Origin of the sequence: Variovorax brevis (assembly GCF_030317105.1) — a bacterium.
Taxonomy (GTDB): domain Bacteria; phylum Pseudomonadota; class Gammaproteobacteria; order Burkholderiales; family Burkholderiaceae_C; genus Variovorax; species Variovorax brevis.
Window position 1 is genome coordinate 1 of record NZ_JASZYG010000007.1, and the last position, 226127, is coordinate 226127.

At 64.9% G+C, this 226127-nt stretch carries 209 protein-coding genes, 4 tRNA genes, 3 rRNA genes, 1 pseudogene and 1 riboswitch (1 of these 218 running past the window's edge); of the genes and pseudogenes, 137 read left to right on the top strand and 80 right to left on the bottom strand.

Annotated features, from left to right (window positions below):
* Window positions 1-626 precede the first annotated feature (626 nt).
* The 5 genes from QTI66_RS21805 to rrf all read left to right on the top strand — a co-directional run bounded on the left by QTI66_RS21805 (window position 627) and on the right by rrf (window position 5909).
* A 16S ribosomal RNA gene (locus QTI66_RS21805) occupies window positions 627-2161 on the top strand.
* 103 nt (window positions 2162-2264) lie between these two features.
* Window positions 2265-2341: transfer RNA gene (locus QTI66_RS21810), tRNA-Ile, on the top strand.
* Window positions 2342-2354: 13 nt separating this feature from the next.
* Window positions 2355-2430 (top strand) — tRNA-Ala (locus QTI66_RS21815).
* Between the two features lie 343 nt (window positions 2431-2773).
* A 23S ribosomal RNA gene (locus QTI66_RS21820) occupies window positions 2774-5646 on the top strand.
* Between the two features lie 150 nt (window positions 5647-5796).
* A 5S ribosomal RNA gene (gene rrf, locus QTI66_RS21825) occupies window positions 5797-5909 on the top strand.
* The 16S, 23S and 5S rRNA genes sit together here with 2 tRNA genes alongside, the layout of an rRNA operon.
* A 147-nt stretch (window positions 5910-6056) precedes the next feature.
* Here the strand turns inward: rrf and QTI66_RS21830 are convergent.
* Together QTI66_RS21830 and QTI66_RS21835 are read right to left on the bottom strand one after the other, a co-directional pair.
* Window positions 6057-6980, bottom strand: a complete 924-nt coding sequence (locus QTI66_RS21830) for an MBL fold metallo-hydrolase (RefSeq protein WP_286561996.1) — start codon at window positions 6978-6980, stop codon at window positions 6057-6059.
* The gene (locus QTI66_RS21835) at window positions 6977-8665 is read right to left on the bottom strand and encodes an AMP-binding protein (protein ID WP_286561997.1); all 1689 of its coding nucleotides are present in this window, start codon (window positions 8663-8665) and stop codon (window positions 6977-6979) included. The genes QTI66_RS21830 and QTI66_RS21835 overlap by 4 nt, the downstream gene beginning before the upstream one ends.
* A gap of 506 nt (window positions 8666-9171) precedes the next feature.
* Here QTI66_RS21835 and QTI66_RS21840 point away from each other — a divergent pair.
* The 3 genes from QTI66_RS21840 (at window position 9172) to lnt (ending at window position 12455) form a co-directional block, all read left to right on the top strand.
* Complete coding sequence (locus QTI66_RS21840) at window positions 9172-9903, top strand: GNAT family N-acetyltransferase (protein ID WP_286561998.1); 732 nt, start codon at window positions 9172-9174, stop codon at window positions 9901-9903.
* A 96-nt stretch (window positions 9904-9999) separates the two neighbouring features.
* Window positions 10000-10878, top strand: coding sequence for a CorC family transporter (locus QTI66_RS21845; RefSeq protein WP_286561999.1), 879 nt, complete (start codon window positions 10000-10002; stop codon window positions 10876-10878).
* Window positions 10875-12455: an apolipoprotein N-acyltransferase gene (gene lnt / locus QTI66_RS21850; protein WP_286562000.1), complete on the top strand. Its 1581-nt coding sequence runs from the start codon at window positions 10875-10877 to the stop codon at window positions 12453-12455. The genes QTI66_RS21845 and lnt overlap by 4 nt, the downstream gene beginning before the upstream one ends.
* Here lnt and QTI66_RS21855 read toward each other — a convergent pair.
* The 7 genes from QTI66_RS21855 to QTI66_RS21885 form a co-directional block, all read right to left on the bottom strand.
* On the bottom strand, window positions 12445-13812 hold the full coding sequence (locus tag QTI66_RS21855; RefSeq protein WP_286562001.1) for an FAD-binding oxidoreductase: 1368 nt from the start codon (window positions 13810-13812) through the stop codon (window positions 12445-12447). The two genes, lnt and QTI66_RS21855, sit on opposite strands and share 11 nt — an antisense overlap.
* 49 nt (window positions 13813-13861) lie before the next feature.
* On the bottom strand, window positions 13862-14719 hold the full coding sequence (locus QTI66_RS21860; protein ID WP_286562002.1) for an ABC transporter permease: 858 nt from the start codon (window positions 14717-14719) through the stop codon (window positions 13862-13864).
* Window positions 14716-15552: an ABC transporter ATP-binding protein gene (locus QTI66_RS21865; RefSeq protein ID WP_286562003.1), complete on the bottom strand. Its 837-nt coding sequence runs from the start codon at window positions 15550-15552 to the stop codon at window positions 14716-14718. The genes QTI66_RS21860 and QTI66_RS21865 overlap by 4 nt, the downstream gene beginning before the upstream one ends.
* Before the next feature lie 121 nt (window positions 15553-15673).
* Window positions 15674-16672, bottom strand: a complete 999-nt coding sequence (locus tag QTI66_RS21870) for an ABC transporter substrate-binding protein (protein WP_286562004.1) — start codon at window positions 16670-16672, stop codon at window positions 15674-15676.
* Window positions 16673-16748: 76 nt separating this feature from the next.
* Window positions 16749-17621: a creatininase family protein gene (locus QTI66_RS21875; RefSeq protein ID WP_286562005.1), complete on the bottom strand. Its 873-nt coding sequence runs from the start codon at window positions 17619-17621 to the stop codon at window positions 16749-16751.
* 39 nt (window positions 17622-17660) lie between these two features.
* Window positions 17661-18248 carry an NAD(P)H-dependent oxidoreductase gene (locus QTI66_RS21880; protein ID WP_286562006.1) on the bottom strand — a complete coding sequence of 196 codons (588 nt, stop codon included), beginning with the start codon at window positions 18246-18248 and terminating at the stop codon, window positions 17661-17663.
* Window positions 18249-18390: 142 nt separating this feature from the next.
* The gene (locus QTI66_RS21885; RefSeq protein WP_286562007.1) at window positions 18391-19071 is read right to left on the bottom strand and encodes a TetR family transcriptional regulator C-terminal domain-containing protein; all 681 of its coding nucleotides are present in this window, start codon (window positions 19069-19071) and stop codon (window positions 18391-18393) included.
* 225 nt (window positions 19072-19296) lie between these two features.
* On the opposite strand from QTI66_RS21885, the gene QTI66_RS21890 reads away from it, so the two are divergent.
* The 6 genes from QTI66_RS21890 (at window position 19297) to QTI66_RS21915 (ending at window position 26077) form a co-directional block, all read left to right on the top strand.
* On the top strand, window positions 19297-20364 hold the full coding sequence (locus tag QTI66_RS21890; RefSeq protein ID WP_286562008.1) for a type II asparaginase: 1068 nt from the start codon (window positions 19297-19299) through the stop codon (window positions 20362-20364).
* A gap of 256 nt (window positions 20365-20620) precedes the next feature.
* Complete coding sequence (gene glyQ / locus QTI66_RS21895; protein ID WP_286562009.1) at window positions 20621-21526, top strand: glycine--tRNA ligase subunit alpha; 906 nt, start codon at window positions 20621-20623, stop codon at window positions 21524-21526.
* A 4-nt stretch (window positions 21527-21530) separates the two neighbouring features.
* Window positions 21531-23660 carry a glycine--tRNA ligase subunit beta gene (gene glyS, locus QTI66_RS21900; protein ID WP_286562010.1) on the top strand — a complete coding sequence of 710 codons (2130 nt, stop codon included), beginning with the start codon at window positions 21531-21533 and terminating at the stop codon, window positions 23658-23660.
* Window positions 23661-23688: 28 nt separating this feature from the next.
* Complete coding sequence (gmhB, locus tag QTI66_RS21905) at window positions 23689-24267, top strand: D-glycero-beta-D-manno-heptose 1,7-bisphosphate 7-phosphatase (protein WP_286562473.1); 579 nt, start codon at window positions 23689-23691, stop codon at window positions 24265-24267.
* A 65-nt stretch (window positions 24268-24332) separates the two neighbouring features.
* Window positions 24333-25067, top strand: a complete 735-nt coding sequence (locus QTI66_RS21910) for a lysophospholipid acyltransferase family protein (protein WP_286562011.1) — start codon at window positions 24333-24335, stop codon at window positions 25065-25067.
* A 29-nt stretch (window positions 25068-25096) separates the two neighbouring features.
* Window positions 25097-26077, top strand: coding sequence for a M48 family metallopeptidase (locus QTI66_RS21915; RefSeq protein ID WP_286562012.1), 981 nt, complete (start codon window positions 25097-25099; stop codon window positions 26075-26077).
* Here the strand turns inward: QTI66_RS21915 and QTI66_RS21920 are convergent.
* Complete coding sequence (locus tag QTI66_RS21920; protein WP_286562013.1) at window positions 26046-27539, bottom strand: aminotransferase-like domain-containing protein; 1494 nt, start codon at window positions 27537-27539, stop codon at window positions 26046-26048. The two genes, QTI66_RS21915 and QTI66_RS21920, sit on opposite strands and share 32 nt — an antisense overlap.
* A 170-nt stretch (window positions 27540-27709) precedes the next feature.
* Here QTI66_RS21920 and QTI66_RS21925 point away from each other — a divergent pair, with 170 nt between their 5' ends.
* Together QTI66_RS21925 and QTI66_RS21930 are read left to right on the top strand one after the other, a co-directional pair.
* Window positions 27710-28057 (top strand): hypothetical protein, encoded by a 348-nt coding sequence (locus QTI66_RS21925; protein ID WP_286562014.1) that lies wholly within the window; start codon window positions 27710-27712, stop codon window positions 28055-28057.
* Window positions 28058-28109: 52 nt separating this feature from the next.
* Window positions 28110-28835, top strand: coding sequence for an alpha/beta fold hydrolase (locus tag QTI66_RS21930; RefSeq protein ID WP_286562015.1), 726 nt, complete (start codon window positions 28110-28112; stop codon window positions 28833-28835).
* A 16-nt stretch (window positions 28836-28851) separates the two neighbouring features.
* Here QTI66_RS21930 and QTI66_RS21935 read toward each other — a convergent pair whose 3' ends face one another.
* The 3 genes from QTI66_RS21935 to QTI66_RS21945 are packed head-to-tail and all read right to left on the bottom strand — an operon-like array spanning window position 28852 to window position 32098.
* Complete coding sequence (locus QTI66_RS21935) at window positions 28852-29625, bottom strand: SDR family oxidoreductase (RefSeq protein ID WP_286562016.1); 774 nt, start codon at window positions 29623-29625, stop codon at window positions 28852-28854.
* 27 nt (window positions 29626-29652) lie between these two features.
* Complete coding sequence (locus QTI66_RS21940) at window positions 29653-31485, bottom strand: ATP-binding response regulator (protein WP_286562017.1); 1833 nt, start codon at window positions 31483-31485, stop codon at window positions 29653-29655.
* The gene (locus QTI66_RS21945) at window positions 31472-32098 is read right to left on the bottom strand and encodes a response regulator (protein WP_286562018.1); all 627 of its coding nucleotides are present in this window, start codon (window positions 32096-32098) and stop codon (window positions 31472-31474) included. The genes QTI66_RS21940 and QTI66_RS21945 overlap by 14 nt, the downstream gene beginning before the upstream one ends.
* A gap of 164 nt (window positions 32099-32262) precedes the next feature.
* Between QTI66_RS21945 and QTI66_RS21950 the strand changes: the two genes are divergently transcribed.
* Window positions 32263-32928 carry a GNAT family N-acetyltransferase gene (locus QTI66_RS21950; protein ID WP_286562019.1) on the top strand — a complete coding sequence of 222 codons (666 nt, stop codon included), beginning with the start codon at window positions 32263-32265 and terminating at the stop codon, window positions 32926-32928.
* Window positions 32929-32951: 23 nt separating this feature from the next.
* On the opposite strand, the gene QTI66_RS21955 is transcribed toward QTI66_RS21950, so the two are convergent.
* Complete coding sequence (locus tag QTI66_RS21955) at window positions 32952-34016, bottom strand: MBL fold metallo-hydrolase (protein ID WP_286562020.1); 1065 nt, start codon at window positions 34014-34016, stop codon at window positions 32952-32954.
* A gap of 109 nt (window positions 34017-34125) precedes the next feature.
* Here QTI66_RS21955 and QTI66_RS21960 point away from each other — a divergent pair, with 109 nt between their 5' ends.
* From QTI66_RS21960 to QTI66_RS22020, 13 genes are all read left to right on the top strand, one after another.
* Window positions 34126-34524 (top strand): MerR family transcriptional regulator, encoded by a 399-nt coding sequence (locus QTI66_RS21960; RefSeq protein WP_286562475.1) that lies wholly within the window; start codon window positions 34126-34128, stop codon window positions 34522-34524.
* A 27-nt stretch (window positions 34525-34551) separates the two neighbouring features.
* Window positions 34552-35238 carry a carbonate dehydratase gene (can, locus tag QTI66_RS21965; protein ID WP_286562021.1) on the top strand — a complete coding sequence of 229 codons (687 nt, stop codon included), beginning with the start codon at window positions 34552-34554 and terminating at the stop codon, window positions 35236-35238.
* 37 nt (window positions 35239-35275) lie between these two features.
* Window positions 35276-37096 carry a bifunctional isocitrate dehydrogenase kinase/phosphatase gene (gene aceK / locus QTI66_RS21970; RefSeq protein WP_286562022.1) on the top strand — a complete coding sequence of 607 codons (1821 nt, stop codon included), beginning with the start codon at window positions 35276-35278 and terminating at the stop codon, window positions 37094-37096.
* Between the two features lie 18 nt (window positions 37097-37114).
* Window positions 37115-38299 carry an acetyl-CoA C-acyltransferase gene (locus QTI66_RS21975; RefSeq protein WP_286562023.1) on the top strand — a complete coding sequence of 395 codons (1185 nt, stop codon included), beginning with the start codon at window positions 37115-37117 and terminating at the stop codon, window positions 38297-38299.
* An 81-nt stretch (window positions 38300-38380) separates the two neighbouring features.
* On the top strand, window positions 38381-39628 hold the full coding sequence (locus QTI66_RS21980) for a glutamate carboxypeptidase (protein ID WP_286562024.1): 1248 nt from the start codon (window positions 38381-38383) through the stop codon (window positions 39626-39628).
* 4 nt (window positions 39629-39632) lie between these two features.
* Window positions 39633-40262 (top strand): pyridoxamine 5'-phosphate oxidase family protein, encoded by a 630-nt coding sequence (locus tag QTI66_RS21985; protein WP_286562025.1) that lies wholly within the window; start codon window positions 39633-39635, stop codon window positions 40260-40262.
* Between the two features lie 28 nt (window positions 40263-40290).
* The gene (locus QTI66_RS21990) at window positions 40291-41421 is read left to right on the top strand and encodes an acyl-CoA dehydrogenase family protein (protein WP_286562026.1); all 1131 of its coding nucleotides are present in this window, start codon (window positions 40291-40293) and stop codon (window positions 41419-41421) included.
* Window positions 41418-41849, top strand: coding sequence for a YchJ family protein (locus QTI66_RS21995; protein ID WP_286562027.1), 432 nt, complete (start codon window positions 41418-41420; stop codon window positions 41847-41849). The genes QTI66_RS21990 and QTI66_RS21995 overlap by 4 nt, the downstream gene beginning before the upstream one ends.
* Before the next feature lie 15 nt (window positions 41850-41864).
* A complete protein-coding gene (locus tag QTI66_RS22000) occupies window positions 41865-42572 on the top strand; it encodes an HAD family hydrolase (protein WP_286562028.1) in 708 nt (235 codons plus the stop codon).
* Between the two features lie 125 nt (window positions 42573-42697).
* Window positions 42698-43135, top strand: a complete 438-nt coding sequence (locus QTI66_RS22005; RefSeq protein WP_286562029.1) for a VOC family protein — start codon at window positions 42698-42700, stop codon at window positions 43133-43135.
* Between the two features lie 2 nt (window positions 43136-43137).
* Window positions 43138-43569: a hypothetical protein gene (locus tag QTI66_RS22010; protein WP_286562031.1), complete on the top strand. Its 432-nt coding sequence runs from the start codon at window positions 43138-43140 to the stop codon at window positions 43567-43569.
* 48 nt (window positions 43570-43617) lie between these two features.
* Window positions 43618-44172 (top strand): DUF4256 domain-containing protein, encoded by a 555-nt coding sequence (locus QTI66_RS22015; protein ID WP_286562032.1) that lies wholly within the window; start codon window positions 43618-43620, stop codon window positions 44170-44172.
* A 103-nt stretch (window positions 44173-44275) separates the two neighbouring features.
* Window positions 44276-44488, top strand: coding sequence for a DUF7661 family protein (locus QTI66_RS22020; protein ID WP_286562033.1), 213 nt, complete (start codon window positions 44276-44278; stop codon window positions 44486-44488).
* Here the strand turns inward: QTI66_RS22020 and QTI66_RS22025 are convergent.
* A complete protein-coding gene (locus tag QTI66_RS22025; protein WP_286562034.1) occupies window positions 44397-45911 on the bottom strand; it encodes a carbohydrate-binding protein in 1515 nt (504 codons plus the stop codon). The genes QTI66_RS22020 and QTI66_RS22025 overlap by 92 nt on opposite strands.
* Window positions 45912-46145: 234 nt before the next feature.
* Here QTI66_RS22025 and QTI66_RS22030 point away from each other — a divergent pair, with 234 nt between their 5' ends.
* The 4 genes from QTI66_RS22030 to QTI66_RS22045 all read left to right on the top strand — a co-directional run bounded on the left by QTI66_RS22030 (window position 46146) and on the right by QTI66_RS22045 (window position 48336).
* Window positions 46146-46706 carry a dihydrofolate reductase family protein gene (locus tag QTI66_RS22030; RefSeq protein WP_286562035.1) on the top strand — a complete coding sequence of 187 codons (561 nt, stop codon included), beginning with the start codon at window positions 46146-46148 and terminating at the stop codon, window positions 46704-46706.
* 70 nt (window positions 46707-46776) lie between these two features.
* Window positions 46777-47112 (top strand): hypothetical protein, encoded by a 336-nt coding sequence (locus tag QTI66_RS22035; RefSeq protein ID WP_286562036.1) that lies wholly within the window; start codon window positions 46777-46779, stop codon window positions 47110-47112.
* A gap of 140 nt (window positions 47113-47252) precedes the next feature.
* A complete protein-coding gene (locus QTI66_RS22040) occupies window positions 47253-47621 on the top strand; it encodes a nucleoside deaminase (protein ID WP_286562037.1) in 369 nt (122 codons plus the stop codon).
* A 55-nt stretch (window positions 47622-47676) separates the two neighbouring features.
* Window positions 47677-48336 (top strand): hypothetical protein, encoded by a 660-nt coding sequence (locus QTI66_RS22045; RefSeq protein ID WP_286562038.1) that lies wholly within the window; start codon window positions 47677-47679, stop codon window positions 48334-48336.
* 26 nt (window positions 48337-48362) lie between these two features.
* Here the strand turns inward: QTI66_RS22045 and QTI66_RS22050 are convergent, their stop codons facing one another.
* Window positions 48363-48779 carry a hypothetical protein gene (locus QTI66_RS22050; RefSeq protein WP_286562039.1) on the bottom strand — a complete coding sequence of 139 codons (417 nt, stop codon included), beginning with the start codon at window positions 48777-48779 and terminating at the stop codon, window positions 48363-48365.
* Between the two features lie 262 nt (window positions 48780-49041).
* Between QTI66_RS22050 and QTI66_RS22055 the strand changes: the two genes are divergently transcribed.
* The 4 genes from QTI66_RS22055 (at window position 49042) to QTI66_RS22070 (ending at window position 50978) form a co-directional block, all read left to right on the top strand.
* Entirely contained in the window at window positions 49042-49443 is a 402-nt protein-coding gene (locus QTI66_RS22055; RefSeq protein WP_286562041.1) for a hypothetical protein, read from the top strand.
* Window positions 49444-49484: 41 nt separating this feature from the next.
* On the top strand, window positions 49485-49892 hold the full coding sequence (locus QTI66_RS22060) for a DUF3224 domain-containing protein (protein WP_286562042.1): 408 nt from the start codon (window positions 49485-49487) through the stop codon (window positions 49890-49892).
* 2 nt (window positions 49893-49894) lie between these two features.
* Window positions 49895-50320: a GFA family protein gene (locus tag QTI66_RS22065; protein ID WP_353506212.1), complete on the top strand. Its 426-nt coding sequence runs from the start codon at window positions 49895-49897 to the stop codon at window positions 50318-50320.
* A gap of 88 nt (window positions 50321-50408) precedes the next feature.
* On the top strand, window positions 50409-50978 hold the full coding sequence (locus tag QTI66_RS22070) for a CinA family protein (protein ID WP_286562045.1): 570 nt from the start codon (window positions 50409-50411) through the stop codon (window positions 50976-50978).
* Here the strand turns inward: QTI66_RS22070 and QTI66_RS22075 are convergent.
* A complete protein-coding gene (locus tag QTI66_RS22075; protein WP_286562046.1) occupies window positions 50968-51228 on the bottom strand; it encodes a hypothetical protein in 261 nt (86 codons plus the stop codon). The two genes, QTI66_RS22070 and QTI66_RS22075, sit on opposite strands and share 11 nt — an antisense overlap.
* A gap of 53 nt (window positions 51229-51281) precedes the next feature.
* Window positions 51282-51668 carry a response regulator gene (locus tag QTI66_RS22080; protein WP_286562476.1) on the bottom strand — a complete coding sequence of 129 codons (387 nt, stop codon included), beginning with the start codon at window positions 51666-51668 and terminating at the stop codon, window positions 51282-51284.
* 119 nt (window positions 51669-51787) lie between these two features.
* Here QTI66_RS22080 and QTI66_RS22085 point away from each other — a divergent pair, with 119 nt between their 5' ends.
* The gene (locus QTI66_RS22085) at window positions 51788-52084 is read left to right on the top strand and encodes a hypothetical protein (protein WP_286562048.1); all 297 of its coding nucleotides are present in this window, start codon (window positions 51788-51790) and stop codon (window positions 52082-52084) included.
* Between the two features lie 56 nt (window positions 52085-52140).
* On the opposite strand, the gene QTI66_RS22090 is transcribed toward QTI66_RS22085, so the two are convergent.
* Complete coding sequence (locus QTI66_RS22090) at window positions 52141-53172, bottom strand: AraC family transcriptional regulator (RefSeq protein WP_286562049.1); 1032 nt, start codon at window positions 53170-53172, stop codon at window positions 52141-52143.
* Window positions 53173-53312: 140 nt separating this feature from the next.
* Between QTI66_RS22090 and QTI66_RS22095 the strand changes: the two genes are divergently transcribed.
* From QTI66_RS22095 to QTI66_RS22145, 11 genes are all read left to right on the top strand, one after another.
* Window positions 53313-54485, top strand: a complete 1173-nt coding sequence (locus tag QTI66_RS22095; RefSeq protein WP_286562050.1) for an isovaleryl-CoA dehydrogenase — start codon at window positions 53313-53315, stop codon at window positions 54483-54485.
* A gap of 153 nt (window positions 54486-54638) precedes the next feature.
* Window positions 54639-56354, top strand: coding sequence for an AMP-binding protein (locus QTI66_RS22100; RefSeq protein WP_286562051.1), 1716 nt, complete (start codon window positions 54639-54641; stop codon window positions 56352-56354).
* A gap of 201 nt (window positions 56355-56555) precedes the next feature.
* The gene (locus QTI66_RS22105; protein WP_286562052.1) at window positions 56556-58169 is read left to right on the top strand and encodes a carboxyl transferase domain-containing protein; all 1614 of its coding nucleotides are present in this window, start codon (window positions 56556-56558) and stop codon (window positions 58167-58169) included.
* A gap of 19 nt (window positions 58170-58188) precedes the next feature.
* Window positions 58189-58701: a DinB family protein gene (locus QTI66_RS22110; RefSeq protein ID WP_286562054.1), complete on the top strand. Its 513-nt coding sequence runs from the start codon at window positions 58189-58191 to the stop codon at window positions 58699-58701.
* Window positions 58698-59495, top strand: a complete 798-nt coding sequence (locus QTI66_RS22115; protein ID WP_286562056.1) for an enoyl-CoA hydratase/isomerase family protein — start codon at window positions 58698-58700, stop codon at window positions 59493-59495. The genes QTI66_RS22110 and QTI66_RS22115 overlap by 4 nt, the downstream gene beginning before the upstream one ends.
* 13 nt (window positions 59496-59508) lie before the next feature.
* Window positions 59509-60168 (top strand): DUF4126 domain-containing protein, encoded by a 660-nt coding sequence (locus QTI66_RS22120; protein WP_286562057.1) that lies wholly within the window; start codon window positions 59509-59511, stop codon window positions 60166-60168.
* 5 nt (window positions 60169-60173) lie between these two features.
* Window positions 60174-60302, top strand: a complete 129-nt coding sequence (locus QTI66_RS22125; protein WP_286562058.1) for a hypothetical protein — start codon at window positions 60174-60176, stop codon at window positions 60300-60302.
* Window positions 60292-62286 carry an acetyl/propionyl/methylcrotonyl-CoA carboxylase subunit alpha gene (locus QTI66_RS22130; RefSeq protein WP_286562059.1) on the top strand — a complete coding sequence of 665 codons (1995 nt, stop codon included), beginning with the start codon at window positions 60292-60294 and terminating at the stop codon, window positions 62284-62286. The genes QTI66_RS22125 and QTI66_RS22130 overlap by 11 nt, the downstream gene beginning before the upstream one ends.
* Before the next feature lie 109 nt (window positions 62287-62395).
* Window positions 62396-63610 carry an AAA family ATPase gene (locus QTI66_RS22135; protein WP_286562061.1) on the top strand — a complete coding sequence of 405 codons (1215 nt, stop codon included), beginning with the start codon at window positions 62396-62398 and terminating at the stop codon, window positions 63608-63610.
* Between the two features lie 5 nt (window positions 63611-63615).
* Window positions 63616-64218, top strand: coding sequence for a DUF4276 family protein (locus QTI66_RS22140; RefSeq protein WP_286562477.1), 603 nt, complete (start codon window positions 63616-63618; stop codon window positions 64216-64218).
* A 2-nt stretch (window positions 64219-64220) separates the two neighbouring features.
* On the top strand, window positions 64221-65141 hold the full coding sequence (locus QTI66_RS22145) for a 2-hydroxyacid dehydrogenase (RefSeq protein ID WP_286562062.1): 921 nt from the start codon (window positions 64221-64223) through the stop codon (window positions 65139-65141).
* A gap of 61 nt (window positions 65142-65202) precedes the next feature.
* Here QTI66_RS22145 and QTI66_RS22150 read toward each other — a convergent pair whose 3' ends face one another.
* Window positions 65203-66867, bottom strand: a complete 1665-nt coding sequence (locus QTI66_RS22150) for an arylsulfatase (RefSeq protein WP_286562063.1) — start codon at window positions 66865-66867, stop codon at window positions 65203-65205.
* Between the two features lie 343 nt (window positions 66868-67210).
* Here QTI66_RS22150 and QTI66_RS22155 point away from each other — a divergent pair, with 343 nt between their 5' ends.
* From QTI66_RS22155 to QTI66_RS22180, 6 genes are all read left to right on the top strand, one after another.
* Window positions 67211-68134, top strand: coding sequence for a hydroxymethylglutaryl-CoA lyase (locus QTI66_RS22155; protein ID WP_286562064.1), 924 nt, complete (start codon window positions 67211-67213; stop codon window positions 68132-68134).
* Window positions 68134-68631: a YbaK/EbsC family protein gene (locus QTI66_RS22160; RefSeq protein WP_286562065.1), complete on the top strand. Its 498-nt coding sequence runs from the start codon at window positions 68134-68136 to the stop codon at window positions 68629-68631. The genes QTI66_RS22155 and QTI66_RS22160 overlap by 1 nt, the downstream gene beginning before the upstream one ends.
* 5 nt (window positions 68632-68636) lie before the next feature.
* Window positions 68637-68882: a DUF1289 domain-containing protein gene (locus QTI66_RS22165; RefSeq protein ID WP_286562066.1), complete on the top strand. Its 246-nt coding sequence runs from the start codon at window positions 68637-68639 to the stop codon at window positions 68880-68882.
* 7 nt (window positions 68883-68889) lie between these two features.
* Window positions 68890-69534, top strand: coding sequence for a 2-hydroxychromene-2-carboxylate isomerase (locus QTI66_RS22170; protein WP_286562067.1), 645 nt, complete (start codon window positions 68890-68892; stop codon window positions 69532-69534).
* A 164-nt stretch (window positions 69535-69698) separates the two neighbouring features.
* Window positions 69699-71390, top strand: a complete 1692-nt coding sequence (locus QTI66_RS22175) for an MFS transporter (RefSeq protein ID WP_286562068.1) — start codon at window positions 69699-69701, stop codon at window positions 71388-71390.
* Between the two features lie 212 nt (window positions 71391-71602).
* Window positions 71603-71761 carry a hypothetical protein gene (locus QTI66_RS22180; RefSeq protein ID WP_286562069.1) on the top strand — a complete coding sequence of 53 codons (159 nt, stop codon included), beginning with the start codon at window positions 71603-71605 and terminating at the stop codon, window positions 71759-71761.
* A gap of 56 nt (window positions 71762-71817) precedes the next feature.
* Here QTI66_RS22180 and msrA read toward each other — a convergent pair whose 3' ends face one another.
* The gene (gene msrA / locus QTI66_RS22185; protein ID WP_286562070.1) at window positions 71818-72324 is read right to left on the bottom strand and encodes a peptide-methionine (S)-S-oxide reductase MsrA; all 507 of its coding nucleotides are present in this window, start codon (window positions 72322-72324) and stop codon (window positions 71818-71820) included.
* A 225-nt stretch (window positions 72325-72549) separates the two neighbouring features.
* Here msrA and uvrA point away from each other — a divergent pair, with 225 nt between their 5' ends.
* Window positions 72550-78465: an excinuclease ABC subunit UvrA gene (gene uvrA, locus QTI66_RS22190; RefSeq protein WP_286562071.1), complete on the top strand. Its 5916-nt coding sequence runs from the start codon at window positions 72550-72552 to the stop codon at window positions 78463-78465.
* A gap of 76 nt (window positions 78466-78541) precedes the next feature.
* On the opposite strand, the gene QTI66_RS22195 is transcribed toward uvrA, so the two are convergent.
* Window positions 78542-79219, bottom strand: a complete 678-nt coding sequence (locus QTI66_RS22195) for a hypothetical protein (RefSeq protein WP_286562072.1) — start codon at window positions 79217-79219, stop codon at window positions 78542-78544.
* Here QTI66_RS22195 and QTI66_RS22200 point away from each other — a divergent pair.
* The 3 genes from QTI66_RS22200 to QTI66_RS22210 all read left to right on the top strand — a co-directional run bounded on the left by QTI66_RS22200 (window position 79218) and on the right by QTI66_RS22210 (window position 82325).
* On the top strand, window positions 79218-80267 hold the full coding sequence (locus QTI66_RS22200) for a histone deacetylase family protein (RefSeq protein WP_286562073.1): 1050 nt from the start codon (window positions 79218-79220) through the stop codon (window positions 80265-80267). The two genes, QTI66_RS22195 and QTI66_RS22200, sit on opposite strands and share 2 nt — an antisense overlap.
* A 111-nt stretch (window positions 80268-80378) precedes the next feature.
* Window positions 80379-81359: a tripartite tricarboxylate transporter substrate binding protein gene (locus QTI66_RS22205; protein WP_286562074.1), complete on the top strand. Its 981-nt coding sequence runs from the start codon at window positions 80379-80381 to the stop codon at window positions 81357-81359.
* A gap of 156 nt (window positions 81360-81515) precedes the next feature.
* A complete protein-coding gene (locus QTI66_RS22210; RefSeq protein ID WP_286562075.1) occupies window positions 81516-82325 on the top strand; it encodes a DUF4399 domain-containing protein in 810 nt (269 codons plus the stop codon).
* Here the strand turns inward: QTI66_RS22210 and QTI66_RS22215 are convergent.
* From QTI66_RS22215 to QTI66_RS22230, 4 genes are all read right to left on the bottom strand, one after another.
* Window positions 82312-83118 carry an HAD-IIB family hydrolase gene (locus tag QTI66_RS22215; RefSeq protein ID WP_286562478.1) on the bottom strand — a complete coding sequence of 269 codons (807 nt, stop codon included), beginning with the start codon at window positions 83116-83118 and terminating at the stop codon, window positions 82312-82314. The two genes, QTI66_RS22210 and QTI66_RS22215, sit on opposite strands and share 14 nt — an antisense overlap.
* Window positions 83119-83128: 10 nt before the next feature.
* Window positions 83129-84760, bottom strand: a complete 1632-nt coding sequence (locus tag QTI66_RS22220; RefSeq protein WP_286562076.1) for a peptide chain release factor 3 — start codon at window positions 84758-84760, stop codon at window positions 83129-83131.
* Between the two features lie 81 nt (window positions 84761-84841).
* The gene (locus QTI66_RS22225) at window positions 84842-85480 is read right to left on the bottom strand and encodes a hypothetical protein (protein WP_286562077.1); all 639 of its coding nucleotides are present in this window, start codon (window positions 85478-85480) and stop codon (window positions 84842-84844) included.
* 188 nt (window positions 85481-85668) lie between these two features.
* A complete protein-coding gene (locus QTI66_RS22230) occupies window positions 85669-87288 on the bottom strand; it encodes a hypothetical protein (protein ID WP_286562078.1) in 1620 nt (539 codons plus the stop codon).
* 187 nt (window positions 87289-87475) lie between these two features.
* Window positions 87476-87543, top strand: a riboswitch (S-adenosyl-L-homocysteine riboswitch).
* A 63-nt stretch (window positions 87544-87606) separates the two neighbouring features.
* Here QTI66_RS22230 and ahcY point away from each other — a divergent pair.
* Genes ahcY through QTI66_RS22250 form a run of 4 tightly spaced genes read left to right on the top strand, consistent with a single transcriptional unit; the run spans window position 87607 to window position 91363 of the window.
* Window positions 87607-89046, top strand: a complete 1440-nt coding sequence (ahcY, locus tag QTI66_RS22235) for an adenosylhomocysteinase (RefSeq protein ID WP_286562079.1) — start codon at window positions 87607-87609, stop codon at window positions 89044-89046.
* A 19-nt stretch (window positions 89047-89065) separates the two neighbouring features.
* On the top strand, window positions 89066-89851 hold the full coding sequence (locus QTI66_RS22240; protein ID WP_286562080.1) for a TlyA family RNA methyltransferase: 786 nt from the start codon (window positions 89066-89068) through the stop codon (window positions 89849-89851).
* Entirely contained in the window at window positions 89826-90698 is an 873-nt protein-coding gene (locus QTI66_RS22245) for a methylenetetrahydrofolate reductase (protein WP_286562081.1), read from the top strand. The genes QTI66_RS22240 and QTI66_RS22245 overlap by 26 nt, the downstream gene beginning before the upstream one ends.
* Entirely contained in the window at window positions 90695-91363 is a 669-nt protein-coding gene (locus QTI66_RS22250) for a septal ring lytic transglycosylase RlpA family protein (RefSeq protein WP_444815035.1), read from the top strand. The genes QTI66_RS22245 and QTI66_RS22250 overlap by 4 nt, the downstream gene beginning before the upstream one ends.
* A gap of 1 nt (window position 91364) precedes the next feature.
* Here the strand turns inward: QTI66_RS22250 and QTI66_RS22255 are convergent, their stop codons facing one another.
* Window positions 91365-92267 (bottom strand): 23S rRNA (adenine(2030)-N(6))-methyltransferase RlmJ, encoded by a 903-nt coding sequence (locus QTI66_RS22255; RefSeq protein ID WP_286562082.1) that lies wholly within the window; start codon window positions 92265-92267, stop codon window positions 91365-91367.
* A gap of 11 nt (window positions 92268-92278) precedes the next feature.
* Between QTI66_RS22255 and QTI66_RS22260 the strand changes: the two genes are divergently transcribed.
* The 5 genes from QTI66_RS22260 to mdtD all read left to right on the top strand — a co-directional run bounded on the left by QTI66_RS22260 (window position 92279) and on the right by mdtD (window position 96446).
* On the top strand, window positions 92279-93448 hold the full coding sequence (locus tag QTI66_RS22260) for a hypothetical protein (protein WP_286562083.1): 1170 nt from the start codon (window positions 92279-92281) through the stop codon (window positions 93446-93448).
* Window positions 93449-93628: 180 nt separating this feature from the next.
* Window positions 93629-94060 carry a 50S ribosomal protein L13 gene (rplM, locus tag QTI66_RS22265; RefSeq protein ID WP_286562084.1) on the top strand — a complete coding sequence of 144 codons (432 nt, stop codon included), beginning with the start codon at window positions 93629-93631 and terminating at the stop codon, window positions 94058-94060.
* Window positions 94061-94072: 12 nt separating this feature from the next.
* Window positions 94073-94465 (top strand): 30S ribosomal protein S9, encoded by a 393-nt coding sequence (gene rpsI, locus QTI66_RS22270; RefSeq protein ID WP_286562085.1) that lies wholly within the window; start codon window positions 94073-94075, stop codon window positions 94463-94465.
* A gap of 115 nt (window positions 94466-94580) precedes the next feature.
* Window positions 94581-94946 carry an iron-sulfur cluster insertion protein ErpA gene (erpA, locus tag QTI66_RS22275; protein WP_286562086.1) on the top strand — a complete coding sequence of 122 codons (366 nt, stop codon included), beginning with the start codon at window positions 94581-94583 and terminating at the stop codon, window positions 94944-94946.
* A gap of 81 nt (window positions 94947-95027) precedes the next feature.
* The gene (gene mdtD / locus QTI66_RS22280; protein ID WP_286562087.1) at window positions 95028-96446 is read left to right on the top strand and encodes a multidrug transporter subunit MdtD; all 1419 of its coding nucleotides are present in this window, start codon (window positions 95028-95030) and stop codon (window positions 96444-96446) included.
* Window positions 96447-96469: 23 nt separating this feature from the next.
* Here mdtD and QTI66_RS22285 read toward each other — a convergent pair whose 3' ends face one another.
* Together QTI66_RS22285 and QTI66_RS22290 are read right to left on the bottom strand one after the other, a co-directional pair.
* Window positions 96470-97594 carry an anhydro-N-acetylmuramic acid kinase gene (locus QTI66_RS22285; protein WP_286562089.1) on the bottom strand — a complete coding sequence of 375 codons (1125 nt, stop codon included), beginning with the start codon at window positions 97592-97594 and terminating at the stop codon, window positions 96470-96472.
* 40 nt (window positions 97595-97634) lie between these two features.
* The gene (locus QTI66_RS22290; protein ID WP_286562480.1) at window positions 97635-98984 is read right to left on the bottom strand and encodes a M23 family metallopeptidase; all 1350 of its coding nucleotides are present in this window, start codon (window positions 98982-98984) and stop codon (window positions 97635-97637) included.
* Between the two features lie 171 nt (window positions 98985-99155).
* Between QTI66_RS22290 and tyrS the strand changes: the two genes are divergently transcribed.
* The gene (gene tyrS, locus QTI66_RS22295; protein WP_286562091.1) at window positions 99156-100391 is read left to right on the top strand and encodes a tyrosine--tRNA ligase; all 1236 of its coding nucleotides are present in this window, start codon (window positions 99156-99158) and stop codon (window positions 100389-100391) included.
* Window positions 100392-100429: 38 nt separating this feature from the next.
* Here the strand turns inward: tyrS and QTI66_RS22300 are convergent, their stop codons facing one another.
* Both QTI66_RS22300 and QTI66_RS22305 read right to left on the bottom strand, forming a co-directional pair.
* Complete coding sequence (locus tag QTI66_RS22300) at window positions 100430-101038, bottom strand: OmpA family protein (protein WP_286562092.1); 609 nt, start codon at window positions 101036-101038, stop codon at window positions 100430-100432.
* Window positions 101038-101547 (bottom strand): FecR family protein, encoded by a 510-nt coding sequence (locus QTI66_RS22305; RefSeq protein ID WP_286562093.1) that lies wholly within the window; start codon window positions 101545-101547, stop codon window positions 101038-101040. The genes QTI66_RS22300 and QTI66_RS22305 overlap by 1 nt, the downstream gene beginning before the upstream one ends.
* A 156-nt stretch (window positions 101548-101703) precedes the next feature.
* Between QTI66_RS22305 and QTI66_RS22310 the strand changes: the two genes are divergently transcribed.
* Both QTI66_RS22310 and dtd read left to right on the top strand, forming a co-directional pair.
* Window positions 101704-102597: a cation diffusion facilitator family transporter gene (locus tag QTI66_RS22310; RefSeq protein WP_506555397.1), complete on the top strand. Its 894-nt coding sequence runs from the start codon at window positions 101704-101706 to the stop codon at window positions 102595-102597.
* Complete coding sequence (gene dtd / locus QTI66_RS22315; protein ID WP_286562096.1) at window positions 102594-103034, top strand: D-aminoacyl-tRNA deacylase; 441 nt, start codon at window positions 102594-102596, stop codon at window positions 103032-103034. The genes QTI66_RS22310 and dtd overlap by 4 nt, the downstream gene beginning before the upstream one ends.
* A 14-nt stretch (window positions 103035-103048) precedes the next feature.
* Here dtd and ybeY read toward each other — a convergent pair whose 3' ends face one another.
* Both ybeY and QTI66_RS22325 read right to left on the bottom strand, forming a co-directional pair.
* Window positions 103049-103501 (bottom strand): rRNA maturation RNase YbeY, encoded by a 453-nt coding sequence (gene ybeY, locus QTI66_RS22320; RefSeq protein WP_286562097.1) that lies wholly within the window; start codon window positions 103499-103501, stop codon window positions 103049-103051.
* Between the two features lie 7 nt (window positions 103502-103508).
* The gene (locus QTI66_RS22325; protein ID WP_286562098.1) at window positions 103509-104468 is read right to left on the bottom strand and encodes a PhoH family protein; all 960 of its coding nucleotides are present in this window, start codon (window positions 104466-104468) and stop codon (window positions 103509-103511) included.
* A 31-nt stretch (window positions 104469-104499) separates the two neighbouring features.
* On the opposite strand from QTI66_RS22325, the gene ruvA reads away from it, so the two are divergent.
* Entirely contained in the window at window positions 104500-105072 is a 573-nt protein-coding gene (gene ruvA, locus QTI66_RS22330) for a Holliday junction branch migration protein RuvA (RefSeq protein ID WP_286562099.1), read from the top strand.
* A gap of 116 nt (window positions 105073-105188) precedes the next feature.
* The gene (gene ruvB, locus QTI66_RS22335; protein WP_286562100.1) at window positions 105189-106244 is read left to right on the top strand and encodes a Holliday junction branch migration DNA helicase RuvB; all 1056 of its coding nucleotides are present in this window, start codon (window positions 105189-105191) and stop codon (window positions 106242-106244) included.
* On the opposite strand, the gene QTI66_RS22340 is transcribed toward ruvB, so the two are convergent.
* Window positions 106214-107989 carry a lysoplasmalogenase family protein gene (locus tag QTI66_RS22340; RefSeq protein ID WP_286562101.1) on the bottom strand — a complete coding sequence of 592 codons (1776 nt, stop codon included), beginning with the start codon at window positions 107987-107989 and terminating at the stop codon, window positions 106214-106216. The two genes, ruvB and QTI66_RS22340, sit on opposite strands and share 31 nt — an antisense overlap.
* Window positions 107990-108209: 220 nt before the next feature.
* On the opposite strand from QTI66_RS22340, the gene QTI66_RS22345 reads away from it, so the two are divergent.
* From QTI66_RS22345 to QTI66_RS22375, 7 genes are all read left to right on the top strand, one after another.
* Window positions 108210-108767, top strand: a complete 558-nt coding sequence (locus QTI66_RS22345) for a hypothetical protein (protein ID WP_286562102.1) — start codon at window positions 108210-108212, stop codon at window positions 108765-108767.
* Between the two features lie 108 nt (window positions 108768-108875).
* Window positions 108876-109820, top strand: a complete 945-nt coding sequence (locus QTI66_RS22350; protein ID WP_286562104.1) for a LysR substrate-binding domain-containing protein — start codon at window positions 108876-108878, stop codon at window positions 109818-109820.
* Window positions 109821-109965: 145 nt separating this feature from the next.
* A complete protein-coding gene (locus QTI66_RS22355) occupies window positions 109966-110466 on the top strand; it encodes a formate dehydrogenase subunit gamma (protein ID WP_286562106.1) in 501 nt (166 codons plus the stop codon).
* Window positions 110463-112019: a formate dehydrogenase beta subunit gene (locus QTI66_RS22360; RefSeq protein ID WP_286562107.1), complete on the top strand. Its 1557-nt coding sequence runs from the start codon at window positions 110463-110465 to the stop codon at window positions 112017-112019. Before QTI66_RS22355 ends, QTI66_RS22360 begins: the two co-directional genes overlap by 4 nt.
* Window positions 112020-112040: 21 nt before the next feature.
* Window positions 112041-114899, top strand: a complete 2859-nt coding sequence (fdhF, locus tag QTI66_RS22365) for a formate dehydrogenase subunit alpha (protein WP_286562108.1) — start codon at window positions 112041-112043, stop codon at window positions 114897-114899.
* A gap of 13 nt (window positions 114900-114912) precedes the next feature.
* On the top strand, window positions 114913-115779 hold the full coding sequence (gene fdhD, locus QTI66_RS22370; RefSeq protein ID WP_286562109.1) for a formate dehydrogenase accessory sulfurtransferase FdhD: 867 nt from the start codon (window positions 114913-114915) through the stop codon (window positions 115777-115779).
* Window positions 115769-115987, top strand: coding sequence for a formate dehydrogenase subunit delta (locus QTI66_RS22375; RefSeq protein ID WP_286562114.1), 219 nt, complete (start codon window positions 115769-115771; stop codon window positions 115985-115987). The genes fdhD and QTI66_RS22375 overlap by 11 nt, the downstream gene beginning before the upstream one ends.
* A gap of 37 nt (window positions 115988-116024) precedes the next feature.
* Here the strand turns inward: QTI66_RS22375 and QTI66_RS22380 are convergent, their stop codons facing one another.
* On the bottom strand, window positions 116025-117179 hold the full coding sequence (locus QTI66_RS22380) for a M20 aminoacylase family protein (RefSeq protein WP_286562481.1): 1155 nt from the start codon (window positions 117177-117179) through the stop codon (window positions 116025-116027).
* A 233-nt stretch (window positions 117180-117412) separates the two neighbouring features.
* On the opposite strand from QTI66_RS22380, the gene QTI66_RS22385 reads away from it, so the two are divergent.
* The 4 genes from QTI66_RS22385 (at window position 117413) to QTI66_RS22400 (ending at window position 120774) form a co-directional block, all read left to right on the top strand.
* Window positions 117413-118087, top strand: a complete 675-nt coding sequence (locus QTI66_RS22385) for a response regulator transcription factor (RefSeq protein ID WP_286562115.1) — start codon at window positions 117413-117415, stop codon at window positions 118085-118087.
* Complete coding sequence (locus QTI66_RS22390; RefSeq protein ID WP_286562116.1) at window positions 118074-119462, top strand: sensor histidine kinase; 1389 nt, start codon at window positions 118074-118076, stop codon at window positions 119460-119462. The genes QTI66_RS22385 and QTI66_RS22390 overlap by 14 nt, the downstream gene beginning before the upstream one ends.
* 136 nt (window positions 119463-119598) lie before the next feature.
* Window positions 119599-120327: a TerC family protein gene (locus tag QTI66_RS22395; protein ID WP_286562117.1), complete on the top strand. Its 729-nt coding sequence runs from the start codon at window positions 119599-119601 to the stop codon at window positions 120325-120327.
* Window positions 120328-120342: 15 nt separating this feature from the next.
* Window positions 120343-120774, top strand: coding sequence for a universal stress protein (locus QTI66_RS22400; protein WP_286562118.1), 432 nt, complete (start codon window positions 120343-120345; stop codon window positions 120772-120774).
* A gap of 16 nt (window positions 120775-120790) precedes the next feature.
* Here QTI66_RS22400 and QTI66_RS39590 read toward each other — a convergent pair.
* Window positions 120791-120868, bottom strand: a pseudogene (locus QTI66_RS39590) (hypothetical protein); the annotation flags it as partial.
* Between the two features lie 435 nt (window positions 120869-121303).
* Between QTI66_RS39590 and QTI66_RS22405 the strand changes: the two are divergent.
* From QTI66_RS22405 to QTI66_RS22430, 6 genes are all read left to right on the top strand, one after another.
* Window positions 121304-122260, top strand: a complete 957-nt coding sequence (locus QTI66_RS22405) for a fasciclin domain-containing protein (protein ID WP_286562119.1) — start codon at window positions 121304-121306, stop codon at window positions 122258-122260.
* An 81-nt stretch (window positions 122261-122341) separates the two neighbouring features.
* Window positions 122342-123868 carry an indoleacetamide hydrolase gene (gene iaaH / locus QTI66_RS22410; RefSeq protein WP_286562120.1) on the top strand — a complete coding sequence of 509 codons (1527 nt, stop codon included), beginning with the start codon at window positions 122342-122344 and terminating at the stop codon, window positions 123866-123868.
* Between the two features lie 81 nt (window positions 123869-123949).
* Window positions 123950-125224, top strand: a complete 1275-nt coding sequence (gene dcm / locus QTI66_RS22415; protein ID WP_286562121.1) for a DNA (cytosine-5-)-methyltransferase — start codon at window positions 123950-123952, stop codon at window positions 125222-125224.
* Between the two features lie 10 nt (window positions 125225-125234).
* Entirely contained in the window at window positions 125235-125717 is a 483-nt protein-coding gene (locus QTI66_RS22420) for a very short patch repair endonuclease (protein ID WP_286562123.1), read from the top strand.
* Window positions 125680-127014, top strand: coding sequence for an MvaI/BcnI family restriction endonuclease (locus QTI66_RS22425; RefSeq protein WP_286562124.1), 1335 nt, complete (start codon window positions 125680-125682; stop codon window positions 127012-127014). Before QTI66_RS22420 ends, QTI66_RS22425 begins: the two co-directional genes overlap by 38 nt.
* A gap of 15 nt (window positions 127015-127029) precedes the next feature.
* On the top strand, window positions 127030-127296 hold the full coding sequence (locus QTI66_RS22430) for a hypothetical protein (protein WP_286562125.1): 267 nt from the start codon (window positions 127030-127032) through the stop codon (window positions 127294-127296).
* A gap of 20 nt (window positions 127297-127316) precedes the next feature.
* On the opposite strand, the gene QTI66_RS22435 is transcribed toward QTI66_RS22430, so the two are convergent.
* Both QTI66_RS22435 and QTI66_RS22440 read right to left on the bottom strand, forming a co-directional pair.
* Window positions 127317-127393 (bottom strand) — tRNA-Met (locus QTI66_RS22435).
* 37 nt (window positions 127394-127430) lie between these two features.
* Complete coding sequence (locus QTI66_RS22440; protein ID WP_286562126.1) at window positions 127431-128855, bottom strand: vWA domain-containing protein; 1425 nt, start codon at window positions 128853-128855, stop codon at window positions 127431-127433.
* Between the two features lie 257 nt (window positions 128856-129112).
* On the opposite strand from QTI66_RS22440, the gene QTI66_RS22445 reads away from it, so the two are divergent.
* Both QTI66_RS22445 and QTI66_RS22450 read left to right on the top strand, forming a co-directional pair.
* Window positions 129113-129769, top strand: coding sequence for a sigma-70 family RNA polymerase sigma factor (locus QTI66_RS22445; RefSeq protein WP_286562128.1), 657 nt, complete (start codon window positions 129113-129115; stop codon window positions 129767-129769).
* On the top strand, window positions 129766-131223 hold the full coding sequence (locus QTI66_RS22450) for a hypothetical protein (RefSeq protein WP_286562129.1): 1458 nt from the start codon (window positions 129766-129768) through the stop codon (window positions 131221-131223). The genes QTI66_RS22445 and QTI66_RS22450 overlap by 4 nt, the downstream gene beginning before the upstream one ends.
* A 161-nt stretch (window positions 131224-131384) precedes the next feature.
* Here QTI66_RS22450 and QTI66_RS22455 read toward each other — a convergent pair whose 3' ends face one another.
* The 4 genes from QTI66_RS22455 to QTI66_RS22470 are packed head-to-tail and all read right to left on the bottom strand — an operon-like array spanning window position 131385 to window position 135892.
* Window positions 131385-132164, bottom strand: a complete 780-nt coding sequence (locus QTI66_RS22455; protein ID WP_286562130.1) for an enoyl-CoA hydratase — start codon at window positions 132162-132164, stop codon at window positions 131385-131387.
* Window positions 132165-132180: 16 nt separating this feature from the next.
* Window positions 132181-133998, bottom strand: coding sequence for a M61 family metallopeptidase (locus tag QTI66_RS22460; RefSeq protein ID WP_286562131.1), 1818 nt, complete (start codon window positions 133996-133998; stop codon window positions 132181-132183).
* Entirely contained in the window at window positions 133998-134714 is a 717-nt protein-coding gene (locus QTI66_RS22465) for a DsbC family protein (RefSeq protein WP_286562132.1), read from the bottom strand. Before QTI66_RS22465 ends, QTI66_RS22460 begins: the two co-directional genes overlap by 1 nt.
* A gap of 50 nt (window positions 134715-134764) precedes the next feature.
* Complete coding sequence (locus QTI66_RS22470) at window positions 134765-135892, bottom strand: FAD-dependent monooxygenase (protein WP_286562133.1); 1128 nt, start codon at window positions 135890-135892, stop codon at window positions 134765-134767.
* A gap of 106 nt (window positions 135893-135998) precedes the next feature.
* On the opposite strand from QTI66_RS22470, the gene QTI66_RS22475 reads away from it, so the two are divergent.
* Both QTI66_RS22475 and ychF read left to right on the top strand, forming a co-directional pair.
* Window positions 135999-136919 carry an MOSC domain-containing protein gene (locus tag QTI66_RS22475; protein WP_444815036.1) on the top strand — a complete coding sequence of 307 codons (921 nt, stop codon included), beginning with the start codon at window positions 135999-136001 and terminating at the stop codon, window positions 136917-136919.
* A gap of 57 nt (window positions 136920-136976) precedes the next feature.
* The gene (gene ychF, locus QTI66_RS22480) at window positions 136977-138068 is read left to right on the top strand and encodes a redox-regulated ATPase YchF (protein WP_286562136.1); all 1092 of its coding nucleotides are present in this window, start codon (window positions 136977-136979) and stop codon (window positions 138066-138068) included.
* 31 nt (window positions 138069-138099) lie between these two features.
* Here the strand turns inward: ychF and QTI66_RS22485 are convergent, their stop codons facing one another.
* Complete coding sequence (locus QTI66_RS22485; RefSeq protein WP_286562138.1) at window positions 138100-139032, bottom strand: LysR family transcriptional regulator; 933 nt, start codon at window positions 139030-139032, stop codon at window positions 138100-138102.
* 93 nt (window positions 139033-139125) lie between these two features.
* Between QTI66_RS22485 and QTI66_RS22490 the strand changes: the two genes are divergently transcribed.
* From QTI66_RS22490 to QTI66_RS22505, 4 genes are all read left to right on the top strand, one after another.
* Window positions 139126-139770: a YitT family protein gene (locus QTI66_RS22490; RefSeq protein ID WP_286562139.1), complete on the top strand. Its 645-nt coding sequence runs from the start codon at window positions 139126-139128 to the stop codon at window positions 139768-139770.
* Window positions 139771-139814: 44 nt separating this feature from the next.
* Window positions 139815-141362 (top strand): M20/M25/M40 family metallo-hydrolase, encoded by a 1548-nt coding sequence (locus QTI66_RS22495; RefSeq protein ID WP_353506211.1) that lies wholly within the window; start codon window positions 139815-139817, stop codon window positions 141360-141362.
* Window positions 141363-141432: 70 nt separating this feature from the next.
* The gene (locus tag QTI66_RS22500) at window positions 141433-142104 is read left to right on the top strand and encodes a glutathione S-transferase family protein (RefSeq protein ID WP_286562140.1); all 672 of its coding nucleotides are present in this window, start codon (window positions 141433-141435) and stop codon (window positions 142102-142104) included.
* 96 nt (window positions 142105-142200) lie between these two features.
* Window positions 142201-142371, top strand: coding sequence for a hypothetical protein (locus QTI66_RS22505; protein ID WP_286562141.1), 171 nt, complete (start codon window positions 142201-142203; stop codon window positions 142369-142371).
* Between the two features lie 79 nt (window positions 142372-142450).
* Here the strand turns inward: QTI66_RS22505 and QTI66_RS22510 are convergent, their stop codons facing one another.
* Window positions 142451-142924 (bottom strand): YqaA family protein, encoded by a 474-nt coding sequence (locus QTI66_RS22510; RefSeq protein WP_286562142.1) that lies wholly within the window; start codon window positions 142922-142924, stop codon window positions 142451-142453.
* A gap of 202 nt (window positions 142925-143126) precedes the next feature.
* Between QTI66_RS22510 and dusB the strand changes: the two genes are divergently transcribed.
* The 3 genes from dusB to purH all read left to right on the top strand — a co-directional run bounded on the left by dusB (window position 143127) and on the right by purH (window position 146159).
* The gene (gene dusB / locus QTI66_RS22515; protein ID WP_286562144.1) at window positions 143127-144176 is read left to right on the top strand and encodes a tRNA dihydrouridine synthase DusB; all 1050 of its coding nucleotides are present in this window, start codon (window positions 143127-143129) and stop codon (window positions 144174-144176) included.
* Between the two features lie 36 nt (window positions 144177-144212).
* Complete coding sequence (locus QTI66_RS22520; RefSeq protein WP_286562146.1) at window positions 144213-144449, top strand: Fis family transcriptional regulator; 237 nt, start codon at window positions 144213-144215, stop codon at window positions 144447-144449.
* Between the two features lie 132 nt (window positions 144450-144581).
* Window positions 144582-146159, top strand: a complete 1578-nt coding sequence (gene purH / locus QTI66_RS22525; RefSeq protein ID WP_286562147.1) for a bifunctional phosphoribosylaminoimidazolecarboxamide formyltransferase/IMP cyclohydrolase — start codon at window positions 144582-144584, stop codon at window positions 146157-146159.
* Here the strand turns inward: purH and QTI66_RS22530 are convergent.
* From QTI66_RS22530 to thiD, 3 genes are all read right to left on the bottom strand, one after another.
* A complete protein-coding gene (locus QTI66_RS22530) occupies window positions 146131-146664 on the bottom strand; it encodes a hypothetical protein (protein WP_286562148.1) in 534 nt (177 codons plus the stop codon). The genes purH and QTI66_RS22530 overlap by 29 nt on opposite strands.
* Window positions 146661-147956: a glutamate-1-semialdehyde 2,1-aminomutase gene (hemL, locus tag QTI66_RS22535; protein WP_286562149.1), complete on the bottom strand. Its 1296-nt coding sequence runs from the start codon at window positions 147954-147956 to the stop codon at window positions 146661-146663. The genes QTI66_RS22530 and hemL overlap by 4 nt, the downstream gene beginning before the upstream one ends.
* A 140-nt stretch (window positions 147957-148096) precedes the next feature.
* Complete coding sequence (thiD, locus tag QTI66_RS22540) at window positions 148097-149062, bottom strand: bifunctional hydroxymethylpyrimidine kinase/phosphomethylpyrimidine kinase (RefSeq protein ID WP_286562150.1); 966 nt, start codon at window positions 149060-149062, stop codon at window positions 148097-148099.
* A 111-nt stretch (window positions 149063-149173) separates the two neighbouring features.
* Here thiD and QTI66_RS22545 point away from each other — a divergent pair, with 111 nt between their 5' ends.
* The 6 genes from QTI66_RS22545 to QTI66_RS22570 all read left to right on the top strand — a co-directional run bounded on the left by QTI66_RS22545 (window position 149174) and on the right by QTI66_RS22570 (window position 159664).
* Complete coding sequence (locus tag QTI66_RS22545; RefSeq protein ID WP_132734743.1) at window positions 149174-149344, top strand: rubredoxin; 171 nt, start codon at window positions 149174-149176, stop codon at window positions 149342-149344.
* Between the two features lie 80 nt (window positions 149345-149424).
* A complete protein-coding gene (locus QTI66_RS22550; protein ID WP_286562153.1) occupies window positions 149425-149823 on the top strand; it encodes a response regulator in 399 nt (132 codons plus the stop codon).
* Window positions 149824-150189: a response regulator transcription factor gene (locus tag QTI66_RS22555; RefSeq protein WP_286562154.1), complete on the top strand. Its 366-nt coding sequence runs from the start codon at window positions 149824-149826 to the stop codon at window positions 150187-150189.
* 20 nt (window positions 150190-150209) lie between these two features.
* Window positions 150210-150740: a chemotaxis protein CheW gene (locus tag QTI66_RS22560; protein WP_286562155.1), complete on the top strand. Its 531-nt coding sequence runs from the start codon at window positions 150210-150212 to the stop codon at window positions 150738-150740.
* Window positions 150741-150780: 40 nt separating this feature from the next.
* Complete coding sequence (locus QTI66_RS22565; RefSeq protein ID WP_286562157.1) at window positions 150781-153087, top strand: methyl-accepting chemotaxis protein; 2307 nt, start codon at window positions 150781-150783, stop codon at window positions 153085-153087.
* A gap of 16 nt (window positions 153088-153103) precedes the next feature.
* A complete protein-coding gene (locus QTI66_RS22570; RefSeq protein WP_286562158.1) occupies window positions 153104-159664 on the top strand; it encodes a FimL-related protein in 6561 nt (2186 codons plus the stop codon).
* Between the two features lie 51 nt (window positions 159665-159715).
* On the opposite strand, the gene QTI66_RS22575 is transcribed toward QTI66_RS22570, so the two are convergent.
* Window positions 159716-160717: a retropepsin-like aspartic protease gene (locus QTI66_RS22575; protein ID WP_286562159.1), complete on the bottom strand. Its 1002-nt coding sequence runs from the start codon at window positions 160715-160717 to the stop codon at window positions 159716-159718.
* Window positions 160718-160832: 115 nt separating this feature from the next.
* The gene (locus tag QTI66_RS22580) at window positions 160833-162326 is read right to left on the bottom strand and encodes a cryptochrome/photolyase family protein (RefSeq protein WP_286562160.1); all 1494 of its coding nucleotides are present in this window, start codon (window positions 162324-162326) and stop codon (window positions 160833-160835) included.
* Here QTI66_RS22580 and QTI66_RS22585 point away from each other — a divergent pair.
* The 7 genes from QTI66_RS22585 to QTI66_RS22615 all read left to right on the top strand — a co-directional run bounded on the left by QTI66_RS22585 (window position 162325) and on the right by QTI66_RS22615 (window position 168077).
* Window positions 162325-162924, top strand: a complete 600-nt coding sequence (locus QTI66_RS22585; RefSeq protein ID WP_286562161.1) for a YqgE/AlgH family protein — start codon at window positions 162325-162327, stop codon at window positions 162922-162924. The two genes, QTI66_RS22580 and QTI66_RS22585, sit on opposite strands and share 2 nt — an antisense overlap.
* On the top strand, window positions 162921-163352 hold the full coding sequence (gene ruvX, locus QTI66_RS22590) for a Holliday junction resolvase RuvX (RefSeq protein WP_286562162.1): 432 nt from the start codon (window positions 162921-162923) through the stop codon (window positions 163350-163352). Before QTI66_RS22585 ends, ruvX begins: the two co-directional genes overlap by 4 nt.
* A gap of 34 nt (window positions 163353-163386) precedes the next feature.
* Window positions 163387-163887, top strand: coding sequence for a bifunctional pyr operon transcriptional regulator/uracil phosphoribosyltransferase PyrR (gene pyrR / locus QTI66_RS22595; RefSeq protein ID WP_286562163.1), 501 nt, complete (start codon window positions 163387-163389; stop codon window positions 163885-163887).
* Window positions 163888-163973: 86 nt separating this feature from the next.
* On the top strand, window positions 163974-164936 hold the full coding sequence (locus QTI66_RS22600; RefSeq protein WP_286562164.1) for an aspartate carbamoyltransferase catalytic subunit: 963 nt from the start codon (window positions 163974-163976) through the stop codon (window positions 164934-164936).
* Between the two features lie 18 nt (window positions 164937-164954).
* Window positions 164955-166229 (top strand): dihydroorotase, encoded by a 1275-nt coding sequence (locus QTI66_RS22605; RefSeq protein ID WP_286562165.1) that lies wholly within the window; start codon window positions 164955-164957, stop codon window positions 166227-166229.
* 5 nt (window positions 166230-166234) lie between these two features.
* Window positions 166235-166981 (top strand): lysophospholipid acyltransferase family protein, encoded by a 747-nt coding sequence (locus tag QTI66_RS22610; RefSeq protein WP_286562166.1) that lies wholly within the window; start codon window positions 166235-166237, stop codon window positions 166979-166981.
* A 220-nt stretch (window positions 166982-167201) separates the two neighbouring features.
* Window positions 167202-168077: an NAD-dependent protein deacetylase gene (locus QTI66_RS22615; protein ID WP_286562167.1), complete on the top strand. Its 876-nt coding sequence runs from the start codon at window positions 167202-167204 to the stop codon at window positions 168075-168077.
* On the opposite strand, the gene QTI66_RS22620 is transcribed toward QTI66_RS22615, so the two are convergent.
* The 11 genes from QTI66_RS22620 to QTI66_RS22670 all read right to left on the bottom strand — a co-directional run bounded on the left by QTI66_RS22620 (window position 168039) and on the right by QTI66_RS22670 (window position 183644).
* The gene (locus QTI66_RS22620) at window positions 168039-170714 is read right to left on the bottom strand and encodes a cadherin-like domain-containing protein (protein ID WP_286562169.1); all 2676 of its coding nucleotides are present in this window, start codon (window positions 170712-170714) and stop codon (window positions 168039-168041) included. The two genes, QTI66_RS22615 and QTI66_RS22620, sit on opposite strands and share 39 nt — an antisense overlap.
* Window positions 170680-171927 carry an HlyD family secretion protein gene (locus QTI66_RS22625; protein ID WP_286562170.1) on the bottom strand — a complete coding sequence of 416 codons (1248 nt, stop codon included), beginning with the start codon at window positions 171925-171927 and terminating at the stop codon, window positions 170680-170682. The genes QTI66_RS22620 and QTI66_RS22625 overlap by 35 nt, the downstream gene beginning before the upstream one ends.
* Window positions 171928-171934: 7 nt before the next feature.
* Window positions 171935-172774 (bottom strand): efflux RND transporter periplasmic adaptor subunit, encoded by an 840-nt coding sequence (locus QTI66_RS22630; RefSeq protein WP_286562172.1) that lies wholly within the window; start codon window positions 172772-172774, stop codon window positions 171935-171937.
* Window positions 172771-174327 (bottom strand): TolC family protein, encoded by a 1557-nt coding sequence (locus QTI66_RS22635; RefSeq protein ID WP_286562173.1) that lies wholly within the window; start codon window positions 174325-174327, stop codon window positions 172771-172773. Before QTI66_RS22635 ends, QTI66_RS22630 begins: the two co-directional genes overlap by 4 nt.
* Before the next feature lie 217 nt (window positions 174328-174544).
* On the bottom strand, window positions 174545-174937 hold the full coding sequence (locus tag QTI66_RS22640) for a DUF1622 domain-containing protein (RefSeq protein ID WP_286562175.1): 393 nt from the start codon (window positions 174935-174937) through the stop codon (window positions 174545-174547).
* A gap of 13 nt (window positions 174938-174950) precedes the next feature.
* Window positions 174951-175400, bottom strand: a complete 450-nt coding sequence (locus QTI66_RS22645) for a YidH family protein (RefSeq protein WP_286562176.1) — start codon at window positions 175398-175400, stop codon at window positions 174951-174953.
* 11 nt (window positions 175401-175411) lie between these two features.
* A complete protein-coding gene (locus tag QTI66_RS22650; RefSeq protein ID WP_286562177.1) occupies window positions 175412-176392 on the bottom strand; it encodes a formylglycine-generating enzyme family protein in 981 nt (326 codons plus the stop codon).
* A 271-nt stretch (window positions 176393-176663) separates the two neighbouring features.
* Window positions 176664-178631 (bottom strand): alkyl/aryl-sulfatase, encoded by a 1968-nt coding sequence (locus QTI66_RS22655; RefSeq protein ID WP_286562178.1) that lies wholly within the window; start codon window positions 178629-178631, stop codon window positions 176664-176666.
* 63 nt (window positions 178632-178694) lie between these two features.
* Entirely contained in the window at window positions 178695-180308 is a 1614-nt protein-coding gene (locus QTI66_RS22660; protein WP_286562179.1) for a GMC family oxidoreductase, read from the bottom strand.
* A 196-nt stretch (window positions 180309-180504) separates the two neighbouring features.
* On the bottom strand, window positions 180505-182118 hold the full coding sequence (locus tag QTI66_RS22665) for a GMC family oxidoreductase (RefSeq protein ID WP_286562180.1): 1614 nt from the start codon (window positions 182116-182118) through the stop codon (window positions 180505-180507).
* An 8-nt stretch (window positions 182119-182126) separates the two neighbouring features.
* Complete coding sequence (locus QTI66_RS22670) at window positions 182127-183644, bottom strand: coniferyl aldehyde dehydrogenase (RefSeq protein ID WP_286562181.1); 1518 nt, start codon at window positions 183642-183644, stop codon at window positions 182127-182129.
* Between the two features lie 142 nt (window positions 183645-183786).
* Between QTI66_RS22670 and QTI66_RS22675 the strand changes: the two genes are divergently transcribed.
* Window positions 183787-184857: an AraC family transcriptional regulator gene (locus tag QTI66_RS22675; protein ID WP_286562182.1), complete on the top strand. Its 1071-nt coding sequence runs from the start codon at window positions 183787-183789 to the stop codon at window positions 184855-184857.
* 69 nt (window positions 184858-184926) lie between these two features.
* On the opposite strand, the gene QTI66_RS22680 is transcribed toward QTI66_RS22675, so the two are convergent.
* The 6 genes from QTI66_RS22680 to QTI66_RS22705 all read right to left on the bottom strand — a co-directional run bounded on the left by QTI66_RS22680 (window position 184927) and on the right by QTI66_RS22705 (window position 191266).
* Window positions 184927-186585: an arylsulfatase gene (locus tag QTI66_RS22680; protein ID WP_286562183.1), complete on the bottom strand. Its 1659-nt coding sequence runs from the start codon at window positions 186583-186585 to the stop codon at window positions 184927-184929.
* 88 nt (window positions 186586-186673) lie between these two features.
* On the bottom strand, window positions 186674-187060 hold the full coding sequence (locus QTI66_RS22685; protein WP_286562484.1) for a response regulator transcription factor: 387 nt from the start codon (window positions 187058-187060) through the stop codon (window positions 186674-186676).
* Window positions 187061-187108: 48 nt separating this feature from the next.
* Window positions 187109-187735: a response regulator transcription factor gene (locus QTI66_RS22690; protein WP_286562184.1), complete on the bottom strand. Its 627-nt coding sequence runs from the start codon at window positions 187733-187735 to the stop codon at window positions 187109-187111.
* Window positions 187732-189957, bottom strand: a complete 2226-nt coding sequence (locus tag QTI66_RS22695; RefSeq protein WP_286562185.1) for a sensor histidine kinase — start codon at window positions 189955-189957, stop codon at window positions 187732-187734. Before QTI66_RS22695 ends, QTI66_RS22690 begins: the two co-directional genes overlap by 4 nt.
* Window positions 189958-189975: 18 nt before the next feature.
* A tRNA-Arg gene (locus tag QTI66_RS22700) sits at window positions 189976-190050 on the bottom strand.
* Window positions 190051-190183: 133 nt separating this feature from the next.
* The gene (locus QTI66_RS22705; protein WP_286562186.1) at window positions 190184-191266 is read right to left on the bottom strand and encodes a DUF1989 domain-containing protein; all 1083 of its coding nucleotides are present in this window, start codon (window positions 191264-191266) and stop codon (window positions 190184-190186) included.
* Between the two features lie 251 nt (window positions 191267-191517).
* Between QTI66_RS22705 and QTI66_RS22710 the strand changes: the two genes are divergently transcribed.
* Entirely contained in the window at window positions 191518-192234 is a 717-nt protein-coding gene (locus QTI66_RS22710; RefSeq protein ID WP_286562187.1) for a GntR family transcriptional regulator, read from the top strand.
* 62 nt (window positions 192235-192296) lie between these two features.
* A complete protein-coding gene (locus QTI66_RS22715; protein ID WP_286562188.1) occupies window positions 192297-193436 on the top strand; it encodes a BMP family ABC transporter substrate-binding protein in 1140 nt (379 codons plus the stop codon).
* A 274-nt stretch (window positions 193437-193710) separates the two neighbouring features.
* Here QTI66_RS22715 and QTI66_RS22720 read toward each other — a convergent pair whose 3' ends face one another.
* Genes QTI66_RS22720 through QTI66_RS22750 form a run of 7 tightly spaced genes read right to left on the bottom strand, consistent with a single transcriptional unit; the run spans window position 193711 to window position 203656 of the window.
* Window positions 193711-194508 (bottom strand): class I SAM-dependent methyltransferase, encoded by a 798-nt coding sequence (locus tag QTI66_RS22720; protein WP_286562189.1) that lies wholly within the window; start codon window positions 194506-194508, stop codon window positions 193711-193713.
* A 56-nt stretch (window positions 194509-194564) separates the two neighbouring features.
* On the bottom strand, window positions 194565-198758 hold the full coding sequence (locus QTI66_RS22725; RefSeq protein ID WP_286562190.1) for a translocation/assembly module TamB domain-containing protein: 4194 nt from the start codon (window positions 198756-198758) through the stop codon (window positions 194565-194567).
* 12 nt (window positions 198759-198770) lie between these two features.
* Window positions 198771-200672, bottom strand: coding sequence for an autotransporter assembly complex protein TamA (locus QTI66_RS22730; protein WP_286562191.1), 1902 nt, complete (start codon window positions 200670-200672; stop codon window positions 198771-198773).
* A gap of 56 nt (window positions 200673-200728) precedes the next feature.
* The gene (locus QTI66_RS22735; protein ID WP_286562192.1) at window positions 200729-201916 is read right to left on the bottom strand and encodes a vWA domain-containing protein; all 1188 of its coding nucleotides are present in this window, start codon (window positions 201914-201916) and stop codon (window positions 200729-200731) included.
* Between the two features lie 7 nt (window positions 201917-201923).
* Window positions 201924-202538, bottom strand: a complete 615-nt coding sequence (locus tag QTI66_RS22740; RefSeq protein WP_286562193.1) for a GNAT family N-acetyltransferase — start codon at window positions 202536-202538, stop codon at window positions 201924-201926.
* Window positions 202539-202551: 13 nt separating this feature from the next.
* On the bottom strand, window positions 202552-202800 hold the full coding sequence (locus tag QTI66_RS22745) for a hypothetical protein (RefSeq protein ID WP_286562194.1): 249 nt from the start codon (window positions 202798-202800) through the stop codon (window positions 202552-202554).
* A 13-nt stretch (window positions 202801-202813) separates the two neighbouring features.
* A complete protein-coding gene (locus tag QTI66_RS22750; protein ID WP_286562195.1) occupies window positions 202814-203656 on the bottom strand; it encodes an AAA family ATPase in 843 nt (280 codons plus the stop codon).
* 156 nt (window positions 203657-203812) lie between these two features.
* Between QTI66_RS22750 and QTI66_RS22755 the strand changes: the two genes are divergently transcribed.
* Window positions 203813-204496, top strand: coding sequence for a c-type cytochrome (locus QTI66_RS22755; protein WP_286562196.1), 684 nt, complete (start codon window positions 203813-203815; stop codon window positions 204494-204496).
* A 52-nt stretch (window positions 204497-204548) separates the two neighbouring features.
* On the opposite strand, the gene QTI66_RS22760 is transcribed toward QTI66_RS22755, so the two are convergent.
* A complete protein-coding gene (locus QTI66_RS22760) occupies window positions 204549-205313 on the bottom strand; it encodes a helix-turn-helix domain-containing protein (RefSeq protein WP_286562197.1) in 765 nt (254 codons plus the stop codon).
* 124 nt (window positions 205314-205437) lie between these two features.
* Between QTI66_RS22760 and QTI66_RS22765 the strand changes: the two genes are divergently transcribed.
* The gene (locus QTI66_RS22765; protein WP_286562199.1) at window positions 205438-206130 is read left to right on the top strand and encodes a YebB family permuted papain-like enzyme; all 693 of its coding nucleotides are present in this window, start codon (window positions 205438-205440) and stop codon (window positions 206128-206130) included.
* A gap of 3 nt (window positions 206131-206133) precedes the next feature.
* On the opposite strand, the gene pcaG is transcribed toward QTI66_RS22765, so the two are convergent.
* Both pcaG and pcaH read right to left on the bottom strand, forming a co-directional pair.
* A complete protein-coding gene (pcaG, locus tag QTI66_RS22770; RefSeq protein WP_286562485.1) occupies window positions 206134-206736 on the bottom strand; it encodes a protocatechuate 3,4-dioxygenase subunit alpha in 603 nt (200 codons plus the stop codon).
* A 28-nt stretch (window positions 206737-206764) separates the two neighbouring features.
* Window positions 206765-207490, bottom strand: a complete 726-nt coding sequence (gene pcaH, locus QTI66_RS22775; RefSeq protein WP_286562200.1) for a protocatechuate 3,4-dioxygenase subunit beta — start codon at window positions 207488-207490, stop codon at window positions 206765-206767.
* A 103-nt stretch (window positions 207491-207593) separates the two neighbouring features.
* Here pcaH and QTI66_RS22780 point away from each other — a divergent pair, with 103 nt between their 5' ends.
* Window positions 207594-208613, top strand: a complete 1020-nt coding sequence (locus QTI66_RS22780) for a LysR substrate-binding domain-containing protein (protein WP_286562201.1) — start codon at window positions 207594-207596, stop codon at window positions 208611-208613.
* Window positions 208614-208698: 85 nt separating this feature from the next.
* Here the strand turns inward: QTI66_RS22780 and QTI66_RS22785 are convergent, their stop codons facing one another.
* Entirely contained in the window at window positions 208699-209133 is a 435-nt protein-coding gene (locus QTI66_RS22785) for a DUF1841 family protein (protein ID WP_286562202.1), read from the bottom strand.
* A 137-nt stretch (window positions 209134-209270) separates the two neighbouring features.
* On the opposite strand from QTI66_RS22785, the gene QTI66_RS22790 reads away from it, so the two are divergent.
* The 3 genes from QTI66_RS22790 (at window position 209271) to QTI66_RS22800 (ending at window position 212952) form a co-directional block, all read left to right on the top strand.
* On the top strand, window positions 209271-209978 hold the full coding sequence (locus tag QTI66_RS22790; RefSeq protein ID WP_286562205.1) for a phosphatase PAP2 family protein: 708 nt from the start codon (window positions 209271-209273) through the stop codon (window positions 209976-209978).
* A 183-nt stretch (window positions 209979-210161) separates the two neighbouring features.
* Window positions 210162-210620, top strand: coding sequence for a (2Fe-2S)-binding protein (locus tag QTI66_RS22795; RefSeq protein WP_286562206.1), 459 nt, complete (start codon window positions 210162-210164; stop codon window positions 210618-210620).
* 1 nt (window position 210621) lies between these two features.
* Window positions 210622-212952, top strand: coding sequence for a xanthine dehydrogenase family protein molybdopterin-binding subunit (locus QTI66_RS22800; RefSeq protein ID WP_286562207.1), 2331 nt, complete (start codon window positions 210622-210624; stop codon window positions 212950-212952).
* On the opposite strand, the gene QTI66_RS22805 is transcribed toward QTI66_RS22800, so the two are convergent.
* Together QTI66_RS22805 and QTI66_RS22810 are read right to left on the bottom strand one after the other, a co-directional pair.
* Entirely contained in the window at window positions 212937-213146 is a 210-nt protein-coding gene (locus QTI66_RS22805; RefSeq protein WP_286562208.1) for a hypothetical protein, read from the bottom strand. The genes QTI66_RS22800 and QTI66_RS22805 overlap by 16 nt on opposite strands.
* 173 nt (window positions 213147-213319) lie before the next feature.
* The gene (locus QTI66_RS22810; protein ID WP_286562209.1) at window positions 213320-213508 is read right to left on the bottom strand and encodes a hypothetical protein; all 189 of its coding nucleotides are present in this window, start codon (window positions 213506-213508) and stop codon (window positions 213320-213322) included.
* A gap of 213 nt (window positions 213509-213721) precedes the next feature.
* On the opposite strand from QTI66_RS22810, the gene QTI66_RS22815 reads away from it, so the two are divergent.
* From QTI66_RS22815 to QTI66_RS22825, 3 genes are all read left to right on the top strand, one after another.
* The gene (locus tag QTI66_RS22815) at window positions 213722-214051 is read left to right on the top strand and encodes a hypothetical protein (protein ID WP_286562211.1); all 330 of its coding nucleotides are present in this window, start codon (window positions 213722-213724) and stop codon (window positions 214049-214051) included.
* Window positions 214052-214071: 20 nt separating this feature from the next.
* Window positions 214072-214320, top strand: coding sequence for a hypothetical protein (locus QTI66_RS22820; RefSeq protein WP_286562213.1), 249 nt, complete (start codon window positions 214072-214074; stop codon window positions 214318-214320).
* A gap of 69 nt (window positions 214321-214389) precedes the next feature.
* On the top strand, window positions 214390-215337 hold the full coding sequence (locus tag QTI66_RS22825; RefSeq protein ID WP_286562214.1) for a LysR family transcriptional regulator: 948 nt from the start codon (window positions 214390-214392) through the stop codon (window positions 215335-215337).
* A gap of 37 nt (window positions 215338-215374) precedes the next feature.
* On the opposite strand, the gene QTI66_RS22830 is transcribed toward QTI66_RS22825, so the two are convergent.
* On the bottom strand, window positions 215375-216169 hold the full coding sequence (locus QTI66_RS22830; protein WP_286562216.1) for an enoyl-CoA hydratase: 795 nt from the start codon (window positions 216167-216169) through the stop codon (window positions 215375-215377).
* 231 nt (window positions 216170-216400) lie between these two features.
* Between QTI66_RS22830 and QTI66_RS22835 the strand changes: the two genes are divergently transcribed.
* From QTI66_RS22835 to QTI66_RS22880, 10 genes are all read left to right on the top strand, one after another.
* Window positions 216401-216907 carry a cupin domain-containing protein gene (locus tag QTI66_RS22835; protein ID WP_286562218.1) on the top strand — a complete coding sequence of 169 codons (507 nt, stop codon included), beginning with the start codon at window positions 216401-216403 and terminating at the stop codon, window positions 216905-216907.
* A gap of 17 nt (window positions 216908-216924) precedes the next feature.
* Window positions 216925-217932 (top strand): hydroxyquinol 1,2-dioxygenase, encoded by a 1008-nt coding sequence (locus QTI66_RS22840; protein WP_286562220.1) that lies wholly within the window; start codon window positions 216925-216927, stop codon window positions 217930-217932.
* A 59-nt stretch (window positions 217933-217991) separates the two neighbouring features.
* Window positions 217992-219734 (top strand): FAD-dependent oxidoreductase, encoded by a 1743-nt coding sequence (locus QTI66_RS22845; protein WP_286562222.1) that lies wholly within the window; start codon window positions 217992-217994, stop codon window positions 219732-219734.
* The gene (locus tag QTI66_RS22850) at window positions 219731-220096 is read left to right on the top strand and encodes a c-type cytochrome (protein ID WP_286562223.1); all 366 of its coding nucleotides are present in this window, start codon (window positions 219731-219733) and stop codon (window positions 220094-220096) included. The genes QTI66_RS22845 and QTI66_RS22850 overlap by 4 nt, the downstream gene beginning before the upstream one ends.
* A 13-nt stretch (window positions 220097-220109) precedes the next feature.
* A complete protein-coding gene (locus QTI66_RS22855; RefSeq protein WP_286562224.1) occupies window positions 220110-220586 on the top strand; it encodes a nuclear transport factor 2 family protein in 477 nt (158 codons plus the stop codon).
* Between the two features lie 72 nt (window positions 220587-220658).
* Window positions 220659-222122: an aldehyde dehydrogenase family protein gene (locus QTI66_RS22860; RefSeq protein WP_286562486.1), complete on the top strand. Its 1464-nt coding sequence runs from the start codon at window positions 220659-220661 to the stop codon at window positions 222120-222122.
* 16 nt (window positions 222123-222138) lie between these two features.
* Window positions 222139-223206 carry a maleylacetate reductase gene (locus QTI66_RS22865; protein WP_286562225.1) on the top strand — a complete coding sequence of 356 codons (1068 nt, stop codon included), beginning with the start codon at window positions 222139-222141 and terminating at the stop codon, window positions 223204-223206.
* A 40-nt stretch (window positions 223207-223246) separates the two neighbouring features.
* Window positions 223247-224509: an ABC transporter substrate-binding protein gene (locus QTI66_RS22870; protein WP_286562227.1), complete on the top strand. Its 1263-nt coding sequence runs from the start codon at window positions 223247-223249 to the stop codon at window positions 224507-224509.
* A gap of 2 nt (window positions 224510-224511) precedes the next feature.
* Window positions 224512-225231: an ABC transporter ATP-binding protein gene (locus tag QTI66_RS22875; protein ID WP_286562228.1), complete on the top strand. Its 720-nt coding sequence runs from the start codon at window positions 224512-224514 to the stop codon at window positions 225229-225231.
* A 568-nt stretch (window positions 225232-225799) separates the two neighbouring features.
* Window positions 225800-226127, top strand: partial view of an ABC transporter ATP-binding protein gene (locus tag QTI66_RS22880; protein WP_286562230.1) — the beginning only. Its footprint extends 365 nt past the window's final position; the window shows 328 of its 693 coding nt (coding positions 1-328); the start codon lies at window positions 225800-225802; its stop codon lies beyond the right edge, outside the window.

A 226127-nucleotide genomic window follows, 5' to 3' on the forward strand; every position in this document is an offset into this window, starting at 1 on the left:
AACGACTCAGCGCCGATGATAGTGCGGGTTCCCGTGTGAAAGTAGGTCATCGTCAGGCTCTTACAGCCCGAAAAGCCCAACCTCCCTGAGGTTGGGCTTTTCTTATTTATGTAAGCACCTCAAAAGTGCGAGCGCCAAGTGTGCGAAGCAGCGATCCTCTGGATGCTGTGGGCACGAGCTCCAGGGGCCAGGCGCCCCGCAAGGGACGGTCAGGCGGCAGGAAGCGAAAAAAGTCCTTCGGACTTGACGAAGATGAGAAATCTGAGTCATAATCGAAGGCTTCGCTGAAAACGCTTCAGCGCCAGGCAGGGATCGCAAGACGGTCGTTGCAAGACGCGGGGAGATGAAGAAAGCGAAAAAAGTTTGACCGGCTTGGAAAAATCGTGTTAGACTAGCAGGCTTCGCTGATCACAGCGGGCAGCGCGAAACGAAGCAGAGATGTGGAAGTTTTGCGAGGATCCTTAAAAACATACAGCCGATAAGCGTGGGCGTTTGAAGGTAATTGCCAAGTTCTTCGGAACTAAGTCGCAAGACTTTAAACGCTCATGAGAATGGAAGTGAAGTTCACTTCAATTTCTTTTTTTATGAGTTTTGCTCAACCGCGAGGTTGGGCGCAAATCAAGATCGAACTATAGAGTTTGATCCTGGCTCAGATTGAACGCTGGCGGCATGCCTTACACATGCAAGTCGAACGGCAGCGCGGGAGCAATCCTGGCGGCGAGTGGCGAACGGGTGAGTAATACATCGGAACGTGCCCAATCGTGGGGGATAACGCAGCGAAAGCTGTGCTAATACCGCATACGATCTACGGATGAAAGCAGGGGACCTTCGGGCCTTGCGCGAGTGGAGCGGCCGATGGCAGATTAGGTAGTTGGTGGGGTAAAGGCTCACCAAGCCAACGATCTGTAGCTGGTCTGAGAGGACGACCAGCCACACTGGGACTGAGACACGGCCCAGACTCCTACGGGAGGCAGCAGTGGGGAATTTTGGACAATGGGCGCAAGCCTGATCCAGCCATGCCGCGTGCAGGATGAAGGCCTTCGGGTTGTAAACTGCTTTTGTACGGAACGAAAAGCCCTTCTCTAATAAAGGGGGGTCATGACGGTACCGTAAGAATAAGCACCGGCTAACTACGTGCCAGCAGCCGCGGTAATACGTAGGGTGCAAGCGTTAATCGGAATTACTGGGCGTAAAGCGTGCGCAGGCGGTGATGTAAGACAGTTGTGAAATCCCCGGGCTCAACCTGGGAACTGCATCTGTGACTGCATCGCTGGAGTGCGGCAGAGGGGGATGGAATTCCGCGTGTAGCAGTGAAATGCGTAGATATGCGGAGGAACACCGATGGCGAAGGCAATCCCCTGGGCCTGCACTGACGCTCATGCACGAAAGCGTGGGGAGCAAACAGGATTAGATACCCTGGTAGTCCACGCCCTAAACGATGTCAACTGGTTGTTGGGTCTTCACTGACTCAGTAACGAAGCTAACGCGTGAAGTTGACCGCCTGGGGAGTACGGCCGCAAGGTTGAAACTCAAAGGAATTGACGGGGACCCGCACAAGCGGTGGATGATGTGGTTTAATTCGATGCAACGCGAAAAACCTTACCCACCTTTGACATGTACGGAACTTGCCAGAGATGGCTTGGTGCTCGAAAGAGAACCGTAACACAGGTGCTGCATGGCTGTCGTCAGCTCGTGTCGTGAGATGTTGGGTTAAGTCCCGCAACGAGCGCAACCCTTGTCATTAGTTGCTACATTTGGTTGGGCACTCTAATGAGACTGCCGGTGACAAACCGGAGGAAGGTGGGGATGACGTCAAGTCCTCATGGCCCTTATAGGTGGGGCTACACACGTCATACAATGGCTGGTACAAAGGGTTGCCAACCCGCGAGGGGGAGCTAATCCCATAAAACCAGTCGTAGTCCGGATCGCAGTCTGCAACTCGACTGCGTGAAGTCGGAATCGCTAGTAATCGTGGATCAGAATGTCACGGTGAATACGTTCCCGGGTCTTGTACACACCGCCCGTCACACCATGGGAGCGGGTTCTGCCAGAAGTAGTTAGCCTAACCGCAAGGAGGGCGATTACCACGGCAGGGTTCGTGACTGGGGTGAAGTCGTAACAAGGTAGCCGTATCGGAAGGTGCGGCTGGATCACCTCCTTTCTGGAAACCGCAATTTAATTTGAACGCCCACACTTATCGGTTGTTGGAAGGTTGTCGCCCGGCGACTTGAGCGCAAAGGCTTGAGTCCGGCGCGTTCCGGCTTGGGTCTGTAGCTCAGTTGGTTAGAGCACCGTCTTGATAAGGCGGGGGTCGTTGGTTCGAATCCAACCAGACCCACCATCCATCCAATCCTGGGGGATTAGCTCAGCTGGGAGAGCACCTGCTTTGCAAGCAGGGGGTCGTCGGTTCGATCCCGTCATCCTCCACCAATTACCAGATACACCAGTACCTGGTGCTTGTCAGTTCAACACCAAAGCGGCTTCGTGCGAAAGCGTGAGGCTTCTTTGTTGTTGATCAAGATCTCTTGATCAATCGGCTGTTCCTTAAAAATTCATAGAGTCGAATCAGCGTTGCTGATGGAAACCGCACATTCGTAAAGGTTTAGTGCGGACCGTGCCATCAGCAACATAGAATTTTTGATTGCGTCAAAAGAAACTTCAATTTCGAGTCAAATCGATAATTGGAAGTACGGCATAACGCGCCAGGTGAAAGACCTGGCAGACATTCCTTGAAAATGATTTTGGGATCTCGCAAGAGAGATCAAAGTTATAGGGTCAAGTGAATAAGAGCACGTGGTGGATGCCTTGGCGATGATAGGCGACGAAGGACGTGATAGCCTGCGATAAGCTTCGGGGAGCTGGCAAATTAGCTTTGATCCGGAGATTTCCGAATGGGGAAACCCACCGAAAGGTATCGCATGCTGAATACATAGGCATGCGAGGCGAACCGGGTGAACTGAAACATCTCAGTAGCTCGAGGAAAAGACATCAACCGAGATTCCGAAAGTAGTGGCGAGCGAAATCGGAAGAGCCTGCAAGTGATAGCACAAGACATAACGGAACGCTTTGGAAAGAGCGGCCATAGCGGGTGATAGCCCCGTACGTGAAATGACCTGTGTGGTACTGAGCTTGCGACAAGTAGGGCGGGACACGAGAAATCCTGTCTGAACATGGGGGGACCATCCTCCAAGGCTAAATACTCATCATCGACCGATAGTGAACTAGTACCGTGAGGGAAAGGCGAAAAGAACCCCGGGAGGGGAGTGAAATAGATCCTGAAACCGCGTGCTTACAAAAAGTAGGAGCCTCGAAAGGGGTGACTGCGTACCTTTTGTATAATGGGTCAGCGACTTACATTCAGTGGCAAGGTTAACCGAATAGGGAAGCCGTAGAGAAATCGAGTCCGAACAGGGCGATCAGTCGCTGGGTGTAGACCCGAAACCAAGTGATCTATCCATGGCCAGGATGAAGGTGCCGTAACAGGTACTGGAGGTCCGAACCGACTAGTGTTGCAAAACTAGCGGATGAGCTGTGGATAGGGGTGAAAGGCTAAACAAACTTGGAAATAGCTGGTTCTCTCCGAAAACTATTTAGGTAGTGCCTCAAGTATTACCGTCGGGGGTAGAGCACTGTTTTGGCTAGGGGGTCATGGCGACTTACCAAACCAAGGCAAACTCCGAATACCGACGAGTACAGCTTGGGAGACAGAGCACCGGGTGCTAACGTCCGGACTCAAGAGGGAAACAACCCAGACCGCCAGCTAAGGTCCCTAAAATTGGCTAAGTGGGAAACGAAGTGGGAAGGCTAAAACAGTCAGGATGTTGGCTTAGAAGCAGCCATCATTTAAAGAAAGCGTAATAGCTCACTGATCGAGTCGTCCTGCGCGGAAGATGTAACGGGGCTAAGCCAGTTACCGAAGCTGCGGATTTGCAATTCATTGCAAGTGGTAGGAGAGCGTTCTGTAAGCCTGTGAAGGTGCGTTGTAAAGCGTGCTGGAGGTATCAGAAGTGCGAATGCTGACATGAGTAGCGTTAAAGGGGGTGAAAAGCCCCCTCGCCGTAAGCGCAAGGTTTTCTACGCAACGTTCATCGGCGTAGAGTGAGTCGGCCCCTAAGGCGAGGCAGAGATGCGTAGCTGATGGGAAACAGGTCAATATTCCTGTACCGATTGTTAGTGCGATGTGGGGACGGATCTTAATAGGTCATCCGGGTGTTGGATATCCCGGTTTAGTGGGAAGTAGGCGTACGTTAGGCAAATCCGGCGTACATATACCGAGGCCCATGATCGAGCGGACTTGTCCGTGAAGTGACTGAACGAGGTTCCAGGAAAAGCCACTAAGCTTCAGCTAACAACGACCGTACCGCAAACCGACACTGGTGCGCGAGATGAGTATTCTAAGGCGCTTGAGAGAACTCAGGAGAAGGAACTCGGCAAATTGACACCGTAACTTCGGAAGAAGGTGTGCCCTATTAGTGTGAAGTGAACAACGGAGCATGAATGGGTTGCAAAAAATCGGTGGCTGCGACTGTTTATTAAAAACACAGCACTCTGCAAACACGAAAGTGGACGTATAGGGTGTGACGCCTGCCCGGTGCTGGAAGATTAAATGATGGGGTGCAAGCTCTTGATTGAAGTCCCAGTAAACGGCGGCCGTAACTATAACGGTCCTAAGGTAGCGAAATTCCTTGTCGGGTAAGTTCCGACCTGCACGAATGGCGTAACGATGGCCACACTGTCTCCTCCTGAGACTCAGCGAAGTTGAAATGTTTGTGATGATGCAATCTCCCCGCGGAAAGACGGAAAGACCCCATGAACCTTTACTGTAGCTTTGTATTGGACTTTGAACAGATCTGTGTAGGATAGGTGGGAGGCTTTGAAGCAGGGTCGCTAGATCTTGTGGAGCCAACGTTGAAATACCACCCTGGTGTGTTTGAGGTTCTAACCTGGGTCCATTATCTGGATCGGGGACAGTGCATGGTAGGCAGTTTGACTGGGGCGGTCTCCTCCCAAAGCGTAACGGAGGAGTTCGAAGGTACGCTAGTTACGGTCGGACATCGTGACGATAGTGCAATGGCATAAGCGTGCTTAACTGCGAGACTGACAAGTCGAGCAGATGCGAAAGCAGGACATAGTGATCCGGTGGTTCTGTATGGAAGGGCCATCGCTCAACGGATAAAAGGTACTCTGGGGATAACAGGCTGATACCGCCCAAGAGTTCATATCGACGGCGGTGTTTGGCACCTCGATGTCGGCTCATCTCATCCTGGGGCTGTAGCCGGTCCCAAGGGTATGGCTGTTCGCCATTTAAAGAGGTACGTGAGCTGGGTTTAAAACGTCGTGAGACAGTTTGGTCCCTATCTTCCGTGGGCGCTGCAGATTTGAGGAAGCCTGCTCCTAGTACGAGAGGACCGGAGTGGACACACCTCTGGTGTATCGGTTGTCACGCCAGTGGCATTGCCGAGTAGCTAAGTGTGGAAGAGATAACCGCTGAAAGCATCTAAGCGGGAAACTCGTTTCAAGATGAGATCTGCCGGGGCCTTGAGCCCCCTGAAGAGTCGTTCAAGACCAGGACGTTGATAGGTCAGGTGTGGAAGCGCAGTAATGCGTTAAGCTAACTGATACTAATTGCTCGTGCGGCTTGACCCTATAACTTTGATTCAAATATCGAATCAAGGCTGTTATGCCAAGTTGACGCATTCAAAATACATTCAAGCCAGCTCAAGACAATTGAGCGCTGATTCCAGACTCCATGAATTCGTTGTGTTGATCACGTGATCAGCACGACAACCAGTTATGCCTGATGACCATAGCGAGTTGGTCCCACTCCTTCCCATCCCGAACAGGACAGTGAAACGACTCAGCGCCGATGATAGTGCGGGTTCCCGTGTGAAAGTAGGTCATCGTCAGGCTCTTACAGCCCGAAAAGCCCAACCTCCCTGAGGTTGGGCTTTTCTTATTTATGGAACGGATTTCAGCGCGTTCCGCTTACGGTGCAGTTGCTGTTTGCGCTGTCCAATTGTTCAGTGCGCGAATCAGCGAATCAGCGAATCAGCGAATCAGCGGTCAATCACGTATCCGTCTTCGACCGTCGCAGCGCCCGTGCGGACGAGATCCGCCAATAATTCCTGACCCAGCTCGGCCACTCCCAAGCCGGGAAAGAAGCGGTCTTGAACCCAATGGATATAGGGCACCCCCGCCCACCATGACATCAGCTCCGCCTCGGTGAGTCTCTTGGCATCAAGCAACTTGAACTTGATCAACACCTTCAGCGCGTGTCGTGCGTGCTTGACGGGTGATTGAACAAAGGCGTGCAACCGCTCGCGGGCATTGCCAAGAACGTCGGGCCGAAAATCAAAGATGGGTCCGTGCCCCGGTATGACCACCAAAGGCGAAAGCCGCTCGATCAAGTCAAGCGTGGCCGCGACCTCCGCAAATGATGGCTCGCCAAGCAACTCGGGAAACACCACGCCGAAGCCATGCTCCCAAAGCGAGTCCGCCGAAATGAGGGTGCGCGAAGACGCCTCGAACAAGATCACGGAATGCGGATCGTGCCCCGGAGCCGCATGGATCTGCCACGCCGACTCGCCCAGGACCACGCTCTCCCCGGGAATCAGCAGGCCGTCAAACCTGAATCGCGGGCATTCCTGCCCAGTCGCGCGGTAGCTCAATACGTCTTCATCCCACCGACTGACGGCTTGAGCCTCACCTGGTGGAATCAAGGTGCGGACACCCTGATCCTGCGATTGCAGCGCAGCATTCCCTCCGCAATGATCACTGTGCAAATGCGTGTTCAACAGCAGTTCAAGCGGACGGCCGTTCAACGCGTTCGCAACCAGCGACAGCGTCTGCGGAGAATGCGTGCAATACCCGCTGTCCACCAGCGCCGTCCGTTCACCGCTTGAGAAGACAACGTTGTTGGACGACAGCCACCCGCGCTCCAGCACGTGGACGCCGCGGGGCAAAGGGCGGGAATGGCTCAATGGGCAGTTGGTCTCAATTCGCGCCGAAGGATCTTGCCGACGTTCGTCTTCGGCAGCGCCTCCCTGAACTCGATGTGCTTGGGCCGTTTGTAGCCGGTCAGACGGTCCTGGCAATACTGCAGAACGGCATCTTCACTGAGCGACGCATCCTTGCGCACGACAAACACCTTGATGGCTTCGCCCTGCCGCTCGTCCGGCACGCCGATGGCAGCGCACTCCACGACACCCGGACACAGCGAGATCACATTCTCGAGCTCATTCGGAAAGACGTTGAACCCGCTGACAATGATCATGTCTTTCTTGCGATCGACGATCCGGCTGCGACCGTCGTCCTGCATCACCGCGATATCGCCCGTGCGCATGAAGCCGTCAGCGGTAAACGCCGCCGCCGTCTCGGCCGGCTGGTTGTAATACCCCTCCATCACGTTCGGCCCCTTGATGCAAAGCTCCCCGGATTCGCCATTCGCGACGGTATGACCCGCATCGTCCTTGATGGCGATCTCGATGCCAGGCAATGGCAAGCCGATGTTGCCTGAATAGCTCTTGCTGTCCACCGGATTGTTGGTTCCGATGGCGCAGGTCTCGCTCATGCCCCACCCCTCGATCATCGGGCAGCCCGTCACTTCGAACCAGCGCTTGGCCGTTCCCTCCGAAGCTGCCATACCGCCTGCTTGAGAAACAAATAGCGTCGAAAAGTCGAGGTTCTTGAACTCGGGGTGCATCAGCAAGCCGTTGAACAAGGTGTTGACCGCCGGAAGCATATGGAACGGCCGTTTCTTGAGCACTTCGACGAACTTGGTCATGTCGCGCGGATTCGGTATCAGCGTCATGTGCGAGCCCTGCCGAATGACGAGCAGGCACAGCGTGAGCGCGAAGATGTGATACAGCGGCAAGGCCGCGATGCTGTTGACCTTGGACAGGTCTCCGGCGCGCGACAGGGCCGGCGTGAACCAGGCTTCTGCCTGCAGCGTGGCGGCGACGATGTTCCGATGCGTCAAGACCGCGCCCTTCGACAAGCCCGTGGTGCCACCGGTGTACTGCAGGAAGGCGATCGAATCGAGCGTGGTGCCCGACGGCGCCAGCTTCATGCCACGTCCGGCGGATACGGCCTTCGAGAACTGCGTCACCGTCCGACCCTTGTCGAGGGGGAGCTTGTAGGCCGGCACGACACGCGCCAGATTGCGCACCGCGAACGTGATCCACTGCCCGTACAAACCACCGAGCAACTCTCCCACCGACGTCACCACGACGTGCTCGATGGCCGTCTTGTCGATCACCTGTTCCAGCGTGGACGCGAAGTTCTCAAGGATAACGATGGCGGTCGCGCCAGAGTCCTTGAGTTGATGCGCCAACTCGCGTGCGGTATAGAGCGGGTTGACGTTGACGCAGGTGTAGCCCGCCCGCAGAACGCCCGCCATCGTGACGGCGAACTGCGGAAGGTTGGGCAGCATGATCGCCACGCGCGCCCCCGGCTCAAGGCCCCGCGATTGCAACCACGCGCCCATCGCGACGGAAAGCTCATCGAGCTCGCGAAAGGACATCCATCGCTCCATGCACACCGAGAACGGGTTGTTGGCATGACGCTGAAAAGCTTCCTGAAGCATGTGGTCGAGCGAGCGATACTGCTCAGGGTGGACCTCGTGCGGTACGCCCGCCGGATAGTTTTCAATCACTGATTTCTGCATTCGACTTCCTTTGCGGCGCATTGTCAGAGGGCAAGCGCGTGCGTTGCCCCCGTGCTTGTCCTACTCGGGCGCGCTGCGGTGTCGCACAGGCGATATGTCCTTGGTGTAGTGAAATGAATAGACGTAATGACGTGTGCGAGGCCCCCCGCATCGAACAATGGCCGCGCTTGACACTTCGCGACTCAACACACGCCGCATAGCGCAGCCAAGGCGCGAAATCGGTGCGCAAGCCAAAGATGGCGCCCGTTAGGGCCCGCGCACAACAGTTAACAGTTTGAACGGCTCGCCCCTGCGACTTTGATGAGCATTCCGATGCCGACGAGATATAACCCGGTGAAAATGTTGTGATCCACTGCTCATCGTTATGAAGTATTGAAAGCGGCGGCCATCCTTCGGCGCGCAGCCGGGAGTTCCACAGTTCGCACGTAACTAGAGTCCTCCTCCAAATCCCCTCCATTTGCGCCTTTTGTCCTTGATTCCTAGGTGAAAACCCTTACATTGGAGCCATGCTCCCCGCTCTGACCATTCTCAAAGCGTCACTCGGAGCTGGTTCTTTCTTGAAGGCGCCAGTGACTGAGTCGCGCCCCGCAGCAGCTGCCCCCCAGGTGCAGCCTGTCCTCATTCCCATTCGCTCCGTTGGCCCGGGCGAGCGCGATCGCATCGCGCGCCACCTGTTGGCCCTCGAAACGCACGACCGTTACTTGCGCTTCGGCTATCCCGCAACGGACGAACAGATCCAAACCTACGTCGATGCGCTCAACTTCGAGCGGGACGAGATCTTCGGTATCTACAACCGGAAACTCGAGATCATCGCGATGTCGCACCTTGCCTTTCCGCCAGCGGACCAGGCGCGCGATTGCGCTGAATTCGGCGTCTCGGTCTCCACCCATGCCCGCGGCCGCGGCTATGGTGCGCGCCTGTTCGAGCGCGCTGAAGTGTCGGCGCGCAATGAAGGCGTCGGCATGCTCTTCATCCACGCGCTGAGCGAAAACGCCGCCATGCTCCACATCGCGCGCAAGGCAGGTGCGTCCGTCGTTCGTACCGGGTCCGAATCCGAAGCCCATCTGCGGCTGCCCGAAGCCACGCTCGATAGCCGCATCAGCGAAATCGCGCTCGACCAGTTCGCGGAGTTCGACTTCCGGCTGAAGTCCCGCGCCAAGCAGTTCTGGGACTTTCTCGCCGGCGTACAGGAAGTGCGCCGTGGCGTGCAGGAGTCGCGCGCCAAGAGTTCGGCCTGACCGCAGGCAGCATCCTTGGTCGGCATCCGGTCGAAAGTGCCGGATCGCCGGGGCAATCCGTTATCCTCGGGGCTCCCCAACTCCCGCCCTCCCGCAGTGGCCGACCCTCACCCTGAGCGCCCATCCGTCGAACGAGAAGACAAGCGCAGTTTTCTCCAGAAGCTCGTCGAATTCATCAATCCCGGACCCGATTCCCGCGACGAGCTGATCGAAACCCTGGCTGACGCCGAGGACAACGACGTGATCGGCGCCGAATCGCGCGTCATGCTCGAAGGCGTGCTGCGCATGGCAGACATGACCGCGGGCGACGTGATGGTCGCTGCGCCGCGCATGGACCTGGTCAACATCGACGATCCGCTCGACACCTTGATGCACACGGTGATCGATACCGCGCACTCGCGCTTTCCGGTCTTCGAGGGCGACAAGGAAAACATCATCGGCATCCTGCTGGCCAAGGACCTGCTGAAGCTGCAGCGCTCGCCGTCGTTGAGCATTCGCGCCTTGCTGCGTCCGCCAACCTTCGTGCCTGAAAGCAAAGGCCTGAACGACCTGCTGCGCGAGTTCCGCGGCAATCGCAACCACCTGGCCATTGCCATCGATGAATTCGGCCGCGTGGCCGGCCTCGTGACCATCGAAGACGTGCTCGAGCAGATCGTTGGCGAAATCGAGGACGAATTCGACATCGCCGAAGACGAGGGCGACATCTTCGGCCTCGCCGACCACACCTATCGCGTCTCCGGCGACACGCCCATCGAGCGCGTCGCCGAGGCCTTCGCGATCGAATTCGACGAAGAACAGATGAGCGAGGATTTCGACACCATCGGCGGATTGATCGCGCACGAGATGGGCCACGTGCCCAAGCGCGGCGAGCACCACACGATCGGTGGCTTCGACTTCGTCGTGCTCCACACCAAAGGCGGCGCGGTTCGCTGGTTCAAGGTCTCGCCGACACGTGGCGGCGACGCGGCCGATTGAGCCTCTTCGCGCGCGTTTCCCGCTTCGTGCTGCCCGTGGTGGCCGGCCTTGCGCAGGCCGTGTCGGTCGCCGCGCCGTGGAATGGCCAAGCCGTCTGGTGGCTCCAATGCGTGGCGCTTGCTGCGCTCGTCTGGCAACTGGATACGTTGCGCGCTGGCGGCGGGCGGCAAGACTGGAAGCGCGCCGGACTCATCGGCTGGCTCTTTGCCACGACATGGCTGTGCGGCACCTTCTGGTGGCTCTTCATTTCAATGCACACCTATGGTGGCCTGGCGGCGCCGCTCGCAGCCATTGCCGTGCTGGCACTGTCGGCTGCGCTTGCCATCTACTACGCGCTGGGCTGCGCCTTCTACTTTGCATTTGCTCCCGGAAACCGCGCCGCGGCGGCGGTGCTGTTTGCGGCGATGTGGACTTTGGCGGAGTTGTTGCGCAACAGCTGGTTCACCGGCTTTCCGTGGGGCGCCATCGGCTATGCCCACGTGGACGGGCCGCTCTCGACCTTTGCGCGTGACGTCGGCGTGTACGGCGTCGGCGTGCTGGCGGCCATCGTGGCGGCCCTGCTGGCCCAGATTGCCGTCCAGGGTCTGCGGCGCCCGGTTGCATGGATCACGCCACTTACATTGATCGTGTTCCTCGGCTATGGGGCCGTGTCCTCGCAATGCCTCGTCAGCGGATGCGGCGGCAAGCCCGCAGGGCCGGATGCGGCCAGCACGGGCCGCATCACCGTGGCCTTGCTCCAGGGCAACATCCCGCAAGACGAGAAATTCGTTCCCAGCGGCGGCATTCCCACCGCGCTTCGCTGGTACGGCGAGCAGTTGCGCGATGCCACCGCCCCGCTGGTCATCACGCCGGAAACCGCTCTTCCACTGTTGCCCTCGCAGTTGCCGGCTGGCTACCTTCAGGCCATCGCCACGCGCTTTGAAAGCAGCACGCAGGCGGCGATCGTCGGACTGCCGATGGGCGACGGCGATGTCTACACCAACTCGGTCCTGGGCTTCGGACCGGGCGCCAAAAAGCCCTATCGCTACGACAAGCACCACCTCGTGCCCTTCGGCGAGTTTGTGCCGTCGATGTTCCGCTGGTTCACCGACATGATGCAGATCCCCTTGGGCGACTTCCGCCGAGGCGGCTTGGCGCAGGCACCCTTCGAATGGCAGGGCCAGCGCATCGCGCCGAACATCTGCTACGAGGACTTGTTCGGCGACGAGATCGGCGCGAACTTTCGGGACGAAGCGCGCGCGCCCACCATTCTTCTCAACGTCAGCAACATCGCGTGGTTCGGCGACACGGTGGCCATCGACCAGCATCTGAACATCTCGCGAATGCGCGCCATCGAGTTTGATCGGCCGATGGTGCGCTCCACCAACACCGGCGCCACGGTCGTCATCGACCACCGCGGCCGCGTGACGAACTCGCTGCCGCCCATGACGCGTGCCGTACTGACGGCCGACGTCGAAGGGCGCACGGGCATCACGCCCTATGCGCGCTGGGTCTCGCGCCTGGGCCTGTGGCCCCTGTGGATCGGCACGCTGCTCATCGGTGCAGCCGCCGCACTGGCCACGCGCCTCAGGCGCTGACCGGCCAGTCGCGCAGCTTGCCGGGGTTGAGCAGGCCCTGCGGATCGAAACGCCGCTTCATCTCGACGATTTCCGGCGGCAGCGGTCCGCCCGCCTTGCCGTCTTCCACCACGAACACATGCGGGTTGTTGATGCGCACGCCGCTTTCGCGATGCAGGCGGATGATCTCGTTGAGCCGCGCTTCCGTCGTGAAGCGCACGAGTTGCAAGGCGCTGCAGGTGACGAGCCCGTCCAGGCCGCGAAGGAACTCCGCGTGCATCATGATCTCTCCGGCAAAGCGCTGTTCCATCTCCGTGATCTGGCGCACATGCTGTCCGGGCACGAAGCTGCTTTGCAGATAGGTCAGTGACTTGTCGATCTTGAGCGCGTGCAGCGTGGTGTGGTTCCAGGTGAACTCCATCAGGGTGCGGTTGCTCTTTTGCACTTCTGCCGCCGTCTTGCGGTAGCTCACCGTGCCGTCATGCGTCGCGACAAGCTGCACCAAGGGATCTTCGCTCGACTCGGCCACCAGCGAGAGCACCGCGTGGCAGCCGCGCGGCAAGTGCTCGGCGAGTTGGCCCAGGTGGTCGGCCACCGGGCTGCCAAAGAAGGCCACCTCGCGCTTCACAATGCCCGGCGCATGCGCCAGCGCATCGCCAAAGGCCAGCGCGCGATCGAAGTCGTCGAACACCACCAGCGTCTCGAGCCACGGGTGTGCAGGCGCCAGCGCCACTTCGATCTCGAGCACGAGTCCATTGGTGCCCCACAAATGGTGCATGCGCAGGGCCTCCGCGCCGCGCAGCTCGATGACCTGCGGCTCGGGCTCAATCGTCATGGCGCGAATGCCCAGCACATTGCCGCTTGCGGCCAGCGGACCGTAGTTGATCGAACCCACGCCGCCGAAGCCACCGCCAAACAGACCGCCCAGCGTCGCGCTGCGATAGGTGGAAGGCACGCATCGCAACTCCTGCCCCGTCGGCCGCGTCTGCTTTTCGAGTTCGCCCAGCCGAATGCCGGCCTGCGCGCGCGCCACGCCAGGGCGCACCCAGCACGTCGCATTGAAGCCGGTCATGTCGAGCACGACGCCACCGGCCAGCGGCGTGGTCTGCCCGTAGTTGCCCGTGCCGCTGCCCCGGATGGTGATGGGCACCTTGCGACGCGCGCAGGCGGACACCAGTGCGCGGATTTCGTCTTCCGTGCGCGGGCGCACGACGGCGTCGGCGCGCTTGTCCTTGAGTTGCCGGTTCAGCACCGGGCTGAACCATGCAAAGTCCTGCGACAGCCGCGCCACGCGGCTCGGATCGGTGATCCAGTCAAGATCGGGCAGGTCGTTGAACAGGCTTTCAACGGGCGAATCAGAAATCGTCAGTGTGGTCATTGCTGTTGGTCACGTTGTGGGGTCAGCCGCAGCCTGGGGGCGAGCCAAGCTAATCCTGGGAAAGTTCGCTGGCGTGCCACGAGCCCAGGGCGAGCTTGGTGAGCCAGGCCATGAGCACGAAAAGCGCGACACCGGTGAGGGAAATCAGCAGCAGCGCCGCAAACATGCGCGGGATGTTGAGCTGGAAGCCCGCTTGCAATATTTGATAGGCCAGCCCCGCGCCCTGACCGCCCGTGCCCGCGACGAACTCCGCCACCACCGCGCCGATCAGCGCAAGCCCGCTCGAGATCCGCAACCCGCCGAAGAAGTAGGGCAGCGCACTCGGAATGCGCAGCCGAATGAGCTGCTGCCAGCGCGATGCATGGTTGAGCTTGAAGTAGCTCTGCAAGTCCGGGTCCACGCTGCGCAGGCCCAGCGTCGTGTTGCTGATGATGGGAAAGAGCGCGACCAGCGCCGCGCACACCACCATCGCGCCGGTCGGGTTCTTCACCCAGATGATGATCAGAGGCGCAACGGCGACGATGGGCGTTACCTGCAACAGCACGGCGTAGGGAAAGAGCGCCGTCTCGATCCGCTTGCTCTGCACGAACAGAAAGGAGATCAGCACGCCGACGACGGTCGCGACCACAAATGACAGCACCGTGATCTTCAGCGTGGTCAGCAGCGCCGCGCCCAGAGGCGCCCAGTCGGTGATGAGGGTCTGCATCATCAGGATGGGCGAAGGCACCAGGTACGGCGGCAACTCCATCACGGTGACCATGGCCTGCCACAGGCTGACGAGCACCACGCCGACAAGCACCGGGTAAAGCACGCGCTGCACACGCGGCTGGGCAAGGAGCGGCACCCGCGAGGCAGGCGTCTTGGAAGAGGGCGCGACGACGGCGCCCGATGCAGTCAGGGCGTTCATGCATCCACCTCTTCGCTGTAGCTGCTCGCGCGCAGCAGGCTGTCCTGCAGCTTCTTGGCGTAGCGGCTGAATTGCGGCGAGACCATGAAGTCCGCGCTGCGCGGATAGGGCTCGTCGATCTGGAACTCCTCGACCACGCGGCCGGGGCGGGCGGCCATCATGACCACACGGTTCGACAGGAACACGGCTTCGTGGATCGAGTGGGTCACGAAGATGACCGTGAGCTTCTTCTTGCGCCACAGGTCGAGCAGGTCGGCGTCGAGCTTGTGTCGCGTGATTTCATCGAGCGCACCAAAAGGCTCGTCCATCAGCAGCAGGTCGGGCTGCGTCACCAGGCCGCGGGCGATCGACACGCGCATCTGCATGCCGCCCGACAAGGCACGCGGCAGTGCATCGGCAAACCTGCTCAGGCCCACGAGTTCGAGCGATTCGGCCACGCGCGCGTCGGCTTCCTTGCGCGGCACGCCGGCGAGGTCGAGGGGCAGGCGCACGTTGGTCTGCACGCTGGCCCAAGGCATCAAGGTGGGTGCCTGGAACACGAAAGCCATCTTGCGACCGCTTTCGTCGATGTGCTGCACGGGCTTGCGCCACACCATCAGCCGCCCGTCGGTGGGGTCCAGCATGCCGGCCACCATCTTGAGCAGCGTGCTCTTGCCGCAGCCCGAGGGGCCGAGCAGCGTGACGAACTCGCCCTCGGCGATCGTCAGGTCCACCGGCAGCAGGGCCTGGGTGCCGTTGGGATAAGTCTTTTCTGCCGAGAGGATCTGCACCGCCGGGATGGCGGCCGCCGCATCCGGTACCGGCGCGAAGACTTCGGGGTCGATTCGGTTCATGTCGATTCCTTTGGCCCGGGGCTTCCTGTCGGGAGACACCACGCAGCCGGCTGTGCCGGACCGCTGGTGTCGCCGCCTAAGGGGATCCGGGCTACACGTAGCAAGCGGGATTCGGGTCGGACTACGGAAGAACCTTCGCGTCCTTCACGAACTCGGTCGTGTAGGTCTTGGCCAGTTCGACCTTGCCCGGGTCCAGCAGCTTCGCGGCCACGAGGAAGTCGTAGTTCTGCTTGCTGCGCGCATCCGTGATCACGCCGATGCCCAGCTTCGTGGCATCCCCGCTGGCGACGATGCCCATCTCTTTCAGCTTGGCGACGCTGTAGGCGAGCTGATCGTCGGTCATGTTGGGGTTGTCCTTCTTGATGAGCGCGTTGCCCGGCGCCGGGTCGGCCAGGTAGCTCTTCCAGCCTTCCGCCGATGCCTTCACGAAGGCGGCGACGGCCTTGCTGCGCTCCTTGAGCGTCTTGTCCATGCAGGACACGGTCGTGGCGTAGGCGGTGTAGCCGTGGTCGCTCATCAACAGCGTCGTCGCCTTCACGCCTGCCTTCTGGATGGCGTAGGGCTCGGAGGTCAGGTAGCCCTGCTGCACCGTGTTCTTGTCGGCCACGAAGGGCTGGATGTTGAAGGTGTAGGGGCGCGTTTGCGAGTCGGTCAGGCCGAACTTCATCTTGACCCACGGCCAGTAGCCGCGGTTGGCGCTGTTGGCAATCAGGATGGTCTTGCCCTTCAGGTCCTCGAAGCTCTTCACGTCGTCGTGCGCGATGAGCACTTGCGGGTCCTTCTGGAAGAAGGCTGCCACCGTGGTGATCGGCAGGCCGCCTTCGCGCATCTGCATGGCCTGGATGTCGCTGGAGCCCATGATGCAGTCGGTCTGGCCGGCGGCCATCATCTGCGCGATGTTGACTTGCGGTCCACCCATCTTGATCGTGACGTCCAGGCCGTACTTCTTGTAGATGCCCGTCGCCACCGCCTGATAGAAGCCGCCATGCTCGGCCTGCGCGTACCAGTTGGTCATGTAGGTGAAGGCTTCATCGGCCGCATGCGCGGGCGCGATGGCCGCCAGTGCCAGCGCGGCGGCGCCGGCCAGTTTGGCGAGACGGAGGGTGGGGGCTTGGCGCATGGCTTGGTTCTCCTGAGGCGCGGTGGTTGAAATCAATGAAGCGAAGCGGTGATGCAAGGAGCGAGCCTCGTGTCGCTCAGCCGGCGAGCGGTGTGCCGCGGGCGGACTGGATGAAGCCGGTCTGGTGGCCACGCTCCCAGGTGGCTTCCTCGCGCACGACCCAACGCAGGGCGTGCAGCTCGCTCAGCGCCTGCACCCAGCTGTCGGCCAGCGTGTCGAGAATCTCGAAGCCTTGCTCGCGGGTGGCCGTGGTCGGGTCGCCGATCACGCCGCTGGGGCCGAAGTCGCGTGCCGTCCAGGCGCAGGCGGGACGGCCGTCGCCCGAGAGCAGCTTGATGGGGAAGGGCGGCGGGTAGTTGGCAACGGCACGTTCCATGTGCACCGTGTCGGGCGCCAGTGCCAGCATCAGTGCGGTTTCGGAATGGCCGGCGTGCATCGCGAGCTTCTTTTCCTGCTCGCTGATCTGCTTGCCCGATGCATTGGGCAGGCGCGACACGCCGTGGGGCACCACCACGAAATCGCCGTGGCGCAGGCGCAGTTCTCGCGCCGCCATCTCCAGCACCTGCGGCTGGCCGCCGTGGCCGTTGGCAAACAGGAGCTTGCGAAAGCCCGAGCGGTACACCGACTCGCCGATCTCGATGACGGTCGAGAGCAGCGTCGTGCCCGTCAGCGTCATCGTGCCGGGGAAGTGCAGGTGCTCTTCCGACTTGCCGTAGGTGATGGTTGGCAGCGCAAAGGCGCGCACTTCGGCGGGCAGGCGCTCCAGCGCCTTGCCCATCACGCCCGATGAGATCACGCTGTCCACCGAACACGGCAGGTGCGGCCCGTGCTGCTCGATGGCGCCGCAGGGCAGCACGATGACGGTGTTCTCCTTGTCCGGCAGCGCGTCGATCTCGGTCCAGCTCAGGTAGGGCAGAAAGCGGTGAGGCGGGATGTAGCCGTGGAGCATGGTGTTCCTTTGCTTGGGATTTCTGTGGTTCGGCGGCGCTCAGGCAAAGCGCGCCATGGCCTGCCCCACGCGCTGCATGAAGCGCTGCAGTTGCGAGGGCGTCGCCACGTTCATGTGGTAGTGGGCGTGGTAGTCCACGCGGGCCTGCTGGCCGGTCAGGCGCTTCATGTAGCGCGTGATGATCTTGCGCGGCGGGTCGCCCATGTACCAGGCCACCCAGCGCGGCCGGCCGTAGGTGACGACGGCCGAGATGCGCTGGATGTTGGTGAGCATCGGCTTGACGTTGGCCGGGTCGCTGATGTCGAAGGCCACGCCCGGCATGAAGAGCCGGTCGAAGTAGCCCTTGAGCATCGCCGGCAGGCCGAAGCACCATGTTGGAAAGCAGAACACGAGCGCCTCGGCCCATTGAAGGCGCTCGACGTAGGGCTTCAGGGGAATCTGGTTGCCCGGCACCTCGTGGTAGCCGATGCGTTCCTCGCGGGAAAGCACCGGATTGAAGCCTTCGGCGTAGAGGTCGCAGTCGTCGACCTCATGGCCCGCGGCGCGCAGATTGCGCAGCACTTCCTGGTGCAATGCGGCGTGAAAGCTGGTTTCCACCGGGTGGCAATAGATGACAAGCACGCGCATGGATTTGTATTTGACCGCTTAATCAGAGCAAGTGGTCAGGTTATGCAAATGGCATGCCAGCACATTGGGACGCCAATGTGGCGAATTCGCACCGTCGTGGGGAATCCGGAGGCGCAACGCCCCAGAATGTGAGCGCGAGCTCCTAAGTCTTGATGCCGCAGCCGCCCAGCACGAACTCGATCAGGTCCTTGGCAATCGGCTCACGCTCCAGCGGCGCGTCGGGCGGCAAGCCCAGCATCACGCGCGTTTGCAGCGCGTAGTCGGCATAGCTCTGGGTCATGGCCCAGATGTGCATCAAGAGAAGGCGCGCGTCGAGCGGCCGCATCTGGCCGCGGGCGATCCAGCCATTGATGATGTCCACCTTCTTTTGCGTCCACATCCGGGCGTTGGGCCAGTAGCGCTCCAGGTTCCGCCCGCCATCCAGCACCTCGCGCGTGAAGATGCGCGAGATCTCCGGGTTGTCAAAGGCATGGTCGAGCTTCTTGCGGATGTAGTCGGACAGCACCCGCGCGGGCTCGTTGGGATGCTCCTCGAAGTCGAAGACGACCTTCCAGTCGTGCAGCACCTGCATCAGCAACTCTTCGTAGAGCTCTTCCTTGCCGGCGATGTAGTAGTGCAGCTGCGGCTTGGTCAGGCCCGCCCGCGCCGCAATCGCCTGGGTGGAAGTGCCCTTGAGCCCGTGCAGGCTGAATTCGCTGATCGCCGCCTCGCGGATCGCCGCCATGATGCGTTCGCGCCCCGGCCGGGCGCGCGAGAGCGGGCCGTCGGGCGCGGGCATTTGCTGCGCATGGGTCGCGGGGGTGGTGGCGGAATCGACGTTCATTGCAGGGATCGGAGCGGGCGTGGACGATGGTAATGCGTCTGGTGGCAAAGGCGTTTCAATCGGTGGCGGCCCCCGCGCAAGTGCAGTTTTGCGCGACCCGCCAACGCGGTGCCGCATCTGGCCGGCATGGCGGCATGCCACCTTGGCATCGCAAATGTCTCGAAAAGCGGCACGATTCCTGTATCTTTGCTCGCCCGAAAACCATTCATAGCCAGAGGACGCTTCATGTACTTGTCTGCCCGTTTCCGTGCATTCGCCGCCGGCGCTGCACTGCTTGCAGCCAGCGCCATCGCGCAGGCCCAGAACCTGCCCAACGTGGTGATCCTCGCCACCGGCGGCACGATCGCCGGCGCCGGGGCCTCGGCCCTCAACAGCGCGACCTACGCGGCAGCCAAGGTGGGCGTCGAGAAGCTCATCGCCGGTCTGCCCGAACTGGAAAAGGTCGCCAAGGTGCGCGGCGAGCAGGTGTTCCAGGTGGCTTCCGAAAGCCTGACCAACGAAAACCTCGTCACGCTGGCCCGCCGCGTGGCGGCGCTGGCCAAGCAGCCCGACGTGGACGGCATCGTCATCACCCACGGCACCGACACGGTGGAAGAGACCGCCTACTTCCTGACGCTCACCGTGCGCACCAACAAGCCGATCGTGATGGTCGCCTCGATGCGCCCCGGCACCGCCCTGTCGGCCGACGGCGCGCTGAACCTGTTCGACGCGGTGAGCGTCGCCGGCAGCAAGGACGCAATGGGCAAGGGCGTGTTGCTCACCATGAACGACAGCATCGAGAGCGGCCGCGACGTGAGCAAGAACGTCAACATCAAGCCCAGCGCCTTCACCAGCCAATGGGGTCCTCTCGGCATGGTGGTCGAGGGCAAGAACTACTGGTTCCGTGCGCCGGTCAAGCGCCACACGATGAACTCGGAGTTCGACATCAATGAAATCGGCACGCTGCCCAACGTGGAAATCGCCATGGGCTACGAAGGCGTGAGTTCCGTCGCCATCGACGCGCTGGGCAAGAGCGGCATCAAGGCACTCATCCACGGCGGCCCCGGGAACGGCTCGGTGGCCGACCGCATCGTGCCGAGCCTGCAGAAGCTGCGCTCGGACGGCATCATCGTGATCCGCTCCTCGCGCGTGCCCGACGGTTTCGTGATCCGCAACGCCGAACAGCCCGATGACAAATACGACTGGGTAGTGGCGCACGACCTGCGGCCACAGAAGGCGCGCATCCTGGCGATGGTCGCGCTGACCCGCACGAGCGACACGAAGGAACTGCAACGGATCTTCTGGGAGTATTAGGCCTCCCGGCTTTTCACTCCGCTTCGCTGCGTGTAATTCGCCACCTCCCGGGGAGGGGACCTCACCTGCGGACTGGCAAAGCCAGATCCGCGGTGTGGGGCTTGAAAAGTCATATTGGCAGCCGCCTTGGTCAGGAGCTTGGACGGGTCTGGCGGCGGCCGCGTCCGGAAGCGGCAGCCCCTGCGGCTTTTTTCATGGGCACGGCCCGTAAAATCAAGGGCTGCCCGCGCTGCGGGCCGCCTCTTGCGGGTTCTACATGCTGACCTTCCAACAAATCATTCTCAAACTGCAGTCGTACTGGGACGCCCAGGGCTGCGCCTTGCTGCAGCCCTACGACATGGAAGTGGGCGCGGGCACTTCGCACACGGCCACCTTCCTGCGCGCGCTCGGCCCGGAGCCCTGGAAAGCCGCCTACGTGCAGCCCAGCCGCCGCCCCAAGGACGGCCGCTATGGCGAGAACCCCAACCGCCTGCAGCACTATTACCAATACCAGGTCGTGCTCAAGCCGGCGCCGGCCAACATCTTGGAGCTGTACCTCGGATCGCTCGAAGCGCTGGGCTTCGACCTGAAGAAGAACGACATCCGCTTCGTCGAGGACGATTGGGAAAACCCCACGCTCGGCGCCTGGGGCTTGGGCTGGGAAGTCTGGCTCAACGGCATGGAGGTGACGCAGTTCACCTACTTCCAGCAGGTCGGCGGCATCGACTGCAAGCCGATCACCGGCGAGATCACCTACGGGCTGGAGCGCCTGGCGATGTACCTGCAAGGCGTGGACAACGTCTACAACCTCAAGTGGACCGAAGGCCTGTCATACGGCGACGTCTACAAGCAGAACGAGGTGGAACAGTCCACCTACAACTTCGAGCACAGCGACGCCGACTTCCTCTTCACCGCCTTTGCCGCGCACGAGAAGCAGGCGAAGAACCTGATGGAGCAGCAGTTGGCCCTTCCGGCGTACGAGCAAGTGCTCAAGTCCGCGCACAGCTTCAACCTGCTGGACGCGCGTGGCGCCATCAGCGTGACCGAACGCGCCGCCTACATCGGCCGCATCCGCAACCTGGCACGCGCCGTTGCGCAAAGCTACTACGACAGCCGTGAACGCCTCGGCTTCCCCATGGCGCCCCGCGAGTGGGTGGCCCAGATGACGAAGAAGGCGGCCTGACCCCATGACAACGAAAAACCTCCTCGTCGAACTCTTCGTCGAAGAACTCCCGCCCAAGGCGCTCAAGAAGCTGGGCGACGCCTTTGCCGGTGTGCTGCGCGATCAACTGGTGGCGCAGGGCCTGGCCGATGCCGGCTCGGTGCTGACGGCCTATGCGTCGCCGCGCCGCCTGGCGGCGCATCTCACGCACGTGTCGTCGCAAGCCGCCGACAAGGCCATCTCGCAAAAGCTGATGCCGGTGGCTGTGGGCCTGGACGGCTCGGGCCAGCCCACGCCCGCCTTGCTCAAGAAGCTGGCGGCACTCGGCGCGGATGGCTCGGCTGTCGCCGGCCTCAAGCGCGCACAGGATGGCAAGGCCGAAGCCCTCTTCTTCGAGAGCACCGCACGCGGCGCGACCCTGGCGGAAGGCCTGCAGAAGGCATTGGCTGAATCCATTGCCAAGCTGCCGATCCCCAAGGTCATGAGCTACCAACTGGAAACCGGTGACCTGCCGGGCTGGAGCAGCGTGAGCTTCGTGCGCCCCGCGCACGGCCTCGTGGCCTTGCATGGCGCCGAGGTGGTGCAGGTGGAAGCTCTCGGCTTGCGTTCGGGACGTGAAACGCACGGCCATCGTTTCGAAGCCGCGGTCGACCCCGTCGCGCTGCGCGATGCCGACAGCTATGCGCTGCAACTCATCGACGACGGCGCCGTCATCGCCGGCTTCGAGGCACGCCGCGCGGAGATCGCGCGCCAACTCGCAGCCGCTGCTGTGAAGGTCGGTGCCGGCTCGGTGCCGATCGACGACGACGCGCTGCTCGACGAAGTCACCGCGCTGGTCGAGCGCCCCAACGTGCTCGTCTGCGAATTCGAGCGCGAATTCCTCGACGTGCCGCAGGAATGCCTCATCCTCACGATGAAGGCCAACCAGAAGTACTTTCCGCTGCTCGACGCGCACGGTCGCCTGACCAACAAGTTTCTCGTCGTCAGCAACATCCGCCCGGACGATGCGAGCGCCGTCGTCGGCGGCAACGAGCGCGTGGTGCGCCCGCGCCTGGCCGACGCCAAGTTCTTCTTCGACCAGGACCGCAAGAAGTCGCTGGCCTCGCGCGTCGAATCGCTGGGCAAGGTGGTCTATCACAACAAGCTCGGCACGCAGGGCGAGCGCGTGACGCGGGTCATGCACATTGCGCGCGGCATCGCCGAAGCGATGGGCAACGCCGAACTGGCCGCACGCGCCACCCAAGCCGCGCAACTGGCCAAGGCCGATCTCGTCACCGACATGGTCGGCGAGTTCCCCGAACTGCAGGGCACCATGGGCCGCTACTACGCGCTGCACGACGGGCTGGACCCGTCGGTGGCCGACGCCATCGAAGACCACTACAAGCCGCGCTTTGCCGGCGACAGCCTGCCGCGCGGCAACGTCGGCGTGGTGGTGGCGCTGGCCGACAAGCTCGAAACGCTGGTCGGCATGTTCGGCATCGGGAACACGCCCACGGGCGACCGCGACCCCTTCGCGCTGCGCCGTCATGCGCTGGGCGTGATCCGCATGCTGGTTGAAAAGAAGCTGCCGCTGGAATTGAAGACCCTCATCGCCAACGCCGCAGAGCAGTTCGCAGGCATTGAAGGCTTCGATGCCCAACGCGCTGTCGATGGCCTGCAGACTTTCGTCTTCGACCGCCTCGCCGGCAGCCTGCGCGAGCAGGGCGCCAGCGCGCAGGAAGTCGATGCCGTGCTGGCGTCGATGCCGCAGCGCCTGTCGACCGTGCCCGAGCTGCTCGCGGCCGTGCGCGCCTTCGCTGCACTGAGCGAAGCACCCGCACTGGCGGCCGCCAACAAGCGCATCGGCAACATCCTGAAGAAGTCGCCGGAAGCCGACGCCCATGTCAACACCGCGCTGTTCCGCGAGCCGGCCGAGGGCGCGCTGTACGAAGCCATGCAGCAGGTGGTGCCGCGCGCCGACGCGCAGTTCAAGGAAGGCGACTACACCGGCTCGCTGCAAACGCTGGCCGCCTTGCGCGCGCCCGTCGATGCCTTCTTCGACGGCGTGATGGTCAATGCCGAAGAGGCCGACCTTCGCCTGAACCGCCTCGGCCTGCTGTCCTCGCTGCACACCGCCATGAACCGCGTGGCGCAACTCGAGCGGCTGGCCGTTTGATCGCCGCCGCATGACGCAGGGCAAGACCATGAAGATCGTCATCCTCGACCGCAACGGCACCATCAACGTGCATCGCGAAGACTTCGTGAAAAGCGATGTCGAGTGGACGCCGCTGCCCGGCGCGCTGGAGGCGATTGCGCGCCTCAATCACGCCGGCTGGCATGTGGCGATTGCTTCCAACCAGTCGGGCCTGGGCCGCGGGCTGTTCGACATGGCCTCGCTCAATGCGATGCACGCCAAGATGCACAAGATGCTGGCTGCCGTCGGCGGCCGGGTCGATGCGATCTTTTTCTGCCCGCACAGCCCCGACGAAGGCTGCGAATGCCGCAAGCCCAAGTCGGGCCTGTTCCATCAGATCGGCGAGCGCTACGGCGTCGAGCTCAAGGGCATGCCCACGGCGGGCGACAGCCTGCGCGACCTGCAGGCGGGCTATGCCGCAGGCTGCGAGCCGCACCTGCTGCTCACCGGCATGGGCTCCATTTGCCGAGGTGTCGATCCGCTGCCGCCCGAGTTTCCGCCGGGCACGCGCGTGCACGAAGACCTGGCCGCCTTTGTCGAGTTCCTGCTGGCGCGCGAAGCGCAAGCGAGCCTGACGCTGGCGGTCTGACAATAACCACCCATGAAGCCGCTTGAGGGGAGGGCCGGCGCCCACCAGAGCCGGCTGGAGATCCAATGTCACTGATTCGTTCCATCATCCACGCGCTGTGGATGCTCATCACCGTCATGCCCTGGGGCATCATCATGTGCGTCGCCTCGATCTGGCGCCGCAGCGAGCCGCTCTACTGGATGGCCGTGCGCTGGCTCAGCTGGGCCATCGGCGGTGCCCGCGTCATCCTTGGCATCCAGGCGCGCGTGACCGGCATGGAGAACCTGCCGCAAGACAAGCTCGCAGGCTGTGTCCTGCTGGTCAAGCACCAGTCGACCTACGAGACCTTCCTGATGCCGACGCTCATGCCGCATCCGCTGGCCTTCGTGTTCAAGCGCGAACTCATCTACGTGCCTTTCTTCGGCTGGGCGATGGCGCGGCTGGACATGATCCACATCGACCGCAAGCAGCGCGCGCAGGCTTTCAACAAAGTGGTCGACCAGGGCAAGCGCTTGTTGGCCGAGGGCATCTGGATCATCATGTTCCCTGAAGGCACGCGCATTCCGCGCGGTCAGAAGGGCCAGTACAAATCAGGCGGAACGCGCCTGGCGGTGGAAACGGGTGCGCCGGTCGTTCCGGTGGCGGTGACGTCCGCCAAGGTCTGGCCGCGCAAGGCCTTCATCAAGCGCCCGGGCGTGGTCGACGTGTCGATTGGCCCGGCCATTTCGAGCGTCGGTCGAAAGCCCGACGAGTTGATGCGCGAGGTCGAGGCGTGGATCGAAGCCGAGATGCGGCGACTCGATCCCGAGGCATACCGCTAGAACGCGAGACGGGGACGGAAAACAGCAACATGCGCAGCCTGCTTCAGTTCACCATGGATCTGTTCGACGAGCTGGCCGCGCCGGTGCCGACGGCCGGACAGGCGCCGCGCAAGAAGCGTGCGGTGCCAAAGAAGCCGCCTGTCGTGACACCCGTTCAGAGCGACACGGCCCAAGCGCCGGCAGCCATCGATGCGCCACCGCTTGCGCTGCCGGCCATGCCGGCCGCCCTGCTCGCCGACACCATCGCGCCCGCTGGCTTCGTGCATCCACGCGCCACGCGCGAAGTTCGGCTGGGCAATGCGCGCGTCGCCTACGAATTCACGCGCGCCAAGCGCCGCACCATCGGCTTCGTCGTCGGCGCCGAAGGGCTCAGCGTGCGGGCGCCCAAGTGGGTGGCGCTGCGCGACGTCGATGCCGCGCTGCTCGAGAAAGCGGACTGGATCGTGCGCAAGCTCGGCGAAACGCGCGAGCGCCAGGCGCGCATGGAGTCCTCGCGCATCGAGTGGAAAGACGGCGCGAGCTTCAACTTCCTCGGCGAGCCGGTGACGGTGCAACTCGATCCGCGCCACGCCTTCGTGGGCGCCGGCGCGATCCTGGACGCCGGCATCGACGGCCGCCCGCATGTGCTGCGGCTGGCGCTGGCCAACAACGCCAGCAGCGCGCAGGTTCGCGACGCCGCGCAGGCTTGGCTCATGCGCCAGGCGCGGCGTATTTTCACGGAGCGACTGGACCACTTTGCACCGCGCCTGGGCGTCAAGTGGACGAAGCTCTCGCTGTCGAACGCTTCCACGCGATGGGGCAGCGCGAGTGCCGACGGCGCGATCCGCCTGCATTGGCGTCTGGTGCACTTCCGCATGACGGTGATCGACTACGTGGTGGCGCATGAGCTGAGCCACCTGCGCGTCATGGACCACAGTCCGCGCTTCTGGGAAACGGTGGAAAGCGTCGTGCCCGACTACCACCTGCTGCGTCGCCAGCTCAAGGAAGAATCGGTTCCGCGCTGGTCCTGAGTTGTGTCGTCGCGGCTGGCGCCGCCGACAACGCCGACGCCATCTCGCCCAGCCGACGCAGCGCCGCGTCAACCTCCGGCGAATACGGCCAGCCGCAGTTGATGCGCATGAAGTGCTCGAAGCGCGCGGAGTTGGAAAACAACGAACCTGGCGCAAAGGCGATCTGCTCCGCCAAGGCGGCGTCAAAAAGCCGGCTGGCCGACAGCCGGTTCGGCAATTCGACCCACAGTTGCAGTCCGCCCTGGGGCACGTTCATCCGCGTGCCGGGCGGAAAGTAACGTGCGATGCCCTCGGTCGTCTTCTCGCGTTGCGTCGCCAGAAAGCTGCGCAGCCGGCGCAGGTGGCGGTCATACGCACCCGTCGCCATGAAGGTCGCGGCACCCACTTGCGACAAGGACTCGTTGTTGCGCGTCTGCGCGTACTTGAGCATCTCCACGCGCGCCTGCCATCGGCCTGCCGTGATCCAGCCCAAACGCAGCCCCGGCGCCAGGATCTTGTGCAGCGACGCGCAATGAATGACGTTGCCGCTGCCATCCCATGACTTCAGCGCGCGCAGCGGCGTGTCGGTGTCGACGAGTTCGCTGTAGGTGTCGTCCTCGATCAGCGCCATGCCGCGTTCTTCGCACAGGCGCACCAGCCGTTCCTTGTGGGTGTCAGGCATCACGCTGCCCAGCGGGTTCTGCAGGTGCGGCACCACCACGACGGCCTTGATGTCGCGGTAGGTGTCGGCCGCGAGTTCCAGCGCTTCGATGGAGATGCCCGTCTGCGGGCTGGTGGGAATTTCGAGCGCGCGCAGGCCCAGGCTTTCCAGCACTTGGAGCAGCCCGTAGAAAGTCGGCGATTCCACCGCGATCGTGTCGCCTGCCTGCGCCACGGCGCGCAAGGCGATGTTCAGGGCTTCGATGCAGCCGTTGGTCACCAGGATGTCCTCGGGCGACAGCGTCATGCCGCTGGCGAGCGCGCGGCGTGCAAGCACGGTGCGAAACGCCGGGTCGCCGCGCTGCTGGGGCGCGACGGTGAGCTGATCGGGCCTCAGCCGCAAGCCCTGCACGACGGCCGCGCGCAAGGCTTCGCCGGGATACAGCTGCGGTGCCGCGCGGGCAATCGAAAAGTTCGCCTTCAGCGCATGGCTGCGCCGATTGGCCACGAATTCGGAGACGCGCGCGTGAATGCCCACGTATTGCGCCGGATCGGCTGCGAGCCCGGGTGCCGGTTCTTCGACGCGCGCCATGCCGGTGCGCGCCGGCGTCCTGACGAAGTAGCCCGAGCGCTCCCGCGCCTCGACCCAACCACCGTTCTCCAGTTCGCGGCACAGCTGCAAGGCCGTCGACAGGCTGATCTCGTGCTGGCGCATCAGTGCGCGCAGCGAGGGCATGCGTGCACCGCGCTGGAGCGTGCCGGAGCGAATCGCGCCAATGTAGTGGGCGGCCAGCCGCTTGTAGAGGGGATGCGTGTTCGTCACCAGTCGATGCTCCCGGATCACGGACCCACGGAACAGATGCAGATCGAGCCAAAACGACCATAACAGACGATGGGCGCGACCGTCTGCTGCGCCTGAAATAGCGCTTGGCTGTGCCTGTTTTTCAGGGGGCCCGATTCCTACGATGAGGCTTCATTCCAGAAAGGCCCATCATGCGTTCATCGACAGGATCCATCTCCCTTCAAAGCGGCCAGATGCACCGTGCGACCGTTCCCGCGGGCACTGTGGTTCAGGTGATCTTCGGCACCGTCAGGCTTCAGGAGCCCTTGCGCTGGCTTGGCGAAACGGTGTTCTCGCCCGCAACGCTCTTGCGGCAAGGCGAGGCGTACACCTTCCTCGACGGCGGCTGGCTCGAGCTGACGGCCACCACCGACGCGCAGATATTGCAGACCCAGCCGGTCCCGGCGCTGCATGCGCTGGGCCAGCGGATCGTGGACCGCATCGCCCGCTCGGCGCCTGTGATGGCTTTCGTCAATAGCCTGCGCCGCGCGTGGAGTTGAATAATGTCCGGGCTCGATCAACACGCCATCGGATGGCCCGGAGACAAGTGCAATGAAAAGAACCTACGTGCTGGTGCACGGCGCGGTGCATGGCGGCTGGTGCTGGCGCGAGGTCGCAGCGCGACTTCGATCGGCCGGGCATGCGGTCTACACGCCGACGCAGACGGGCCTGGGCGAGCGCCGGCACCTGATGAGCCCGGACATCACCATCGACACCTTCGTCGACGACATCGCCAACGTCATCGAGGCCGAGGAACTGACGGACGTGTACCTGGTCGCCCACAGTTTTGGGGGCAATGCGGCCATCGGCGTGGCCGACCGCATGCCGCAGCGCCTGCGGCATCTGGTGCTGCTCGATGCGCTCATCCCGACGCCGGGCAAGAGCATCTTCGAAGGCCTGCCGCCCGACGTGGCGGCGTCACGAAGCCAGTCCGCAGCGCAATCCAGCGGCGGCCTGAGCATGCCGGCGCCGCCTGCCACCGCGTTCGGCCTGGTGCCGGGGCGCGACAGTGCGCAAGACATTGCATGGGTGGACCGCCGGCTCACGCCGCATCCGTGGAACACCTTCCTGACCGTGCTCACGCTGAAGAACCCGGTCGGCAACGGCGTGCCCGCGACCTACATCCGCTGCACCGACCCGCTCTACGCCGTGGTCGGCCCGAGCGCCGAGGTGGCCAAGGGCCGCGCCGACTGGCGATACGTCGAGATGAAGACGGGTCACGACGCGATGGTGTCGGCGCCTGATGAATTGACGCGGCTGCTTGCTGAACTGGACTGAGCGCGTCAGCCGGTGATCAGCCCCTTGCGTGGGTGACGCCACCGTCCACGATCAGCGTGGAGCCCATCACGTAGTCGCCGGCGCGCGAGGCCAGGAAGATGGCAGCGCCAGCCATGTCTTCCGGCGTGCCGATGCGACCGGCCGGAATGCGGCTCCTGACTTCGTCGGCGTGGTCGCGCGCATCCTTGTTCATGTTCGACGCAAAGGCGCCCGGTGCGATGGCGCTCACGACGATGCCGTCTTTGGCCAGTCGCAGCGCCATGCGGCGCGTGAGGTGGATCAGGCCGGCCTTGCTCGCGGCATACGAATAGGTTTCCTGCGGATTGACCGACACGCCGTCGATCGACGCGATGTTGATCACCTTGGACAAGTGCTCCGTCGCAGCCGCGCGCAGCATCGGCGTGAGAGCCTGCGTCAGGAAGAAGGGCGCCTTGAGGTTCAGGTCCACCACCTTGTCCCAGCCGCTTTCCGGAAACTCGTCATAGGGCGCGCCCCATGCCGCGCCGGCGTTGTTGACCAGGATGCCGAGCGAGCCTTCGTGCTTCGAATAGGCGGCGACCAGCGCCTGTGCGCCTTCCAGCGTCGACACGTCTGCCGGCAGCGAAGCGCAATGGCCAAGCGCCGACAGCTCCTTTGCCGTCTGGTCGCAGGCCTCGGCCTTGCGTGCCGAGATGTAGACGCGCGCGCCCTGCGCCAGAAAGCCCTCGGCGATCATGCGGCCGATGCCGCGCGAACCGCCGGTGATGAGGGCGGTGCGGCCCTTGAGCGAAAAGAGTTGTGTCGTGTCCATGCGATGTCTCCTGAAAGAGAGCGCAGCTTATTGCAGGACGCTGGCCGACGCCGTCACCTGCGCGCCAGCTCCCTCCCGCTCGTGCTCGGCCACCACTTCCTGCAGCACCTGGGCGAGCAAGCCTCCGACGACCGGCTTGTGCAGCACGCGCGCCGCCACGCCGGAAAGCTCCGCAAAGCGGTCGGGCGCCGTCTCCCCGGTGACGATGACCGCGACAAGTCCGGGCTGATGCAGGCGCAGGCGCGCGAGCACGTCCAGGCCAGTCTCCTCCCGAAGCCGATAGTCCACCAGAAGCACATCGGGAACAAAGCCGCACTGCAGCAGGCGCGCGGCCTGTTCGCCGTCCGCCGCGGTCTCCACCGGCCAGCCCAGCTGCTGCAGGTAGGTGCTGAGCGCTGCGCGTCCATCGACTTCGTCGTCGACCACGAGCACGGCGAGAGGCCGTCCGACCGGCGCAGGTCGGGGCACGCGGGTGGGCGGCGCCTCTTGCGGCGGGGCAACGGCTGCATCGACCTGCAGTTCGAAGAGGGTGCCAAAGCCGGGCACGCTGTCCAGGCGGATCTTGTGCTTGAGCAGGTTCGCGGTGCGCTGCACGATGGCCAGGCCCAAGCCCAGTCCCTGGCTGCGGTCGCGCGATGCGTTGTCGATCTGGTAGAACTCCTCGAACACCCGACCGCACTGGTCTGGCGCAATGCCGGGACCGGTGTCGATCACGCACACCAGCACGCAATGGCCCGGCCCCTTCGCCGCCGACAGCGTGACGCCGCCGATGCGGGTGAACTTGATGGCGTTGTTCACCAGGTTGCCCAGGATTCGCATGAACTGGTCGCGGTCCGTCCAGCCCCACAACGGCTCCGGCGGCACGCGCAGCTCCAGCGAAAGTCCGCGCTGGGCGGCCAGCGGCGCGTAGTCGTCACGCACCGCTCGCAGCAGGGCGCACATGTCGAAGGGCGCAAGGCGCGCATCGATCGCCTGCGCGTCGAGTCGTGAGATGTCGAGAATGCCGTCCAGCAGGCTCGCGCTGTGCCGCAGCGCGCTGCTGATGCCGTGGCTCACCTGCTTGAGGAGTTCGTCGTCGGTGCGCCGCACGAGGATGTCCAGCGTCGTGGCATTGATCGACAGCGCATGCAAGGGTTGCCGCAAGTCATGGCTGGCCGCCGCAAAGAAGCGGGTCTTGGCCTTGCTCGCTGCCCTGGCCCGGTCGCGCTCCAGTTCAACGGAAGTGGACAGCTGCGCGTTGTCTTCCACCGCCCCCATCAACACCCACATGGTGCGGTTCTGGTCGCGCACGCTGACGAGGAACATGGCCCACGCAAAGAGGATGCCGCCGCACGCAAAGTAGCCGATTTCGTCGCCGCGAATCAGCCAGCCACCCAGCAGGCACACGACCGTGGGAGTGCCAAAGCCCACGAAGGCCCTCATCGAGGCGGCGACCGAGGCGGCGCTCACGGCAAGCGCACCGATCAGCATGACGCTCATGGCAAAGGTCCCGATGAGCGTGGGCGTGAAGAACGACATGACCGCAAGCGGGCAAGTCGCCAGCCCATTGACGGCAAAGCCGCGGATGAGCCGGGGCAACGCATCCACCTGCTGCCTTGCCGACAGCTTCTCGATGGAGCGTGCAAGGCAGATGCGATAGACCGTGACCATGGCGATGCCAAGCAGCCAGAGGCAGGGCCATATGCCCAGGCCGTGCCAGGAGCCGATGCAGGCCATGATGCCGAAGCCCATGAAGATGCCTGGCAGGCGCCGCGAGTAGCGCAGCATCATGGCCGTGCGGCGCTCTGTGATGCGCCTTTGAATGCGTGCGTCCCGCGATGCGTTTGCGAAGTCGGGCGGCAGCGAATCAGCCAATGTCAAGGCCCTCGCGCGATGCCTGGTAGGCCGCTTCGGTGCGGTTGCGCACGCCCAGGGCGCTGTACACCGCGCTCAGGTGCGCCTTGACCGTCGATTCGGCAATGTCCAGTTGCCGCGCAATCAGCTTGTTGGACAGGCCCCGCGTGGCGGCGCGGTACACCTCCATCTGGCGGCTGGTCAGTTCGGCCAGTCGCGCGTCGGTGGAGGGCGCCTCCCGCATGCGCGGCGGTGCCGCTTCGGACGGAAGGAAAATGCGGCCGGCAAGCACCTGCTGCACGGCCTCCACCATTTTCTCGGAGCTGTATTCCTTGGGGATGAAGCCGGCCGCGCCAAGCTCGATGGCATCGTGAATGAGCGCCGAGTCAGTTTCGCCCGACAACACCACGATGCGCGCCATGCATCCGGATTCGCGAAGGCGCCGAATGGCCTCGGCTCCCTTGCAGTCGTTGAGATGCCAGTCGAGCAGCACGACATCGAACGCAGTCTCCTGCACAAGCTGCGATGCGCGCCCGATGTCGCGCGTGGTTTCGACGCGCAGTTGCGGCGTCAGCACGTTCAGCAGGCCTTTCATGCCTTGCAGGAACATGACGTGGTCGTCCACCATGAGTACATTCATTTTTTGTACCTCTCCTCCCTCAGGGCGCCATGTTTACCACATCGCTCGCGCGCAAAGGTGCAGCCAAGGGCATAGTTTGAGCGGCGTGTCAACGCTACGGTTGGCGGACGCAGAAGGCGGCGCAGACTCATAAGCTGTCAAGGATGAAACAAGCAGCAGAGGTCATGGAATGGCCTGGGGAGGCGCGCAGCAATCTGCGCGCGACGGGACACTATCCAACCCATCTGATCGATGTGCGTTCGCTGGGCAACAGCCGGCGCCTGATGCTGCGGCCCGTGCTGCCGCAGGACAGCGAAGCGCTCGCCGACATGGTCAACAGGCTGTCGGAGCCATCCAGGAGGCGCCGCTTTCCCAACGCAGCGCTACCGGCATCGGCCGACGCAATGCGTGCCCTGACCTGCGTGGACCATGCGCGCCATGTGGCGCTGGTGGTGGCGCTGCAAGAGGGGCAGTGCGAACACCTCGTGGCGGATGCGCGCTACAGAATCGACGAGAGCGACGGCAGGGCAGAGCTTGCGCTCGTGGTGGACGACGCGTGGCAGCGCCGGGGCGTTGCGACCTGGGCATTGCTTGCATTGGGTCGCGCGGCCTGCGCTGCCGGCATCGATCGACTGCACTGCGACGTGCCCGCCGAGAACGAACCGATGCTGGCGCTGATGCGGCACTGCCGGTTTCGTTGCATGGGCGACCCCGCCGATCCGGGCATCGTGCACGTCGAAGCGCCGCCCCACGAGCTGATGGCACGCCGCTCCCCGCGTGATACCAAGGCTTCCGGATGGATTCATCGCCTCCTGGGCGACGCGGGGCCGGCGTCACTTTCCCGCGGTTGAATGCGCCGGCGCCTCGCCCCGCCTCAGTGGGCCGGCGCGCCGAAGCGATAGATACCGTCCTCGCCCAGCGTGCGCTTCAACTGGCGGTTGAAGCGAAGGTAGTGCAGGTGGGCCACGGCCTCGCCCATGGCAAAGGTCATCTGGTGCAGATCGAGCTCGCGCTTGAAGAGGATCGGCAAGGCATCGGCCGCCGAATGCGGTCGCGAAAGGCAGGCATCGAGCAAGGCCGCGAGGTGGTCGCGGTGATGCATTTCCAGCTGCTCCACGCGCCGATGCACGCCCGTGAAGGGCTTGCCGTGCGACGGCAGGCCCAGCACATCCACCGGCAGGCTGCGAAAGCGCGCGATGCTTTCCAGGAACATGCGCAGCGGGTTGGCCTCGGGCTCGCCCGCGTACACGCTCACGTTGCTGGAAATGCGCGGCAGCATCATGTCGCCGCCCAGCAGGGTGTTGAGTTCGGCGCAATACAGCGAGATGTGCTCCGGCGCATGGCCGTAGCCGCTGATGCAACGCCACGCGCGGCCACCGATGACGATGTCGTCGCCATCCATGATGCGCACGAAACTCCTGGGCACGCCTGCGACCAGGTTGCTGTAGTAGCTGGTGCGCGCGCGGAGCTTGGCCAGGGCGTCCGGGTCCACCAGTCCATGGGACGCAAAGAAGTCTGCCGCCGCGTCGCCGCCGGCCGCGCTGTCGCCGTCGTCGCAGAGCATGCGCGCCACGTGATAGTCGGTGGAGCTCATCCACAGCGGCACATTCCAGCGCGTGCACAGCCAGTTGGCCAGGCCGATGTGGTCCGGGTGCATGTGCGTGACGATCACGCGCAGCACGGGCAGGCCTTCAAGCTGCGTGGCAAACACCTGCTCCCACTGCGCGCGCGATTCCTCGCGCGAAATGCAGCAGTCCACAATGCTCCAGCCCTGCACGCCGTCGATTTCGTCGCGCAGCAGCCAGAGGTTGATGTGGTTGAGCGCAAAGGGCAGGACCATGCGGATCCATCGAACGCCCGGCGCAACTTCCATGGAGGAACCCGGTTCGGGCAGCGCGTCGCCCAAGGGGTAATGCAGTTCGCGTTCGAGGAGGTTCATGTACAGTTGACGTTTACGTTAACGTCATATGAGAATCGTGCATTGTAGGCACTGCGGCCAAAATCCGCTGTCGCGCCCGCAATCCGGCCCTTGAAATCCCTTGACTTCCATGCCCACGCAGACCTTCACGATCGGAGAACTCGCCCAGGAGTTTGAACTGACCACCCGGGCGATCCGCTTCTATGAGGACATGGGCCTGCTCACGCCCGAACGCCGTGGCCCCGGGGGACGCCAGCGGGTGTACAGCGGCCGCGACCGTGCGCGCCTGACGCTCACCCTGCGCGCCAAGCGCCTGGGCCTGAGCCTGACGGAAGCCAGGGACATCCTGGACATGTACGACAGTCCGCGCGACACGGTGCCGCAACTGGAGAAGTTCCTGGCCATCCTGGGAGAGCACCGCAGCCAGCTCGAAGCGCAACTGGCCGAGTTGCAGGCCAATCTCGACGAAGTCCGCGAGCATGAGCGCAAGGCTCGCACCACATTGGCGCGCGCCCGCAAAGCCGCCTGAATTCCAACCCTCACCGACAATCCAACCATGCCAAACAGCCTCAACGACCTCTTCGCGCACAACCGGGCCTGGTCGGCCCAGGTCGAGCGCGACCGCCCCGGCTTCTTCACCAGCCTGGTCAAGCAACAGACGCCGAAGTACATGTGGATCGGCTGCTCCGACAGCCGCGTGCCGGCCAACCAGATCACTGGGCTGGAGCCCGGCGAGGTGTTCGTGCACCGCAACGTGGCCAACATCGTCGTGCACTCCGACCTGAACGCGCTCTCGTCGATCCAGTTCGCCGTCGAGCGCCTGAAGGTGGAGCACATCATGGTGGTGGGCCACTACGGCTGCTCGGGTGTGCAGGCCGCGCTGGAAGGCGCGCGCATCGGCCTGGCCGACAACTGGATCCGCCACATCCAGGACGTGCGCGACCGTCATCGCGTGTTGCTCGAATCGCTGCCTGAAGCGACGCGTGCCAATGCGCTGTGCGAGCTGAACGTGGTCGAGCAGGTGGTCAACGTCTGCGTGAGCACCGTGATGCTCGACGCCTGGGGCCGCGGCCAGAAGGTTCGCATCCACGGCTGGGCTTTTGGCGTGCACGACGGCCTGCTCAACGACCTGGAGATGACGGTGAGCAGCAGCGAAGCGCTCGAGGGACTTCACCAGCGCGCCGTCGAACGCATTCAGGCCAAGTGGCGGGACGCAGCGGCGCCCGGACAAGCCGCAGCCTGAACGCACGGGATTTCAATCAGGGGGAGAAAAAAGAAAGATGTTTCCGCAACGACTCGATTCGCCGCTGGCCTATGACATCGCGAAAGCGATGGCGGATGGCTTCAACCGGCATTACCGGCTTTTTCGCGCGGAGTCGGCCCGTGCCAAGCACCGCTTCGAAACGGCGGACTGGCACGGCCAGCAGCGCGCCCAGCGCGAGCGCATCGAGTTCTACGACCTTCGGGTGAGCGAGGCGGTGGCCCGGCTCGAAAAGGAATTCAAGGCGGGCGAACAGCCCATGGACGTGTGGCACCAGGTCAAGCTGCACTTCATCGGGCTGCTGGTGAACCATCACCAGCCCGAACTGGCCGAGACTTTCTTCAATTCGGTCACGACCAAGATCCTGCACCGCGCGTATTTCCAGAACGACTTCATCTTTGTGCGTCCTGCGATCAGCACGGAGTACATCGAGCCGCGCGACGCGCCGACCTACCGCTCTTACTACCCGCCGCACGACACGCTGGACGACACCATCGTGCGCATGCTCGAAGACTTCGGACTGCAGGGCAAGTACGCCAACCTGCACCGCGATGCGACGCGCGTGGCGCACGCCATCCTCGGTCGCTTTCACCAGGTGAAGCTGCGCGCCAACTTCCAGGTGCAGGTGCTCTCCAGCCTGTTCTATCGCAACAAGGGCGCGTACGTGGTCGGCAAGATCATCAACGGCTTTGTTGAGTTGCCCTTTGCGCTGCCGATCCTGCACGACAGCAAGGGCCATTTCTACGTTGACGCGATCCTGTTCGGCGAAGACGACCTGCAATTGCTCTTCAGCTTTGCGCGTGCTTACTTCATGGTCGAGATGGAAGTGCCCTCGGCCTATGTTCAGTTCCTGCGCTCGCTCATGCCGCGCAAGCCGCGCGCCGAGATCTACAACGCGCTGGGGCTGGCCAAGCAGGGCAAGACGCTGTTCTATCGCGACTTTCTCTCGCACCTGAATTACTCGAGCGACAAGTTCCGCATTGCGCCCGGCATCAAGGGCATGGTCATGCTGGTGTTCGACCTGCCGTCGTTCCCCTTCGTGTTCAAGCTGATCAAGGATTTTTATCCGCCGCAAAAGGACACGACCCGCGAGCAGATCAAGGGCAAGTACATGCTGGTCAAGCAGCACGACCGTGTGGGGCGCATGGCCGACACGCTCGAATACAGCGACGTGGGTTTTCCACTGGACCGCTTCGAGCCCGACCTGATCGAGGAGATCGAGAAGTTCGCGCCCAGCCAACTGGCCATCGGAGACCGCGACGGCAACGGTGAGATGGAGGTCGTGCTCAAGCACGTCTACATCGAGCGACGCATGATTCCGCTGAACCTCTTCCTGCAGGAATCCTTTGACCAGATCGCGAACCCCGACAACGAAGCGCATGCCAAGCGCGCGCAGGACCAACTGGAGCACGCCGTCGTCGAATACGGAAACGCCATCAAGGACATGGTGGCGGCCAACATCTTCCCGGGCGACATGCTGTGGAAGAACTTCGGCGTCACGCGCGGCGGCAAGGTGGTGTTCTATGACTACGACGAAATCGAATACCTCACCGACTGCAACTTCCGCAAGGTGCCCGCGCCACGCAACGAGGAAGACGAGATGAGCGGCGAGGTCTGGTATTCGGTCGGCCCGAAGGATGTGTTCCCCGAAACCTTCGAGCCCTTCCTGCTGGGCAACGACCGGGTGCGAAAGGCCTTCATGGCGCACCACGCGGACCTGCTCGACGCCGCCTTCTGGCAAAGCCACAAGGAGCGCATCAAGGCCGGGCAAATGCTCGATGTCTTCCCTTACGACGAAGCGCAGCGCTTCGTCCACGACGGCCACGCGGCTTATTTTTGAAACCTGAAGGAGAACTCCATGCCTGAATCCATCGTCATCGTCGGTGCTGCCCGCACGCCCATGGGCGGCTTCCAGGGCGACTTTTCTTCCCTCTCCGCGCACGACCTCGGCGGCGCGGCGATCAAGGCCGCCGTCGAGCGCGCCGGCATTGCGCCTGATTCGGTCGGCGAAGTGCTGTTCGGCAACTGCTTGATGGCAGGGCAGGGCCAGGCGCCCGCGCGCCAGGCGGCCTACAAGGGCGGCCTGCCCGACAGCGCCGGCGCCGTGACGCTCAGCAAGATGTGCGGCTCGGCCATGAAGGCCGCGATGCTGGCGCACGACCTGCTACTGGCCGGCACGCACGACGTCATGGTCGCGGGCGGCATGGAAAGCATGACCAACGCGCCCTACCTCATGCTCAAGGGCCGCGGCGGCTACCGCATGGGACACGACCGCATCTTCGACCACATGATGCTCGACGGCCTCGAAGACGCCTACCAGCCCGGCCGCTCGATGGGCACCTTCGGCGAAGACTGCGCCGCCAAGTACAAGTTCACGCGCGAGCAGCAGGATGCGTTTGCCGTGGCCAGCGTCGAGCGCGCCAAGCACGCCACCGCCGACGGCTTGTTCAAGGCCGAGATCACGCCCGTGACCGTGAAGGGTCGTGGCGGCGACACCGTCGTCGCCATCGACGAAGGTCCGGGCAAGGTCAAGCTCGACAAGATCCCGACGCTCAAGCCCGCGTTCAAGAAGGACGGCGGCACCATCACCGCGGCATCGAGTTCGTCCATCAACGACGGCGCCGCGGCGCTGGTCATGATGACCGAATCGCACGCGAAGAAGATCGGTGCCAAGCCGCTCGCGCGCCTGGTCGGCCACGCCACGCACGCGCAGCAGCCCGAGTGGTTTTCCACCGCGCCCGTCGGTGCCGTGCAGAAGCTTTTCGCGAAGACCGGCTGGAACGTGAAGGACGTCGACCTGTGGGAAGTCAACGAAGCCTTCGCCGTCGTGCCGATGGCGCTGATGGCGGAGATGGGCGTGGCGCATGACATCGTCAACGTGCATGGCGGCGCTTGCGCCCTGGGCCATCCGATCGGCGCGAGCGGCGCCCGCATCATGGTGACGTTGATGCATGCGTTGCAAGCGCGTGGTCAAAAGCGCGGCGTGGCCACCTTGTGCATCGGTGGCGGCGAAGGCACGGCGGTCGCCATCGAACTGATCTGAAGTCTTCATCGTCGCGGTGGCGCGCACTTCGCGCGTCGCCGCTCTTGCGTCCAACAAGAATCAAAAGGGAGTTTTCGAGCCATGCCTTTCGCCATTCCCCGCGCTTCACTGTTCACCTTGCTGGCCGCCGCCATCGCGACGCCGGCGGCCTGGAGCCAGACCCGACATGAAGCGCTCTTCGCGGAAGCCACCGCAGAGAAGCCAGCCGTCATCAAGACGCTGGAGCGACTCGTGAACATCGAAACCGGCACCGGCGACGCCGAAGGCCTTGCGACATCGGGCAAATACCTCGAGGACGAACTCAAGTCGCTGGGCTTCAGCACGTCCCGCAGCAAGGCGGCGGGCAACGTGGTCGGCGACAACATCATCGGCAAGCTCAAGGGCAAGGGTGGCAAGAGCTTGCTGCTGCTTGCCCACATGGACACGGTCTACCCCCGCGGCATGCTCGCCAAGGCGCCCTTCAAGATCGAGGGCGACAAGGCCTACGGCCCCGGCATTGCCGACGACAAGGGCGGCATCGCGGTGATCGTGCACACGCTCAAGCTGCTGAAGGCGCGCGACTTCCAGGACTTCGGCTCGATCACGGTGCTGTTCAACACCGACGAAGAGAAGGGCTCCTTCGGCTCGCGCGACGTCATCCAGGAAGAGGCGAAAAAGGCGGACTACATCCTGTCCTTCGAGCCCACGTCGGCGGGCAAGGAGAACTTCGTGCTGGGCACCTCGGGCATTGCCTACGTGCAGGCCAACATCACCGGCAAGGCGTCGCATGCGGGCGTGGCGCCGGAGGCGGGTGTCAACTCGCTGGTCGAGGCATCCGACCTGGTGCTGCGCACCATGGGACTGGACGACAAGGCCAAGGGCCTGCGCTTCAACTGGACCATGGCCAAGGCCGGCACCGCCAACAACATCATCCCCGACAGCGCAACGGTCAACGCCGACGTGCGCTACGAACGCAACGAAGACTTCGAGGCGGCCATGAAGACGCTGGAAGAAAAGGCGCAGCAAAAGAAGCTGCAGGCCGCCGACGTCAAGATCGTCGTCACGCGCGGTCGCCCGGCCTTCAACGCCGGCGCAGGCGGCAAGCTGCTGATCGACAAGGCCGTGGGCTACTACAAGGAGGCGGGCGGCGAGCTGGAATTGGTCGAGCGCACCGGTGGCGGCTCCGACGCCGCCTACGCCGCGCTCTCGGGCAAGCCCGTCATCGAAAGCCTCGGCCTGCCGGGCTTTGGTTATCACAGCGACAAGGCCGAGTACGTCGACATCAGCGCCATCCCGCGGCGCCTGTACATGGCAAGCAAGATGATCATGGACCTCGGGCAAGGCAAGTGACACCATGATCGGCACCACACCCCAGTTGCGCACGCTGTACGACGAACCCGGCGAGCGGGCCGTGCGCAAGCAGATGGCGCAGTTGGATGTGCACTGCCGGCGCTTCATTGCGTTGTCACCGTTCTGCGTGGTCTCCAGTGCCGGCGTGGCGGGGCAACTGCTCGACGCATCGCCACGCGGCGGCGCGCCGGGCTTCGTCAAGGTGGCGGACGACCGCACGCTGCTGCTGCCCGACAGCGGCGGCAACAACCGGCTGGACACGCTCGAGAACCTGCTGGCCGATCCGCGCATCGGCCTCCTCTTCATGGTGCCGGGCGTCGACGAGACGCTGCGCGTCAACGGCACCGCTCGCTTGCGCGATGAGGCTGCGTTCGTCGACGTCTTCGCGCAGGAACGCCAGCGCCCCAAGCTTGTCATCGAGGTGCAGATCGAAGAGGCCTACCTGCATTGCGCGAAGGCCTTCATGCGCTCCGAACTCTGGCAGCCGGCCACGTGGCCATCGCGCGACGCCTTGCCCACGATGAACCAGATGATCCGCGACCAGACGCAGGGCCAGACTGCTGCCGAATCGCAAGCCGGGATGCTGGCGCGCTATCGCGAGCAACTGGACCAGGAACGCCAACCCGCGCCATAAGACATCAACACGAGACAGGAACCACCCCATGCTGCTGACCCCCGACCAGGAATCCGTTCGCGAGGCCGTGCGCGCCTTTGCGCAAGCCGAACTGTGGCCGCACGCCCCGCAATGGGACCGCGACCACAGCTTTCCGAAAGAAGCGCACACCGGCCTCGCCGCGCTGGGCGCCTACGGCATCTGCGTGCCGGAAGACGACGGCGGGGCAGGGCTGGACTACGTCACGCTGGCCATCGTGCTCGAGGAAATCGCGGCAGGCGACGGCGGCACCAGCACCGCCATCAGCGTGACCAACTGCCCCGTCAACGCCATCCTCATGCGCTATGGCAATGCGCAACAAAAGAAGAAGTGGCTGCAGCCGCTCGCGCAAGGCCAGATGCTCGGCGCGTTCTGCCTGACCGAGCCGCAGGCGGGCAGCGATGCGTCGAGCCTGCGCACCACCGCGCGGCGCGATGCCGACGGCTACGTGATCGACGGCGTCAAGCAATTCATCACCAGCGGCAAGAACGGCCACGTCGCCATCGTGATCGCGGTGACGGAAAAGAGCGCAGGCAAGCGCGGCATGAGCGCCTTCCTGGTGCCCACCGATGCACCGGGCTACAACGTCGCGCGCCTCGAAGACAAGCTCGGCCAGCACAGCAGCGACACCGCGCAGATCAACTTCGACGGCTGCCGCATTCCCTCCGAGAACCTGATCGGGCAGGAAGGCGAGGGCTACAAGATTGCGCTGGGCGGGCTCGAAGGCGGGCGCATCGGCATCGCAGCGCAAAGCGTGGGCATGGCCCGCAGCGCCTTCGACGTGGCGGTGGCCTATGCCAAGGAGCGCCAGGCGTTCGGCGGCGCCATCTTCGACCAGCAGGCGGTTGGCTTCCGATTGGCCGAATGCGCCACGCAACTCGAGGCGGCGCGCCAGCTCATCTGGCACGCGGCTGCCATGCGCGACGCAGGCCTGCCCTGCCTCAAGGAGGCCGCCATGGCCAAGCTCTTTGCCAGCGAAATGGCCGAGAAGGTCTGCAGCGCCGCCATCCAGACGCTGGGCGGCTATGGCTATGTGAACGACTTCCCGCTGGAACGCATTTATCGCGACGTGCGTGTGTGCCAGATTTATGAAGGCACGTCCGACATCCAGAAGCTGTTGATCCAGCGCGCACTCGCTTGACCGCCGACGCCTGCCCCTGCGGACGCGGGTTGCGACCCGGCAAGCCGCTCACCTATGCGCAATGCTGTGGTCGCTTCATCGACGACTTTGCGAACACGCCGGCGCCCGATGCCGAATCGCTCATGCGCTCGCGCTACACCGCTTTTGTGCGCGAGCGCGGCGACTACCTGCTCGCCACATGGCACGCCAGCACGCGGCCGGCGACGATCGATTTCGAACCCGACATGCGTTGGCTCGGCTTGGCCGTGCGCTCGCACATGCAAGTTGATGATGGCCATGCCGAAGTCGAATTCGTGGCCCGCATGCGCGACGCCTCGGGCCGCGCGACGCGGCTGGAAGAGCGCAGCCGCTTCCTGCGCGAGGCCGATGGCGACCTCTGGCGTTGGTACTATCTCGACGCCGTCGTGCATGTCGATGACGAAGCCTGAAGCCCTCTCTTTGCAATGACACCTTTCCCCTTCGATGCCGTGCTGTTCGACTGCGACGGCGTGCTGGTCGATTCCGAACCCATCACCAACCGCGTGCTGCGCGACATGCTGGAAGAACTCGGCTGGTCGCTCACGCTGGAAGAGTGCATGCGCACCTTCGTGGGCAAGGCGGTCATGGACGAGACGGCATTGATCGAGGCCAACACGGGCGTTCAGCTGACGAACGAGTGGCTGCTGAGCTTTCGGGCCCGGCGCAATGAAGCGCTCGACCGCGACTTGGTCGAGATCGACGGCGCGCCCGCGGCGGTGCGCGCGCTGCACGCGAGCCTGGGCGGCCGCATTGCCTGCGCGTCAGGCGCGGACCGGTTCAAAGTCGAACTCCAGCTGGAAAAGATCGGCGTGCTCGACGCCTTCAAGGGCCGCATTTTCAGCGGCCATGAGATGCCGCGTTCCAAGCCTGCGCCGGATGTCTATATCGCGGCGGCGCGTGCGCTGGGCGTCGAGCCTGAGCGGTGTGCGGTAGTTGAAGACACGGTGACGGGCGCGATGGCGGGTATTGCCGCGGGTGCGACTGTGTTTGGCTACAGCCCGGGTGGGTTGAGTCACAGCAGTGCGGATGCGCTCCGGGCGATTGGGGTGGCGCAGGTTTTTACGGAGATGGGGCGGTTGCCGGAGGTGCTGGCGGGATACGGGGCGCCGCTTGCACGGCGTCCAGCGGACTGAGCAGGCCGCGCCCTGCCTGAGTGGTGTCGCATTGCCATCAGTTGGAGCGACCTGCTACGAGCCAACTGCTCGCGCCCCGCAGTTGGGGCGGCGGCTCACCATTCGTCAGACGCCAAGGAGACGCAATGACGGTCAAACGCATGGACAACGTCGGCATCGTTGTCGAAGACATCGATGCTGCCATTGAGTTCTTCACCGAACTTGGCCTCGAGCTGGAGGGGCGCGCGCCAATCGAAGGAGACTGGGCAGACGGCGTCACGGGATTGCGCAACATGCGCGCCGAGATCGCCATGATGCGTACGCCCGACGGTCACAGCCGGCTCGAGATCTCCCGATTCCTCGCGCCGCCTGTGGCCGCCGATCACCGCAGCGCCCCGGTGAACGCGCTCGGTTACCTGCGCGTCATGTTCACCGTGGAGGACATCGACGATACGCTCGCCCGGCTCGTCAAGCGTGGCGCGAAGCTCGTCGGCAAAGTGGTCCGGTATCAAGACAGCTATCGGCTCTGCTACATCCGGGGGCCCGAGGGAATCCTCATCGGGCTTGCCCAGGAGCTTGGGTAGCCATGGCCATTTCCGGATCTCAAGCGCTCATCGTTGGCGGGGTGCTCAGCGCCGCGGCTGCGGTGGCTCATTTGGCTTGCATCTTCCTGGGCGCGCCTGCATACCGGTTCATGGGCGCAGGCGAGAAGATGGCGCGCGCCGTTGAGGCCCGGAAACTCCGGCCTGCTTTTGTGACGCTGTTCATCGCAGCCGTGCTCTTCATCTGGGCTGCTTATGCGTTGGCAGGCGCTGGCGTCATTCGTGGTCTGCCGCTTGCAAAGCTCGTGCTCCCCGCCATCTGTGCCGTGTACTTGCTCCGCGCAGTTGCATTCCCTGTGCTCAGGCCAGCCTTTCCCGAGAACTCCCGGACCTTCTGGCTCGTTTCTTCTGGCATTTGCCTTGTCATTGGGCTGGTTCACGTCTACGGCGTTGTCTTGCGATGGTCAGTGCTGTGATGTCAAACTGTGCGTTGTGGGGCAATCGATTGCAAAGAAGGCATCGCGATGAACATGAAGGCGAAAAATGAACGAGAAACGCTGATCCATACCCTGAAGACGCGTTTCGAGAAGAACATGCACCGACATGCCAAGGTCGCATGGGCCGATGTGCAGGAGCGGCTCGAAAGCCATCTCGATGCGCTCACGTCGCTAGGCCACATGGAAGCCACAGGCGGTGAGCCGGATGTCATTGGCCACGACAAGGAGTCCGGTCACTTCATCTTCTGTGACTGCTCCCCGGAAAGTCCCTCAGGACGCAGAAGTACCTGTTACGACGAAGAGGCGCGCAACGCCAGGAAGGAGCACAAGCCCGATTCCAGCGCAGTCGAAATGGCTACGGAGATTGGCGTCGAGCTGCTGACGGAAGAGCAGTATCGAGCGCTGCAGACGCTTGGTGAATTCGATACCAAGACCTCCAGCTGGATCAAAACGCCATCGGACGTGAGAGCACTGGGCGGCGGCCTCTTCTGTGATCGGCGATATGGCAAGGTCTTCGTCTATCACAACGGCGTGCAGTCTTACTACGCGGCCAGAGGTTTTCGTGGATTGCTTCGGGTTTGAACTTTGCCGAAGCGCAGCGCCGGGGAGCCTTGCCGGTCGCTCGGGCCGACGCCCTCGGCAAGGCGCTTGGTCCGTTGCTCAACTTCAACGTTTGGGGGCCGACATGCACAGGTTCAACGTGTTCGGACACATCGTCGGCATCGAGCGGCAGGGCGATCGATGGCAGGCCTTCGACATGGGTGCGGAGGGCAAGCGCCGACCTGCTGCGTTCGTTGTCCCCGAGTTCATCCCGGAGCATGAGCTCGAGCAATATCTTGCCGATCTCTTCCACGAAAGCGCAACGCCCACCAATGGCGAGGTACGAAGAATTCCATGAGTTCAAGTGCCGCGCCTGCAAGTGAGTCAGCGCGGCCACCCAGCGCTTGCCGTTCGCGGCGCACACCTTCCAGCTTTCCGTCGTCCATCCTGGTCAGGTCTTCCAGGATGAGGTTGTTGGAGCTCGCCTCGACATAGTTGGGGTCCACCCACGTGCCAGCAAGCTCGAATTTGATCTTGACCTTGCTGTTGATGAACCCCTGGTTGCTTTCTGCAATGGCCAACTGTGCCGTGGCCTGGAGATCCGTTATGAGCGACTTCATGGCCTCGTTCGTAGCGACTACGAGGACGCGCAATGTGGTGATGTCGTCGGCGCTTGGTGCAGGTGGCGGTGGCGGTGGTGGTGGTGGTGGTGGTGGTGGTGGAGGCGGAGGAGGTGCTGGTGCTGGTGCGGGCGCCGGCGCTGGTGCCGTGCTGCAATCGCCCAGCGGTGTCCACGCGCCCCAAGGTCCGGCGGCGCTCGGGTCGTCACCCTTCGTCCACCACTTGCTTTCATAGTTCTTGCCTTGCCAGGTCACTTTGGCACCGGCTCGGTCGTATGTAGTCGCCGCAGACCAGGTGGGGTTGCATGATGACGAAGGCGGCGCCGGCGCCGGTGCCGGAGTCGGAGTCGGAGTCGGAACAGGCGTCGGGGCTGGAACTGGCGCCGGAGCCGGAACTGGCGCCGGGGCCGGCGGAGGCGGCGATGGCGCCGGAGCCGGGGCCCCGGCACCACAAGCCCCTACCGATGCCCACGCACCATACGGACCGCTTTGCGTTGGATCGTCGCCTCGCGTCCACCACTTGTTCTCGTAGTTCTGGCCGTTCCGGCTCACGCGTTTACCGGGCGTGTCGTAGGTCTGGTCAGCGCTCCACGCAGGCGTGCACAGGAGTGCTGCACTGGCCGCGCTCACCCTTGCTTCAGGTGGCGGTGGAAGTTCGTCACCGACGAGCGTCGGAAGCTTTGATTCATCGACCTCGACAAGCGCATGCCCGCCGCCGGCCAAGGGGGTGATGTTGAACAACTGACCGTTGTAGCGAACTGTCCCCGTGATCCTGTCGCCATTGCGCACGATGGTGACTGCGTTCTGGTCATCGGCTGGCGCCTCCGCTGCGGAGCGGCTGCGCCCCGGCGAAAAATTGCCGTGCCAGACCTGCGTGCCATCGTTGAGCGTTTCAAACTTCTGCTTGAGCGCCAGGCGCCCGTCTGCACCGGGCAAGTCAATGGCAATCGTCGGCGTATCGTTGGCGACCACGCCCGGGTTCGGGCTGATCACCTCGAAGCTGCGCGTGGATGGCAATCGCGCGACGGGCTCGGCGCTGCGTGCTGCCCTTTGCGCGGGCTGGCGTGCAAAAAGGGAGTTGCCTTGAATCTGCGCAACGCTGGAATAGCCGAAGCCACTTCCCAGCAGCGCAAGAAGAATGGCTGATTGACGATGCTTCATCAGAACCTCCCGAAGTGCCCGCAAATGGGAGGTCCTTATATCTGCATGGAAGGGCCTATTCCCTTGCACGAGGAGGCTGCGTTACGCTGCTTGCATGAACCTGGGGGCGATTACCCGTTCGACGCACTCATTGCATTGAATTTACCCCGTGTGTACGCCTTTCCCATGGCCGTTGAGCGAGGCACTGGTGTATCGCTGACGATGCTCGTATCCAGCAAGAAATCGCGGAGCAACATGAAGACCCAGTACTACACCGCATCGAGCCTCGACGGATTCATCGCCACCGAAGATGACTCGCTCGAGTGGCTCTTCCCCCTCGGCGACATCAACGACACGAGCTATCCGGCTTTCATCAAGGAGGTGGGGGCGCTCGCCATGGGCTCGTCCACGTACGAGTGGATGCTGCGTCATGTCGTCAAACCCGGAACCGGTCAAGCTGCGCCGTGGCCCTATGCACAGCCGACCTGGGTGTTCTCGTCTCGCCACCTTGAACCCATACCGGGAGCGGACATCCGCTTCGTACGCGGCGAGGTTCGACCCGTGCACGACCAGATGCAGCTGGCAGCATCCGGCAAGAACCTGTGGATCGTTGGCGGCGGGGACTTGGTGGGTCAGATCTACGACGCGGGGTTGCTGGACGAGGTCATCGTTCAGGTCGGTTCCGTCACCCTGGGCAAAGGCAAGCCGCTGTTGCCGCGCCGGATCATGGGGGCAGCTGCGCTGCGACTGACATCCGTTCAACAGGTCGGGTCCGGTTTCGCGGAGCTTCGGTACGAAGTGCCCCGACCTCGTTAGTTTGGAGGATGCCCGCCGGATTCGCCTGGCTATAGATTGCGCAGGTCACATACTCAACTGGAGCCCGACGATGTCAGAACAGAGGCCGGTTCACGTTCTTCAGCCGGGGCAGCAGTTGTACAGCCGCTGGCGCGAGGCGAATGGCCAGGTCATCAAGAACCTGAAGGCGATGCGCCTGACGCCGGACGGAGGCAATCCCGATCCGATGGTGCATGCCACGTTCGTGGATGACCTCGGGTTGTCGCTCTACATTGCCCGCAGCTCGCTTTATGGAGGCGACATGGAGGCCTTCTTGCCGCGGGACCTGGTGATGTGGCAGAGCTACTTCAATCCGCTGCAGGCTTTCAACCAGAGCTACGTGCGGTCCCGCCACTACACGAAAAGGTTTCCGATTGATTTTGTCTGAGGCCTTGACGCGGCGACCGCAGTTGCGGGAAATTCAGGCGGCCCATGTCCGCTCATGCTCCACAGTCAAAGCCGGATTCGAAACGCCGCGCCCTGCTGGCAGCTGTCACGTGCCCCCCGCTCATTGGCGCATTCACCCCGGTGTGGGCAGGCAACACGTCTGCACATCCTGATCCCAAGTGGTACGAGGCGGCGCTGTCCATGCGCCGACAGGCCGAGTCGTGGGGCGACCAGCCCTATGGTGCCGTGCTGGTGCTGGAAGGCACGCTGGTCGGTGAGGGGCCGAGTCGCGTCGTCAAGAACCAAAGCATGGATGCGCATGCGGAGCGCGAGGCGATCCGGGACGCGCAGCGCCGGCTCGGTCGAAAGGAATTGCCAGGCACGATCCTGTACTCGACGTCCCGGCCTTGCAGTTTGTGCGAGGCGGCAGCGGCCGAGGCGCAGGTGAGCCAGATGTATTTCGGGTCCGGATTGACCGACGCCGGTGTGCCGCGCCGCACACGCGATTGACCATCAGCGGCGCGCCTTCCACAGCAGGCCCGCCGACACAAAAAAGGAGCTGCCCATGTTCGCCGGTCATGTGGGTGCAGCCTTGGCGCTCGGGCGAGCCGAACGACGGGTGAACGTGGGGGCGTTCGTTGTCGCGGCCCTTCTTCTCGACATCGTGCTCTGGCTGCTGGTGCTTGCCGGGTGGGAGTCCCTTGTCATTCCCGCCGACTTCGCCAGCACGCATCAGCCGGAGTTCGTCTTTCCGTACTCGCACGGGTTGCTGGCGAGCATCGCCTGGTCCTTGCTCGCCGCGGTGGCCACCGCCATCGCCTGTGCCCGCCTTGGTGCCGCGCGCTGGCGTGCCGCTGCACTCGTCGGCGCCGCGGTGTTCTCGCACTGGATTCTCGACGCGCTTGTTCACCGACCTGAATTGCCGCTGGCCGGTACCGGCTCGCCTCACGTGGGTTTGGGCTTGTGGCAGAGCATGCCTGTCGCGTTGATCACTGAGGCGGCTGTCGTGGCCGCCGGCCTGTGGCTGTTCGTGTCGGGGAGCCGCCTGCCGCGCGGCAAGCTGATTGCGATGGTGGTTTTCACGCTCACGATCCTGGTCTTCACGGTGGCTGGGATGACAGTCGCGCCACCTCCGCCGTCGGTGCTGGCCATGGCCGCGAGTTCACTGGCCTCGCTCGTCATCGTCTGCGCGCTGGTCTGGTGGCTCGGCAGGCCACCGCAGTAGCTCGGATGGATGCGCAGCGACGATCGCTAGCGAGCAGTCACTTGCACCATGCCGATGCAGAACCCGGCCAGCAGCAGGACATTGAGCAGCATGCCCCCGATGTGGAGCCGGCGGAACCGTCCGATGGCCGCTGAATCGTCGGCAGTCATGGTGCTGCGCAGCGAGTCCATGCGCCCCACGATCGAGCGGCGAGCCGCGAAACCGAGCAGGGCGATGCAACCCAAGGCCAAGCCAATGCCGGGCCTTCCGGCCAGGACATAGCTCACGGCACCCACCGTCGCCGTGGTCATGAGCGCCATGTAGTAGACGTTGAACAGTCCACGGATGAAGCGCGAATCCAGGGGCGTGTCGTGCTTGAGGATGAGCAGCGGCAAAGAGCCCATCATGAAGAACCCCATCCAGACGAGCAGCGCAACGGTCGAGATCAACGCAATGATCAGCATTGAAAGGTCCTGGGGCAGGGCCGCTGGCGCGGCGCTTTTGACAATGAGATGGGATCAAATTCTAGCGGTGCGCATAGCTGACGAACGTGTCTGATTCAACGGCATGTCTGCGGGCTAAAGTAGGCGGCATGCAAGCATCAGATATCCCGTTTGGAACGACCCACCGGCCTTGCGCCGAGTTAAGGAACAGTCGAATCTTCACCTTCCTGCCACGCATGCGCCACCAAGTCGCAGACCACAACGCATGAGGCGGGCTTGTCTATTGCTGGCGCTGGCGTTTGCTGGCGCGCCAGCCTTGACCCAGCCGGTCAGCGCATCGAAATTCCCTGCGGCCGCCGTTGCTTTCCTCGACGCGGAATTGCCAAAGATGGATGCTGCGGTCTTGGCAAATGACCAGACCTACTTCGGTGGCAGCAGCGAGCGCATGCAGCAGTTCCTTGACGCCTGGGGACTCAAGTCGGACAAGGCGGCGCTGGTTGCGCATCCCGTGTGCACGGATGCCGTCACGGACTTCCAGGTCGTTGGCCTGTGCCGGATGCTTCCGGCCGGCCCGATCTGCGACCCTGGGACCTTCATTCCGAAGTTTGAAAGGAACCTCGCGCAGTGCCGTGCCGCAGCGAAGACAGATCGACCGCTTGAGCTGAAGCCCGTGCCCCAGCCTTGATCGATGCAATCTCGCAGCCCCTCAACCATCCAGGACAACGCATGACAAACATCGCCAAGGGAACATTTGAAGTCAAGGTTCTGCCGCTCGCCTTCGAAGGCCAGGCGGAGGGAAGCAAGCTGGGAAGAATGTCCATCGACAAGACGTTTTCCGGCGATCTGATCGCGACGACAAGGGGTCAGATGCTCAGCGCGGGCACGGATGTCAAAGGCTCCGCGGGGTACGTCGCGATGGAGCAGGTGGAAGGCACGCTGAACGGGCGTAGCGGAGCCTTCGTCCTTCAGCACTCGGGCACCATGAACAAAGGCTCGCCGAGCTTGTCCGTCACCGTGGTTCCGGACTCCGGCACGGGCGAGCTTGTCGGTCTGGCGGGTGAACTGAAAATCATCGTTGCCGAAGGCAAGCACAGCTACGAGTTCAGCTACGTGCTGGCATGGAAAGGATCATGAAAATGCAAGGTCAATGCCTGTGTGGTGCAGTCAGCTTCACGTCGCCGCCTGCCACGGAGATCGGGGCGTGTCATTGCGGCTTCTGTCGCAAATGGGGTGGGGGACCGATGCTGGCGGTCCATTGCGGACCCAAGGTGGAGTTCCAGGGCGCCGAACACATTGGGGTCTATGCCTCTTCGGACTGGGCGGAGCGGGCCTTCTGCAAGCAGTGCGGCACCCATCTCTACTACAAGCTGCTGTCGACCGGCGAGTACTTCGTGCCCGCCGGCGCTTTCGATTCGACCGACTTCAAGCTGGCGAGCCAGATCTACATCGACAAGAAGCCGCCGTACTACAAGTTTGCCAACCAGACGCCCATGCTCACCGAGCAGGAGGTGATCGCGCAGTACGCGCCGCCGGCCGATGGTGCGGCGCCTGAGAAGCCTTGATGCGTTTCGTCAGCAGGGATTAGCCGATGGCGCCCGCAGTGCCCGGTGGCGCGGCCGGCAGCGTCAGCGCCGCTCGTAGACTCCGCGCATGACCCTCCCTGACGACACCGCCACCCTCGCGCCCCTTGCCGAAATCGCCGCCCGCGTGGGCGCCGCCTTGCGGGCGCGTGGCGAGACGGTCGCGGTGGCGGAATCCTCGGCGGGCGGGCTGTTGTCTGCCGCGCTGCTCGCCGTTCCCGGCGCGTCCGCGTACTTCCTGGGCGGGGCCGTCGTCTACTCGCGGCGGGCGGGGCGCAACCTGCTCGGCATCACCAAGGAAGACATGGTCGGCATGCGTGCCGAAACCGAGCCCTATGCCCGCTTCATCGCAGGCCGGATGCGCGACACCCTGCACGCCAGCTGGGGCATCGCCGAGAGCGGCGCGGCCGGCCCCACGGGCAGTCCCTACGGTGACGCGCCGGGCCACGTCTGCGTGGCGGTGGTGGGCGGTCAGCAAACGCGCAGCCGCACCATCGAGAACGGCGGCACGGATCGCGCCGCGAACATGGACCTGTTTGCGCGCCAGTTGCTCGCCGTGTTCGAGGAAGTGCTGCGCGCGCAGCCGGCTCCCACGGAGCGTGCGCACGGTGCGGGCGACCCGCCGCCGCTCACGCCTTGAGCGCATCCTCCTGCCATTCACCCACATCCGCGCCGGGGTCGGAAATCGGGTGCAGCTTGTCGCTGCGGCAATAGCAGGTCCAGCCCTCGAACACCACGTCGTAGTAGGTGCCGGGCATGTAGCCGGGGTCGGGCGCCTGGTAAGGCGCCGACACCACCTCGACGATCCGGCCCACCGCCTTGCGCGTGGCGGGGCTGGCCTCGCAACTGCTGTCCACGTAGCACAGCGTGCCGATTCGGATGATGGTCACCGCAAATCCTCCGGATGGAGAAAAGACAAGGACGTGATTTTGCGGCGCAATCGTCAAGGCTGCTTGTGCCCGCGCGCATACGCGTTGCACAGCTCGAAGAAAGCCTCCAGTTCGGTCGACTTGTCGAACACCGCGTCCGCGCCCAGCGCGACGCAGCGCCGCCGGATGTCCGGCGTCGCGTAGTTGGTCAGGATCACCACGTGCCGACCGGCCGGCCGCTCCTGGCAGGCGCGAAGGATGGACAGGCCCGAACCTTCCTTCAGGAACAGGTCCACCACCGCCAAACGCCAGGAGTCCTTGAATTCCTCGAAAGCCGCGGCGGCCTCGGAAGGGGTTTCGGCCGTGGCGACAACTTCCACTTCGGACAGCTCGGCCATCGCCGCCATCAAACTGTCCCGGATGGTCTTGCTGTCTTCGACAAGAATGGTGATGAGCGGCATGATGGCGAAGCGCCGACGAAACTTATACATGGTGGCCGACACGTTCTTGTAGGCCAAGAGCGCATCCGCACAAGGCTTGCAGGCCACGTGCGGGAAAATTCCGCAAAGGAGCCACCAGGATGCCCAAGCCCGATCCCATGCTCGCCACACCGCCCGCCGATCCGGCGCCGGCGATCGCCGATGCGCTGGAAAAAAACAAGCAGGTGGCCGAGGAAATCAAGGACGCCGCCGACGACCTGCTGGTGGTGCACACCGTCCTTGAATCAGAACTGCCCGAAGGCACCCGGCAGGCGGAGATCGACCAGGCGGTCGAGCAAACGGGAGAGATCGAAAAGCGGCTGGCCAAATCCGCCGAGGTGCTGGACCAGGTGAACGAAGCGCTTGAACGCGCAAGCGAGGCGGGAAAGGCGTCGTAAGAAGTCGGGCGGCCCGGCCGTCTCCGCTTCTGCCCCCAAGCGCATTCGAACCCGATTCAGCCTTGCCCGGCCCCCCGGCGAAACTCGCCCGGCGTGGCGCCCGTCCACTGCCGGAACGCGCGGGCAAAGCTCTTCTCGTTGCGAAACCCGACCGCTAGCGCCACCTGCTTGATCGGCTTGGCGGTGCGCCGCAACTGGTCGATGGCCTGCTCGCGCCGGACCTCGTCCTTCAGGGCCTGCAGCGAGGCGCTTTCTTCCAGCAACTGGCGGTGCAGCGTGCGCGCCGAGATGTTGAGGAGGGCCGCCAGCGCCTGCGCGTTCGCCGTTTCATGGGGCCGCGTGCGCAGCAGCTCGCGCACGCGCTGGCCCAGCAGCCGGTCGCGGCGGTACTGCAGCACGGTCAGCGGCAAGGCGCGCTTGAGCATGGTGCGCAAGGCGCGCTCGTCGCGCTGCAGGGGCAGGGCGAGGTAGCGCTCGTCGAAGCTGTAGCTGGCGCCGGTCGCGCCGAAGTGCACCGTGTCGCAGAACATCAGCGGATAGGCGTCTGCATGTTGCGGCGCGTCAAACGGAAAGGCCGCCTCGCGCAGCGACAGCCGCGAATCGATGGCCCAACTCGCGTAGCCGTGCAGGAAGCGCAGCATCGACACCAGGCAGAACTCGCGAAAGGCGCCAAGGTCCCGGTGCTCGGTGACGGCCACGGTGGCCAGGCCCGCGTGCGTGGTCAGCCGCAAGCTGACGTCTTGCGTCAGCAGGCGATGGTGCCGGCACCACCGCTTGATGGCCACACCCAGGTCTGGCGCGGTGAGGGAGGCGCGGCACAGCATGCCGTAGCTGCCCCAGGGCAGGCGGCGCGTGAACCAGCCGAGCGCCTCGTCGTCGAGTTCCTGCATCGCGTGGGCGTTCAGCACCTCGAACTGCGCCGCCGTCACGCGGGCCTTGGGGTTTCGCAGTTCACGCGGCGCGATCTGTGCCTCGCTCAGCGCCTGCGCGGGGTCGCGCCCGTAGCGCCCGTAGGCCAGCACAATCGCCTGCACGAAGGCCATGGGGGTGGCGGCGCGGCTGCTGCCGCGGAGGGCGGGCGTGGGCATGGGTCAGTTGTGTCGATGTGGCGCAATTTGCAACCATTGTGGCGCCAATTGCGCCACGGCTGGGCGTAAGCTGCGGTCTTCGTGCGCTTCCAGCCGCATCGGCAAGCGCCGCATCGACGACCCTGAAGGAGACACCCCCCATGCACGATCCCGGCCTGAATTTCGACCTGGGCGAGACCATCGATTCCCTGCGCGACGCGATCCAGAACTTCGCCGCCAACGAAATCGCACCCCGCGCTGCCGCCATCGACAGCGAAAACCTCTTCCCGCACGACCTGTGGAAAAAGCTGGGCGACCTGGGCTTGCACGGCATGACGGTGAAAGAGGAATACGGCGGCACCGAGCTGGGCTACCTGGCGCACATCGTCGCCATGGAAGAAGTCTCGCGTGCATCCGCCTCGGTGGGCCTGTCTTACGGCGCGCACTCCAACCTGTGCGTCAACCAGATCCACCGCAACGGCAGCGAAGCGCAGAAGAAGAAATACCTGCCCAAGCTGGTGAGCGGCGAGCACGTCGGCGCACTGGCCATGAGCGAGCCCAACGCCGGCTCCGACGTCGTCAGCATGAAGCTGCGCGCCGAGAAGAAGGGCGACCGCTACGTGCTCAACGGCGGCAAGATGTGGATCACCAACGGCGGCGATGCCGACACGCTGGTCATCTACGCCAAGACCGAGCCCGAGATGGGCGCGCGCGGCATGACGGCTTTCATCGTCGAGAAAAGCTTCAAGGGCTTCTCGGCCGGCACCAAGCTGGACAAGCTGGGCATGCGCGGCTCCAACACCTTTCCGCTGTACTTCGACAACTGCGAAGTTCCGGAAGAGAACGTGCTGGGCGGCGAAGGCATGGGCGCCAAGGTGCTGATGAGCGGCCTGGACTACGAGCGCGCCGTGCTCTCCGGCGGCCCGCTGGGCATCATGGCGGCGTGCATGGACGCGGTGCTGCCCTTCATCCATGAACGCCAGCAGTTCGGCCAGAGCATCGGTGAATTCCAGCTGATGCAGGGCAAGCTGGCAGACATGTATTCGACGTGGCAGGCGACGCGTGCCTACGTCTACGCCGTGGGCAAGGCGTGTGACCGCAACGACCACGCGCGCACCTTCCGCAAGGATGCGGCGGGCGCGATCCTGTACTCGGCCGAGAAGGCGACGTGGATGGCCGGAGAGGCGATCCAGGCGCTGGGCGGCGTGGGCTACACGAAGGACTTTCCGGTGGAGCGCCTGTGGCGCGACGCCAAGCTGTACGAGATCGGTGCGGGCACGAGCGAGATCCGCCGCATGCTGATCGGGCGCGAGCTGTTCGCAGAAACCGCCTGACGGTTTTCACTCCCTCCCCCTCCGGGGGAGGGCAGGGGTGGGGGCACCGGGCTTGCGATCTGGACGCAGCCCCCCATCAAGTGCAGCATGCCCCCATCCCAACCTTCCCCCGGCGGGGGAAGGAGCAAGACAAGACACAGGAGACGTTGGACCATGAACACGACTGTTGCTTCGAACCAGAGCTACGCCAGGGGCGCCACCGACGTCCCGCTCATCGAGCAGACCATCGGCGACTTCTTCGACGACATGGCCGCACGGCATCCCGAGCGTGACGCGCTGGTCAGCCACCACGAAGGCAAGCGCTTCACCTACCGCGCCTTGCAGTCCGCTTCCAGCCAGCTTGCAAGCGCCCTGCTGGCCACGGGCTTGGCACCGGGCGACCGCGTCGGCATCTGGTCGCACAACAACGCGGCGTGGGTGCTGATGCAGATCGCCACGGCCAAGGCGGGCCTCATCCTGGTCAACATCAACCCGGCCTACCGCACGGCGGAGGTCGAATACGCGCTCAACAAGGTCGCGTGCAAGGCGCTGGTCACCATGTCGCGGTTCAAGACCAGCGACTATTTGGGCATGCTGCGCGAACTGGCGCCTGAATTGGCCGACGCGAAGCCGGGCGCGTTGAACTCGGCGCGCCTGCCGCACTTGAAGCGCGTCGTGTGGATCGACACGGAAGGTCAGGGCGCGGAGGAGCCGGGCATGCAGCGTTTTTCGGCGCTGCTCGCCAGTGGCAAGCCCGACGACTCGCGCGTGGCCGAAGTGCAGAAGACGCTGCGCGCCAACGACCCCATCAACATCCAGTTCACCAGCGGCACCACGGGCTTTCCCAAAGGCGCCACGCTGACGCACCGCAACATCCTGAACAACGGCTTCTTCATCGGCGAGTGCATGAAGCTCACCCCTGAAGACCGGCTCTGCATTCCCGTGCCGCTGTACCACTGCTTCGGCATGGTGCTGGGCAACCTGGCCTGCATCACGCATGGCTCGGCCATCGTGTATCCCAACGACGGATTCGATCCGCTCACGGTGCTCGAAACCGTGCAGTCGGAAAAGTGCACCGGCCTGCACGGCGTGCCGACGATGTTCATCGCCGAACTCGACCATCCGCGCTTCAAGGAATTCGACTTGTCGACGCTGCGCACCGGCATCATGGCCGGATCGCCATGCCCGACCGAGGTGATGAAGCGTGTGGTCGAGCAGATGCATTTGAGCGAGATCACCATCGCCTACGGCATGACGGAAACGAGCCCCGTGAGTTGCCAGAGCTCCACCGACACGCCACTGGTTAAGCGCGTGTCGACCGTCGGGCTGGTGCAGCCGCATATCGAGGTCAAGATCGTCGACCCCGAAACGGGCGAGATCGTGCCCCGCGGCACGTCGGGCGAGTTCTGCACGCGCGGCTATTGCGTGATGCACGGCTACTGGGAAGACGAAGCCAAGACGCGCGAAGCCATCGACGCCGACCAATGGATGCACACCGGCGACCTCGCGACGATGGACGCCGAGGGCTACGTCAACATCGTCGGCCGCATCAAGGACATGGTGATTCGCGGCGGCGAGAACATCTATCCGCGCGAGATCGAGGAATTCCTGTACCGCCACCCGAAGGTGCAGGACGTGCAGGTCGTCGGCGTGCCCGACAAGAAGTATGGCGAAGAGCTGTGCGCGTGGATCATCGTCAAGCGCGACCACAGCGCGACGGAAGACGACATCCGTGAGTTCTGCAAGGGCCAGATCGCGCACTACAAGGTGCCGAAATACATCCAGTTCGTCACCGAGTTTCCGATGACGGTGACCGGCAAGATCCAGAAGTTCAAGATTCGCGATGCGATGAAGGAGCAGTTGGGCTTGAACGAGGAAAAGACCGCATGAGCTGCGCTTCTTCAATGTCCTCATCTTGTCCCCTCTCTCCTTCTTGTTCCCTCTCCCTCCGGGAGAGGGCCAGGGTGAGGGCTCCGGGCCTTCGCAAGCGTACTGCCTTCACCACCGCCCATGCCCTCACCCCAACCCTCTCCCGGAGGGAGAGGGAGGAAGACACACGCCTCCCCAATGGGTGAAGCAGGAACACAAACAATGAGCAAACTCGAAACCAAACTCAACGCCCGCTCTGCCGACTTCCAGTCCAACGCCACCGCCATGCGCGCGCTGGTCGACGACCTGCACGCGCAGTTCGCCAAGACCGAGGCCGGCGGCGGCGAGGCCGCACGCGCCAAGCACACCGCCCGCGGCAAGCTGCTGCCACGCGACCGCGTCGCGCAACTGTTGGATCCCGGCACGCCCTTCCTCGAACTCTCGCCCCTTGCCGCCCACGGCATGTACAAGAACGATGCCCCTGGCGCAGGCCTCATCGCCGGGATCGGCCGCGTGAGCGGCGTCGACTGCATGATCGTCTGCAACGACGCGACCGTGAAAGGCGGCACCTACTACCCGATGACGGTCAAGAAGCACCTGCGCGCCCAGGAAGTGGCCGAGCAGAACCGCCTGCCGTGCATCTACCTCGTCGATTCCGGCGGCGCCAACCTGCCGAACCAGGACGAAGTGTTCCCCGACCGCGACCACTTCGGCCGCATCTTCTACAACCAGGCCAACATGAGCGCGCAGGGCATCGCGCAGATCGCGGTGGTCATGGGATCCTGCACCGCCGGCGGCGCGTATGTGCCCGCGATGAGCGACGAATCGATCATCGTGAAGAACCAGGGCACCATCTTCCTGGGCGGCCCGCCATTGGTGAAGGCTGCGACCGGCGAAGTCGTCACGGCCGAAGACCTGGGCGGTGGCGACGTGCACACCCGCCTGTCGGGCGTGGCCGACCACTTGGCGCAGAACGACCTGCACGCGCTGGCGCTGGCGCGCGCATCGGTGGTCAACCTCAATGCATCGGCCGCGACGAAGAAGACGGCAACCGACCACACGCCGCAGCAACCCGCTTACCCGGCCGAGGAACTCTACGGCGTGATCCCCACCGACACACGCAAGCCCTTCGACGTGCGGGAGATCATCGCGCGCATCGTCGATGGCAGCGAGTTCCACGAGTTCAAGTCGCGCTTCGGCACCACGCTGATCTGCGGCTTCGCGCACATCGAAGGCATGCCGATCGGCATCGTCGCGAACAACGGCATTTTGTTCAGCGAATCGGCGCAGAAGGGCGCGCACTTCATCGAGCTGTGCTGCCAGCGCAAGATCCCCCTGGTGTTCCTGCAGAACATCACCGGCTTCATGGTCGGACGCAAGTACGAGAACGAAGGCATCGCACGCCACGGCGCCAAGATGGTGACGGCGGTCGCCACGGCCAACGTGCCGAAGTTCACCATCATCATCGGCGGCAGCTTCGGCGCAGGAAACTACGGCATGTGCGGTCGCGCGTATTCGCCGCGCTTCCTGTGGATGTGGCCGAACGCGCGCATCAGCGTCATGGGCGGCGAGCAGGCGGCGAGCGTGCTGGCCACTGTCAAGCGCGACGGCATCGAGGCCAAGGGCGGCCAGTGGAGTGCCGACGAAGAAGAGGCATTCAAGAAGCCGATCCGCGACCAGTACGAAGTGCAAGGCCATCCGTACTACGCGACGGCGCGCCTGTGGGACGACGGCATCATCGATCCGGCCGACACGCGCCGCGTGCTGGCGCTGGGCTTGGCGGCCACGCGCAACGCGCCGGTGCCCGAGCCGAAGTTCGGCATCTTCCGCATGTAACGGCAAGGGCAGGCTTCCAATGCAATTCGGGCAGTACTTCGCCGGGCTCTCACGCTACCACGCGTGGGCGACGGCACGTCTGCTGGATGCCAACCTGTCCTCGCTCACGGACGAGCAGTGGCATCGGCACTGCGGCCTGTTCTTCGGCTCGATCCACGGCACCGTCAACCACCTGCTGGTGACGGACAACATCTGGTACGCGCGCTTTGCCGAGAACCATTCGCTGCGCATGGCGCTCGACACCGAACTGCATCGCGAGCGGGCATCGGTGGTCGATGCGCTGACGTCGGCGGTGCAACGCTGGTCGCCATGGATCGCCACGCTCGACCCAACGCGCTTCGACGGCGACCTGCACTACACCCGAAACAACGGCGAGACGGTACAGATTCCATTTGCGCCCGCGCTCGGCCATGTCTTCAACCACGCGACCCATCACCGCGGCCAGATCTCGGCCGCGCTCACGGCGATGGGCCGCCCGGGCCCGGAACTCGACTGGGTCTATCTCCTGCAACAAGAGGCACGTTCTGCATGACTGATCAATTCACCACTCTCGAAGTGCAAGTCGATGGGCCGGTGGCCCGGATCTGGCTCAACCGTCCCGACCTGCGCAATGCCTTTGACGACGTCGTCATCGGCGAGTTGAGCGCGGTCTTCACCGCGGTCACGGCCATGCCCTCGGTGCGGGTGATCGTTCTGGGCGCGCGCGGTCCTGCCTTCTGCGCAGGCGCGAACCTCAACTGGATGCGACGCGCCGCCGACTTCACGCGCGAGCAAAACACAACGGATGCGGCTGGGCTTGCGGTCATGCTGCGCGCCATCCACGAAAGCGCCAAGCCGGTCATCGCGCGCATCCAGGGCGATGTGTATGCGGGCGGCATGGGTCTGGTCGCCGCCTGCGACATGGCCGTGAGCGTCGACACCGCCTGGTACTGCCTGAGCGAAGTCAAGATCGGCCTCATTCCCGCGACCATCAGCCCCTATGTGCTGCGCGCGATGGGCGAGCGTGCGGCGCAGCGCTACTTCCTGACGGCCGAGCGCTTCACGGCGGCCGAGGCGCATCGCATCGGCTTCATCCACGAAGTGGTGGCAGCGGACGCGCTCGACGCCAAAGTCGATGAACTGGTCAAGGCGCTGTGCAACGCAAGCCCTGCGGCCGTGCGTGCCTGCAAGAAGCTGATCGCGGACGTGGCCGGGCGCGAGATCGATGACGCGCTCGTGGCACAAACCGTGCGGGGCATTGCCGACATCCGCGCCAGCGAGGAAGGCCGTGAAGGCGTGCAGGCCTTCCTGCAAAAGCGCAAGCCCAGCTGGTTGCTCGGCTCCTGATCAAAGGCCCGCCATGAACGCACTCGACACCCCTCAATTGCTCGCACTCGCCGGTGCGCTGGGCTGGGCGAGCGGCGTTCGTCTCTATCTCGTGGTGCTGCTCACGGGCCTGGCGGGCTACCTCGGCTGGATCCAGTTGCCCGCTGGCCTGCATCTGCTCGCGCATCCGGTGGTGCTGGCGGCCAGTGGCTTCATGGTTTTTGTCGAGTTCTTTGCCGACAAGATTCCGGGACTCGACTCGCTGTGGGACATGGTGCACACGGTGATTCGCGTGCCCGCCGGTGCGGCGCTTGCTGCTGCCGTGTTCGGCGCTGACAACGGCGTGATGGCGGTCGTTGCCGGCTTGCTCGGCGGCGGCTTCGCAGCCACGGCGCACGCGGCCAAGGCCACGACGCGCGCCGCCATCAACACCTCGCCCGAGCCCTTTACCAACGTCGGCGCTTCGCTGGTCGAAGACAGCATGGTGCCCGCCGGCCTGTGGCTTGCCATCGCGCATCCGCTGGTGTTCGGCATCGTGCTGGTGGCGGTGCTGGTGCTGAGCGTGTGGCTCATTCACAAGAGCTGGCGCTTTCTCAAATCGTTGTTCGCCCGCGTGGCGCGCATATTCAGCGGACGGCCCGACCCCGGTGTGACGTCGGCGTTCCAGATCAAGAAAAACTCCTCCGGAGATTGACCCTCATGTTCAAGAAGATCCTTATTGCCAACCGCGGAGACCAGCCGCAGAGCGGCGCAGCGGCGAAGCCACATTGCCTGGCACGCGCAGCGTGCGAAGGCGATTTCACCGCGGAGACGCACCATGTTCAATAAGATCCTCATTGCCAACCGCGGTGAAATCGCCTGCCGGGTTGCAGCGACTGCGCGCCGCATGGCCGTCCAGACCGTCGCTGTGTATTCTGACGCCGATGCACACGCCAACCACGTGCGCGCTTGCGACGAAGCCGTCTACCTCGGCGGCAGTGCGCCCAAGGACAGCTACCTGCGCTGGGAAAAAATCCTCGAAGCCGCCAAGGCGACCGGCGCACAAGCCATCCATCCGGGCTACGGCTTCCTCAGCGAGAACGAAGAGTTCGCGCAGGCCTGCGCCGACGCCGGCCTGGTCTTCATCGGCCCGCCGCCTTCCGCCATCAAGGACATGGGCCTGAAAGCCGAATCCAAGCAATTGATGGAGAAGGCCGAGGTTCCGCTGGTGCCCGGCTATCACGGCAGCGACCAGAACCCGGCACTGCTGCAGCGCGAGGCCGACCGCATCGGCTACCCGGTGCTCATCAAGGCCAGCGCGGGCGGTGGCGGGAAGGGCATGCGCGCGGTCGACAAGGCGGAAGACTTCGCAGCGGCTTTGGCATCGTGCCAGCGCGAGGCCATCAACAGCTTTGGCGATGACGCGGTGCTCATCGAGAAATACGTGCAGCGCCCGCGCCACATCGAGATTCAGGTGTTCGGCGACACGCACGGCAACTACGTCTACCTCTTCGAGCGCGATTGCTCCGTGCAGCGCCGCCACCAGAAGGTGCTGGAAGAAGCGCCCGCGCCCGGCATGACCGAGGCAATGCGCAAGCAGATGGGCGAGGCGGCTGTTGCTGCGGCACGCGCAGTGAAGTACGTGGGCGCGGGCACCGTCGAGTTCATCGTCGAGCAGCGCGAAGGCGGCGAGATGAACTTCTTCTTCATGGAGATGAACACGCGCCTGCAGGTGGAGCACCCGGTGACGGAAGCGATCACCGGGCTTGATCTCGTTGAATGGCAATTGCGCGTGGCGTCGGGCGAGACGCTGCCACTCAAGCAGGAAGAACTGAAGATCCACGGCCACGCCATCGAAGCGCGCATCTGCGCCGAGAACCCCGACAACGGCTTTTTGCCCGCCACCGGCACCTTGCACGTCTACCGCAAGCCACAGGCCAGCGCCTTTGAACGCAGCCCCGTTCGCATCGACGACGGCGTGCGCGAAGGCGGCGTGATCTCGCCTTTCTACGACTCGATGATCGCCAAGCTCATCGTGCATGGCAGCACGCGCGCCGAGGCGCTGGCCCGGCTCGATGCGGCGCTGGCGCAGACGCACATCGTCGGCCTGTCGACGAATGTGCAGTTCCTTCGCAAGGTGCTGCACACCGATTCCTTCGCCAAGGCGAACCTCGACACGGCGCTCATCGAGCGCGAGAAGGCGGTGCTCTTCAACCAGGAGCCGATCGGCTTCGCGCTCGCTGCGGCAGCCGCCATCGCCAACACGCTGCTGAGCGAAGGCACGCAGGCCAGCGCCGACCCCTTCGACCGCCGCGACGGCTGGCGCACGCATGGCGTGACGGTGCGGCCCTTCGAGTTCGAGTTCAACGGCGAGAAGCAATCGGCCGAACTGCGCTACCTGCACGACGGCGCGCTGGTGCTGCAGGCCGGCGACAGCGGCGGGCCACTGGTGATTGGCCGGCTGCCCGATGGCGACACCGAGGTCGGTTTCAACGGGCGCCGCTACACCTTCCGCATCTACGAGCAAGGCGGTGTCACCAACGTGTTCGGCTCGCAAGGCGCCACCCGCATCACGACCATCGACCGCCTCGCGCACGCGGGCGACACGCAAGCCGAGGGCGGTCGGCTCACGGCGCCGATGCCGGGCAAGGTCGTGTCCTTTGCTGTCAAGGCAGGCGACAAGGTCACCCGCGGCCAGCCGCTGGCCGTGATGGAGGCGATGAAGATGGAGCACACCATTGCCGCTCCGGCGGACGGCACGGTGCAGGAACTGCTCTACGCTCCGGGCGACCAGGTGGCGGAGGGCGCAGAACTGCTGAAAATTGCGGCCTGAAAGCCGGGAGAGCTCATCTGCCGCAAAATGCCGACTGCCGACAATTCCGGCTAAATGCAAACACTTGCGCAAGAAGCCTCCGCCCTCGAATGGTTCGAGGCGGCAAGCAATGAAAGCAGTCTTGATGAGCAATGTCCCGTTCCTGGCGCGCGTAGTGCTGCGAAACTACAAGAGCATCGGCGCGTGTGATGTGCGCCTTGGCCCACTGACTTATCTCGTTGGAGCCAACGGTTCTGGAAAGAGTAATTTCCTGGATGCGCTTCATCTTGTACGTGATGCATTGTCGACGTCACTCGACAATGCGTTGAATGAACGCGGAGGCCTTACCGAGGTCCGTCGACGCTCTAGCGGACATCCGACACACTTCGGTGTTCGTCTCGAATTTGTACTGCCAGATAGAAGAACCGGCCACTATGCCTTCAATATTGGCGCATTGCCCGGTCGTGGCTACGAAGTCCAGCGCGAAGAGTGTGTGATTGGAGGCGGCGTCGGTGGAGGCCCCTTTTATCGCGTTGAACGCGGCACGCTCCAGGCAAGCAGTGAAACTACTTTTCCTGCGGTTACTTCCGATCGACTGGCGCTGGTGAGCGTTTCGGGCCTCGCTGTGTTCCGTCCAGTCTTTGACGCGCTTACCGCCATGGGCTTCTACAACCTCAATCCAAAGCTGATGCGGGAGCCTCAAAAGCCGCAAGATGGTCGCATGCTCAGGCCCGCTGGCGAGAATGTAGTGAGTGTGATTGGTCATCTGGAGCGGGTTGCGCCGCAGAGCATGGTCACAATCCAGGAATACCTCCAGACAGTCGTCCCAACGGTGCAGGGCGTCGAGCGCAAGCAGATGGGCCCTTTGGAGACCTTGGAGTTCAGGCAAGACATGGCTGGATCCAAGCACCCCTGGCGATTCCCCGCGCAAAACATGTCCGATGGCACTTTGCGTGCTCTGGGAGTCTTGACCGCGCTGTTTCAGGCCAATCGCGATCATGCGCCTCTGCTCATTGGCATCGAAGAGCCGGAGACTGCGCTGCACCCGGCGGCAAGTGCCGCACTGCGAGAGGCATTGTTGAAGGCCTCGAGGGGCACGCAAGTCATTGTGACCAGCCACAGTCCAGATTTATTGGACGATCGGAGCATCAAGCCAGAGCATTTTTTGGCAGTTATTTCCGAAGGGGGCGAGACGAAGATCGGCTCGCTTGACCAAGCCTCCCTGTCGATGATGCAAAAACAACTCTTCTCAGCTGGCGAACTTCTACGGCTGAATCAGCTTGAACCGGATCGCGATGAGATCGATGCACAGGCCCAAAAGCAAGCGGAGCTATTCGGAAGTTGAGCGCAGTGATTACCGTTGCTTCAATTGTTGAAGGCGATGGCGAGGTGGCCGCGCTGCCGGTCTTGCTTCGTCGCTTGCAAGCTTGGCGGACACCTGAAGTTGCTGTTGACGTGCTGAGCCCCATTCGCGTTCGTCGGGACCAATTCCTGAACAGGGAGACGGAGTTCAGTCGTCACCTTCAGTTGGCGGCTGCAAAATGCGGGGATGATGGCTGGATCCTGATCCTGATGGATGCAGACGATGACTGCCCTGCAGAAAGGGGAGCCGAAGTCGTCGCACGTGCACGCAACGTAGTGCCTCATAGAAGGGTGGGCGTCGTATTCGCGAATCGGGAATACGAGGCGTGGTTCATTGCAGCGGCGCAATCGCTGGATGGCTTCCGTGGGTTTGCGTGCCGGCCGGAAGATCATCTCGTTGACGCCGAAGTGCCTCGCAATGCGAAGGGCTGGATCAATGAACGGATCCAGAGTGGCGCCTACGGAGAAACGACAGATCAACCGGCTTTCTCCCAACGCTTTGACATGGACATCGCGTGCGCGCGGAGTCGGTCATTTCGCAAGCTCTGCGATGAATGGTCAAGAAATAGTGTGGTCTCGAAAGCCGAATAGTCATGCGAATCACCGTCTGCCTCACCGACAACCGCCCCGAACCCTGGGTGAAAGAACTGCGCGCCGCCTTGCCCGACGCCGAAATCGACGCCTGGGTGCCCGGTGCGCCCCAAGCCGATCACGCCGTCGTGTGGGCGCCGCCGCAGCAGTTCCTGGACGAGCAGCAACAGTTGCGCGGCGTCTTCAACATCGGCGCCGGCGTCGATGCGTTGCTCAAGCTGAAGATGCCGCCGCAGGCCAGGCTCGTGCGCATCGACGATGGCGGCATGGCCGTGCAGATGGCCGAATACGTATGCCACGCGTTGATCCGGCACTTTCGGGAGTTCGACGCCTACGAGGCCGAAGCGCGCGAGGGCCAATGGGTCTACCGTCGGCCCCGCAACCGCATCGACTTTCCGGTGGGCATCATGGGCATGGGCGTTCTCGGCCAGCGCGTGGCCAAGGCCATCGGGCAGTTCGAATTTCCCATCAATGGCTGGAGCCGCACGCCCAAGGAAGTCGAGGGCATTCGCGGCTTCGCCGGTGACCAACAGCTGGGCGATTTCCTGGCCGCCAGCCGTGTGCTCGTCTGCCTGCTGCCGCTCACGCCCGACACGCGGGGCATCCTGTGCAAGGACACGCTGTCGCAGTTGCAAGCCGGCGGCTACCTCATCAACGTGGCGCGCGGGGGCCATCTGGTGGAGGAGGACCTGATTCCCCTGCTCGATTCAGGCCACCTTGCCGGTGCAACGCTGGATGTGTTCCAGGTCGAGCCGCTGGCGGAGGAACACCCCTTCTGGCGCCATCCGCGCGTCACCGTCACGCCGCACGGGTCGGCGCGCACGGTGCGCGAGGAAACCGTGGCGCAGATTGCCGCAAAGATTGGTGCCATGGAACGCGGCGAGCCAGTCGCCGGCGTGGTGGATGCACGGCGCGGGTACTGACACCCGCATCCAAAAAAAAGCCCCGGAGCGCCGGGGCTTGTCGTCTTGAAGTTTCGCGCGCTCAGTTGCCGCCGGGCATCGACAGGTTGAAGCCGTCCTTCGCAAGGCTGTCGCGCAGATGCTGGAAGCGCTCGTACTGCGTGATCGTGAGCGGGCCGCTGTAGGTCTCGCTCTGGATCTTGCGCGGTGGGTATTTCACGTAGGTCTTCATCAGGTCCTTGACCGCGGCGTTGATCGTCACGAGCGTCCACGTGCGTTCGGTGACGTTGCTCATGAAGATGTCGTAGCGCTCCTGCGGGTCGGCCCACAGGTCGAACATCTGCGGCACGGTGGCCACGTACGATTCCGGGCCTTTCCAGCCGAGGTTGGTGTCCACGGCCAGGCCACCCGTCTGCGCCCCGTTGTCGCCGCGCAGGTTGAACACGGCCTTGTAGTTGCCCACGCGCGCAGCGCCCGGCGAGAGTTCGTTCTCGGTGAAGTAGAACCACGACTTGCGTGCCGACTTGCCGTTGCCGAAGAGAACCGGCGCCATGTCGATGCTGTCGAAGATGATCGGCTTGTTGGCGCGGTCGTTCTCCGGCAGCTTGACGTTGCCCACCGCGGCAAAGGTGGCCATCAGGTCGAGTCCACCCGTCAGTTCGTGGCTCTTGCTTCCGGCCGCGATCTTGCCCGGCATCCACGCGATGGCCGGCACGCGGTTGCCGCCTTCGCGCACCGTGCCCTTGGTGCCGCGGAACGGGGTGTAGCCGGCGTCGGGATAGACGTCCTGCCAGGCGCCGTTGTCGGTCGTGTAGAAAACCAGCGTGTTCTTGTCCAGGCCCAGCTCGCGCACCTTGTCCATGATCCGGCCGATGCGCGCGTCGAGCTCGACCACCGAGTCGGCATATTTGCTCCTGGACATCGACTTGCCGATGTAGTCGGGGTCGGGCATGTTCGGCTGGTGCACCTTCATGAAGTTGATGTTCATGAAGAAGGGCGTGCTCGACCTGGCGTTTCGATCGAGGTAGTCGAGCGATGCCTTCTCGACATAGCGGTCGAAAAATGGAATGCCCACGACGCCAGGCTTGCCGTCCACCTGCGGCTTGTCGACGTATTGGCCGTTGACCTTGAATTCCTCATGCGGTTTTTCGCCCGCATTGCCGGACATGGCGCCTTTGGTGACCTGCTGGAACATGGTGCGCAACTCGGGTTCCATGTCCGGAAACCAGGTCGTGTCGGCATAGGTGTACGCATTGAGGTGATAAAGCCCCGCGTATTTCATTTCGTCATAGCCCTGCGCATTGGGCAGCGCGTAGTCGGCCTCGCCCAGATGCCATTTGCCACTGAAAAAGGTCTTGTAGCCGCCCTTTTTCAAGACGGAAGCCAGCGTCCATTCTTCCGCCGGTAGCCCGCCGCCCTGGCCCTGGAAAGCCACGGTCGTCATGCCGCTGCGATTGGGGATCCGGCCGGTCTGCATGGCCGCGCGCCCGGGAGTGCAGCTGGGCTGCGCATAGAAGGAAAAGAGCGTCATCCCCTCATTGGCGAGACGATCGATGTTCGGGGTCGGCATGCCGCGACCCGCGCCACCGCCATAGGGGCCGAGATCGCCGTAGCCGGTATCGTCCGAAACAATGAAGATGATGTTCGGCTTTTGCTGCTGTGGTTGCGCAATCGCTGGCGTCGCAGCGATGGCCGCAAGCGCAAGAATTGCTGGCGCAATGAGCGCGAGCTTGCCCTTTGCCTTCATGGCATTTCCTCCCCTTTTTTGTGAGTTTTTCCGCTCCCGGGTGCGCGTTACACGCCGCGATTGGAACTAAACCATAGCATCAAAGATCCCGCCTCGCCGGGTCAGTTCGCCAATTTGGGTGGCTGTTGTCGCTGGCAAAAGTTAATTAAGGTGAATGGCCAATTTGCGTTCGCCGGTCAATTCGAGTCGTCAGAAAGGGGCGCCAAATGGTCTCGTTCCCGGCACTCGGCCGGCGCGCGGGACGTCGCGCTTTGCCATGCCGCAGCGCCGGGACTTCATCGAAGTTGTCCCCGCCACTGGACCCATTCGTCGGATACTTGCAAGCTCATTCCAGAGACACGCCATGAAGCTACCCCCACGAGTGAAGATCGTCGACGTCGGACCGCGCGACGGATTGCAGAACGAAAAGCAGCATGTGCCTGCCGAGGTCAAGATCGGCTTGGTGCACCGCCTGCAGGACGCGGGCCTCAAGGAGATCGAAGTCACCAGCTTCGTCTCGCCCAAATGGGTGCCGCAGATGGCCGACAACGCGCAGGTGATGCATGGCATCCAGCGCAAGCCCGGCGTGCGTTACTCGGTGCTCACGCCGAACATGAAGGGCTTCGAGGCGGCCATCGCCGCGCCGCGCGAAGAATGGCCTGACGAAATCGTCGTGTTCGGCGCGGCGAGCGAAGCCTTCAGCCAGCGCAACATCAACTGCTCGATCGCGGAAAGCATCGAGCGCTTCCGGCCGGTGGTCGAGGCGGCGCGCGAGAAGGGCATCTACGTGCGTGGCGCGATGTCGTGCACGGTGGGTTGCCCCTACGAGGGCGAGATCGCGCCGGAGCGTGTGGACATGCTGGCGGGCCTCATGAAGGGCATCGGCGTGCAGCACGTCGGCGTGGCGGACACCATCGGCGTCGGCACGCCGGTGAAGGTGCAGCGCGCGATCGAAGCCACCCTCAAGCACTACGACATCAACGACGTGTCGGGCCACTACCACGACACCTACGGGCAAGCGCTGGGCAACACGCTCGCCAGCCTGGAGATGGGCGTGTGGCAATACGACACCTCGTCCGCGGGGCTGGGCGGCTGCCCCTACGCCAAGGGCGCGACCGGCAACGTCGCGACCGAAGACGTGGTGTACATGCTGCACGGCATGGGCATCGAAACGGGCATCGACCTGGACAAGCTCATCGACGCGGGCGCGTACATCAGCGAGGCGCTGGGCCGCAAGCCCAACTCGCGGGCATCGACGGCGATTCTCAACAAGAGGCAAGTTGCGTGATGTGCGGAGCTGAACTCCTTTCATTTCCCGAAGGCGTGCAACGGGTTGCACGCCATCTGCAGGACAGCGCGCACCCGCACGCCCCGCAGATGCTAGACGACGCCGCGCGCACGGCGCAGCAGGCGGCCGATGCCTTGGGCATCCACGTCGGGCAGATCGCCAAGAGCATCATCTTCCGCCGCAAGAGCGACGACGTGGCGGTGCTCGTCGTCACCTCCGGCGACCGACGCGTGGACGAAAAGAAGGTCGATGCCATCGTCGGCAAGACGGGCCGTGCCGATGCGGAATTCGTGAAGTCGAAAACAGGCTTTTCTATCGGCGGCGTGTCGCCCTTCGCCCATGCGACGCCGCCCGTGACGCTCATCGACCGCGAGTTGTTCCGCTTCGACGAAGTGTGGGCGGCGGCGGGGCATCCGCACGCGGTCGTGCGCCTGGCACCGCAGGATCTCGAACGGCTCACCGGCGCGCCGGTGGCCGACGTCGTCGTGGTGGCCTGACGCCCATGACCCAGGCGCTGGCTGCCCGCGCTGCGGCAATCTGCGAGATCGCCGCCGACGATGCGTCGATGGCCGCCGCATCGCCCTGCATCTCGGTGTGCAAGATGAGCGAGGCCAGCGGCCTGTGCGAGGGCTGTTATCGCACCATCGATGAAATTGCCCGCTGGGCCAGCATGAGCGACGAAGGCAAGCGCGACGTGTGGCTTCGCATCGAAGCGCGACTGTTCGAAGATCATCCAACGTGGAGTTGAAGACGCCATGAAGCAGATCACCTTCTATTTCGACTTCATCTCGCCCTTTGCCTATCTCGCCTTCGAGAAATTGCCCGAAACGCTGGCGGGCCTGACCTACAACATCAAGTACAAGCCGGTGCTGCTCGGCGCTTTGCTCAAGCATCACGGACTGCTGGGCCCCGCCGAGGTGCCACCGAAGCGCGTGTGGACCTACAAGCACGTGCTGTGGCTGGGCCATGCGCACGACATCCCGATCGACATCCCCGCATCGCATCCCTTCAATCCGTTGCCGCACCTGCGCCTGGCGCTCGCGACCACCAAGACCGGCGAGACGAATCGCTTCGTGACCGAGACCATCTTTCGCGATGTGTGGCGCGGCGGTGGTGAAGCGACGGACCCGGCTCGACTGGCCGAACTGGCCGCGCGACTGCACGTCGTGCGCGACGGCAGCGGCGACGAGGCGAAGGCGCAGTTGCGTGCGAACACCGACGAAGCCATTGCGGCCGGCGTGTTCGGCACGCCCATGCTGGAAGTCGACGGCCAGTTTTTCTGGGGCTTCGATGGCCTCACGGTGCTGCGCGATTACCTTGATGGCGACCCGTGGTTCAGCGAGCCGGCGTGGGGCCAGGCGGCGGAGCGTCCGGGGATGGTGCAGCGCAGCAAAAATTGAGTGTCTCGCGCTCGATACGCCGTTTTTTACATTCTGAAACCGGGCGCGCGGGTTTCACTCTAATTCGTCAGCGTCGATTCAGTTTGGTGAAAGGTGTGGGTCAGTCGAAGCTCCAAGAATGATGGACGGCCTCGTTCGGGGTCGCATTCTTAGGAGACGAAGCAATGGCAGCCACACTAGACAACCGGGGAGTGCCCGCAGCGCCCCGGCCCATGACAGCCGAGGAGAAGAAGGTCATCTTTGCCTCTTCACTCGGCACGGTGTTCGAGTGGTACGACTTCTACTTGTACGGCTCGCTCGCGGCGATCATCGCCAAGCAATTCTTCAGCGGCCTGGATGCCGGCGCGGCCTTCATTTTCGCGCTGCTGGCCTTTGCGGCGGGCTTCCTGGTGCGACCCTTCGGCGCCATTGTGTTCGGCCGTTTGGGCGACATGATCGGCCGCAAGTACACCTTCCTGGTCACCATCCTGATCATGGGCTTGTCGACCTTCATCGTCGGCTTGCTGCCCACCTACGCGACGATCGGCGTCGCGGCTCCGGTCATCCTCATTGCACTGCGCATGCTGCAAGGCCTGGCGCTCGGCGGTGAGTACGGCGGCGCGGCCACCTACGTGGCAGAGCATGCCCCGCACGGCAAGCGCGGTGCCTACACCTCGTGGATCCAGACGACCGCCACGCTGGGCCTGTTCCTGAGCCTGCTGGTCATCCTGGGCGTGCGCACGGCCGTGGGTGAAGAAGCCTTCGCCGCATGGGCATGGCGCATTCCGTTCCTCGTTTCCATTGCGCTGCTGGCCATCTCGGTGTGGATCCGCTTGAGCCTGAACGAGTCGCCCGCCTTTCAGAAGATGAAGGCCGAGGGCAAGACCTCCAAGGCGCCGCTGTCCGAATCCTTCGGCCAGTGGAAGAACCTGAAGATCGTCATTCTGGCGCTCGTCGGCCTGACCGCCGGCCAGGCCGTGGTCTGGTACTCGGGCCAGTTCTACGCGCTGTTCTTCCTGACGGCCCAGCTCAAGGTCGATGCGACCACCGCCAACCTGATGATTGCCGCCGCGCTGCTGCTCGGCACGCCTTTCTTCGTGGTCTTCGGCACGCTGTCGGACAAGATCGGCCGCAAGCCCATCATCATGGCCGGCTGCCTGCTGGCCGTGGTGACCTACTTCCCGGTCTTCAAGATGCTGACCGAAGCCGCCAACCCTGACCTGGCCAAGGCCCAGCAGACCGCTGGCGTGGTGGTCACGGCCGACCCGGCGACCTGCTCCTTCCAGGGCAACCCGGTGGCACGCGAGATCGACTTCAAGAGCTCCTGCGACATCGCCAAGCGCTATCTGGTGCAGAACTCGGTGAGCTACGACAACGTCGCTGGCCCGGCCGGTTCCAAGGCCAGCGTGAAGATCGGCGACAAGGTCGCCGAGGCGCCTGTCGGCAACGTGGTCAACCTCAAGTTCGACGAAGCGTCGGCCAAGGAAATCGCCGCCTTCAAGAAGGTGATGGGTGAAGACCTCAAGGCGGCCGGCTACCCCGGCAAGGCGGATCCGGCCAAGATGAACAAGGTCATGGTGGTCGTGCTGCTGTTCTGGCTGGTGCTGCTGGTGACCATGGTCTACGGCCCGATCGCCGCGATGCTGGTGGAAATGTTCCCGACGCGCATCCGCTACACCTCGATGAGCCTGCCGTACCACATCGGCAACGGCTGGTTCGGCGGCCTGCTGCCGACCACCGCCTTCGCCATCGTGGCCAGCACCGGCAACATGTACAACGGCCTGTGGTACCCGATCATCATCGCGGGCATCACGCTGGTCATTGGTACCTTGTTCATCAGGGAAACCAAGGACGTCAACATCTACGCAAACGACTGAACCAAGGCTCTCCCCCAGGCTCCGCGCACTGCGTGCGCTCCTCCAACCCCCTCACCGGGGGCGATACCAGCGGCCCGGCCAAGCCGGTTCCGCGGTATCCCCGGCGAAGAGCCTTGGCTTGGGGTTGGGGTTCAACAAAGAGGCTTCATGCCGGCTTCGTGCGGGCTGAGGCCTTTTTCTTGAGCACATTTCATTCAAGGAGGACTCGAATCATGTGGAAACTCGTCGTCGGCTTCGTCATCTTTGCCGCCATCTCGTTGTTCGTGATCATGAAGGCCGGCGACAAGGTCGACATGTCCGGTGAAAAGCATGGCGGCGACAGCACCACGCACGCGCCGGAGCCCGCGAAGGCCGCGAGCGAGCCAAAGTAAAGGAAGGAAAAGGCATCACCCGCCTGCGTGGTTGTTGCCCTTCCCTTGATAGCAAGCTACCTTTCTTCCCGCTTGGGCAGTCGCCAGTTCTTGCGCGGGAAGTGGCAGGTGTAGCCGTCGGGACGGAGTTCCAGATAGTCCTGGTGCTCGGGCTCGGCTTGCCAGAAGGTGGGCGCAGGCGTCACTTCCGTGACCACCTTGCCAGGCCACAGACCTGACGCATCGACGTCCTTGATGGTGTCGGCCGCGACGGCCTTTTGTGCGTCGCTGGTGTAGAAGATCGCTGAGCGGTAGCTCGTGCCGATGTCATTGCCCTGGCGATTCTTCGTGCTGGGGTCGTGGATCTGGAAGAAGAACTCCAGCAGTTCGCGATAGCTGATGCGCTCGTTGTCAAAAACGATCTCAATGCCTTCGGCATGCCCCGGATGGTTGCGGTAGGTGGGGTGATCGTTGCTGCCGCCCACATAGCCCACGCGCGTTGCCTGCACACCCGGCAGCTTGCGAATGAGGTCTTGCATGCCCCAGAAGCAGCCACCCGCCAATACTGCGGTTTCGGTCGTCATTGAACTTTTCCTTTCCTGGAGTTGATGGTGGTCGGCGCTGTAGCCCACTGCTGATCGCATATGGTGCCTTGAGTTTGAATATCCAGTGCCGGAAGTGCGGTTCAGCAGCATTGGCTTGTGCCCATCCTTAACACAATTCCGCACACAGGGTGAGCGCCCCTGCGCCCCCGGCTGACGGCATGGACTCCCTAGAATGTTGCCCCTTGTGCCCTCACATCGGCAGACATGACCTCTGGCTCCATTCGCATTCGCGGCGCGCGACAACACAACCTCCAGAATCTTGACCTTGATATTCACACCGGGGAGATGACGGTGGTCACCGGGCCGAGTGGCTCGGGCAAGTCGAGCCTGGTGTTCGACACGCTCTATGCCGAGGGCCAGCGGCGCTATGTCGAGACCTTCTCGGCCTATGCGCGCCAGTTCCTGGACCGCATGGACAAGCCCGCAGTCGACAAGGTGGAAGGCGTGCCGCCTGCCATCGCCATCGACCAGACGAATCCGGTGCGCTCGTCACGCTCCACCGTCGGCACGATGACGGAGCTCAACGATCACCTGAAGCTGCTGTTTGCACGCGCAGCGCAGCTTTTCGATCGCGAGACGGCGCTGCCAGTGCGCCACGATTCGCCGGACTCGATCTACGCGGAGATGGCGGCGCGCGCTGCGGCGGCCGGCGATCCGCGCGTGGTCGTGACCTTTCCGGTCGAGCTGCCTGCGAGCACGACGGCGGAGGAAGTGACGCAGTGGCTGTCGGCCAGCGGCTTCACGCGCGTTCAGGCGGAGCGCGAAGTGGCGACGCCGACGGGACCGCGCAAGGTGCTGGACGTGGTGGCGGACCGCTTTCGCATTGCCGGGGCGGAGCGGGCGCGCGTTGTGGAAGCCATTGAAGTCGCGCTCAAGCGTGGCACAGGGCGCCTGACGGTGTACGCGCTCGCGGCCGAAGAGAACGTGGCGCCCGAGATCTGGAAGTTCTCGACCGGCCTGCATTGCCCCGAAAGCGACATCCGGTATGCGGATCCGCTGCCTTCGATGTTTTCGTTCAATTCGGCCGTCGGTGCGTGCGAGACCTGCCGCGGCTTCGGGCGGGTGATCGGCGTGGACATGGGCCTGGTCATTCCCAACGACAAGCTCACGCTGCGCGCCGGCGCGATCAAGACGATCCAGACGCCCGCATGGAAAGAAGCGCAGGACGATCTCATGCGCCACGCCGAAGCGGCCGGCATTCCGCGCGACACGCCGTGGATCAAGCTGACGCGCGAGCAGCAGCACTGGGTGATCGAAGGCTCGCCCAACTGGAAGGGCAAGTGGAATCAGCAGTGGTACGGCGTGCGGCGCTTCTTTGCGTATCTGGAGAGCAAGGCCTACAAGATGCACATTCGCGTGCTCTTGTCGAAGTACCGCAGCTATACGCCGTGCCCGACGTGTGCGGGCGCGCGGTTGAAGCTGGAGAGTTTGCTGTGGCGCATTGGCAGCAAGGAAGATGCGGATGCGGTGCTGGAGCCGGCGAAGCGGTTCATGCCGGAGGGAGCCAAGTGGTCGCGTGAGCAGCTGGAGGCGCTGCCGGGGTTGTGCTTGCATGACTTGATGCTGATGCCGATTGAGCGGCTGCGGCGGTTCTTTGACCGGCAGACACCCTCACCCCGACCCTCTCCCGCAAGCGGGAGAGGGGGCCATTCACTCCCTCTCCCGCTTGCGGGAGAGGGCGGGGGTGAGGGCAAGGAGGTTGAAAGGGGCGCCGGCGAGTCCCAAGCCCTCAAACTCCTCTTCGAAGAAATCACCACCCGCCTGCGCTACCTCCACGACGTCGGCATCGGCTACCTCACGCTCGACCGCCAGAGCCGCACGCTCAGCGGCGGCGAGGTGCAGCGCATCAACCTGACCACCGCCTTGGGCACCTCGCTGGTCAACACGCTCTTCGTGCTCGACGAGCCCAGCATCGGCCTGCATCCGCGCGACATGAGCCGCATCACCGAGGCCATGCTTCGCCTGCGCGACGCCGGCAACACGCTGGTGGTGGTCGAGCACGACCCGGCCGTCATGCTGGCAGCGGACCGCGTGATCGACATGGGCCCCGGCCCCGGCGTGCGCGGCGGGCAGATCGTGTTCGATGGCACCACGCATGACCTGCGCAGCGCCGACACGCTCACCGGCGCCTACCTCGGTGGCCGCAAGCAGATCGGCATGGGCTTCAAGCGGCTGGTCACGGATTCGACACCGCGCCTCATCCTCGAAGGCGCGCGCGAGCACAACCTGCGCGACATCACCGTCGAGCTTCCGCTGCAACGGCTGGTGTGCGTCACCGGCGTGAGCGGCTCGGGCAAGTCGACGCTGATCCAGGACGTGCTGGCGCCCGCGCTGATGCGGCACTTCGGCAAGGCGACGGAAACGCCGGGCGCGCATGACCGGCTCCTCGGCGCCGATCACTTGAGCGACGTGGTCTTCGTCGACCAGTCGCCCATCGGCAAGACGGCGCGCTCCAACCCGGCGAGCTACGTGGGCGCGTGGGACGCGATCCGCGAGATCTTCGCGACCGCCACCTTGTCGAAGCAGCGCGGCTACACCGGCTCGAAGTTCAGCTTCAACAGCGGCGATGGCCGTTGCCCCACATGCGGCGGCTCGGGCTTCGAGCACGTCGAGATGCAGTTCCTTTCAGACGTGTACCTGCGCTGCCCCGATTGCGACGGCAAGCGCTACCGGCCGGAGATCCTCGAAGTGACGGTGGAGCGCGCGGGCCGTGCCCTGAACGTGGCCGATGTGCTCGACCTCACCGTGGCTGAAGCCGCGTCAGCATTCGCGGCCGACCGAGAAGTGCTGCGCGTGCTTCAACCCATCGTCGACGTCGGCCTCGACTACGTGAAGCTCGGCCAGCCGGTGCCCACGCTCAGCGGCGGCGAGGCGCAACGGCTCAAGCTCGCGGGCTTTCTCGCCGAGTCGTCGAAGAACGGCAGCGCCAGCAAGCAACCGCTGGCGCGCAAGGGCACGCTCTTCCTGTTCGATGAGCCGACGACCGGCCTGCACTTCGACGACATCGCACGCCTCATGCGCGCGTTGCGCAAGCTCCTCGACTCGGGCCATTCGCTGGTCGTGATCGAGCACAACCTCGACGTGATCCGCGCCAGCGACTGGTTGATCGACCTGGGCCCTGAAGGCGGCGAGGGCGGCGGCCAGATCGTGACCGTTGGCACGCCGGAAGAGGTGCGCGAGAACCGCGCCTCGCTCACCGGCGCGGCGCTGGCCGACTATGAACTCGCCATCGGGCCCGGTGCCTTCAGGGTCGCGGAAAAGGCGAAGCGCGCGTACGCGGCGCACGCACTGCCGGTGGCCGGGCGCGACGCCATCGAGATCGTCAATGCACGCGAACACAACCTGAAGAACCTCTCGGTGAACATTCCGCGCGGCAAGTTCAGCGTGGTCACCGGCGTGAGCGGCTCGGGCAAGTCGACGCTGGCATTCGACATCCTCTTCAACGAAGGGCAGCGGCGCTATCTGGAATCGCTCAACGCCTATGCGCGCAGCATCGTGCAGCCGGCAGGGCGGCCCGAGGTCGACGCGGTCTACGGCATTCCGCCCACGGTGGCGATCGAGCAGCGGCTGTCGCGCGGCGGCCGCAAGAGCACGGTGGGCACTACGACCGAGGTATGGCACTTCCTGCGTTTGTTGTATGTGAAGCTGGGCATCCAGCATTGCATCCACGACGGCACGCCGGTGCAGCCGCAAACGCCGGAGAGCATTGCGGCGCAAGTGCTGAAGAACTTCAAGGGCCAGCACGTGGGCCTTCTGGCGCCGCTCGTGAGCAACCGCAAGGGCGTCTACACCGAACTTGCCGACTGGGCGCGTCCGCGCGGCTACACGCATCTGCGCGTGGACGGTGCCTTTTTGCCGACGACGAACTTTCCGCGCATCGACCGCTTCAAGGAGCACAGCATCGAACTGCCGGTGGCCAGCCTGGACGTGCTGCCAACGAACGAAGCGGAACTGCGCGAGGCGTTGGCCAAGGCACTGGAGCACGGCAAGGGCGTGGTGCATGTGCTGAGCGATCTCATCGGATTGCGCGGCGCCATGATGGCCGGCAGCACCACCGCCGGCATCGGCCGCGCGCACGTCTATTCCACGCTGCGCGCCTGCCCCGTGTGCAGCACCAGCTATGCCGAACTCGACCCGCGCCTGTTCAGCTACAACAGCAAGCACGGCTGGTGTCCCGATTGCGTGGGCACGGGCGTCAAGCTCACCAGGGACCAGCGCAAGGTGTACGACGATTCGGTGCTGGCCGATGACAAGCGCGGCCGCGAGCAGACCTTTGCCGAGCCGGAAGCGGAAGACGTCGGCGACGTGGCCTGCCCGACGTGCGAAGGCACGCGGCTCAACGCCACCGCACGTGCGGTGAGCTTCGGCATTTCGCGGGCCGACGGTGTGAGTGGCATCTCCATCACGGAGATCGCGCGCATGAGCGTGAGCGACATCCGCGTGTGGTTCGACACGCTGGCGCTCACGGGCCGTGAAGCCGACATCGCGCGCGACCTGGTGCCCGAGATCAAGAGCCGCCTCGAGTTCCTGGAAGAAGTCGGGCTCGGCTACCTCACGCTCGACCGCGGCGCACCGACCCTCTCCGGCGGCGAGGCGCAGCGCATCCGACTGGCGGCGCAACTCGGCAGCAACCTGCAGGGCGTTTGCTATGTGCTGGATGAACCCACCATCGGCCTGCACGCACGCGACAACCAGATCCTGCTGAACGCGCTGCACAAGCTCGGCGACAAGGGCAACACGCTCGTGGTGGTCGAGCACGACGAAGACACCATCCGCCGCGCGGACCACGTGATCGACATCGGCCCGAGCGCCGGCAAGCGCGGTGGACGCGTGGTGGCCGAAGGCACGCTGGCGGACGTTCAGGCGTCTGCGGATTCGCTGACGGGCCGCTATCTGCGCGACGCCATCCGGCACCCGCTGCAGCCCCGTCGCAACGTCTTGCCCCCTCTCCTTCCGGGGGAGGGCCGGGGTGGGGGCACCGCGCCCTTGAAAAGCCAGCCGGTCCCGGCAAACGCCGCAAGCCCCCACCCCAACCCTCCCCCGGAAGGGGAGGGAGCCGGGACGTGGCTCACCGTGCGCGGCGCCGACATGCACAACCTCCAGGACATCACCGCAAGCTTGCCCCTGCATCGCCTGGTGGTGGTGACCGGGGTCAGCGGATCCGGCAAGTCGACGCTGGCGCGCGACGTGCTGCTGGCCAACGTGCAGGCCATCGTGCAGCAGCGCACGACCAAAGCCGGCCGCGAGGCCGACGCCGCCGGCAAGCGGCCTGCGTGGACGGGCTGCAATTCCGTCGAAGGCTATGAAACCGTCGACCGCGTGCTCGAAGTCGACCAGACGCCCATCGGCAAGACGCCGCGCAGTTGCCCCGCCACCTACATCGGCTTCTGGGACACCATCCGCAAGCTCTTTGCCGACACGCTCGAAGCCAAGGCGCGCGGCTACGGCCCGGGTCGCTTCAGCTTCAACACCGGCGAAGGCCGCTGCCCCACGTGCGAAGGCGCGGGCGTGCGCACCATCGAGATGAGCTTCCTGCCAGACGTGAAGGTGCCCTGCGAGGCCTGTCACGGCGCACGCTTCAACCCGGAGACGCTGGCCGTCACCTGGCGCGGCAAGAGCATCGGCGATGTGCTACAGATGGAGGTCGACGAGGCGGTCGAGTTCTTCGCGAGCATGCCGAACATCAGCCACCCGCTGAAGTTGCTGGAGGACGTGGGCCTGGGCTACCTCACGCTCGGCCAGCCTTCGCCCACGCTGTCAGGCGGCGAGGCGCAACGCATCAAGCTGGTGACCGAGTTGAGCAAGGTGCGCGACGACGTCACCCGCCGGGGCAACAAGGCGCCACACACGCTCTATGTGCTGGACGAGCCGACCGTCGGCCTGCACATGGCGGACGTCGAGAAGCTCATTCATGTGCTGCACCGGCTGGTGAATGGCGGGCACAGCGTTGTCGTGATCGAGCACGACCTCGACCTCGTTGCCGAAGCGGACTGGATCATCGACTTGGGGCCGGAAGGCGGACACGCCGGCGGGCGCATCGTCGCGGCAGCGCCGCCCGAGGAAGTGGTGCGCATCGGTACACATACCGGCGTTGCGCTGGCGCCGGTGCTGGCGCGCTGACGCAAGGAGATCTGATTAAGTCCCCTGCGGACCGCGCATCCGCGGCCTCGCGGGAACTTGATCGGCGTCTCCCAAACTATCGCATCGCAATTTCCTTGACGATCTCGTTGGAGATGCCGCGAATCTGGTTTTCCGTCATGGGAGAGAAGACGCCTTGCATCATGGAAGATGTCGTCGCGTAGTTCCGGGTGCCCACCGGCTTGGGGCCTGGCAGTTCGGCAAAGGCAACGTCGGTGTTGATGTAGGCATCGCCCGTGATGATGCCGACCGCGACGCGCACGACCTGTGTGACGTACCGGTAGTCGTTGATCTTCAGGGTGACCAGCGTGGTGGGCGCGGCGTGCGGCGAAAGGGCTGCCTCGAGGGGCACATACTTCATGCCGGCGGCTGTGGCTGCCTCGGCCATGCCCACTTGCCATTCCGCACGGAATTTATCCCAATCATCGGAGGCCGCCATCGCTTTGCTGCCTTGGACGTCGACGGCAATGCGCTTGGTGGCGACAGGCGACAGCGGCAGCCTTTCAGCCGGGGTGGTGTGACGTGTGACGTTGGCTGCGCAACCCGTGAGGGCAACGGCCATTGAAACGAGAATGAGCTTGAGCGCTTGAATCATTGTGTCCCTGAGCAGGTCGTGAAATAGGTGAAGCGCGGATTCTTGTCGGCCGCTGTGCGATCTGGATATGTATTCGTTCACGGTCCAGTTCCGGGCAACATGCGCTTTACAACATCCATTCAGCAGCGAGCGAAATTGCATGATCACCTTCTATAACGACCGTCACGCGCTGCACCACGGCAAGGTCGAAATGTTCCGCGGCGATCTCGTGCCGTGCTTCGAAGTGCCGGCGCGTGCTGACTTCGTGCTGCAGGAATTGCAGCGGCGCAAATTGGGCACCATTGAGTCGCCATGTGAATTCGACGATGCGGTCATCACGCGGGTGCATTCGCAGCGCTATGTCGACTTCCTGCGCGGTGCCTGGGACGAATGGGTGGCGATGGATCCTGCCAACGCGCAGCGCGATGCACTGCCGTCGTATTGGCCGATCCGCACATTTCGCAGCGACGTGCTGCCCGCGAGCTTTCCGGCGCGACTGGGTTTGTTCTCCTACGACGCGGGCAGTCCGCTGACTTCCGGCACATGGGCCGCGGCGCACGCCGGTGCGGGCTGTGCCATCGCCGCCGCACAGCATCTGGTGAGTGGTGGGCGTGCAGCTTTCGCGCTGACGCGTCCTCCGGGCCACCACGCGGGCATCGATTTCTTTGGCGGCTACTGCTTCCTCAACAATGCCGCCATCGCAGCGCAGACGCTGCGCGATGCGGGCATGGCGCGCGTCGCGGTGCTCGACATCGACTACCACCACGGCAACGGCACGCAAGCCATCTTCTACGATCGCGCCGATGTGCAGTTCACCAGCATCCATGGTGATCCGCACACCGAGTACCCGTACTACCTTGGCTATGCGGACGAACAGGGCGCGGGTGCAGGGCTGGGCTTCAACCGCAACCTGCCCTTGCCGCGCGGCACCGGCTTTGCGGCGTGGCGCGAGGCGCTGCGCACGGCGCTGGAGGGCATCGCCCGATTCAGGCCCGACGCAATGGTGGTGTCGCTCGGCCTGGACACCTTCGAGGGCGATCCTATCGCGGGCTTCACACTGCAAAGCGCGGACTACCTTCGCATCGGCGAGGACCTGGCGGATGCTGGCCTGCCGACGGCTTTCATTTTCGAAGGCGGATACGCAGTGGCGGAGGTCGGTGTCAACGCCGTCAACGTGCTCGAGGGTTTCGCCTCACAGCACGGTGACTGACGCCTGTGCGACTTTTCCACGGGACTTCACGGATTGCTGGGTGATGCCGGAAGCGGCCCAATGGCCGGCTCTCTCATCCATCATTCGATTCTGTTCAAGGAGGACTCCCTGATGTTCAAAAAGCGTTCCCTGTTGCTGCGCACTCTGGCGCTCGTCGCCCTCGGCGCCGCGGCGCCTCTCGCCGCATGGGCGCAGGGCTTTCCGGTGAAGCCCATCAAGCTGGTCATTGCCTTTCCCGCTGGCGGCCCGACGGACATCACCATGCGCCAGTTGGCGGACAACGCGTCGAAGATCCTCGGCCAGCCCGTCATCATCGACAACAAGCCCGGCGCGGGCGGCACGCTGCCCGCGCAGTCGCTGCAAACCTCGGCGGCCGACGGCTACACCATCGCCCAGATCCCGCTCGGCGTGTTCCGCCTGGGCTACACGACCAAGATCAACTGGGACCCGGTCAAGGACATCAGCTACGTCATCAACCTCACCGGCTATGCCTTCGGCATCGTGGTGCCGGCCGACAGCCCGTTCAAGACATGGGCCGACTTCGTGTCATACGCCAAGGCCAACCCGGCCAAGCTGACCTATGGATCGACGGGCACGCTGACCAGCCCGCACCTCACCACCGAACTGATCGCGCAGCAGGCTGGCATCCAGTTGCTGCACGTGCCCTACAAGGGAAGCGCGGACCTGTCGCTGGCCATCGTCAGCGGCCAGCTCATGGCGGCAGCCGACAGCACGGGCTTTGCGCCGCAGGTCGAAGCCGGCAAGCTGCGCGTGCTCAACACCTGGGGCGAGAAGCGACTGGCCAAGTTCCCCGATGCGCCCACGCTGAAAGAGCTGGGCTACAACATCGTGCAGAACTCGCCCTTCGGTATCGGCGCGCCCAAGGGCACGCCGCCCGAGGTGGTCAAGAAGCTGCACGACGCCTTCAAGCAGGCGATGGAAGAGCCGAGCTACGTCGCATCGCTGGCCAAGTACGACATGCTGCCGGACTACATGAGCTCCGCGCAGTACGCCAAGTTCGCGCAGGACACGGTGGCGCGGGAGAAGGTCTTGATCGAGAAGCTGGGGTTGGCCAAGCCGCCGACGAACTGAGGGCAGGACGACCCAGGCGCTGCAGGCCTGGGTTGCGGGCGAGCGAGGCTCGGGATCTGTTGCCAAATGCGCAATGGTGCTCACTCTCCGCACCTCAACAACTACCGCGCGTAAACCAAAGGATGTAACAATAAATGACATTCTTTGGAGTGCTCCATGGTCAGAAAGCTCGCGGCGTCGGTGTGTTTCGCATTGCTGGCCGGCATCGCTGCCGCGCAAGCGCAAGATCCAGCCCCCGGAACGGTCGACGTCGTCGCGCACCCATGGGTGACCACGCCGCCCAATTGGTCGCCGGAGGCTTACTTCACCAACCTGAAAGACGGCGCCACGCTGGAAGCGCCCTTCGTGGCGCGCTTCGGCCTCTCGATGCGCGGCATCGTTCCGGCAGGCAAGACGGCAGGCAATGCGGGCCACCACCATCTGCTCATCAACCAGCCGCTGCCGCTGGACTTCAAGAAGCCGCTGCCCTTCACCGAGCAGTACATCCACTTCGGCAAGGGCCAGATGGAGACGGTGGTGGACCTGCCGCCGGGGACCTACACGATGCGGCTGGTGCTGGCGGACCAAGGGCACATTCCGTACTTTGTCTATAGCAAGCCATTGCGGTTCACGGTGAGCAAGCAGAACAAGGGCGTGAACAAGGCGAGCTTGCTTGGCAATCCGCGCATCGAGCTGCTGAACCCGCGCGACCATGCCGCCGTGCAGATGCCGCTGCGGGTGCAGTTCCATGCCAGCGGCTACAACGTGTCGCACGCCGGACCGAAAGTGGCAGACACCGGGCACTTCCGGCTGACGCTGGAGCGCCGCGGTCAGAAGCCCGAGGTCATCGACCTGGACGGTGGGCAAACCGAGCTGTGGCTGAACCTGCCCAAAGGCGACTACAACGCGCGGCTGGACCTGCTGAACAACGTGGTGGCCGACAACACGCTGGCGCGCGCAACGCCCGTGTCCTTTACGGTGCCTTGAGGGCTGCGCGCGTTTCCAGGATGCTGGCCGCCACCTCGGCAAAGCCCGCACCGCGCTCGCTCGGCGCGACGTAGCGCGGCAGGTGCGGCAAGGCCGCCTCGAAGCGGCGCACGTTGGCGACGCCCACGCTGTATTGGAAGTGCTGGAACATCAGCGCATCGTTGGTCGAGTCGCCGACATAGGCCCAGCGCGCCATCTCGTCGTCGAGCGGACGACCCCAGAGCTCGCGCACGATCCAGCGTGCGCCCTCCAGCTTGTTGTGCTCGCCGTACCAGCCGTTGACGTGGATGCTGCTGACCGTGGCATGCATTCCCTCGCTTTTCATCAAGGCGACGACGGCCGAGATTTGCGCATCGTCGAGTTGCACGAATTCGCTGTGGTCGATGGCGATGTCGCACTCGCGGCCGGCCGAGTCGGTCGCGCGTCGGGCGCCGTGAATCTCGCGTTCGATGCGGTCGAGCACAGCCTGCATGCGCGCGAAGTTGCGCGCGCGCGTTTCCGCGTCCTGCTGGTAGCGCTTGGTGAGGCGCCCGTCTGCAGCGCGAACGAGCGCGACGGCGCCGTTCTCCGCCACGATCGAATCGACAGGCCACGCTGCAGCGAACGGCTCGCTCCATCCCACCGGCCGGCCGGTGATGGCCACCAGGTGAAAGCCGGCCGACTTCAGGTCCGCGAGCGCCTGCAAGGCATCGGGGCTGATCGCGCCTTCTGTCGTCAGCGTGTCGTCGATGTCGGTGAAGACGCCGTGAATGCCGCGTCGCTCTTGCTCAGGCCACGCACTGAGCGGCAGCATCGCGCTGCTTTCAGCCATTCGCGGTTTGAAGCGCGAGGCCGGCGTGTTCGCGCAGCGGATGAAAGTGGATCTTCGGAAAGCGCTCTTGCGCCAAGCGCACGTCATACGGCGACGTGCACAGGTAGGCCAGCGTATCCGCCGCATCCAGCGCCATGCGCGCCGGGTAGGCGTTGACGAATTCGCGCAGTTCGGCTGGCGTGTCGGCGGTGATCCAGCGCGCGCCGGTGTATTGGCAGCCTTCGAGGCGAACGTCGGCGTCGTACTCGGTCTTCAGGCGATGCTGCACGACTTCGAACTGCAATTGGCCGACCGCGCCGAGCAGCATCGGGCCGCCGACTTCGGGCTTGAAGACCTGAATCGCACCTTCTTCGCCCAGTTGCGCCAGACCTTGCTGGAGCTGCTTGGTGCGCAGCGGGTTCTTCAGGATCACAGTCATGAACAGTTCGGGCGCAAAGAAGGGCAGGCCCGTGAACTGCAGCGACGCGCCATCCGTGATGGTGTCGCCCAACTGCACGCCGCCATGCGTGGTGAAGCCGACGATATCGCCCGCATAGGCTTCCTCCACGGCTTCGCGGCGCTGGCTCATGAAGGTCACGACGCTGGTCGGCCGCAATTCCTTGGCGGTGCGCTGCACCTTGAGTTTCATGCCCGGCGTGTACTTGCCCGAGGCCATGCGAACAAAGGCGATGCGGTCGCGGTGGTTGGCGTCCATGTTCGCCTGCACCTTGAACACCACGCCGGCGAAGTCCTTGTCCTCGGGCTGGATTTCCTTGACGACCGGCTGGCGGTTGACCACCGTGGTGCTGGTGCGCGGCTGCGGCGAGGGCGCCAGGTCGACCAGTGCGTCCAGCACTTCCATCACGCCAAAGTTGTTCACGCCGGAGCCGAAGAACACGGGCGTCTGCTTGCCGGCGAGAAAGGCTTCGCGGTCCCAGCTCGGCGAGGCGCCGGTGGCCAGTTCCATGCTTTCCATCGCGTGCTCGAAGTCGGCGCCGAAGCGCTTGGTGAGTACGTCGCGTTCGGTCAGCGGAATGGTCTCGAAGTCCTGCGGCAGGCGTTCGCTGCCGGACTCGAACACCGTCATCGACTGCGTGCGCAGGTTCATGATGCCGCGGAAGGTCTTGCCCTGGCCCACGGGCCAGGTCATGGGCACGCAGGGCATGCCCAGTTCGCGCTCCACCTCGTCGAGGATGTCCAGCGGCTCGCGCACTTCGCGGTCCATCTTGTTGACGAAGGTGATGATGGGCGTGTCGCGCTGGCGGCAGACTTCGATCAGCCGGCGCGTCTGCGCTTCCACACCGTTGGCCGCGTCGATCACCATCAGCGCGGAGTCCACGGCGGTCAGCACGCGGTAGGTGTCTTCCGAGAAGTCCTTGTGGCCTGGCGTGTCGAGCAGGTTGATGACGTGCTCGCGGTAGGCCATCTGCATCACCGACGAGGCCACCGAGATGCCGCGCTGCTTTTCGATTTCCATCCAGTCCGAGGTGGCGTGGCGCGAAGCCTTGCGCGCCTTCACCGAACCGGCGATCTGGATCGCGCCGGAAAACAGCAGGAGCTTTTCCGTCAGCGTGGTTTTACCGGCGTCAGGGTGGGAAATGATCGCAAAGGTGCGGCGGCGGCGGGTTTCGGAGGCGTAGGACATGGCGGTGAACCCGTGGTGCGCCGACGGGCGCGGGCTGCTGGAGGCAAAGCCCGCAATTTTAACGACCGTCGCCAGATCGCGTCACATCGGGGGCGCGAAGCCGTTCCGGCCGACCAGCATTCGCAGCGCCGTGGGCTTGCCGTCCTTGACCTGGGCGGTGATCACGACCTTGGCACCCGGCACCACAAGGGCCGCCTGATCCTGGTCGCCCGGCTTGAAGGTGACGATGGGCGTTCCCGGCGGGACGATGACGGTTTGCTCGCCACCCTTGTACTTGAGTTGCAGCTTCTGGCCGCCCGGCACCGACGACGGCGCTGCGGAGAGGCCGGAGACGGTCGCGTTGGTCATGGTGCTTTCAGGCAGCAGGTCCCACGGGCGGAAGCCTTCGCCGGTGCCACGGGCGGATTCGGGAAAGATCAGGACTTCGAGGGCTTTTTGCGTGCCGTCAGGCTGCGGCATGCCGCCGACGCCGACGAAGCTGTCGGCCTTGATGTCGGCCATGGTCACGGGGATGACTTCGGACACCCCCATGTCGGCAGGGCGGACCATGACCACGGTTTCGCCGCTGCGGTCCTTGACGGTGAGGGAGGTGGCATCGACCTTTTCGATGACGCCGCGCACGCGCACGGTGGGTTGCGCCGGAGCTTGCGCGAAAGCTGCAACCGAGGCCGCTGCAGTGAGGACGACGAAGGACGACGAAAGAAACTTTGCTTTGAGCATGACGATCGCGACCGGAGCTGCCATTGGGCGGGAGTGCAGTCTAGGACGATCGGTGAACCCTTGCTGGCGATGCTTCGCGTCGGGCACGGGCTGATGGGTTGCACAAGAAAAAAGCCGCGGGGCCGAAAAAACGGCCCTGCGGCTTCCTCAGCGTGCGCTTTGACGACGCGTCACACGGCATGTGGCTTTCAATCGATGAGCCCGATGTGCATGTAGTCCTGCGTGTTTGCATTCACGCGTGCGCCGACGATGACCGCCAGGTGCTTGCTTTGCATCGACACGAAATGGTCGTTCGCGTTGGTTGTGCTGGTCGCGAAACGCAGGCCGACGGGGTCGGCGGGATTCTGGGCGCGAAGCTGGAGAACTTGCGTGCCAGTCGCGCCATTGGGCTGCACAAACTCCGTGCTGTAGCGCAGGGTGTCGATGCTTGCCGCGCCGTAGGTTCCGCGCGTGGATGCCCCGCGGGCCATCACGCTGGGCCACGAGGTCACGTCGGGTAGTCCGATGCGGAACACCTGCGCTTGTTCGTTGTCATCGAAGCCGAGCCGGAAATACACGTTCTGGCCGCCGATGCGTGCCATGTAGAAGGGAACGTCCTTCACCGGTGCGGCGCTCGTTGAAAACAGGGCAGTGACCGTCCAGGTTTCGGGGTTCGCGCCGGGCGCGATGGCGAACTTGCGCCGGTATTCAGCCGGGCACTGATCGATGGGATAGATCACCCAGCTGTTGCAACTCTCCAGCAGCCTGCCACCGTCATGGATCTTGAATGACAGCATCGATGTATCGGCGACGCCTGCCGTGCTGCGCATGGCGCTCAGGCGGTTGAAGGTTCCATCCAGGTCCGCCTGCGTCGTCACGAAAGTGCGGACTGCAACGAAGGGCTGCACCGCGTAGGTCGATGGGTCCGGGAAAGGAACCGCAAAGGGAAACCCTCCAACGATGGTGTCCGCCGACACGCGGAATTTCGCGGTGTTCGTCGTGCCCGTGACGCGGTCGCTGACAAAGGAGAAGGTGCTGCGATCGCTCGCGTCCACCTCGATCTGGCCACTGGCGACGCTGCCAGTCTCGTCCGCCATTTGATAGGTCCTGGCATCGAAGTCGATGGTCAGTGTGTGCACCGTTCCGTTCGTGGCCAACACCCGGTATTTGCCGTTGAGCGGATTGGAAGGCGCGAAAGTGAAGTTCACTGACTGGCTTGACACTGCATCGCCCGAAGGCTTGGCCGTCACAGATAAGCTCGTGCCCTGCGCGACAGTCTTGATGAACTGCGACGACCATTTGCCGCCAGTCACGACGGGGCTTCGCAGGGTGATCGCCCCGGCTGTCGCGCTGCTTGTGCTCCAGTCGGCAGGCACATTGGGGACGATATCCACCTGGTCACCGGACTTGACGGCGATTTGTCCTGACGCATCCGGGGTGGTCCCCACGCCGTTGATGAAGACGCTCACGGCCAATTTCACAGGTGTTGCGGGGGGCGCCGGCGTGACGGGAGTCACTGGCACCCCGGGCGTCACGGGCGTCGCAGGCGTCACGGGCGTCACGGGCGTCACGGGCGTCACGGGCATCACGGGTGTTACGGGTGTCACGGGCGTTGTGGGCGTTGTGGACCCCCCAGGTGTCGCCGCCTGCGTCGTGGGCGCCGAAGACTCAGCAGTGACTCCTTGGGCTGGGCCTTCGCCGCTGCTGCCTGCCCCTCCGCCACCGCCGCCAGCGCCGCCACCGCCACCGCCGCCAGCGCCACCGCCGCCGCACCCCGCAAGGGCGATGCTCACCATCACTGCTCCAATGAGCGGATTCGAATACTTCATGTCAATCCCTGCCTGTTTCGCGTCTCTGTTGGCGCTTGTCGCGCGGATGGACTCCCCACGCGAGGAGTCCGACGCTCAGGGTAGGGACGGCCAGGACGTCGACGCGTAGGCGAAATCTCGCTGGCTCGCGAGATTTGCGGAAAGCAGCCCGCCGACGTGCATTACTGCCGCCTCGCCTACAATGCCGCTTCCGAGGAGCGTTGCAGCGCCGTCAGGCGTGAGGCTCGGACCACATCGCAACCACGCTCGCCCGCTGTTCCCGCGGGGAGTTTTCCCCCTGATTGCAGCGGCCTCTTTCAAACTTGCTTTGGAGCCGTCATGAGCGCAATTCTCAAACCCACCCCTGTAGCCACCGCCGACCAGGCGATCGCCGACCTGTCGCTTGCCGCTTGGGGTCGCAAGGAAATCCGCATTGCGGAAACCGAAATGCCGGGCCTGATGGCCATCCGCGAGGAGTTCTCGAAGGCGCAGCCGCTCAAGGGCGCACGCATCACCGGCTCGCTGCACATGACGATCCAGACCGCGGTGCTGATCGAGACGCTGCAAGCCCTTGGCGCGCAAGTGCGCTGGGCCTCGTGCAACATTTTCTCGACGCAGGACCATGCCGCCGCCGCCATCGCCGCCGCCGGCACGCCGGTGTTCGCGATCAAGGGCGAGTCGCTGAAGGACTACTGGGACTACACGCACGCGATCTTCGACTTCGGCCCCAAGGGCACGAAGGCCGAGGGCCCGAACATGATCCTGGACGACGGCGGCGACGCCACGTTGTTGATGCACCTGGGCCAGCGCGCCGAGAAGGACCTGGGCGTGCTCGCCAACCCGACCAGCGAGGAAGAGCGCATCCTCTACGCCGCCATCAAGGCCAAGCTCGCTGTCGACAGCACCTGGTACACCCGCAAGTCGGCCGAAATCATCGGCGTGACCGAAGAAACCACCACCGGTGTGCACCGCCTCAATGAAATGTCGGCCAAGGGCACGCTGCTGTTCCGCGCCATCAACGTGAACGACTCGGTCACCAAGAGCAAGTTCGACAACCTCTATGGCTGCCGCGAATCGCTGGTCGACGGCATCAAGCGCGCCACCGACGTGATGATCGCCGGCAAGGTCGCCTGCGTGGCCGGCTATGGCGACGTGGGCAAGGGTTCGGCGCAGGCGCTGCGTGCCCTGAGCGCGCAGGTGTGGGTCACCGAGATCGACCCCATCAACGCGCTGCAGGCCGCGATGGAAGGCTACAAGGTCGTGACGATGGAATACGCCGCCGACAAGGCCGACATCTTCGTGACCACCACCGGCAACAAGGACGTCATTCGCCACGAGCACATGGCCGCGATGAAGGACCAGGCCATCGTCTGCAACATCGGCCACTTCGACAACGAGATCGACGTCGCGTCGATCGAGAAGTACGAGTGGGAAGAGATCAAGCCGCAGGTCGACCACATCACCTTCCCCGATGGCAAGAAGATCATTCTGCTGGCCAAGGGCCGCCTGGTGAACCTGGGCTGCGGCACGGGCCATCCGAGCTTCGTGATGTCGTCTTCGTTCGCGAACCAGACCATTGCGCAGATCGAGCTGTTCACCAAGCAGGACGCCTATCAGGCCGGCAAGGTCTACGTGCTGCCCAAGCACCTCGACGAAAAGGTCGCACGCCTGCACCTGAAGAAGGTCGGCGCGATGCTGACCGAACTTACGGACGAGCAGGCCGCGTACATCGGCGTGAGCAAGAACGGTCCCTACAAGGCCGACACGTACCGCTACTGATCGGCAAAGCACGGCCAACGTGCGCGCAGATCAACTACTTGTCGAACGCGGACTCGCCGCATCCCGCTCGCAGGCCGCAAGGCTCATCGCGGGCGGCGTGCGGTGGCGTCTCGCGCGCGCTGCGGTGCAGGACGATTCGCCCTGGCGCACTGTCGCCAAGAACGGCGACGACGTGCCTGAAGCGGCCCAGCTCGAACTGGTCGACGCCGCGGAGGCGCGCTATGTGTCGCGCGGTGGTCTCAAGCTCGAAGGCGCGTTGCGCGCAAGCGGGATCGATGCTTCAGGCAAGCGCTGTCTCGACGTGGGCCAGTCCACGGGCGGCTTCACCGACTGCCTGCTCCAGCACGGGGCAGCACACGTGGTGGGCGTCGATGTCGGGCACGGCCAGCTGCACGCGCGGATTCGCGCCGATGCACGTGTTACGCCAATCGAGAAGGTGAACGCCCGCGCACTGCGCGTGGAAGATTTAACGTCTGCCGGCGATAGCGGCGCGGGATTTGATCTGGTGGTAGGCGATTTGTCGTTCATCTCCCTCACACTCGTGCTCCCCGCGATCGCGCCACTGCTGGCGCCGCGCGGAGCGCTCCTGATGCTGGTCAAGCCGCAGTTCGAACTGCAGCCGGCGCAGGTCGGCAAGGGCGGCATCGTGCGGGACACGACGCTGTACCCGCAAGTCGAGCGCCGCTTGCGCGATGCCTGCAAGCAATCGGGATTGAATGTGGCGGGCTGGCACGACAGCGCCATCGTCGGCGGTGATGGAAACCGCGAGTTTTTTATTCATGCTGTCCCACGAGGCAGCAACTGAGGAGGTGCAAGTGCAACAAATTCCATTGAGCTTCGAGTTCTATCCGACCAAGACGCCTGAAGGCGCGGTCAAGCTTCGTGCAGTGCGCCAGCAGCTGTACGCCATGCGGCCGGAGTTCTGTTCCGTCACCTATGGCGCTGGCGGCTCCACGCATGCGGGCACCTTTGGCGCGGTCGGCGAGATCCTGTCGGAAGGCGTGGACGCGGCATGCCACTTCTCGTGCGTCGGCGCGACGCGCGCGACGGTCCGCACGCAGCTGGCCGAACTCAAGGCCATGGGCGTCAAGCGCCTGGTCGCCTTGCGGGGCGATTTGCCCAGCGGCTATGGCCTGGGCGGCGAATTTCACTTCGCAAGCGATCTGGTGGCCTTCATCCGCGCGGAAACCGGCGATGAGTTCCACATCGAAGTGGCGTGCTATCCGGAAGTGCATCCGCAAGCACGTTCGCCTGAGGCGGATCTGCAGGCTTTCGCGGCCAAGGCCCGGGCGGGTGCCGATTCCGCGATCACGCAGTACTTTTTCAGCCCCGAGGCCTACTTCCGGTTCATCGACGATTCGCGCAACATCGGCCTCGATCTGCCGATCGTGCCGGGCGTGATGCCCATCACGAGCTCCACGCAGCTGATGCGCTTCTCGGACGCATGCGGCGCCGAGATTCCGCGCTGGATCCGCTTGCGGCTGCAAGGCTATGGCGACGATGTCGAGTCGATCAAGGCCTTCGGCCTGGACGTGGTGACCGCACTGTGCGAGCGCCTGGTAGCGGGAGGCGCCCCGGCGCTGCACTTCTACACGATGAATCAGTCGGTCGCCACGCTGGGCGTGTTGAAGCGACTGGGCTGGAAGCCATGATGTCCATTCGCTGCGCCTTGAAGGCTGCAGCGGTGGTGGTCGTGGCGGGCTTCTTGAGTGCTTGCGGCATGCAGGGTCCGCTGGGCACGGGCGAGGAGGGCGGGCAACCCAAGTTGCGGCCCTTGGCCCAGCAGCCGGCGGTTCCGGCCGGCGCCCCCCGCTCCCGCGTGCCGGCGGTCAACTACGAGTTGACAACCCCGGGTGCCGGCGAAGACATGCCCGACGACGGCGTTCCCGGCGACAAGGAGCCGCGCGAAATCTTCGAGCGTGGCGGTGCTTCCTGGTACGGCATCCAGTTTCACCAGCGCAAGACCGCCAATGGCGAGCGCTTCGACATGGGCGCCATGACGGCCGCCCACAAGACCCTGCCCTTCAACACCCGCGTGTGCGTGCGCAGCCTCGTCAATGGACGCGAGGTGCTTGTGCGCATCAACGATCGGGGGCCTTACGCCAGCGGGCGGATCATCGACTTGAGCCGCGCCGCGGCGGAGGAGCTCGGCATGATCGGCCTGGGCATCAAGCAGGTGGCACTGTCGATCGTTGATCGCGAGGGCATGCGCTGTGGCGGCGAGGCCGCCGCGCCGGCCGAACTCACGACCGTGGAGCCGGGTGGCCCGCGCACGACCCGGAAGAAGGTGTTTGTAAATCCCCGGCAACGGCGCTGAATCAGCCCCCGGAATCCAGCGAGAAGCTGGCATTGCGATCCTGGCCGAGGACCGCGACGAGCTGCGGAAGCGCCTCGGCCAGCTGCGCCTTCAAGGTGAAGGGGGGATTGATCAGGAACATGCCGCTGGCCGGCAGCCCCGGTCGGCGTGTTTCGCCGGTGGGTGCCGTCGTGATCTTGCTGGACTTCACCGTCAGCGTGGCATGCAGCCACGATTTCCCGGCCTTGGTCGCGAGTGTCTTGAGCCGGCGCGGCAGGTCGTGGGCCTCGGGTCGCGGAATGATCGGGTACCAGACCGCGTAGGTGCCCGTCGCGAAGCGCTTCAACGCTTCCGCGATGAAGTCGGCGACGCGGCCGTAATCGATCTTCATCTCGTAGCTGGGGTCGCACAGCACCAGCGCGCGACGCGAGGGCGGCGGCAGGAATTTGGTTGCACTGCCAAAACCGTCTTCCCTGAGGATCGCGATCTGTCGTCCCGCTTCGAGTTGCGCGATGTTGGCGTCGAGCGTGCGCGCGTCGGTGGGATGCAGTTCGAAAAGCTTGAGCTTGTCATGGTCGCGCAGCAGGTGATGCACGATGAACGGCGAGCCCGGATAAATGCGCGTGCTGCCCTTGGGATTGAAATCGCGCAGCACCTCCAGGTAGCGCTGGATCGCCGGCGCAAACTCCGCCGGCGCGCCTGGCGAACCCTTGCTTGCCAGCAGGCGGGTGATTCCCTGGGCCGCTTCGCCACTGGTGCCGGCGTAGTCGCCGTCCAGCCGGTACAGGCCCGCGCCCGCGTGCGTGTCCACGACGGTGAGCGCTGCATCCTTTTCGAGCAGGTATTCGAGCGTGGCGATCAGCACCGTGTGCTTGAGCACATCGGCGTGGTTTCCGGCGTGGAAGGCGTGACGGTAGCTAAACATGATGGGAAATAGTGCCTCGGCTGGTGCGAAGGAGACCTCTACATTTGACGTTCAACAAAGAGAGTCAAAGGCAGTGGGGAATGGGCAGGGAGAACTGGCGATTTTGGGGCCTGGGCATTTGCGTGGCCGCACTGTCTATTTTGACGGGCTGCGCGTCCGTCACGCACGGCACTACGCAATCCGTGAAGATCGACACCCGCACGCAGGGCGGCGAAGTGATCCAGGGCGTCGAGTGCCGAGTCAGCAACGACCGGGGCGGGCAAAGCACCGCATTGTCCGGGCAAAGTGTTCAGGTGCGGCGCTCTGGTGGCAACCTGAGCATCGATTGCGCGCAGGCCGGCCTGCCGCCGGCCAAGGGCACGGTGGTGTCGCACATCAACGCCGGAATCGTGGGCAATGTGCTTCTTGGCGGCGTGGTGGGGGCCGCCATTGACGCAGGCACCGGTGCAGGTTTCAGTTATCCCGGCTGGCTGCAGCTGGTCTTCGGCGAGATCCGGCGGTTTGAAGGGATGGGTCCCTCGGGCAATGCCGCGATGTCGGGCACCGTGCAGGGCACGACGACCCTGGCCGACGCCGCCCCGGCAGCCGGCACCAAGGCCTCATCCGGAGAGCCGAAGCTCGGCGCCGCGCCAGCGTCGGTGGATGGCCCGGGAATCAAGGCACCCTTGCGTCGTGGCGATACCCTTGAATACGAGCTTGTCGATGAAATGACGGGCAATCGCGCGCCGGTCCTCTACCGGCTCGACCGCATCGAGGGAGATCAAATGGTCTTCAACATGGGCGCGCGGGTGGAGCAGGCCAATGGACGTCTTGTTTCAATTCGAACGCCTTCCGCCGGCCTGTTCGACTCGGCGTCGCCGCCGGGTGGATGGGTTTCGACGGGCGGCTTGCGTGCAGGAACGTCGTGGAATGAGGAATATCCGAAACACCGCTTCAACGCGACGGTGGTCGGCGAAGAATCGACAAAGGTCGGTGGAGAGATGCTGCAAGTCGTGCGGATCGACTACGACGGGTGGATGGCAACTTCGCCGGGGACCATCGCATTGCGAAATGTGCCCATGGCGGCAACGGCCTGGTACTCACCGGATTTGAAGCGGGTGGTTCGCTTCGACATCCAGGCCATGAACTCGACGGCGCCTTCAAAAGAGTCGCTTCAGCTGAAAAGAGTCCTGCGATACTGATTTCGTGTCAAAAATCGCCGAGCGGGCTATAATCGAGGGCTTCGCAGCGCTTTTGTGGCCCCGCGGCGAAGATGCCTGCAGCCATCCCGCCAACGGCAACTCCCACCTAAGAGATTCCCAAAAGAGGAACACCGACCGTGGAAAAGGGCCCGCCAAACCCTCTTTTCAAGAGAAAAACTCATGACCAAAACGTTCAGCGCCAAACCCGCTGACGTGACGCACGAGTGGTTTGTGATTGACGCGACCGACAAGGTCCTCGGACGAGTAGCCAGCGAAGTTGCTCTCCGTTTGCGCGGCAAACACAAGGCCATTTACACGCCTCACGTCGATACCGGTGACTTCATCGTCATCATCAATGCAGCCCAGCTGCGCGTCACCGGCGCCAAGTCCCTGGACAAGGTGTACTACCGTCACTCGGGCTACCCGGGCGGTATCACGGCGACCAACTTCCGCGACATGCAATCCAAGCACCCGGGCCGCGCCCTGGAAAAGGCTGTCAAGGGCATGCTGCCCAAGGGCCCGCTTGGCTACGCGATGATCAAGAAACTCAAGGTGTACGGCGGCGCAGAGCACCCGCATACCGCCCAACAGCCCAAAGTGCTGGAACTGTAAGGAGCCTTGAGAATGATTGGTGAATGGAACAATGGCACCGGCCGTCGCAAATCCAGCGTCGCCCGCGTGTTTCTGAAAAAGGGCACCGGCCAGATCACGGTCAATGGCAAGGACATTCAGGCCTACTTCGGCCGCGAAACCTCCATCATGATCGCGAAGCAGCCGCTGTACCTCACGGGCAATGCCGAAGCTTTCGACATCCAGGTGAACGTGCATGGTGGTGGTGAATCCGGCCAGGCCGGCGCAACCCGCCACGGCATCACCCGCGCCCTGATCGACTACGACGCGGCCCTCAAGCCGGTGCTGAGCCAGGCTGGCTTCGTCACCCGCGACGCCCGCGAAGTCGAGCGTAAGAAGGTCGGCTTGCACTCCGCACGCCGTCGCAAGCAGTTCTCGAAGCGTTAAGCTTCGCTGCTGCCAGCAAAAGACCGCCTTCGGGCGGTTTTTTTATGGTTGGAGTAGCATCTGTTCATTGGCCGAACGTTTCCAGCGGATTGGCCCCCTCACAGGAGTCCCTCGCATGAGTGCTGTTGCCGAAAATATCCAGACCCAGATGCCCGAACCGATCCTCTTCACCGACAGCGCTGCTGCCAAGGTGGCAGACCTGATCGCCGAAGAAGGCAACCCCGACCTGAAGCTGCGCGTGTTCGTGCAAGGCGGCGGGTGCTCGGGCTTCCAGTACGGTTTCACCTTCGATGAAATCACCAACGAAGACGACACGACCATGACCAAGAACGGCGTGTCGCTGTTGATCGATGCCATGAGCTACCAGTATTTGGTCGGCGCCGAGATCGACTACAAGGAAGACCTGCAAGGCGCACAGTTCGTGATCAAGAATCCGAATGCGACCAGCACCTGTGGCTGCGGCTCGAGCTTCTCCGCCTGAGCTTGTTTTCCACCCGTTTCCTGCCAAAGCCGCCTCCGGGCGGCTTTTTGCTGCCTGCTCTGACGGTGGGGCGGCACTGAGATGGCCGAGGGCACCGTCAAGACCCAAAAGAGCCTGTTGTGGCTTGTTGCCGTCGGCTTCTTCATGCAGACGCTGGACGGCACCATCATCAACACCGCGCTGCCGGCGATGGCCGCCAGCCTGGGCGAAAGCCCGTTGCGCATGCAATCCGTCATCGTGGCTTATGCGCTCACGATGGCGATGCTGATTCCTGCGTCAGGCTGGATTGCCGATCGTTTCGGGACCCGGCGCGTGTTCTTTGGCGCCATCGTGCTGTTCGTGATCGGGTCGGTCCTTTGTGCCGCGTCGCGGGGGCTGGGGCAGCTGGTGGCGGCGCGCATCCTTCAGGGCCTCGGCGGCGCCATGCTCTTGCCCGTGGGTCGGCTGGCGCTGCTGCGTTCCGTGCCGCGCGACGAGTTTCTGCCGGCCATGAGCTTCGTCGCGATTCCGGGGCTCATCGGGCCGCTGCTCGGGCCGACGCTGGGTGGCTGGCTTGTGCAATACGCGTCGTGGCACTGGATCTTCCTGATCAATGTACCGGTCGGGCTGCTCGGCTGCCTGGCGACCCTGCGCTTCATGCCGGACTTGCGAAGCCCCGTGCGCAGCCGCTTCGATGGGCTTGGCTACGCCATGCTCGCTTTCGGCATGGTGGCCATTTCATTGGCGCTGGACGGCGTCTCCGAGCTTGGTTTGCGCCAGGTGAGCGTCCTGGTCCTCCTCGTTTTCGGCTTTGCCAGCCTCACGGCGTATTGGCTGCATGCGGGGCGCACGCGCGAGCCACTGTTCACGCCTGCGCTGTTTTCCGCACCGACGTTCAATGTCGGCTTGCTCGGCAACCTGTTCTCGCGCCTTGGCAGTGGCTGCATGCCCTTCCTGGTGCCGCTCCTGCTGCAGGTCTCGATGGGATATTCGCCACTGCGTGCGGGCATGATGATGTTGCCCATTGCGCTCGCGGGCATGGCCATGAAGCGCTTTGCGACGCCGCTCATCCTGCGATGGGGCTATCGGCGCGTGCTGGTCGTCAACACCGTGCTGGTGGGCTTGACGATGGCAAGCCTGGCGCTTTCCAGTCCGGGCCAGCCGGTGGCCCTGCAGGTGGTCCAGCTCATGTGCTTCGGCGCCGTGAATTCGCTTCAGTTCACGGCCATGAACACCGTCACCCTGCGCGATCTGGATGCCGGCATGGCCAGCAGCGGCAACAGCCTCTTCTCGATGGTGCAGATGCTGGCCATGAGCCTCGGCGTGGCGGCGGCGAGTTCGGTCCTGTCGGGGTACACGGGGGTGTTCGGACCGGCGGCGCCAGACACCTTGCGCGCGTTTCAGGCAACCTTTGCGACGATGGGCTTCGTCACCGTGGCGTCAGCGCTCATCTTCTGGCATCTGCCGGCCGAGGCGCGGGCGGTGCAGCCTGAGCCGCCAGAGGTGTCCGGGCAGGGCTGAGATGCCTGCCGGTGCCTTGCTGTTCAGGCGCGGTAAAGGCCGCCGAGCACGCGTTCGCCACGCGCGCCCGTGACGCTGGCAAGGTTGCCCGGCTTGCGGTTGACGGTCGCTTGGGCGAGCCACGCAAAGGCGGCCGCTTCGACTTCCTGCGGCGGCAGGCCGCTCAGGGCAGACGACTCGACCTTGACCGACGGCAGCAACGCCCGCAGGCGCGCCATGAGGTGGTCGTTCATGGCGCCACCTCCGCAGACGATCAGTTGGCTGCTCGCCGGCGCGTGGCGCGTCAGGCTCGACGCGCAGGTGGTGGCCGTCAGTTCAGCCAGCGTCGCCTGCACGTCCGCCGGCGCGCCGTACGACGATCCCAGACGCGACGCGAGCCAGGTGGGGTTGAACAAGTCCCGTCCGGTGCTCTTGGGGGGGGATTTGGCAAAGAAGGGTTCGCTCAGCAGGCGCGCCAGCAACTCCGGCATCACCTTGCCGCTCGCGGCCCACCGACCTGCCGCGTCGTAAGGCTGGCCCAGATGGCTCTGGCACCAATGGTCCATGAGCGCGTTGCCCGGGCCGCAATCGAAGCCCAGGACAGTCGATGCGCCTTGCGCGGAACCCGGCGGCAGCAGGCTCAGATTCGAAATGCCGCCAATGTTGAGGACGGCAACCGCTTGGTCCGGACGGGAAAACACGGCGCGGTGAAAGGCCGGCACCAGCGGCGCACCTTGACCACCCGCGGCGAGATCGCGGCTCCGAAAGTCCGCGACCACGTCAATGCCCGTCAATTCGGCCAGCAAGGCGGGATTGTTGATTTGCAGCGTGTACCCGACGTCGTCCATTTCCAGCGGCCGATGGCGCACCGTCTGGCCATGTGCGCCGATCGCGATGACGGACTGGGGCGCTGCCTTCGCATGCGCGAGCAACTGGTGAGTGACCTCGGCATACACCCGCGCAAGCGCGTTGCCCGCCAAAGCTGCGCGGTGCAGTTCGTCGACGCCGCCCGGTGAATTCAACGCCAGCAGTTCGGCGCGCAAGCCGGCCGAAAAGGGCGCACTTGCATGGCCCAGCACGGCAATGCCCGAATCGGAGAAATCCGCCAGTACCCCGTCGACACCGTCGAGCGAGGTGCCAGACATCAAGCCGACGTAGAGCTCAGCCATGTCGGGTGCGTCAAACTGCGCTGGAGATCGCGCCAGGCGCTTATTCGGCCTGGGCCTGGGTGACCGAGAAGGCCGCCGCCAGTTCGGACTGCGCGTTGCGCGCAATCACTTCAAACGCTGGTCGGGCCGAGGCGCTGATGGTTGTCGCGCCATCCTGCTGGGCAATCAACGACGGGTCCTGGTATTCGCCGTTGACCCGGAATTCGAAATGCAGGTGCGGGCCCGTCGCCCAGCCCGTGGAGCCCACGGCGCCGATGAACTGGCTCTGCGTCACGCTTTGGCCCAGCTTGACGTCGATGCTGCTCAAATGCGCATAGACGGTGCTCTGGTTGTTGGCGTGCTTGATGATCACGATGTTGCCGTAACCGCTTTGCTGGCCTGCGAATTCGACGACGCCATCGCCCACGCTGCGAACGGGCGTTCCGCTGGGTGCCGCGAAATCGACGCCGTTGTGCTGGCGCCAGGTGTTGAAGATGGGATGCGTACGCATCTCGAAACCGCTGGAAATTCGCGAGAACTCGACGGGCGAGCTCAGGTAGGCGCGGCGCAGGCTCTCGCCATTGGGGCGGAAGTAGCCGCCCTTGCGGCCCGGCTCCTGGAACCACACCGCGCGCGCCACCCGGCCACCGCTCTCGATTTCGGCCGACAGCACGCGCCCGGTGCGCAGCGTCTGGCCTTCAGCTTCGAAGGTCTCGTAGACGACGGCGAAGCGGTCGCCCTTGCCCAGCTTGCGGAAATCGACGCCGTCCGAGAAAACGTCGGCCAACTGGCTTGCCACGGCGTCCGGAATGCCGGCGTCGTCGACCGCCGCGAAGAACGAGCCGCGGACCACGCCGCTGGCCAGGCGCGAAGAACTCGTCAGCGCATCGACCTCGGTGCGAACGGCGAAAGCGCCATTCTTGCGCTCCATGACAATGCGCTGGAATCCGCCGTTGCCGTCGGGAATCCAGCGGGCGCTGATGCGTTGGAGCTTGCTGTCCTGGGTGGCCTCCGCCGTGACCGTGCGTCCGGCGCGGCTCAGGATGCCCGTGCGCGCCTGCGCGTTGGAGCGCAGGAAGGCCACGGCCTGCGCATCGGAGATGCCCAAGCGCTTCAGCAGGGCTTCAGCCGTGTCGCTGGAACGCGTGACTTCACTGCGAAAGAGTGTGAAGTTGAAGGAATCGAGCGCATCCGTTTGTGCGGCGATCGGCAACGTGGGCACGGATTCGAGAACGCGACGCACAGGCACATCGGCGGTGGCGGGACCCAGCGACGCCACAGCAAATGCGCCACCACCGGCGCAAAGCAAAAGCGCGCCAATGGCAGCGGTGATGTGACGCGGGTAGGTCTTGACCGCGTGGGCGAAGCGGGCAGCGAGCAACTCTTCGGCAGCGAGAATACCGTTGATCAAACTAGAAAATCCAGATTCGGTTTGGCAAACCCGTGAGGCAATGGACCCGGAAACAACGGCCCCCAGCACGGCGTGAGAAGGAGCGCCGCTTAGAATCCAGCGCTCGAAAAGAGAGGCCAAGTATAGCTTTGGCTGTAAGTGAAATTAGACAAAACGTCTGGTAAAGGTCAAATGAAAGCCGATTCAGCTAGCGCAAAAGCCATTTCCGACGGGGTAGGACAGGCGCTCGAAGTAACGTTGCGCGGGACTGACGAGCTTTTGCCGCAAGACGAGTGGGTTCGCAAGCTCCAGCGCTCGGAAGCCACGGGGCAGCCGCTTCGCATCAAGCTCGGGCTGGACCCTACCGCGCCGGACATCCACGTCGGTCACACGGTGGTGCTCAACAAGATGCGCCAACTGCAGGACCTCGGGCACACGGTCATCTTCCTGATTGGCGACTTCACGACAACCATCGGAGATCCGTCCGGGCGAAATTCCACCCGGCCACCGCTCACCCGCGAGCAGATCGAAGCCAACGCCCAGACCTACTATCGACAGGCCAGCCTGGTGCTGGACCCGTCGAAAACCGAGATTCGCTACAACTCCGAGTGGAGCGATCCGCTGGGTGCGCGCGGCATGATCCAGCTGGCGGCCAAGTACACCGTCGCCCGGATGATGGAGCGCGACGATTTCAGCAAGCGCTTCAAGGCCGGACAGTCGATTTCCGTGCATGAGTTCCTTTACCCGCTGATGCAGGGCTACGACTCGGTGGCGCTCAAGTCGGACCTGGAACTTGGCGGCACCGACCAGAAATTCAATCTGCTTGTCGGCCGCCATCTCCAGCAAGAGTATGGCCAAGAGCCGCAGTGCATACTCACTATGCCCCTGCTGGAAGGGCTCGATGGCGTCGAGAAGATGTCCAAGAGCAAGAACAACTACATCGGCATCAGCGAAGAGCCGAACAGCATGTTTGCCAAGGTGCTCTCGATTTCCGACACGCTGATGTGGCGCTGGTACACCTTGCTCAGCTTCAGGTCGGTCGCCGAAATTGCCGCGCTGAAGGCGGAAGTGGACGGCGGACGCAACCCCAAGGACGCGAAGGTGGCCTTGGCCAAGGAAATCACGGCTCGCTTTCACAGCGCGCAGGCGGCGGATGCGGCCGAGCAGGACTTCATCAATCGCAGCAAGGGCGGCGTGCCCGATGAAATTCCTGAGGTGGCACTCGGCGGCGCTCCGCTGGGCATCGCCCAGTTGCTGAAGCAGGCGGGACTTGCGCCCTCCACTTCGGAAGGCAACCGGCTGATCGACGGCGGCGGTGTCCGCGTCGATTCGGGCGTGATCTCGGACAAGGGGCTCAAGCTGCCACCTGGCACCTATGTCGTGCAGGTCGGCAAGCGAAAGTTTGCCCGCGTCACGCTCGGCGCCTGATCCCTCAAGCCCCGGGCGTCGGGGCTTTCAGGTTCTTCTCAACGAACGACGATCACGACGCGCCGGTTGCGCGGTTCGTCCACGTCGGGGCCGGTGGGAACGGCCAGCTCACGCTGGCCGCGGCCAATGGCCTCGACCCGCTGTGCTGGAAACCCGCGGTTGACCAGCAGCAACCGGATCTGTTGTGCACGCCGCAAAGACAGCGCGTCGTTCTGGTCGGCGGTGCCCGTGGTGTCGGTGTGACCCGTGACCGTGATGTCGGCACCCGTGCGGGAGACAGCGGTCGAGAGCACGTTGTCGAGTGCGCGCTGCGAGTCGCTGGTGAGCGTCGTGCCGCCGGCGTCGAAGTACAGGTCGAAGCTCTGCGCCTTGGGCGGGGCCAAGTCGAAGAGCTCCTTGTTGTCGGTACGAACCTTGGCAGCGTCCACACTGTCGACGGTGGGCGCGTTCGCAGTCTTGTTGACCAGCGCCGTTGCACGCTGGTAGGGCTGAGAAATCAGTTGTTCTCCGCCCTTGGTCCGCACGACGACGGCCGACGGCGATCCATCAGGCTGCGGCAACAGCACGACACGCGTTCCGGGCGACGAACAACCGGCCAGCAGCGCTGCGACCAACGTGGCGCAGGCAATGAGCAAACGATGGGTCATCACAGCTTGTCGTCCGCCGTGACGATGAAGTCGGTTCCACGAATTCCGATGGTTGCAGTCTGCGTATCAACGCGGATCGCGTCCGGATGCGTCTTGCCGATGAGGCCCGTGATCATGCGCATCGAACCCCGCAGCAACGCCACGAAGAGGCCGCCATCCTGCGTCCTGGAGTCGAAGTGAAACTCCTTCAAGTCCAGTTGCGACGACGGGCCAACGACCATCGTCGTTCCATCGCGCAGCACGACGCTGGCGCCGCTGTCGGCATCCGTCACGACGCGGTCGATGGGCGCGACAGGGTCGCCGGCCTTCGCATAGCGCGCCTCGCCGGAAGGGCTCAACAGTTGCACCTTGCCCTGTACGGACTTGATGAAACCGGCATGTGCAATGGGGGTGGGCGCTGCAGCCGCCGCTGCTGCAGCCGTGGGCTCGGCGGGGGCCTGTGCAAGCGCAGGAGCGCTGATCAGCAATGCACCCGCGAACCCAATCAATGTATTTTTGTTCAGTTTCAAGATTCCTCCTTGGCTCGCTCAGCCGGGATCAATGGTAAGGCAATCGGCCTCTTTGAACGTCCTTGGATAATTCGGAAATGGCTATTTCCCAGGTGGGTCTTTTCTGTGACATTTGAATCCGCGCCATACAAGATTCCATACGCGAGTCCGCAAGCATTGCTACGACTTTCGATCGCGGTGGCGATTGCGACCATCGTGCTCAAGAGCCTCGCGGGCTACCTGACGAACTCGATGGGTTTGATCTCGGATGCAATGGAATCCTTTGTCAATCTCGCGAGCGCGAGCTTCGCGCTCGCGATGGTGACGATCGCCGCGCGCCCTGCCGATGCAGACCATCCCTACGGCCATCACAAGGCGGAGTACTTCTCGTCAGGGTTCGAAGGCATCCTGATCATCGGCGCGGCGATCGCCATCATCTGGTTCGCCGTGCTGCGGCTCTTGTCGCCGCAGCCTTTGGAGCAGCTAGGCTGGGGCCTGCTCTTGTCCATCGTGAGTTCGGGCTTCAATGGCGCGCTGGCCTGGCTGATGTTCAAGGCGTCCCGCGCGCATCGGTCGATTGCATTGGAGGCGGACGGTCGTCACCTGCTCGCGGACGTGTGGACTTCGGCGGGCGTCGTGGTGGGTGTCGTGCTGGTTGCGCTCACCGGCTGGCTGTGGCTCGATCCGCTGATCGCGATGGCGGTGGGCCTGAACATCATGCGCGAGGGTGGGCGCCTGGTGTGGCGGTCATCGCAGGGCTTGATGGACGAGGCGCTCGAGCCGCAATCGCTGCAGGCCTTGCAGATGACGCTGGACCGCTTTTCTGCGTCCTTGCCCGATGGCACCAGGCTGCGCTTTGACGACATCGTCACGCGTCGCGCGGGCCAGCGTCTGTTCGCCGACTTGCACATGCATGTGCCCGGCGAGTGGACACTCGAGCGCGCTGCCGATCTGCGCGACGCCGTCGAACTGGCGCTGATGGACGCGGTGCCCGGCCTGCGTGTGACGATCCAGTTGCTGCCGCTGGGCATGGAGGCGCGGGCAGTGCAATTGCAGGAACATGAAGCATGAAAGCAGTGGTGCAGCGCGTCCGCCGGGCGCATGTGGAAATCGAAGGTGAGACCGTGGGCGCGATCGGCGCCGGCCTGCTGGTGCTGCTGTGTGCCGAACGCGGCGATACCGACGCCATGGCCGAGCGCGTGCTTGCCAAGTTGCTGAAGCTGCGCATCTTTTCGGATGACGCGGGCAAGATGAACCGCAGCGTGCAGGACATCGCGGGCGGCCTGCTGGTGGTCAGCCAGTTCACGCTGGCGGCGGACGTGAGTGGCGGCAACCGGCCGAGCTTCACGGGCGCCGCCGCGCCCGACGAAGGCCGCAGGCTGTACGACTACTTCGTTGCACAAGCGCGTGCGGCGCATCCGGTGGTCGAAGCAGGCGTCTTCGCCGCGGACATGCAGGTCCACCTCGTCAACGACGGGCCTGTGACGATCCCGATCCAGATGAGCTGAATCGCGCGCACCGCTCAGTAGGGGTTGCGGATGCCGAGCCCCGCGAGGATCTCGATCTCGCGCGCTTCCATTTCCTCGGCGTCCGCTTCGCTGGTCTCGTGATCCCATCCTTGCGCGTGCAAGGTGCCGTGCACCAGCAGGTGCGCGTAGTGCGCGGCCAGGGTCTTCTTCTGCTCTTTGGCTTCGCGCGCCACCACCGGCGCGCACAAGACCAGGTCGGCCATCACCATCGGACTTTGCGCGTAGTCGAAGGTCAGCACGTTCGTGGCGTAGTCCTTGCCGCGAAACTCGCGGTTCAGGCGCTGGCCTTCTTCGGCGTCGACGATGCGCACGGTGATCTCGCCATCGAGCGCAAGCGCGTGGCGAACCCAGCGCTTGACGCTGTGTCGCGGCAGGGCAGTGCGGTGGCGCGCCACGCCGTCGAAGCGGCCGAACTGCAATGAAAGGGACAGGTCTGGAAGAGCCATGGCGGGTTCAGGCCTTGGTGGTGCGCGCGTCACTGCGCTTGCGTGCGCCGTCGTAGGCGTCGACGATGCGCGCCACGAGCGGATGCCGCACCACGTCGCCGCTGTTGAAGTGCGTCACCGCGATGCCCTTGACGCGCCGCAAGATGCGCTCGGCATCGACCAGTCCGCTGAGCTGCGTCTTGGGCAGGTCGATCTGGCTCACGTCGCCGGTGACCACGGCCTTGGCGCCGAAGCCGATGCGGGTGAGGAACATCTTCATCTGCTCCGGCGTGGTGTTCTGCGCTTCGTCGAGGATGACGAAGGCGTTGTTGAGCGTGCGCCCGCGCATGAAAGCCAGCGGCGCGATCTCCAGCGCGTTGCGCTCGAAAGCCTTGACGACGCGGTCGAAGCCCATGAGTTCGTACAAGGCGTCGTAGAGCGGCCGCAGGTAAGGATCGACCTTCTGCGTGAGGTCGCCCGGCAGGAAGCCCAGCCGCTCGCCTGCCTCCACGGCAGGGCGCGTCAGCACGATGCGCTGCACCGCGCTGCGTTCCAGGGCGTCCACTGCGCAGGCCACCGCCAGGTAGGTCTTGCCCGTGCCGGCTGGTCCGATGCCGAAGGTGATGTCGTGGTGGGCGATGTTGTCGAGGTACACGCTCTGGTTGGGCGTGCGCGCTTTCAGGTCGGTGCGCCGGGTCGCCAGCGTGATGGCGCCGTCTTCCGCCTCGGCCAGCGCGCCTTCGCTGGCGAGCGTCAGCTGCACCATGGCGGCGTCGATCGGGCGCTTGGCGATTTCATAGAGCGCTTGCAGCACTTCCATCGCGCGTTCGGCGTTGGCCTTGGGGCCGTCGACCTTGAACTGCTCGTGGCGGTGCGCGATCTTGACACCCAGCGCCTCCTCGATGCGGCGCAGGTGCGCGTCGAGCGGTCCGCACAGGTGGCCCAGGCGCACATTGTTGGGTGGGGCGAAGGTGTGTCGCAGAATCACGCGATTCAATCAGTCGAGAAAAAGGGCACCCATGATAGGCAAATTGACCGGCACCCTGGCCGAACGCAACCCACCGCAGGTGGTGGTGGACTGCAACGGGGTCGGTTACGAGGTCGACGTGCCGATGAGCACCTTCTACAACCTCCCCGGTGCGGGCGAGCGTGTTTCGCTGCTGACGCACTTCATCGTGCGCGAGGACGCGCAGATTCTCTTCGGCTTCGCAACGCACTCGGAGCGCGACGTTTTTCGGCAGCTCATCAAGATTTCCGGCGTGGGGCCGCGCACAGCGCTGGGCGTGCTGTCGGGCATGAGCGTGGCGGAACTGGCGCAGGCCATCACGTTGCAGGAGGCCGGCCGGCTGGTGAAGATTCCCGGCATCGGCAAGAAGACGGCCGAGCGCCTGTTGCTGGAACTCAAGGGCAAGCTGGGCGCCGATATCGGCGTGCCCAGGCATCCGGTGTCCGACGCGCAGGCCGACATCCTGCAGGCGCTGGTCGCCCTGGGTTACAGCGACAAGGAAGCGGCCGCCGCCGTGAAGGTGCTGCCGGGCGATGTGGCGGTGGGCGAAGGCATCAAGCTGGCGCTGCGTGCGCTGGCGAAATAAGTCCTTGCCCTTTGCAGGCCGCTACGGCTCGATGACAGCCACATGACGCGCGCCGTCAGGCTGGCCTTTTGCCAACGCGCAACGACTAAACTTGACAAGCAAATAAACAACTTCCGATGAGCATCCAGACCGACGATTTCGCTCCTGCTCCGTCCCGTGTGGTATCGGCGGCGCCGGCATCGCCCAACGAGGAGGCCATCGAACGCGCGTTGCGCCCCAAGCTGCTCGACGAATACGTCGGCCAAGCCAAGGTGCGCGAGCAGCTGGAAATCTTCATCGGCGCGGCGCGCAAGCGCGAAGAGGCGCTGGACCACGTGCTGCTCTTCGGGCCACCGGGCCTGGGCAAGACCACGCTGTCGCATATCATCGCGGCGGAGCTGGGCGTCAACCTGCGCCAGACCAGCGGGCCGGTGCTGGAAAAACCCAAGGACCTGGCCGCGCTGCTCACCAATCTCGAGAAGAACGACGTGCTCTTCATCGACGAGATCCACCGGCTGAGCCCGGTGGTGGAAGAAATCCTCTACCCCGCGCTGGAGGACTACCAGATCGACATCATGATCGGCGAGGGCCCGGCCGCGCGGAGCATCAAGCTCGACCTGCAGCCCTTCACGCTGGTGGGCGCCACCACGCGCGCCGGCATGTTGACCAATCCCCTGCGCGATCGCTTCGGCATCGTGGCGCGGCTGGAGTTCTACACGGCCGAGGAACTCGCACGCATCGTTCGCCGCAGCGCCGGCCTGCTGAACGTGCCAACGGACGAGGCGGGAGGCTTCGAGATCGCCCGCCGCTCACGCGGCACGCCGCGCATCGCCAACCGGCTGCTGCGCCGCGTGCGCGACTACGCCGAGGTCAAGGGCACGGGCCGCATCACCGAGGAGATCGCGCACAAGGCGCTGCTCATGCTCGACGTCGATCCCCAAGGATTCGACCTGATGGACCGCAAGGTGCTCGAGGCCGTCATCCATCGCTTCGACGGCGGGCCGGTCGGCCTGGACAACATCGCCGCCAGCATCGGCGAGGAGTCCGGCACCATCGAGGACGTGATCGAGCCCTACCTCATCCAGCAGGGCTATCTGCAGCGCACGCCGCGCGGACGCATCGCCACGCTGGCGGCTTACCGGCACCTCGGCGTGGCGGCGCCTCAGCGCGACGGGGACATGTTCGGCAACTGATTCGCGTCTTGCGCGTGGGCGGGCGATGTTCGCTTGCTGTTGCGCAGGATCAGCCACTGCGCCGCGTAGTACGTCGCCAGCACCCACAGCGACGCCAGCGGTAGCGGCGTCACGAAGCGGTTGATGGCCAGCAGCGTGTCGCTGACCATGAAGAAGCACGCGCCCAGCGCCACGGCGCGCGCCCCCGGATCGCCCAGCACGCTCGCCCGGCCAATGGCTTGCCCCGCCATGCAGGCGATCACCACGACATAGAGTCCCACGGGCGCGCGCAGCCCGATGGGAAGGCCGCCCCACCACAGCACGGCGTACATGGCCACGCCCACCGCCAGCGTCGCCGCGAGTGCCTTGCGGCGCGGGAACAAACCCACGCCCATCGAGAACAGCGCGATGTAGGCCAAGTGGGCGCACAGGAAGCACACGAGACCGGGCACGAAGAATTGCGGCCACATCAGGAACACGTCGCCCGCGAGCGAGGCCACCAAGCCCGCCACGAGCAGCAGTCCGAATCGGCCCGACGCATCCGCTTGCCGCATGCGCGCCGCTGCGATGCCAATGCCGATGACCAGGGTCAGCGGCTTGAACAGCAGGTGAAGACTGCGAATATCAAGAGCCCCCGTGGCCGCAGCCAGGGCAGCCGTATCGATGAACAGCACGTCGGCCACCGACAGCCGGCCCTGCAACACGGCGCCCGTGGCCCACAGGCCGATCGTCAATGCGCTGAGCCACACCAGTGAAGTCGCCAGCGGCAGTGTTTCCGCAAACCAGAGATAGGCCGTGGCGCCGCCCAGCAAGGCCACGAACTGCGCTGCCGCAAAGGCCTGGACTCCGTTGGACGCTTCCGGCTCATAGCGTCGCACCTGCGAGATGTCGAAGGCCGGCTTCGGATCGCTTTGCGCCACGTCGGCTGGCCGCCAGCCCGGTGGCTTGAGCCACACGCGCAGCTTGTCGCCCCAGCGGCGGGTGCGCCACGAATCTCGCGCCAATGCCCAGTACACCTCGGCGTTGGCCCACAGCGGGTCCCAACTGTTGAGTGCCGTGCGCGTGCCGTACACGCAGCGCTCGCCTTCTTCCTTGAAGCTGCCGAAAAGGCGGTCCCAGATGATCAGCACGCCGCCGTAGTTGCGGTCCACGTACTGATCGTTCACCGCGTGATGAACGCGATGGTTGGAGGGCGAGCAGAACCAGCGGTCGAACCAGCCCAGCTTGCCCACCTGCTCGGTGTGCACCCAGAACTGGTAGAGCAGGTCGATGAGCCCCACCACCACGAAGACCAGCGGCGGCACGCCCGCCAGCGCCATCGGCAGGTAGAAGACCCAGTCGAATAGCACGCCGCTGGAGGTCTGGCGCAGGGCCGTCGACAGGTTGTAGTGCTGGCTCTGGTGATGCACCACATGCGCCGCCCACAGCACCGCGCATTCGTGGCCCAGGCGATGCAGCCAGTAGTAGCAGAAGTCGTAGAACACCAGCGCCAGCAGCCAGCCATACCACTGCGTCCAGAAGTCGGTGTCGCGAATGAGCGCAAAGGCCGACCAGCACGCCGTGTAGATGCCGATGCGCACCAGCCCCGTCAGCACGGCGCTGATCTGGCTCAGCATGCCCAGGCCGATGCTGTTGAGCGTGTCGGCCAAGCGATAGGTGTCCTGCCCCGTTCCGCGTTGGGCGCGCAGGCGGCCAACGAGAAACTCGATGCCTATCAGCAGGAAGAAAACGGGTGTCGCAAGAACAATGATCTGACCGGGTCGCATGGCCGGCATTGTCGGCGCGGGGACGCTCGATGAGAGGGCGCGCCGCTCATGGTTTGCCCGCGTTCGACACACTGGTGTGGCGTGATGCAAACCTTCGATGTACTCCGAAGGTTGCACCACACCGGATGAACCGTACCTATTTGGTCAAGTGACAAGCCCCTTGCCATTCGCAAGACTTGGACGGCCTATAGACTTGATTTGCCCAAAGGGATTTGAACGCATGACATTCCGAAGTCTTCGCATCACCGGCCCCAACAAACGGCCGTATGTGCTCGGCGAGCCGATCGACGTGTACGACGGGAACGAGCACGTGGGCACGCTGCTGTCAGTGAGTGTGAGCGCCAACGGCAACGAAGTGCGGCTCGAAGATTTCCTGACCGCCAGCCTGCCGGACTTCCGCTCGAAGGGCATTGCGACACTGGTGACGGCCGAGATCGTGACCTTCATTTCCGAGCGCTTTCCGTCCGTGCATGCCATCGGCATCGTGTTGAGCCGTGAGATCGAAGGCTTCGAGACGCGGGGGAACAAACTCGCGAGCTTTCGCTCCGACATGCTGCGCAGCATCGGCGCGGACGGCATCCGTGTCACGCCCAAGCCGCATGCCGAACACGCCGGGCACTTCGTGGTGAGTGGCATCTGGCAATACAACCGGGCCAACGTCGAGGCCCTCGCGGCGGTGCTCGAGCGCGAACGGGCAGCCTATCGCGAGAGAAAGCTGGCAACAGCCGAGGCGCAGAAGCAGCGCTCGGTGCTGGGCCGGCTTTTCACGAGAAACTGATTCCAGTTCGACGTTCGCGCAAGGCGAACGCAGGGCATCGGCCCGTTCCCGGGTAAATTGCAGCACCGCCGGATGGCGGCAATGCTGCGTCGCCGATACCCACGATTCATGAACCTCTTCGTCTCGCTCAAGTACCTCGTCGCCCTGGACGACCACAAGCACTTCGGCCGCGCCGCGCTCGCCTCCAGCGTGACGCAGCCGGCCCTGTCCAATGCCATCCGCGCGCTGGAAGTGAGCTTCGGAACCACCATCGTCAAGCGCGGCCGGAACTTCGCCGGCTTCACCGAGGAGGGCGAGCGCATCCTGGCGAGCGGCCGCAAGATTCTTCGCGAGTACGAACTGCTGCAGCAGGACCTGCGCAGCGCCGCCGATGCACCGGCGGGCAACCTGATGATCGGCGCCGTGCCCACCGCCATGCCGATTGCGGCGCGTTTCGTCGCCATGCTGCAGGCACGCTTTCCGGGCATCACGCCGACCTTGCGATCGCTCAGTTCGGTGGAACTCGAAACCGGCCTGGAGAGCCTCGCGCTCGACATGGGCCTGGGCTACACGGAGCGCATGGACAACAGCCCATCGTCCGTTCGCGTCATTCCGCAGTACGCCGAGCACTACTTTCTCTTGCGAAAAGCATCGGCCGCGGGCGCAGAAGGCTTGCAGATCGGCCCCGCCATCTCCTGGAGCGACGCCGCGCAGCTGCCGCTGTGCCTGCTCAGCGCCGAAATGCACAACCGCACGATCATCGACCGCGCATTTGCCGAGGCCGGCGCGCATCCCAAGCCGGTCATCGAAACCAATTCGATCTCGACGCTGGCGCTGAGCGTTCGCGCAGGGAACGTGTGCAGCATCATGCCGGGCGCGCTGGTGGACGACGTGCAGGGCTACCACGACATCGAGGCCTTGCCGCTCGTGAGTCCGCAGGTGGAAGTGCCGATCGCGTTCATGGTGCACGACACCAACCGCCCGTCGCGCACGCTGGAAGCGGCCCTGGCCTTTGCCGCCCAGCCGGAGTGGCTGAACGAGGTGGCGCAGCACGCCGGCGCGCTCAAGCGCTGAGGTCTCCCAGGTCCATGAAGCCCATGGGCAAACCCTGATTCGCAAAACGCATCGACCGATTCCCCGAATAAATTGGACCGCCTGTCTCCTGTTGCTGACACTTCGCCGAACCCGATGAAGTGTTCGACAAAACAAGGAGACCCGGATGTCAGTCGTTCAGGACCGCACGCAGGCGCTACCGCCCCACACGCCCGACATTGTTCGCGACGTGCTCGCGCGACGTGCCCACATGCCAGGTGCGCTGCTCCCCATCCTGCACGACGTGCAAGACGCGCTGGGCTATGTGCCCTCGCAGGTGGTGCCCGACATTGCCGATGCGCTGAACCTCTCGCGCGCTGAAGTCCACGGCGTCGTCACCTACTACCACCATTTTCGCGCCGAACCTGCGGCGCGCCACGTGGTTCAGATCTGTCGCGCAGAGGCCTGCCAGTCGATGGGCGCCGATGCCCTGATGGCACATGCGGAACTGCGGCTGGGCTGCAAACAGCATGGCACTTCGAAGGATGGCGCCTTCACGCTGGAGCCCACGTTTTGCCTCGGACTGTGCGCCTCGTCGCCGGCCATGATGGTGGATGACGAACTGCATGGGCGCGTCACACCGAAGGCCTTCGACGCCCTGATTCAGGAAACGAGGGCCGCGGAATGAGCGTCAGGATTTTTGTTCCCCGCGACTCCGCGGCGCTGGCCGTGGGTGCCGACCGTGTGGCGCGTCGCATTGCCGAAGAGGCCGCTGCACGCGGGCTGGACGTGCAACTGATTCGCAATGGATCGCGCGGCATGTTCTGGCTCGAACCACTCGTGGAAGTGGAAACACCCGCAGGGCGCATTGCCTACGGCCCGGTGACGGTGGGTGACGTCGCCGGCCTGTTGGATGCGGGTCTGGCTGAAGGTGGTGCGCACGCACTGAACCTCGGCCTGACGGAAGAGATTCCTTACCTGAAGAAGCAGGAGCGCCTCGCATTTGCGCGCATGGGCATCACCGATCCGCTATCGCTCGCCGACTACCAGGCCCACGAAGGCTTTGCCGGCCTTCGCCAGGCCCTCGCCATGCCATCGGCGGACATCGTGCAACAAGTGCTCGACTCGGGCCTGCGCGGACGCGGCGGCGCGGCCTTTCCGGCCGGCATCAAGTGGAAGACCGTGCTGGGCGCGCAGGCCGCGCAGAAGTACGTGGTCTGCAACGCCGACGAAGGCGACTCCGGCACCTTCTCCGACCGCATGACGATGGAGGGCGACCCCTTCATGCTGATCGAAGGCATGACCATCGCAGGCATCGCCACGGACGCCACACAGGGCTACGTCTACATCCGCTCCGAATACCCGCACGCCATCGCGACGATGAACGAAGCGATTGCGCGTGCCGAGGCTGCGGGCTTCCTGGGCGTCGACATCCTGGGCTCGGGCAAGACCTTTCGGCTCGAAGTGCGCAAGGGGGCCGGTTCCTATGTGTGCGGCGAGGAAACGGCGCTGCTGGAAAGCATCGAAGGCAAGCGCGGCATCGTGCGCGCCAAGCCGCCGCTGCCGGCCATCACGGGCCTGTTCGGCAAGCCGACGCTCATCAACAACGTCATCACGCTGGCGAGCGTGCCGGTGATCCTGGCGCGCGGCGCGCAGTTTTATCGCGACTTCGGCGTGGGCCGTTCGCGTGGCACGCTGCCGATCCAGTTGGCGGGCAACATCAAGCATGGTGGGCTCGTCGAACGGGCCTTCGGCGTCACGATGCGCGAACTGCTGTTCGACTATGGCGGCGGCTCGGCCTCGGGCAGGCCGATCAAGGCGGTGCAAGTCGGTGGCCCGCTCGGCGCCTATGTGCCGGAATCGCAGTGGGACGTGCCGCTGGACTACGAAGCCTACGCAGCCTTCGGCGGCACGGTGGGCCACGGCGGCATCGTGGCGCACGACGACACGGCCGACCTGTCGAAGCTGGCGCGCTATGCGATGGAGTTCTGCGCCATCGAGTCCTGCGGCAAGTGCACGCCTTGCCGCATCGGCTCCACGCGCGGCGTCGAAGTGATCGACAAGATCCGCGCCAACCAGAACCGGCCGCAGCAGGTGATCTTGCTGCGCGACCTGTGCAACACGATGGTCAATGGATCGCTGTGCGCGATGGGCGGCATGACGCCGTTCCCGGTGCTGTCGGCGCTCAACCACTTCCCGGAAGACTTCGGCCTCGAAACCCCGGACCGCCAGGCCGCCTGAAAAGAACAAAAGGAATCAGACATGCTCGACCACCTCAAGGAACTCGACTACGGCACCCCCAAGCGCGAGTCGACGCAGGAAGTCACGCTGGAAATCGACGGCAACCAGGTCACGGTGCCGGCAGGCACCTCGCTGATGCGCGCTGCCGTCGATGCCGGCATCCAGGTGCCCAAGCTCTGCGCCACCGACAGCCTCGAGCCCTTCGGCTCCTGCCGACTGTGCCTGGTCGAGATCGACGGCCGCAAGGGCTTCCCCGCATCGTGCACCACGCCCGCCGAAGCCGGCATGAAGGTGCGCACGCAAACGCCGAAGCTGCAGGAACTGCGCAAGGGCGTGATGGAGCTCTACATCTCCGACCATCCGCTCGATTGCCTGACCTGCTCGGCCAACGGCAACTGCGAGCTGCAGGACATGGCCGGCGTCACCGGCCTGCGCAACGTGCGCTACGGCTTCGACGGCGCCAACCACCTGAACAGCAAGAAGGACGAATCGAATCCGTATTTCAGCTACGACCCGTCGAAGTGCATCGTCTGCAACCGCTGCGTTCGTGCCTGCGAGGAAACGCAGGGCACCTTCGCGCTGACCATCAGCGGCCGCGGCTTCGACTCGCGCGTGTCGCCGGGCCAGGACGAAGCCTTCATGGATTCGGAATGCGTGAGCTGCGGCGCCTGCGTCGAAGCCTGCCCGACCGCGACCTTGCAAGAGAAGTCCGTCATCTGGCTCGGCCAGCCCGAGCACAGCGTCATCACCACCTGCGCCTATTGCGGCGTCGGTTGCGGCTTCAAGGCCGAGATGAAGGGCAACGAAGTCGTGCGCATGGTGCCGTGGAAAGATGGCAAGGCCAACGATGGCCATTCCTGCGTCAAGGGCCGCTTCGCCTGGGGCTACGCCACGCACCAGGACCGCATGCTCAAACCCATGATTCGCGCGAAGATCACCGACCCGTGGCAGGAAGTGAGCTGGGAAACGGCGCTCAACCACGCGGCCAAGGAGTTCCGCCGCATCCAGGGCAAGTACGGCAAGGAATCGATTGGCGGCATCACCTCGTCGCGCTGCACGAACGAGGAAACCTACCTCGTGCAAAAGCTGGTGCGCGCGGCCTTCGGCAACAACAACGTCGACACCTGCGCCCGCGTTTGCCATTCGCCGACCGGCTATGGCCTGAAGCAGACGCTGGGTGAATCGGCCGGCACGCAGACCTTCAAGTCGGTCGAGAAAGCCGACGTCATCATGGTCATCGGCGCCAACCCTACCGATGGCCATCCGGTGTTCGCCTCGCGCATGAAGAAGCGCCTGCGTGAAGGTGCGAAGCTGATCGTGGTGGATCCGCGCCGCATCGACATGGTGAAGTCGCCGCACGTGCGCGCCGAGCATCACCTGCAACTGCGTCCGGGCACCAACGTGGCGCTGGTCACCGCGATGGCGCACGTCATCGTTACTGAAGGCCTGGTGGCCGAGGAATTCGTGGCGGAGCGATGCGATGCCAAGTCTTTCGGCGAATGGCGCGAGTTCGTTGCGCGGCCCGAGAATTCGCCCGAGGCGATGCAAGCCGCCACCGGCGTGCCGGCCGAAGAACTGCGCGCCGCCGCACGCCTTTACGCCACAGCCGGCAACGGCGCCATCTACTACGGCCTGGGCGTCACCGAACACAGCCAGGGCTCGACGACCGTGCTTGGCATTGCCAACCTCGCGATGGCCACGGGCAACGTGGGACGCGAAGGCGTGGGCGTGAATCCGCTGCGCGGCCAGAACAACGTGCAGGGCTCGTGCGACATGGGCTCCTTCCCGCACGAACTGCCGGGCTACCGCCATGTGTCGGACACCACGGCGCGTTCGGCATTCGAAGCCGCATGGAACGTGGAGATCAGCCCCGAGCCGGGCCTGCGCATTCCCAACATGTTCGACGCCGCGACCTCGGGCACCTTCAAGGGCCTGTATTGCGAAGGCGAGGACATCGTGCAGTCCGATCCGAACACGCAGCACGTGGCCGAAGCCATGATGGCGATGGAATGCGTGGTGGTGCAGGACCTGTTCCTCAATGAAACCGCGAAGTACGCGCATGTCTTCCTGCCGGGCTCTTCGTTCCTGGAAAAGGACGGCACCTTCACCAACGCCGAGCGCCGCATCTCGCGCGTTCGCAAGGTGATGCCGCCCAAGGCCGGCTATGCCGACTGGGAAGTCACGGTGAAGCTGGCGCAGGCGCTGGGCTACCCGATGGACTACGCCAACCCAGAAGAGATCATGGACGAGATCGCCGCGCTGACGCCCAGCTTCCACGGCGTGAGTTACAAGCGCATCGAGCAACTCGGCAGCATCCAGTGGCCCTGCAACGACGACGCGCCCGACGGCACGCCGACCATGCACGTCGACGCCTTCGTGCGCGGCAAGGGCCGCTTCGTCATCACGCAATATGTGGCGACGGACGAGAAGGTCACGCGCAAATTCCCGTTGATCCTGACCACGGGCCGCATCCTGTCGCAGTACAACGTCGGCGCGCAAACCCGCCGCACGCCCAACAACGAATGGCACAGCGAGGACCGCCTCGAAATCCATCCGCACGACGCCGAAGAGCGCGGCATCAAGAACGACGACTGGGTCGGCATTCAGAGCCGCGCGGGAGAGACGGTGCTGCGTGCCACGGTGTCCGAACGCATGCAGCCGGGCGTGGTCTACACCACCTTCCACTTCCCCGAGTCGGGCGCCAACGTCATCACCACCGACAACTCCGACTGGGCCACCAACTGCCCCGAATACAAGGTGACGGCCGTGCAGGTGATGCCGGTGATGCAGCCCTCGGCGTGGCAAAAGGAATACAGCCGCTTCAACCGCGTGCAGCAGGAACTGCTGGATGCGCGCAACGAGACGGTGCCGGCGAAGTGAGGAGCTGATCGACATGCAAACATCAACGCCCGACGACGTCGACGCCATCAGCTTCTGCGAAGGCGCGCGCTCGCTGCCGGTGCGCGGCGTGCGCGCAGGACGCCGCTTCGACGTGCAGGACTGGGTCGCGGACGAAGTGCCCGTGGCGCTGGAGTTCAATGGCATCTCGCACGCCGTGATGCTGGCCACGCCGCTGGACCTGGAAGACTTCGCGCTGGGCTTCTCCCTCAGCGAAGGCATCCTCGACGCGCCGCACGAGCTCTATGCCGTGGAAGAAGAGCGCTCGGACCTCGGCATCACCTTGCATCTGCACGTGGCCAGTGGCGCCTTCGCACGACTGAAAGAACGCCGCCGCTCGATGACCGGCCGCACCGGCTGCGGCCTGTGCGGTACCGAAAGCCTGGAGCACGTGTCGCGCAATTTGCCGGTGCTGGTCGACACGCAGCCCTTCAGCCGCGCGGCCATCAGCCACGCCATGTCGCAGTTTTGCGAGTTCCAGACGCTGCAGCAGGCCACGGGCGCCGTGCATGCTGCCGCCTGGTGTTCGGCCGATGGTGAAGTGCGCTGGCTGCGCGAGGACGTCGGCCGCCACAACGCGCTCGACAAGCTGATCGGCGCACTGGCCACGCAGGACGTGGACGCATCGACCGGCTTCATCGCGGTGACCAGCCGCGCGAGTTTCGAGATGGTGCAAAAGACGGCGATGGCCGGCGTCGGCCTGCTGGCCGCCGTTTCCGCGCCCACCTCATTCGCGGTGGCGACCGCGCAGCGCGCGCGCATGACGCTGGTCGGCTTTGCGCGCAAGCAGGACCTGGTCGTCTACTGCGACGCCGACCGCCTCACCCTGGACCCGATCGCCGGAGCAAGCGATGCACATTGAATCCCTCGTTCGCATGGCCAACCAGATCGGCACGTTTTTCGAGGCCATGCCCGACCGCGCGGAGGCCATGCAGGATCTGGCGACGCACATCCGCAAGTTCTGGGAGCCGCGCATGCGCACGGAATTGCTGGCGTATCTGGACAGTGGGGGTGAGGACGTGCGCGGCATCGTCGCCGATGCCATCAGCCATCACCGGGCGATTTTTTGAACCCGTGTCAGGTCCGGTACCTTGATGCCCCCGAACATCAAACGCATGCCGTGGCCTCGAGCGGCGTGCCGGAAAGAAAACGCCGCGCCAGCAGTACCCAGTAGGCGGCGCCAACGGGCAGGGCGAGGTCGTTGAAGTCGTAGTTCGGGTGGTGGACCTTGCAGCCGCCCTCATTGCCCGCGCCGTTGCCCAGCATCACATAGGCGCCCGGCCGCGCTTGCAGCATGAAGGCGAAGTCCTCGCTGCCCATCGTCGGCGGGCGTTCGTGCACCTTGTCGGCGCCGAGCAAATCGATGGCCACCTGCCGCGCGAAGGCGATTTCGCGCGCTGGGTTGACCAGCACCGGGTACTGCTGGCGATAGTCGATCTCGCAGCGCAGCCCGTAGCTCTGGGCCTGCGCATGCACGAAGGCCTGCAGGCGCTGCTCGATGAGTTCGCGCACCTTGGGGTCCAGCGCGCGCACGCCGATCTTGAGCACGGCCCGCTCCGGCACGATGTTGTAGACCTCGCCGGCATGCACCGCGCCCACGGTGATGACGGCGGACTGCTGCGCGCTGACCTCACGCGAGACGATGCTCTGCAACCCCAGCACGATGCTGGCCGCGCACTGCATCGGGTCGACGCCGTGGTGCGGCATGGCGCCATGCGCGCTGACGCCGGTGAGCGTCACGGTCACACGGTCGAATGATGCCATCGCAGGCCCCTGTCGCCACGCGATCTCGCCCACCGGCAGGCCCGGCGCGTTGTGCAGCGCAAAGACCGCGTCGCAGGGGAACTGATCGAACAGCCCCTGTTCGATCATCCGCCGCGCGCCGCCTTCGTTTTCTTCGGCGGGCTGGAAGATCAGATGCAGCGTGCCGTCAAAGTCTTTCGACTGTGCCAGGTAGCGCGCCGCGCACAGCAGCATGGCGGTGTGGCCGTCGTGGCCGCAGGCGTGCATGCGGCCGGCGTATTGGCTGGCATGGGGCAGGCCGGTCGCTTCCTCGATGGGCAGGGCATCCATGTCGGCACGGATGCCGAGCCGGCGCGTGCCCGAGCCGGCGCGCAGCGTGCCCACGACGCCGGTGCCACCCAGGCCACGATGCACCTCGTAGCCCCATGCGGCGAGTTTTTCCGCGACCAGCGCACTGGTCTGGTGTTCCTCGAACGCGAGTTCCGGATGCGCGTGCAGATGGCGGCGCAGCACCACCATCTCGGGCACCAGCGGCTGGAGGTCCGCCAGAAGCCGGGCCGCCGAGGGCGTGGCATGGGTCGATGGGGATTCCAAGTTCTTTCACCTGTTTTGTGTAGTACTCCGAGTCCTCGCGAATCAGCGCAAGCGCATCGGCGAAGTCCACGCCCTTGAGCTTGGCGCCGTCCTTCACCGGGGTCAAGTTGGCGGGAACGCTTGCGGTTAGCATCGGCGCTAGACACAGTCGGGCAACAATGCGGATTCTCCTCGTCGAAGATGATCAGGTGCTGGCGGATGCGCTGTCGCGCGCGCTGGTGCAGTCGGCCCATGCGGTCGATGTCGTCTCCACCGGCGAGGAGGCCGACCGTGCCCTGGCGCTGGGCATCTACGACTTGGCGATCCTCGACATCGGCCTGCCGGGCCTGAGCGGGCTGGAAGTGCTCCAGCGCCTGCGCGCGCGCAAGGCCATGACGCCCGTGCTGATGCTCACCGCCTTCGACACCCTGGCAGACCGCGTGCGCGGGCTCGACATGGGGGCCGACGACTACCTGGCCAAGCCCTTCGACCTGCCGGAACTCGAAGCGCGCGTGCGCTCGCTCCTTCGCCGCAGCACCCAGTCGACGCCCTTCCTCGAACACGGCCTCTTGCGCTTCGACACCGTGGGCCGGCGCGTGTTCTACGACAAGCGCCCGCTGGATTTGTCGCCGCGCGAACTGGCCGTGCTCGAACTGCTGCTGTTGCGCGCGGGGCGCGTCGTGAGCAAGGAGCACATGGTCAACCACCTGTATGGCTGGGGCGACGAGGTGGGCGACAACGCCATCGAGGTCAACGTCTACCGCCTGCGCAAGAAACTGGAGCCGCTCGGCTGCGAGATCCGCACCGTGCGCGGCATGGGTTACCTCATCGACACCAGCGATGTGGAAAGCTGAGCCCCGGCTGCAGCGCAAGCTGCTGGCCTGGTTGCTGGGGCCGCTGGCCGTGTTGCTGGTGCTCGACACCGCCGCGGCCTACTGGAACTCGCTGCGCTTTTCCAACCTGGCCTACGACCGCGCGCTGCTGGAGATCGGCCGCGAGATCGCGCTGCACGTCAAGACCGACGGCACGCACCCCCGGCTCGACATCTCGGAGGCGGCCGCCAATGTCCTGCTGCTCGACCAGGACGACCAGCTCTTCTACCGCGTGGTCGCCGAAGACGGCAGCGCGCTGGGCGGCGATGCGCAAATGCCGCAGCCGCGCACGGCCAACGGCAAGCCGGACTTCTATGGCGACGCGGTGCACGGACAGCCGGTGCGAATGATGGTGGCCTGGATGCCCGTCGGCGCCGACGCCGGCCCGCCGATGGTGATGGTGCAGGTGGCCGAGACGCTCAACAAGCGCTCGCGCCTCACGTGGGAGATGGTGGCCAGCGTGGTGGTGCCGCAGTTGCTGTTGATCGTCCTGGCGGCGGCCGTGGTGTGGTTCGGCGTGTCGCGCGGGCTCGAACCGCTGCAGCGGCTGCGGCGCGCCGTGTCCGACCGCTCGCATCTGGACCTGAGCCCCATCGACACGCACGACGTGCCGGGCGAAGTGCGTCCGCTGGTCGACGAGGTCAATGATTTGATGGGGCGCCTGGGCCGCACCTTCGATTTCCAGAACCGCTTTGTCGCCGACGCCGCGCACCAGCTCAAGACGCCGGTCAGCGGCCTGAAGGCGCAGATCGAGCTGGCGCTGCGGGAGACCGATCCGCAGCGGGTGCGCCACTCGCTCGCGCAGCTCTACATCAGCGCCGACCGGCTGTCGCGGCTGGTGCGGCAACTGCTGTCACTGGCGCGCAACGAGCCCGGCGCGCTCGACTCCATGCAGCTGCAGCCGCTGGACCTGAACGCCCACGCGCTGGAAGTGAGCATGGACTGGGTGCCGCAGGCCATCAAGCACAACATCGACCTCGGTTTCGAGGGCGCGGAGCAACCGCTGATGATCGATGCCGACCGCGACCGCCTGCGCGAACTGGTCAACAACCTGATCGACAACGCCATTCGCTACAGCCAGTCCGGCGGGGTGGTGACGGTGCGGGTGAGCCAGACCGACGGCGACCAGTGCCGACTGGCCATCAGCGACGACGGCCCGAGCATTCCCGTCGAGGAACGCGCCCGGATTTTCGAGCGCTTTCACCGCCTGCTGGGCACGCAGGAAGACGGCAGCGGCCTGGGCTTGGCGATCGTCAGCGAGATCGCCACGCTGCACGGCGCGCGCATCACGCTGGAGGAGGACACGGACGGCGTGGGCAATACCTTCAGCGTTTTCTTCCCCTTGCGGCCCGCGTGAGCAAGCTTTTGTAAGCTGGCTGACAGCTGGCAGACAACCGGCTGTCAGCGCCACGGCAGTAAGGTGACAGCGCAGGTCCCTAAGCTCGGAGTGAACGAAGCCACGGTGGTTTCGAATCATTTCCCAAGGAGACCCCGTGTCGTTTTTGACCAGTCCGGATTTCTGGATCGCCCTGTCGCAGATCATTCTCATCAACATCGTGCTGAGCGGCGACAACGCCGTGGTGATCGCGATGGCCTCGCGCTCGCTGCCACCCGCGCAGCAAAAGAAGGCGATCATTTTCGGTAGCGTCGGCGCCATCGTGCTGCGCGTGATCCTCACGTTCTTTGCGGTCTACCTGCTGACCTTGCCCTACCTCAAGCTGGTGGGCGCGGCGCTGCTGTTCTGGATCGGCATGGGCCTGCTGAAGGAAGAGGACGAGGAAACGGACCTGGAAGGCCATTCAGGCCTGGCGGGCGCCATCAAGACCATCGTGGTCGCCGACCTGGTCATGAGCCTGGACAACGTCGTCGGCGTTGCGGCTGCTGCCAAGGGCAACGTGCCGCTGCTGGTGTTCGGCCTGGTCATCAGCATTCCGCTGATCATCTTCGGCAGCACGCTGATCCTGAAGTTGATGGATCGCTTCCCGGTCATCATCACGCTGGGCGCGGCCCTGCTGGGTTGGGTGGCCGGCGAAATGGCGATGTCGGACCCGGCCATCGCCGGCTGGGCCGCCGAACAGCACACGCTGCACACGGTGGTGCCTGCGCTGGGTGCCGTGCTGGTGGTGCTCGTTGGCAAGTGGCTGAACAGCCGCCGTGCAAAGCGCAGCGAGGCGCTGGAACCAGCGGCAGCGGCCGCCAAGCCCAACCAACCCGCTGTCTGAATGAGAGGTGCCGGCGTGACGCGCATTCTGGTACCCATCGACCCGGACGAGCCAGCGCGCACGCGCTCGGCCATCGAGCAGGTGCTGCGCATGCGCCTGCACGAGCCGGTGACGGTTCGCCTGCTGCGGGTGCAGCCCAAGGTGTCGGGTCATGTGGCGATGCTTTTCGGCACGCGCGAATTGCAGGAGTTGCAGGAGAAGGCCGGCGCCGAGGACCTGGAATACGCGCGCAGCCTGCTGGACCTGGCCGGCGTGCAATACGCCACCACCGTGCTGGTGGGCCGCAGCGCGGAGACGATCGTCATGGCCGCGCGCGACTATTGCTGCGACCGCATCGTCTTCGGCCGGGATGAACCCGGCATGGCCGGCCGGATCTTCGGCTCGCTGGCGCAACAGGTGCGCCAGCACTTGGGGGCGAGCGGCGATCCTCAGGTGATCGGGTCCTGAAGGCCCGAGTCAGGATTCAGCGTGGCAGGTCCAGCACCTGTCGCGCCAGGATGTTGCGCTGGATCTCGTTGGTTCCGCCATAGATCATCGCGGAGGGCGCCAGCGCATTGAAGCGCCCTGGCGATCGTCCAGCCGCCGTTCAACTGCCCACCAGGTTCTCCGCCGGCACCCGCACGTTGTCGAAGCACATCTTCCTGCCCGTGCCCGCCTCGGCCAGCGACGCGCAGCGGCGTTGATGCGCCGTCACGGGCGCGCGTCATCAAGGTCGAGCGTGGCCCGTGCCATCGCAAGCCTGCCAGCGGTCCGGGCGATGGCGCTTCGTCATTTCCGAAGGGAGCGTTCGCCACGCTGCGTGGTCATCGGCCGAGCCCTGCCGGAGGCACCGTCTGACTTGGCGGCGCGCCGTCCGCCCTCATGAGCCCTGGGGGCATATCGCGGATCGTCTTGCGAGACGTGCTGCGTTCCATTTCTGCCGGTCGTGGGTGCAGCCGCGTTTTCTCCAACTCAATGAACCAACAGGAGCATCGCCATGCAAACCATACTGAGACGCCGTCAAATGATTCTGTCCGCTGCCGCCCTGGGTGCCAGCGCCTTCCTGCTGACCGCTTGCGGCGGCGGTGGGGGTGGCACCCACCTCGACGATCGCCGCAACCTCATGGAGCTGAGCGAATCGAAACCGGAGCTCAGCGTGTTTGTGGAAGCGGTCAACTCGGCGGGCCTGCGGGACACCCTGACCGCTTCCGGCACCAATACCGTCTTTGCGCCGAACAACGACGCCTTCAATGCGCTGCTCGCCGAAATGGGCACGACCAAGGATGCGCTCTTTGCCAACAAGCCGCTGCTGACGGCTGTGCTCAAGTACCACATCCTGGGCAAGGTGATGACCAAGGACATCTTCCCGCTGGGCGAAGCCGTGGAGCCCATGGCGGGCGGCTTCTTCAAGATCGAGAAACAGGGCGATGCCTACCGGGTGACCGACGGCCGCAACCGCGTGACGAACATCGTGAGCACCGATTCGGTGGCCCTCAACGGCGTGCTGCATGTGCTGGACCGCGTGCTGTTGCCCGCCGACAAGGACATCGTGCAAACCGTGCAGGTCACGCCGGGCCTGACGACACTGGCAGCGGCCATTGCCGCGTCGGACCTGACGGACACCCTCAAGGGGGCCGGTCCCTTCACGCTCTTCGCGCCCACGGATGCGGCCTTTGCCGCGGTGCTGGCGGAACTGGGCATTACGCAGGCGGCACTGCTGGCCGACAAGGCCATGCTGCACAAGGTGCTGAGCTACCACGTGCTGGGCACGCGCTACCTGAAGAAAAATCTGCCGCCGAACCTGCCCCTTGTGACATTGGAAGGCTCTTCCTTCAGCCTCAACGGCCTGCAGATCACCGACGAGCGCGGCCGCCTTTCCAACATCACCACGACGGACATCTTCAACACGAATGGCGTGATCCACATCATCGACAAGGTGCTGTTGCCGCTTTGATGAAGCGCTGAACGATCTGGATGACAAGCCGCGCAAGGCGGCGCAGCATGGGGGCCTTGATGATTCCCTGAAGGATTCGCAATGCCCCCATGCGTGCGCGTGCCGCCTGTCCGGCTTCCGGTTTTTCTGCTGTGCGCCGCTGCGCTGGGCCTGCCGGCGCAGGCGCAAGCTCCGGCGCCACTGGATCTCGCCACGCTGACGGCGAGCGAGGCGGCGCAGCGCCTGTGCGCCGGCACGCTGGGCAGCGAGCAACTCGTGTCGGCCTATCTGGCGCAAGCCAAGGCCAAGCCGCAACTCAATGCGTTCATCACGCTGGATGAGGCGGGTGCCCTCAAGGCGGCACGTGCGGCTGACGCGGCGCGCAAACGCGGTGGCCTGTGCAAGCCGCTCGCCGGACTGCCGGTGCTCATCAAGGACAACATCGAGGTTCAGGGCTTGCCTTCCACGGCCGGCACGCCCGCGTTGAAGGGCTTCGTGCCGCGTGCCGATGCGCCGGTGGTCTCCAAGTTGCGCGCTGCGGGCGCCATCGTGCTGGGCAAGACGCACATGCACGAGCTTGCATTCGGCGTCACAGGCTACAACCCGGCGTTCCAGACGGGGCCGGAGGTCGGCGTGCGCAACGCCTATGACGTGACACGCATCGCAGGCGGATCGTCTTCGGGCAACGGCGCGGCACTGGGCGCGCGCATGGCGCCTGCGGCGCTGGGCACCGACACGGGTGGCTCGGTGCGCATTCCCTGCGCCTTCAACGGATGCGCTGCGCTGCGGCCGACGATGGGACGCTACTCGCAGCAAGGCATTGCGCCAATCTCGCACACGCGCGACACCGCGGGGCCAATGGCGCAGTCGGTGGCGGACCTGGTGCTGCTCGATCGCGTCATCGTCGGTGGCACGCCGCTGGTGGCCGCCAACTTGAAGCGGGTGCGGCTCGGCGTGGTGCCGGCGTTCTATGCCAACCTCGATGCCGATACGAAGGCCGCGACCGACGCCGCGCTTGCGAAGCTGCGTGCCGCCGGCGTCACGCTGGTCGATATCGACATGCCGAAGCTGATGGAACTCAACGGCGCCGTCGGATTTCCGGTCGCGCTGTACGAAGCGAACGACGACATGGTCGCGTACCTGAAGAGGTCCCGCACGGGCATCGACATCGCGCAACTGGCGGCCGGCATCGTGAGCCCGGACGTCAAGGGCACCTTCGATGGCTTGGTCATTCCGCGCAAGCTGCCGACCGCCAACGGTGTCGTCGACGCCAAGCCTGCCTACGACAACGCCATGCGGGTTGCGAGACCGGCCTTGCAGAAGCTCTACGTCGACACCTTCAGGAAGAACAACCTGGACGCGCTGGTGTTCCCGACCGTGCCGCACGTTGCGCTCGCGGCCACGCCAGAAGCCAGCAGCCCGCAGAACTTCGGCCTGCTGATCCAGAACACCGATCCCGGCAGCAACGCCGGCATTCCGGGGCTTCAATTGCCTTCGGGCCTGGGCGCGTCGAGCGGGCTGCCGATCGGGCTGGAACTGGATGGACCCGCGGGCAGCGACCGGCAGTTGCTGGCGATTGGCCTGGCGGTCGAATCGGTGCTGGGGCGGTTGCCGGCGCCGACGAAATAGCGACACCGCTAAAGAAAGAAGACTGGATGCGTCTACAGGGGGAGCTTTATGGGACAATTTGTCCAGTTTTATTCCCAGACCATGAAGAACCCAATCCTGCCCGCACAACTCCTGCTCCACGTCATGGAGCGCTTCAACAAACAGGAACTGGCCGACGAGCTTGAAATTGCGCCCAAGACGATCTCTCGCTGGGAGGACGGCAATTCCATGCCGCGCCGCTATGAACTGGCGCTGCGCGGCCTGCTGGCTGAAATGGGCGAGGTGGCACCGCCAGAACTGCCAACGGGCGAATTCCGCTTCATCGACCTCTTCGCGGGAATCGGGGGCATACGACGGGCCTTCGAGGACATCGGTGGCGCATGCGTTTTCACCAGCGAATGGGACCGGTACTCCCAGAAGACCTATCGTGAAAATTTCCCCGGCGGCCACGAACTCAACGGAGACATCACGCAGATCAAGGCCGAGAACGTGCCAGATCATGACGTGCTTCTCGCTGGCTTCCCATGCCAGCCGTTTTCCATCGCTGGAGTCTCCAAGAAGAACGCGCTTGGCCGGGCCCACGGGTTTCACGACGAGACGCAGGGCACGCTGTTCTTTGACGTCGCACGCATCATCGAGGCGAAGCGCCCGAAGGCGTTCCTCCTGGAGAACGTGAAGAACCTTGCTTCCCACGACAAGGGACGCACGTTCGACGTCATCATGCGAACCCTGCGCGAGGAGCTTGGTTATCACGTCCAATACCGCATCATCGATGGCGCGCACTTCGTGCCGCAGCATCGCGAGCGGATCATCATCGTGGGCTTCCGTGATCCGGTCGAATTCGACTTCGATGCAATAGAGCTGCCGCCCAAGGACCGCCACCGCATGCGGGACATCCTGCACAGGACCGATGGAACGGAACCGTTCCTGCCGTGGGACGCCGACAAGTATTTCGACTTCGGGGCCCGCGCAGTCCAGGGCAAATACACGCTGACCCCCAAGCTATGGGAATACCTTCAGGCCTATGCGGCCAAGCACCGTGCTGCAGGGAACGGCTTCGGCTTCGGCCTTGTGAAGCCTGACAGCGTTGCCCGTACGCTTTCGGCGCGTTATTACAAGGACGGCTCCGAGATCCTGGTGCATCAGGGCGGCAGAAAGAATCCCCGACGACTGACGCCCCGGGAATGTGCCCGGCTGATGGGTTTTCCTGACTCGTTCCGGATTCCCGTTTCCGACACGCGTGCCTACGAGCAGTTCGGAAACTCCGTGGTGGTCGATGTGATGCGGCATGCGGCGCAACTCATGAAGCCCGCGATCATGTCCCCATCGATGAAAAACCCCGCAACGAAGCGGCGTCGATTGCGCCCTGCCGCCTGAATCCCCAACCGTGACGGACGTCGTTTCCAGGGAAGTCAGAAGCCGGATGATGTCCGGCATCCGCTCGCGAAACACGAAGCCGGAGGTCACGCTGCGTAGCGTTCTTCATGCAAGGGGTTTTCGGTTCCGCATCCATCGCAAGGATCTGCCCGGGCGGCCGGATATCGTGCTGCCCAGATACCGGGCCATCATCCAGGTGCACGGTTGCTTCTGGCACGGACACGGTTGCGAATTCTTCAGGTACCCCGCCACCAATCCCGATTTCTGGCGCGAAAAGATCGCGCAGAACCGTGCGCGCGACGAGCGTACGACCGAAGCCCTGAAGGTACTCGGCTGGCGAGTGCTCACCGTCTGGGAATGCGCCGTACGCGGATCCGACCGTGAGACACTCGCCGACGCGGTCACCGGATGGATCGTATCCGGCAAGGCGGGGGGCGAGCTTGGAAAGAATGGCCATGGAGTTGCCCCTGCAGGGGCTGACGGAGATCCTTGAAAAGGCGGGGGTTGTCCGGTTGCTGGCCAAGCCTTTGGCGCAGAACGACAACTCGAAGCAGCAGATCTACCTTGGCGGAAGCTTTGACGTCCTGAATGTGCTTCCGTTCGGACATGTGTCTCCGGACGATCGCGCAAAGGTGCCGACCTTCAAGGCGCCTGTCGATTTCCACTGGCTGACAGAGACGGGTGAGTTCCAGAAGGCGCCCGGCGCCCAGGTGATCCTTTACCCGCAGTACCCCGAGGTCAGGCTCTCGGGGTTCCTCAAGGGATGCGCTGCGGCCCCCTCGCAATACATGCGACCCGTTCCAGGGGAATTGCGTGGCGAGAAGAATGCTTGGGATGGCCGTGTCCTGTTCCTGGGGGTGACCAGTGACAACAGGGTCCTTGCTTTCCTTTCATTGCCCGGTAGCGCAGCCAGCCAGGACTTCGACGCGTTGCGCAAGGGCGGCACCTTGGGCACCGCCGGAATGCTGTACGTATTGCCACCTCCGGGACCGCTGGCAGGCTCGCCCGAACAATTGCGGGCTGCGCTGCTGGCAGCACTCGCAAGCGTCGCACGACTTGGGTGGACACCATCGGTCCGGATGTATGGAGATGGAACGACAAGACCCTATGCGGCGACCAATGGCGGCGGTTACACCCTTGAGGCCCTGCTCGGAATCCAGCCGAACGGACGTTCGGAGCCGGACTATCTCGGCTGGGAGGTCAAGGCGATTGGAAGCGACCGGGTCACGCTCATGACGCCCGAGCCCGATGGCGGCTTCTATGGTGAAAAGGGTGTGCAGGCATTCCTGCGCAAATACGGACGCGCGCGTGGGGACGATATTTACTTCACGGGCACGCACCGTGTCGGCGTGCCAGGCACCAGCGGCCACACATTGCAACTTGCGGGCTTCGATTCAGGCAAGCAGAAGATTGAAGACGTCAACGGCGGCATCCTGCTGACGCTCGATGGCAATGTCACGGCGTCTTGGAGCTTCGCCGCACTGCTTGAGCACTGGGGCCGCAAACACGCACAGGCTGTCTATGTGAAATACGGGGCTCAGCCGGGCACAGCCCCTCAATACAGCTTTGCCGGTCCTGCAATGCTGGGCACTGGCACGGACTTTGGCATGTTCCTGTCGGCTCTTGCATCAGGGCTGGTCGTATATGACCCTGCACCCAAGATCAAAAGTGCGAATGGTCCGAGGCCAACCACCAAGGCACGCAGCCAGTTCAGGATCCGGGTCAACAGTCTGGCGGGCCTTTACCACGCCTTCGACACAGTGGCTCTGCTGACGCCCACCCCAATTTAGCGCCATGGAGAACGAATGAATACACCTTGGGGCGAGCTTGGAGCCCTCGATTTGAACGACCATGACCTCGCCGCCGAAATTCTCAGCGCAGACAAGCATCAGTTGATTGAGGGGTTGGTCGTCGAATGTTTATTCGACCAGATTGTGGCGAACGTTCCTGCCGCTGACAGTCAGGATGTCATTGCCCTTGATGTTGATTCGGTCGTGGTGAACAGCAGACAGGGCGAAAACCACGCGCCGACAAGGCTCTTGAAGCAAAAAAGCCCGCTATCAATTCGATAGCGGGCTTTCCTTGCGATACTTGGTGGCTCTTCACGGACTCGAACCGCGGACCTGTGGATTATGATTCCATCGCTCTAACCGACTGAGCTAAAGAGCCGAGCCTAAGATTATAGCCCAAGCGCGCGGGGGCTTCATCAAGCGGGCGAAAGTTTCTCCAATTCTTCGCGCACCAGGCGCACGATCAGGCGGTCGAGCGTTTGCACCGAATAGTTGGACACGTCGTGCACGGTCTCCCGGCCGGGCCCGCTGGCGGGGTTGCTGCCGTCCTTATAGGTCAGGAAGACAAAGCGCCCGCCCGTGTACTGCGCGATCTGCCGCTGGATGTATTCGCCCTGCTTGTCCAAGCCGCTCGCGCCCACGCTGAACACCTTGATGCCTTTGCCCAAGGCCGCCACCATGTCGTCGTCGTATTGCGGCCCGCCGTAGTCCAGGTGCGGCGGCGCGTCCGCCAGCAGTACGACCAGACGTGTTGCGCCAGCGCCGCGCCAGCTGATCTTGTGGACGGTGTCGTGAAACGCCTCGTTCATCGCTTCCGGATAGTCGCCGCCGCCGTCGGCCTGCAGGGCGTTGAGCACGCTCTGGAAGCCGGACAGGTCATTCGTCAGGTCGTGCCGGCGCAGCAGGAACGCGTCGCCGCGGTCCCGGTAGGCGACCAGCCCGAAGCAGGTGTCAGGCCGGCTCGGCAGCCGCGCGACTTCGTCGGCGATGGTGCGCAGGGTGGCTTTCAGCTTGCCGATTTCATCGCCCATCGAGCCGGTGGCGTCGACCAGGAACACCAGGTCGAGCTTGGCGCGCGCCGGTGTCGCACGGGCGTCCAGCGTCAGGTCGACGGCGCTTTTCTGGCCGCGGCGCAGGTAGCTGGTCGCTTGGAGGCCGTTCTTGCGCGCCGCGATTTCATACATCTGGCTGCCCGAAGGATCGAAGGCGTTCGGGTGCAGCCACACGCGGCCGGCGGTGTCGGTACGTGCCCACATGGCCGCGCCATTGGCGGAGCGGACCGCGACTTCGGCGTCAGCCACCGTCGCACCTGCCGCGTTGCGAACCTGAAGAAGATAGCGCTCACTCACGTCACGGTCGCGATGTGCAATGGATGCGGTGCGCTGGCGGAACTGCAGGTAGGCGGGAAAGTCGCCGTTGTCGTCCACCATGCCGGCGGTGACGGTTTCGCGCCGAGGTGGCTGCACCTGCACGCCCGGCGGCGGCGCCGAGGATGACTTGGCGACGCTTCCCATTGCCGCTGACGCACTCTCGGCGAGGCGGGACGGAGCCGATGAAGGCGAAGGGGCGAGCGCCGCGGCAGGCGGTGGCGCAGCAGCAACCGCCACGTCGGCGCGATCCTCGCTGGCCGCCCCGGTCGCCTCCGAAGGCTCGCCCCTCGCCAGTTCGCGCCCGGCACGTCGGCGGCCGCCGCCCTGTTCGGGCAGGTTCGAGCGGCCGGGAATCTCGACGGTTTGAACCGGCCGCGCGCAGTTCACGGCGGACGGCGCTTCGAAGTTCGGCGCCGTCTGCATCGCGACCTGCGCCGGCCACGTCACGCTCGTCGGTTCCGGCTGAGGCACGGGCGTTGGCCAGCGCATGCCGTCTGGCACCCGTTCGCTGGCACTGCACGCGCACATCAACAGCGACATACATAGCAAGGTTGCCAGAGGGTGTCGCAGGGACTGTCTTCGAAGTGTTGTCATCGGTAGGCTCCGGGTTGTGGATGAGCCTGATACGGCCGCGCCGGCGCAAAAGGGTTAGACAAAAGCTTTATTTTTTGGCCGTGCTAACCCCGAACGCCGCCGTCGTGCGTAGAAGGTGAGGTGAAAATCTGCCGATGCCATCGCCCCGAATCGAGCTCGAATCCCTGCACGAATCCCTTCCGGACCACGAATTGATGTTCGCCTATGCCTCCGGCGACACGGCCGCTTTCGACGTTCTGTACGGCCGCCACGAAACCGCGCTCTACCGTTTTGTGCGGCGCCTGATGGGCGCGCGCCATGCGCCCGACGTGGATGAGGTGTTCCAGGAAACCTGGACGCGGATCGTCGCGGCGCGAGAAACCTTTTCGCTCCAGGGCGCAACCTGGCGCACCTGGGCCTTCACGATTGCGCACAACCTGGCCATGGACCGGCTGCGCGTCGGCGGGCGCGAGGTGGCTTACCACGCACACGAGGCTGATGTTGACGGCCTGGAATCAGCGATCTTCAGCCGGGACGACGCTGCCTCGGAGGACGACGCCGCGCATCCCTCGGCGGAAGAGGTCGCCTTCTGGCGCGCCGCGGGTCGCCGCATGCTCGCGTGCCTGGACGAACTGCCCGATGAGCAGCGCAGCGCCTTCCTGCTGCACAACGAAGATGGTTTCACCATCGAGGCGATGTCCGCGGCGCTGGACGTCAACTTCGAGACCGTGCGCAGCCGCTTGCGCTATGGCCTGAAGAAACTGCGGGCCTGCATGGAAAGCTATTTGCCTCACCTGGAGGGCCGATCATGAGTGGCGTGCATCCGTCGCCCGCCAACGACGAGTCCGACGAACTTCGCGACCCGGCGCTGCGCAAGGCGCTGGAGAACGCGCCCGATGACAACGCGCTGCCCGACTGGCGCCTGCGACAGGCCATCCTGCAACAAGCCCACGATGCCGTGGCAGCGTCCGAGGAGTTGCTGGTGGCCGACCGCCAAGGTTCGTCGTGGTGGTCGCTGGACTTTTGGCTGCGCAAGCTCACCAGCCGTTCGGCCATGCCGTGGAATGCCGGCTTCGCCACGGTGCTGGTGGCGGTCCTGGCGACGTTGATGTGGCACCGCGAGCCTGTGCCTGACGCGCGTCTGGAGGAAAAGGCGAGCGAGTCGGTGAGAGCGGAAATGGCGGGCAAGGTGGCGTCAGAGCCTTCCCGAGATTCCGTGCCGTCCGGGCAAGTCGCTCCGGCTGCGCCACCTGCGACTGCCGGAGCGCCAGTGTCGGCGTCGCCGCAGTTGAACCGGCAGGCCGCCGCACCTGCGCCCGCTGTGCCAGCCGTGCCGCCTGAGCCACCGCCGACGCCCGTGGCGGAGCCTCGTGTGGCTTCAGCGCCTGTGCCGGCGGCGCCTTCGGCAGCGGCAGTGTCACCGCCGGCGCCACCTTCGGCAGCGTCACCGTCGGCGCCAAAGGGTGCGACTTCGACACCGCCCGTGGCGCCGTCCGTCGCCCCATTCGCAGCGCCGTCCGTCGCGCCGCCCGGATCTCCGCCCGCGGACATGCGGGCCGCGCCAAGCGCAGAGACCGAGCTTCAGAAATCCCGCTCCGCGCTGCAGGGCGCTGGTGCGCCTGCACAGCCCGCTGCCGATGCCGCTGCATCGGCAGCCAATGCGAAAGCGGCTGCGGAATCCCCGGCCCGCAGCCGCGGCGCCGAATCCGCCGCCAAGGCGCCCGCGCCGGCGGAGTCCGCCGCGGGTGCACCTGCTCCGGCTGCAGCGGCAGCAGCGCCTGGAGCGCTTGGAGCGCCGTCAGCCAAAACTCGAACCGACGCGACGCCACCACCGAGTTTTGCATCGCTCTCGCAATGGACGGAGATGCGCATTGCCAACATCAACGGCGATGTCCGCGTGCTGTCGCGCGCCGAAGGGGGCGAGCTGAATCTTCTGCTCACGTCGGCGGCCATCATGGCCGTCGGACCGCAGCCGCTCAAGGCGCTGCCGGAGTGGCGCGTGGCGCTGGAAAGAAAGGGAGGCGTGCTGGCCGTGCTGGAACTCGCGCGCAACCAGGTGCGCTGGACCGAGGGCGGCGGCCCGCCTGCGACCGGCGTCCCGCCGCCTGGCTCGCTCGATGCACTGCGCGCCGCCTTGGCCGAAGCCGTCAAGGCGCCAGCCAAGGCGCCGGCGGCGCAGGTGCGCAGGCAACAGCGGCGTGACCCCGCAGAAGCCGCGCCGGCCGAAGCGCCGCCCGAGCCGGCTGCTCCCGCCAACAAGGAATAGCTGCCGACTCTGGCAAGCGGCAAGCGGCAAGCGGCAAGCACGCGACACGCAAGCGGCAGACGGCAGACGGCAGACGGCAAGCATGTAGCAGTCAAGCCGCAGCCCAACCGCGGCCAACCCGCAGCCAAGCTGCAGCCAAGCAGCGCCCTTGCCGCCTGGCCCTACTGATTCTTGAAATCCGGCGCGCGCTTGTTGAGGAAGGCGTCCATGCCTTCCTTCTGATCCTGCGTCGCGAAAAGAGAGTGGAACAACCGCCGCTCGAACATCACGCCGTCCGACAGGCCGGATTCGAAAGCGCGGTTGATCGATTCCTTGGCCGCCATTACCGACATCGGCGAGAAGCCGGCAATGATGAGCGCGGCGCCGAGCGCCTCGTCCGCGAGCTTTTCGTAAGGCACGACGCGGCTCACCAGTCCGGCGCGCTCGGCTTCCTGCGCGTCCATCATGCGGGCGGTGAGCGCCATGTCCATTGCCTTGCTCTTGCCGACCGCGCGCGGCAGGCGCTGCGTGCCGCCGGCGCCGGGAATCACGCCGATCTTGATTTCGGGCTGGGCGAACTTCGCGGTGTCCGCCGCGATGATGAAGTCGCACATCATCGCCAGCTCGCAGCCGCCGCCCAGCGCAAAGCCCGCCACGGCCGCGATCACCGGCTTGCGGATCGAGCGGATGGTTTCCCAGTTGCGGGTGATGTAGTCGCCCTTGTAGACGTCCTGGAAGCTGTACTTGGCCATGGCCGCGATGTCGGCGCCGGCCGCAAAGGCGCGCTCGCTGCCCGTGAGGATGATGCAGCCGATGGCCTCGTCCGCATCGAAGGCCTTCAGCGCCTGGCCCAGCTCCGTCATGAGCGTGTCGTTGAGGGCGTTCAGGGCCTTGGGCCGGTTGAGCGTGATGATGCCGACCTTGCCGGCTTCAATGCGCACTTCAATGGTCTCGTAAGTCATGGTCGTCTCCTGGAGTTCAAGTTCTGGACGGCGAGGCGCTTGCGCCAAGCCAGCCCGAAAGTTTGGCGGCGTCCTGCGCCACGAGGCGCAGCGTGGTGGAGCCGCTGGGCAGGTGCAGGGGCAGCCGCAGCAACCTGCGGTCGCGCGCCACGAGCGCCATCATCTTCTTCTGCGCGCCGAGGTAAAGCGCCAGGTCGTCGAGCTTGGTGATGCGCCAGCCCTGCGCGGGCTGCGATTTCGTGGCCGCGAGTTCGATGCCGATCCATTCGTCGTTGGCGCAGAAGCCGGCCTTCTCGGCTGCACCGCCGCGCAGCACCACTTTCACCTGCACGCTTCCGCCTGTTTCGGTGACGCGAAGGCCCAGTTCCTGTGCCCGTTGCGCCGGATCGTCGAGCACCGCCACGCCATGTGCGCGCAGCAGTTCGGGCAGCGGCAACTCGTCGGTGGAATGAACCCAGCGCGCCAGCTCGTTCGCGTAGGAGCGTCCGCCCACCGCTTCTAGTGCGGCGGCGATGTCGGCTTCGCTGATCGGCCCGCCGGCGCTTTGCTTCCAGAGCAGCCGCATCACGTCGTCCAGCGAACCCTTGCCTTCCTTGCGAAGGGTCAGGTCGAAGCACATCGCGACCAGCGCGCCCTTGGTGTAGTAGCTCACCGTGGCGTTGGGCGTCTGCTCGTCCTGGCGGTAATACTTGACCCAGGCGTCGAAGCTGGCCTGCGCCACCGATTGAACTTGCCGCCCCGGCGTCTGCAACACCTGGTTGATGGTCTTGTTGATGAGGCGAAGGTAGCCCGCGTCGTCCACGCGGCCGGCGCGGCGCAGCACCAGGTCGTCGTAGTAGCTGGTAAAGCCCTCGAAGAACCACAGCAGCTCGGTGTAGTTCTCGCGGTCGTAGTCGTATTGCGCAAACTCCGCGGGCCGCAGGCGCTTGACGTTCCAGGTATGGAAGTACTCGTGGCTGATGAGCCCCAGCAGCGTGGTGTAGCCCTCGGCCTGGCGCTGCGATCCGTGGCGCGGCAGGTCGCGGCGCGCGCAGATGAGCGCGGTGCTGTGGCGGTGTTCGAGGCCGCCATAGCCATCGTCCACGGCATTGAGCATGAATACGTAGCGGTCATGCGGTGGCTTGGGGCCGCCGCGCTTGCCCACCTTGTCGCCATGCCACAGGCGCATTTCCGCCTCGCAGATGGCACGCGTGTCGGCCACCAGGCGGTCGCCGTCGAAGGAAGCGGGCGCGCCCGCCACCACGAAGCGATGCGGCACGCCGCACACGTCGAAGTCGGCGCTCCAGAAGGCGCCCATTTCCACCGGGCTGTCGGCCAGTTCGTCGTAGCCTGACGCGAGGTAGCTGCCGAAGCCGTGCTTGTCGACGTCGGTGGGCGCCAGCGCGGTGGCGCAAGACCAGCGCTCGCGGCCTGCCGGCGTGGGCGGCGCAACGACTTCCAGCGCGTGCGGCGTGCCGGTCTGGCCCTCGACGCGCAGGCACAGGCTGGTCGCGTTGAAGAAGCCGCGGCTGTCGTCCAGCCAGGCGGTGCGCACCGAGTTGTCGTAGGCGCAGACTTCGTAGCTCAGCACCAGCGGCTTGCCGGGCGTGCATTCGATCTGCCAGCTGTTTTTTTCCAGTTGCGTGACCGGCAACGCGCGGCGGCCTTGGCGTGCGCGCAGGTTCTGCAGGTTCTTGGCGAACTCGCGAACGAGGTAGCTGCCGGGAATCCACACCGGCAGCGCCACGTGCTGACGCTGCGCGGGTGATTCGATGGTGAGGGTGACGGCGAACAGGTGCGCGTGCCGGTCCGCGCAGGCGACGCTGCAGCGCACGCCAGGAAGCGTGCCCGCCATTACTTGATAGAGGCCAGTTGCTTTTCGACTTGCGCCGCCGGAATGGCGCCCGGTGCCCGCGTGCCGTCGCTGAAGATCAGCGTGGGCGTGCCGGTGATGTTGTACTTGCGCCCGAACGCGACGTTGCGATCCACCGCCGCGCTGTCGCAGCCGGCGGTAGCGGCATCGGGCTTGACTTCATTGAGCATCCAATCGTTCCACATCTTCGCGCGGTCCTTGCCGCACCAGATGTTGCGCGCCTTCACGTTCGAATCGGGGCCGAGCACCGGATAGAGAAAGAGGTACACCGTCACGTTGTTGACGTTGCGCATGTCCTTTTCAAAGTGCTTGCAGTAGCCGCAGTTGGGGTCTTCGAAAACCGCCAGCTTGCGCTTGCCGTCGCCGCGCACCAGCTTGAACGCGTCCTGCAGCGGCAGCTTGTCGAAAGCCACTTCGCTCAGCTTGTCGACCCGCTCCTCGGTGAGGTTGCGGCGCGCCTTCACGTCGATGAGGTTGCCCTGCAGCAGGTAGTTGCCCTGCTCGTCCGTGTAGTAGATGTCGAAGCCGTTCACGCGCACTTCGTACAGGCCCGGCATCGGCGACTTCGTGACCTCGTCGATGTTGGCGAACTGCGGAATGCGCGCCGCCAGGTTCTTGCGGATTTCGGCTTCGCCGGCCGTGGCGGCAACGGCGGCCGCGCAAGCGAGGGCGGCAAAGAGGAGACGGACGTGTTTCATGGTGGGTCGTGTTCGACGTGGCGAGTTGGATGGCGATGGGTGGAAAACGTTCAGTTCAGGCCCATGGCCTGACGCGTGATCCAACCCTTGATGAAATTCGTCCGGTCAAAGCCGAGCATGCCCCAGTTGCGAAGGCGCGGCAGCGGCTCGGTGCGGTGGGCGAAGAGTTGCTGCAGGCCATCGGTGGCCAGGCTCATGGCCAGCACGTCGGCTCGGCGGGCGCGCTCGTAGCGGCGCAGCAGTTTGCCGTCGCCCACGGGGCGCCAGTGTTCGCGGTCCTTGAGGACGGCGGCCAGCGCCGCGGCGTCGGCCAGACCGAGGTTCAGGCCCTGTCCGGCCAGCGGATGCACCGTGTGCGCGGCGTCGCCGGCCAGCGCCCACGCGCTGCCATCGGCGAAGTTGCCGGTCCAGCGGTCGGCAATGGCTCGCTGCAACGGCCATGCGGCGCGTTCGCTGGTCAGCGCCAGCGTGCCCAGCGCACCGCGACATGCCTCGCGGACCGATTCCGAAAACGCTTCGGGGCTTTGCGCCAGCAACTGCGGCGCACGTGCCTGTTCGACCGACCACACCAGCGCCACCGTGCGGGCGCCGGGCCCTCCCAGCGGCAGCAGGGCCAGCACTTCGCCGCGGTCGTTGAACCACTGGCGCGCCACGTCGCCATGCGGCTCCGAGGCCTCGAAACGCGCGGCAATCGCATGCTGCGGGTAACGGGTGACGTCGTAACTCACGCCCAGCGAATCGCGGGTGGTGCTGGCCTTGCCCTCGCACACCACGGTCAATGGCGCTGCCACCGGTTCGTTCACCACGTCGACGAAAGGCTGAAAGCGCACGGCATCCGCCAAGCGCTGCGTCAGGGCCGGCACGTCGACGATCCACGCCAGCGCATCGACCTTTTGTTTCGGCGCACTGAAATGGACCTGGCCGCCTTCGTCGCCGTTGACGAGCATTTCGAGCACGGCGGTGGCGTGCTGCGCGTCCGGCCATGCGCGCAGCGACTCGAGGAGCTGGCGTGAAGCGGTGTTCAGTGCGTAGGCGCGCACGTCTTCGCGTGCGGCAGCCAGCGGATCTGGCTCAGGGGCCACGAGTGCGACGCGAATGCGTGCGCCGGCGAGCAAAAGCGCCAAAGTGCGGCCGACGATGCCGGCGCCGCGAATGCAAACCTCGGGGGGAAGGGCCATCGGGCCATTGTAGAAGGAGCTTCGGACTCAGGCGGCTCAAGGCCAAGCGGCGCAAGGTCGTGTGGCCTGCAAGCTTCCCGTTCAAAGGTTGCCTCGCATTGGATGCATGACAATCGCCTTTCCTTGCAATGGATTCCTGGTTGTGAACGCTTCTGAATTCGACCTCCAAGCCACCGTCGCGCGGCTTTTTGTATATCCCATCAAGTCCTGCGCGGGCGTCGAGCTCAAGGAGAGCCTGCTCATTGAAACCGGCCTCGAATTCGATCGCGCCTGGATGGTGGTCGACGCGCATGGCGAATTCGTCAGCCAGCGCGAGCTGCCGCGCATGGCGCTCATCCGCCCGACCATGAAGCACAGCGAAATGGTGTTGCGCGCGCCGGGCATGCTGGCGCTGCACATCGCCTTCGACCGCGTCGAGGAGCCCGTGCGGGTGCGCGTGTGGGACGACGAAGTGGCCGCCTACGACATGGGCAACGTCGCCGCGCAATGGTTCAGCGACTTCCTGTCCGAGCCGGGCAAGCCGCAGACCCTGCGCCTGGTGCGATTCGATCCGGAACAAAAGCGCCTTTCCAGCCGCAAGTGGACGGGCGACGTGGAAGCGGAAAACCAGTTTGCGGACGGCTTTCCGCTGTTGGTGATCGGCGACGGCTCGCTGGCCGAACTCAATTCGAAGCTGGTGGCGGCCGGCCACGGCGCTGTCGCCATGGAGCGCTTCCGCCCCAACGTCGTGCTCTCGGGCCTGGAGGCGCACGACGAAGATCGGGTTGGCGAACTTCATGTCGGCGCCGGGGAGGATGGCGCCGTCGTGCTGCGCCCCGTCAAGCCTTGCCCGCGCTGCCCCATCCCGGACATCGACCCTGCGACCGCCCTGAGCAGCCCTGAAGTGGGCGACATGCTGCGCACCTATCGCGCCGATCCGCGGGTCGACGGCGCGATCACCTTCGGAATGAACACCATCATCATCGAAGGCATCGAGCAGACCCTCAAGGTCGGTCAAGCCGTCGGGGCAAATCTGCGATTCGAGTAAACCCGGGGCGGGGCGCCTAAAATCCCCGGTTCCCCAGATACATCGAAAGTCCCCGCCATGAGTCTCCAGTGCGGCATCGTCGGCTTGCCGAACGTCGGCAAGTCCACCCTTTTCAACGCATTGACCAAGGCAGGCATCGCGGCGGAAAACTATCCCTTCTGCACCATCGAGCCCAATGTGGGCGTGGTGGAAGTGCCCGATCCGCGCCTTGCGCAGTTGAGCGACATCGTCAAGCCCGAGCGCGTGGTGCCGGCGATCGTCGAATTCGTTGACATCGCGGGCCTGGTCGCCGGCGCCAGCACGGGCGAAGGCCTGGGCAACAAGTTCCTCGCGCACATCCGCGAGACCGACGCCACGGTGAACGTGGTGCGCTGCTTCGACGACGACAACGTGATCCACGTGGCCGGCAAGGTCGACCCGATCTCCGACATCGAAGTGATCCAGACCGAGCTCTGCCTGGCCGACCTGTCGACCGTCGAGAAGGCGCTGCACCGTCACACCAAGGTGGCACGTTCGGGCGACAAGGACGCGCAGAAGCTGGTCGGCCTGCTCGAGCGCTGCCAGAAGGCGTTGAACGAGAACATCCCTGTGCGCGCATTGGAGTTCTCGAAGGAAGAGCAGCCGCTGGTCAAGAGTTTCACGCTCATCACCGCCAAGCCGGCGATGTTCGTTGGCAACGTGTCGGAGACCGGCTTCGACAACAACCCGTACCTCGACCGCCTGCGTGAATACGCCGCCAAGCAGAACGCGCCGGTCGTCGCCATCTGCGCCAAGATCGAAGCCGAACTTGCCGACATGGACGACGAGGACAAGAAGATGTTCCTCGCCGAGATCGGCCAGGACGAGCCGGGCCTGAACCGCCTGATCCGCGCGGCCTTCAAGCTGCTCGGCCTGCAAACCTACTTCACCGCCGGCGTGAAGGAAGTGCGCGCCTGGACCATCCACATCGGCGACACCGGCCCGCAAGCGGCCGGCGTGATCCACGGCGATTTCGAGAAGGGCTACATCCGCGCCCAGACCATCGCCTTCGACGACTACATCGCCTTCAAGGGCGAGCAGGGCGCCAAGGACGCGGGCAAGATGCGCAGCGAAGGCAAGGAATACGTCGTCAAGGATGGCGACGTGATGAACTTCCTGTTCAGCTCGTAGCCTTGCACGCGCGTCGCGGCCGTGGCGCGCGTCAGATCGCTTCAGCGTCTTCCTGAGGCGCCGACGCCAGCCGCGTCTTCATCCGTTCGACCAGGCCGGCCATGAAGTCCGGCAGGGTCCGCCCCGCCATCGTCTGGATCTCGAGGTGGCGCTCCGTCATGACCCGGTCGCTGATGGGTATCAGCACCGCCTCGCCCTTGGCGACAAAGGGGCGTGCCGACACTTCAGCGCAGAACGTGATGCCAACCCCCTCCAGTACGAAGGCGCAAAGCGCCTGCGCGGAGTTGGACGTGAGGGCCGGCGCGATGTCGAGCTTTGCGGCGCTGCTCGCCAGTTCGATGAGCTGCCGCAGCGTTGTGTCGCTCGACGGCAGTGCGAGCGGAAACTCCTGCAAGCGCCTGAGCGTTACGCGCCTCGAGCCCGCCAGCGGATGACCTGATCGCATCAACGCCATCACTGGCGCAGCCTGGCGATGGACCACTTCGATGCCTTTCTCGGCGATGCGGCTGAAGGACATGCCGATATCCGCGTCGCCTTCGCGCACCCGCTGCGTCACCTCGGCGGGCAGCGCCATCTGCAGGTCGACCATCACGTCCGGGTTCTCGCGCTGGAACTGCGCCACGGTTCGTGGGAGAAAGTCGGTGGCAAAGCCTTCGACGCCGCACAGCCGGATGAGGCCGCGGCGGGCGCCTCGCAGGCGTTCGATCTCGAACACGACGCGCTCGGTGTCCAGCGCCATTCTTCGGGCATGCACCATGAGCAGTTCGCCGGCGGCCGTCAGTTCCATGCCGCGACGCCGGCGGTCAAACAAGGACACATCCAGCGCCTGCTCCAGATTGGCGATCTGCCGGCTGATCGCGGAGCCCGCCACGTGCAGCCGCTGCGACGCCGCCTGGATCGAGCCGGTGCGGGCGACCTCGGAAAAGTAGCGCAGGGAGGTCTCCTGCAAGGCGCGGGAAGGCAAGAGCGACACTCCGTTCATGAATTGCCGTTTTGGCAACGAAGGGAGATTATTTCTCTGCTTCAGGGAATGACGAAGCAGCCTTAGGCTCAGCCCATGTCCACCAGCCGCCCTGCGTCATCTGCTGCGACGACGCCCACACAGGCGCCGCTCGCCCACAGTGCGTTCGAGGATGCACTCGCGATGGCGATCGGTACGCTGTTCATTTCCTTCGGCGTTGCGATGTACACGCAGGCGAGCCTGCTGACAGGCGGCACGGCCGGCATCGCCTTTCTGCTGCACTACGCGACCGGCGCTCCGTTCGGCTGGCTGTTCTTCGCGGTCAACCTGCCTTTCTACTACCTGGCATTCCGCCGCATGGGCCTTCGATTCATGTTCAAGACCTTCGCCGCCGTGGCGCTGGTGTCGGCCTTGTCGGGCGTGCATCCCATGTTCCTTCCGCTGCAGGGCGTGCCGCCGTTCTACGCGGCGGTGATGGGGGGCTTTGTCATGGGCACTGGTTTCGTCATTCTTTTTCGGCACGGCGCGAGCCTGGGCGGCATCAACATCGTCGCGCTCTATCTGCAGGACCGCTACGGATTGCGCGCGGGCCAGTTGATGCTGGGCGTCGATCTGCTGATCCTGGCCATCTCGTATTTCGTCGTCGGGGCGGCGGCCTTGTTGCCGTCGGTGGCCGGTGCGGTCGCACTGAACCTCGTGGTGGCGCTGAACCACCGCAAGGACCGCTACGTGGCCATGTAAGGCCCACGCCGCATCGATTTCATTTCAGACTCCTGGAGCTCATCGTGTCTTCTTTCCGGATTTCCTGCGCCCGTCGCCTGGCCGGCGCTTCGATGGCGCTGGCGCTTTGCGCAACGTCGCACGCGCAAGCCGTGCTGTCGCCTGCCGATGCGGAGCGCTTCGCGAAGGCGTCATTTCCGGAATACCTGGAACTGCTCGCCATCCCGAGCGATGCCGCACAGCCTCCCGACATCCAGCGCAATGCCGCCTGGCTGGAGAAGGCATTCCAGAAGCGTGGCTTCCAGACCCGCACACTCGCCAACGAAGGCAAGCCGCTGGTCTACGCCGAACTGGGCCCGCAGGTGCCTGGACGCAAGACGGTGCTGTACTACATGCATTTCGACGCGCAGCCGGTGAAGGCGTCCGAGTGGAAGACCGATCCTTGGCAGCCCGTGCTCAAGGCTCGCGATGCTGCCGGCGAGTGGGCCGTGCTGCCGATCGAACGGCTGCAGCAATCGCCGATCGACCCGGAATGGCGCGTGTTCGCGCGCGCCTCCGCCGATGACAAGGGCCCGATCGTGATGTTCCTCGCCGCCATGGACGCGCTCTCGGCGGCCGGCCGCAAGCCCGACATCAACGTCAAGGTGCTGCTCGATTCGGAAGAGGAAAAGGGTTCGCCGAAACTTCACATCGTGATGCGTGAGCACGAGGCGCTGCTCAAGAGCGACGGCATGGTCGTGCATGACGGCGCGATGCCCGCCAGCAACGAGCCGGGCATCAACTTCGGCAACCGTGGCTCGGTCGCGGTTGACCTGACCGTGTTCGGTGCCACTTCGGCCGCACACAGCGGCACCTATGGCAACGTGGTGCCGAACCCCGCATTGAACCTTGCAAAGCTGCTGGCCAGCATGAAGGACGCTGACGGCAAGGTCACGGTGGCGGGCTACTATGACCGCGTGAAGATCAGCGAGGAAGACCGTCGCCAGATGGCGCCGCAGGCACCACCGGCGGGCAGCCTGGAAAAGCGGTTTGGCGTGGCGCGGTTGGACCGCATCAGCTCGAACCCGGTGGAGTCGGTGCAGTACCCGTCACTCGACCTGCTCGGCATCCAGTCCGGTGGCACCGGACCGACCGCGGCCAACGCGATCCCGGCCACCGCCGTTGCGACGCTGAACATGCGCACCGTGCCGGAAACACCGCCGGACTACCTGTTCGATCTGCTCCGGCGCCATGTGCAGGCGCAGGGCTATCACGTCATCGAGGGTAAAGCACCGACGGCCGAGGAGCGGGCGCGCTACCCGCTGCTCGCATCGATGAGCCTGATGGCATATCCGAGCACCGCCACGGCGGCACGCATCGACATGGATTCGCCGCTCGCCACATGGGTGGTCAAGGGCGTCACCGCGCCGCGCAACATCGCGCCGCAGAAGTCCCGCATGGGCGGCTCCACGCTGCCCATGAGCGGCGCTGTGGACGTGCTCAAGACCGGCTATGTGGTCGTGCCGCTGGTCAACGCGGACAACAACCAGCACGCCTTCGACGAGAACCTGCGATTGGGAAACTACCTGGAGGGTGTGCGCACGGTGTATTCGATGCTGACGACGCCGTTCTGAAGACCTTCTGATGAAGGGCCGCTACACACGAGCGGCCAATCGGTTAGGGTCGCCTCCTTTTGCCCCATCGATGATCACCGTCCACCACCTGAACAACTCGCGCTCGCAGCGCGTGCTCTGGCTGCTTGAAGAACTGGGCCAGCCTTACGAGATCGTGCGCTACGAGCGCGACGCCAGGACGATGTTGGCGCCCGCGTCGCTCAAGGCGGTGCATCCGCTGGGCAAGTCGCCCGTGGTCACGGTGGATGGACTCACCCTCGCCGAGTCGGGCGCCATCCTCGAAACGCTGACCGAGATGTATGGCGGTGGCAAGTTCTCGCCAGCCGTGGGCTCGCCCGACGCATTGCGCCATCGCTACTGGATGCACTTCGCCGAAGGCTCCGCCATGCCGCCCCTGCTGCTCAAGCTCGTGTTCGACCGCATGGAGAGCGGCAAGATGCCCTTCTTCGCCAAGCCGATCGCCAAGATGATTGCGGGCAAGGTCAAGGCGCAACTCGTCACGCCGCAGATCGCACGGCAACTCGACTTCATGGAAACGGAACTCGGCAAGAGCGAATGGTTTGCGGGCGACACATTCACCACCGCCGATATCCAGATGAGCTTTCCCATCGAGGCGGCACGCATGCGCGGGGGCCTGGACGAAAAGCATCCGCGCCTCATGGCCTATCTCGATCGCATCCATTCGCGGCCCGCTTACAAACGCGCCATCGAACGCGGCGGACCCTACGCTTTTTCGCGCTGATCGCGAAGCGGCGAGAATCGGGGGGTGGCTCCCAAACCGGAGCCCGTGCGAATCCGCATTTATTTTTTTCACCACCCCTCTCACAGGAGCACCCTCATGGGCAACAAGATCGTTACCGAAGCCGACCGCAAGGCCACCCCCGCACCGAAGCCCGTCAACGGCATGGCTTCCGCACGCTTGGGCACCGGCCAGCGCCGCAGCCTCGAGCGCGGCCCGGCCACGCGCAGCAAGAAGAACGTCGGCAAGCGCGCGCACAAGGGCGGCTGATCGCCATGCATGGATGGGCGCATCGGCGCGCCCGTCCTTTTTCAGCGCTGCACCGCAACGGGCAGCGTGAGGCTCTGCCTCAGGCGTTCGGCCAGATGTAGAGCAGCGCGACGGTCATCGTGACGTAGCGCGCAAACTTGCCGATCGCCATGTAGAGCACGCATGGCCAGAACGGCAACTTGAGCCAACCGGCCACCGCGCACAGCGGATCGCCCACCACGGGCAGCCATGCCAGCAGGCAGGCTTTCGCACCCAGGCGTTCGAGCCAGTTCAGCACCCGCAAGTGGTGCTTGGAATGGTCGTACTTGTCCACGACCTTGTGCGCGCCATAGCCCATCCACCAATCGACGATGCCGCCCAGGGTGTTGCCCGCGGTCGCGACCAGTACCGCTGGCCAGAACATGTCGGGGTTGAGCTTGAGCAGGCCGAACAACGCAGGCTCGGAGCCCAGCGGCAACAAGGTCGCTGATATGAAAGCAACGATGAAGAGCGTCGACAGGCCGAATTCCGGCAAGGCCAGAAGTGCCAGGAGGGAGTTGAGCCAAGCCTGCATGTGGCGCGGAGTATAGGGACCCGCTCGCGAAATACTTGTAGGGCAATACTGGAGGAATCCCGCGTGCGTTGCGCATCCGCTTGTCAACCACCGGTGTTGTTGTTCAGGGTGTAAAGGTGCAAATGGTTTCAGCCGCGTGGGTCCGCCGTCGCTACAATCGTGCCTCATTTTTCGGCAGCCGAGTCTGCGCAAACCCTTATTCATGACCTTGCAGATCGGCAACATTTCGCTGGAAAACCGCCTCTTCGTTGCGCCCATGGCTGGCGTCACGGACCGGCCGTTTCGCATGCTGTGCCGCGCGCTCGGCGCGGGCTACGCAGTCAGCGAAATGGTGACCTCGCGCAAGGATCTGTGGAACTCCCTCAAGACCTCGCGCCGTGCCAATCACGACGGCGAGCCCGGCCCCATTTCGGTGCAGATTGCCGGCACCGATGCGGACATGATGGCCGAGGCCGCGCACTACAACATCGAGCGTGGTGCGCAGATCATCGACATCAACATGGGTTGCCCGGCCAAGAAGGTCTGCAACAAATGGGCTGGCTCCGCGCTCATGCGCGACGAACCGCTGGCCCTGGAGATTGCCGAAGCCGTGGTCAAGGCGGCGCAGCCGCACGGCGTGCCGGTGACGCTCAAGATGCGAACCGGCTGGAGCGTGGACCACCGCAATGCCGTGGCACTCGCGCGCCGCTTTGAATCGGCCGGTGTGCAAATGCTCACTGTGCACGGACGCACGCGCGAGCAAGGCTACAAGGGCCATGCCGAATACGACACCATCGCGGCAGTGAAGGCCGCGGTGCACGTGCCGGTGGTGGCCAACGGCGACATCACGAGCCCCGAGAAGGCGCGCGATGTGCTGGCCGCGACGGGCGCCGACGCCATCATGGTCGGTCGCGCGGCGCAGGGACGGCCGTGGATCTTTCGCGAGATCGCGCATTTCCTGGAGACCGGCACGCATCGTGCACCGCCTTTGGTGGCCGAAGTGCGCCGGCTCCTGCTGGACCATCTGCAGGAACACTACGCCCTTTATGGGGACTACAGCGGCGTTCGTACCGCCCGCAAGCACATCGGCTGGTATGTGCGCGGATTGCCGGGCGGCGAAGCATTTCGCGGCGAGATGAACACCATCGAGGATTGCGACCAGCAGTTGCTTGCGGTCGGCGAGTTCTTCGAACGTCTTGCCGCGCACACGGACCGCATGCCCATTGCGGCCCCGGACCGGATTGAAACCGAGGAAGAAGAAGCAGCGGCCTGAGCGGCTGTCTGACCAGAGAGAGAAGAAGAGAAGAGCATGAGCAAGAAACAAATCGAGGACTGCGTGCGAAGCAGTCTGGAAAGCTATTTCCGCGACCTTCGTGGCACCGAGCCCGACGGCATGTACGAGATGCTGGTGAGCGTCGTGGAAAAACCATTGCTCGACGTGGTGATGGCGCGGGCGGAAGGCAACCAGTCCCGGGCGGCGCAATGGCTGGGACTCAACCGCAACACGCTGCGCAAGAAACTCGTGGAACACAAGCTATTGAAATAGGCGCACCTCCAGGCGGGGCGCACGTCGTGTGCTCCGCCAACCCCCTTGCAGGGGGCAACACCAGCGGCCCGTCGAAGCAAGCTGCGCGGTGTCTCCCGAATTGATCGCTGACGAACCAACCTCCCCTACCCAATGGCACTGACCGCACTCATTTCCGTCTCCGACAAGACGGGCATCCTCGAATTCGCACAGGCGTTGCACGCGCTCGACGTCAAGCTGCTGTCGACCGGAGGCACGGCCAAGCTGTTGGCCGACGCGGGCTTGCCTGTGACCGAAGTGGCCGATCACACGGGCTTTCCGGAAATGCTCGACGGCCGCGTGAAGACGCTGCACCCCAAGGTGCACGGCGGCCTGCTGGCGCGGCGCGACCTGCCGGCCCACATGGCGGCGCTCAAGGAACACGGCATCGACACCATCGACCTGCTTGTCGTGAACCTCTACCCCTTCGAGGCGACCGTGGCCAAGCCCGGCTGCACGCTGGAAGACGCCATCGAGAACATCGACATCGGCGGCCCCGCCATGGTGCGCAGCGCCGCCAAGAACTGGAAGGACGTCGGCGTGCTGACCGACGCGGCGCAGTACCCCGTGGCGCTGGAAGAACTCAAGGCGTCGGGCAAGCTCAGCGACAAGACGAAGTTCGCCTTCTCGGTGGCCGCGTTCAACCGCATCAGCAACTACGACGCCGCCATCAGCGACTACCTCTCGCGCATCCAGGAAGACGGCACGCACGCGATCTTCCCGGCGCAGAGCAACGGCCGCTTCGTCAAGCTGCAGGACCTGCGCTACGGCGAGAACCCGCACCAGCTCGCCGCGTTCTATCGCGACCTGTATCCTGCCCCCGGCTCGCTCGTCACGGCGAAGCAGCTGCAGGGCAAGGAGCTGTCGTACAACAACATCGCGGATGCCGATGCGGCGTGGGAATGCGTCAAGAGCTTCGACGTGCCGGCGTGCGTCATCGTCAAGCATGCCAATCCGTGCGGCGTGGCGATTGGCGCCAACGCATTCGAGGCTTATTCAAAAGCCTTCAAGACCGACCCGACCTCGGCCTTCGGCGGCATCATCGCCTTCAACCGGCCCGTTGACCTCGCCGCGGCGCAGGCCGTGAGCAAGCAGTTCGTCGAAGTGCTGATGGCGCCGGGCTACACGCCCGAAGCGCTGGAAGTCTTCAAGAGCAAGGTCAATGTGCGCATTCTCGAAATCGAACTGCCCAAGGGCGGCAAGACCGATTGGGAAAACGGCCGCAATGCCGTGGACGTGAAGCGCATCGGCTCGGGCCTGCTCATGCAGACCGCCGACAACCGGGAACTCTCCATCGACGAACTCAAGGTCGTCAGCAAGAAGCAGCCGACGCCCGAACAGCTTCAGGACCTGCTCTTTGCCTGGAAGGTCGCCAAGTACGTCAAGAGCAACGCCATCGTGTTTTGCGCAGGCGGCATGACGATGGGCGTGGGCGCGGGCCAGATGAGCCGGCTCGATTCCGCGCGCATCGCCAGCATCAAGGCCGAGCACGCGGGCCTGTCACTGGCCGGCACGGCCGTGGCGAGCGACGCCTTCTTCCCGTTCCGCGACGGGCTCGACGTCGTGGTGGACGCCGGCGCGACCTGCGTCATCCAGCCGGGTGGCTCCATGCGCGATCAGGAAGTGATCGACGCGGCCGACGAGCGCGGCGTGGCGATGGTGCTCACGGGCGTTCGGCACTTCCGCCATTGATGTCGGCGCCCGCCGCCGCCGGCGGTGCCGCCGCGGCAGGCGCAGCGCCCCCAAAACGGAACTTCAGCTGGAAGCTGATGGCGCCGTGCAGGCGGTCCTTGATGTCGGGAATCAGCGCGATGTTCAGTCCCCAGTGCTGGCCTTCAATGGCCATCGTGGGGATCACGGCTGGAAACCAGCCGCCGTCGTTCGCATTGGGGTAGCCGTTGAAGCCGCCGATGGCGGCGCCGAACTTCATGCCCTTCCACTCCAGCGGCATCCAGAATGCGCCCAGGTAGTGGGAGGTGCGCCGTTCGCTGTTGTTGAACACGCCGGCCGTCAGCGACCAAGCGTTGCCCAGTGGGTACTCGAATCCAATGCCGGGGTTCTCGTTCTTGAGTCCCTCGCTGCGGTCGAAGTGGGCCGAATAGAAGCCGGGGCTGATCCACAACTGGCCCAAGTCCACCTGCGCAACGCTCAAGCCTGGCAACAGGCCGAACAGCGGCAGGAGGACGCGGCCCTTCATGACTCCTGAAGCTGCCTGAAGATCTGCCGCGTGGCCTCGATCGTGACGGCAATGTCCGCATCGGCGTGCGCCGCGCTGACGAATCCCGCCTCGTACAGTGCCGGCGCGATGTAGACGCCCCGATCGAGCAGGCCATGGAACAGCGCGTTGAACTTCGCGCCGTTGCTCTTCATCACGCTCGTATAGTTCTGCGGCAGCGTGTCGAGCAAGAAGAAGCCAAACATGCCGCCTTCGCTGTCGGCACTGAACGGCATGTCTTCTTCGGCTGCCGCCGCCTTCAACCCATCGACCAGCATGCGGGTCTTGGCCGACAGCGCTTCATAAAAGCCGGGCTTGGAGATCTCGCGCAGCGTCGCCAAACCGCAGGCGGTCGCCACCGGATTGCCCGACAAGGTGCCAGCCTGGTACACCGGCCCTTGCGGCGCGAGCTGCTCCATGATGCTGCGCGGTCCGCCGAAGGCCGCCAGTGGCATGCCGCCGCCGATGACCTTGCCCATCACGGTGAGGTCGGGCGTGATGCCCAGCACGCCTTGCGCACCTTGAAGGCCCACGCGGAACCCCGTCATCACTTCGTCGAAGACCAGCAGCGCGCCGTTTTGCGTGCACAGCTCGCGGCAGCGCTTGGCGAACTCGGGCGTCGCGCGCACGAAGTTCATGTTGCCGGCAATCGCCTCGATCATGAGGCAGGCGATCTCGTGGCCGTGCAGCGCAAAGGCTTCGTCCAGCTGCGCGAGGTTGTTGTATTCGAGCACGAGCGTGTGCTGCACCACTTCAGGCGGCACGCCGGCGGAGGTCGGGTTGCCGAAGGTCGCCAGGCCCGAGCCCGCCTTGACGAGCAGGGCGTCCGCATGGCCGTGGTAGCAGCCTTCGAACTTGATGATGTACTTGCGTCCCGTGGCGCCGCGCGCCAGTCGCAGCGCGCTCATCGCGGCCTCGGTGCCCGAGCTCACGAGGCGCACCATTTCCATCGACGGCATGAGCGCGAGGATGGCTTCGGCCAGTTCGATCTCGCGCTCCGTCGGTGCGCCGAACGAGAGCCCCTCGGTCACGGCCTGTTGCACCGCCTCGATCACGGCAGGGTGGCCGTGCCCCAGGATCATCGGACCCCACGAGCCGATGTAGTCGATGTATTGCTTTCCCGCCGCATCCCACATGTAGGCGCCCTGCGCCCGCGCGATGAAGCGCGGCGTTCCGCCCACGGCCTTGAAGGCCCGAACGGGCGAGTTCACGCCGCCGGGAATGACAGCGCGTGCGCGCTCGAAAAGTGTGTCGTTGCGATCAGTGTTTGGCATGACCGGATTGTGCCGCTGCCGTCGGTCCGCGATTCCCTTCGCGAAACACCATGGAACCGGCTTTGCCGGGCCATTGGTGTTGCCCCCGGCAGGGGGTTGGAGGCCACACGAAGTGGGCAAGCCTGGGGGCGAGCAACATGTCAGTGCCGCGTCTCGTGTGGCGGCAGCGCAAAGTCCGCACCGCCTTCAGGCACCTCGCCATCGTCGTCCTCGTCTTCCGGCTGCGCCCAGAAAAGACGGTCAGGCACGATGTGGCCCATGCCTGGCCGAAAGCCCGCATCCAGGCAGCGGTCCATGTAGCTGAGCGCCTCGGTCGTCGCTGCGACAAGATCGGTGCCACTGGCCAGCAACGCCGCGAGCGTGGCCGACAGCGTGTCTCCGGCGCCGGAGAACACGGCTTCGAGTCGCTCGTATTTCTCGCTCGCCAGCACGGCCTGCGGTGACGCCAGCACGTTGTCGATGTACTGCTCGGGCAACACGATGCCGGTCACCAGCGTGTAGGGCACGCCCAGTTCACCGGCCGCGCGCGCGATGTCGCGTGCCGTCGGGTTGCGCTCGCCGGTCCAGTCCGGCAGCAACCAGCGCCACAGCGTGCTGTGGTTGCCCACCAGCACCGTCGTCTGCGGAAGGATGAGTTCGCGAAACGCATCCAGGTAAGCCTCGATCTGGTTCTCGTCCCACCACGACAAGTTGGGCATGTAGGCAACCACCGGAACGTCCGGATAGTCGCTGGTGGTCTCGGCGATCTCGCTCAGGATTTCCGGCGTGCCCACAAAGCCGATCTTGATCAGTTGCACTTCGACGTCTTCAAGAATCGTGCGCGTCTGTTCCGCAACTGCTTCTTCGTCGAAGGGAAAGTGATCGAAAATCTCGGCGGTGTCGCGCGCATAGGCTCCGGTCACCACCGGCAGCATGTGCGCACCCACCGATGCGATGGCCAATGCATCGCTTGCCAAGCCACCGGCGCCACTGGGATCGCTTGCGTTGAAGACCAACACGCAAGGCAGTCCCGCAACGCTTTCCTCGCCCTCGTCCTCATTGGAACGGGCGCCAGTAAGATCGTCTGTTTGGTCTGAATCGCTGGAGGGTAGTAAAGAAGTTGTCATACACCAGAGAGAGTCACCAACATGGTGGCATATGTGAGACGCAAGTCACGAGATATCGTGTGACGTCTCGATACAATCGTTGCATTCTATGAACAGGGAACGTAAGCTGCGATGAACAAAAAAACCTGGATGTGCCTGATTTGCGGGTGGATCTACGACGAAGCGGTGGGAGTACCGGAAGACGGTATTGCGCCTGGTACTGCGTGGGCTGACGTTCCAATGAATTGGACGTGTCCTGAATGTGGTGCGCGCAAGGAAGACTTTGAAATGGTTGAAATCTGAAGCATGGCATAGGGCCACGCTTCCTGCGACGGATTTGAGTCGCAGCGGTCATTGAAAGTGTCTTACAGGAGCGTGTGCCAATGAGCACCAATGGATCTGGTTACAAGGTGCTCGTCATCGACGACAGCAACACCATTCGGCGCAGTGCCGAGATCTTCCTCAAGCAAGGCGGCCACGAAGTGCTGCTCGCCGAAGATGGCTTCGACGCTCTTTCCAAGGTCAACGACCACAAGCCGCATCTGATCTTTTGCGACATCCTGATGCCGCGTCTCGACGGCTATCAGACCTGCGCCATCATCAAGCGCAACGCCACTTTTTCCAACGTCCCTGTCGTCATGCTGTCTTCGAAAGACGGCGTGTTCGACAAGGCGCGCGGCCGCATGGTCGGCTCGCAGGACTACCTCACCAAGCCTTTCACCAAAGACCAGCTGCTCCAGGCCGTGGAGCAGTTTGGCGTTCTTCAACCGGAAGCTCTCTAAATGGCCATTCATAAAGTTCTCGTCGTCGACGACTCCAAGACGGAGTTGATGTTCCTGACCGATCTGCTGCAGAAAAACGGCTTTGCCGTGAAGACCGCGGAAAACGCTGACGACGCCATGCGCCGTCTTCAGGAAGAGCGTCCCGACCTGATCCTCATGGACGTTGTCATGCCCGGCCAGAACGGCTTCCAGCTCACGCGCGCCATTGCCCGCGACCCGCTGTACGCGGCCGTGCCGATCATCCTGTGCACCAGCAAGAACCAGGAAACCGATCGTGTGTGGGGCATGCGCCAGGGCGCACGCGACTACATCGTCAAGCCGGTCAGCGCGACCGAGTTGATGGCCAAGATCAGCGCGCTGAACTAAGAGAAATCGAGCGACCGTCCATGGCCAATCGCGACGCTCTCCGCGCATTCCAGTCCCGGCTTGCCGGCCGGCTGCAGGCGGCGCGCACGTCCGGCGTGTCCGCTTCGTGGCTCGCCGTTGAAGCGGGCGACGCCAAGTTCCTGTTCCCGCTCGGCCACGCCGGCGAGATCTTTCCGTGGACGCCGCCGCAGCCCGTGCCTTACACGGAGCCGTGGTTCCTGGGCGTTTCCAACCTGCGCGGCGGCCTGTACGGCGTCGTCGAACTCGCCACCTTTGCTTCCGGGCGCGGCACCGGCTCGGTGGCCGAGACGGCCCGCGCGCAATCGCGCCTCGTCGCGCTCAACGAGTTGCTCGAAGTCAATTGCGCCCTGCTGATCGACCGCCTGGTCGGCCTGCGCGGCGTCGAGGCCTTCGTGGCTTCGCAGCCGCCGGCCGAGGACGCGCCGGCGTGGATGGGCCACGCCTATACCGACGAGGCTGGAGAGCAATGGCAGGAAGTGAACCTGCAAGCGCTTTCCCAGCAACCCCAGTTTTTGAGCATCGGCGCCTGATCGGGCTGCCGGAAACCGACATCAACCTGAAGGACCGACCGTGAGCTCGATCGCCGACAAGTTCAAGAGACTTCTCCCTGTGCGTGGCGCCAACGTCACCATGACCGCCGACAACGGCGCCGCCGCCCTTTCATTCGACAGCTCGGATACGGTCCAGCCCATTGAAGACAAGGCCCAGGTCATGCGCCGTGAAGCCATCACTCCCGCCGCCAACGAACCCCAGCCGGTGGACGTCGCCGAGCGCGAAGCCCTGCCGGAAGGCGAGGGCGAACCGGCGCCCGTGGCGCAAGCCGCACCGGTCGCGCAGCGTTCGGGCCTGCAGCGCCAGCAGCGCGTCCTGTCCATCGCGCTGGCCGTGGTGGTGTTGCTGCTCCTGCTCATCGCCGGTTCCGCCATTCTTCGCGCCGACCGCATCGCCCAGCAAGTGGCGGCCAGCGGCCAGGCGCTGATGCAATCGCAGCGTCTTGCCAAGTCGGTGTCGCAGGCGCTGGTGGGCAATGTGCCTGCCTTCGCTGAAGTGAAGGACAGCGCGGACGACTTGTCCCGCCGTGCCCATGGCCTGGCCAGCGGCGACGACGGCCTCAAGCTCGAACGCATCGGCAGCGACTACGACAGTGAAATGGCCAAGATCGTGCCGCTGGTGGATCGCGCCGAAGCCAGCGCCAAGGCCGTGCTCGGCCAGCAACAGATCCTGACGCAGGTGGGCGCCGCGCTGCGCAACATCAACCGCCAATCGTCCGACCTGCTGGAAATGGCCGAAACCGTTGCATCGCTCAAGATGCAGCAGGGCGCCACGACGCCGGAAATCTCGGCTGCCGGCCAGCTCGTCATGTTGACGCAGCGTATCGGCAAGTCGGCCAACGAATTCCTGACCGTCGAAGGCGTGAGCCCCGACGCGGTGTTCCTGCTCGGCAAGGACTTGAACACTTTCCAGGAAGTCGCCAAGGGCCTGCTCGACGGCAACGCGCAACAACGCCTGCCGGGCACGCGTGACACGCAAACCCGCCAGCAACTCGAAGCCATCCTGAAGACCTACGAGCAGACCCGCACGCAAGCTGGCGCCATCCTGGGCAACCTGCAAGGCCTGGTGACGGCTCGCGAAGCACAGTCCACCATCCTGAACGACAGCGAGCCGCTGCGCCTGGCCATGGGTGACCTGCAAGAGAAGCTCTCCGCACGCACCGGCCTCGGTGGCGGTACGGTGGCGATGCTGTTCCTGCTGTCGCTGACGGCACTGGGCCTCGCAGGCGCCATCGGTTACGCACAGGTTCGCGAAGGCCGCGAGCGTGCAGCCACTGCCGAACGCGAACGCGTCGAAGCCGACCGCATGCACGAGGAAGCTGCCCGCGTGAACGTCGCCAACCAGGCCGCCATCTTGCGCCTGATGAACGAACTGCAAACAGTGGCCGAAGGCGACCTGACGCAAGAAGCCACCGTGACCGAAGACATCACCGGCGCCATCGCCGACTCGGTGAACTACACGGTGGAAGAACTGCGCTTGCTGGTGGGCAACGTGCAGAACACGGCAACCCGCGTGGCCGCCACGACCTCGCAGGTGGAAAGCACCTCGACCGAACTGCTGGCCGCATCGACCGAACAGCTGCGCGAAATCCGTGAAACCGGCCAGTCGGTGCTGACGATGGCCGAACGCATCAACGGCGTGTCCTCGCAAGCGCAAGAGTCGGCAACTGTTGCTCGCCAGTCGCTGCAAGCCGCATCGTCGGGCCTGCAAGCGGTGCAGAACGCCATCGGCGGCATGAACTCGATCCGCGACCAGATCCAGGAAACCTCCAAGCGCATCAAGCGCCTGGGTGAATCCTCGCAGGAGATCGGTGAAATCACCGAACTGATCTCGGACATTACCGAACAGACGAACGTGCTGGCCTTGAACGCCGCCATCCAGGCCGCGTCCGCCGGTGAAGCCGGTCGCGGCTTCTCGGTGGTGGCGGAAGAAGTTCAGCGACTGGCTGAACGCTCCGCAGACGCCACGCGCCAGATCGCGGCGCTGGTGAAAGCCATTCAGACCGACACGCAGGACGCGGTGGGCGCCATGGAGCGTTCCACGCAGGGTGTGGTCGAAGGAGCCAAGCTGTCCGACAACGCCGGTACGGCACTGTCCGAGATTGACCGCGTGTCACGTCGACTGGCCGAGCTTATCGAGCAAATTTCACAGTCTGCCTCGCGTGAAGCCAATTCGGCGAACGTGGTGGCCGCTAACATCCAGCACATCTTCGCCGTGACCGAGCAAACCGGAGAAGGCACGCGTACCACTGCACAGCAGGTGCGCGAGCTTTCGCACATGGCCGACGAACTCCGCCAATCGGTTGCCCGATTCAAGATCACCTGAACGCCGAGCACTCAACGTGACCCTCGCCCCCGCAAACGCCCCTGTCGCCGGCAACGCGCCGGGCGCCGAAGACCTCGGGCCTTTGGCCTGGGTGCTCGGAGAAATCCAGAAGACGCTCGAAGCCAGCAGCAAGTCGCTGCGCCGCTTCGCGCGTGAGAGTGCCAACACACCCGACATCGACGCCGGCCCGCTGCGGCTCGTGCGCCAGCAACTGCACCAGGCCGTCGGCGCCCTGCAGATGGTCGGCCACCCCACGCCGGCGCTCGTCATCGGCGCCATGGAGTTCGCCGTGCAGAGCTTCGTGCAGGAGCCTGTGCGCTGCGATGAAGCCGCCGTCCAGAAGATGGACCGCGCGGGCTTCGCCGTCGGCGACTTCCTGCATGCCCTGCTGGCTGGCAAGACGGTGTCGTCGGTCGCCATGTTCCCGCAGTACCGCGAAGTGCTCGAACTGGTGGGCAACGAGCGCGTGCACCCCGCCGACCTGTGGGCGCTGCAGTGGCGCTGGGCGGATATTTCCCTCACCAGCGCCAAGCCGGCGCTGATCTACGACCCGGCCGTTCGCTCCAAGTTCGACCGCGAAGTGCTCAAGGTCGTCAAGACCGGCGACGACGTCGCTTCGCGCCGCCTGCAGGAAATCTGCGTGGGCCTTTCGCGCGGAAGCGGCTCCGCACGCGCCCGCAGCTTCTGGGCGCTTGCGGGTGCCTTCTTCGAAGCGCTGGGCCTGTCGCTCATCACGCCCGACGTGTATGTGAAGCGCGCCGCATCGCGCGTGCTGCTGCAATACGCCACGTTGGCGCGCGGCGACGAGACCGTCTCCGACCGCCTCGGCCAGGACCTGCTGTTCTTCTGCGCGCAAGCCGCACCGAGCCCGCGTGACGAGGCCATCACGCTGCGCGCCGTGCGCGCGGCCTGGGGCATTGCCGACGAACGTGCGGTCGACTACACCAGCGAGCAGTTCGGACGCTTCGATCCGGTCGTCCTCGCGCAGGCGCGCAAGCGCATCGAAGCCGCCAAGGAAATGTGGTCGGCGCTTTCGGGTGGCGACGTGGCGCGCGTGCGCCAGGCGGCCGACACCTTCGCGCAGCTGACCGAGTCGCTGCAAAAGCTGCATCCGCCAAGCCTGCCGATGGCGCAGGCGCTGAACAACGCCGTGGACGCTTCGATGCGTTCCGGCAAGCCGCCGTCCACCGAACTCGCGATGGAAGTCGCGACTTCGGTGCTGTACCTCGAAGCCGCATTCGAAGACCTCGACCCGCGCGACCGCCAGTTGACGGCGCGCACCGTCCAGCTTGCTGGCCGCATCGAGCGCGCACGCGAAGGCGGCCGCTCCGAGCCGCTCGAGCCGTGGATGGAAGAGCTCTACCGCCGCGTGAGCGATCGCCAGACCATGGGCACCGTGGTCGACGAACTGCGCAGCCACCTGAGCGAACTTGAAAAGTCGATGGACCAGTTCTTCCGTCGTCCGACGGAAAAGAGCCTGCTGCGCACCGTGCCGAGCCAGCTCATGCAGATGCGCGGCGTGTTCTCGGTGCTGGGCCTGGACCAGGCGTCGCAGACCGTCCAGCGCATGCGCGACAACGTCGAAGAGCTGATGGGCCGCGCGGAAAGCGTCGATGAAACCGGCGCCTTCGATTCGCTCGGCAACAACCTCGGCGCGCTGGGCTTCCTGATCGACATGCTGGGCTACCAGCCGGCGCTGGCCAAGCGTCTCTTCGTGTTCGACGCGGCCGCAGGCGAGCTCAAGCCGCTGATGGGCCGCCAGGCTGAAAGCGCCGCTGCCCAGGCGCAGGCTGAAACCGCTTCGTTCGCGCAGCCTTCTCAGCCCGCCGCGCTGTCCGGGACTGTGCTCACGCCCGAGCAGATCGACGCGCAGATTGCCGCCAAGCTGGCCGCACTCGCCTCGCCGTCGAAGAAGGCCGCTTCGCCCATCGAGGAATTCAGCCGCGCGACCGACAGCTGGACCGCCAAGATCACCGGACCCGCGCCGCTGGAGGCGCTGCCCGAGACCTTCGTCACCGAGCTCGAAGAAGACGACCTCCAGAACATCTTCCTGGACGAAGCGCGCGAGGTCGTCCAGAACGGCCTGGTGGCCGTCGAGGAACTGGAGCACGATCCCACCGACGTGGGCGAGCTCACCATCCTGCGCCGCGCCTTCCACACGCTCAAGGGCAGCTCGCGCATGGTCGGCCTCAGCGACATCGGCGATGCCGCCTGGTCGCTGGAGCAACTGCTCAATACGTGGCTGGCGGACCAGCGCTCGGCGACGCCGGAGCTGCTCAATGGCTGCAGCACCGCCTTGCGCGATTTCGGCGCATGGGTCGAGGCCATTGCGTCCGGAGAGCCGCATTCGTGGCAAGCCGCACCGTTCCGCGACTTGGCGGACTCGATGCGCACCGGCGAGCCCACTGTGGCCAAGGCCCCGCATCACGTGAATGCGGAATCCCTTGCCGTTGCGGCGCGCCAGATTGCGGCCGAAGCCCCGCCGGCGCCACTCGTGCCGTCCTTGCCCGACCTGCCGGCGCTGGACCTTGCGCCTGCAATGGAAACGGTCAAGCCTGCCGAGGCGCCGCGCGTTGCGATGGAGCCGGTGGCCGAGGCCGAGGCCGAGGCGGACGCTGCCATCGACGAATTCCATTCGAACGACTTCCCGTCGACCGATTTCCTGGACTTCGATGAGCCGGCGAAGCCGGTGACCGCTGCGCCGGTTGCGCCGGTTCAGCCAGTTGCGCCGGTTGTGGCCGACCCCAAGGCCTGGACGGAGATCGAGGTCGAGGGCGTGCCGCCTGCCGAGCCTTCGCGCGACTTCATGGGCGCGGACATCGATTTTCTGTCCACGGCCAGTGCACCGCTGGAGCCGGCCTTCGAGCCCACGGCGCTCAGCGATCCCTACGATTTCCGCACGGACAGTGCACCGCACGACACGCCGACCTACGACCACGCCGCCGCCCAGCCTGCGAGCGACGAAGCGCTGCCGCCGCTCGAATTCGAAGCCACTTTCGCACTCGAAGCCGAAACGGCGCTGAAGCAGGAAAACGAATTCGCGGCCTTCGACGCCGCCATGCTGGAAGCGCAAAACGCGGCGCCGGTCGCGATTGCCCATGCGCACCAAGCCGCATGGGTGGCCGCTCATTCACTGACGTCGGGCGAGGAAGCTCCTGCGGAGCCCGCGCCGGTCGAAGCCGACGCAGTTGCGGCCGCGGAGCCTGAGCTCGTGGACGCGCAAGCGCCTGCTGAGCCGGAAGCGGTGGCTGAGGCTTCGGTGCAAGCGCCGCAAGCCGAGGAAGAGCCGGTCGTCGCCGAGGCCACTGAAGCAGTGGCGCAAGCCGACGAGGAAGTGGCTGCGCAAGTGGCTGAAGAACAGCCGTCGGCCCAAGCATTGGAAGCTGCCGACGAAGCGCAAGCCGCCGACGCGCTGCAATCGTTCGAAGCGCTGCAGTCGGCCGAAGCGCTGCAAGCGGCCGAAGCATTGCAATCGACCGAAGCACCGCAAGCCGCCACGCCCGCCGAACCCACTGCCGCCCAAGAACCCGAAGCACCAGCCCCCGTCGCCATCGACGACTCCGTCAAGGCCATCGGCCCGCTGCGCATCGGCATCGCGCTCTACAACGTCTACCTCAACGAGGCCGACGAGTGGTCGCGCCAACTGGCGCACGAGGTGGGCGAATGGGCGCTCGAACCCCACGTCCGCGTCGCCGATTCGACCATCGCCATGGCGCATTCGCTGGCGGGCAGTTCGGCGACGGTCGGTTTCCAGAGCCTGTCGGGCATGGCGCGTCTTTTCGAAGCCGCCCTGACGCACCTGCAGATGCAAGGCCGCGGCACGCATGAGCAAGGCACCATCCTCGTGTTGGCCGCCGATGAACTGCGCCGCCTGCTGCACCAGTTCGCAGCCGGCGTGCTGAAAGACCCGGCCGGCGAAACGCTGGAAGCGCTGCGCGAAGTCGCTGCCTCGCCCATGCCCGTCGAGTCGATGGAGGTTCGCGTGCAGCCAGCGCCCGCGCCGGTGCTGCACATGCCCGCCGACGTCGTGCTGGAAGACTCCGACGACGCCATCGACATGGCCGACGCGGTGGACGCCGACCTGTTCCCCATCTTCGAGGAAGAGGCGGCCGAACTGCTGCCGCGCCTTGCTGCCGCGCTGCGTGCCTGGGTCGAAACGCCCGGCGACCTGTCGCAACGCGCCGTCACCTTGCGTGCGTTGCACACCCTCAAGGGCAGTGCGCGCCTGGCCGGCGCCATGCGCCTGGGCGAACGCGCCCACCGCATGGAATCGGACATCGAAGCCATCGGCACCGAGTCGATCGAGCGCCGCGCCATCGAGCAGGTGGTCGGGCGCTTCGATGCGCTGCAGGCCTCTTTCGACGGATTGCGCGAGGCCGACAACGCCACGCAGGCCGAACTCGCGCAGCGCGCCGCTGCGGTCACGGCGGCTGTGCCTTCTGTGCCATCCGTGGTCGTCGCGCCGATCGCGCCCGTGGTGCCACTGGATGTGCCGGAAGTTCCGGCAGCGCAGGCGCCTGCCGCCGAAGCGGTGCAAGCCGCTCCTGTTGCTCGCAGCGACGAGGCGAAGCCCGCCGTCGCCGATGCCGCAGCGGCTGACAACACGCCAGCCGCCAAGCTCGCGCGGATTGCCCTTCCGACCCCCTCGATGCTCACGCCGTCGCGCGCTGCCGCGAGCCAGGTCGTTCGCATCCGCACGCACCTGCTGGACCGACTGGTCATGCAGGCCGGCGAGGTCATCATCACCCGCTCGCGGCTGGAAGGGGAAATCGCCCAGCTGCGCAGTTCGCTCACCGACCTGACCGGCAACCTTGACCGCCTGCGCCAGCAATTGCGCGACATCGAAGTGCAGGCCGAAAGCCAGATGCAGTCGCGACTGGCGCAAGCCAAGGATTCGCAGCAAGGCTTCGACCCGCTGGAGTTCGACCGCTTCACCCGCGTGCAGGAACTCACGCGCATGATGGCCGAGTCGGTCAACGACGTGGCCACCGTGCAGCGCACGCTGCAAAAGACGGTGCAGGCCACGGAAGACGACCTGAGCGCCCAGGCGCGCCAGACCCGCGAACTGCAACGCGGCCTGCTGCGCACGCGCATGGTGGAGTTCGAGGGCATCTCCGATCGCCTCTACCGCGTCGTGCGCCAGGCATCGAAGGACACCGGCAAGCAGGTGCGCCTGGACATCACCGGCGGCTCCATCGAAATGGACCGCGGCGTGCTGGACCGCATGACGCCCGCCTTCGAACACCTGCTGCGCAACTGCGTGGCGCACGGCATCGAAGACGCGTCGGTTCGCACGCAAGCCGGCAAGGAAGCCAGCGGCCTGATCGTCATCGACCTGCACCACGAAGGCAACGACGTGTCGGTCACCTTCCGCGACGACGGCGCCGGGCTCGACCAGGCCCGGATCGCCGAGCGTGCCTACGCGCTGGGTCTGGTGCCATCGGGCCAGGCCATCTCGCCGCAGCAATGCGCGGAACTGATCTTCCAGCCGGGCTTCTCGACGGCGACACAGGTTTCCGAACTCGCAGGCCGCGGCATCGGCATGGACGTGGTGCGCGCGGACGTGGCGGCGCTCGGTGGCCGCATCGAAACGCAAAGCACTGCAGGCCAGGGCACCAGCTTCAAGCTCGTGCTGCCGCTTACCACTGCCGTGACGCACGTGGTGATGATGCGTTCCGGCGACCGGTCGATCGGCGTGCCGTCGAACCTGGTCGAACTCGTGCAGCGCGCGGGTGCGACGGATCTCGAAGCGGCCTACGCGTCGGAGCGCTATCCCTTTGGCGGCGAAGAGGTGCCCTTCTTCTGGGCGGGTGCCTTGCTGCAGTCTTCAGCGCGCAGCGAGCGCGCCCTGGGCAAGGCCAACACGGTGGTCGTGGTGCGAAGCGCGGCACAACGCGTGGCGCTGCACGTCGACGAAGTGCTGGGCAACCAGGAAGTCGTGGTCAAGAACCTCGGCCCGCAACTCTCGCGGCTGCCGGGCATGGCCGGCATCTCGGTGCTCGCATCGGGCGCGGTCGCGCTGATCTACAACCCGGTGGCGCTGGCAGCGGTGCATGGCGACGAAGCGCGTCACATGCAGTCGGTGGCTGCGGCCAACGCGGCGGCGAACATCGCATCGGCCGATGGCACGGCGACGACGCAGGGCTCGGCCGAATCGGTTCCACCGGTGGTCGCCGCGGCGCGCGCTCCACAGATTCCGCTGGTGCTGGTCGTCGACGACTCGATCACCGTGCGCCGCGTCACGCAGCGTCTGCTGCAGCGTGAAGGCTATCGCGTGTCGCTGGCGGCGGACGGCTTGCAGGCACTCGAACGCCTGCAGCAGGAGCGCCCGGCGCTCGTGCTGTCGGACATCGAAATGCCGCGCATGGACGGCTTCGACCTGGCGCGCAACATCCGCGCCGACGAAGCGCTGGCCGACCTGCCGATCATCATGATCACCTCGCGTATCGCCGAAAAGCACCGCGACCACGCCAAGCAACTGGGCGTGAACCATTATTTGGGCAAGCCATATTCGGAAGAGGAACTGCTGCGACTGGTGCGCAGCTACACCTCGGAAGTGGTTCCGCTCGAAGCCTGATCTCCAAGGCTTCAGCGCCCGCCGCGACAAGCGTCGGGCGCTTTTTTTTGTTCAGTCGGAACGCCTTGCCGGCGTCCTTTCCAGCAACAGTTGCTGCGTCGCGTACGAAACCCACACCTTGCGTGCGCGAAGGAAGTCCAGGCCCAGCAATCCGTCATAAGGACGCACGTCGATTTCGGAGATCTTGATCCTGGCGGTTCCGTGCCTGACGGGTCCGACCTGTACGTTCTCGAAACGCATCGAGTAGTTCGACATCGTTGCGCCGGTGCTGCTGTAGCTGCTCGAGCGTGGCGCTTCGGCTTTCAGTCGCTCGACGTCGATGCCCACCCGCGCCGCGGCGTCCATGGCGATCTTGGTGCTCGTGGCGCCGGTGTCCAGGGCCAGCTCCAATGTCTTGCCGTCGAGGGTGACGGGCAGCGAGAGGATGTGCATGTCGCTCACTTTCAGCGGAACGGTGTCGTAGGGCTGCAGCCACGGCAACAGCAGCGCACGGCTGCCCTTGCTGCAGTCGCTGACGCGGTACAGGTTCAGGCGCTTGCCGGGAAAGTCGAACTCGACGTCGTAGCGGGACAGCAACTCCGCGCCGATGATTCCCCGGATGCCATTGGGACGGCCGCCGGAAAGCTCGCTCACCGCCATCCGCACCGCACGCTGGGTCATGTCGGCAAAGGCGAAGCGGTCCGCCGTGACGTCGAAATACGCGCGCCCCGGCACCCCGTCCGTGCCTGTCATCCGCCGGGGCTGTTCGCCCAGTTTGGGCAGTTCCAGTTGAGCGGCAACGTCCGCATCGATGGCACTGCGCTGCGCGCCGGTGTCGGGCAGGAAGGGCACGGGAGACTTGCCGTTGATGAGCGCGGGCACGACGAAGTGGCCGCCTTGCACCACCAGATCGGTTGATCCGACGCGCTCGATGCCACAGCTGTCGGCTTGCGCCGCGCCCAGCGCAAAAGCGGCCAGCCAGCCGATCGCCCATGGCTTGGCCTTGGCTGCCGTCGAACGGCGCGGCCACGAACGGATCGACGACGGGCGCGCAGGCGGCGTCACAACATTCATTTTTCCCTCCCTGAAGACTTGTTTTCTTCAGCTGATTTTGGAGGGAGTTCAGGGCGCGGGCTCCCGGAAGCGTCCGGCATCCGCGCTCAGGATTCGCGGCAAACGCTTGCGTCCGTCAGGTTTTGCGCGAAATCGCGTTGCGAACCACGGCGTAGCGCTGCAAAGTGCGTTCGCGCGCCTCGGCGTGGTAGACGATGGGCTTCGGGTAGGTTTCGCCCAAGCTCACGCCAGCCGCCTCCAGTTCGACCGGCGAGGCCGTCCACGGCGCGTGAATCGCCTGGTTCGACAGCCCCGCCAGCTGCGGCAGGTAGCGCCGGATGAATTTGCCTTCGGGGTCGAAGCGTTCGCTCTGCGTCACGGGGTTGAAGATCCGGAAGTAGGGTTGTGCGTCACACCCGCTCGAACTCGCCCACTGCCAGCCGCCGTTGTTGGACGCCAGCTCGAAGTCATTCAGGTGCAGCGCAAAGTACTTTTCGCCGCGCCGCCAGTCCAGCCCCAGGTCCTTGCACAAGAAGCTCGCCACCACCATCCGAAGCCGGTTGTGCATGTAGCCCGTCTGGTTGATCTGCGCCATGGCGGCGTCCACCAGCGGGTAGCCGGTCTGGCCTTCGCACCATGCGTTGAACAGCCCGTCGGCGTGCTTGCCGTGGTGCCAGACGATCTTGTCGTACTCGGGTTTGAAGCTCTTTCCCTTCGCCATATCCGGGCGGTGCGCCAGCACCTGGAAGTAGAACTCGCGCCAGATCAGCTCGCTCATCCAGACGGCTGCGCCGGGATTGCCCTGCAGCGCCAGCCGATGGGCGATGCCGGCGACCTCGCGGATCGAGACCGTGCCAAAGCGCAGGTGCACGCCCAGGTAGCTGGGGCCACGCACGCCGGGGTAGTCGCGCGCATCGCCATAGCGGTCGATGCGCTCGAAGAAGTCTTCGAAGAGCACGGCCGCGCCGAGGGCCCCGGGTGGAATCTCCAGCTCCCCCAGGTTGGTGACCTCGAAGCCGATGTCGGCAAGCTGCGGAACGCCGCCGCGAAAGGGGGCAGGCGGCGGCGCCAGCGCGTCGGCATAGCGCTCGACCGGGTAGCCCTTGAGGTAGAACTCGTCGACCTTGGCCAGCCACGCCCGCTTGTAGGGGGTGAACACGGAAAAGGGCTGGCCGGCCTGCGTCAGCACCTCGTCGCGCTCGAAAACAGCACGGTCCTTGTGGGTATGGAAGCTGATGCCCGCGTTGGCCAGCGCGCCGAACACCTGCGCGTCGCGCGCCAGCGCATCGGGCTCGTCGTCGCGGTTGGCAAACACGGCCTGCACGTCGAGCGCGCGGGCCAATTGCGGGATTTCGTCCTGCGCCACGGCGTGCCGCACGATCAGCCCGCCACCGTGGGCGAGCAGCGCTTCGGCCAGGTCCACCAGCGATTCGCGGATGAATTCGACACGCCGGTCGGCGCGCGGCAAGTCGTCCAGAATGGCCTTGTCGAACACAAAGACACAAAAAACCTGACGGCAGCTGCGCAAGGCGTGGAAGAGCGCGGCGTTGTCCGCGACGCGAAGATCGCGGCGGAACCACATCAAACCCTTTGGATAAGTCTTGTCGACGGCCAGTAAAATCGGCGGCATGTCGTCCGATTCTGCCCGCATGAACCTCACGCATCATTTCCTGATCGCCATGCCGGGCCTTCAGGATGAGGCCTTCGCGGGTAGCGTCGTGTACCTGTGCGAGCACAGTGAGCGGGGCGCGCTGGGCCTGGTCATCAACAAACCCAGCGACATCAACCTGCGGGCCCTCTTCGAAAAAGTCGAGTTGCCGATGACCAGCGGCGCGATTGGCGATTCCCCCGTTTTCCAGGGCGGCCCCGTCAAGACCGAGCGCGGTTTCGTGCTGCACGAGCCGGTGGTGGCGAATGCGCCGGACAGCGCGGAGTCGGTCTACGCCTCGACCATGACCATTCCGGGCGGGCTGGAATTGACCACGTCCAAGGATGTGCTGGAAGCGCTCGCAACCGGCTCGGGGCCGCGCAAGGTGCTGGTGTCGCTCGGCTATTCCGCCTGGGGCGAAGGCCAGCTCGAATCCGAACTGGCGGAAAACAGCTGGCTCACGGTCGATGCCGATCCGGCCGTGATCTTCGACACCCCCATCGAGCAGCGCTACGCCAAGGCGCTGATGCTTCTCGGCCTCGAAGCCTGGAAGTTGTCCCCAGACGCGGGTCACGCATGAGCTTGGCGGCGATGCCTCCCGACGCTTCAACCTCCGTCCCAACCCGTTTCCAAAGCTTCCTGGCCTTCGACTTCGGTCGCAAGCGGACCGGGGTGGCCAGCGGCAACCGGCTGCTGGGTGCTGCAACGCCGCAAGCAACGATTGCCGCCGAAGGCGATGCACGCTTCGCGCAGGTTGAAAAGCGCATCAAGGAATGGCAGCCGGACGCGCTGGTCGTCGGCGTGCCCTATCACCCCGACGGCGCCCCGCATGAAAACACGCGCTTGGCCAAGCGCTTTGCGCGCCAGCTCGAAGGCCGCTTCGGCCTGCCGGTGTTCGAAGTCGATGAGCGCTACAGCACCACCGAGGCCCTTGCCAATGGCGCGCGCGATCCGGATGCGGCGTCGGCCTGCATCATCCTCGAGCAATTCCTGAGGAGCCTCGCGTGACCGCGAACACACAAAACCAACTGGAGGAACTATCTTGAACCCCGTCGTGCCCGACGCCGAAGCGCTCTATGTGGAGTTGCTTGCCGGCGTCAAATCCCTGATGCGGCCGGCCACCAGGCTGGTCGGCGTGACCTCCGGCGGCGCGTGGCTGGTGGAGCGCCTGCAAAAAGACCTGGGCCTGCCCGGCGCGCCCGGAATCATCTCCTCGGCGATGCACCGCGACGACTTCGCGCGGCGCGGGCTGTCTGCCAGCGCGCAGACCGTGCTGCCCTTCGACGTGAACGGCGCCGACATCCTGCTGCTGGATGACGTGCTCTACACCGGCCGCACGATTCGCGCGGTGCTCAACGAGCTCTTCGACTTCGGGCGGCCGGAGTCGGTGCGACTCGCGGTGCTGGTCGATCGCGGTGGGCGCGAGCTGCCGGTGGCGGCGAATTTTGCCGCGGCCCACTTCGAGCTGCCCGCTACGCAGTCACTGGCCCTGGCGCGTGACGCGGCAGGCGCGTTTGCCCTCCAAATCGAAGGAAGTCTGTGAACCCCCACGCTCATCACTTCGTGTATTCGCTGCCCCCCGAGGGGGCGCAGGCCTCCCTTGGGGCGGCCCGGCGGGAGTCCTGATCGATGCTCTACAAGCGCAACCCCCAACTCAACAAGCACGGCGAGCTGATCCACCTGTTGTCCATCGAGGGCCTTCCCAAGGACATCATCACGCACATCCTCGACACGGCCGCGAACTTCACGAGCGTGAGCGACCGCGAGGTGAAGAAGGTGCCGCTGCTGCGCGGCAAGAGCGTGTTCAACCTCTTCTTCGAGAATTCGACGCGCACGCGCACCACCTTCGAGATCGCAGCCAAGCGGCTGAGTGCGGACGTCATCAACCTCGACATCGCGCGCTCCTCTGCGACCAAGGGCGAATCGCTGCTCGACACCATCGCCAACCTGAGCGCGATGGCGGCTGACCTGTTCGTGGTGCGGCACAGCGAATCGGGCGCGCCGTACCTCATTGCACAACACGTCGCGCCGCATGTGCACGTGGTCAACGCCGGTGACGGGCGGCATTCGCACCCGACGCAGGGCCTGCTCGACATGTACACGATCAGGCACTACAAGAAAGACTTCAGCAACCTCACGGTGGCCATCGTCGGCGACGTGCTGCACTCGCGCGTGGCGCGCTCCGACATCCACGGGCTCACGACGCTCGGCTGCGCCGAAGTGCGCGTGGTCGGCCCCAAGACGCTGGTGCCCGCCGACATGGCGCAGATGGGCGTGCGCGTGTGCCACACGCTCGAAGAAGGCATCAAGGACTGCGACGTCATCATCATGCTGCGACTGCAGAACGAGCGCATGAGCGGCGCGCTGCTGCCTTCGTCGCAGGAATTCTTCAAGACCTTCGGCCTGACGCCGGAGAAGCTGCAACACGCCAAGCCGGACTGCATCGTGATGCATCCGGGGCCCATCAACCGCGGCGTGGAAATCGATTCGGCCGTCGTGGACGGACAGCAAAGCGTGATCCTTCCCCAGGTCACTTTCGGGATCGCCGTGCGCATGGCGGTGATGAGCATCGTCGCAGGCAACGAGGCATAACGGACGATGAACAAGCACATGAACATCCACATCGCCAACGCCCGCGTGCTGGACCCGGTGTCGGGCTTCGACGAACAGGCGGACCTGGCCATCGCCAATGGGCAAATCGCAGCACTCAAGGAGATCCCGGCCGATTTCAAGGCCGACTGCACCATCGACGCCGAAGGCTGCGTCGTCGTGCCGGGCCTCGTGGACCTCGCAGCGCGCCTGCGCGAGCCGGGCTACGAGCACGAAGGCATGCTGAGCAGCGAGATGGCCGCGGCCGTCGCGGGCGGCGTGACCAGCCTCGTGTGCCCGCCGGACACCGACCCGGTGCTCGACGAATCGGGCCTGGTCGAGATGCTGAAGTACCGCGCCGAAAAGCTCCAGTGCGCGCGGCTCTACCCGCTGGGCGCCATCACGCGCGGCCTCGCAGGCGAAGTGCTGACGGAAATGAACGAGCTCACCGGCGCCGGCTGCGTCGGCTTCGGCCAGGCCGACGTGCCGCTGACCAACACGCAGGTGCTGCAACGCGCGCTTCAATACGCGAGCACCTTCGGCTACACGCTGTGGCTGCGTCCACAAGACCGCGATCTGGGCAAAGGCGTGGCCGCGAGTGGACCGCTGGCCACGCGCCTCGGCCTTTCCGGCGTGCCGGTGGCGGCGGAGACGATCGCGATCTTCACCATCGTCGAACTGATGCGCAGCACGGGCGCGCGCGTTCACCTGTGCCGCCTGTCCAGCGCTGCCGGCGTGGCGTTGGTGCGCGCGGCCAAGGCCGAGGGCTTGCCGCTGACCTGCGACGTCAGCATCAACTCGCTGCACCTGTGCGACACCGACATCGGTTATTTCGACAGCCGTGCGCGACTGAACCCGCCGCTGCGCCAGCAGCGCGACCGCGATGCGCTGTCCGCCGCGCTGGCCGACGGCACCATCGACGCGCTGGTGTCCGACCACACGCCCGTCGAGACCGATGCCAAGACCTTGCCGTTTGCGGAAAGCGAAGCCGGTGCCACGGGCCTCGAACTGCTGCTGCCGCTCGCGCTGCAATGGGGCGAGCAGAGCGGCGCGGGAATGAAGCGCGCCATCGAAGTCATCACTTCGGCGCCGGCGCGCATGCTGGGCGCCAACGCGCCAACGCGCATCGTGCCCGGCGCGGTCGCCGACCTGTGCATCTTCAACCCGGACAGCGAGTGGCAGGTGACGCCCGACATGCTCAAGAGCCAGGGCAAGCACACGCCTTTTGCCGGCTACGCCATGCGCGGGCGCGTTCGCGTCACGCTGGTGGGCGGACGCTTCGTCTACCAGGCCTGAAGGGGATGCGCTCGCTGCTTGCGTGCTGGAAATTGTTGCGTGCCATCGCCTGCGCGTTTTCCGGGTGGTGCACGATCCGCTTCACTTTTGCGCGGCTCACGCCCGAACAGCGCGCCGAGCGCGTCCAGAGCTGGGCGCGCGACATGCTGGGCGTCTTTGGCATCCAGGTGGTGGTGCAGGGCACGCCGCCGGGGCATGGGCCGATGCTGGTGGTCATCAACCACCTGTCGTGGCTGGACATCCTCGCCGTGCATGCGGCGCAGCATGTGCGCTTCGTCGCCAAGTCCAACATCCGGCACTGGCCGATGCTGGGAATGATGTCGACTGGCGCCGGCACGGTCTACATCGAGCGCGAACGCCCGCGTGACGCGCTGCGCGTGGTGCACCACATGGCCGAGGCGCTGAAGCAGGGCGACCTGATCGCCGTATTTCCTGAGGGAACAACGGGTGACGGAAGGGAATTGCTGCCTTTTCACGCCAACCTGCTGCAAGCAGCCATTTCGTCGGGCGCTCCGGTTCTGCCGGCGGCATTGCGCTTTGCCGAAAGCGCCACCGGCCAGACAAGCTTTGCGCCGAGCTACATCGGCGACGAAAGCCTGCTCGACTCCGTCTGGCGCACCCTTTGCGCGCCGCCGTTGACGGCTTTCGTGCGCTTCGGCGAGCCGCAGGATCCGCAGGGGCGAGACCGCCGGGTGTGGGCGCAGAGCCTGCACGCCGACATCGACCGGCTGCGCAGCCTGACGATGTCCTGATCGCCCAGACGATTCCCTGATCCCCAAAAAAACAGCGCCCCTAAGGGCGCTGATTAACGACGCCATTGGGGCGCCGGGAGGAGGGTAACGGTTTTCCCGGAAGGGAATGACTGAACAATAGTTGCGCCACAGGGCGAGGCTTGCCAGAAAATTGTTGTGATGCCTGTGGGTTTGGGCCTACAACAGCCGGGCCCGGCCAAAGGCGCGACACTGCTGACTTATGAAATCCACCGCAGAACTCGAGGCGTTCGTGCGTCGGCATCCCCGTCTGTTCGTGCTCACCGGCGCAGGTTGCAGCACCGAATCGGGCATTCCGGACTATCGCGACGGCAACGGCGACTGGAAGCGGCCGTCGCCGGTGACCTACCAGGCGTTCATGGGCGACGACCTGACGCGCCGGCGCTACTGGGCGCGCAGCATGATCGGCTTCCCCGTCATGTCGGGCGCCCGCCCGGGGGCCGCGCACCGGGCGCTCGCGCAGCTGGAGGGCGCAGGCCATGTCGGGCTGCTGCTCACGCAAAACGTCGATGGACTGCACCGGGCGGCCGGCAGTCGAAGCACCATCGACCTGCACGGCCGCATCGACACGGTGCGCTGCATGGCCTGCGAGACCCGCAGCCCGCGTGCCGCATTGCAGGCGGAGTTGCTGCGGCGCAACCCGGCGTGGGCGGGCTTCGAGGCGCGCATCGCGCCCGACGGCGACGCCGACCTCGACGGCCGCGACTTCGCCAGCTTCGACGTGCCGGCCTGCCCGCACTGCGGCGGCGTGCTCAAGCCCGACGTCGTGTTCTTCGGCGAGAGCGTGCCGCCGCAGCGCGTGGCGGATGCGCGGGTCGCCCTGGCGGAGTGCGACGCGGTGCTGGTGGCGGGCTCATCGCTGATGGTCTATTCGGGCTTTCGCTTCGTGCAGTCCGCGGCGGCCGCCGCCAAGCCTGTGGCGGCGGTGAACCTCGGCCGCACGCGGGCGGACGACTTGTTGACGCTCAAGGTGGAGCAGCCGGTGGGTGAGGCGCTCGCGCAACTGGCGGCACGCCTGGCGCCGGTCGCAGCGGGCGTCTCAGGACAACGCGGCCCACAACTCGACGTCCACGGTTGATGGACGGCTGTGTGCTCGCGCGAGTTGCGATGCAAAGTCGCGCGCATCCGCGTGTTGACCTGCGTCGGCCCGCCGGCCATCCCGATTCGGCGCGGCTTCTGATCGCTCGTGCAATTCGCCGGCGCCAATGTCGATATCGACCGTGTGCGAGCGCGCTTCGCCGTTGTGCCGGATGACGGTGATGCGCAACCCGATGCGCTCGGTGCCGGCCGGCGCCTCGACCAGGATCAGGCCGCTGGCGTCCACGTGAATCCACCTGGGCAGCGGCCGGCCATCGGCGAGCGTCACGTCCACGCGCCGGATCGGCGAATGGCGCGAATCGATGTCGTCGACGCCGATCCAGGCTCGGCCGTCGCTCACCTGCATCTGCAGGACCACGTCGGTTTTGCCCGGCGCCGCGAAGAGGCGCAGTGACGCGCCGGTCGAGAGGGCGCTCAGCGGATCCTGATGGCCTTCGTTGAAGAGGCTTGCGTGAAGCCGGTCGATGGGCGTGCGGCTGCTGCTGGCGTGCGACACCGCGTTGAAGCCGGCGCTGGCGCCGAGTGCATCGTGCGGCGTGGGCAGCGTCGTGCCGTTCAATGGCGCCACGCCGTCAACGGCGGCCAGCACCACGCCATGCGCGCCGAGCGTCACGCTGGCCGGTGGACCACCCAGCGCTGCCACCGCACCGAGCACGGCGCCGTGGACTCGGAGCGTCGCGTCGCCTGTCGCCACGCGCTGCGGGTCATCGTCGGGGCGCGCCACGAACACGAAGTCTGTGTGCACCGGCACGTCGTCGGCAGGTTCTGCGGGCGGCGCCACGACGTTGAGCGAAAGTTCGCCCGTCGCGATGCCGCCGTGGCCGTCGCTGATCACGAACGTGACCGCCGGAAACGCTCCCGAATAGCCGCTCGCCGGCACGAAGCGGTAGCTGCCATCGGCGTGGATGGTGAGCGCCCCGACGCCTGGAATGTCGGCAACCGTGCCCGCCGCGAAGGGCTGCGCGATGCCGCCGATCGTGAAGCTGACGATGGCCAGCGCGTCGCCGTCGATGTCGCGGGCATCAGCCAGCAAGCCTTCGTCCGCGGGCACATCGCTGGGTTCGCCGCCCGGCACGTCGATGGTCGTGTCGGGAACCACGGGCGCATCGTTCACCGCGTCGACGTTCAGGCGCAGGGTGGCTGTCACGGTGGTGATGCCGTCGCTCACCGGCCCGTGGTAGCCGGGTGCGGCGGTGAAGGTCAAGAGCCCATCGGCGCGCATCGTCAGTTCGCCAATCGCGTGCCCATCTGCATCGGTGATCGGCCGCGCTACGCTGGTGCTTCCGGACGGCACCGTGACAACGACCTCAGTCGTCAACGGGTTGCCATCGTGGTCCACGCTGAACTGCGTCACCGACAACACATCACCATCAGCATCCGTGCCCGGCGGAGGCAGCACATCGACCGTGTTCACCTGGTTCGCCTGCGTCGTCGCATCAGCGATCACCGGCAGCACCGGCGCGTTGTTCGGCACGTCGGAAAAGCCCACGACGCCTTCAACGCTGTGCGTGCCATCGGTGACCGTGTAGGTCACGTCAGGCACCGCGCCATGAAAGCCCGGCACCGGCGTGAAGGTCAATGTGCCATCAGCGCGCATCGTCAACTCGCCGATCGCATGGCCGCCTGCATCGCTGATCGGCAGCGACGCGCTGGAACCGGTCGAGGGCACGGTCACGACAACGGGCGCAGTGGCCGGATCGCCATCCGCGTCCACGCTGAACTGCGTCACCGACATCACGTCGCCATCGGCATCCGTACCGGGCGGCGGCAGCACGTCGACGGTGGTCGGTTGATTGGCCTGCGTGGTGGCATCCGCAATCACCGGGAGCGCGGGCGCGTTGTCCGGCACGTCGACAAAGCCGACGCCGCCCTCCACGCTGTGCGTGCCATCGCTGACCGTGTACCGCACATCGGGCACTTGGCCGTGGTAGCCCGGCGCGGCCGTGAAAGTGAGCGTGCCGTCGAAGCGCATCGTCACCGAGCCGACCGGATGGCCCGCCGAATCGGTGATCGCTTGCGCCACGCTCGTGCCGCCCCGCGGCACCGTCACGAGCGCTGGCGGCGTGGCGGGATTGCCATCGTGGTCCACGCTGAACTGCGTCACCGACAACACATCGCCATCTGCATCGGTGCCGGGTGGCGGCAGCACGTCGACGGTGATCGGCTGGTTGGCCAGCGTGGCGGCATCGGGGATCAGCGGCAGCACCGGCGGATTGTTCGGCACGTCCGCGAAGCCCAGCGTGCCCTCGACGTCATGGCTGCCGTCGGTGACGGTGTACGTCACGTCGGGCACCGGGCCGTGCCAGCCGGGCGCGGCGGTGAAGGTGAGCGTGCCGTCGGCATGCATCGTCACCGAACCGACCGCATGGCCCGCGGCATCTGTGATCGGTTGCGCCGCGCTGGTGCCGCCCGGGGGCACCGTGACGACTGCCGGCGGCGTGGCTGGGTTGCCATCGTGGTCCACGCTGAACTGCGTCACCGACAGCGCATCGCCATCGGCATCGATGCCGGGTGGGGGCAGCACATCGACGGTGATTGGTGCGTTGGCGAAGCTCCACGTGCCGTCGTCACCCACCGGTGCTTCACCAATGGGTTGTCCGTTGTCGAACACGGTCACTGTGTTGCCAGGTTGGCCTTTGCCAGAGAGGGTCGCCAACCACGACGGGCCGGCCGACCCAGTCGCGCGGATCGCCGAAGAGCGCGACGCCCGGCTGCTGCGCCTTGATGACGGCCTTGTCGAACATGGCTTGCGCATAGTCGCGTTCGGCGCGCGCCACCATCTCTTCGGTCTGTGCAATCGCCAGCTCGCGCTTGGCGGTGTTGTCCTCCATCGAAGCTTGTTGAAGGCGAAGCATCTTGGCGCGCGCGACTTCGAGCTTTTGCTGTGCGACTTCCGAATCGCTGCGCAGGGTGGTGTCGACGAGCTGCACCAGCGGGTCGCCTGTTTTGACCTGTGCGCCCGGATCGACCAGGATGCGCTCGACCACGCCTTGCACCGGCGCAGCCACGACGAAGGGGTCCCTGGGCGTGACTTCGACGGGGGCCAAGGTGGTGAGCGGCACCGGCACGAAGGCCAGCACGGCCGCGATGATCGCGAGCCCGAGGGCCAGCCGCCGCAAGCGACGCGGCCAGTCGCGCGAGGGCATGGCGCGGCCATCGATGGCGCTGGCGCCGTGCGCATAGGCCTGCGCGAGGCGCGTCGCGAGCTTGCGGTGCCCGTCTTCCCATTCGGTGTCGCGGGCCAGCAGCCAGCCCGCGGAGGCTGCCTTGCCCGCTTCGGCGATGGGCACCCACATCAAGTGGCGCAACCCGGCCTCGGCCGTGCACGGATCCTGCGGGTCGGCATGCGTGGGCAGCGTGAAGCACGCGATGGCGGCGCGGTCTTCGCTCGCGGACCAGAGATTGCTGGCCAGGTCTTCATACCAGCGCAGCATCGGCGCATCGCGATTGACCGTCGCCAGTGCCGACACCGCCACGGCACGCCAGCCGCCCGAGGTGTCCTTGTGCAGGTCGCCCGGCCTGGCGCGTCTTGCACGATGGCGCGGCTCGAAGACCAGCGCCTGGCCGAAGGGCAGCAGCACGACCGGCTCGTTGGCCAGGTGCGTCCACAGCGCCTGGCGCGTCGCGCATTGACGCAGGCTGCCTTCGATGGTGATGAGGTGCAGCAGCCCGCCGCCGGGCGCAGCCTGCGAGGGGGCGGGGCTCGTGGCGCCGAGCGGACCCGCGCTCGTGGCATGCGTCGGCTTGCCCTCGCTCGCCACCAGTCGCGGCTTGACCGTCTTGCCACCCTCGATTGCCACCGTGTTCCGGACTTCCTCGTTCTGGCTCACGATGTGTTCAGCGACCCGTGCCGCCGCTCCCTGTGGTTGGCACGATCGCCGGCTTCGCGTTGGCGGCAGGCACGGCGGTGGCGGCGGCTTCCTGCAGGCGCGCCTGCCCGCTCATGCCCGGCAGCACCGAGGCGGGTACCGTGGGCACCTTGCAGATGATCTTCACGGTCTGGCTCACGGCATCGACCGCGCCCGAGATGCGATCGACCACCGCCTTCACCGTGTCGCCCGTCTCGTCGACCTTGAAGTCGAAACTCGATCCCACCTTGAGCCAGCCCAGCCATCTGGAAGGGACGACCATGTGCAGTTCGAGCGGACCGTCGCTCACGATGCGGATGAGCTTTTCGTTCGCGGGCGGCGCTTCGTGCGCACGCGCCATCGTCTCCACCACGCGGCCGGCAAAGGGCGCGATGACCTTGCAGCCCGTCATGCGCTCCTGGATGGTCTGTGCCTGTGCGGCTCGCTCTTTCTGCTTGAGTCCGGCGATGTCGGCCTCGGCCTTGCCGGTTGCGCCCATGCCGAGCAGTTCGGTCTGCACCGACGCGTTGCGCGCTTCGGCCGCCTCGCCGGCGCGGGCCGCTCGCAGGTCCGCTGCAAAGCGGCCGCAGTCGAAAGTCACCAGCGCCGCGCCCTTCGGAAAGCGATCGCCTTCGCGGAAGGGCATGGCGGTGATCCGCTCCGACACCGTGCTCGACAGCACGGCCTCCTTTTCTGCGCGCAACACGCCGCGCGCAATGCTGGTGTCAGTGCCGCCCGCACCGCCGGCGCCCTGCGCCGCAGCCGAGGTGCAGGCGCCCAGCACCACGCCAAGCACCGCGAGTGCGCGCCGTGCGTTCATTGCGTTCATTGCGTTGCCGTCGTTGTGGCCGAGGCGAGCGCGTCGTCGCGCTGCGCCCAGAGCTTGCGCAGCTTGTCTGACAGCACGTTGACCGGGTCGCTGCTGCTCATGCTCGAATCGATCGGGTCGATGCCGATGGAGGCATAGACGTTCGCGTAGGCGTTCTGCAAGTCGGCCAGGGCGACATCGAGCCGTACCTCCGAGACGACCGTGTTCATCTGCTCGCGGATCAAGGTCTGGCGGCTCAGTTTCTCGGCCTTGAAGCCGGCGTTGAACTGCTCTTCGATCTTGCCCTGCACGCCCAGATAGCGCGAAGCGGTGTCGAGCTCGCGCAGGCGGAATTCGTAGCGCGCCCGTGCCACCTGCACCTGCGTCGCCACGGCCATGGTGAGGGCCTGTGCGCGTTCGTCCAGCAGGTCTCTTTGCGCCTGCACGCGTGCGCGGTCGACCGGCAGGCGGAACACGTTCAGCAGGTTCCAGCTGGCGCGCGCGCCATAGGCACCCCAGTTGTTGTTGAAGAGGTAGCTGTTGGAGCTCCAGTCCGCGCCGACGAAAAGCCGCAGGCTCGGCAGCATGCGAAGAATGGCCGCCGTGTCTTCGCGTTCGTTGCTGCGAAGCTGGTAGGCCACTTCGCGCAGTTCGGGCCGGTTCTCGATGGCCATGCGCAGCATGTCCATGTTCTGCATGCGCACCGGCGTCCAGGTCGTCGTGCGCGATGGCAGCACGACCTTGAACGGGGTTTCGGGCGCCAGGTTCATCAAGGCAGCCAACTGTTGCTTGGCGACGCTGAGTTCGCGCGCCAGCGTCTGCGCCTCGCGCCGGATGCTGAGCAGTTCGCGCTGGTAGCTCAGTGCCGCGAGCGGCGCGGTCTGGCCGGTGCTCTGCTGACGATCGGCTTGCGCGAGGGCTTCCTGCGTCACCGTCTCAAGTTCGGCGATCTTGCCCAGGAGGCGCTCGGCGCTCACCGCGCGCCAGTAGGCGGAGCGCACGTCTTCGACGATGCGGTTGATCACCTTGCGCTTGCGCTCTTCGGCCAGCATCACTTCGTCGGCGGCCTGCTGCGCGCGTACGTATGAGAGGCCGAAGTCCAGCAAGTCCCAGCTGAGCATGAGGTCCGTCGCGAGCACTTCGCGATCGCTGGAGGTCGAAGGCTCCAGGCTGATCCTGCCGGTCAACAGCGAACGGCTGATGCCGCCGGACTCATTGGTGCGGCCCGCGTAGTCGAGGTCGATCAACAGCTTGGGCAGCATGTCGAAGCGCTTGAGTTCCAGGTCGCGGGTGCGCAGGGCCTGGTCCATCACCTCGACGCGGTAGTCCAGGTTGTACTTGATGGCGCGTGCCATCGCTTCATAGAGATCGATGGGCACCGTGACCGGTTCCTGGTCCGCGGCCATGCGCGAGATCAGCGAAGCGGTGCGATCTTTCTGCTTCTGCTCATCCAGCGGCGCGGGGGTGATGGCGCATCCACCCAGCGCAATGAAGAGCAGCACGGCCCCCAAGGTTCGCATGGACGGGGGATGCACCGAACACGGGCCGGTCTCGGGTGTCCTCTGGACGTTCATTGCTCACTCCCCATTGTTCTGGTGCGATGGCATGTGCACCTCCTTGAAGGCGCGGCCGCGAGAGTACTGCTCGCTGCGTGTTAATGAGGCAAGCAAAGAAACTATTGAGTGACAATTCCCTACGCGGAATTTGCACGGCTTGCGAAGCCGCACAGCGGGGAGAGCGCATCGCATGACCGACCGCGTGAAACGGGTCGGCCATTTGGTTACTGATGTGTCAACTGGGCCGCTTTTGGTAATCCTCTTGAAGCGCTTTCTTCTCTTCCATCTCGCGGCCGAGGAAGTAGTTCAGGAACGTCCGGATCACGGCAATGGCGCCGAGATGTCCCAACTCCTCCCAGGTCGGCGAGAAGGACGTGTTGATCACGTCCGCGGCAAGCTGGAACGTGAGCGCCGCGACGAGCCAGTGCGCAAAAGACAGCCATACGCCCCGCCGCATGTGGCTGCGCATCTCGTGGGTTTCATGGCGCAGCTCGAACCATCCCGTGACGATGCGGTACAAGGCCGCGATCGCGCCCACGGCGATGAACAGCACCGCGCACGCCTCGACGGCGAGCGCCACGAAATGCGCGAATTCGTGCAGTGAGGCTTCCAGGGCTTCGAGGTCCATGGATGTTCCCAAGCTAGTGAAACGGGCCCACGTCAAAGGTCATGCTGACAACCGCCAGCACGCCCAGTGCGAGCAACAGCAGGGCGATGATCAAGGTCAGCGAAGTCGGAAATCCGCTTTCGGCATGGACCAGCCCCTGCGCATGCATCTGCTCGCGCTGCAAGCGCAAGCCGCGCATGAAGCGCACGTGATAGACGATGCCGAGCACCAGCATCGCGATGCCCAGCCACACCAGTGCTTCGCCGAAGTGGCGCGGCGCCGTGCTGCTCTTGAGCACGTCCGCGGCATGCAGCTTCTGGAACACCTGGAAGAGCGTGAAGCCGAAGCCGATGAGCGACAGCGAGGTGCGGATGACCGACATCAGCGTCCGGTCCGCGCTCATGCGCGTGCGCTGGAACGACATGCCGGTGCGGCGCGACGACAACTCGGTCGACGGGTCTTCGACAGCGCCTGGATCCGCCATGAAGCTTTCCCCTACACCGGCCCCGCCGCGTGCAGGACACACCGAAAGCCGAGATGGCAGGTCGACGTGTCGATCTCCTGCGGCATGCGCGCGGCCGGCCGATAACGGCGGCAGTAGTTCGGCGCGCACAGGTACGAGCCGCCCTTCATGACCTTGCGGGGAATGCGCAGCGTGGTCGCGCGCGGGTTGTGGCTTTGCTCGATGCTTCCGCCGCGGGGATTGTCGAGCGTGCAGCAGGCGTGCTCGATCTTGCCGTGGTCCTGGTACCAGTCGGTGGTCCATTCCCAGACATTGCCTGTCATCTCGTAGAGGCCGTAGCCGTTGGGCGGAAAGGAGCCCACCGGGGCCGTCCATTCGTAGCCGTCTTCCAGCTGGTTCTGCCAGGGGAACTCGCCTTGCCAGGTGTTGGCCATGTGGCGCCGGCCGGGCGTGAATTCGCTGCCCCATGCGTATTCGGCGCCGTCGAGCCCGCCGCGCGCGGCAAACTCCCATTCGGCCTCGGTCGGCAGTTCCTTGCCCGCCCACTTCGCGTAGGCCTCGGCGTCTTCCAGGGCGATGTGCACGACAGGGTGCTTCCACAGGCCCTGGAGCCCGCTCTGCGGACCCCGCGGATGACGCCAGTTCGAGCCCGCCACGTAGGTCCACCAGTTGTGGTGATCGCTGAGGTCCACGCGCTGCGAGGCCTTCTGGAACATCACCGATGACGGCACCAGCATGGCCGGATCCGCGCCGGGATAGTCGGCGGCATTGGCCGGGCGCTCGGCCACGGTCACGTAGCGCGTGGCGTCGACAAAGCGCTTGAATTCGGCATTGGTGACCGTATGGCGGTCGATCCAGAAGCCATTGACGGCCACGCGGTGCGCAGGCGCTTCTTCCGGGTAGTGGTCGTTCGATCCCATCAGGAAGGTGCCGCCCGGTATCCAGGCCATGTTGTCGTTCGAAGCGTTGGGAGTCGTCGAGGTCGGTCGTTCCGTCTGCACAGGTTCGTTCACGTCAGGATCCTGATGGCCGATGTGGTGGAAGGGCGGGGAGCGGCGTAGATTGCCGCTTGCGCTCCATATCGTCAACAGTTCTTGAACACGACCCTGGTTCCAGCGCAGGCGCAGACCCGGACTTTGCTTCGAGTCGCGCAGCTTGGCGCACGAAATCCGTGAAAGCCCAATGACAACGGGGACTTGAACCTTTCGGTCCAAGTCCCCGGTAGCGGCTGGTGTCAGCCGGCGACCGATGCGTGCGCACCGGCCGCTTGCAAAGCCCGCTATATCAAGGCGTCACGACGTTGAAGTACGGGTCGAAGGTCTCGACGTTGGCAAACACACCTGCGAACACCTTCGGGTCGCCTTCGATGGTCATCATCTTGGCTTCGACCAGCTCAGGCACCTTCTTGCCTTGCAGCAGCATGGCCAGGAAGGCCTGGCGCGTAAGCGTAAGCTTGACGTCCGGGTTCTTCAGCACGCGGCCCTTGGTGTTGTTGAGCACCGAATTCGACAGTTCAAGCGCCCAGGTTTCCTTCAGGTCGGTGAACTCCATCTGGATGTTGGCCTTCATGCCGTCGGTCTTTTCGTGGTTCAGGCGAAGCGCGATGTAGTCGAACAGCAGTTCGTTGTCCATGCCGCGCACCACGTCCGGGCCCTGCGCTGCGACGCGTGGCTTGATGATGCCCTCGCGCAGTTCGCGTGCGCCCACCAGGTAGGCGTTGCGCCAGGTGCCGGCTTCGGACTGGTAACCCAGTTGCTCGAAGGTATCGGCCGTCAGTGCCTTGGCGGCGGCATTGTCCGGGTTGGCGAACACGACGCGGTTGGAGACTTCCGCAGCCCAGCGGTAGTCGCCCGCATCGAAGGCCTTCTTCGCGATTTCCAGCGCCTTCTTCTCGCCGCCCAGGGCCGCGACATAGCGCTTGGACAGATCGACCGGGGGCAGGCGGTTCAGGTTGGCGGGGTTCGCGTCGTAGAAGCCCAGGTAGAACTGGTAGACGGCGCGCAGGTTGTGGCTCAGCGAACCGTAATAGCCGTGCGTGCTGGAGTCTGCGGCCAGGCCCTTGGGGAAGAACTTCTGGTCGCCGATCTCGTCCATCGTCATGCCCTTGTTGGCCATGTTGACCGCGTGGTCATGGATGAAGCGATAGGTGTCGCGCTGGTTGACCATGAACTTCTGGATGTTGGCCTTGCCGAAGGTCGGCCAGTGGTGGCTGCCAAAGGCCACTTCCGCATCGGGGTACAGGTCGAGCGTCGCGTTGATGTACTTGCTCCACGCCAGCGAATCACGCACCTTGGCACCACGGATGGTGTAGATGTTGTGCATGGTCTTGCTGAGCACTTCCGACACGCACAGCGCCTTCTTGTCGGGGAAATAGAACATCATTTCCGACGGCGCTTCGGAGTTCTGCGCCATCTGGAACACGATGCGCACGCCGTCCACCGTCATTTCCTGGCCGGTCTTGGTGATGTGGTCGGTCGGCGGAATGAGGCTCATGGTGCCCAGGCTGAGTGCCTTGCCCAAGCCGCCGCCCACGGCCTGGCGTTCGTTGGCGTCCAGGCCCGCGCCGAACTGGTAGGTCGCGCGGCGCGTCATGGCGGTACCGGCGAGCACGTTTTCGGCAATGGAGTTTTCCATGAAGGCTTCAGGTGCGATCACCTTGACCTTGCCGGCCTTGATGTCCTCTTCATTGATGACACCGCGAACACCGCCGAAATGGTCGGCGTGGCTGTGCGTGTAGATCACGGCGGACACGGGCTTGTTGCTGCCCAGTTTTTCGATGGCGAACTTGAGCGTTGCCTTGGCCATCTCGGTGGTCAGCAGCGGATCGATGAGGATCCAGCCGGTATTGCCTTCGACCAGCGTCATGTTGGCGAGGTCGAGACCGCGGATCTGGTAGATGCCGTCGGTGACCTTGAAAAGGCCGCTGATGTTGTTGAGCTTTTCCTGACGCCAGAGGCTGGGGTTGACCGTCGCGGGCGCGTCGCCCTTCATGAAGCTGAAGCGGTTTTCATCCCATACGGTTTGCCCCTTGGCGTCCTGCACCACAGGGTTGGGCAATTGCGCGATGAAGCCGCGCGATGCTTCCTCGAGGTCTGTCTTGTCGTCCATGGCCATGGTCTGCGCCACGGCCTGGTTGGCGCGAATCGTGGCCTGCGAGGCGGGCTTTTGCATCGGGCCATGCTGGGCAAATGCCTGGCCTGCGAATGCCACTGCAACGACTGCAGCGATCCATGTGGGCTTGAGGTTTTTCATAGAACTGACGTCTCCTTGATGTAATGAGTAGTTGGATGCGGTGAAAGGAAAAAGGAAAAAAGGTCAGGCCCGCGCATCGGCACGGATCAGGTCCGATGCCTTCTCGCCGATCATGATGGTCGGTGCGTTGGTGTTGCCGGCGCACACCTGCGGCATGACCGACGCGTCGACCACGCGAAGGCCTTCGAGGCCGCGCACGCGAAGGCGGGCATCGACCACGGCCATCGGGTCGCTGTCCGGTCCCATCTTGCAGGTGCCCACGGGGTGGTATTGCGTGTCCGCCCGGTTGCGGATGTCTTCGGCAATGCCCTTCACGTCGTTGCGCTGGACGGCGTAGTTCATCTTGCCGCGATACGGGTCGAAGGGGCTCGATTCGAGGATGTCCATCTGCATCTGCACGCCCTTAACCAAGGTGTGAAGATCGCGTTCGTCGTCCAGGATCTTCGGGTCGATGATCGGATCGGCAAAGGGGTCACGGCTCGCCAGCCTCACGTTGCCGCGGCTGTGCGGCGCCAGGATTTCGATGTGGCACGAATAGCCGTGACCCATGTGCATCTTGCGGCCGTGGTTGTCGACGATGGCGACGACGAACACCATTTGCAGGTCGGGCCGCTCCATCTCCGGCGACGAACGGATGAACGCGCCGGACTCGGCGTAGTTGGAGGTGATGACGCCCTGCCGGTTGAATCGCCAGTTGGCCATTTCACCGGCCAGCCGCACCGATCCGCCGACCGACAGGCCGAAGGTTTCCTTGGTGCTTTTGGTCTTGTAGCTCTGGATGTGGTCAACGTGGTCGTGCAGGTTTTCACCCACGCCAGGCAGGTCTTGCAGCACGGGAATGCCCAGCCGCTGCAACTCGGCGCCGGGGCCGACGCCCGACAGCATCAGGAGCTGAGGCGAGCCGAACGCGCCGGCCGTGAGGATGACCTCGCGACGCGCGCGCACTTCCTTTTCGGCGCCGCCCTGCGAGTAGGCCACGCCGACCGCGCGCCGGCCTTCGAAGAGGATGCGCGATGTGCGGGCTTCGGTCTTGATCGTGAGGTTGGCCCGCGAAAGATTCGGCGTGATGTAGCCTTTGGCCGCACTGCAACGCTCGCCGTTCTTCTGCGTCACCTGGTACATGAAGGAGCCGAACTGCTCGTCGCCGTTGTAGTCCGGGTTGTGCGGAATGCCGTTCATCTCGCAGGCCTTCAGGAAGGCCTTGTTGATCTCGCTCGGCGCGCGAAGCTCCGCAACGTTCAGCGGCCCGCCGGTGCCGTGGTAGGGGCTGTTGCGATGCGTCTCGTTGTTCTCGGAGCGCTTGAAGTAGGGCAGCACTTCCTCATACGACCAGCCCGGGTTGCCAAGGTCTGCCCAGTGGTCGTAGTCCCAGCGGTGGCCGCGCACGTACAGCATCGCGTTGGTGGAACTGGAGCCGCCGAGTACCTTGCCGCGCGGCTGGTAACCGCGGCGGCCATTCAGTCCTTTTTGGGGAACCGTCTGGAAGGCCCAGTTCTTGTACTTCGTCGGCATCATGGCGATGAGGCCGGCCGGCGCATGGATGAAGACGCTCTTGTCGGCCGTGCCCGCCTCGAGCAGGCAGACGCTCACGTTGGGGTCTTCGGTCAGGCGTGACGCGACGACGCAACCACCCGAACCACCACCCACGACGACGTAGTCGAACTCTTCGGTGCTCATTGGGATACCTCCGTGCTGCGCGCTGCATTGCAGGCTCGCCTGAAGCTTCGGGGCGCGGCGTCGATGCCGCATGTGCCCTTTGTTGGCAGTGCCGCCGCAGCAGCGGCGGCGGATCTGCCAAACCATGCAAGATGGTTCTTTTTCAACTTGACTCCTCCCCTTTGTGTCTACTTATTCTGGCAAGGCAGTCGTGGAATCAGGACGCCCCGCCGGAGCGGATCATATCGACTGCCTTTTCAGCAATCATCACAGTTGGTGCATTTGTGTTACCGCCGCAAACCTGCGGCATGATCGATGCGTCCACCACGCGCAGACCTTGCACACCGCGCACGCGCAGTTGCGCATCGACGACCGACATCGGGTCGCCGTCCGGACCCATCTTGCAAGTGCCCACGGGGTGGTATTGCGTGTCGGCGCGATTGCGGATGTCTTCTGCAATGGCCTTCTTGTCGTTGCGATCGACCTTGTAGAGCATCTTGCCGCGGTAAGCGTCGAAGGGCTTGGCTTCGAGGATGTCCATCTGCAATTGCACGCCCTTGACCAGCAGGTCGAGATCGCGCTCGTCGCCCAGGAAGTTGGGGTCGATCAAGGGCGCGGCCTTCGGGTCGCGGCTCGCCAGCTTGACGTTGCCGCGGCTGTGCGGGCGCAGCACTTCCATGTGGCACGAGTAGCCGTGGCCCATGTGCAGCTTGCGGCTGTGGTCGTCCACCAGCGCCACCACGAACACCATCTGCAAGTCAGGCACTTCGACATCCGGCGAAGAGCGCACGAAGGCACCCGACTCGGCGAAGTTGGACGTCACCAGGCCCGTGCGATTCTTCTTCCATTCGGGAATGGCGCTGGCCACGCGCGCACCGCCGCGCGCCGAGACGCCGAAGGTCTCGTTGACGGACTTGGTGCGGTAGCTTTGCACATGGTCGATGTGGTCGTGCAGGTTCTCGCCCACGCCGGGCAGGTTGTGCACGACGGGGATGCCCATGCGCTGCAGGTCCGCAGCAGGGCCGATGCCCGACAGCATCAGCAGCTGCGGCGAGCCGAATGCGCCGGACGCAAGGATGACTTCGCGGCGTGCACGCACTTGCTTTTCGACACCATCCACCGTGTAGGCGGCGCCGATGGCGCGCTTGCCCTCGAAGAGGATGCGCGAGGTCAGCGCGTGGGTTCGCACCGAGAGGTTCGTGCGCGAAAGGTTCGGCGTGATGTAGCCCTTGGCGACGCTGTGGCGTTCGCCATTCTTTTGGGTCACCTGGAACATGAACGAGCCGAACTGTTCGGCGCCGTTGTAGTCTTTGGTGACAGGTACCCCCTTCATCGTGGCTGCCTCGAGGAACACCTTGTTCATGGCGCTCGGGCTGCGCACTTCGGCCACGTTGAACGGGCCGCCAGTGCCGTGGTAGGGGTCGTCGCGATGCGTTTCGTTGTTCTCTGCGCGCTTGAAGTAGGGCAGGACTTCTTCGTACGACCAGCCGGGGTTGCCCAGCGCCGACCAGTTGTCGTAGTCCCAGCGGTGGCCGCGCACATAGACCATCGCGTTGATGGAGCTCGAGCCACCCAGCGTCTTGCCACGCGGCTGGTAGCCCTGGCGCCCGTTCAGGCCTTTTTGCGGGACGGTCTTGTACGCGTAGTTGTTGAACGGGACCGGCAACATCGCCACCACGCCGATGGGCGCATGGATGAAGATGCTCTTGTCCGGGCCGCCGGCTTCCAGCATGCAGACCGTCACATTCGGGTCTTCCGTCAATCGCGATGCGACGACGCAGCCGCCAGAACCCCCGCCGATCACGACGTAGTCAAATTCCTCAATGCTCATTTTTCGATTCAGTGTTGCTTTTGCAGGGTTGCGCTCGCGGGCGCGCCGTGGGCGGCGCCGGGTTGACCCAGGCTGGGGTCCGGGCTGCCGAGGAAGAACTTCAGGGCGAAGCGCTGGATGAAGGTGCCGTAGGGCGGATAGAACAGGTCAATCGGGAAGAAGCGATGGCGCTTGAACACCGTCTTGGCGTGCGACAGCTCGCGAAAGCCTTCCTCGCCGTGGTAGTTGCCCATGCCCGAGTTGCCGATGCCGCCGAAGGGTGCGTCGTGGTTCACCACATGCCAGCCCCAATCGTTGATCGAGACACCGCCCGAGTGCGTGCGGCGCAGCAGGTTGTCGCGTTCGGCGCTGTCGTGGCTGAAGCAGTACAGCGCCAGCGGCCGGTCGCGCTCGTTGATGAAGTTGATGGCGTCATCCATCGTGTCGTAAGGCACCACGGGCAGCACGGGGCCGAAGAGTTCTTCCTTCATGACGAGCATGTCGGGCGTGACGTTCGAGACGATCTGCAGCGGCAGCGTGCGATCCTTGCCCACCGGCACCGGTCCGAGCGACTCGACGGTCGCGCCCTTGGCACGCGCGTCGGCCAGCAGCGCGTTGATGCGCTTGAACTGGCGCTCGTCGACGACGGACGTGTAGTTGGGGTTGTCCGCCGTCTTGTTGTCGTAGAAGCTCTTGAAGGTCTGGCGCACCCCGACGATGAATTCCGCCATGCGTTCGCGCGGCACCAGCGCGTAGTCGGGCGACACGCAGATTTGCCCTGCGTTGGTCGACTTGCCGTGCGTGATGCGCTTGGCGGCGTCGGCCACTGAATAGTTGCGCGTGACGAGCGCGGGCGATTTGCCGCCGAGTTCCAGCGTGACGGGCGTCAGGTTGGCGGCTGCCGTGCGCATCACGATCTTGCCCACCGCCGGCGAGCCGGTGAACACGATGTGGTTGAAGGGCTGCGAGGTGAAGACGTTCGGGTCAAGCAGTTCTTCACCGACCATGGCGACCAGGTCTTCCGAAAAGACTTCGGCCAGCAGTTTCTTGAGGACCGCATTGGTGGCCGGCGTGGTCTCGGGCATCTTGATCATCACGCGGTTGCCGGCAGCGAGCGCAGCGACGGCCGGGCCCAGGGCCAGGTAGATCGGGAAGTTCCAGGGGGTGATGACGCCGACGACGCCCTTGGGCTGGTAGATGACCTTGACGCTGTTCGTGATGAACAGCAGTTCGGTCGAGCGGCGGCTGGGTTTCATCCAGCGCTTGAGGTGCGAGATGGCGTGGTTGACTTCCATCATCGAGCCGAGCAGGTCGAGCATCTTCGACTCGGCATGGGCGCGATGTCCGAAGTCCTGGCTCATGGCTTCCGCCAGAACGTCCTGGTAGCGGGTGATCTGTCGCTTGAGGGCCTTGAGGCGGTCCAGGCGTTCGCTGGCGCTGGGTGAGGGGGCGGCAAGGAATGCGGCCTGCTGCATGGCGAAGATGCGTGCGACGCGCTCGTTCGCAGCGTCTCCAGTTGCAGATTGCAACGTTTGTGTTGGGTTCATGATTTGTCTCCAGGTGCGTCTCGCGAGCCGGATCGGCAACATTTCGCGTTGTCGAGAATTTAGGTCGTCAACCGGGTGCCGCCTAGGTTCAACTTCGACACTTTCGGGTGAAAATCCGCCAAAACATCATTCGTGAACTACCGTGCTCCAAGAAGCGGTTACAAGCAAGTCACCCAACGCCAGGGTCGTGGGCCGTTATGGCAGCGACGCGCAGTCACCGCTGCACAGCATGCTGGGGCTGCGTGCGTTGGTGGAAACCATGGCCGACTTCGGCGTCGGTGCGGAAGCGCTTTTTTCCGGCACGGGCATCACGCCGAAGTCCATCGTGGACAGCCAGGCGCGCATCTCGCACCGCCAGAAGATCGCCCTCTTTGAAAACGTTCGTACGCTCACGCCCGAGCCCGCCGTTGCATTGCTGGCGGGACAGCGCCAGCGCATGTCCGACATGGGCGTCTTCGGGTACGCCATCCTGAGCAGCGCCACCTTCGCGGAGGCGATCGAGTTCGGCATGCGGCACCTCCGGCTGGCGGGGCCGGTGCTCGAAAAGTCCTTTCGAGTCGAAGGCGATCTGGCCATTTTCGAGGGCCACGAATACGCCGCGCTCGGCCCGCTGCTGCCGGTGGCCACCGAGTTCTGGTTCAGCTCGATCCAGGCCATGCTCAGCCGCACGCTCGACCGACCCTTCGAGGCACGGCGACTGCTTTTGCCTTATGCGCCGCCCGAACACGCCCACCGCTACGAGGAGATCCTGCGCTGCGCCGTGGAGTTCGATGCGCCGATGATGCAGTGGGAGTTCGACGCTTCCCTGCTGCCGCTGCCCCTGCCTGCGGCCAATCCGATCATGGCGGAAGTCTCCGCCGCGTTTTGCGGGCGCATGCTGGAAGAAGTCGAAGGCGAACAGCCGCTGGTCAAGTCGATCAAGGAGGCTTGCCTCAACAGCGTGGGCGGCATTCCGCGTGCGGAGCAGATGGCTGAGCGGCTGCACCTGTCGACGCGAACGCTGCACCGCCGCCTGGTCGAGGCGGGCACGAGCTACCAGGAGATCATCGACGGCGTGCGCAGCCGCCTGGCCATCGAGTTCCTGGAACGCACGGACTTGTCGGCCGACGAGATCGCCGAACGTGTGGGCTTCTCGGACGTCTCGAATTTCCGCAAGGCGTTCCGCAAGTGGACGGGGCAGACGACGACCTTCTACCGTACGCGTCGCCACTGAGCCGGCGAGGAAAAAAGGGTGCCACCCTCGCGGATGGCACCTCGTGCGTGACAGCGAATTCATTGCAGGTCAGTTGCTGCTGCCCTTGGCGTTTTCCATCTTCTTCATGGCCATCTCGATGTTCTTCTTCATGCTGAGCGTGTCGGCGCCCTGGCTTGGCGGGTAGTCCGCCAGGCTCTTGAGATGCTCGGCCAGGAAGGGGCCGGCGGCGCTGGGTGCCCAGAGTTTTTGCGCGACGAACTTGCGTGCCGCGTATTGGTTCTCCTCCGAATCCGGTGTCACCTTCTCCATCGGGTCCATCAGAAGGTTCACGATGTAGGGCACGCTGGGGTAAGACTTCTCGTCGAACCAGTTGCCGTGGTGCTTGACGCCGATGTGCATCTTCCAGCCATCGACGCGGATGGCCATCAGGTCGGTCTCGTCGTAATAGAGCATCTCGCGGCGTGCCGACTTCTCGGACTTGCCGGTCCAGTAGTCCAGGTTGTTGTAGCCGTCCAGGTGCACCTTGAACTTCGAGCCGCCGAGGGTCGCGCCCTTGAGCAGGTCATCCTTGATGTTGGGCATGCCCGCCGCGGCGGCCAGCGTGACATAGAGATCCTCATGGCTCTGGATGCCGTTGCCCACGCGGCCGGCCGGGATCTTGCCGGGCCATTGCACCAGCATCGGCACGCGCAGCCCGCCCTCCCAGGTCGTGCCCTTCTCGCCGCGGAACGGTGCATAGCCGCCGTCGGGATAGAACATGAACTCGTTGCCGTTGTCGGTGCTGTAGACAATGATGGTGTTGTCGTAGACGCCGGTGTCCTTGAGCTTCTGGATGAGGCTGCCGATCTGCGCATCGTGCTCCAGCATCTTGGCGCGCACCACGTCCTGTTCGGCGCGGCCTTCGTCAACGGCCTGCTGCAAGTACTTGTTCTGCGGGTGCGACCACACGTGGATGGCGGTGGAGTTGAACCAGACAAAGAAGGGCTTGTCCGCCTTGGCGTTCTTGTCCAGGTACTGGAGCGTTGCGTCGGTCACTTCCTGGTCGAAGGTTTCCATGCGCTTGCGCGTCAGCGGGCCGGTGTCCTCGATCTTCTGCTTGCCGACCTTGCCGAACTTCGGGTCGTTGGTGGCGTCGTCGCTCGTCGTGGCCCAGGCATGCAGCACGCCGCGCGGGCCGAACTTCTTCTTGTAGTCGGGGCTCTTCTGGCCGGGGTAGTCCATCTGCTCCGGCTCTTCCTCGGCGTTCAGGTGATAGAGGTTGCCGAACCATTCGTCGAAGCCGTGCGCGGTGGGCAGGAACTCGTTGCGGTCACCCAGGTGGTTCTTGCCGAACTGCGCCGTGTTGTAGCCGGCTGACTTGAGCACTTCGGCAATGGACGGGTCGCTCTTCTGGATGCCGCGCGGCGAGCCCGGAATGCCGATGGTCGTCATGCCGGTGCGAATCGGCAACTGTCCCATCACGAAGGCGGCGCGGCCAGCCGTGCAACTGGGCTGGCCGTAGTGGTCGGTGAACAGCATGCCGTTCTTCGCGATCGAATCGATGTTGGGCGTGCGGCCCATCATGCCGTGCGTGTAGGCGCCGACGTTCCACATGCCGATGTCGTCGCCCCAGATCACGAGGATGTTGGGTTTCTTTGCCTGGGTTGCTTGGGCCTGTGCCTCGGCCGGCGCCACAGCGCCAAGGAGCGCCGCACCCGCCACAAGAAACGGCAGGAGGCGATGCAGAAGCTTGGGTCTCATGTCCATGAAGGATGCCTTTGTTGAAGAACGGGTTGTCCTGTCGAAAGTTCAGCGGTTGTACCGTTGCGCCATCACCGCGGAAACTAGTCTTTGGTTAAGGTGACGCCGCGTCCCGTCCGAGCGCTTCGCGCACGGACTGCAGCAACTGCTCGCTGGAAAAAGGCTTGTGCAGCAGATCCACGGCGCCGACGTCGCGTCCGAAGCGGTCCAGCCCGGCGTCGTCACTGGCCGTGATGAAGATGACGGGGATGCGCAAATGCGCCGCGTCCATGCGCAACTGCACTTCAAAGCCCGACAGGCCCTGCATGTGAATGTCAAGGATGGCGCAGGCCGGCAGTTGCGTGTTCAGGGAATCCAGGAACTCCTCGCCCGATGAAAAGGCAGTCACCTGGTAGTCGGCCAGCCTCAGCACGCGGCGCAGCATCGTCCGCATGGGCGATTCATCATCCACCACGGCGATGTAGGTTTCGGCGTTGACCACAACTCGCAAGGTACTGCGCGCCTGCACCCGGGGCGACTGGCCTTTGGTTTAGTCGGGCGCGGCTTCGATGCCCAGCCGGGCCGCAATGTGCATCAGCTCGGCGACGGTGCGCGCCTCCATGCGCTGCATGATGCGGGCACGGTGGAACTTGACCGTTTGCTCGACGATGCCCAGGTCGGCGGCGATCTGCTTGTTGAGCCGCCCGTTCACGATGCCCACCAGGACTTCGCGCTCGCGCGGCGACAGCTTTGCCAGCCGCTGTTCGAACAGGGCGACTTCGGCGTTGGCCTGGCGCAGCGCCTCGCCTTTGGCGAGCGCGGTGCGCACCGCGGAGATCAGGGTGTCCGCGGTCGTCGGCTTCTCGAGGAAGTCGATCGCGCCGGCCTGGATGGCCTGCACGGTCATCGGGATGCTGCCCTGTCCCGTGAGAAACACGATGGGCATGTCCCGCCCCGCATCGGAGAGCCGTTGCTGCAGTTGCAGCCCGTTCAGCCCCGGCATCGACACGTCGAGCACCAGGCAGCCCTGCGGATGGGGCGTCGGCCTCGCGAGAAAAGCCTCGGCCGACTCAAAGACCTCGACCGTCCACCCGTGGGCACGCAGCATGCGCGCGTGCGCCGTGAGCACCGACGGGTCATCGTCGACGAGATAGATGGTGTCGGTGTCGGCGTTCATCTTGGCTCGCCGGCCGGATCTGTGCGCAGCACGGGGAACGTGGCACAGAAGGTGGCACCGCCCTCGGCATTGTTGACGGCCGTGATGCTGCCGCGGTGCGCGGTCACGATGGACTTGCAGATGGCGAGGCCCACGCCGGTGCCCCCCGCCTTGGTGCTCCAGAAAGCGTCGAAGATGCTCTTGAGGGCGTCCGGCGCAATGCCGGTGCCATGGTCCTCGACGCAAAGCCGCGCGCCTGTGCCCTCGCGCTGCGTACGCACCAGCAGCCTGCGCGCGCTGGCATTGACGTTGCTCATGGCATCCGCGGCGTTGAGGATGAGGTTGAGCAGGCACTGCTGCAACTGGATGCGGTCGCCCTCGATGAGCGGCAGGGACGCCGCAAGCTCGGCGCGCGGCGTGACCTGGCGCGTGGCGAGTTCCGCTTGCACCAGGTCCAGCGTTTCGCGCACGACCTGGTTCAGGTCCAGTGGCGCCATGCGCATTTCGCCGCGCTTGAACAGGGCGCCCAGGCTGCGAATGATGGCGGCGGCGCGGACGTCCTCGGTCACGATGTCGTCGCAGATGGTCCGGATTTCCACCAGGTCGGGATTGGCGTGGCTCAGCATCTTGCGGGCGGCTTCGGCGTTGCCCAGGATGGCGGCCAGCGGCTGGTTCAGCTGGTGCGCGATCGACGCGGAGAACTGACCCACGACGGAGACGCGCGTCATGTGGGTGAGGGCAGCGCGGTCCTTCTCGGCCTGGAGCTCGGCCGCCTTGCGTGCCGTGATGTCCAGGGTGACGCCCGTCACGCTCTTGCCGGCGCTCTTGTCGACGCGCCCTCGCGCCACCATCCAGCGCAATTCGCCGTCGGGCTCGATCACGCGGTATTCCAGGTCCACCTCCCGGTCGGTGGCGACGGCCTCCCGCACGGCGCGGTCGAGCTTTTCGCGGTCTTCCGGGTGCAGCGCCTCCAGCGCCTCCTTGATCGGAACCGGGGCGGACAGGTCCGGGCGCTTTGGAATGGGCGTGAGCGGCCAGGCCCTGTCGCGCCCGACGTCCCACATCCACAAGGACAGCCGCGCTGCGCGCGCTGCGAGGGTCATGCGCTCTTCGCTTTCCATCAGCGCCTGGGCGGTGCGCAGGCGCTGGCGCCGCCCGACGAGCAGGGCCACGATGAGCGCGGCCTGGAGCAATATCGCAGCCGTCAGGGCCAGCGCCTGATTCCGGTAGGCCTGCCACAGGGTCGGTTGCTTGAATTGCACGATCGCGTCCGCGGGAATCATCGACTCGTCGATGCCCCACCGGCGTACCTGCCGCCAATCGACATTCCATCGGGCGGGCACGGTTTCCGGCAAGGTCAGGGTCGCGGGCGTGGCGCCGTCCAGCAGGGTGTTGACGGAGAGTGCCGCCTGCCGCCCCATCTCCGCGAACGTGGGCACGCGTCCGCCGACCGCGCCCGTGCCGATGAAGGAGCTGAAGGGGCCGTAGATGGGGGCACCCGACACTTCGGCCATCTCGACGGCAATGTCGCGCGGCGCCGACTGGCGGCCGGCCCCGTCGACGTAATAGCCCGGGGTGAAAACGACATCGTTCCTGTCCAGTTCGGCCACCCGCTTCATCACTTCTTCGGTGCGCAGGCCGGCGAGAAATTCGACCTGTGGAGGCTTCGGGAGCTTGGCCACCCCTGCGCGCGTGTCGGCCTCGTAATTCCGGTCGGTGTAGCTGGCGCCCGTGACCACCACCAGGCGCCGCGCGTTCGGGTGCCACGACAACGCCTGCTTCATGGTTCCCAGGTAGTCATACTCGACCGGCACCCCGGCGAAGTTGGCGGGCAGCGGCTGGATCGACTCGATAAAGCGCTTGTCGATGCCCAGGTGGATCACCGGGACATCGGGGAACAGGCTGGCGCGTTGGCGCAACCAGAATTCCAGCGCCGGCTTGCCGCCGAGGATGATGACGGCCGGCGGGCGGGTGTTGTATTTTTCGATCAGGAACCTGGCGAAGGTCTGCTCGAAGGGGTTGCCCGTAAAGGTCGGCGTGTCCAGGAATTCGGTGAACATCGCGACGTGGCGGTCCGCGGTGCTCACGATGGCACCCCGCAGGCCGGTGTCGATCTCGATGTTCGAGGGCAGCAGGCGATTGTTGGAGAACAGCACCAACACATTTCGCGTCTCCATCGCCTGCACCGAGGGCGCCGCGAAGAAGCAGCACGCAACCAGGAGCCAGACGAAGCGCATGACCATCCGCAACCATCCCGTGAGTGGTGCCCTCGACAGGAATCGAACCTGTATCTGAGTCTTAGGAGGACCCCGTTCTATCCATTGAACTACGAGGACTGGGCGCGGGCAACTTTACCAGCTTGGCTGCACGTTTCACTTGAAATCGGGCGTCTCCAAGGCGCTATGCCGAATGAGGGGTTGCCAGGCCAGCGGTAATTGTCCATTGAAGCGCCGCGGCCCCGTGGCAGCGTCACCCCAGATAGCGCTTTTCCCACCAGCTGAACAGCACGTCGCGCAGCATCGCGCCCTGGTTGCTGCCGTAGAACTGGTGCAGGCCGAAGGAGCTGAGCGTGTCGACCTCGGCGGCGCTCAATTGCACCTCGACTTCGCGCTCGACGATGGGCACGTTGGTGAATTGGGGCACATAGCTGGCGTCGCGCTCGAGTTCGCGTTCGACGCGGATGTTGGGCTGGCGAAATTGCGCCGGCGTGCGTTGCGTCCCGTACGCGGCCATCTCGGGCACGGCGGCCAAGTCGGCTTCGGAAGCGCTGAAGACCTCGACCTTCAGCGGCTTGAGCGAGAAGTTGCTGGTGCGCATGATGTCGGCGCCGCAGACATTGGGCACGGCCAGCACGTCCATCAACGCGAGGAGTTCGACATGATCGCCGGCCTTGGAGGTCTGGCGCTCGATGCGGCCGCGGTCACCGACGATCGCGGTGACCATGAAGAGGTTGAACGAGTCGTGCACGTCGTCGGGCGTGAGGCCGTATTCGCGCTGCGCCTCCGACTGGATGTCGTGGCAATTCGTGTGCTTGTGAAAGCCGTAGGCCGACTCGTAGAGGTTGGCGCTGCAGCGGGGAAACATCACGTCGTTGGCGCGCACCGTGTCGGCCAGCATGTACATCATGGCGCGCTCGCGCGGCGGCGCCGACCACAGGAAGTCGCCGGGGCCGGGGTTCAGGCCGTGCAGCGTGCGCGTGCGGCCCACATGCATGAACTCCTTGTAGTCGTGCAGGTTGAAGCAGTTGAAGTCCGCGCACTGGCCGCCTTCCACCTGCTCGATGCGGATCACCTGGCTCTTGAGCACTTCGAAAGCCTTGCCGGTGCCGGGTTCGATGACGTAGCTGGTGAGGAGCGTGCGCTGGGTCGAGAGCACCGAGGTGTCGGGCTTCGCTGCGGGTGCCGGCTTTGCCGAAGGCACCCCGTCTTTCCATTCGCGCACGGCCCGCTGTGACAGCGACTGGATGTCGGTGGCATCGCCCAAGGCGATGCAGCGGTCGATGAGTTCGATCTGCTGCTGGTTCAGGCGGAGGCGGATCGTCTGCGAGGTCATGGATTCAACTCCTGATGTGTACGTGATCGATGCGTTCAGGTATGCAAGTTGCCTGCCAACAGTTGTGAGTCAACCGACGTACACGAAAGGTGCAAACACCCCAAATTGGCGCATGAACCATGGGCTTGTCGCGTATTCCGGGACGTCCGGCTGAGTCAAATCGGTGCATCGAGCCCTTTGGCCGCCAGAACCGGGCTGGCCCGGTTTTCGCATACGAGGTGTCATGAACAGGAATACCTGCGCTGTACACCATGACTGAACCGAGCAAATCCGAAGCGGCCTACCTGGCCATCAAGCACGCCGTGATCGAGCAGGCCCTCACGCCCGGCACCAAGCTGCCCGAAGACGTGCTGGGCACGCACCTGAACGTCAGTCGCACGCTGATTCGCGAAGCCCTTGCGCGGCTGGCCGCCGAAGGCCTGGTCGAGGCCGGCCGCAAGCGCACGGCCACGGTGGCGCAGCCTACGCGCGCCGAAGCGCAAAGCGTGTTCGAAGCGCGTGCCTGTCTTGAACGCGAAGTGGTGCGGCTGGTGATTGCACGCTGGACGCCCGCGATGGGCGCGGCACTCGAAGGCCATGTGCTGATCGAGGAAGAAGCTGCCCGCGAGGATTCGCCCGCCGTCTGCGCGCGGCTGGCGGGCGAGTTCCACATCAAGCTCGCGCAGCTGAGTGGCAACCCGGTCATCGAGCGCTACGTGTCCGAACTGGTGTCGCGCTGTTCGCTCATCCTGGCCATCTACGGCAACCCGCATTCGTCGCAGTGCGGCATCGACGAGCACCGTGCGCTCATCGAGGCGTTCCGTCGCGGCGACGAGAAGAGCGCCGTGCGCCTGATGGTCTCGCACCTGAACGGCGTGCAGGAGCGCGCGCTGATGCCCGACAGGAAGCCCGTCGATGACGACCTCGGCAGCGTCCTCGGCCGCTATGCCGGCGCGCAGGCAAAACCGCGGCGCACGAAGGTCGCCTGACGCCACCCCATCCCGGATTTCTCCCGTTCTCCCACTCGACCACCACCAAAAGGAAAAACCTCATGTCCAACACCAACTGGAACCGCCGCCGCTTCATGGGCACCGCATTGGGTTCGGCCGTCGGCACCACGCTGGCCGGCACCGCCATTGCGCCAGCCATCTTCGGCGCCACGGCAGCGCAGGCCCAAGGCAAGAGCGTGACGGTCGGCCTGATCTATGTCGGTCCGCGCGATGACTACGGCTGGAACCAGGCCCATGCGGTGGCTGCCAAGGCGTTGAAGTCGGTGCCAGGCGTGAAGGTCGTCGAGGAAGAAAACGTGCCCGAGACCGTGGCTGTGCGCAAGACCATGGAAGGCATGATCCAGAGCGATGGCGCCTCGCTGATCTTTGCCACCTCCTTCGGCTACTTCGACCCCTTCATGGTCGACATGTCGAAGAAGTATCCCAAGGTCGAGTTCCGTCACCCGACCTCGCTGTGGTCCGCCGACAAGCACCCCATGAACCTCGGCGGCTACTTCTGCTACCTCGACCAGGCGCACTACGTGAACGGCATCGCTGCTGGCCTCTCGACCAAGTCGAACAAGATCGGCTACGTCGCGGCCAAGCCCATTGCCATCGTGCTGCGCAACATCAACGCCTTCACGATGGGCGTGCGCAAGGTCAACCCGAACGCGACCGTGCAACTGGTGTTCACGGGTGACTGGTCGATGCCGGTGCGTGAAGCCGAGGCGACGAACGCGCTGATTTCCGCCGGCAACGACGTGATCGCCTGCCACGTGGACAGCCCGAAGGTCGTGATCGAGACGGCCGAGAAGGCGGGCGTCAAGACGCTGGGCCACAACGCCTCGCAGGCGCAGCTCGCGCCCAAGGGTTTCATCACTGGTGCCGAGAACAAGTGGGAGACGGTCTACAAGGCCTTTGCCGCGGACGTCGGCGCCGGCAAGAAGCTGCCCAACCAGTTCTTTGGCGGCTACGACAAGGACATGGTGCTGAGCACGCCTTTCGGCGCCGGCGCGAGCGACAAGGCGCGCAATGCCGCCACCGCGGCGATTGCCGACCTGAAGGCCGGCAAGCCCATCTACGTGGGCCCGATCAAGAGCAACACCGGCAAGCTGGTGATGGACAAGACCTACAACAACTACGACCCGGTCCTCGAGAAGATGGACTACCTGGTGGAAGGTGTGAACGGCACGCTGGCCTGAAGCGCCCGCGCCAATGAAAAAAGCCACCCGGTTGGGTGGCTTTTTTTTGACTTGTTGGTCGTGAGCGCTTACGCGGCCCACGTTACGGCATATTCACTTGCAGGAGGCACCTGTTGTTTTTCTCGTCGATGGTGTCTCTTGGTCCGACGTGCCGCTGTGAGATCCGGCTTTGCCTGCGCAGGCATTTGCCCGGCTTGAATTCGGGCAACCGCGAATTATAGCATCCAGGATCATGCAGTCAACTTTTTCAGTCGCGGGCGCCCTCAACAGCCTCTCAAACGACCGTTGCGCGAACGGCCCAGGCGCGTGCGCTCAGTTCGATGGCGCCGTCGGCGCGCTGGGGCAGCGTCTGTCGCAGGCGCTCGCGCAGCATCGTGCGTTGCCCTTCATTGAGGGACATGACATAGGTCGGCGCCGACCCTTGCCCGCCCAGGAACGGCGACCAGTAGTCGTCAAAATCGCTGAAGGGCGTGGCGATGTCGATGGCGCGCAGCTCCACGTTGTCCATGCCCGCATCGACCAACAGTTGCTCCAGCGCCGCGGGCTGGCACAGCGGAAAGCGCGAACCCTCGTCGAGTTCGCGGGCGCCGGGATTCAACTCGACGGCTGCCTCCCAGAAATGGCGCATGAGCTGCATGCGGCCGGCGTAGTCCCATACGTAGGCGGCGACCGTGCCGCCGGGCTTCACGACCCGCGCCATCTCGGCGGCCGCCAGCGCGGGCTGCGGGACGAAGTTCAGCATCAGGCCACCGACGGCCACATCGAAGCTGTCTGAATCCAGCGCAAGCTTTTGCGCGTCGCCGCCTTCGAAGGACGCCCGTGGATCCGGGATGTTCTCCTGCGCATACTGGACGAAGCCCCGCGAAGGATCGACGGCCACGACCGAGGCAGGCTTCGCTTCCAGCAGGATGGTCTCGGTGAGCGCACCCGTGCCGCAGCCCACGTCCAGCCATTCCAGGTCCGGCGCCAATTCGAGCCACGCCAGGAACTGCGTCGCCACCTTCCGGCTCCAGCGACCCACATAAGGCTCGTAGAGCTCGCCCACGCCCCAGTTGTCCTTGAGTCCTGCCATTGCGCTGCTCCTTTGCGTGAAAGTGCGGCCCGCTCGTGCGGACGGGGGGAAACGGGTCAGTCGTACTTGATGGTGTAGATCAAGTCAGCACCATAGTGCTCGCCGGCCTGTCCGCGCAAGGTCAGGCTCTTCGTGAGGTCGTAGAAGATGTAAAGGGTTCCCATCGTGCTTGACAGGCTGCGCTCGTAGCTGACGTAGAAGTCCTTCGACAGCCGCTTGCCCAGCGTGATGGCGGACTGGTCGAGCTCGCTGTTGCTGCCCGGTCCCTTGAAGCCGATTTCATCGAGGCCGAAGCGGTTGGCGAGGTTGCTTGAACTCGAATCCGCGCCCAGTTTGCCCAGCAAAGCAAGCGCGGCCTGCTGCATCAACACCGCCTCGCCGCCGTTGGCCGCCTGCCCGCGGCCCAGCATGACCCAGGACAGCGTCTCGGCGTCCGACAAGGGAGGTTCCGAATACAGCTTGACGCGCGGCGCGTGGGCCGTGCCGCTGATCTGCACGCCCGCGCGTTGCGTGATGTTGGGGCGGATCGCCAGGATGTCGAGCGCCGGGTTGTCGTAGGGGCCGTTGAAGCGGGCGATGCCGGTTTCCACGTCGAGTTGCTGCCCATAGGCCCGGTACTGGCCGCGCACCGTCTTGACTTCGCCGGTGATGCTGGGCGGACTGCCAGGGCCGGTGCTGCGGATGTCGAGCAAGCCCTCCAGCCGCGTGGTGATGCCGCGGCCCTGCACCGCGAAATCGTTGCCCAGGTCGAATGAAATGAGGATGTCTGGCGGCCTGGAGGTTTCCGGTTGCGTGATGCGGTCGCTGGTGCGTTGGGCTTCGCGCTCGGCCGCCTCTTTGGCGGCGCGGTCCCGAACGGCGGAATGGACGACCACGTCGGTGCCCAGGCTCGGCGCCGTTTCGGCGGGAAGGATGATCACGGCCCGGTCGGTCTTGAGCTTGCCGCGCACGGTGATCTGCCCGCCCTCGAGCCGGGCCTGCAGGTCGCCGGAGAGCGTCACCTGCCGGTCGCTGCGCACCAGCACGCGCAGCTTGCGCACTTCGCCCTGCATCACCATGCGGATGCCGGCGCTGCTCTGCGTGTTTGCCGACAGGGCGCCCCAGCTTGCCGCGCCGCTCACCGTGAGCGTGCCCCCATCGCTGGCCGCTTCACTTTCCTTCGTGCTGATGTTTCCGCTCTGGCCGGCGATGCGCACGCTGCTGCCGGCGCCGCCTTTCAGCGTAAATTCCTGGACCGTGAGCGTGTCGCCCGCGAGGGCGGCGCGCAGCTTGCCGTCGCGCAGGTCAAGGCCTTCCACCGCGGCGCGAAGGGCGAGTTGGTCCGCGGCAAGCTGGCCGTTCCAGCGCGGGGCCGTGCGGCTGCCGGAAAGGGTGGCGTCGGCATCCAGCGTGCCGGCGATGCGCCAACCGGGGGGCGCCAGCATCGACCACACGCCGAGGTTGGGCAGCTTGGCCTGCACGCGTCCCGCCAGCGGCGCATCGGTGGGCCACTGCCAGCCGCCGGCACTTCGGGCAAAGCGCGTGGACGCGTCGGCCTGGACCTGGCCCGCGCGCTCGCTGTCCCACGCCAGCGCGGCGCGCACCGCGTCGTCTTGCGCGTCGACCACCAGCTCGGCCTTGCGCAAGCCGGCGGGCGTGCTCGGGGCGGTGCCGGAGGTCGTTGCATCCATCGTGATTTCGCTGGGCGAGCCGCTGCCGGTGCTGCGCAGGCGGGCGACCAGCGCCGCTTCGCCCGCCTGCACGCGGATGTCGCCGCTGGCGCGCGCCAGCCGTGCGTGTGCGCGCAGCTTGTCGCCGGCGTCGATGTCCCAGTCGCCATCGAAGAGCAGGTCGCCGGTGATGCCCATGTCGCTCAAGGTGCCCGAGCGGCCCAGGGCCTCCGACCACGCCATCGGCAGGCCCTGCATGCTGCCTTTGGATTGCAGCCGGAACCCGCGCTGGTTCGATGCGCCACCCAGGCTGAAGCGCACCGGTTCCCAGTCCAGGCGCACGGTGCCGGGCACCGGGCCGATGAGCGTGGCGGCCCCGCCCGAGCCTTCGAACTGCAGGTTGGCAGCGGCGCCTTTGGCGGTGCGGATGGTGCCGCTCAGCTCTTTCTTGAGTTCGAAGGTCCAGGGCGCGGCGCTTGTCCTGGCCACAGGGCGCATCTGCGTGCGGAAGGCAGCGAGGGCGACGCGCCATTGGTTGGCCCTTTCCAGCCCGCCGCTGCCACGCGTGTCGAGCGTGATCCGGCGCTCTTCCACCACCGCTTCGCCGACCAACGAGAACTGGGCATGCGCGATGCTGCCGGAGACTTCGGCGCGCACGCCCCGAAGCTGGACCGTGCTGCCCGTGGCGGTGGTGCCGTTCGCTGGCGCTCCCGCTGCCTTTGCCGTTGCCGTTGCCGCTGGTGCTGGTGCTGGTGCTGGTGCTGGTGCTGGTGCTGGTGCTGGTGCCGCCGTGGCAGTGCGCAGGTCCAGGCGCGGCACGGTCAGCGTGGCCTGCAGCGTCGGTTCGGCGCCGCGTGCGGGCGTATTGATCTCGGAAAAGCGGCGTTGCACGGCTTGCCATCCACCGTTCCAGCTGGCGTCCAGGTCGGCGCTGCCTTGCACGCTGGCGCCGCCGAAGCTCGCGGCCAAGCCGGGCAGGCGTTCAATCCATTGCTGCAATGCTGCTGCGTCGGCGATTTGCGTCTTGAGCGTGCCGCCTCCCTTGGCGGGCGCCACGCTGCCCTGCACCTGGACGCTGGCGCCCGGCACCGTGAGCTGCAGCTTGGCGCTCGCGGCTTGTTCGGCGATCCGGGCCGTCAAGTTTCCTTCGAGCAGCGCGCGCGCCGCTTCGACGCGCAGGGTGCGCAGCTCCAGCACCTGGTCTTTCCATTGCCCGCGGGCGGCGACGCGGTTCAGGCGCAAACCGGCCAGTGCGTCGCGCGCAGCCGTGGCGCCGGCGCCAGCGCCGCCCTCGGCCTGCAACTGCACGTCGAAGCTGATCGGTTCGCCATCCTGCGCCGCCGTGATGCGCCCGCTGACGGGGGCGCCCGCCAGCGCGGAGTGCAGCGCGCCGGGACGCACGCCTCGCACGTTGGCCTTCGCCTGCCACGGCGCGGGTGCGGGGCTCCAGCTGCCTTCGGCATCGATGGTTCCGCCGCCGACGCGGATGTCGCCCTGCAGCAGGGTCCACGTGCTGCCGTCGTATTCGACGCGGGCCTGCACGCCTTCGACCGGCAGCTTGTGCGCGTCCCACGGGCCTGGCGCGTCGTTTTCCAGATCGACGCTGGCTTGCCAGCCCAGGGTGCCGGCGGCGTTGATCTGCGGCCCGGCCTTGACCTCGCCGGACAGCAATGTCGTGGGCGCCTGCGGCCACAGCGAGGCGACATCCACGTTCTGCAGCGCGGCATCGGCCTCCAGCAGCGGTTGGGTGTTCCACGGGGCGACAGTGGCGTTCAGGCGCGCCTGCATCGGCGCGCCTTCGGCTGTCTCGGCGCGGGCGAGTTCGGCGCTGACCTTCAGCTTCGCGTCTGGGCCGGACAGCGTGCCGGTCGCCGTGGCCTTGGCGTTGACGTCGATGCTGCGGTCCTGCGCCAGCGGCGCGCGCACGCGGCCTTCGAGCTGGACTTCCAGGGCCATCGGCGCCAGCCCCTGCAGGCGAACCTTTGCGGCGTAGTGGCCGTCGGCAACGTCGACTCCGTCGATGTCGAGCAGGTGGTGCGAATCCTTGTAGCGGTAGTGCCCCTTCAGGCCGGTGGCGGCCAGCGCGGGCGGGCCCGCCCAACGCAGTTCGTCAACGCGGAAGGGCAGGTCGACCTCGATCGGCAACACGATCTGATCGAGCGGTTCCGTCGGCTTGTCGCTCTTGGGACCGCGCGGCTCGATCAGGATCTGCGCAGCATGCACTTCGCCCAGTTGCAACTGGCGCTTCCACAGTGGCGGCAGATGCCAGCCGATGGTCGCGTCGTGCACTTCGACGGCCAGCGTTGGTCCTTGCCAGCGCAGCGAGCCGATGTGCCCGCCCGCCAGCAGCGAACCGGTGACGTCGCTCGACGTCAGCGTCTGGCCCGCGGGCAAGTAGCGCGCCGCCTGCGTCAACGCGAAGGCCAGCGACTGGTTGGAACTCAGCCACCACCACGCTCCCCCGAGCAGCAGCGCAAGGAGCACGACGAGGGATGCCAGCGTCCACATCAACCCACGCCACGCACGGGCGGCGTGCGACCGGCGCGGCGCCTGGGCGGTGGCCGCGGTGGCTTCGTTGGGTGCTGGCGTGGGCGTGTCCATTGCGCTTGCGCCTCAGAAGGTAAAGCCCAGCCGCAGATGCAGCCGGAAGCTCTTCACGTCCACCCCATAGGCGATGTCGGCTTGCACCGGCCCAACCGGGCTTTTCCATCGCACGCCGACGCCCGTGCCGATCTGCAGCCGCAGCGCACTGGGCTTGTCCGCGACGCCGCCGCTGTCGACGAAGACCACGCTCTCGAAATCAGTGAGCTTGCCGTCATACACCACGGGACGTTGCCACTCGATGCTGGCCACGCCCAGGTAGCGCCCGGCGACGATCTGGTTTTGCGGCGTGACCACGCCGATCTGCCGGTAGGCGTAGCCGCGCACAGTGGTGTCGCCGCCGGTCAGGAAGAGTTGAGGCTGCGGAATCTGTGCTTGGTCCTTCGCCGTGACGGCGCCCAGTTCGGCACGCAAGGCGAAGCGGCTGCGTCGGGCGGCGCTCTCGGCCGAATCGGCAGAGCCGAGCGGGACGATGCCGAGCCAGCGGCCGTAGGCGCGCAGGTAGGGCAGGCGCTCGCCGAGCAGGGTGTAGCCGGCGCCCAGTTCCAGCGCGAGGCCGTTGCCCTTGGTCGGCATCACGGTGTTGTCGAAATAGCGGCCCGTCCAGCCCCAGTTCAGGCTCAATGCGGCGGCAGAGGGCGGCGGGTCGATGCCCTTGCTCACCGAATAGTCGTACTGCAGGAACACGCTGCGGTCGATGTGGTCGCCCGCCTGCGCGCGGCCGGTGCGGGCCTGCGCGCTGTCCACCGTGTAGCTGCCCGCGTTGTTGTCGCGCTGTATCTTGGCGGAATTGAACAGGCGCCAGCCCGAGTCGTCGGGCAGGTCGCTCCATTCGGTGCTCAGCAGGTGGGTGTTCTTGTCATACGAGAACTTTGACACCGCGCGCCAGCCCAGCAGCGGCATCTTGTTGTCGATGTGGTCGACGCTGACGCGCGGCCCGCTGTCCGAGGTGTAGCCCAGGCCGAGCACCACTTTTTGATACGGCGATTCGCGCACCGTCGCGAGCACGGGGGCGTTCTGAGGGTCGATGCCGTTGGAGGTGTCGAGCGTCAGGAAAACCGAGTCGTAGTAGCCGCTGCTGGCCAGGCGTTGCTGCGCATCGAGCAGCTTTTGCTGGTCGTAGTCGGTGCCGGTCGGCACGCGGGCGATGCGCCGCGTGGCGTCGGCGTCGTAACGCTCGTTGCCACGCACCACCAGCGGACCAAAGCGGTAGGCCGGACCGGACTCGTAGCCCACGCTCAGCTTCGCGATGTTGGCATCCGCGTCGATATCCGCCTTGCTGCCGGTGACGCTCGCCGTGGGAAAGCGTTTGGCCGCGAGCGAGCGCAGCCCCACGGACTTGGCGTTGTCCCAGCCCTCCTGCGTGAAGATCTGGCCCGGGGGCAGCTTCCAGTCGGCGCGGATCGCGTCGCGGTGAGCCCTGGATGCCTCGTCCGTTTCAATGGGGCCGGTGAAGTCGATGATGGCCGAGTTGACGCGCGTGGGCTCGCCCGGCTCGACGGTGATCACTACTTCGCGGGCGGCCTGCTTGCCCTCCGGCGTTTCGTGCAATTCGAGCGTGATGGTCGGCCCGAAATAGCCCAGCGTGTTGAGCAACTCGCGGGCGTTGGCCTCGGCCGCGACCATGAGCCGGGACAACTCGCCCGCGCCCAGGTCGTCGAGCTTGCGATAGCGCTGCATCTCCAGATGGGTCTTGAGGTAGTCGCTGATCTTCTTGTCCGGCGTGTTGACCTCGAGCGTGAAGGCGTCGCGTGCGTCGGTGCGTTCGGGGCCGGCCACCGGGGCGGCAGTGGTCGTGCTGGCTTCGGCCGGATCTTTTTTCGGCAGCAGGCTGCACCCCTGCAAGAGGAGCGCGCAAGAAAAAAACAAAGCCGGCCAACACGCCGGCATTCGCAGTGGGACCCCCTTGAGCATCGGCCCATTCTGACATCGCATCGCGACGATCAGAACGGGCGGGGTCCTAAATACGTCTACTTGGTGAGCAGGCGCATCGCTTCTTCGAGCCCGCGGATGGTCAGCGGGTACATGCGATGCGACATCAGTTGCTGCACGATGGCAATGCTCTGGCGGTACTGCCACACGCCCTGCGGCTCGGGGTTGATCCACGCGAACTTCGGAAAGGCCTGCGTGAGGCGCTGCAGCCATTCGGCGCCGGCTTCCTCGTTGTTGTATTCGACGCTGCCGCCCGGCTGCAGGATTTCATAAGGGCTCATGGTCGCGTCGCCGACGAAGATGAGCTTGTAGTCCTTGTTGTACTTGCGAAGGATGTCCACCGTCGCGAACTTCTCCGAGAAGCGGCGGCGGTTGTTCTTCCACATGAAGTCGTACACGCAGTTGTGGAAGTAGTAGAACTCCAGGTGCTTGAACTCGGTCTTGACGGCCGAGAAGAGTTCTTCCACGCGCTGGATGTGCTCGTCCATCGTGCCGCCCACGTCCATGAGCAGCAGCACCTTGACGTTGTTGTGGCGCTCGGGCCGCATCTTGATGTCGAGGTAGCCCGCGTTGGCGGCGGTCTTGCTGATGGTTTCGTCCAGGTCCAGCTCGTCTTCGTGGCCTTCGCGCGCGAACTTGCGCAGGCGGCGCAGCGCGATCTTGATGTTGCGCGCGCCGAGTTCCTGCGTGTCGTCGTAGTCCTTGTAGGCGCGCTGGTCCCACACCTTGACGGCGCTCTTGTTCTTGCCGGCACCGCCGATGCGGATGCCTTGCGGGTTGTAGCCGCCGTGGCCGAAGGGCGAGGTGCCGCCCGTGCCGATCCACTTGCTGCCGCCTTCGTGGCGTTCCTTCTGTTCTTCGAAGCGCTTCTTGAGCGTTTCCATGAGCTCGTCCCAGCCCATCTTCTCGATCTTGGCTTTTTCCTCGGCCGTGAACTCGCGCTCCAGCGTCTTGCGCAGCCAGTCGAGCGGCACTTCCTTGGTGAAGTCGGCCAGCATCTCGACGCCCTTGAAGTAGGCGGCAAAGGCGCGGTCGAACTTGTCATAGTGCTTCTCGTCCTTCACCAGCGCGGTGCGGCTCAGGTAGTAGAAGTCGTCGAGGCTGAAGGCGTCTTCGGAATTGGGGCCGACCACGTCGGCTTGCAGCGCTTCGAGCAGCGTCAGGTATTCCTTGACGGACACCGGCAGCTTGGCCGAACGCAGCGTGTAGAAGAAATCGATGAGCATGTCCGATTCACTCCTTGCGCGGGCTCGCGTCGCGCGGTTTGTCGAGCAAATAAAGCAATTGCGCCTTCACTTCGGGCCATTCGCCCGAACGCAGGCTGTACATCACGGTATCGCGAATCGTGCCGTCGCGCCGCATGGCATGGCCGCGGATCACGCCGTCCTTGCGTGCGCCCAGCCGCTCGATGGCGTTCTGCGATGCATGGTTGAAATTGTCGGTGCGCCAGCCCACCACGTTGCAGCCAAGGGTATCGAAGGCGTGCGACAGCATGAGCAGCTTGCAGGTGGTGTTGACGTGCGTGCGCTGGCAGCGCCTGGCGTACCAGGTGTAGCCAATCTCCACGCGCTTCACCGCAGGCAGGATGTCGTGAAAGCTGGTCGACCCGAGCACGGTGCCCGTGGCCTCTTCGACCACCACGAAGGGAAAGCGATGGCCGGCTTCGCGTCCTTCCAATGCCGTCTGGATGTAGCCGCGCGTTTCCTGCGGCTCGGGCACGGAGGTCACGCGGATCTTCCACAGTTCGCCGTCAGCGGCGGCGGCGCGCAGGCCCTCTTCGTGGTCCAGCGTCATGGGCACCAGCTTCAGGCCGCGAGCGGCCAGGGTCACGGGTTCGACAAAAGCCATTTCTTGTGCGTCTTCAAACTCTTGGATCGCCATAGCGGCGGATGTACCACTTGCGCGCCAGTTGCACGCCGGCCCCGCCGCCCAGGCCAATCAGCAGGATGCCGACCATCGAAGCGGCCGAATAACCGCCCGGTCCGAAGGCATCGCAGCCAATGAGCAGGCCGAAGTAGCGGCCCAGCACGGCGCCGACAAAGAACCCGCCGGCCTGCGAAAGGCCGAGGATCAGCAACTGGCCGAACGGTTGACCGGCTTCGCCCTTCATCGCCTGCGCCTTCTCAGCGGTTGTGGCGTTGCATGAAGACGAGCTTTTCGAAGAGCGTGACGTCCTGTTCGTTCTTCAAGAGCGCGCCGACCAATGGCGGCACCGCGACCTTGTCGTCCTTGCTTTGCAGCGCTTCGAGCGGGATGTCTTCGGCCACCAGGAGTTTGAGCCAGTCGAGCAGTTCAGACGTCGAAGGTTTCTTCTTCAGGCCGGGCAGGTTGCGCACGTCGTAGAAGGTCTTCATTGCCGAGGCCAGCAGTTCCGCCTTGAGATTGGGGAAGTGCACGCCCACGATGCTCTTCATCGTCTCCGCATCGGGGAACTTGATGTAGTGGAAGAAGCAGCGGCGCAGGAAGGCGTCCGGCAGTTCCTTCTCGTTGTTGGAGGTGATGAACACGACCGGACGATGCTTGGCGCGGATGAGTTCGCGCGTCTCGTAGCAGTAGAACTCCATGCGGTCGATTTCGCGCAGCAGGTCGTTCGGAAACTCGATGTCGGCCTTGTCGATTTCGTCGATGAGCAAGGCCACCGGCTCGTCCGAGGTAAAGGCCTGCCACAGCACGCCCTTGACGATGTAGTTGTGGATGTCCTTCACGCGTTCGTCGCCGAGTTGCGAATCGCGCAGGCGGCTCACCGCGTCGTATTCATACAGGCCCTGCTGCGCCTTGGTGGTCGACTTGATGTGCCATTGCAGCAGCGGCAGGCCGAGCGCGGTGGACACTTCCTCGGCCAGCATCGTCTTGCCGGTGCCGGGCTCGCCCTTGACGAGCAGCGGACGCTTGAGCGTGATGGACGCGTTGACGGCGAGCATCAGGTCTTGTGTGGCGACGTAATTGTCGGAGCCCTTGAATTTCATGGAAGGCGTTGGCAATGGAGTGTTGATGGAACGACACATTCGATGGGTGTCGCGTGGCATGACAGCTCGGGCCACCCGGGGAGTCTAAAAGCCCCCCATATAATCGAACGTTGCTGTTTGAGAAAACCTGGATCTCCACGAGATTGTGCGCGCAAAATGAACAAGTTGTTGACCACGATGTTTGCCCTTGCTGTCGCTTGCGTGACGGTGTCGGCCCAAGCCCAGAAGATCACGGGCAATGCTGAAAACGGCTCCAAGAAGGTCGCCATGTGCGTGGGTTGCCACGGCATCATCGGCTATCAGGCCAGCTTCCCCGAGATTCACAAGGTGCCGATGATCGCGGGCCAAAGCGCCACCTACATCGTGGCTGCGCTCACCCAGTACAAGGGCGGTGACCGTCGTCACCCCACCATGCGCGCCATCGCCGACACGCTCACCGAGCAGGACATGGCCGACCTGGCCGCCTACTACAGCACGCTCGGCCTGAAGGAAGGCGACGCGCCCCCGGCCACCGCCAAGGCCCCGAGCGACGCCGTGCAGGCCATCATCACGCGTGACAAGGACAACGCCTGCACCAAGTGCCACGGCGCCAACTTCAATACGCCCAACGACGGCTCGGTGCCCAAGCTGGCCGGCCAGCACGCCGACTACCTCACGGTGGTGTTGAAGGCCTACCAGGTCGATGGCAAGCACGGCATCGTCGGCCGCTCCAACGCGGTCATGAGCGGTCAGGCCAAGAAGCTCAGCCACACCGAAATCAAGGCGCTGGCCTCTTACATCAGTTCCTTGCCCGGCGAACTGAAGACGGTGCCGGAGTCGCGCATCCACCGCGCCGACTGAGCACTGCGCTCCCCGCAAGAAGACCCGCCCCGAGCGATCGAGGCGGGTTTTTTCATGGGCTGATGGCAGGCGCCTGCGACCGGGCGTCACGGCGCAGTTTGGCAAACACGGCAGGCTCCCACTCGCGCGTGGCCAGCAGCACACCCGTTCCGCGCTTCTGACTCAGCGGCGCGCCCGCCGATTCCTGATGCAGCGCCGCGAGCCGGACGCGCAGACGTCGCAGTTCCACCTGGAACTCGGCCTGCGCCGGTCCCGTCAACATGCCGTGCGCAAAGTCCAGGCTTTCTCCGGGGCGTTCGAACCGGCAGTCCAGGAAGCTGCCCAATCCCTGGGTGAGAAAGAAATGGCGGATCGGCCCATCGGGCAGCCAGTCGAAATCCCGTGCCACGCGAAGCCGGATTCGATCGCCGGGCAGCAGGTCGATCACGCCCATGCGGTCGAGCACCAGCACGCGCTTGAGGCACTCCGCCTTGGTCATGCGGTAGGCCACCACGATCTCCATCACCGTCCAGTGGTTGAACACGCACACGGCCACGAGCAGCAGGTGGATGTCCGACACCAGTTGCTGCTCCTGCTCCAGCGTCATGGTGCTCAGGCGCGGCAGGGAGGCGCCGGCTTCCTGCAGCAGCTCGGCCATCGTGAAACCCAGCAGTTCGCTGATTTGCGCCAGCCGCTCCACCGTGAGGCGCTCGCTCGCAAAGAGCCGCTTGACGCTCGGCTCGGAGAGGTCGAGCGCGCGGGCGACATCGCGGTAGGTGAGTCCCTGGCTCTTGAGTTGGCGCTTGATGGTGGAGAGGAGTTGAACGACTTCAGACATGGGCGGTGGTATTGAATAGCGATCCTTTTCGTCGCAGTCTAGACGACTGTTTCAGGCTCAGGTCGCGCATTTCGCTACCTGCTGGCAATCTTCGGGCCTTCTTCACAACCCGAATCCGCGAACCATGAGCACCTTCAGACAGACCCTTTGCCGATGGACCGGCGTCCTGTGGGCCACCGCCTTGCTGGTACCGCTCGGCGCACAGGCCGCGAACGCGGCCAGCGCCACCACAGCCACCATCGCCTCGCTGGCCTCCGACCTGCAGGTGGGCGACGTGGTGTTCATCCGCATCGGCGCGAAGCCCTTTCGCGAGGTGGCCGACGCCACGGATTCATGGACCAACCACGTGGGCGTGGTCGTCGACACGCAGGGAGCCGAGCCCCTGATCGGCGAAAGCGCGGTGCCGTGGTCGGGCACGACAACCCTGTCGAAGTTCGTCGCGCGCTCCGAGGGCGGTCGCGTCGCGGTCATGCGCCTGCACACGGCCTTGACGCCGGCCATGCAGCAAAAGGTCGCCGAGGCCGCTGGCAGGCGATCCGGCATCCACTACGACACCGGCTTCAACCTGCATTCGCGCGGACAGTTCTGCTCGCGGTACGTGCGTGAGGTGCTGATGGAAGCCACGGGAAAGACCGTGGGCGAGGTCGAGACCTTCGCCCATCTTCTTTCGCGCAAGCCGGATGCGAACCTGGGCTTCTGGAAGCTCTGGTACTTCGGCCGCATTCCATGGGACCGCGAGACCGTCACGCCCGCCAGCCTGCTCAACAGCCCCGAACTGCGCCCGGTGTTCGACGGCGTGGCGACGGCCTCGCCCTGAAGTTCAAACGTCGAAGAACGCCGTTTCCTTTGCACCCTGCATGTGGATATCAAAGCGGTAAGTCACCTGTCCGCCTTCTTCGCTGCGCTGGGCAATCAGCGTGTCGCGCCGCTCGGCAGGCACCGAGTTCAGCACCGCATCTTCGGCATTCGCCCGCACCTCGTCGCTGAAGTAGATGCGCGTGAACGCATGCAGCAGCAGCCCGCGCATCGTCACGATGGCGTTGATGAACGGTGCCTCGCCGGGCGAGTTGGCGCCGGGCTTGACCGTGTGGAACACGAAGCGGTTCTGCGCATCGGTTCCCGTGCCCACGCGGCCGAAGCCCCGGAAGCCGCGCGCCCTGGCGTCCTCCACCGACTCCGGATAGCGGCCTTCACCGTCCGGCTGGCAGATTTCGACCATCGCGTCGTTGATGGCCTTGCCGTCGCCATCGATCACGCGGCCTTCCAGCCGGATGCGCTGGCCGCGGGCGCCGTCGAGCGCGACCTGCGCGTCGAAGGGCTGGTTGAAGTCGTAGCCGTATTGCGTGGCCGTCAGGCCGTAGGCGAAGTAGGGGCCGACCGTCTGCGAAGGGGTCTGGCCGAAATTGGATTCGAGTGCGCTCATCATGATGGGTGTCTCCTTGGCTGGCGGCTCAGCGGTTTTCAAAAGGCGTTTCGTCCGCGCCGCGCAGCACGATGTCGAACTGGTAGCCCAGCGCGTAGTTCTCTTCGGTGATGTCCAGGCTGAAGTCGGCCACCAGGCGGTTGCGGTACTTCTCTGGCGTGCCCGTGACCATCGGGTCGTATTGCAGCAGCGGGTCGCCGGGGAAATACATCTGCGTTACGAGGCGGCTGGCGAAGTGCTCGCCGAACAGCGACAGGTGAATGTGCTGCGGGCGCCAGGCGTTGGGATGGTTGCCCCAGGGATAGGCGCCGGGCTTGATGGTCAGGAAGCGGTAGCGGCCTTCGTCGTCGGTGAGGCAGCGGCCGGCGCCCAGGAAGTTCGGGTCCAGCGGCGCGTCGTGCTGGTCGACCTTGTGCACGTAGCGGCCGGCGGCGTTGGCTTGCCACAGTTCCACCAGCGTGTTGCGCACCGGGCGCTTGCGCTCGTCAAGCACCTGGCCCGTCAGGATCATGCGTTCGCCCAGCGGCTCGCCGTTGCGGCGGGCATTGCGCGTCAGGTCGTGGTCGAACTCGCCGATGCTGTCGTGGCCGTACACCGGCTGGCGCAACTCGGCCATCGACGCCTTCATGGGAATCAGCGGCTTGGTCGGGCCGCGCTTCATGGTCGACTTGTAGCCGGGGTAGAGGTACGCGGGGTGGCTGGGCCAGTCGCGTGGGTCGAGCGTCGTGGCGGTGGGGCTTGCCTTGGTCAGCATGTGGGGTCTCCTGGGGGATTTCGCTGTTCTGGAGCCCGAACTTTATGGCCGGCGTTAGTTGATGTAAATTGAAGAATCGAACGATTTACATGAGCATTGGTAATTGAAACTTTCGACCTCTCCCGCGCCGGGCCCGGTCCCCGCTTTTGCGAGAAACGTGCAGCTGCGGCACCTGCGCTGCTTTGTCGCGGTGGCGCAGGAAAGGCACCTCGCGCGGGCGGCCGAACGGCTGGCGCTGAGCCAGCCGGCCATGTCCAAGACCCTGACCGAACTGGAAGAACTGGCCGGCACGCGCTTGGTGGAGCGCGGCAGCGCCGGACGACGCGGCGTGCAGGGCCTGACCGCCGCCGGCGAGCAGTTGCTGACGCATGCGCTGCGCGTGCTGGAGGCCATCGACGCCAGTGCGCAGGCGGTGGCTCCCGTGTCCGGCGAGCGGCCGGAGCGCCTGCGCATCGGCGCCCTGCCCAGCGTGGCGCCTTCGCTGTTGCCGCAGGCGCTGGCGGGCCTGCGCGCCCATTGGCCTGCGCTGCAGATCCTCGTCAAGAGCGCGGCCAATGCGGTGCTGCTGGACGAACTGCGGGCAGGGGAGCTGGATGTGGTCGTGGGCCGCATGAGCGATCCGCTGCTGATGGGCGGCCTGAGCTTCGAACTGCTGCACACCGAGCCGCTGGTTTTCGTGGCGCGGCAAGGGCATCCGCTGGCGCGGCGGGGCGCGTCCGCGCAGGCGGCGCTCGGGTTTCCGCTGGTGGTTTATGGCGAGGGCACCATTCCGCGGCACAACACCGAGAGCTTCCTGTCGTCGCTGGGGCTGAGCCTGCCGCAGAACGCACTGCAGACGCTGGACGTGTCGGTGGCGAGCGCGCTGGTGGCGGCGTCGGATGCGATCTGGATCACCCCGCTGGGGGCCGCGCGCAACGATCTGGCCAAGGGCGAGTTGGTGCGGCTGCGCATCGACACGCCGGGCACGGAAGAGCCGGTCGGGCTCCTGCTGCGCAGCGAGGCCGAGCCGACGGCTGCGCGCACGGCGCTGATCGGGCTGTTGCGTGAAGTGGCGCGGCGTTTCGCCGCGACCACCCGGCGCCGGGTTCCCGCTCCCTCTCCCGCCGGGAGAGGGCTGGGGTGAGGGCTCCGGGCCTTTGAGGAGGCGGGGTCTTGCATGCGCCGCAAGCCCTCACCCCAACCCTCTCCCCACGGGGAGAGGGAGCAATTCAATCCCGCGTCGCGCGGCGCTGCACGCAGGCGATGTAGGCCTCGCCATCCGGCGGCCGGCCCGCACGCTGGCTCTCCCACATCATCTGGCCCAGGCACTCCATCGCCTCGTGGTGCGCATCCAGCAGCGAATCGCGCCGCGCGGCCAGCAGTTCGACGGCCTGGCGGATCCCGCGGGGCTGGTCGATGGAGCACTGCTCGCTGATCGACAGGTGCATCGACAGGTGCAGGAACGGGTTCTCGCGCCCGTCCTTGCCGTCATACACGCGGGCCACGGCGGCGTCCGCGTCGGCCAAGTCGGCGTGGTATTCGGGGTGCGCGTCGATCCAGCCGGCGGCGATGGTTTCGAGCGCCTCCATCGGCAGGCCCTGGCGGCTCTTGGCATACACGTCGCAGAAAAAACGACGCACCTCTTCTTGGGACGGATTGAACATGCGGGAAGGGTATCACCGGGTTCCTTCACGGCGTAAAGTGTCGGTATTACGCGTTTTCCTGTCTCGGCTCGCTGTCCTCACGCAAGATCAGGGCACCGCACTGTCGATTTGCCCACTTGCAAGGATCAGCCCGCCTCATGCCCATCACACCGCCGCGCGCGCCATGGACCGTCGAGATCGGGGAGCGGTTGCGCAGTCATTTGCTGCTGAAGCTGGTCGGCACGACGGCGTGGATCTGGGTGTTCTTCATCGGCTACTTTCACCTGCTGCGCTATCCGGTGGGCGCCGTGACGGTGATGCCGCTCACGCCGCTGGACGCGCTGGTGCCCTTCCACGCCCCCTGGCTCATTCCGTATTTCTCGCTCTGGGTTTATGTGGGCGTGGCGCCGGGGCTGCAGCGCAGTTTTCGCTCACTGCTGGTGTACGGCCTCTGGGCCGCGGCCTTGTGCCTGGCGGGCCTGGTGCTCTTTTTCATCTGGCCGACCCGCATTCCGTCCATGCCCTATGACGCCGGCGGCTTTCCCGGCTACGCCATGCTGCAAGGCATCGACGCGGCGGGCAACGCCTGTCCTTCGATGCATGTGGCAATTGCCATCTTCACCGCGTACTGGATCGAGCACGTGCTCAAGGGTGCGCGCGTGCCCGTGGTGCTGCGCGCGGTCAACCTGCTGTGGTTCCTGGCGATTGCCTATTCCACGCTGGCCACGCGCCAGCACGTGGTGCTGGATGTGCTGGCGGGTGCGGTGCTCGGCAGCGTCTTCGCATGGGCGTCGTTTCGCTGGCGTCCCAGTCCTCGCGGCACGGCGGGCGCCGCGCGCTCCGTGGCCGTCCTGAATCGGCGCTAGCCAGGGCGCTACTACAGGCCGCTCGTTGCAGCGGCCCTGAACGATCCGGCCCCCGGGCGCCGGATCCGCATTCGCACGATTGTTTTTTCGATGCGCCAGGCGTGTAATGGCGCCGCCCCATGACCGAAATGCGCCCAGCGCACCCGTGTTCGCAGGACGCAGAACAACGAGGAGACACGTCCCATGGCTTCACTGACAGTGAATGGAGCGTCGCGCAACTTCGACGGCGACGCGTCGATGCCCCTGCTCTGGTATCTGCGCGACGAGCTGCAGATGACCGGCACCAAATTCGGTTGCGGCATGGCCCTTTGCGGCGCCTGCACCGTCCACCTCAACGGCGCGGCGGTGCGATCTTGCAGCACGCCCATGAGTGCCGCGATGGGCAAGAACGTGACCACCATCGAGGGCCTGGACCCCAAAGGCATGCACCCGCTGCAGGTCGCCTGGCGCGAGGCGGGCGTGCCGCAATGCGGCTACTGTCAATCGGGCCAGATCATGCAGGCGGCCGCGCTGCTGGCGGAGAACAAGCGACCGTCCGAGGCGCAGATCGAGGCCGCCATGTCGGGCAACATCTGTCGATGCGGCACCTACACGCGCATCAAGGCCGCCATCGTGCAGGCCTCGAACATGAAGGGAGCGTGACATGAACTACGCAGCCCTTCGACAAGAACAGCAGCAGCTTTCACAACCGCAAGTCTGCAAGCTCTCGCGCCGCGGCCTGCTCGCCGGCGCTGCCGGTGGTGCCGTCGGCGGCTTCGCGCTGGGGCTCGGCTGGCCCGGGCAGGCCGATGCGCAAGACGCGCCCAAGAAATACGGCGCCTACGGCATGCCCAATGGCGTGGTCGAGAACCCGCTGGTCTTCGTCGCGATCGCCGACGACGGCATCGTCACCATCACCTGCGCGCGCGCCGAGATGGGCCAGGGCGTGCGCACGGGCGTGCCGATGATCGTGGCCGACGAGTTGGAAGCCGACTGGGCCAAGGTGCGCGTCGTGCAGGCGCCTGGCGACGAAGTGAAATACGGCAACCAGGACACCGACGGCTCACGCACCACGCGCCACTTCTTCATGCCGATGCGCCGCTGCGGCGCCTCGGCGCGGCAGATGCTCGAATCGGCGGCCGCTGCCAAGTGGGGCGTGCCGGCATCCGAGGTGACGGCGAAAAACCATCAACTGTTGCACCGCCCGACCGGCCGCACGATGGGCTTCGGCGAGGTGGCGAGCGCCGCCGCCGCGCTGCCCGTGCCCGCCACCGCCGACCTGAAGCTCAAGAAGCCGGCCGACTTCCGCTACATCGGCAAGGGCAATGTGCCCATCGTCGACGGCTTCGACATCACGACGGGCAAGGCCCAGTTCGGCATCGACGTGGTGCAGCCGGACATGCTCTTTGCCGTGGTTGCGCGCAGCCCGTACTACGGCGGAACCTTGCGCGGCTTCGATTCCGCGGCCGCCATGAAGGTGCCGGGCGTGGTGAAGGTGGTCGAGATCAAGGGCTCGCCCGTGCCCAGCGCCTTCCAGCCGCTGCCGGGCGTCGCCGTCATCGCCACCAGCACCTGGGCGGCGATGAACGGCCGCAAGGCCCTGAAGCTCGATTGGGAGGGTGGCCCCAACGGCACCTATTCCTCCGACACTTACCGCGCCGACATGCAGGCCGCCGCCGCCAAGCCGGGCAAGGTGATCCGCAACACCGGCGACGTCGACGCCGCGATGAAGTCCGCCGCCAAGGTGGTGAAAGCGGAGTACTACATCCCCCACTTGACGCAGGCGCCGATGGAGCCGCCGACCGCGACCGCGCGCATCAAGGACGGCCGCTGCGAGGTGTGGGGCCCGTTCCAGAGCCCGCAGGCGGTGCGCAACGACATCTCCAAGCGCCTCGAGTTGCCACCCGAGAAGGTGACCGTCAACGTCACGCTTTTGGGTGGCGGTTTCGGCCGCAAGAGCAAGGGCGACTTCGCCACCGAGGCGGCGCTGCTGGCGCGCGAGACCGGCGGCAAGCCGGTGAAGGTGGTATGGACGCGCGACGACGACCTGCACCATTCCTACTACCACACCGTCTCGGTCGAGCACCTCGAGGCCGGCATCGACGCGCAGGGCAAGCCCACCGCATGGCTGCACCGCAGCGTGGGGCCGACGCTCATGGCGCTTTTCATGCCCGACCCCAAGCAGGAGTCGCCCATCGAACTCGGCATGGGGCTCACCAACGTGCCCTTTGCCGTGCCCAACATGCGCGTGGAAAACCCCGAGGCCGCTGCGCACACGCGCGTCGGCTGGTACCGCGCCGTGTCCAACATCCCGCATGCCTTTGCCATCCAGTCCTTCGTGGCCGAGATGGCCACCGCCGCGGGGCGCGACCCGAAGGACTACCTGCTCGAACTGATCGGGCCGCCGCGCAAGATCGATCCGCGCGACATCAACGACACCTGGAACCACGGCGAAGACCCGACGGCCTACCCCATCGACATCGGCCGCCTGCGCCGCGTCGCGATGACGGCCGCCAAGGAGGCCAACTGGGGCCGGCCGATGGGCAAGGGCAAGGGACTGGGTATTGCGGCGCACTACAGCTTCACGACCTACGTGGCGGCGGTGGTGGAAGTGTCCGTGGATGCCGACGGCGTGCTGACGGTGCCGCGCGTGGACATCGCCATCGACTGCGGCGCCATCGTCAACCCCGAGCGCGTGCGCTCGCAGATGGAAGGCGCCTGCGCCATGGGCATCGGCAATGCGCTGTCGGGCGAGATCACCTTCAAGGACGGCCGAGTGCAACAGGACAACTTCCACCAGTTCGAAGTGCTGCGGATGAACGCGGCGCCGAAGGCCGTCGTGGTCCACCTGATACCGGGCGACTACGACGCGCCGATGGGCGGGGCGGGTGAGCCCGGCGTGCCACCGATTGCGCCGGCGTTGACCAACGCGATCTTTGCAGCGACAGGCAAGCGGATTCGCAGCCTGCCGATCAAGGATCAGTTGCGGGCCTGACAGGCGATGCGGGCACGGTTGCCTGCGCTGGCGCAGGCACCGTGGCAACCATTGCTCGCCAGTTCCGCCAGCAGCTGTTCAGCGGCCGGGATGAGGTCGGCGCCCCGCGCCGGGTCCGCGACGTGAAGGCTTTGCCAAGGCGCGATGACGGCCTCGCTGGCGGCATGGCCTTGCGTCGGCGATGCGCAGGTCACGGCCTGCCTGCGACCCTTTTCTGGCCCATGAAGGCAGTTCGTATTTCATGATGACCTCCGTGGATGGGCATCCTGTCGATCGGATGCGTTTCCCACTGTCGGTTGTCAGGTGCTCGCCGTCTGTTCGGTGCCGCGCATAGCCCCATGGCCCGTTGGCGCGCGCTGCTGCTCCATCAGTTGCGGCGGTCGCTCGCTTCGTCGTCGATCTCCCTGCAAAGCATCTCGCAGAGCACGGGCGTTTCACCTGCCCTCAGCCGCGACTCGGCCAGCTGCACCACCGCCATGCGGATGAACAATGGCAACGTGCGTCCGTGCAGGTAGTCCTGGACGAGGCATTCAGCGGCAAAGCGGGAAAGGGCCATGGTGCGTTTGATGTCTGATAGGGCACAAACCACGATACGCCGACGGAACGCCAAGTCTGTGCGACAGCGCACATAGCGGAACTGGCGCGACGCACTCCCACCTGCGCCATGACGCCTCGCCTGTCGGTGCTCTACCGCACCGACAGGACACGCGCTTCGTTGATACACAGGAAGTGGCCCCAACGTCCTGTCCATCCCGCAAGGAAGATTCCAATGAATGACCTCACCCAACCCTTCGTCAAGCTGTCCACGGCCAACGCCGAACTCATGACGCGCTTCGCACAGTCACCGGAGGTCGCCGAACTGGTGAACACCAACGCGCAGAAGTATCTGGAGCTGGCGCAGAAAGCCTTTGGCGGCGCAGCGGCGTCCAGCGCGCATGCCGATCTGGTGCGCAGTCTCGCCGAGAACTATGCGACCTTCGCGCGCGAGCACGCCGAGAACCTCATGGGCATCTTTGCCGGGGGACAGGCCGCCGTGGCGCAACAGGTGCAGGCCGCAAGCGAGCGCATGGCCGAAGCGACGCACGCCAAGACGCGGTAGTCCAGACCGGAACGCGCGTCATGACGAATCAACCGTACTTTCATGACGCGTCGGGCTCCGTGCGCTTTTGGGTGCTCATCGGAGGGCAGCAAATCGGCGCGACCATCGGAAAAGAGATCCTGCACTATCTCTACCGGCCGGTTGCGACCGACGACATGCCGATGGACACCTATGCGCAGCACGCACCCGAACTCGACGCAGCCGTCCGCAGGCGCGTCGCGGCGGGTTCCTTCCAGCCGGTGATGCTGCGCGAGTTCGATCTCAAGTAGACGCTGGGCGCGCTCTCACCGGCGTTCACCCTCATTGCGCGCCTGACACGCCGCGTTACAGTCCCGCGGGTGGATCGCCTCCAAAGCATCGAAACCTTCGTGCGCGTTGCGCAGACACAGAGCTTCGCCGAGGCAGCGCGGCAGTTGCGCGTGTCCAGCTCGGTCGTGACGACGCGCATCCGGCAGCTCGAGGAATTCCTGGGCGCGCCGCTGTTTCATCGCAGCACGCGCGTCGTGCGCCTGAGCGACATGGGCCAGGCTTTCCTGCGTGACTGCGTCGAGCTGGTCGGCCGCGCCAACGACATCGTCGACCAGATGCGCGACGTGCGCGGCAAACCGGCGGGCACGCTTCGCGTTCATGCGCTCACCGGCATGGTGCTGGGCCACTTTGCGTCGCTGCTGCGCGTGTTCCAGACCACGTACCCGGACATCCACCTCGAGCTGATCGTGAGCGACGCTGTCGTCGATCCGGTGAAGGCTGGCGTGGACTGCGCGTTGCAGATTTTCCCGGCGGCTTCGCAGGAACTGGTGTCGCGCCCGCTCTTTCCGGTGCGCCGCGTGTTCTGTGCGACGCCCGCCTATCTCGAAGCGCATGGCACGCCGGAGAACCCGCGCGACCTGCACCGGCATGCGCTGGGCCTGTATTCGGGCTACCCGACGCGCGACCGGTGGACCTTTCACCATCGCGGCGAGCAGATCACGATCTACCTGTCTGCCGCGTTGCTGACCAACAGCGTGCATCTGTTGCGTGAGTACGCGCTGGAGCACGCCGGCATCGTCTGCCTGCCGACGCTGGTGGCGGGCGATTCGATCCGGCGCGGCGAGTTGAAGGTGGTGTTGGGGCAGCACCAGCTGTCGTCCTTTCCGCTCTGCGCCGTGTATGCGGGCACCTCGCGCAACGCTTACAAGCTGCGCCTGTTCATCGAACACCTGGGCACCGAGTTCACGCGCGATCCGCCGTGGGACGCGGCCTTGATCGGGATGGGGCTGATTCAGGCGGAACTGATCGAGGGTTGACGCCGGGGCCCGCTTGCGGTGTCGACGAACGAGCCACTCAGGAGCGCCACTGCGGCTGCCGCTTCCCCAAGAAGGCATCGATGCCTTCACCCGCGTCTTCTTCCATCATGTTGCGCGCCATGACGTCGCTGGCGTATTCGTAGGCGTTGCCCAACGCCATCTGCCGTTGCCGGTAGAACATCGCCTTGCCGTAACGCACAGCGGCCCGGCTCTTGGCGAGGATCGCATCCGTCTTTCTTGCAATGGCAGCGTCGAGTTCATCCTCGCGCACGGCTTCGTTGATCAAGCCCCAATCCGCCGCCGTGGCCGCGTCGATGAAGCGGCCAGTGAACAGCATGTCGAACGCGCGCTTGGCAGAGACGTTGCGCGACAGCGCCACCGACGGCGTGGCGCAGAACAGGCCGACGTTGATGCCCGAGACCGCGAAGCGCGCCGCCTCCGATGCAATCGCCATGTCGCAACTGGCGACGAGCTGGCAACCCGCCGCCGTGGCAATGCCGTGCACGCGAGCGATCACCGGCACCGGCAGCGCCTGGATCGCCTGCATCACGCGGCTGCACTGGGTGAACAAGGCCTGGTAGTAGGCCAGTTCGGGGCGCCCGCGCATCTCGCGCAGGTCATGGCCGGCGCAAAAGGCCTTGCCAGCAGCTGCCAGCACCACGCAGCGCACGCTGTCATCCACGGCGATGCGGTCGACTTCGCCTTGCAGCGCTTCGAGCATCGCTTCTGACAGGGCATTGAACTGCTCCGGCCGGTTCAGCCGCAGCGTGGCGACGCCGCCGTTGTCCTCGCGCTGCAGCAAGGGGACGGGCGTGGGCGCAAGAGCAGACATGGAATCACTCCTTCGCAGGCGGTTGGTGCTGGCGCTTCTGCAAGCGATTCTGCCCATCCATCCGCCAGGCCGCCGCAGGCCATTGTTCGGGGTAAACCCTGCGGATCATTCTGTTTTACCGAAGAATCCTCTTTCCGATTGGCCTCTACCGCCGCACACCCCCTCTCCCTACAGTCCACCCATCGCAGCAACGACTGCGCCGCTGATGCAACGGACCCAAGGAGAACTTTGATGAGTGCCACCTACCAGACCCGCTTCGGTTCCCTCAAGAATTACGAGAAGGGCCGCGTCGAACCGATTGACGACGACGTGCGCCACTACGCCTTCTCCAATTGCTTCGAGATCGCGAGCAACAGCAAGCCCTACGAGAAGGTCGTGTTCGGCCAGAACCAGATCTATGTGCTGGAGACGCTGCGGGCCGAAGGCAGCTCGCCCTGGTACACCTGTGCCCACGACGAGTTCGCCCTGGTCATGGACGGCGAGGTCGAGGTGCACCTCGTCAAGCTCGATGCCGCGCAGACCGTGGCCGACACCGAAAAGAACGGCGCCGTGCTCGTGCAGGGCGAACCGCGCGGCCAGAAGATGGGCTGGATGAAGCTCTCGCGCGGCCACCAGGGCCTGCTGCCCAAGAACACCGCCTACCAGTTCCGCTCCGCACAGCCCGGCGTGATCGTGCTGCAAAGCTGCAAGGGCGATCTCTCGGTCGAAAAGTGGTCCGAGATCTGCCAACTGAACTGAACCCGAGGAGACACGACATGAACGCCCCCACCGAACTCGCCAAGGTCATCGCGTCGCAACCGCACGCCACCCTCGGCTACAAGGACTTCACCCTCGGAAGCTTCGGCTTTCGCCGCGACGAATACTTCGCGCACATCACCTGGAAAGCGCGCGACGGCCGCCCGATGAGCCACACGATGGACATCGGCTACTACCTGCGCGCCCTGATGCGCGACGTGGCCTGGGGCTTCTTCTACGGCTGGGTCAATTTCGACGACGTGTTCGGCACCGTCAACCACTACCAGTCGGTCGACCTGTACGCCGGCAGCTACAACGGCACCATGAAAGAGGCCGGCATCGACCTGCTGGAAAACTTTCCGACCGCGCAGATCCGCGCCACCTTCGAGGCGATGCTGGACGACTGGACCAACGAGACCTTCGACCCGTTCTCGGCGCCGCAGGAAACCGGCACGCCGTACGGGCGCAAGAACGGCAACAACACAGCCAAGATCACGCGGGCCAGGGAATTGGCCAAGCGTTGCGTGGGCCTGAAGGACGACCTGAACCTGCGCACCGATGAACGCGGCGCGCCCGTCAACCGTGCCTTTGCCGATGTGCCGCAAGAGCAGCCCGAACTGCACGCCGAGCCGGGCTTCGAGAACGAGGTGCACGCCTTCAACCTGTTCGGCTTCCTGAGCCGCTCGCAGGTCACGTGGAACCCGAGCTTCACCTCGGTCGTCAAGCACAGCTTCATGTGCCCGACGACGGAAGAACACATCCTGCCGATCATCCATGGCAACGACCGCGTCGAGTGGTTCTTCCAGATGACCGACGAGATCCACTGGGACTGCGGCGACAAGAACACGGGCAAGCCGATGGCCCGCGTGATCATGAAAGCCGGCGACATGGCCGCCATGCCCGCCTACTGCCGCCACCAGGGCTACAGCCCCAAGCGCTCGATGCTGCTGGTCTGGGAAAACGGTTCCCCGACGCTCGTCTACGAGATCCAGAAGGGCGAAAGCCCCGAGATCCCGGTCCAGTTCTAGGCAAACGAAATCTTTGAGGCGATGCGGCAGCGCCGCTCGCCTCTCGCAAGGAGACAGACATGGCAGACCTCATCCGGTCCGGTGCCGGCGCAGCTTCGCGCCGACGTTTTTTCCAGCAGGCAGGTGCAACGTCCGCAGTCGCTGCGGCCGCGACCCTCGGACTTTCCGTGGAGGCCGCAGAGCCCGCGAAGAAGTTCGACGAGACCTTCGACATGGTGGTCTGCGGCAGCGGCTGCGGCGGCCTGGCCTCCGCGCTGTTCTCGAAGTGGCAAGGCAACAGCGCCGTGATCCTCGAGAAGGCCGGCAGCATCGGCGGCACCACCGCCAAGGCAGCCTTCTGGTACTGGGTGCCCAACAACGAGGCCATGAAGAAGGCGGGCATCGTTGACCCGAAGCCTGACTTCCTCAAGTATGTGGCGCGGCTGTCGAACCCGCAGAACTACGATCCCGCGCATCCTCGCCTTGGCCTCACGCAATGGGAATACGACATGTGCGCGGCCATCTATGACAGCGCCTCGCCGGCCGCCGAACTGCTGGCCGCGAAGGGCGCGTTGCCTTATCGCCATTGCCCGGACGTGCCCGACTACTTCGCCGAGTTGCCCGAAGACAAGGCGCCGAAGGGCCGCGTGCTGGTGCCCGCCGGCGCGATCCCCAGCATGTCCGATGGCGGTCTGGTGGCGGTGCGCACCATGTCGACCAAGGCGCGGCAGGAAGGCATCCCGATCCGCACCGGCATGCGTGTCGTGAAGATCCTGCAGAACCCGGCCGGCCGCGTGATCGGCGTCGAGGCGCAGGACGAACTCGGCGCGACGGTGCGGCTGCGTGCGCGCAAGGCCGTCATCTTTGCGACTGGCGGCTTCACCCACAACGTGGAGCTGCGCAAGAACTTCCTGAACGGCCCGATCTACGGCGGCTGCGCGGCGCCCAGCAACGAAGGCGACTTCGTGAAGATGGCAGGCCCGCTCGGCGCGCAGCTGCGCAACATGAACTACGCGTGGAGCTGCCCCATTCCGCTGGAAAAGGCGGTGGCCCGCGACGGTTCGATGTCCGGCATGTTCTCGGTGGCCGGTGACTCGATGCTCTTCGTCAACAAGTACGGCAAGCGCACGGTCAATGAGAAGCTGCAATACAACGAACTGGCGCAAAGCTTCTTCGAGTGGGATGGCGCGAAGGCCGAGTACCCGAACCTGGTGCGCATCGCGGTGTGGGACCAGCGTTCGCAGCAGAACTCCGCCAGTGCCGAGTACGGCCGCCTGATCGTGCCGCCGGGCACGGACGACCGCCACGTCATCAAGGGCAACACGCTCGCCGAACTGGCACGCAACATCGACGAGCGCTTTGCGAAGTACGCCAGCGTGATCGGCGGTGCGCGTCCTTCGGCGGACTTCCTGCAAAACCTGCAGGCATCGATTGCGCGCTTCAACGGCTTTGCCAAGACCGGCAAGGACCTGGATTTCAAGCGTGGCGAGCGTACCGTCGAACTTCTCTTCAACGGCGACGTGAAGGAAGAGCCCGGCCGCAGCAATCCGACGATGTGGCCACTGTCCGATACGGGGCCTTACTACGCTGCGCTGGTGGTCTCCGGCACGTTGGACACCAAGGGCGGGCCCAAGACCGATACGCACGGTCGCGTGCTCGATGGCAGCGACAAGCCCATCGCCGGGCTGTATGGCGTCGGCAACTGCGTGGCCTCGGCATCGGGCCGCGCGTACTGGGCGGGTGGCGCCACGCTGGGGCCGATCATCGCCTTCTCGTATCGCACGGCCAACGCGGCGAATGCGGAACTGGGGAGCGCGGCATGAGCCGTTGGTTCACAGCGGCCTGTGTGCTGGCGCTGGCCGCGTTGGGCGCGCACGCGCAGTCGCCGGGCGAGCGCCTGGCGCAAAGCAGTTGCGCCCAGTGCCACAGCTTCGGCAAGGGCGAGCCCAACGGCGTCGGCCCCAACCTCTACGGCCTGCTCGGCAAGCAGGCCGCCAGCAGCCCCGGCTTCACGTATTCGAAGCAGTACGTGGACGCCATGAAGGGCAAGACCTGGGACAAGGTCCTTCTCGAACGCTGGCTGACCGACACGCAAGCCGTGGCCGCCGGCAGCACGATGGTCTATTTCCAGGACGACCCGAAAAAGCGCGCGGCGCTCATCGAGTACTTGCAATCACTCAAATGAAGGAGACAGCACCATGGCCCTCACCAAACTCAGCATGACCGACGAGCAACGCAAGTCCGTCGCGCTCGAATACCTCAAGGCCTACGACCACGGCGGCGTGACCTCCACCGGCGGCTCGATCCTCGACCTTTTCGCGGAGGACGCGCAGGTCTACTTTCCCAAATGGGGCCTGGCCAACGGCAAGGAACAGATCGGCCGCATGTTCGGCGACCTCGGCAGCCGCGGCAAGGCGATCACGCACGACTACGCCGGCTTCAACTGGATCATGACCGGCAGCGACATGTTCGCCTGCGAAGGCACCAGCTTCGGCGAGCACGTGGATGGCCCGTGGCGTGCCGGTTCGCCCGAGTGGGCCGCGGGCCGCTGGTGCGATGTGTTCGAGGTGCGCGACTGGCTGATCCAGCGCTGCTTCATCTACCTTGATCCGGACTACGCCGGCAAGGACACCGCCCGCTATCCATGGTTGGCCGACGAGGCCAACGCACGCTGATCCATGGCAATCCAGGGAGCCCCTTTCATGACGCTCGCACACATCCAGCAGGCCGCCGGCTTGACCTCGCCCATCCGGCACCAGCTATTCATCGATGGCAAGTTCGTCGATGCCGAGTCCGGAGAAACGCTGGCCACGCTGAACCCGCACGACAACTCGACGATTGCGGAGGTGGCGCTTGCCGGCAAGGCCGACGTCGACAAGGCCGTGGCTGCGGCCAGGCGCGCCTTTCCGGCGTGGAGCCGCATGGCGGCCGCCGACCGCGGCCGAATCCTGCTCAAGCTGGCGGACCTGATCGAGGCCAACGGCGAGGACTTGGCGAGGCTCGAATCGCTGGACACCGGCCACCCCATCCGCGACTCGCGCAATCTCGACGTGCCGCGCACGGCCGCTTGCTTTCGCTACTTCGGCGGCATGGCCGACAAGTTCCAGGGCGAGACGATTCCGGTGGAAGCGGGCTTCCTGAACTACACGCTGCGCGAGCCGGTGGGCGTGGTGGGGCAGGTGGTGCCGTGGAACTTTCCGCTGATGTTCACGAGCTGGAAGATGGCGCCCGCGCTCGCGGCCGGCAACACCATCGTCATGAAGCCGGCCGAGATCACGCCCCTCACTTCGCTGCGCATCGCGGAGCTGATGGCCGAGGCCGGCATGCCGGATGGCGTGGTCAACATCGTGCCGGGGCTGGGCAGCGTGGCAGGGCAATACATCGCCGAGCACATGGACATTGCGAAGGTGGCCTTCACCGGCAGCACGGCGACGGGCCGGCGCATCGTGCAGGCGAGTGCGGGCAACCTGAAGAAGGTGCAGCTCGAACTGGGCGGCAAGGGCGCCAACATCGTCTTCGAAGACGCGAACCTCATGGCGGCAGTCAACGGCAGCGCGTGGGCGATCTTTCACAACCAGGGGCAGGCCTGCATTGCGGGCTCGCGCCTCATCCTGCACGAGAGGATTGCCGATGCCTTCCTTGACAAGTTCGTGGCGCTTGCGCGCTCAGTGCGCCTGGGCAATCCACTCGACGACGCCACCGAGATGGGTCCACTCACGAGCGCGCAGCACCGCGAGCGCGTGCTGGGCTATGTCGACGTGGCGCGCACGCAGGGCGGCGAAGTGCTGGCGGGCGGCAAGTCGCCCGCGGGCGAACTGGCCAATGGTTGCTACGTGGAGCCCACCATCGTGCGTGCGGCCTCTTACCTCGACCGCATTGCGCAGGAAGAGGTGTTCGGGCCCTTCGTCACCGTGCTCACCTTCAAGACCGATGAAGAAGCATTGCAGATCGCCAACGGCACCGACTACGGCCTGGGCAGTGGCCTGTGGACTTCGAACCTGCAACGCGCCCACAAGTTCGCCCGCGAACTGCACGCCGGGATGGTCTGGATCAACAGCTACAAGCGCGTGAATCCGGGCTCGCCTTTTGGCGGCGTCGGGCAGAGCGGCTACGGGCGCGAGATGGGCTTCGACGCCATGCGCGAGTACACGCAGGTCAAGAGCATCTGGGTCAACGTGGACGCGCAAATACCGCCACACTTCGCGCGTTGAACCAAAGGACCCTTCCATGCGCGATTTCATCTTTGCCGGCCAACCCTCCCGCGTCATCTTCGGCGCGGGCTCGCTCGCGCACCTCGGACGCGAGATCGATCTGCTCGGCGCGCGACGCGCGCTGGTGCTGTCCACGCCCGAACAGCGTGCGCAGGCCGAGCGGGTGGCCGACATGCTGGGTGCGCAGGCGGCGGGCATCTTCGATCGCGCGGTGATGCATGTGCCGATCGAATCCGCGCGAGAGGCGAGGGAGGTTGCACGCCGGCTCGATGCGGATTGCGCCGTGGCCATTGGCGGCGGGTCCACCACGGGCCTGGGCAAGGCGATCGCGCTCGACTCCGGCCTGCCCATCCTCGCGATTCCGACGACCTATGCCGGCAGCGAGATGACGCCCATATACGGCATCACCGAAGGCGGCCTCAAGAAGACCGGCAAGGACGCACGCGTGCTGCCGCGCACCGTCATCTACGACCCCGAACTCTCGCGCTCGCTGCCGGTGGAGATGAGCGTGACCAGCGGCATCAACGCCATCGCGCATGCGGCCGAAGGCCTGTATGCGCAGGACGGCAATCCGATCATGGACCTGATGGCGCAGGAAGGCATCCGCGCATTGGGCCGCGCCTTGCCCGCCATCCATCGCGACAAGCACGACATGGACGCGCGCAGCGATGCGCTGTATGGCGCATGGCTGTGCGGCACGGTTCTTGGCAACGTCGGCATGGCGCTGCACCACAAGCTGTGCCATACGCTGGGCGGCAGCTTCAACCTGCCGCACGCGCAGACGCACACCGTCGTGCTGCCGCATGCGCTGGCCTACAACGCGGCCGAGGCGCCCAACGCGATGCGCCGCATCGAGCTGGCGCTGGACGCCGGCATCCTGGTGAGCGCCGCGCAGGCCGTGTACGACCTGGCGCGCGACACCGGCGCGCCGGTGGCATTGCGCGACATCGGCATGCAGGCCGCAGACGTGGACCGCGCCTGCGACATCGCCATGCAGAACCAATACCCCAATCCGAGGCCGCTGGAGCGTGAAGCCATTCGCGACTTGCTCCAGCGCGCCTTTGAAGGAATCCGGCCCGATTAGCGGGCGGTAGTTGACCCACCCACAACGAGGAGACAACAAGATGACCATCGATCGCAGACAGTTCACGCAAGCCGCCGCCGCACTGGCGGCCCTGGGCATGGCGCCCCGCGCCTTCGCCGCGGACACGCTCAAGATCGGCTATGTCTCCCCGCAGACCGGCCCGCTCGCGCCCTTCGGCGAGGCGGACAAGTGGGTCATCGACCAGATCAAGACGGCGTTCAAGGGCGGCATCACCGTGGGTGGCCGCAAGTACGACGTGGAGATCGTGCTCAAGGACAGCCAGTCCAACCCCAACCGCGCCGGCGAAGTGGCGAACGACCTCATCCTCAAGGACAAGGTGGCGCTGGTGCTCACGGCCGGCACGCCGGAAACCGCCAATCCGGTGAGCGATGCCTGCGAACTGAACGAAGTGCCCTGCGTGTCGAGCGTGGTGCCGTGGCAGCCGTGGTTCTTCGGGCGCAAGGGTGATCCGGCCAAAGGCTTCAACTGGACGTACCACCTGTTCTGGGGGCTGGAGGACGTCATCGCCAACTTCACCAACGGCTGGAAGCAGGTGCAGACCAACAAGAAAGTCGGCGGCCTGTTCCCCAACGATGGCGACGGCAACGCGTGGGGCGACAAGGAACTGGGCTTTCCGAAGCCACTCGCGTCGATGGGCTTCACGCTCACCGACCCCGGACGATTCCAGAACGGCACGCAGGACTTCAGCGCGCAGATCGCGGCCTTCAAGAAGGACGGCGTGGAGATCGTCACGGGCGTGGTGATTCCGCCGGACGCCAAGACCTTCCTCACGCAGGCGCGGCAGCAGGGCTTCAAGCCGAAGGTCATCACGCTCGGCAAGGCGCTGCTGTTCCCGGGTGCCATCGAGGCGTTGGGCGATCTGGGCGACGGCCTTACGACGGAGGTGTGGTGGAGCCCGTCACATCCGTTCACGTCGAGCCTGACGAAGCAGAGTGCGAAGGATCTGGCGGGCGCCTACGAGGCCGGCACGAAGAAGCAATGGACACAGCCGATCGGCTTTGCGCATGCGCTGTTCGAGGTCGCATCCAGTGCGCTGTCGCGTTCCAGGTCGCTCAAGCCCGCCGATGTGCGCGATGCCGTGGCGGCCACGTCGATCAGCACCGTGGTCGGCCCGGTGAAGTGGGGCGGCCCGGGACCGATGAAGAACGTGAGCAAGACGCCGCTGGTGCTGGGTCAATGGGGCAAGGGCAAGACCTACAAGTACGAACTCACCATCGTCAACAACGAAGCGGCGCCGAACATCCCGACGGGTGGCGCGATTCGGCTCATTGCGGCGGCGTGACGATGACGCTGCTGGCACTTCATGGCGTGTGCAAGTCCTACGGCGCGCTCAAGGTCACGGACGACATCCACCTCGCCGTGAACGAGGGCGAGACGCTGGGCATCCTCGGGCCGAACGGCGCGGGCAAGACCTCGCTGTTCAACCTGATCTCGGGCGATGCGCGGCTGGACGCGGGCCGCGTTGAATACGCAGGGCGCGATGTGTCGAAGCTTTCGCCGCACCAGCGCTGCCGCGCGGGCATCGGGCGCAGCTACCAGGTGCCACAGCCTTTCGGGGCGATGAGCGTGTTCGAGAACCTCGTGACCGCGGCGTGCTTCGGTGGCAAGCAGAGCGAGCGCGAGGCGTGGGAGACGGCGCATGAGGTGTTGAACCAGACCGGGTTGATGCCGCATGCCAACAAGGCTGCGGGCGGGCTCACGCTGCTCAATCGCAAGCGTCTTGAGTTGGCGCGTGCGCTGGCTACACGCCCGCGCTTGCTGCTGCTGGATGAGATTGCGGGCGGGTTGACGGAGCATGAGGCGCGTCAGCTGGTTGAGGAGTTGCAACGCATCAAGTCGCGTGGTGTGACGATGATCTGGATCGAGCATGTGGTGCATGCGTTGCTGTCGCTGGCGGATCGGTTGTTCGTCATCAACTTCGGGCGAAGGATTGCGGAAGGCGAGCCGAGGGCGGTGATGGAGGATGCGGAGGTGCGGCGGGTGTACATGGGAGTTGAAGCATGAGCGCGGCCTTTCTCTTTTCCCCCGATTTTTCCCCTCTCCCTCCGGGAGAGGGTCAGGGTGAGGGCACTGGGCGTGTCCATCGTCTCATCTTTTCAAAGGCCCGGAGCCCTCAACCCAGCCCTCTCCCGGAGGGAGAGGGGGCAAGACACGGCGTCCGGTATTTGTTCCCTCTCCCTCCGGGAGAGGGTCAGGGTGAGGGCACTGGGCGTGTCCATCGCCTCATCTTTTCAAAGGCCCGGAGCCCTCACCCCAGCCCTCTCCCGGAGGGAGAGGGAGCAAGAGGCGGCGTTCGGGATTTGTCCCCTCTCCCTCCGGGAGAGGGTCAGGGTGAGGGCACTGGGCGTGTCCATCGCCTCAACTTTTCAAAGGCCCGGAGCCCTCACCCCAGCCCTCTCCCGGAGGGAGAGGGAGTAAGAGGCGGCGTTCGGGATTTGTTCCCTCTCCCTCCGGGAGAGGGTCAGGGTGAGGGCGCTGGGCCTGTCCATCGCTTCATCTTTTCAAAGGCCCAGTGCCCTCACCCCAGCCCTCTCCCGGAGGGAGAGGGAGCAAGACACAGGGAGTGGGTGACATGCTGACGACGCACGAACTCACTGCCTTCTACGGCGACGCACAGGCACTCTTCGGCATCGACTTCGAACTCGCCAAGGGCGAACTGGTCGCCATCATCGGTGCCAACGGTGCCGGCAAGTCCACCTTGCTGAAATCGCTCACGGGCCTCGTGCGCGCCCCCCGCGACGCCGTGCATTTCAAAGGCGAAGCCATCGGCGGCATGCCCCCAGGCGACATCGTCCGCCGCGGCCTCGCGATGGTGCCGGAAGGAAGGCGCCTGTTCCCCAGCCTGAGCGTCGAGGAGAACCTGTTGATGGGCGCCACCGCGCAACGCAGCGGCCCATGGA

What these genes read in the sequence shown, in the direction of transcription:
- QTI66_RS21835 (WP_286561997.1), bottom strand. Translation starts at nt 8,665, where the DNA reads ATGCAGAAATCAGTGATTGAAAACTATCCGGCGGGCGTACCGCACGAG.
- QTI66_RS21840 (WP_286561998.1), top strand. Translation starts at nt 9,172, where the DNA reads ATGCTCCCCGCTCTGACCATTCTCAAAGCGTCACTCGGAGCTGGTTCT.
- QTI66_RS21855 (WP_286562001.1), bottom strand. Translation starts at nt 13,812, where the DNA reads ATGACCACACTGACGATTTCTGATTCGCCCGTTGAAAGCCTGTTCAAC.
- QTI66_RS21860 (WP_286562002.1), bottom strand. Translation starts at nt 14,719, where the DNA reads ATGAACGCCCTGACTGCATCGGGCGCCGTCGTCGCGCCCTCTTCCAAG.
- QTI66_RS21865 (WP_286562003.1), bottom strand. Translation starts at nt 15,552, where the DNA reads ATGAACCGAATCGACCCCGAAGTCTTCGCGCCGGTACCGGATGCGGCG.
- QTI66_RS21870 (WP_286562004.1), bottom strand. Translation starts at nt 16,672, where the DNA reads ATGCGCCAAGCCCCCACCCTCCGTCTCGCCAAACTGGCCGGCGCCGCC.
- QTI66_RS21875 (WP_286562005.1), bottom strand. Translation starts at nt 17,621, where the DNA reads ATGCTCCACGGCTACATCCCGCCTCACCGCTTTCTGCCCTACCTGAGC.
- QTI66_RS21880 (WP_286562006.1), bottom strand. Translation starts at nt 18,248, where the DNA reads ATGCGCGTGCTTGTCATCTATTGCCACCCGGTGGAAACCAGCTTTCAC.
- QTI66_RS21885 (WP_286562007.1), bottom strand. Translation starts at nt 19,071, where the DNA reads ATGAACGTCGATTCCGCCACCACCCCCGCGACCCATGCGCAGCAAATG.
- QTI66_RS21890 (WP_286562008.1), top strand. Translation starts at nt 19,297, where the DNA reads ATGTACTTGTCTGCCCGTTTCCGTGCATTCGCCGCCGGCGCTGCACTG.
- glyQ (WP_286562009.1), top strand. Translation starts at nt 20,621, where the DNA reads ATGCTGACCTTCCAACAAATCATTCTCAAACTGCAGTCGTACTGGGAC.
- glyS (WP_286562010.1), top strand. Translation starts at nt 21,531, where the DNA reads ATGACAACGAAAAACCTCCTCGTCGAACTCTTCGTCGAAGAACTCCCG.
- gmhB (WP_286562473.1), top strand. Translation starts at nt 23,689, where the DNA reads ATGAAGATCGTCATCCTCGACCGCAACGGCACCATCAACGTGCATCGC.
- QTI66_RS21910 (WP_286562011.1), top strand. Translation starts at nt 24,333, where the DNA reads ATGTCACTGATTCGTTCCATCATCCACGCGCTGTGGATGCTCATCACC.
- QTI66_RS21915 (WP_286562012.1), top strand. Translation starts at nt 25,097, where the DNA reads ATGCGCAGCCTGCTTCAGTTCACCATGGATCTGTTCGACGAGCTGGCC.
- QTI66_RS21925 (WP_286562014.1), top strand. Translation starts at nt 27,710, where the DNA reads ATGCGTTCATCGACAGGATCCATCTCCCTTCAAAGCGGCCAGATGCAC.
- QTI66_RS21930 (WP_286562015.1), top strand. Translation starts at nt 28,110, where the DNA reads ATGAAAAGAACCTACGTGCTGGTGCACGGCGCGGTGCATGGCGGCTGG.
- QTI66_RS21935 (WP_286562016.1), bottom strand. Translation starts at nt 29,625, where the DNA reads ATGGACACGACACAACTCTTTTCGCTCAAGGGCCGCACCGCCCTCATC.
- QTI66_RS21945 (WP_286562018.1), bottom strand. Translation starts at nt 32,098, where the DNA reads ATGAATGTACTCATGGTGGACGACCACGTCATGTTCCTGCAAGGCATG.
- QTI66_RS21950 (WP_286562019.1), top strand. Translation starts at nt 32,263, where the DNA reads ATGGAATGGCCTGGGGAGGCGCGCAGCAATCTGCGCGCGACGGGACAC.
- QTI66_RS21955 (WP_286562020.1), bottom strand. Translation starts at nt 34,016, where the DNA reads ATGAACCTCCTCGAACGCGAACTGCATTACCCCTTGGGCGACGCGCTG.
- QTI66_RS21960 (WP_286562475.1), top strand. Translation starts at nt 34,126, where the DNA reads ATGCCCACGCAGACCTTCACGATCGGAGAACTCGCCCAGGAGTTTGAA.
- can (WP_286562021.1), top strand. Translation starts at nt 34,552, where the DNA reads ATGCCAAACAGCCTCAACGACCTCTTCGCGCACAACCGGGCCTGGTCG.
- aceK (WP_286562022.1), top strand. Translation starts at nt 35,276, where the DNA reads ATGTTTCCGCAACGACTCGATTCGCCGCTGGCCTATGACATCGCGAAA.
- QTI66_RS21975 (WP_286562023.1), top strand. Translation starts at nt 37,115, where the DNA reads ATGCCTGAATCCATCGTCATCGTCGGTGCTGCCCGCACGCCCATGGGC.
- QTI66_RS21980 (WP_286562024.1), top strand. Translation starts at nt 38,381, where the DNA reads ATGCCTTTCGCCATTCCCCGCGCTTCACTGTTCACCTTGCTGGCCGCC.
- QTI66_RS21985 (WP_286562025.1), top strand. Translation starts at nt 39,633, where the DNA reads ATGATCGGCACCACACCCCAGTTGCGCACGCTGTACGACGAACCCGGC.
- QTI66_RS21990 (WP_286562026.1), top strand. Translation starts at nt 40,291, where the DNA reads ATGCTGCTGACCCCCGACCAGGAATCCGTTCGCGAGGCCGTGCGCGCC.
- QTI66_RS22000 (WP_286562028.1), top strand. Translation starts at nt 41,865, where the DNA reads ATGACACCTTTCCCCTTCGATGCCGTGCTGTTCGACTGCGACGGCGTG.
- QTI66_RS22005 (WP_286562029.1), top strand. Translation starts at nt 42,698, where the DNA reads ATGACGGTCAAACGCATGGACAACGTCGGCATCGTTGTCGAAGACATC.
- QTI66_RS22010 (WP_286562031.1), top strand. Translation starts at nt 43,138, where the DNA reads ATGGCCATTTCCGGATCTCAAGCGCTCATCGTTGGCGGGGTGCTCAGC.
- QTI66_RS22015 (WP_286562032.1), top strand. Translation starts at nt 43,618, where the DNA reads ATGAACATGAAGGCGAAAAATGAACGAGAAACGCTGATCCATACCCTG.
- QTI66_RS22020 (WP_286562033.1), top strand. Translation starts at nt 44,276, where the DNA reads ATGCACAGGTTCAACGTGTTCGGACACATCGTCGGCATCGAGCGGCAG.
- QTI66_RS22025 (WP_286562034.1), bottom strand. Translation starts at nt 45,911, where the DNA reads ATGAAGCATCGTCAATCAGCCATTCTTCTTGCGCTGCTGGGAAGTGGC.
- QTI66_RS22030 (WP_286562035.1), top strand. Translation starts at nt 46,146, where the DNA reads ATGAAGACCCAGTACTACACCGCATCGAGCCTCGACGGATTCATCGCC.
- QTI66_RS22035 (WP_286562036.1), top strand. Translation starts at nt 46,777, where the DNA reads ATGTCAGAACAGAGGCCGGTTCACGTTCTTCAGCCGGGGCAGCAGTTG.
- QTI66_RS22045 (WP_286562038.1), top strand. Translation starts at nt 47,677, where the DNA reads ATGTTCGCCGGTCATGTGGGTGCAGCCTTGGCGCTCGGGCGAGCCGAA.
- QTI66_RS22050 (WP_286562039.1), bottom strand. Translation starts at nt 48,779, where the DNA reads ATGCTGATCATTGCGTTGATCTCGACCGTTGCGCTGCTCGTCTGGATG.
- QTI66_RS22060 (WP_286562042.1), top strand. Translation starts at nt 49,485, where the DNA reads ATGACAAACATCGCCAAGGGAACATTTGAAGTCAAGGTTCTGCCGCTC.
- QTI66_RS22065 (WP_353506212.1), top strand. Translation starts at nt 49,895, where the DNA reads ATGCAAGGTCAATGCCTGTGTGGTGCAGTCAGCTTCACGTCGCCGCCT.
- QTI66_RS22070 (WP_286562045.1), top strand. Translation starts at nt 50,409, where the DNA reads ATGACCCTCCCTGACGACACCGCCACCCTCGCGCCCCTTGCCGAAATC.
- QTI66_RS22080 (WP_286562476.1), bottom strand. Translation starts at nt 51,668, where the DNA reads ATGCCGCTCATCACCATTCTTGTCGAAGACAGCAAGACCATCCGGGAC.
- QTI66_RS22085 (WP_286562048.1), top strand. Translation starts at nt 51,788, where the DNA reads ATGCCCAAGCCCGATCCCATGCTCGCCACACCGCCCGCCGATCCGGCG.
- QTI66_RS22090 (WP_286562049.1), bottom strand. Translation starts at nt 53,172, where the DNA reads ATGCCCACGCCCGCCCTCCGCGGCAGCAGCCGCGCCGCCACCCCCATG.
- QTI66_RS22095 (WP_286562050.1), top strand. Translation starts at nt 53,313, where the DNA reads ATGCACGATCCCGGCCTGAATTTCGACCTGGGCGAGACCATCGATTCC.
- QTI66_RS22100 (WP_286562051.1), top strand. Translation starts at nt 54,639, where the DNA reads ATGAACACGACTGTTGCTTCGAACCAGAGCTACGCCAGGGGCGCCACC.
- QTI66_RS22105 (WP_286562052.1), top strand. Translation starts at nt 56,556, where the DNA reads ATGAGCAAACTCGAAACCAAACTCAACGCCCGCTCTGCCGACTTCCAG.
- QTI66_RS22110 (WP_286562054.1), top strand. Translation starts at nt 58,189, where the DNA reads ATGCAATTCGGGCAGTACTTCGCCGGGCTCTCACGCTACCACGCGTGG.
- QTI66_RS22115 (WP_286562056.1), top strand. Translation starts at nt 58,698, where the DNA reads ATGACTGATCAATTCACCACTCTCGAAGTGCAAGTCGATGGGCCGGTG.
- QTI66_RS22120 (WP_286562057.1), top strand. Translation starts at nt 59,509, where the DNA reads ATGAACGCACTCGACACCCCTCAATTGCTCGCACTCGCCGGTGCGCTG.
- QTI66_RS22125 (WP_286562058.1), top strand. Translation starts at nt 60,174, where the DNA reads ATGTTCAAGAAGATCCTTATTGCCAACCGCGGAGACCAGCCGCAGAGC.
- QTI66_RS22130 (WP_286562059.1), top strand. Translation starts at nt 60,292, where the DNA reads ATGTTCAATAAGATCCTCATTGCCAACCGCGGTGAAATCGCCTGCCGG.
- QTI66_RS22135 (WP_286562061.1), top strand. Translation starts at nt 62,396, where the DNA reads ATGAAAGCAGTCTTGATGAGCAATGTCCCGTTCCTGGCGCGCGTAGTG.
- QTI66_RS22145 (WP_286562062.1), top strand. Translation starts at nt 64,221, where the DNA reads ATGCGAATCACCGTCTGCCTCACCGACAACCGCCCCGAACCCTGGGTG.
- QTI66_RS22150 (WP_286562063.1), bottom strand. Translation starts at nt 66,867, where the DNA reads ATGAAGGCAAAGGGCAAGCTCGCGCTCATTGCGCCAGCAATTCTTGCG.
- QTI66_RS22155 (WP_286562064.1), top strand. Translation starts at nt 67,211, where the DNA reads ATGAAGCTACCCCCACGAGTGAAGATCGTCGACGTCGGACCGCGCGAC.
- QTI66_RS22160 (WP_286562065.1), top strand. Translation starts at nt 68,134, where the DNA reads ATGTGCGGAGCTGAACTCCTTTCATTTCCCGAAGGCGTGCAACGGGTT.
- QTI66_RS22165 (WP_286562066.1), top strand. Translation starts at nt 68,637, where the DNA reads ATGACCCAGGCGCTGGCTGCCCGCGCTGCGGCAATCTGCGAGATCGCC.
- QTI66_RS22170 (WP_286562067.1), top strand. Translation starts at nt 68,890, where the DNA reads ATGAAGCAGATCACCTTCTATTTCGACTTCATCTCGCCCTTTGCCTAT.
- QTI66_RS22175 (WP_286562068.1), top strand. Translation starts at nt 69,699, where the DNA reads ATGGCAGCCACACTAGACAACCGGGGAGTGCCCGCAGCGCCCCGGCCC.
- QTI66_RS22180 (WP_286562069.1), top strand. Translation starts at nt 71,603, where the DNA reads ATGTGGAAACTCGTCGTCGGCTTCGTCATCTTTGCCGCCATCTCGTTG.
- msrA (WP_286562070.1), bottom strand. Translation starts at nt 72,324, where the DNA reads ATGACGACCGAAACCGCAGTATTGGCGGGTGGCTGCTTCTGGGGCATG.
- uvrA (WP_286562071.1), top strand. Translation starts at nt 72,550, where the DNA reads ATGACCTCTGGCTCCATTCGCATTCGCGGCGCGCGACAACACAACCTC.
- QTI66_RS22200 (WP_286562073.1), top strand. Translation starts at nt 79,218, where the DNA reads ATGATCACCTTCTATAACGACCGTCACGCGCTGCACCACGGCAAGGTC.
- QTI66_RS22195 (WP_286562072.1), bottom strand. Translation starts at nt 79,219, where the DNA reads ATGCAATTTCGCTCGCTGCTGAATGGATGTTGTAAAGCGCATGTTGCC.
- QTI66_RS22205 (WP_286562074.1), top strand. Translation starts at nt 80,379, where the DNA reads ATGTTCAAAAAGCGTTCCCTGTTGCTGCGCACTCTGGCGCTCGTCGCC.
- QTI66_RS22210 (WP_286562075.1), top strand. Translation starts at nt 81,516, where the DNA reads ATGGTCAGAAAGCTCGCGGCGTCGGTGTGTTTCGCATTGCTGGCCGGC.
- QTI66_RS22215 (WP_286562478.1), bottom strand. Translation starts at nt 83,118, where the DNA reads ATGCTGCCGCTCAGTGCGTGGCCTGAGCAAGAGCGACGCGGCATTCAC.
- QTI66_RS22220 (WP_286562076.1), bottom strand. Translation starts at nt 84,760, where the DNA reads ATGTCCTACGCCTCCGAAACCCGCCGCCGCCGCACCTTTGCGATCATT.
- QTI66_RS22225 (WP_286562077.1), bottom strand. Translation starts at nt 85,480, where the DNA reads ATGCTCAAAGCAAAGTTTCTTTCGTCGTCCTTCGTCGTCCTCACTGCA.
- QTI66_RS22230 (WP_286562078.1), bottom strand. Translation starts at nt 87,288, where the DNA reads ATGAAGTATTCGAATCCGCTCATTGGAGCAGTGATGGTGAGCATCGCC.
- ahcY (WP_286562079.1), top strand. Translation starts at nt 87,607, where the DNA reads ATGAGCGCAATTCTCAAACCCACCCCTGTAGCCACCGCCGACCAGGCG.
- QTI66_RS22245 (WP_286562081.1), top strand. Translation starts at nt 89,826, where the DNA reads ATGCTGTCCCACGAGGCAGCAACTGAGGAGGTGCAAGTGCAACAAATT.
- QTI66_RS22250 (WP_444815035.1), top strand. Translation starts at nt 90,695, where the DNA reads ATGATGTCCATTCGCTGCGCCTTGAAGGCTGCAGCGGTGGTGGTCGTG.
- QTI66_RS22255 (WP_286562082.1), bottom strand. Translation starts at nt 92,267, where the DNA reads ATGTTTAGCTACCGTCACGCCTTCCACGCCGGAAACCACGCCGATGTG.
- rplM (WP_286562084.1), top strand. Translation starts at nt 93,629, where the DNA reads ATGACCAAAACGTTCAGCGCCAAACCCGCTGACGTGACGCACGAGTGG.
- rpsI (WP_286562085.1), top strand. Translation starts at nt 94,073, where the DNA reads ATGATTGGTGAATGGAACAATGGCACCGGCCGTCGCAAATCCAGCGTC.
- erpA (WP_286562086.1), top strand. Translation starts at nt 94,581, where the DNA reads ATGAGTGCTGTTGCCGAAAATATCCAGACCCAGATGCCCGAACCGATC.
- mdtD (WP_286562087.1), top strand. Translation starts at nt 95,028, where the DNA reads ATGGCCGAGGGCACCGTCAAGACCCAAAAGAGCCTGTTGTGGCTTGTT.
- QTI66_RS22285 (WP_286562089.1), bottom strand. Translation starts at nt 97,594, where the DNA reads ATGGCTGAGCTCTACGTCGGCTTGATGTCTGGCACCTCGCTCGACGGT.
- tyrS (WP_286562091.1), top strand. Translation starts at nt 99,156, where the DNA reads ATGAAAGCCGATTCAGCTAGCGCAAAAGCCATTTCCGACGGGGTAGGA.
- QTI66_RS22300 (WP_286562092.1), bottom strand. Translation starts at nt 101,038, where the DNA reads ATGACCCATCGTTTGCTCATTGCCTGCGCCACGTTGGTCGCAGCGCTG.
- dtd (WP_286562096.1), top strand. Translation starts at nt 102,594, where the DNA reads ATGAAAGCAGTGGTGCAGCGCGTCCGCCGGGCGCATGTGGAAATCGAA.
- ybeY (WP_286562097.1), bottom strand. Translation starts at nt 103,501, where the DNA reads ATGGCTCTTCCAGACCTGTCCCTTTCATTGCAGTTCGGCCGCTTCGAC.
- ruvA (WP_286562099.1), top strand. Translation starts at nt 104,500, where the DNA reads ATGATAGGCAAATTGACCGGCACCCTGGCCGAACGCAACCCACCGCAG.
- ruvB (WP_286562100.1), top strand. Translation starts at nt 105,189, where the DNA reads ATGAGCATCCAGACCGACGATTTCGCTCCTGCTCCGTCCCGTGTGGTA.
- QTI66_RS22340 (WP_286562101.1), bottom strand. Translation starts at nt 107,989, where the DNA reads ATGCGACCCGGTCAGATCATTGTTCTTGCGACACCCGTTTTCTTCCTG.
- QTI66_RS22345 (WP_286562102.1), top strand. Translation starts at nt 108,210, where the DNA reads ATGACATTCCGAAGTCTTCGCATCACCGGCCCCAACAAACGGCCGTAT.
- QTI66_RS22350 (WP_286562104.1), top strand. Translation starts at nt 108,876, where the DNA reads ATGAACCTCTTCGTCTCGCTCAAGTACCTCGTCGCCCTGGACGACCAC.
- QTI66_RS22355 (WP_286562106.1), top strand. Translation starts at nt 109,966, where the DNA reads ATGTCAGTCGTTCAGGACCGCACGCAGGCGCTACCGCCCCACACGCCC.
- QTI66_RS22360 (WP_286562107.1), top strand. Translation starts at nt 110,463, where the DNA reads ATGAGCGTCAGGATTTTTGTTCCCCGCGACTCCGCGGCGCTGGCCGTG.
- fdhF (WP_286562108.1), top strand. Translation starts at nt 112,041, where the DNA reads ATGCTCGACCACCTCAAGGAACTCGACTACGGCACCCCCAAGCGCGAG.
- fdhD (WP_286562109.1), top strand. Translation starts at nt 114,913, where the DNA reads ATGCAAACATCAACGCCCGACGACGTCGACGCCATCAGCTTCTGCGAA.
- QTI66_RS22375 (WP_286562114.1), top strand. Translation starts at nt 115,769, where the DNA reads ATGCACATTGAATCCCTCGTTCGCATGGCCAACCAGATCGGCACGTTT.
- QTI66_RS22380 (WP_286562481.1), bottom strand. Translation starts at nt 117,179, where the DNA reads ATGGTGGTGCTGCGCCGCCATCTGCACGCGCATCCGGAACTCGCGTTC.
- QTI66_RS22385 (WP_286562115.1), top strand. Translation starts at nt 117,413, where the DNA reads ATGCGGATTCTCCTCGTCGAAGATGATCAGGTGCTGGCGGATGCGCTG.
- QTI66_RS22390 (WP_286562116.1), top strand. Translation starts at nt 118,074, where the DNA reads ATGTGGAAAGCTGAGCCCCGGCTGCAGCGCAAGCTGCTGGCCTGGTTG.
- QTI66_RS22405 (WP_286562119.1), top strand. Translation starts at nt 121,304, where the DNA reads ATGCAAACCATACTGAGACGCCGTCAAATGATTCTGTCCGCTGCCGCC.
- iaaH (WP_286562120.1), top strand. Translation starts at nt 122,342, where the DNA reads ATGCCCCCATGCGTGCGCGTGCCGCCTGTCCGGCTTCCGGTTTTTCTG.
- dcm (WP_286562121.1), top strand. Translation starts at nt 123,950, where the DNA reads ATGAAGAACCCAATCCTGCCCGCACAACTCCTGCTCCACGTCATGGAG.
- QTI66_RS22425 (WP_286562124.1), top strand. Translation starts at nt 125,680, where the DNA reads ATGGAGTTGCCCCTGCAGGGGCTGACGGAGATCCTTGAAAAGGCGGGG.
- QTI66_RS22430 (WP_286562125.1), top strand. Translation starts at nt 127,030, where the DNA reads ATGAATACACCTTGGGGCGAGCTTGGAGCCCTCGATTTGAACGACCAT.
- QTI66_RS22445 (WP_286562128.1), top strand. Translation starts at nt 129,113, where the DNA reads ATGCCATCGCCCCGAATCGAGCTCGAATCCCTGCACGAATCCCTTCCG.
- QTI66_RS22450 (WP_286562129.1), top strand. Translation starts at nt 129,766, where the DNA reads ATGAGTGGCGTGCATCCGTCGCCCGCCAACGACGAGTCCGACGAACTT.
- QTI66_RS22455 (WP_286562130.1), bottom strand. Translation starts at nt 132,164, where the DNA reads ATGACTTACGAGACCATTGAAGTGCGCATTGAAGCCGGCAAGGTCGGC.
- QTI66_RS22460 (WP_286562131.1), bottom strand. Translation starts at nt 133,998, where the DNA reads ATGGCGGGCACGCTTCCTGGCGTGCGCTGCAGCGTCGCCTGCGCGGAC.
- QTI66_RS22465 (WP_286562132.1), bottom strand. Translation starts at nt 134,714, where the DNA reads ATGAAACACGTCCGTCTCCTCTTTGCCGCCCTCGCTTGCGCGGCCGCC.
- QTI66_RS22470 (WP_286562133.1), bottom strand. Translation starts at nt 135,892, where the DNA reads ATGGCCCTTCCCCCCGAGGTTTGCATTCGCGGCGCCGGCATCGTCGGC.
- QTI66_RS22475 (WP_444815036.1), top strand. Translation starts at nt 135,999, where the DNA reads ATGACAATCGCCTTTCCTTGCAATGGATTCCTGGTTGTGAACGCTTCT.
- ychF (WP_286562136.1), top strand. Translation starts at nt 136,977, where the DNA reads ATGAGTCTCCAGTGCGGCATCGTCGGCTTGCCGAACGTCGGCAAGTCC.
- QTI66_RS22490 (WP_286562139.1), top strand. Translation starts at nt 139,126, where the DNA reads ATGTCCACCAGCCGCCCTGCGTCATCTGCTGCGACGACGCCCACACAG.
- QTI66_RS22500 (WP_286562140.1), top strand. Translation starts at nt 141,433, where the DNA reads ATGATCACCGTCCACCACCTGAACAACTCGCGCTCGCAGCGCGTGCTC.
- QTI66_RS22505 (WP_286562141.1), top strand. Translation starts at nt 142,201, where the DNA reads ATGGGCAACAAGATCGTTACCGAAGCCGACCGCAAGGCCACCCCCGCA.
- QTI66_RS22510 (WP_286562142.1), bottom strand. Translation starts at nt 142,924, where the DNA reads ATGCAGGCTTGGCTCAACTCCCTCCTGGCACTTCTGGCCTTGCCGGAA.
- dusB (WP_286562144.1), top strand. Translation starts at nt 143,127, where the DNA reads ATGACCTTGCAGATCGGCAACATTTCGCTGGAAAACCGCCTCTTCGTT.
- QTI66_RS22520 (WP_286562146.1), top strand. Translation starts at nt 144,213, where the DNA reads ATGAGCAAGAAACAAATCGAGGACTGCGTGCGAAGCAGTCTGGAAAGC.
- purH (WP_286562147.1), top strand. Translation starts at nt 144,582, where the DNA reads ATGGCACTGACCGCACTCATTTCCGTCTCCGACAAGACGGGCATCCTC.
- QTI66_RS22530 (WP_286562148.1), bottom strand. Translation starts at nt 146,664, where the DNA reads ATGAAGGGCCGCGTCCTCCTGCCGCTGTTCGGCCTGTTGCCAGGCTTG.
- hemL (WP_286562149.1), bottom strand. Translation starts at nt 147,956, where the DNA reads ATGCCAAACACTGATCGCAACGACACACTTTTCGAGCGCGCACGCGCT.
- thiD (WP_286562150.1), bottom strand. Translation starts at nt 149,062, where the DNA reads ATGACAACTTCTTTACTACCCTCCAGCGATTCAGACCAAACAGACGAT.
- QTI66_RS22545 (WP_132734743.1), top strand. Translation starts at nt 149,174, where the DNA reads ATGAACAAAAAAACCTGGATGTGCCTGATTTGCGGGTGGATCTACGAC.
- QTI66_RS22550 (WP_286562153.1), top strand. Translation starts at nt 149,425, where the DNA reads ATGAGCACCAATGGATCTGGTTACAAGGTGCTCGTCATCGACGACAGC.
- QTI66_RS22555 (WP_286562154.1), top strand. Translation starts at nt 149,824, where the DNA reads ATGGCCATTCATAAAGTTCTCGTCGTCGACGACTCCAAGACGGAGTTG.
- QTI66_RS22560 (WP_286562155.1), top strand. Translation starts at nt 150,210, where the DNA reads ATGGCCAATCGCGACGCTCTCCGCGCATTCCAGTCCCGGCTTGCCGGC.
- QTI66_RS22575 (WP_286562159.1), bottom strand. Translation starts at nt 160,717, where the DNA reads ATGAATGTTGTGACGCCGCCTGCGCGCCCGTCGTCGATCCGTTCGTGG.
- QTI66_RS22585 (WP_286562161.1), top strand. Translation starts at nt 162,325, where the DNA reads ATGTCGTCCGATTCTGCCCGCATGAACCTCACGCATCATTTCCTGATC.
- QTI66_RS22580 (WP_286562160.1), bottom strand. Translation starts at nt 162,326, where the DNA reads ATGCCGCCGATTTTACTGGCCGTCGACAAGACTTATCCAAAGGGTTTG.
- ruvX (WP_286562162.1), top strand. Translation starts at nt 162,921, where the DNA reads ATGAGCTTGGCGGCGATGCCTCCCGACGCTTCAACCTCCGTCCCAACC.
- QTI66_RS22600 (WP_286562164.1), top strand. Translation starts at nt 163,974, where the DNA reads ATGCTCTACAAGCGCAACCCCCAACTCAACAAGCACGGCGAGCTGATC.
- QTI66_RS22605 (WP_286562165.1), top strand. Translation starts at nt 164,955, where the DNA reads ATGAACATCCACATCGCCAACGCCCGCGTGCTGGACCCGGTGTCGGGC.
- QTI66_RS22610 (WP_286562166.1), top strand. Translation starts at nt 166,235, where the DNA reads ATGCGCTCGCTGCTTGCGTGCTGGAAATTGTTGCGTGCCATCGCCTGC.
- QTI66_RS22615 (WP_286562167.1), top strand. Translation starts at nt 167,202, where the DNA reads ATGAAATCCACCGCAGAACTCGAGGCGTTCGTGCGTCGGCATCCCCGT.
- QTI66_RS22630 (WP_286562172.1), bottom strand. Translation starts at nt 172,774, where the DNA reads ATGAACGCAATGAACGCACGGCGCGCACTCGCGGTGCTTGGCGTGGTG.
- QTI66_RS22635 (WP_286562173.1), bottom strand. Translation starts at nt 174,327, where the DNA reads ATGAACGTCCAGAGGACACCCGAGACCGGCCCGTGTTCGGTGCATCCC.
- QTI66_RS22640 (WP_286562175.1), bottom strand. Translation starts at nt 174,937, where the DNA reads ATGGACCTCGAAGCCCTGGAAGCCTCACTGCACGAATTCGCGCATTTC.
- QTI66_RS22645 (WP_286562176.1), bottom strand. Translation starts at nt 175,400, where the DNA reads ATGGCGGATCCAGGCGCTGTCGAAGACCCGTCGACCGAGTTGTCGTCG.
- QTI66_RS22655 (WP_286562178.1), bottom strand. Translation starts at nt 178,631, where the DNA reads ATGAAAAACCTCAAGCCCACATGGATCGCTGCAGTCGTTGCAGTGGCA.
- QTI66_RS22660 (WP_286562179.1), bottom strand. Translation starts at nt 180,308, where the DNA reads ATGAGCACCGAAGAGTTCGACTACGTCGTCGTGGGTGGTGGTTCGGGT.
- QTI66_RS22665 (WP_286562180.1), bottom strand. Translation starts at nt 182,118, where the DNA reads ATGAGCATTGAGGAATTTGACTACGTCGTGATCGGCGGGGGTTCTGGC.
- QTI66_RS22670 (WP_286562181.1), bottom strand. Translation starts at nt 183,644, where the DNA reads ATGAACCCAACACAAACGTTGCAATCTGCAACTGGAGACGCTGCGAAC.
- QTI66_RS22680 (WP_286562183.1), bottom strand. Translation starts at nt 186,585, where the DNA reads ATGGACATGAGACCCAAGCTTCTGCATCGCCTCCTGCCGTTTCTTGTG.
- QTI66_RS22690 (WP_286562184.1), bottom strand. Translation starts at nt 187,735, where the DNA reads ATGAACGCCGACACCGACACCATCTATCTCGTCGACGATGACCCGTCG.
- QTI66_RS22695 (WP_286562185.1), bottom strand. Translation starts at nt 189,957, where the DNA reads ATGGTCATGCGCTTCGTCTGGCTCCTGGTTGCGTGCTGCTTCTTCGCG.
- QTI66_RS22705 (WP_286562186.1), bottom strand. Translation starts at nt 191,266, where the DNA reads ATGACCTCGCAGACGATCCGCCTCCGCCTGAACCAGCAGCAGATCGAA.
- QTI66_RS22710 (WP_286562187.1), top strand. Translation starts at nt 191,518, where the DNA reads ATGACTGAACCGAGCAAATCCGAAGCGGCCTACCTGGCCATCAAGCAC.
- QTI66_RS22715 (WP_286562188.1), top strand. Translation starts at nt 192,297, where the DNA reads ATGTCCAACACCAACTGGAACCGCCGCCGCTTCATGGGCACCGCATTG.
- QTI66_RS22720 (WP_286562189.1), bottom strand. Translation starts at nt 194,508, where the DNA reads ATGGCAGGACTCAAGGACAACTGGGGCGTGGGCGAGCTCTACGAGCCT.
- QTI66_RS22725 (WP_286562190.1), bottom strand. Translation starts at nt 198,758, where the DNA reads ATGGACACGCCCACGCCAGCACCCAACGAAGCCACCGCGGCCACCGCC.
- QTI66_RS22730 (WP_286562191.1), bottom strand. Translation starts at nt 200,672, where the DNA reads ATGCTCAAGGGGGTCCCACTGCGAATGCCGGCGTGTTGGCCGGCTTTG.
- QTI66_RS22735 (WP_286562192.1), bottom strand. Translation starts at nt 201,916, where the DNA reads ATGCTCATCGATTTCTTCTACACGCTGCGTTCGGCCAAGCTGCCGGTG.
- QTI66_RS22740 (WP_286562193.1), bottom strand. Translation starts at nt 202,538, where the DNA reads ATGGCTTTTGTCGAACCCGTGACCCTGGCCGCTCGCGGCCTGAAGCTG.
- QTI66_RS22745 (WP_286562194.1), bottom strand. Translation starts at nt 202,800, where the DNA reads ATGAAGGGCGAAGCCGGTCAACCGTTCGGCCAGTTGCTGATCCTCGGC.
- QTI66_RS22750 (WP_286562195.1), bottom strand. Translation starts at nt 203,656, where the DNA reads ATGAAATTCAAGGGCTCCGACAATTACGTCGCCACACAAGACCTGATG.
- QTI66_RS22755 (WP_286562196.1), top strand. Translation starts at nt 203,813, where the DNA reads ATGAACAAGTTGTTGACCACGATGTTTGCCCTTGCTGTCGCTTGCGTG.
- QTI66_RS22760 (WP_286562197.1), bottom strand. Translation starts at nt 205,313, where the DNA reads ATGTCTGAAGTCGTTCAACTCCTCTCCACCATCAAGCGCCAACTCAAG.
- QTI66_RS22765 (WP_286562199.1), top strand. Translation starts at nt 205,438, where the DNA reads ATGAGCACCTTCAGACAGACCCTTTGCCGATGGACCGGCGTCCTGTGG.
- pcaG (WP_286562485.1), bottom strand. Translation starts at nt 206,736, where the DNA reads ATGAGCGCACTCGAATCCAATTTCGGCCAGACCCCTTCGCAGACGGTC.
- pcaH (WP_286562200.1), bottom strand. Translation starts at nt 207,490, where the DNA reads ATGCTGACCAAGGCAAGCCCCACCGCCACGACGCTCGACCCACGCGAC.
- QTI66_RS22785 (WP_286562202.1), bottom strand. Translation starts at nt 209,133, where the DNA reads ATGTTCAATCCGTCCCAAGAAGAGGTGCGTCGTTTTTTCTGCGACGTG.
- QTI66_RS22790 (WP_286562205.1), top strand. Translation starts at nt 209,271, where the DNA reads ATGCCCATCACACCGCCGCGCGCGCCATGGACCGTCGAGATCGGGGAG.
- QTI66_RS22795 (WP_286562206.1), top strand. Translation starts at nt 210,162, where the DNA reads ATGGCTTCACTGACAGTGAATGGAGCGTCGCGCAACTTCGACGGCGAC.
- QTI66_RS22800 (WP_286562207.1), top strand. Translation starts at nt 210,622, where the DNA reads ATGAACTACGCAGCCCTTCGACAAGAACAGCAGCAGCTTTCACAACCG.
- QTI66_RS22810 (WP_286562209.1), bottom strand. Translation starts at nt 213,508, where the DNA reads ATGGCCCTTTCCCGCTTTGCCGCTGAATGCCTCGTCCAGGACTACCTG.
- QTI66_RS22815 (WP_286562211.1), top strand. Translation starts at nt 213,722, where the DNA reads ATGAATGACCTCACCCAACCCTTCGTCAAGCTGTCCACGGCCAACGCC.
- QTI66_RS22820 (WP_286562213.1), top strand. Translation starts at nt 214,072, where the DNA reads ATGACGAATCAACCGTACTTTCATGACGCGTCGGGCTCCGTGCGCTTT.
- QTI66_RS22830 (WP_286562216.1), bottom strand. Translation starts at nt 216,169, where the DNA reads ATGTCTGCTCTTGCGCCCACGCCCGTCCCCTTGCTGCAGCGCGAGGAC.
- QTI66_RS22835 (WP_286562218.1), top strand. Translation starts at nt 216,401, where the DNA reads ATGAGTGCCACCTACCAGACCCGCTTCGGTTCCCTCAAGAATTACGAG.
- QTI66_RS22840 (WP_286562220.1), top strand. Translation starts at nt 216,925, where the DNA reads ATGAACGCCCCCACCGAACTCGCCAAGGTCATCGCGTCGCAACCGCAC.
- QTI66_RS22845 (WP_286562222.1), top strand. Translation starts at nt 217,992, where the DNA reads ATGGCAGACCTCATCCGGTCCGGTGCCGGCGCAGCTTCGCGCCGACGT.
- QTI66_RS22850 (WP_286562223.1), top strand. Translation starts at nt 219,731, where the DNA reads ATGAGCCGTTGGTTCACAGCGGCCTGTGTGCTGGCGCTGGCCGCGTTG.
- QTI66_RS22855 (WP_286562224.1), top strand. Translation starts at nt 220,110, where the DNA reads ATGGCCCTCACCAAACTCAGCATGACCGACGAGCAACGCAAGTCCGTC.
- QTI66_RS22865 (WP_286562225.1), top strand. Translation starts at nt 222,139, where the DNA reads ATGCGCGATTTCATCTTTGCCGGCCAACCCTCCCGCGTCATCTTCGGC.
- QTI66_RS22870 (WP_286562227.1), top strand. Translation starts at nt 223,247, where the DNA reads ATGACCATCGATCGCAGACAGTTCACGCAAGCCGCCGCCGCACTGGCG.
- QTI66_RS22875 (WP_286562228.1), top strand. Translation starts at nt 224,512, where the DNA reads ATGACGCTGCTGGCACTTCATGGCGTGTGCAAGTCCTACGGCGCGCTC.